The sequence below is a fragment of the Longispora urticae genome, assembly GCF_053902585.1.
This window is the reverse complement of record NZ_JAQZSH010000020.1, coordinates 57,431-229,674: the sequence shown is the minus strand read 5'-3', so window position 1 is coordinate 229,674 and position 172,244 is coordinate 57,431. Positions and strand designations below refer to the sequence as shown.

Annotated in this window: 146 protein-coding genes; 58 read left to right on the top strand and 88 right to left on the bottom strand. The window is 73.1% G+C overall.

The genetic code is table 11. The annotated features are described in order from the left end of the window. Positions 1–35: 35 nt before the first annotated feature. The 3 genes from PT931_RS11175 to PT931_RS11165 all read right to left on the bottom strand — a co-directional run bounded on the left by PT931_RS11175 (position 36) and on the right by PT931_RS11165 (position 3,787). Positions 36–1,244: a WD40/YVTN/BNR-like repeat-containing protein gene (locus PT931_RS11175; protein WP_456245659.1), complete on the bottom strand. Its 1,209-nt coding sequence runs from the start codon at positions 1,242–1,244 to the stop codon at positions 36–38. Beyond that, a complete protein-coding gene (locus PT931_RS11170; RefSeq protein WP_456245658.1) occupies positions 1,237–1,758 on the bottom strand; it encodes a sigma-70 family RNA polymerase sigma factor in 522 nt (173 codons plus the stop codon). Before PT931_RS11170 ends, PT931_RS11175 begins: the two co-directional genes overlap by 8 nt. A 97-nt stretch (positions 1,759–1,855) precedes the next feature. Then, entirely contained in the window at positions 1,856–3,787 is a 1,932-nt protein-coding gene (locus tag PT931_RS11165) for a S8 family serine peptidase (protein ID WP_456245657.1), read from the bottom strand. Between the two features lie 164 nt (positions 3,788–3,951). On the opposite strand from PT931_RS11165, the gene PT931_RS11160 reads away from it, so the two are divergent. Continuing rightward, entirely contained in the window at positions 3,952–5,292 is a 1,341-nt protein-coding gene (locus tag PT931_RS11160; protein ID WP_456245656.1) for an aminotransferase class III-fold pyridoxal phosphate-dependent enzyme, read from the top strand. Between the two features lie 139 nt (positions 5,293–5,431). On the opposite strand, the gene PT931_RS11155 is transcribed toward PT931_RS11160, so the two are convergent. From PT931_RS11155 to PT931_RS11140, 4 genes are read right to left on the bottom strand one after another with little or no spacing between them, the layout of a single operon-like run. Beyond that, complete coding sequence (locus PT931_RS11155) at positions 5,432–6,433, bottom strand: TIGR03842 family LLM class F420-dependent oxidoreductase (protein ID WP_456245655.1); 1,002 nt, start codon at positions 6,431–6,433, stop codon at positions 5,432–5,434. 2 nt (positions 6,434–6,435) lie between these two features. Continuing rightward, complete coding sequence (locus PT931_RS11150; protein WP_456245654.1) at positions 6,436–7,911, bottom strand: CoA-acylating methylmalonate-semialdehyde dehydrogenase; 1,476 nt, start codon at positions 7,909–7,911, stop codon at positions 6,436–6,438. Positions 7,912–7,922: 11 nt separating this feature from the next. Continuing rightward, positions 7,923–9,332, bottom strand: coding sequence for a dihydropyrimidinase (gene hydA, locus PT931_RS11145; RefSeq protein WP_456245653.1), 1,410 nt, complete (start codon positions 9,330–9,332; stop codon positions 7,923–7,925). Beyond that, the gene (locus PT931_RS11140; protein WP_456245652.1) at positions 9,329–10,171 is read right to left on the bottom strand and encodes a nitrilase-related carbon-nitrogen hydrolase; all 843 of its coding nucleotides are present in this window, start codon (positions 10,169–10,171) and stop codon (positions 9,329–9,331) included. Before PT931_RS11140 ends, hydA begins: the two co-directional genes overlap by 4 nt. A 199-nt stretch (positions 10,172–10,370) precedes the next feature. Between PT931_RS11140 and PT931_RS11135 the strand changes: the two genes are divergently transcribed. From PT931_RS11135 to PT931_RS11125, 3 genes are all read left to right on the top strand, one after another. Continuing rightward, positions 10,371–10,964, top strand: a complete 594-nt coding sequence (locus tag PT931_RS11135; RefSeq protein WP_456245651.1) for a 5-oxoprolinase subunit B family protein — start codon at positions 10,371–10,373, stop codon at positions 10,962–10,964. Further along, positions 10,961–11,869 (top strand): 5-oxoprolinase subunit C family protein, encoded by a 909-nt coding sequence (locus PT931_RS11130; protein WP_456245650.1) that lies wholly within the window; start codon positions 10,961–10,963, stop codon positions 11,867–11,869. Before PT931_RS11135 ends, PT931_RS11130 begins: the two co-directional genes overlap by 4 nt. 261 nt (positions 11,870–12,130) lie before the next feature. After that, positions 12,131–12,340 (top strand): hypothetical protein, encoded by a 210-nt coding sequence (locus PT931_RS11125; protein ID WP_456245649.1) that lies wholly within the window; start codon positions 12,131–12,133, stop codon positions 12,338–12,340. Between the two features lie 146 nt (positions 12,341–12,486). On the opposite strand, the gene wecB is transcribed toward PT931_RS11125, so the two are convergent. The 16 genes from wecB to PT931_RS11045 all read right to left on the bottom strand — a co-directional run bounded on the left by wecB (position 12,487) and on the right by PT931_RS11045 (position 35,728). Beyond that, the gene (wecB, locus tag PT931_RS11120; protein WP_456245648.1) at positions 12,487–13,698 is read right to left on the bottom strand and encodes a non-hydrolyzing UDP-N-acetylglucosamine 2-epimerase; all 1,212 of its coding nucleotides are present in this window, start codon (positions 13,696–13,698) and stop codon (positions 12,487–12,489) included. A gap of 110 nt (positions 13,699–13,808) precedes the next feature. Further along, entirely contained in the window at positions 13,809–15,056 is a 1,248-nt protein-coding gene (locus tag PT931_RS11115; RefSeq protein WP_456245647.1) for a glycosyltransferase, read from the bottom strand. Between the two features lies 1 nt (position 15,057). Then, positions 15,058–15,225, bottom strand: a complete 168-nt coding sequence (locus PT931_RS11110) for an LPXTG cell wall anchor domain-containing protein (protein WP_456245646.1) — start codon at positions 15,223–15,225, stop codon at positions 15,058–15,060. 422 nt (positions 15,226–15,647) lie between these two features. Beyond that, a complete protein-coding gene (locus PT931_RS11105) occupies positions 15,648–16,397 on the bottom strand; it encodes a leucyl/phenylalanyl-tRNA--protein transferase (RefSeq protein ID WP_456245665.1) in 750 nt (249 codons plus the stop codon). A 9-nt stretch (positions 16,398–16,406) separates the two neighbouring features. Continuing rightward, entirely contained in the window at positions 16,407–20,951 is a 4,545-nt protein-coding gene (locus tag PT931_RS11100) for an amino acid adenylation domain-containing protein (protein ID WP_456245645.1), read from the bottom strand. Then, positions 20,948–24,115, bottom strand: a complete 3,168-nt coding sequence (locus PT931_RS11095) for a non-ribosomal peptide synthetase (protein WP_456245644.1) — start codon at positions 24,113–24,115, stop codon at positions 20,948–20,950. The genes PT931_RS11100 and PT931_RS11095 overlap by 4 nt, the downstream gene beginning before the upstream one ends. After that, a complete protein-coding gene (locus PT931_RS11090) occupies positions 24,112–26,001 on the bottom strand; it encodes an amino acid adenylation domain-containing protein (RefSeq protein WP_456245643.1) in 1,890 nt (629 codons plus the stop codon). Before PT931_RS11090 ends, PT931_RS11095 begins: the two co-directional genes overlap by 4 nt. Before the next feature lie 5 nt (positions 26,002–26,006). Further along, the gene (locus PT931_RS11085) at positions 26,007–26,198 is read right to left on the bottom strand and encodes an MbtH family protein (protein WP_456245642.1); all 192 of its coding nucleotides are present in this window, start codon (positions 26,196–26,198) and stop codon (positions 26,007–26,009) included. A 9-nt stretch (positions 26,199–26,207) separates the two neighbouring features. Further along, complete coding sequence (locus PT931_RS11080; RefSeq protein WP_456245641.1) at positions 26,208–27,554, bottom strand: MFS transporter; 1,347 nt, start codon at positions 27,552–27,554, stop codon at positions 26,208–26,210. Continuing rightward, the gene (locus PT931_RS11075) at positions 27,551–28,804 is read right to left on the bottom strand and encodes a glutamate synthase-related protein (protein WP_456245640.1); all 1,254 of its coding nucleotides are present in this window, start codon (positions 28,802–28,804) and stop codon (positions 27,551–27,553) included. The genes PT931_RS11080 and PT931_RS11075 overlap by 4 nt, the downstream gene beginning before the upstream one ends. Next, positions 28,801–29,787 carry an asparagine synthetase A gene (locus PT931_RS11070; RefSeq protein ID WP_456245639.1) on the bottom strand — a complete coding sequence of 329 codons (987 nt, stop codon included), beginning with the start codon at positions 29,785–29,787 and terminating at the stop codon, positions 28,801–28,803. Before PT931_RS11070 ends, PT931_RS11075 begins: the two co-directional genes overlap by 4 nt. Then, on the bottom strand, positions 29,684–31,081 hold the full coding sequence (locus tag PT931_RS11065; protein ID WP_456245638.1) for a methylaspartate mutase: 1,398 nt from the start codon (positions 31,079–31,081) through the stop codon (positions 29,684–29,686). The genes PT931_RS11070 and PT931_RS11065 overlap by 104 nt, the downstream gene beginning before the upstream one ends. Then, positions 31,078–31,641, bottom strand: a complete 564-nt coding sequence (locus PT931_RS11060; RefSeq protein WP_456245637.1) for a cobalamin B12-binding domain-containing protein — start codon at positions 31,639–31,641, stop codon at positions 31,078–31,080. The genes PT931_RS11065 and PT931_RS11060 overlap by 4 nt, the downstream gene beginning before the upstream one ends. Before the next feature lie 173 nt (positions 31,642–31,814). After that, positions 31,815–34,715, bottom strand: coding sequence for an AAA family ATPase (locus PT931_RS11055; RefSeq protein ID WP_456245664.1), 2,901 nt, complete (start codon positions 34,713–34,715; stop codon positions 31,815–31,817). 198 nt (positions 34,716–34,913) lie between these two features. After that, positions 34,914–35,138, bottom strand: a complete 225-nt coding sequence (locus PT931_RS11050; protein WP_456245636.1) for a hypothetical protein — start codon at positions 35,136–35,138, stop codon at positions 34,914–34,916. Positions 35,139–35,320: 182 nt separating this feature from the next. Beyond that, the gene (locus tag PT931_RS11045) at positions 35,321–35,728 is read right to left on the bottom strand and encodes a hypothetical protein (RefSeq protein WP_456245635.1); all 408 of its coding nucleotides are present in this window, start codon (positions 35,726–35,728) and stop codon (positions 35,321–35,323) included. 250 nt (positions 35,729–35,978) lie between these two features. Between PT931_RS11045 and PT931_RS11040 the strand changes: the two genes are divergently transcribed. Beyond that, entirely contained in the window at positions 35,979–36,728 is a 750-nt protein-coding gene (locus PT931_RS11040; protein WP_456245634.1) for a methyltransferase domain-containing protein, read from the top strand. A gap of 100 nt (positions 36,729–36,828) precedes the next feature. Here PT931_RS11040 and PT931_RS11035 read toward each other — a convergent pair whose 3' ends face one another. The 4 genes from PT931_RS11035 to PT931_RS11020 form a co-directional block, all read right to left on the bottom strand. Continuing rightward, positions 36,829–37,332: a hypothetical protein gene (locus tag PT931_RS11035; protein ID WP_456245633.1), complete on the bottom strand. Its 504-nt coding sequence runs from the start codon at positions 37,330–37,332 to the stop codon at positions 36,829–36,831. 36 nt (positions 37,333–37,368) lie between these two features. Continuing rightward, positions 37,369–38,268, bottom strand: a complete 900-nt coding sequence (locus PT931_RS11030; RefSeq protein WP_456245632.1) for a DMT family transporter — start codon at positions 38,266–38,268, stop codon at positions 37,369–37,371. A gap of 157 nt (positions 38,269–38,425) precedes the next feature. Then, complete coding sequence (locus PT931_RS11025; RefSeq protein ID WP_456245631.1) at positions 38,426–38,878, bottom strand: hypothetical protein; 453 nt, start codon at positions 38,876–38,878, stop codon at positions 38,426–38,428. Positions 38,879–38,912: 34 nt separating this feature from the next. After that, positions 38,913–39,863, bottom strand: a complete 951-nt coding sequence (locus PT931_RS11020) for a LysR family transcriptional regulator (protein ID WP_456245630.1) — start codon at positions 39,861–39,863, stop codon at positions 38,913–38,915. Positions 39,864–39,981: 118 nt separating this feature from the next. Between PT931_RS11020 and PT931_RS11015 the strand changes: the two genes are divergently transcribed. Further along, complete coding sequence (locus PT931_RS11015) at positions 39,982–41,373, top strand: MFS transporter (protein WP_456245629.1); 1,392 nt, start codon at positions 39,982–39,984, stop codon at positions 41,371–41,373. Between the two features lie 76 nt (positions 41,374–41,449). After that, positions 41,450–42,283, top strand: a complete 834-nt coding sequence (locus tag PT931_RS11010; protein ID WP_456245628.1) for an alpha/beta fold hydrolase — start codon at positions 41,450–41,452, stop codon at positions 42,281–42,283. Between the two features lie 139 nt (positions 42,284–42,422). Here PT931_RS11010 and PT931_RS11005 read toward each other — a convergent pair whose 3' ends face one another. The 4 genes from PT931_RS11005 to PT931_RS10990 form a co-directional block, all read right to left on the bottom strand. Next, positions 42,423–42,857, bottom strand: a complete 435-nt coding sequence (locus PT931_RS11005) for an N-acetyltransferase family protein (RefSeq protein WP_456245627.1) — start codon at positions 42,855–42,857, stop codon at positions 42,423–42,425. Beyond that, positions 42,854–43,447, bottom strand: a complete 594-nt coding sequence (locus PT931_RS11000; protein ID WP_456245626.1) for a cysteine hydrolase family protein — start codon at positions 43,445–43,447, stop codon at positions 42,854–42,856. Before PT931_RS11000 ends, PT931_RS11005 begins: the two co-directional genes overlap by 4 nt. Positions 43,448–43,585: 138 nt before the next feature. Beyond that, complete coding sequence (locus PT931_RS10995) at positions 43,586–44,500, bottom strand: GlxA family transcriptional regulator (protein WP_456245625.1); 915 nt, start codon at positions 44,498–44,500, stop codon at positions 43,586–43,588. A gap of 90 nt (positions 44,501–44,590) precedes the next feature. Next, the gene (locus PT931_RS10990; RefSeq protein WP_456245624.1) at positions 44,591–45,133 is read right to left on the bottom strand and encodes a TetR/AcrR family transcriptional regulator; all 543 of its coding nucleotides are present in this window, start codon (positions 45,131–45,133) and stop codon (positions 44,591–44,593) included. 23 nt (positions 45,134–45,156) lie between these two features. Between PT931_RS10990 and PT931_RS10985 the strand changes: the two genes are divergently transcribed. Then, the gene (locus PT931_RS10985) at positions 45,157–45,603 is read left to right on the top strand and encodes an SRPBCC family protein (protein ID WP_456245623.1); all 447 of its coding nucleotides are present in this window, start codon (positions 45,157–45,159) and stop codon (positions 45,601–45,603) included. Between the two features lie 7 nt (positions 45,604–45,610). On the opposite strand, the gene PT931_RS10980 is transcribed toward PT931_RS10985, so the two are convergent. The 8 genes from PT931_RS10980 to PT931_RS10945 all read right to left on the bottom strand — a co-directional run bounded on the left by PT931_RS10980 (position 45,611) and on the right by PT931_RS10945 (position 52,944). Continuing rightward, positions 45,611–45,982: an SH3 domain-containing protein gene (locus PT931_RS10980; RefSeq protein WP_456245622.1), complete on the bottom strand. Its 372-nt coding sequence runs from the start codon at positions 45,980–45,982 to the stop codon at positions 45,611–45,613. A 123-nt stretch (positions 45,983–46,105) separates the two neighbouring features. Next, positions 46,106–47,494, bottom strand: a complete 1,389-nt coding sequence (locus PT931_RS10975) for an alkaline phosphatase family protein (RefSeq protein ID WP_456245621.1) — start codon at positions 47,492–47,494, stop codon at positions 46,106–46,108. Further along, positions 47,491–48,720, bottom strand: a complete 1,230-nt coding sequence (gene eboE / locus PT931_RS10970) for a metabolite traffic protein EboE (protein WP_456245620.1) — start codon at positions 48,718–48,720, stop codon at positions 47,491–47,493. The genes PT931_RS10975 and eboE overlap by 4 nt, the downstream gene beginning before the upstream one ends. Then, positions 48,720–49,568, bottom strand: coding sequence for a TatD family hydrolase (locus PT931_RS10965; RefSeq protein ID WP_456245619.1), 849 nt, complete (start codon positions 49,566–49,568; stop codon positions 48,720–48,722). Before PT931_RS10965 ends, eboE begins: the two co-directional genes overlap by 1 nt. A gap of 2 nt (positions 49,569–49,570) precedes the next feature. Next, the gene (locus tag PT931_RS10960; protein ID WP_456245618.1) at positions 49,571–50,137 is read right to left on the bottom strand and encodes an EboA domain-containing protein; all 567 of its coding nucleotides are present in this window, start codon (positions 50,135–50,137) and stop codon (positions 49,571–49,573) included. Beyond that, entirely contained in the window at positions 50,134–50,973 is an 840-nt protein-coding gene (locus PT931_RS10955; protein ID WP_456245617.1) for a sugar phosphate isomerase/epimerase family protein, read from the bottom strand. The genes PT931_RS10960 and PT931_RS10955 overlap by 4 nt, the downstream gene beginning before the upstream one ends. Then, positions 50,970–51,812, bottom strand: coding sequence for an SCO3242 family prenyltransferase (locus tag PT931_RS10950; protein ID WP_456245616.1), 843 nt, complete (start codon positions 51,810–51,812; stop codon positions 50,970–50,972). The genes PT931_RS10955 and PT931_RS10950 overlap by 4 nt, the downstream gene beginning before the upstream one ends. Next, entirely contained in the window at positions 51,799–52,944 is a 1,146-nt protein-coding gene (locus tag PT931_RS10945) for an inositol-3-phosphate synthase (protein ID WP_456245615.1), read from the bottom strand. Before PT931_RS10945 ends, PT931_RS10950 begins: the two co-directional genes overlap by 14 nt. A gap of 266 nt (positions 52,945–53,210) precedes the next feature. On the opposite strand from PT931_RS10945, the gene PT931_RS10940 reads away from it, so the two are divergent. The 3 genes from PT931_RS10940 to PT931_RS10930 are packed head-to-tail and all read left to right on the top strand — an operon-like array spanning position 53,211 to position 56,952. Further along, positions 53,211–54,278, top strand: coding sequence for a ScyD/ScyE family protein (locus PT931_RS10940; RefSeq protein WP_456245663.1), 1,068 nt, complete (start codon positions 53,211–53,213; stop codon positions 54,276–54,278). Positions 54,279–54,337: 59 nt separating this feature from the next. Beyond that, entirely contained in the window at positions 54,338–55,594 is a 1,257-nt protein-coding gene (locus tag PT931_RS10935) for an MFS transporter (protein ID WP_456245614.1), read from the top strand. Further along, positions 55,591–56,952 (top strand): hypothetical protein, encoded by a 1,362-nt coding sequence (locus PT931_RS10930; RefSeq protein ID WP_456245613.1) that lies wholly within the window; start codon positions 55,591–55,593, stop codon positions 56,950–56,952. The genes PT931_RS10935 and PT931_RS10930 overlap by 4 nt, the downstream gene beginning before the upstream one ends. A gap of 336 nt (positions 56,953–57,288) precedes the next feature. Here the strand turns inward: PT931_RS10930 and PT931_RS10925 are convergent, their stop codons facing one another. Continuing rightward, a complete protein-coding gene (locus tag PT931_RS10925; RefSeq protein WP_456245612.1) occupies positions 57,289–57,909 on the bottom strand; it encodes a LysE family translocator in 621 nt (206 codons plus the stop codon). Between the two features lie 35 nt (positions 57,910–57,944). Further along, positions 57,945–58,760, bottom strand: coding sequence for an NmrA family NAD(P)-binding protein (locus tag PT931_RS10920; protein WP_456245611.1), 816 nt, complete (start codon positions 58,758–58,760; stop codon positions 57,945–57,947). 121 nt (positions 58,761–58,881) lie between these two features. Here PT931_RS10920 and PT931_RS10915 point away from each other — a divergent pair, with 121 nt between their 5' ends. Continuing rightward, a complete protein-coding gene (locus PT931_RS10915; protein ID WP_456245610.1) occupies positions 58,882–59,430 on the top strand; it encodes a mycothiol transferase in 549 nt (182 codons plus the stop codon). Positions 59,431–59,650: 220 nt separating this feature from the next. Here the strand turns inward: PT931_RS10915 and PT931_RS10910 are convergent, their stop codons facing one another. The 8 genes from PT931_RS10910 to PT931_RS10875 all read right to left on the bottom strand — a co-directional run bounded on the left by PT931_RS10910 (position 59,651) and on the right by PT931_RS10875 (position 70,207). Beyond that, positions 59,651–61,141: a GGDEF domain-containing protein gene (locus PT931_RS10910; protein WP_456245609.1), complete on the bottom strand. Its 1,491-nt coding sequence runs from the start codon at positions 61,139–61,141 to the stop codon at positions 59,651–59,653. 274 nt (positions 61,142–61,415) lie between these two features. Further along, positions 61,416–63,887: a discoidin domain-containing protein gene (locus PT931_RS10905; protein ID WP_456245608.1), complete on the bottom strand. Its 2,472-nt coding sequence runs from the start codon at positions 63,885–63,887 to the stop codon at positions 61,416–61,418. A 323-nt stretch (positions 63,888–64,210) separates the two neighbouring features. Continuing rightward, entirely contained in the window at positions 64,211–65,260 is a 1,050-nt protein-coding gene (locus PT931_RS10900; RefSeq protein WP_456245607.1) for an alpha/beta hydrolase-fold protein, read from the bottom strand. Positions 65,261–65,436: 176 nt separating this feature from the next. Beyond that, complete coding sequence (locus PT931_RS10895) at positions 65,437–66,567, bottom strand: serine hydrolase domain-containing protein (RefSeq protein ID WP_456245606.1); 1,131 nt, start codon at positions 66,565–66,567, stop codon at positions 65,437–65,439. 135 nt (positions 66,568–66,702) lie between these two features. Next, positions 66,703–67,422 (bottom strand): DUF6069 family protein, encoded by a 720-nt coding sequence (locus tag PT931_RS10890; protein ID WP_456245605.1) that lies wholly within the window; start codon positions 67,420–67,422, stop codon positions 66,703–66,705. 5 nt (positions 67,423–67,427) lie between these two features. Further along, positions 67,428–68,441 carry an RNA polymerase subunit sigma-70 gene (locus PT931_RS10885; RefSeq protein ID WP_456245604.1) on the bottom strand — a complete coding sequence of 338 codons (1,014 nt, stop codon included), beginning with the start codon at positions 68,439–68,441 and terminating at the stop codon, positions 67,428–67,430. A gap of 63 nt (positions 68,442–68,504) precedes the next feature. Next, the gene (locus tag PT931_RS10880; RefSeq protein ID WP_456245603.1) at positions 68,505–69,254 is read right to left on the bottom strand and encodes an HAD family hydrolase; all 750 of its coding nucleotides are present in this window, start codon (positions 69,252–69,254) and stop codon (positions 68,505–68,507) included. 86 nt (positions 69,255–69,340) lie between these two features. Beyond that, on the bottom strand, positions 69,341–70,207 hold the full coding sequence (locus PT931_RS10875) for a Vgb family protein (RefSeq protein WP_456245602.1): 867 nt from the start codon (positions 70,205–70,207) through the stop codon (positions 69,341–69,343). Between the two features lie 139 nt (positions 70,208–70,346). Here PT931_RS10875 and PT931_RS10870 point away from each other — a divergent pair, with 139 nt between their 5' ends. Continuing rightward, positions 70,347–70,772, top strand: coding sequence for a hypothetical protein (locus tag PT931_RS10870; RefSeq protein ID WP_456245601.1), 426 nt, complete (start codon positions 70,347–70,349; stop codon positions 70,770–70,772). 5 nt (positions 70,773–70,777) lie between these two features. On the opposite strand, the gene PT931_RS10865 is transcribed toward PT931_RS10870, so the two are convergent. The 7 genes from PT931_RS10865 to PT931_RS10835 are packed head-to-tail and all read right to left on the bottom strand — an operon-like array spanning position 70,778 to position 77,667. Beyond that, entirely contained in the window at positions 70,778–72,031 is a 1,254-nt protein-coding gene (locus PT931_RS10865; protein ID WP_456245600.1) for an ATP-grasp domain-containing protein, read from the bottom strand. 3 nt (positions 72,032–72,034) lie between these two features. Then, complete coding sequence (locus tag PT931_RS10860) at positions 72,035–73,252, bottom strand: ATP-grasp domain-containing protein (protein WP_456245599.1); 1,218 nt, start codon at positions 73,250–73,252, stop codon at positions 72,035–72,037. After that, the gene (locus PT931_RS10855; RefSeq protein WP_456245598.1) at positions 73,249–73,590 is read right to left on the bottom strand and encodes a hypothetical protein; all 342 of its coding nucleotides are present in this window, start codon (positions 73,588–73,590) and stop codon (positions 73,249–73,251) included. The genes PT931_RS10860 and PT931_RS10855 overlap by 4 nt, the downstream gene beginning before the upstream one ends. Then, on the bottom strand, positions 73,587–74,843 hold the full coding sequence (locus tag PT931_RS10850; RefSeq protein ID WP_456245597.1) for a SidA/IucD/PvdA family monooxygenase: 1,257 nt from the start codon (positions 74,841–74,843) through the stop codon (positions 73,587–73,589). Before PT931_RS10850 ends, PT931_RS10855 begins: the two co-directional genes overlap by 4 nt. Before the next feature lie 38 nt (positions 74,844–74,881). Then, a complete protein-coding gene (locus PT931_RS10845; protein WP_456245596.1) occupies positions 74,882–75,916 on the bottom strand; it encodes an FAD-dependent oxidoreductase in 1,035 nt (344 codons plus the stop codon). A 6-nt stretch (positions 75,917–75,922) separates the two neighbouring features. Next, the gene (locus PT931_RS10840; protein ID WP_456245595.1) at positions 75,923–77,299 is read right to left on the bottom strand and encodes a class I tRNA ligase family protein; all 1,377 of its coding nucleotides are present in this window, start codon (positions 77,297–77,299) and stop codon (positions 75,923–75,925) included. Next, on the bottom strand, positions 77,296–77,667 hold the full coding sequence (locus tag PT931_RS10835) for a cupin domain-containing protein (protein ID WP_456245594.1): 372 nt from the start codon (positions 77,665–77,667) through the stop codon (positions 77,296–77,298). The genes PT931_RS10840 and PT931_RS10835 overlap by 4 nt, the downstream gene beginning before the upstream one ends. A gap of 394 nt (positions 77,668–78,061) precedes the next feature. On the opposite strand from PT931_RS10835, the gene PT931_RS10830 reads away from it, so the two are divergent. The 9 genes from PT931_RS10830 (at position 78,062) to nicT (ending at position 89,254) form a co-directional block, all read left to right on the top strand. Then, positions 78,062–78,781: a class I SAM-dependent methyltransferase gene (locus tag PT931_RS10830; protein ID WP_456245593.1), complete on the top strand. Its 720-nt coding sequence runs from the start codon at positions 78,062–78,064 to the stop codon at positions 78,779–78,781. A 74-nt stretch (positions 78,782–78,855) separates the two neighbouring features. Continuing rightward, positions 78,856–79,788 (top strand): GHMP family kinase ATP-binding protein, encoded by a 933-nt coding sequence (locus tag PT931_RS10825; RefSeq protein WP_456245592.1) that lies wholly within the window; start codon positions 78,856–78,858, stop codon positions 79,786–79,788. Continuing rightward, complete coding sequence (locus tag PT931_RS10820; protein WP_456245591.1) at positions 79,788–80,828, top strand: cysteine synthase family protein; 1,041 nt, start codon at positions 79,788–79,790, stop codon at positions 80,826–80,828. Before PT931_RS10825 ends, PT931_RS10820 begins: the two co-directional genes overlap by 1 nt. Positions 80,829–80,859: 31 nt before the next feature. After that, on the top strand, positions 80,860–82,311 hold the full coding sequence (gene argH / locus PT931_RS10815) for an argininosuccinate lyase (protein WP_456245590.1): 1,452 nt from the start codon (positions 80,860–80,862) through the stop codon (positions 82,309–82,311). Continuing rightward, positions 82,308–83,645, top strand: coding sequence for an ATP-grasp domain-containing protein (locus PT931_RS10810; RefSeq protein WP_456245589.1), 1,338 nt, complete (start codon positions 82,308–82,310; stop codon positions 83,643–83,645). Before argH ends, PT931_RS10810 begins: the two co-directional genes overlap by 4 nt. Beyond that, positions 83,642–85,645 (top strand): FAD/NAD(P)-binding protein, encoded by a 2,004-nt coding sequence (locus tag PT931_RS10805; RefSeq protein ID WP_456245588.1) that lies wholly within the window; start codon positions 83,642–83,644, stop codon positions 85,643–85,645. Before PT931_RS10810 ends, PT931_RS10805 begins: the two co-directional genes overlap by 4 nt. Before the next feature lie 454 nt (positions 85,646–86,099). Beyond that, complete coding sequence (locus PT931_RS10800) at positions 86,100–86,948, top strand: TrmB family transcriptional regulator (protein WP_456245587.1); 849 nt, start codon at positions 86,100–86,102, stop codon at positions 86,946–86,948. After that, on the top strand, positions 86,945–87,943 hold the full coding sequence (locus tag PT931_RS10795; RefSeq protein WP_456245586.1) for an adenylosuccinate synthetase: 999 nt from the start codon (positions 86,945–86,947) through the stop codon (positions 87,941–87,943). The genes PT931_RS10800 and PT931_RS10795 overlap by 4 nt, the downstream gene beginning before the upstream one ends. Before the next feature lie 204 nt (positions 87,944–88,147). Further along, positions 88,148–89,254, top strand: coding sequence for a Nickel transporter NicT (gene nicT, locus PT931_RS10790; protein ID WP_456245585.1), 1,107 nt, complete (start codon positions 88,148–88,150; stop codon positions 89,252–89,254). Positions 89,255–89,350: 96 nt separating this feature from the next. Here the strand turns inward: nicT and PT931_RS10785 are convergent, their stop codons facing one another. After that, entirely contained in the window at positions 89,351–90,766 is a 1,416-nt protein-coding gene (locus tag PT931_RS10785) for a DUF4331 domain-containing protein (protein ID WP_456245584.1), read from the bottom strand. A gap of 185 nt (positions 90,767–90,951) precedes the next feature. Here PT931_RS10785 and PT931_RS10780 point away from each other — a divergent pair, with 185 nt between their 5' ends. From PT931_RS10780 to PT931_RS10765, 4 genes are all read left to right on the top strand, one after another. Then, positions 90,952–92,238, top strand: a complete 1,287-nt coding sequence (locus PT931_RS10780) for a tetratricopeptide repeat protein (protein WP_456245583.1) — start codon at positions 90,952–90,954, stop codon at positions 92,236–92,238. Beyond that, positions 92,235–94,043: a nickel/cobalt transporter gene (locus PT931_RS10775; protein ID WP_456245582.1), complete on the top strand. Its 1,809-nt coding sequence runs from the start codon at positions 92,235–92,237 to the stop codon at positions 94,041–94,043. The genes PT931_RS10780 and PT931_RS10775 overlap by 4 nt, the downstream gene beginning before the upstream one ends. A gap of 118 nt (positions 94,044–94,161) precedes the next feature. Next, positions 94,162–94,593: an SRPBCC family protein gene (locus PT931_RS10770; RefSeq protein WP_456245581.1), complete on the top strand. Its 432-nt coding sequence runs from the start codon at positions 94,162–94,164 to the stop codon at positions 94,591–94,593. Between the two features lie 301 nt (positions 94,594–94,894). Then, positions 94,895–95,506 (top strand): hypothetical protein, encoded by a 612-nt coding sequence (locus tag PT931_RS10765; protein WP_456245580.1) that lies wholly within the window; start codon positions 94,895–94,897, stop codon positions 95,504–95,506. A gap of 142 nt (positions 95,507–95,648) precedes the next feature. Here the strand turns inward: PT931_RS10765 and PT931_RS10760 are convergent, their stop codons facing one another. From PT931_RS10760 to PT931_RS10750, 3 genes are all read right to left on the bottom strand, one after another. Further along, positions 95,649–96,230 (bottom strand): dihydrofolate reductase family protein, encoded by a 582-nt coding sequence (locus tag PT931_RS10760; protein ID WP_456245579.1) that lies wholly within the window; start codon positions 96,228–96,230, stop codon positions 95,649–95,651. Positions 96,231–96,292: 62 nt separating this feature from the next. After that, positions 96,293–97,132: a helix-turn-helix domain-containing protein gene (locus PT931_RS10755; protein ID WP_456245578.1), complete on the bottom strand. Its 840-nt coding sequence runs from the start codon at positions 97,130–97,132 to the stop codon at positions 96,293–96,295. Between the two features lie 186 nt (positions 97,133–97,318). Further along, positions 97,319–98,467: an RCC1 domain-containing protein gene (locus PT931_RS10750; protein ID WP_456245577.1), complete on the bottom strand. Its 1,149-nt coding sequence runs from the start codon at positions 98,465–98,467 to the stop codon at positions 97,319–97,321. A 255-nt stretch (positions 98,468–98,722) separates the two neighbouring features. Between PT931_RS10750 and PT931_RS10745 the strand changes: the two genes are divergently transcribed. After that, positions 98,723–99,199 carry a DUF6194 family protein gene (locus PT931_RS10745; RefSeq protein WP_456245576.1) on the top strand — a complete coding sequence of 159 codons (477 nt, stop codon included), beginning with the start codon at positions 98,723–98,725 and terminating at the stop codon, positions 99,197–99,199. A gap of 76 nt (positions 99,200–99,275) precedes the next feature. Here the strand turns inward: PT931_RS10745 and PT931_RS10740 are convergent, their stop codons facing one another. Further along, the gene (locus PT931_RS10740) at positions 99,276–99,722 is read right to left on the bottom strand and encodes a hypothetical protein (RefSeq protein ID WP_456245575.1); all 447 of its coding nucleotides are present in this window, start codon (positions 99,720–99,722) and stop codon (positions 99,276–99,278) included. 60 nt (positions 99,723–99,782) lie between these two features. Further along, positions 99,783–100,790, bottom strand: coding sequence for a DUF5937 family protein (locus PT931_RS10735; protein WP_456245574.1), 1,008 nt, complete (start codon positions 100,788–100,790; stop codon positions 99,783–99,785). A 148-nt stretch (positions 100,791–100,938) separates the two neighbouring features. Here PT931_RS10735 and PT931_RS10730 point away from each other — a divergent pair, with 148 nt between their 5' ends. Together PT931_RS10730 and PT931_RS10725 are read left to right on the top strand one after the other, a co-directional pair. Beyond that, positions 100,939–102,189, top strand: a complete 1,251-nt coding sequence (locus tag PT931_RS10730; protein ID WP_456245573.1) for a hypothetical protein — start codon at positions 100,939–100,941, stop codon at positions 102,187–102,189. Between the two features lie 81 nt (positions 102,190–102,270). Next, positions 102,271–102,879 carry a dihydrofolate reductase family protein gene (locus PT931_RS10725; RefSeq protein ID WP_456245572.1) on the top strand — a complete coding sequence of 203 codons (609 nt, stop codon included), beginning with the start codon at positions 102,271–102,273 and terminating at the stop codon, positions 102,877–102,879. Positions 102,880–103,424: 545 nt separating this feature from the next. On the opposite strand, the gene PT931_RS10720 is transcribed toward PT931_RS10725, so the two are convergent. Together PT931_RS10720 and PT931_RS10715 are read right to left on the bottom strand one after the other, a co-directional pair. Then, positions 103,425–105,458 carry a fibronectin type III domain-containing protein gene (locus PT931_RS10720; protein ID WP_456245571.1) on the bottom strand — a complete coding sequence of 678 codons (2,034 nt, stop codon included), beginning with the start codon at positions 105,456–105,458 and terminating at the stop codon, positions 103,425–103,427. Between the two features lie 74 nt (positions 105,459–105,532). Next, positions 105,533–107,776 carry a S8 family serine peptidase gene (locus PT931_RS10715; RefSeq protein ID WP_456245570.1) on the bottom strand — a complete coding sequence of 748 codons (2,244 nt, stop codon included), beginning with the start codon at positions 107,774–107,776 and terminating at the stop codon, positions 105,533–105,535. A gap of 185 nt (positions 107,777–107,961) precedes the next feature. Here PT931_RS10715 and PT931_RS10710 point away from each other — a divergent pair, with 185 nt between their 5' ends. Continuing rightward, the gene (locus tag PT931_RS10710) at positions 107,962–110,790 is read left to right on the top strand and encodes an ATP-binding protein (protein ID WP_456245569.1); all 2,829 of its coding nucleotides are present in this window, start codon (positions 107,962–107,964) and stop codon (positions 110,788–110,790) included. A gap of 58 nt (positions 110,791–110,848) precedes the next feature. On the opposite strand, the gene PT931_RS10705 is transcribed toward PT931_RS10710, so the two are convergent. The 3 genes from PT931_RS10705 to PT931_RS10695 form a co-directional block, all read right to left on the bottom strand. After that, positions 110,849–112,555 (bottom strand): hypothetical protein, encoded by a 1,707-nt coding sequence (locus PT931_RS10705; RefSeq protein WP_456245568.1) that lies wholly within the window; start codon positions 112,553–112,555, stop codon positions 110,849–110,851. A 446-nt stretch (positions 112,556–113,001) separates the two neighbouring features. Then, positions 113,002–113,973, bottom strand: a complete 972-nt coding sequence (locus PT931_RS10700; RefSeq protein ID WP_456245567.1) for a quinone oxidoreductase family protein — start codon at positions 113,971–113,973, stop codon at positions 113,002–113,004. A gap of 327 nt (positions 113,974–114,300) precedes the next feature. After that, positions 114,301–114,540 (bottom strand): DUF6289 family protein, encoded by a 240-nt coding sequence (locus PT931_RS10695; RefSeq protein WP_456245566.1) that lies wholly within the window; start codon positions 114,538–114,540, stop codon positions 114,301–114,303. Positions 114,541–114,703: 163 nt separating this feature from the next. Here PT931_RS10695 and PT931_RS10690 point away from each other — a divergent pair, with 163 nt between their 5' ends. Next, the gene (locus PT931_RS10690) at positions 114,704–117,508 is read left to right on the top strand and encodes a BTAD domain-containing putative transcriptional regulator (protein WP_456245565.1); all 2,805 of its coding nucleotides are present in this window, start codon (positions 114,704–114,706) and stop codon (positions 117,506–117,508) included. 25 nt (positions 117,509–117,533) lie between these two features. Here PT931_RS10690 and PT931_RS10685 read toward each other — a convergent pair whose 3' ends face one another. The 3 genes from PT931_RS10685 to PT931_RS10675 all read right to left on the bottom strand — a co-directional run bounded on the left by PT931_RS10685 (position 117,534) and on the right by PT931_RS10675 (position 120,872). After that, the gene (locus PT931_RS10685; RefSeq protein ID WP_456245564.1) at positions 117,534–117,965 is read right to left on the bottom strand and encodes a hypothetical protein; all 432 of its coding nucleotides are present in this window, start codon (positions 117,963–117,965) and stop codon (positions 117,534–117,536) included. Positions 117,966–118,113: 148 nt separating this feature from the next. Further along, complete coding sequence (locus PT931_RS10680) at positions 118,114–118,704, bottom strand: sensor histidine kinase (protein WP_456245563.1); 591 nt, start codon at positions 118,702–118,704, stop codon at positions 118,114–118,116. Between the two features lie 458 nt (positions 118,705–119,162). Further along, positions 119,163–120,872, bottom strand: coding sequence for a leucine-rich repeat domain-containing protein (locus PT931_RS10675; RefSeq protein WP_456245562.1), 1,710 nt, complete (start codon positions 120,870–120,872; stop codon positions 119,163–119,165). A 181-nt stretch (positions 120,873–121,053) separates the two neighbouring features. Between PT931_RS10675 and PT931_RS10670 the strand changes: the two genes are divergently transcribed. Together PT931_RS10670 and PT931_RS10665 are read left to right on the top strand one after the other, a co-directional pair. Then, on the top strand, positions 121,054–121,842 hold the full coding sequence (locus PT931_RS10670) for a class I SAM-dependent methyltransferase (protein ID WP_456245561.1): 789 nt from the start codon (positions 121,054–121,056) through the stop codon (positions 121,840–121,842). 146 nt (positions 121,843–121,988) lie between these two features. Then, positions 121,989–122,159, top strand: coding sequence for a hypothetical protein (locus PT931_RS10665; RefSeq protein ID WP_456245560.1), 171 nt, complete (start codon positions 121,989–121,991; stop codon positions 122,157–122,159). A 136-nt stretch (positions 122,160–122,295) separates the two neighbouring features. Here PT931_RS10665 and PT931_RS10660 read toward each other — a convergent pair whose 3' ends face one another. Further along, positions 122,296–123,243, bottom strand: coding sequence for a hypothetical protein (locus PT931_RS10660; protein ID WP_456245559.1), 948 nt, complete (start codon positions 123,241–123,243; stop codon positions 122,296–122,298). A gap of 405 nt (positions 123,244–123,648) precedes the next feature. On the opposite strand from PT931_RS10660, the gene PT931_RS10655 reads away from it, so the two are divergent. Together PT931_RS10655 and PT931_RS10650 are read left to right on the top strand one after the other, a co-directional pair. Then, positions 123,649–124,386 carry a serine hydrolase domain-containing protein gene (locus PT931_RS10655; protein ID WP_456245662.1) on the top strand — a complete coding sequence of 246 codons (738 nt, stop codon included), beginning with the start codon at positions 123,649–123,651 and terminating at the stop codon, positions 124,384–124,386. 84 nt (positions 124,387–124,470) lie between these two features. After that, positions 124,471–125,256 (top strand): MerR family transcriptional regulator, encoded by a 786-nt coding sequence (locus PT931_RS10650; protein WP_456245558.1) that lies wholly within the window; start codon positions 124,471–124,473, stop codon positions 125,254–125,256. 285 nt (positions 125,257–125,541) lie between these two features. Here PT931_RS10650 and PT931_RS10645 read toward each other — a convergent pair whose 3' ends face one another. Both PT931_RS10645 and PT931_RS10640 read right to left on the bottom strand, forming a co-directional pair. Further along, positions 125,542–126,282, bottom strand: a complete 741-nt coding sequence (locus PT931_RS10645) for a class I SAM-dependent methyltransferase (RefSeq protein WP_456245557.1) — start codon at positions 126,280–126,282, stop codon at positions 125,542–125,544. Positions 126,283–126,869: 587 nt separating this feature from the next. Next, entirely contained in the window at positions 126,870–127,487 is a 618-nt protein-coding gene (locus PT931_RS10640) for an HAD family hydrolase (protein ID WP_456245556.1), read from the bottom strand. A gap of 278 nt (positions 127,488–127,765) precedes the next feature. Here PT931_RS10640 and PT931_RS10635 point away from each other — a divergent pair, with 278 nt between their 5' ends. The 3 genes from PT931_RS10635 to PT931_RS10625 all read left to right on the top strand — a co-directional run bounded on the left by PT931_RS10635 (position 127,766) and on the right by PT931_RS10625 (position 132,789). Next, positions 127,766–129,439: an RICIN domain-containing protein gene (locus tag PT931_RS10635; protein ID WP_456245555.1), complete on the top strand. Its 1,674-nt coding sequence runs from the start codon at positions 127,766–127,768 to the stop codon at positions 129,437–129,439. Between the two features lie 324 nt (positions 129,440–129,763). After that, positions 129,764–131,425, top strand: coding sequence for an AMP-binding protein (locus PT931_RS10630; RefSeq protein ID WP_456245554.1), 1,662 nt, complete (start codon positions 129,764–129,766; stop codon positions 131,423–131,425). After that, complete coding sequence (locus PT931_RS10625) at positions 131,422–132,789, top strand: MFS transporter (RefSeq protein WP_456245553.1); 1,368 nt, start codon at positions 131,422–131,424, stop codon at positions 132,787–132,789. Before PT931_RS10630 ends, PT931_RS10625 begins: the two co-directional genes overlap by 4 nt. A 320-nt stretch (positions 132,790–133,109) precedes the next feature. Here PT931_RS10625 and PT931_RS10620 read toward each other — a convergent pair whose 3' ends face one another. Further along, positions 133,110–133,805: a hypothetical protein gene (locus PT931_RS10620; protein ID WP_456245552.1), complete on the bottom strand. Its 696-nt coding sequence runs from the start codon at positions 133,803–133,805 to the stop codon at positions 133,110–133,112. An 889-nt stretch (positions 133,806–134,694) separates the two neighbouring features. Between PT931_RS10620 and PT931_RS10615 the strand changes: the two genes are divergently transcribed. From PT931_RS10615 to PT931_RS10605, 3 genes are read left to right on the top strand one after another with little or no spacing between them, the layout of a single operon-like run. After that, positions 134,695–135,846, top strand: a complete 1,152-nt coding sequence (locus PT931_RS10615; protein ID WP_456245551.1) for an acyl-CoA dehydrogenase family protein — start codon at positions 134,695–134,697, stop codon at positions 135,844–135,846. Positions 135,847–135,893: 47 nt separating this feature from the next. After that, positions 135,894–136,160, top strand: a complete 267-nt coding sequence (locus PT931_RS10610) for a MoaD/ThiS family protein (protein ID WP_456245550.1) — start codon at positions 135,894–135,896, stop codon at positions 136,158–136,160. A gap of 30 nt (positions 136,161–136,190) precedes the next feature. Next, positions 136,191–136,988 carry a methyltransferase domain-containing protein gene (locus PT931_RS10605; RefSeq protein WP_456245549.1) on the top strand — a complete coding sequence of 266 codons (798 nt, stop codon included), beginning with the start codon at positions 136,191–136,193 and terminating at the stop codon, positions 136,986–136,988. A 20-nt stretch (positions 136,989–137,008) separates the two neighbouring features. Here the strand turns inward: PT931_RS10605 and PT931_RS10600 are convergent, their stop codons facing one another. Next, positions 137,009–137,398 carry a cupin domain-containing protein gene (locus tag PT931_RS10600; RefSeq protein ID WP_456245548.1) on the bottom strand — a complete coding sequence of 130 codons (390 nt, stop codon included), beginning with the start codon at positions 137,396–137,398 and terminating at the stop codon, positions 137,009–137,011. Positions 137,399–137,450: 52 nt separating this feature from the next. On the opposite strand from PT931_RS10600, the gene PT931_RS10595 reads away from it, so the two are divergent. Then, entirely contained in the window at positions 137,451–138,428 is a 978-nt protein-coding gene (locus tag PT931_RS10595; protein ID WP_456245547.1) for a GlxA family transcriptional regulator, read from the top strand. Between the two features lie 206 nt (positions 138,429–138,634). On the opposite strand, the gene PT931_RS10590 is transcribed toward PT931_RS10595, so the two are convergent. Together PT931_RS10590 and PT931_RS10585 are read right to left on the bottom strand one after the other, a co-directional pair. After that, positions 138,635–138,976 (bottom strand): STAS domain-containing protein, encoded by a 342-nt coding sequence (locus tag PT931_RS10590; RefSeq protein WP_456245661.1) that lies wholly within the window; start codon positions 138,974–138,976, stop codon positions 138,635–138,637. A gap of 230 nt (positions 138,977–139,206) precedes the next feature. Further along, positions 139,207–139,644: a TetR-like C-terminal domain-containing protein gene (locus tag PT931_RS10585; protein WP_456245546.1), complete on the bottom strand. Its 438-nt coding sequence runs from the start codon at positions 139,642–139,644 to the stop codon at positions 139,207–139,209. A gap of 53 nt (positions 139,645–139,697) precedes the next feature. Here PT931_RS10585 and PT931_RS10580 point away from each other — a divergent pair, with 53 nt between their 5' ends. Both PT931_RS10580 and PT931_RS10575 read left to right on the top strand, forming a co-directional pair. Further along, the gene (locus PT931_RS10580) at positions 139,698–139,868 is read left to right on the top strand and encodes a hypothetical protein (protein ID WP_456245545.1); all 171 of its coding nucleotides are present in this window, start codon (positions 139,698–139,700) and stop codon (positions 139,866–139,868) included. 90 nt (positions 139,869–139,958) lie between these two features. Continuing rightward, positions 139,959–140,528, top strand: a complete 570-nt coding sequence (locus PT931_RS10575) for a hypothetical protein (protein WP_456245544.1) — start codon at positions 139,959–139,961, stop codon at positions 140,526–140,528. A gap of 136 nt (positions 140,529–140,664) precedes the next feature. On the opposite strand, the gene PT931_RS10570 is transcribed toward PT931_RS10575, so the two are convergent. Together PT931_RS10570 and PT931_RS10565 are read right to left on the bottom strand one after the other, a co-directional pair. Further along, complete coding sequence (locus PT931_RS10570) at positions 140,665–141,303, bottom strand: hypothetical protein (RefSeq protein ID WP_456245543.1); 639 nt, start codon at positions 141,301–141,303, stop codon at positions 140,665–140,667. Positions 141,304–141,389: 86 nt separating this feature from the next. Next, positions 141,390–141,893, bottom strand: a complete 504-nt coding sequence (locus PT931_RS10565) for a MarR family winged helix-turn-helix transcriptional regulator (protein ID WP_456245542.1) — start codon at positions 141,891–141,893, stop codon at positions 141,390–141,392. Positions 141,894–141,953: 60 nt separating this feature from the next. Here PT931_RS10565 and PT931_RS10560 point away from each other — a divergent pair, with 60 nt between their 5' ends. Both PT931_RS10560 and PT931_RS10555 read left to right on the top strand, forming a co-directional pair. Further along, positions 141,954–142,634, top strand: a complete 681-nt coding sequence (locus tag PT931_RS10560; RefSeq protein WP_456245541.1) for a hypothetical protein — start codon at positions 141,954–141,956, stop codon at positions 142,632–142,634. Then, on the top strand, positions 142,631–143,419 hold the full coding sequence (locus PT931_RS10555; protein WP_456245540.1) for an SGNH/GDSL hydrolase family protein: 789 nt from the start codon (positions 142,631–142,633) through the stop codon (positions 143,417–143,419). Before PT931_RS10560 ends, PT931_RS10555 begins: the two co-directional genes overlap by 4 nt. Positions 143,420–143,442: 23 nt before the next feature. Here PT931_RS10555 and PT931_RS10550 read toward each other — a convergent pair whose 3' ends face one another. The 3 genes from PT931_RS10550 to PT931_RS10540 are packed head-to-tail and all read right to left on the bottom strand — an operon-like array spanning position 143,443 to position 148,860. Then, a complete protein-coding gene (locus PT931_RS10550) occupies positions 143,443–144,345 on the bottom strand; it encodes a JmjC domain-containing protein (protein ID WP_456245539.1) in 903 nt (300 codons plus the stop codon). 25 nt (positions 144,346–144,370) lie between these two features. Further along, a complete protein-coding gene (locus PT931_RS10545; RefSeq protein WP_456245538.1) occupies positions 144,371–145,774 on the bottom strand; it encodes a lanthionine synthetase C family protein in 1,404 nt (467 codons plus the stop codon). Next, positions 145,771–148,860: a lantibiotic dehydratase gene (locus tag PT931_RS10540; RefSeq protein ID WP_456245537.1), complete on the bottom strand. Its 3,090-nt coding sequence runs from the start codon at positions 148,858–148,860 to the stop codon at positions 145,771–145,773. The genes PT931_RS10545 and PT931_RS10540 overlap by 4 nt, the downstream gene beginning before the upstream one ends. Before the next feature lie 194 nt (positions 148,861–149,054). Here PT931_RS10540 and PT931_RS10535 point away from each other — a divergent pair, with 194 nt between their 5' ends. From PT931_RS10535 to PT931_RS10515, 5 genes are read left to right on the top strand one after another with little or no spacing between them, the layout of a single operon-like run. Next, complete coding sequence (locus PT931_RS10535) at positions 149,055–149,270, top strand: hypothetical protein (RefSeq protein WP_456245536.1); 216 nt, start codon at positions 149,055–149,057, stop codon at positions 149,268–149,270. 8 nt (positions 149,271–149,278) lie between these two features. Continuing rightward, positions 149,279–150,400 (top strand): lanthionine synthetase LanC family protein, encoded by a 1,122-nt coding sequence (locus PT931_RS10530; protein ID WP_456245535.1) that lies wholly within the window; start codon positions 149,279–149,281, stop codon positions 150,398–150,400. Positions 150,401–150,412: 12 nt separating this feature from the next. Beyond that, positions 150,413–152,344, top strand: coding sequence for an ABC transporter ATP-binding protein (locus PT931_RS10525; protein WP_456245534.1), 1,932 nt, complete (start codon positions 150,413–150,415; stop codon positions 152,342–152,344). Between the two features lie 32 nt (positions 152,345–152,376). Beyond that, complete coding sequence (locus PT931_RS10520) at positions 152,377–152,754, top strand: PadR family transcriptional regulator (RefSeq protein ID WP_456245533.1); 378 nt, start codon at positions 152,377–152,379, stop codon at positions 152,752–152,754. After that, positions 152,751–153,812, top strand: a complete 1,062-nt coding sequence (locus PT931_RS10515; RefSeq protein WP_456245532.1) for a hypothetical protein — start codon at positions 152,751–152,753, stop codon at positions 153,810–153,812. The genes PT931_RS10520 and PT931_RS10515 overlap by 4 nt, the downstream gene beginning before the upstream one ends. A 74-nt stretch (positions 153,813–153,886) precedes the next feature. On the opposite strand, the gene PT931_RS10510 is transcribed toward PT931_RS10515, so the two are convergent. Then, entirely contained in the window at positions 153,887–154,447 is a 561-nt protein-coding gene (locus PT931_RS10510) for a dihydrofolate reductase family protein (RefSeq protein ID WP_456245531.1), read from the bottom strand. A 139-nt stretch (positions 154,448–154,586) separates the two neighbouring features. Between PT931_RS10510 and PT931_RS10505 the strand changes: the two genes are divergently transcribed. Together PT931_RS10505 and PT931_RS10500 are read left to right on the top strand one after the other, a co-directional pair. Continuing rightward, complete coding sequence (locus PT931_RS10505; RefSeq protein ID WP_456245530.1) at positions 154,587–155,630, top strand: hypothetical protein; 1,044 nt, start codon at positions 154,587–154,589, stop codon at positions 155,628–155,630. A gap of 70 nt (positions 155,631–155,700) precedes the next feature. Further along, complete coding sequence (locus PT931_RS10500) at positions 155,701–156,951, top strand: sulfatase-like hydrolase/transferase (protein WP_456245529.1); 1,251 nt, start codon at positions 155,701–155,703, stop codon at positions 156,949–156,951. Here PT931_RS10500 and PT931_RS10495 read toward each other — a convergent pair. Further along, positions 156,941–157,375, bottom strand: a complete 435-nt coding sequence (locus PT931_RS10495) for a MarR family winged helix-turn-helix transcriptional regulator (protein ID WP_456245528.1) — start codon at positions 157,373–157,375, stop codon at positions 156,941–156,943. The genes PT931_RS10500 and PT931_RS10495 overlap by 11 nt on opposite strands. 84 nt (positions 157,376–157,459) lie before the next feature. Here PT931_RS10495 and PT931_RS10490 point away from each other — a divergent pair, with 84 nt between their 5' ends. Both PT931_RS10490 and PT931_RS10485 read left to right on the top strand, forming a co-directional pair. Next, complete coding sequence (locus PT931_RS10490; RefSeq protein ID WP_456245527.1) at positions 157,460–158,521, top strand: alkene reductase; 1,062 nt, start codon at positions 157,460–157,462, stop codon at positions 158,519–158,521. Between the two features lie 229 nt (positions 158,522–158,750). Beyond that, complete coding sequence (locus PT931_RS10485) at positions 158,751–159,878, top strand: carboxypeptidase-like regulatory domain-containing protein (RefSeq protein WP_456245526.1); 1,128 nt, start codon at positions 158,751–158,753, stop codon at positions 159,876–159,878. 73 nt (positions 159,879–159,951) lie between these two features. Here the strand turns inward: PT931_RS10485 and PT931_RS10480 are convergent, their stop codons facing one another. Together PT931_RS10480 and PT931_RS10475 are read right to left on the bottom strand one after the other, a co-directional pair. Further along, positions 159,952–161,943: a discoidin domain-containing protein gene (locus PT931_RS10480; protein WP_456245525.1), complete on the bottom strand. Its 1,992-nt coding sequence runs from the start codon at positions 161,941–161,943 to the stop codon at positions 159,952–159,954. 256 nt (positions 161,944–162,199) lie between these two features. Further along, the gene (locus PT931_RS10475; protein WP_456245524.1) at positions 162,200–163,288 is read right to left on the bottom strand and encodes a hypothetical protein; all 1,089 of its coding nucleotides are present in this window, start codon (positions 163,286–163,288) and stop codon (positions 162,200–162,202) included. A 326-nt stretch (positions 163,289–163,614) separates the two neighbouring features. On the opposite strand from PT931_RS10475, the gene PT931_RS10470 reads away from it, so the two are divergent. Together PT931_RS10470 and PT931_RS10465 are read left to right on the top strand one after the other, a co-directional pair. After that, positions 163,615–164,325, top strand: a complete 711-nt coding sequence (locus tag PT931_RS10470) for a CHAP domain-containing protein (RefSeq protein WP_456245523.1) — start codon at positions 163,615–163,617, stop codon at positions 164,323–164,325. A gap of 156 nt (positions 164,326–164,481) precedes the next feature. Then, entirely contained in the window at positions 164,482–167,355 is a 2,874-nt protein-coding gene (locus PT931_RS10465; RefSeq protein WP_456245522.1) for a BTAD domain-containing putative transcriptional regulator, read from the top strand. A 96-nt stretch (positions 167,356–167,451) separates the two neighbouring features. Here the strand turns inward: PT931_RS10465 and PT931_RS10460 are convergent, their stop codons facing one another. After that, positions 167,452–168,453: a helix-turn-helix transcriptional regulator gene (locus PT931_RS10460; RefSeq protein ID WP_456245521.1), complete on the bottom strand. Its 1,002-nt coding sequence runs from the start codon at positions 168,451–168,453 to the stop codon at positions 167,452–167,454. A gap of 87 nt (positions 168,454–168,540) precedes the next feature. Between PT931_RS10460 and PT931_RS10455 the strand changes: the two genes are divergently transcribed. Further along, complete coding sequence (locus PT931_RS10455) at positions 168,541–169,935, top strand: MFS transporter (RefSeq protein ID WP_456245520.1); 1,395 nt, start codon at positions 168,541–168,543, stop codon at positions 169,933–169,935. A 209-nt stretch (positions 169,936–170,144) separates the two neighbouring features. Here PT931_RS10455 and PT931_RS10450 read toward each other — a convergent pair whose 3' ends face one another. Beyond that, the gene (locus PT931_RS10450) at positions 170,145–172,187 is read right to left on the bottom strand and encodes a M4 family metallopeptidase (RefSeq protein WP_456245519.1); all 2,043 of its coding nucleotides are present in this window, start codon (positions 172,185–172,187) and stop codon (positions 170,145–170,147) included. Positions 172,188–172,244 lie beyond the last annotated feature (57 nt).

The following is a 172,244-nucleotide window of genomic DNA, read 5'->3' as shown; positions in this document are numbered from 1 at the left end:
CGGGGGGGGCGGCGCGCGCCGCCCCCACCGGACCCCTAGGGCAGGGTCGCCGCCCGCCAGGTCCGGCCGTCTTCGGACACGTACAGGTGCTGGCGGTCGCTGATCTGGAGCCGGCCGGGGCCGAGGAACCGGGGAGGTGCCCCGAGTCCGGTGGCGCCGGGCAGGTCCACGACCGTGTACGTGCGGCCGTCCGGGCTGGTCAGGTAGCGGGTAGACCCGGAGGTCTGCACGGCCATCAGGTGCCCGCCGTCGGCCGTGGCGACCGAGGTCGGCCCCAGGAGGAACGCGCCGCCGGGCATGTTCGCCGCCGTCCGGACCCAGGTCCGGGCGCCGTCGACGGTGCGGTAGACCCGGGTGTCGCCGGCGCCGACGAACAGGGCGTAGCCGGTCCGGCCGTCGAACGTCGCCACGTAGGGCCGGTACATCGTCGCCGGGTCCGGCCGGGGTGCCTCGCCGTCCAGCACGGTGACCTGCCAGGTCGCGCCCCGGTCGGCGCTGGACGCCACCGCCGGCTTCTGGGTGGCCGGGTCGAACCCCGTCATCCACAGGCCGTCCCCGGTGGAGCCGGGGTCGAACCCCGGGGAGTCCAGGGCGGGCTGGGACCGCAGTTCCGCCAGGATCCCGGTCGCCGGGTCCACCACGGCCAGCTTGCACCGGTCCCCGTCGCAGCTCAGCGGCCGGGTTCCGGTCGGCACCACGTCCGCCGGCCGCTCCGACTGCCGCAGAGGCTTCCAGGTCCGCCCCCCGTCGGTGCTGACCTGGTAGCCGGTGCCGGTCGGAGTCGGCGTCGGTTTCGGGCTCGCGTTCGGCGGCCTCGGGATCATGAACCCGCCCGCACCCCCGACCAGCAGGTCCGGGCCGAGGACCCGGAACCGGGTGACCCCCGGGGCGTCGCGGGGCTGCCAGGTGCGGCCCTGGTCCTCGGAGGCCATCAGTTGGCCGTTCCTGAGCACGTAGAGGTGGTCGCCGTAGCCCTCGACGGTCCCACCCAGGCCCATACCCAGGTCGACGCCCGTCGGTTCCCGGAGGACGGGCGGTCCCGCGGGTCCGGGCTGGCGGTCGTCCGTTCCGGCCGTGAGGGCCACCGCGCCGGTCACCGCGACCACGGCCAGGAACACGCCCCCGAGGACGACCGCCCGACGGCGGCGCACCGTCCGCACCCGGTGGGTGACGGCGTCGAACTCCGGCTGGCGGGCCGCCGCCTCCGCGTCGGACCGCAGCCCGGCGAAGTCCAGCTCAGACATGACTGCTCCTCGTCTTCAGGGAGTGCGGGGCGGCGTCGTCGGCCAGGTGCCGGGCGAGTTGGGCCCGGCCCCGGGACAACCGGGCCTTGACCGTGCCGACGGGGACGCCCAGGTTCTCGGCGACGTCCTCGACGCTCAGGTCCGCGAGGTGGTGCAGGATCACCGCCTCCCGGGTGCCCCGGTTCAGCCGGGCCAGGGCCGCGACCAGCGCCACCCGGTCCGGGGACACGCCCGGCACCTGCTCGGCGACGCCGATCCGGCGGCTGCGGGCCAACTGGTCGAAGAGCCACCTTCTGCGGTACCGGGTGCGGGCGACGTTGAACGCTGTCCTCCGCAGCCAGCCCTCGGGGTTCGCCACCGCGAGGAAGCGCGCCGGACGGGTGAGCGCCCGGGCGTACGCCTCCTGGACCACGTCCTCGGCCTCCGGAAAGCTCCCCGTGAGCCCGTACAGCTGCGCCACCAGCCGGCGGTAGTGCGCGTGGTACGCCTGACGGACCGCTTCGGTCGCGTCCATCTGGTCTCCTCTCGACGACGTCGTCAGTAGACCAGCGGGCGGGGCGTCCGGTTGCACCCGACCTCGGGGGTTCGGCGCGGGGCCGGGCCGACCGGGCTCAGGCGGTCGTCAGGGTCACGTCGTCGAGGACGAAGCTGGTCTGGAGCCGGCTGTCCTCGGTGGCGGTGAACGTCAGGAGCCCCGTCGTGCCGGCGAGCGCGGACAGGTCGACCGTGTGCCGGACGTACCCGGACCGGGCGTCGCGGTCGCTGTGGCCGGCCACGGCCGTGCCCCCGAAAGTGACCGTCAGCGTGTCGTCGGCGGTGTGCCGCCACTCGTACGTGTCGACGTGCAGGTGGTAGGTGAGGGTGGCGGTGCAGCCCGCCGCGATCCTGACCTGCTGGGACAGGTGTTCGGAGTCGGCGCGGCCGTGCCCGCCCAGCCAGGCCACCCGGTGTCCGGCGTGCGGACGTTGGAGGAGGAAGTGTCCGATCGTGACGGTGTCGCCGGTCCAGGGCGCGGCGCCGTCCTCGAAACCGGGGTTGCCGACCAGCTGCCGGGCGAGGCAGCCCCGGGTGGTCCAGGCGAACGTGGCCGTGCCGTACTCCCCGCCGGGGTCGGTGGCCGTGACGGTGACGGTGGCGGTGCCGGCCTCGGTCGGCGTACCCGAGATGAGGCCCGTGGTGGGGTTGATCGTGAGCCCGTCGGGCAGGCCGGTGGCGGTGTGGGTCAGCGCGTCGCCCTGCGGGTCGGTCGCCCGGATCTGCAACGAGGCCGCCGCGCCGACCGGCGAGTCCTGGTCCGCGGGCCGGGTGACGGTGGGCCCGGGGGCCGTGACGAACAGCAGCCGGTTGGGCGAACCGGTGCCGAGGTCGGTGAGCACGTCCTTCGTGGCCACCGCCAGGAGCTGGGCCTTCGCCTGGGCCATGGTCAGCGCCGGGTTGCCGTGCAGGGCGAGCGCGACCGCGCCGGCGGCCAGGGGCGCGGCGAACGAGGTGCCGTAGAAGCCGCCGACCGTCGCCGTGTCGCTGGAGATCGCCGCGCCGGTGACGTCGGCCCCGGGCGCGAACGCGGTCACGCACGGCCCGTAGCTCGACGCGTTGGCGGCGGTGTTGCGGGCGTCGGCGCGGTCCGTGGCGCCCATGGTGATCGCGCGCGGGTCCTTGGGCGAGTTCTGGCAGTCGCCCCGGTTGAAGTTGCCCGCGATCAGGACGACGAGCAGCCCGCCGTCGACCAGGCCCCGGGCCGCGTCGTCCATCGCCGGGTCGCTGTCGCCGCCGCCGCTCTGGATGCTCAGGTTCACCACGGCCGGCCGGACGGCGTGCGCGGCCGTCCAGTCCATGCCGTCCACGATCTCGTCGGTGGAGGCGCTGTTGTCGCAGCGCAGGACGCGGACCGCGTGCAGGGTCGCCTTCTTGGCCACCCCGTACGTCTTCCCGCCGACGTGGCTGGCGACGAACGTGCCGTGCCCGGCGCAGTCGTTCGTCCCGTTGCCGTCGTTGATGGCCGTGTACTCCCCCGTCGCCCGGCCCTCGAACTCGGCGTGGCCGGCCCGCACGCCGGAGTCGACCACGTACACGTGGGTGCCGGCCGCGTCGCCGGGATGGGTGTAGCTGGTGTCCAGGGGCAGGTTCCGCTGGTCGATCCGGTCGAGGTGCCACGGGGCGGACGGCTGGGTGCCGCGCGCCGTCTCCATCCGGTGCAGCCGGACCGACTGGACATAGGAGACCGTCGGGTCGGCGCGCAGCCGGGTGAGCGCGGCGGGCGGCAGGTCGGCGGAGAAACCGCGCAGGGCGGAGGAGAACCGGCGCAGGACCGTTCCGCCGGACTCGCGGGCGGTCGACAGCGGGCCGGCGAGCGCCTGTTCGGGGCCGGAGCGGGGGCCGCCCTGGTCGGGGCGTTTGAGGACGACGACGTACCGGCCGGCGATCTCGCCCGTGTCGGACCGGAGCAGAGGAGCGGGCGCCGCCGCGGCGGGCGTGGCCACCCCGGCGGTGAGTCCCCCGGACAGCACCAGGGCCGCGATGCCGGCCCGCACCAGGACAGTCATGTCTCCCCCATCGGTCTCCGAGCACCTGAATCGGGACGTTATCATTGCGAATCCCCACAATGGGTACTGATCGCGAGACCAGGACGGACGCGGCGGGTCACCCACCGATGACCCTGGGTCTCCTAGACTGCGAGGATCGCGCAGCCGCCACCGAGGGGGTCCTGATGACCGATTCCGCCTACCGCGATGACCGAGCCCACGTCTTCCACTCCTGGTCCGCGCAGCGCGCCCTGACCCCGACCGTGCTGGCCGGCGGCGAGGGCAGTTGGTTCTGGGACGGCGACGGCAGGCGGTACCTGGACTTCTCCTCCCAGCTGGTCAACCTGAACCTCGGCCACCAGCACCCCCGGATCGTCGCCGCGATCCGGGAGCAGGCGGCGAAGCTGTGCACGGTCGCGCCGACGTTCGCCAACGACGCGCGCAGCGAGGCCGCCCGGCTGATCGCGGAGGTCGCGCCCGGGGACCTGTCGCACGTCTTCTTCACCAACGGCGGCACCGAGGCCGTCGAGCACGCGCTGCGGATGGCCCGGTTGACCACCGGCCGGCACAAGATCCTCTCGGCGTACCGGTCGTACCACGGGGCGACCGCCGGGGCGATCACGCTCACCGGGGACCCGCGCCGGTGGGGCAGCGAGCCGAGCATCCCGGGCGTGGTCCGGTTCTTCGGGCCGTACCCGTACCGGTCGGCGTTCCACGCGGTCACCGCCGCCGAGGAGGGCGAGCGGGCGCTGGCGCACCTGGAGCAGGTGTTCACGCTGGAGGGCCCGCACACGGTCGCGGCCGTGATCCTGGAGAGCGTGGTCGGCACGAACGGCATCCTGGTGCCGCCGGACGGGTACCTGGCCGGGGTGCGCGAGCTGTGCGACCGGTACGGGGCGCTGCTGATCTGCGACGAGGTGATGAGCGGGTTCGGTCGGTGCGGGGAGTGGTTCGCGGCCGACCGGTGGGGCGTCGTCCCGGACCTGATCACGTTCGCGAAGGGCGTCAACTCCGGGTACGTGCCCCTCGGCGGCGTGATCCTGGGTGAGCGGGTCTACGAGGCGTTCGCCGACCGGCCGTACCCGGGCGGCCTGACCTACTCGGGGCACCCCCTGGCGTGCGCGGCGGCCGTGGCGACCATTCAGACGATGCGCGACGAGGGCATCCTGGAACGGGTGCGCGACCTGGGCTCCCGGGTGATCGGGCCCCGGCTCGCCGGGATCGCCGAGCGGCACCCGAGTGTGGGCGAGGTGCGCGGGCTCGGGTTCTTCTGGGCCGTCGAGCTGGTCCGCGACCGCGACACCCGGGAGATGCTGGTGCCGTACAACGCGGCGGGGGCGGACGCGGCGCCGATGGCGGAGCTGGTCGCGGCGTGCAAGGAGCGCGGGCTGTGGCCGTTCACGCACTTCAACCGGGTGCACGTGGTGCCGCCGTGCGTGACGTCGGAGGCGGACCTCGACGCCGGTCTGGACATCCTGGACGAGGTGCTCACCTTGGCGGACCGGCACTACACGGGCAAGGCGTAGCCCACAGGCCATCGGCCGTCACGGCGTCGGGCCCGGGCCGGGCGGTGGCGTCGGTGGCGTGTGCCGGGCAGTGGCAGGTGCCGGGCCGGACGGTGGCCGTGCCCCGTGCCCCGTGCCGCCAGGGCCCGGCCACCCGGGCTCAGCTGTCGCGCAGCGCCGGGATCACCGTCTCCTCATAGGCGGCGAGCGTCTCGGCCTTCGCGTCGTGCTGCAGGTACACGGCGAACTGGTCGACCCCCAGATCCCGCAGCTCCCGCAACCGCTTCACATGCTCCTCCGCCGGCCCGAGCACACAGAACCGGTCCACGATCCCGTCGGGTACGAAGCCCGTGTGCGTGTTCCCGGCCCGCCCGTGTTCGGCGTAGTCGTAGTCCTGCCGGCCCCGGATGTAGTCGGTGAGCGCCTTGGGCACCGCCCCGGTGTCCCCGTACCGGGTGACGATGTCGGCCACGTGGTTGCCGACCATGCCGCCGAACCAGCGGGTCTGGTCGCGCTGGTGCGCCAGGTCCTCTCCGACGTAGGCGGGCGCGGCGACGCAGATCTTCACCGCCGCCGGGTCGCGTCCGGCCCGCTCGGCGGCGGTCCGTACCGCGCCGATCATCCACGCGGCGATCTCCGGGTCGGCGAGTTGCAGGATGTACCCGTCGCCGACCTCCCCGGCGAGCGCGAGCGCCTTCGGCCCGTACGCGGCGACCCACACCTCCAGGCTGCCGTCGGTGATCCAGGGGAAGTGCAGCTCCTGGCCCCGGTAGCTGACGGTGCCCCCGTTGGCCAGGCCCCGGACGACCTCGACGCAGGCGCGCAGCTCGGTCAGGGTGGTGGGCTTGAGGCCGAGGGTGCGCATGGCCGAGTCGCCCCGGCCGATCCCGCAGACGGTGCGGTTGCCGAACATCTCGTTCAGGGTGGCGAACAGGGACGCCGTGACCGTCCAGTCGCGGGTTCCCGGGCTGGTGACCATGGGGCCGACCATGACCCGTTCGGTGGTGGCGAGGATCTGGCTGTAGATGACGAACGGTTCCTGCCACAGCAGGTGCGAGTCGAAGGTCCACACGTGGCTGAAACCGGCCCGCTCGGCCCGTTGGGCGAGGGCCACCACGTCGAGGGCCGGCGGGTCGCACTGGAGGACGACGCCGATGTCCATCGTCACCTCACCTTCGGGAAGCCGAGGTCGACCGCGCTGGTCGCGGGGTCGGGCCAGCGGGACGTGACGACCTTGGCCCGGGTGTAGAAGGCGATGCCCTCGGGGCCGTACATGTGCAGGTCGCCGAACAGGGAGGACTTCCACCCGCCGAACGAGTAGTACGCGACGGGTACCGGGATGGGCACGTTGATCCCCACCATCCCGCACACCGCGTCGTACTGGAACTGCCGCGCGGCCCCGCCGTCCCGGGTGAACAGCGCCGTCCCGTTGCCGTACGGGTTGTCGTTGACCAGCTCGAGGGCCTCCTCGTACGTGTCCACGCGCACCACGGACAGCACGGGGCCGAAGATCTCGTCGGTGTAGAACACGGAGTCGGTGGCCACGTGGTCGACGAGGCAGGGGCCGAGGAAGAAGCCGGGGCCGTCGTGGGCGTCGCGGCCGTCGATGACCACCCGGCCGCCGGCCGCGTCGAGGTACCCGGCGACCTTGTCCCGGTGTTCGCGGCTGATCAGGGGACCCATCTCGGCGTCGGGGTCGCTGGCCGGCCCGACCTTGATCTGGCGGATCCGGGCGGCGATCGCGTCCACCAGGGTGTCGCCGACGGAGCCGACCGCCACGACCACGGAGACGGCCATGCACCGCTCCCCCGCCGAACCGAACCCGGCGGACACGGCGGCGTCGGCGGCGGCGGGCACGTCCGCGTCGGGGAGGACCACCATGTGGTTCTTCGCCCCGCCGAGCGCCTGGACCCGCTTGCCGGCCCGGGTACCGGCCTCGTAGACCGCCCGGGCGACCGGGGTGGAGCCGACGAAGCTGAGGGCCGCGACGTCCGGATCGGCGATCAGCGCGTCGACGGCCACCTTGTCGCCCTGGACGACGTTGAACGCGCCCGGCGGCAGCCCGGCCTGCCGGAGCAGGTCCGCGAGCAGCAGGGACACGGACGGGTCCTTCTCGCTGGGCTTGAGCACGAACGTGTTGCCGCAGACCAGGGCGTTGCAGAACATCCACATCGGCACCATGGCCGGGAAGTTGAACGGGGTGATCCCGGCGACGACGCCGAGGGGCTGGCGGATCGAGTACACGTCGACGCCGGTGGCGGCCTGTTCGCTGAACCCGCCCTTGAGCAGGTGCGGCGCCCCGGTGGCGAACTCGACGTTCTCCAGGCCCCGGGCGACCTCGCCGAGCGCGTCGGCCACCGTCTTGCCGTGTTCGGCGGACAGCAGGGACGCGATCTCCTTGCGGTGCGCGTCGACGAGTTCGCGGAACCGGAACATCACCTCCGCGCGCCGGGACAGCGACGCCGCGCGCCAGCCGGGCTGGGCGGCCAGGGCGCTGTCGACGGCGGCGCGGACCTCGGCGGGCGTGGCGGCGAGGACCTCGGCCTGCTGCTCGCCGGTCGCCGGGTCCCAGACGGGCAGCCGCCGGTCCCCGGTGCCGGGGACGGCCGCGCCGTCGATCCAGTGCGTGACCTGCTTCATCGCGGCTCCTCCTAGCTCAGGTACTGCGACAGGCCCCGCCGCAGGTAGCGACCGTGCCCCTTGCGTCCGCGGTACTCCCCGCCGGCCACGAGTACGCTGCCCCGGGAGATCACCGTGTCGACCCGGCCGTCGACCTGGAAGCCCTCGTAGGCGGAGTGGTCCATGTTCATGTGGTGGGTCTCGACGCCCAGGGTGGTGTGCCCGGCGGGGTCGTAGACGACGATGTCGGCGTCGGAGCCGGGGGCCAGGACGCCCTTGCGGGGGTAGAGGCCGAACATCCGGGCCGGGGTGGTCGAGACGGTCTCCACCCAGCGCGCCAGGGAGAGCTGCCCGTCGACCACGCCCTGGTAGAGCAGGTCCAGGCGGTGTTCGACGCCGCCGATCCCGTTGGGGATCTTGGAGAAGTCCCCGCGGCCCAGTTCCTTCTGGTCCTTGAAGCAGAACGGGCAGTGGTCGGTGGACACCACGGCCAGGTCGTTGGTGCGCAGCCCGCGCCACAGGTCCCGCCGGTGCGGCTCGTGCCTACTGCGCAACGGTGTCGAGCAGACCCACTTGGCCCCCTCGAACCCGGGCGCGCCGAGCTGGTCTTCGAGGGTCAGGTACAGGTACTGCGGGCAGGTCTCCGCGAACACGTTGCGCCCCGCGTCCCGGGCGGCGGCGACCTGTTCGAGGGCCTCGCTGGCGGACAGGTGCACGATGTACAGCGGGCAGTCCCGGGCCACCTCCGCGAGCCGGATCGCGCGGTGCACGGCCTCGGCCTCCAGCGCCGGGGGCCGGGTCAGCCCGTGGTAGACCGGATCCGTCTCGCCCCGGGCCAGGGCCTGCTGGATGAGGACGTCGATCGCGATGCCGTTCTCCGCGTGCATCATGATCGTGGCCCCGTTGTCGCGGGCCTTCTGCATGGCGCGCAGGATCTGGCCGTCGTCGCTGTAGAACACCCCCGGGTACGCCATGAACAGCTTGAAGCTCGTGATGCCCTCGTGCCCGACGAGCTGGTCCATGGCCGCGAGCGCCGCGTCGTCGACCCCGCCGAGGATCATGTGGAAGCCGTAGTCGATGTGGCACTCGCCGTCGGCCTTCGCGTGCCAGGCGGCGAGCCCGTCGGCGACCACCTCACCGGTCTTCTGCACCGCGAAGTCGATGATGGTGGTGGTGCCGCCGAAGGCCGCCGCCCGGGTACCGGTGTCGAAGGTGTCGCTGGCGCTCGTACCCCCGAACGGCAGTTGCATGTGGGTGTGCACGTCGACCCCTCCGGGGATGACGTACTTGCCGGTGGCGTCGATCTCGCGGCGGTGGGTGTCCTCGGGGGCGCGGCCGGGGGCGAAGAGGGCGGCGATGGTCTCGCCCTCGACCAGCACGTCGGCCTCGGTGCCGCCCGACGGGCCGATCACCGTCCCGCCCCGGATCAGGAGCCCGCTCACGGGGTCACCAGAGGGCCGTAGGCGTCCGGGCGGCGGTCGCGGTAGAACTGCCACCGGTCGCGCACCTCCGCGAGCAGCCCCATGTCCAGGTCGCGGACGATCAGCTCCGGATCGTGGTCGTGCCCGACGTCGCCGACGAACCTGCCCTCCGGGTCCACGAAGTACGACGTGCCGTAGAAGTCGTTGTCGCCCAGCTCGCTCTCGATCCCGACCCGGTTGATCGCGCCGACGAAGAACTCGTTGGCCACCGCCGCGGCCGGCTGTTCGAGCTTCCACAGGTACGCCGACAGGCCCCGGCTCGTCGCCGACGGGTTGAACACGAGCTGCGCGCCGGCCAGGCCCAGGGCGCGCCAGCCCTCGGGGAAGTGCCGGTCGTAGCAGATGTACACGCCGACCTTGCCGACGGCGGTGTCGAACACCGGGTACCCCAGGTTGCCGGGCTTGAAGTAGAACTTCTCCCAGAACCCCTTGACCTGCGGGATGTGGGTCTTGCGGAACTTGCCGAGGTAGCTGCCGTCGGCGTCGAGCACGGCCGCGGTGTTGTAGAGGACGCCGGGCTGCTCCTGCTCGTACATCGGCAGCACCATGACCAGGCCCAGTTCGCGGGCGAGGGCCTGGAACCGTTCGACCGTCGGGCCGGGGACCGACTCGGCGTAGGAGTAGTAGGCGGCGTCCTGCACCTGGCAGAAGTACGGGCCGTAGAAGAGTTCCTGGAAGCAGATGACCTTCGCGCCCCGCGCGGCGGCCTGGCGCGCGTACTCCTCGTGCGCCTTGATCATGGATTCCTTGTCGCCGGTCCACGTCGTCTGCACGAGTGCCGCGCGAATGATGTCCGCCATGCTCAGTCCCTCCGTCGTGCCGCGTGGGCGGTGTGGAGAACTCACCATCAGTATCAGGTTCGCGGCGTGGAGTCACGCATAGCGGAGATCGGAGATTCTTTTCCGGGTACCGGTGGGGCGGGGTCGCGCGGGCTAGAGTGGCGCACGTGCCCGCCCCGCCCGTGCCGCCCCGCCCGTGGGCGCCGTGAGAGTCCTGCCCATGGGCGAACACGCCCTCCTGGTCGAGGTCGGGTCCACCGGCGAGGTCGCCGCCCTGCACGCCGAACTCCTCCGCCGCCGCGCCGCCGGTGACCTGCCGGCCCTGACCGAGATCGTGCCGGCCGCCCGCACCGTGCTCCTCGACGGCCTCGACACCCCCGGTGACCTGGCCCGGGAGCTGCCCGGCTGGCGGGTTCCGCCGGTCCGCGCCGCCGACGGGCCCGCCATCGAGGTGCCGGTGACGTACGACGGGGCCGACGTCGACGAGCTCGGCGCGCTGTGGGGCGCCGAGGTCGCGGCGGTGCACACCTCGTTCGAGTACCGGGTGGCGTTCTGTGGTTTCTCCCCCGGCTTCGGCTACCTGACCGGGCTGCCGGAGCGGTACCACGCACCGCGCCGGGCCACCCCGAGGACCGTCGTGCCGGCCGGGTCGGTGGCGGTGGGCGGTGAGTTCACCGGGGTGTACCCGCGGACCTCGCCCGGCGGGTGGCAGCTGATCGGGCGGACCGGGGTGGTGGCCTGGGACGCGGGGCGGGATCCGGCCGCGTTGTTCGTGCCGGGGACGCGGGTGCGGTTCGTGGCGGAGCGGGCATGATCGTCGTCGTGCGGGCCGGGGCGTTGACCACCGTCCAGGATCTCGGGCGGCCCGGGCTCGCCCATCTCGGCGTCCCCCGGTCCGGGGCGCTGGACCGCCCCGCGCACGACCTCGCGAACAGGCTCGTCGGGAACCCCGCCTCCGCCGCGACGCTGGAGACGACGCTGACCGGGGTCGCCGTGCGGTGCGCCCGGGACACCGTGGTCGCCGTGACCGGGGCGTCCGCGACCGTGCGGTGCGACGGACGGGCCGTGCCGTGGGGGGCCGCGGTGCGGGTGCCGGCCGGTGCGGTGCTCGACGTGGGGCCGGCCCGGCACGGGGTACGCGGTTACGTCGCCTTCGACGGCGGACTCACTCCCCCGCCGGTCCTGGGCAGCCGCGCCACCGACCTGCTCTCCGGCCTGGGCCCGCCCCGCCTCGGCACGGGCGACGCCCTTCCTCTGGGTACGCCTCCGGTGCGGGCGGACGCGACGTCGCCCGTGGCCCCGGTGGGCGCGGCCCCGGATGTGGTGCCGATGCCCGCCGCTTCGGTGGGACTCGTGCTCCGGGTGCGGCTGGGGCCCCGCGACGACTGGTTCGTGGACCCGGCTGGGGACCTGGGCCGGGGGCGGTATTCCGTGGCCACCGCCAGCAACCGGATCGCGCTGCGGACGGACGGGCCCGCGGTGCGCCGGGTGGGGCCGGGCGAGCTGGCCAGTGAGGGGATGGTGCTCGGCGCGGTGCAGGTACCCGCCGACGGGTTGCCGATCGTGTTCCTGGCCGACCACCCGACGACCGGCGGATACCCGGTGATCGGCGTGGTCGTCGCGGAGGACCTGGCGGCCGCCGCGCAGGCCAGGCCGGGGACGCCGGTGCGGTTCGTCCCTCTCGGCCCGCGGCGACGGCCGGCCCGGACACCACGTTGAGCCCGATCACCGGCCCCGGTCCGGTCGGCTCCGTCGCGCGGTGGGCACGGTGGGTGCGGGGCTGCGTGCGGGTGCGGTGACTTCGGACATGCGGCGCGTGACGTGCGGGTGTGGCACGGAACACCCTGTCGGCGTGTCGCGGAACCGCCCCTCCGCCGTCCGGCCGACCCGGCCGCACCCGAAGTCTGGATCTTGCCTCCGAACGGCCCCACGGGCCCCCGATCCTTCGCCGGTCGGCGGATCCGGTGGCACTGTCGAGGTATGAACGACGCCCCCGACCACTGGTGGAACCTGTTGTCCGGACCCGACCAGGCGCTGATGCTGAAGTACCGGCACCGGCCCCTCATCGAACCCGTGATCGACCGGCTCACCGCCGTCGGACAGCTCGAGGTCGGCGACCACCCGTACTGGATGCCCGAGGACCTGGCCGCGTTCCTCGACGAGCGGGCCGACAGCCAGCTGGCCGCCTAGCAGGCCGTACAGGGCCTCCGCTCGCGGAGCCATCGTCGGTCACAGGGTCAGGCAATCCACCACATTTGTATGGAAAACAACTGATCGCCCAGAAGTAGGCTATCCGGCCTATCTCTGGGCGATCGGTCGTCGGGTGACGGTACCCGTCAGTGGTCCGTGGTCGCCTGGGCCAGGTCCGGGTCGACCCCGGCCACCAGCGCACCCGTGAGCAGACTGGCCAGCTCCGGGGCCGCCGCGATCGCCCGCTCCGCGCGCAACATCCGCACGATGGCCTCCTCGGCCTGTGCGCCGGCGGTGCCGTCGCCGAACGGGTTGACGACGGTGCTCATCCGGCGGTGCTGTTCGGGGTCGGTGAGGAGTTGGTCGGCGGCGGCGAGGATGGCGGCCGGGTCGGTGCCGACGAGGCGCGCGCACCCGGCTTCGACGGCCTCCATGCGTTCGGTGACCTCGCGCAGGACCAGGACGGGTACGCCGAAGGTGGGTGCCTCCTCCTGGATGCCGCCGGAGTCGGACAGCACGAGGTGGCTGGCGGCGAGGAGTCTGGTGAGGTCCTGGTACGGGAGCGGGTCGGTGACGAGCACGCGGGGTAGGTGCGTGAGTGCGTTGTCGACCTGGCGCCGGACGTCGGGGTTGGGGTGGCTGGGGAGGACGATCCGCAGGTCCGGGTACCGGTCGTGCAGGGTGGCGACGGCGCCGAGGATGTGGTCGAGGGGTTCGCCCCAGGACTCGCGGCGGTGCGCGGTGACGAGAATGATGCGGTGTCCGCCGGCGAGGATGTCCTCGATGCGGGGGTCTCCCACGGGGTGGTTGCGGGCGGCGACGGCAAGCGCCGCGTCGACGACGGTGTTGCCGGTGAGGGCGATGTCGCCGGGGACGCCTTCGCGGCGCAGGTTCTCCTCGGCGCGGGTGGTGGGTGCGAGGTTGAGTTGGCTGATCTGTCCGACGAGGCGTCGGTTGGCCTCCTCCGGGAACGGTGAGGCGAGGTCTCCGGACCGTAGGCCGGCTTCCAGGTGTACGACGGGGATGCGTCGCCAGAACGCGGCGAGTGCCCCGGCGAGAGTGCTGGTGGTGTCCCCGTGCACGACCACGGCGGCGGGGTTCGTCGCGGCGAGGTGTGCGTCGAGGCCGGTGAGGATCTGGGTGACCAGTTCCGGCTGGGTTCCGGTGCGCCGGTCCAGGGTGAGGGCGACGTCGACGTCGAGGCCGAAGGCGGCGAGGGCTTCGGCGACCATGGTCGGGTGCTGGCCGGTGGCGACGATGACGGGGGTGACGCGGCCGGCGGCCCGGGCGGCGAGGACCAGGGGTGCGATCTTGATCGCCTCGGGGCGGGTGCCGACGATGAGGTGGATCTCGGTCACGTGCTCTCCTCGACTGGGTGGCCCTGGGTGATGCGGCTCCGGGAGTGTGCCCGGGTCCAGCGGTCTCGACGGTGCTCTTCGGGCGCGCGGTTCCCCGGCGGGCGCCCTGGTCATGCGGGTTCGTCGATGACGCGGTCTGTTTTGGCCCAGGTGCCGCGTCCGGTGAGGTGTCGGCCGAGGCCGCGCAGGGTGGCCATCAAGCCGATGAGTAGGAAGAACGGGTAGGCCAGGCCGGCGGTCACGCATCGCCACAGGGACGCGTCGCCGAGGCTGGCGCGGTGTACCAAGGCCCAGAACAGGCCGGCGACGGCCATCGTGCCGAACAGGGTCCCGACCGTGGCTGCGACGAGGGCGGCGTCCAGGTCACGCCAGGCCAGGGCGAGCCCGACCGGGGCGGCGATCAGTCCGACGATCGTCAGCCAGGGCGCCAGGAGGTAGTACATCATGTCCAGCAGGGCGGCGTTACCGACCCGACGCGAGGCGACCAGTTTCGGGGCGTAGCGCAGACACTGCAGGTTCCCCTGCGCCCAGCGGGTGCGCTGCCGCAACAGGCGCCGCGCGTCGATCAGGCCCTGCTGGGTGATCGCGACCTGCGGGATGTAGCGGATGCGGACGCCGTTGAGGTGCAGGCGCAGGCCGAGTTCGAGGTCCTCGACCAGGCATTCCGACCAGGGGTCCTCACCCAGGGTCCCGAGTGCGCTGAGGCGGGTGAACTGGCCGTTGCCGCCGAGCGCGACGGCGTTGACCCGGTCGCGGAGGGTCTGCCCGGCGTTGGCGATGGCGGCGAACTCCAGATCCTGGAGAGCTGCGAGGGTGTGCTTGCGGTTGTGGATCCGCACCCGGCACTGCACGGCCCCGACCCGGGGGTCGCGGAAGTACTCCGCCACGGTGTCGAGCGCGCCGGGTTCCATCCGGCCGTCGCCGTCGATGACCCCGATGACCACGTCCTCGGGGTGCAGGCCGTCGGCCTCGGTGACCTGGCGGATGTAGCGGAAGGCGGCGTTGAGCGCCTGACCCTTACCCTGCCGGGCGAGGGGCGCGGTCCGCCGGAACACCTGGATCCGCGGGTCCACGATCATCGACAGCACCACACCGGTGTCGTCGTCCGAGCCGTCGTCGACGACCAGAACCTTCACGGGGGTACCGGGCGTGGACAGCTCCGCGGCGGCGTACACCGTGCGGTCCACCACACGTTCCTCGTTGAGGCAGGGCACGATGATCCAGTACTGCGCGGGGCGGGGCGCGGTGGCCCGTCGGCGCCTCGCGGGACGGGTGCCGCCCCACGAGGCGAACGCCATCAGCAGGATGTGCGCCGGCCAGGCGAGCAGGAGCACCAGGCCGATGACGGAACGGGTCACGTCAGGCGTCGGTGCGGCGACGGCCGCTGCGGATCAACAGGGCGCCACCGACCAGCAGGGCCGCACCGGCGGCGATCACGCCGACGAGGCTCACGCCGGTGACGGGCAGGGTCGCGGCTCCGCCCGAGAGGACGACGACCGGGACGACGGGAACCTTGGTCTGACTCATGGGCTGATCCTTCGAGGTACAAGTGACCGGAGAGTGATCGTTCCATAAATCTTTTAAGACAACTAAATCAATGTGAGGCACGCCATGGACGTCACTGGACAAGGCCGGCGTTTTTCCTGGTCAGGCCCCTGATACCCGCGAAGGCATACCACCGGCTCCCCTCGTCGAACCCACGCGAGGAGCCGGCCCGGAACGGCGCGTCAGTGACAATGCCGACAGGGTTCGGTGACACTCCGTGATTTTCCCTGTCGGTGCCGGCCCGAACGGCGTCGACCGGCGGACAGATCTCCGGTCGGCGCCGCGTTCCGACGGGCCCCCACGTTCCGAGTGGTCGGGTGACCCGCGCGACCTCGCGTAGAGCGTCCTAGGTTGCTAGGTATCGAACGCCCCACCGGTTCCGGTGGCCGGTGGGGCGGTCCGGCTCAGCCCAGCGGCGCGACGCTCAGGACCCCGCCCACCGGCACCAGGGGCAGGTCGATGTCGAGCAGCGCGGCCAGGTACTCCTTCCGGGGCACCGGCTCCGCGCCCAACGCCGTCGTGTACCCGCTCGGCACCTGCACGTCGATCAGCCGCCCCGCCGTACCGTGCAGCCGCCGACCCAGGTCCGCGAAGGCCACCTTCCCCGCGTCGGGCCGGCGGCTGAACACGGAGTCCACCCCGAACACCCGCCCCATGCCCGTACCGAACAGCCCGCCGATCAGCTCCTCGCCGTCCCACACCTCGACGCTGTGCGCCCAACCCGCCCCGTGCAGGGTCTCCAGCGCCGCGCACAGCTCGTCGGTGAGCCACGCGGTCGCCCGGAACCGGCGGCACTCCCGCACCACCCGGGCGAACGCGTGGTCGACGGTGGTCACCCAGCGGTGCCGGTTGCGCAGGTCCCGGCGCAGGTTCCGCGACAGGTGCACCCGGTCGGCCGGGATCACCGGGCGGTCGGGCGGACTCCACCAGGTGAGGGTGTACGGGGCGGGGCCGGGGAACAGGGCCACCCGGCCGTCGGCGACGTGGTCGGCGTAGAGGGCGGCGTTGACCTCGGCCGCGTAGCCGTCCGGGCAGGGGAAGGGGAACGCGCCGTGCCGGTACGCCTCCAGCAGGCGGTGCGGGGCGACGCAGCCGCCGACGGCGACCGGCAGGTCCGGCTCCGCGAGGGACAGGTCGACCCGCTCCCAGGCCATCTCCACCGCTCAGCCCTCCTGACCGGAAGAAGCCGACCCGTCGGAGGGCACCGCCCCCGCCACGGGCGCGCGGGCGGTCACGGTCCCCGCCGGGGTGCCGGTCGCGCCGTGGGCTCCCGGAGGTGGCGGGAGGAAGCCGGTGGACGCGTGGTGGGCGACCTGGCGGGCGATCACGCCGGCGTCGACCACCGCCGCGGGCACGTCCAGGCCGGACAGTGCCCGCGCCGAGGCCGCCCGGCCCCAGACGAGCCCCGCGCCCTCCGCCCGGAACCCGGCGCTGAGCAGGGCCGCCGAGGCCCAGGTCCGGTCGCCGGCCGCCAGTGCCTGGCCGGCCGAGGACGCGAGCCGCCGGTCCCACTCCTTCGCGGACACCACCTCCAGGGGGTACCCGTGGCCGCGCAGTCCCGCCACCACCGCCCCGACGGGCACCGGCCCCTCCCCCACCAGGTGGTACGTGCGCCCGGTCGCCGGTCGGGCCGCCAGCGCGACGATCCCGGCCGCGACGTGGTCGACGGGGACCAGGTCGACGGTGACGTCCATGGCCCCGTCGTCGGCGGTGACCGCCCCGAGCCGGGTCATGGCGCGGACGTAGTTCCAGAACGCGTCGTCGGTGCCGGCCGCCCCGGTGCGGCTGTGCCCGCTGACCCTGCCGGGCCGGTACACCGTGACGGGCAGGCCCCGCTCCCCCGCCGCGCGGACGAGTTCCTCCGCGACCCACTTGGTGGCCACGTAGCCGGAGGGCACGACCCGGTCGGCGGGGATCCGGCAGTCCTCGTCGATGACCTCCGGGTTCTCGCCGAGCGCAACGGCCACGGACACACTGGACACCAGGTGCACGGGCTTGACCCGCCCGGTGGTCGCGAACCGGAGCACCGCGCGGGTGCCGCCGACGTTCGCGGCCCGCAGCCGGGCGTACCCGTCGAGGTGGTTGACCCTGGCGCCGTTGTGGTAGACCGCGTCCAGGCGGTCGGCGAGCGCGGCGAACGCGCCCGGTGCGAGGCCGAGCAGGGGGCGTTCCAGGTCGCCGGGGACCGGGACGATCCGGTCGGCGAGGGCCTGGTCCCACAGGCCGTAGCCGGTGAGCGCCGCGCGGAGCCGGTCGTGGCCGGTGGCCGCGTCGGGGGCGCGGACCAGGCAGTACACCTCGGCTTCGGTGCGGTCGAGGAGTTCGCGGAGCAGGAACGCGCCGAGGAAGCCGGTCGCGCCGGTCAGGAGGACCCGGCGCTGGGCGGTGGCCACGGGCAGGGCCGGGTCCACGAGGAGGTCGCGGTCCAGGACGGCTTCGGCGGCGAGGTCGGGACCGGGTGCTCCCCCGTCCTCGGGGCCCCGTGGGGTGCCGGGAACGGCCGACGACACCGCCGCCAGCCCGGCCACCGTCGGCCGGTCGAAGACGGTCCGGACCGACAGGTCGACGCCGAGCTCCTCGGCGATCCGGCCGATCAGGCGGATCACGAGCAGCGAGTGCCCGCCGAGGTCGAAGAAGTCGTCGTCCACGGTCACGCCGTCCACGCCGAGGACCTCGCCGAACAGCGCGCACAGGGCGCTCTCGTACGGCGAGCCCGGGGCGCGGCCCGCCGCCCGGGTGCCGGGTTCCGGGGCGGGCAGGGCGCGCCGGTCGAGTTTGCCGTTCGGGGTGAGCGGCAGGGCGTCGAGGACGACGAACGCGGACGGGACCATGTACCCGGGCAGCGCGGCGGCCACCCGCGACCGGAGGGCGGCCAGGTCCGGGCCGGTCCCGGCGGCCGTGGGGACGACGTAGGCGACGAGGCGGCGGTCACCCGGCCGGTCCTCGCGGGCCACGACGGCGACCCGCCCGACGCCGGGATCCCCCGCCAGCACGGCCTCGATCTCGGGTAGTTCGATCCGGAAGCCCCGGATCTTGACCTGGTCGTCGACGCGGCCCACGTAGTCGAGGACCCCGTCGCGGCGCCAGCGGGCGGCGTCCCCGGTCCGGTACAGCCGGCCGCCGGTGCCGAACGGGTCGGCGACGAACCGCTCGGCGGTCAGCCCGGGGCGGCGCAGGTAGCCGTGGGCGAGCTGCGCGCCGCCGAGGTACAGCTCCCCGGTGACGCCGGGCGGCACGGGGCGCAGCGCGGCGTCCAGGACGTACGCGGTGGTGTTCCACACCGGCCGGCCGATCGGCACCGGGCCGGGCGCGCCGTCGGTGGGCCAGGCGGTGACGTCCACGGCCGCCTCGGTGGGCCCGTACAGGTTGTGCAGCGGCGCGTCGAGCAGCCGGCGGTACCGGGCGACAGACTCGGCCGACAGCGCCTCGCCGCTGGCGAAGACCCGGCGGAGCGTCGTGCAGCTGGCCGCGCCCGGGGAGGCGAGGAACACGTCGAGCATCGACGGGACGAAGTGGACGGTGGTGACGCGTTCCCGGCGGATCAGGTCCGCGAGGTACGCCGGGTCGCGGTGCCCCTCCGGCGCGGCCATGACGAGGGTCGCGCCCGCGATCAGCGGCCAGAGGAACTCCCACACGGACACGTCGAAGCTCGACGGGGTCTTCTGCACGACCCGGTCGTCGGGGCCGAGGCCGTACTCGGCCTGCATCCAGAGCAGCCGGTTCACGATCGCGGAGTGCGGGACGACCACGCCCTTCGGCCGGCCGGACGAGCCGGACGTGTAGATGACGTAGGCGGGGTGTCCGGGCCGCAGCGGGGCGAGCCGCTCGTCGTCGGTCAGATCATGCGACGGGTACGGGCCACCCGCCGGCACCGCCTCGGAGTCGCCCCGGCCCGGGTCGGTGCGAGCGGAGCCCGGGGCCGGGTCGCCGGGGTCCCCCGCATCGGGAGCCGCGTCGACCACCAGGGCCCCCGGATACCCCGTGGCCGCGTCGGTGAGGACCAGCACCGGCTCCGCCTCCGCGACCATGAACGCCAGCCGGTCCGCCGGGTAGCCGGTGTCCAGCGGCAGGTACGCGGCGCCGGACTTCAGGACCGCGAGCAGCGCGACGACCAGGTGCTCGGACCGCGGCAGCGCCAGCCCGACCACCCGCCCCGGCCCGGCCCCGGCCGCGACCAGCCGCCGGGCGAGGCGGTTGGCGCGGGCGTGCAGTTCCCCGTGGCCGAGGGTGACGGCGCCGGACACGACGGCCGGGTGGTCCGGGGTGCGCGCCGCGCGGGCCTCGGTGAGGGCGGTGAGCGTGGTCGCCGGTACCCCCCGACGGGTGGTGTTCCAGTCGACCAGGAGGGCCGTGCGCTCGGCGGCGGACAGCAGGTCGACGTCCCCGAGGCGCGCGTGCGGGTCGTCGGCCACCGCGCGCAGCAGCCGGGTCAGCCGGTCGGCCAGGGCCTCGACGGTGGCGTGGTCGAACAGCTCGGCGGCGTACTCCAGGTTCGCGTCGATCCCGGCCGGTCCGCGGTCCGCGTCGAGCTTCTCCGCGAACGCCGCGGTCAGGTCGAACTTGGCCGTGTCGCTGGTCAGCGCCTGCCCGGCGACGGCCAGGCCGAGGAAGTCCGTCGCGGCCTCGGCGTTGCTCTGCAGCACGAGACTGACCTGGTGGACGGGGTGCCGCGACATCGAGCGGGTCGGGTTGAGCACCTCCACGACCCGCTCGAACGGCACGTCCTGGTGCGCGTACCCGGCCAGGTCCACGGCCCGGACCCGGGCCAGCAGCTCGGCGAACGTCGGGTCCCCGGACGTGTCGGTGCGCAGCACGAGGGTGTTGACGAAGAACCCGACCAGGTCGTCGAGGGCCTCGTCGGTGCGGCCGGCGACCGGGGTGCCGACCGGGATGTCGGTGCCGGAACCGGTCCGGGTGAGCAGCCCGGCGAACGCGGCCTGCAACACCATGAACAGGGTGACGCCGTGCCGCTGGGCGAGCGCGTGCAACGCCCGGTGCAGGTCGGCGTCGAGGCGGAAGGGCACCAGCCCGGCGGTGTACGTCCGCACCGCCGGCCGGGGCCGGTCCACCGGCAACGCCAGCTCCTCGGGGGCCCCGGCGAGGGCGTCCACCCAGTAGGCGAGCTGCCGGGACGCGAGGCTGTCGGGGTCGTCCTCGCTCCCGAGCAGGTCCCGCTGCCACAGGGTGTAGTCGGTGTACTGGACGGGGAGTTCCGGCCGGTCGGGCGCGCGCCCGGCACACCGGTCCGCGTACGCCGCCGCCAGGTCGCCCAGCAGGGGGCCGAGGGACCAGCCGTCGCTGACGATGTGGTGCAGGACGAGGAGGAGCGCGTACGAGTCGCCGCCCAGCCGGTACACCCGGACCCTGATCTGGGGTTGGGTGGCCAGGTCGAACGGCTGGTAGGCGACGCGGTTGAGCTCGTCGACGAGGTCGCCGTCGGGGTCGGCCCCGGGTCCCGGCCAGTCCACCACCGTGAACTCCGGCCGGGTCCCGACCGGCAGCACCACCTGGTGCGGCTCCCCGTCGACCACCGGGAACACGGTCCGCAGCGTCTCGTGCCGGTCCGCGACGTCGGCGAACGCGGCCTCCAACGCGGCGAGGTCCAGCTCCCCGGTCAGCCGGAGGGCGAGCGGCGCGTTGTGCGCGCCGCCGCCCTCGAACCGGTCGAGGAACCACAGCCGCCGCTGGGCGAAGGACAGCGGGATCATGACGCCCCCTGCGGGACCCGGCGACGCAGCGTCGGGCGGGCCTTCTCCGCGCCGACCAGCCGCAACGCGAGGCCGGCGACGGACGGGGCCTCGAAGATGGCCTGGATGGACAGTTCGACGCCCAGCTGGGAGCGGGCCCGGCTGATCAGCCGGGTGGCGAGCAGCGAGTGACCGCCCAGTTCGAAGAAGCTGTCGTCCACCCCGACCGTGGTCAGGCCCAGGACCTCGGCGAACAGGCCGCACAGGGCCTCCTCGCGCGGGTTGCTCGGCCCCCGTCCGGTCACGGCCGCCTGGATGTCCGGCTCGGGCAGGGCGCGGCGGTCGAGTTTGCCGTTCGGGGTGAGCGGCAGGGCGTCGAGGACGACGAACGCGGCCGGCACCATGTACTCCGGCAGCACGGCCGCCACGTGCCGGCGGGCGCCGTCCGGGTCGGGGGCCGTGCCGACGAGGTAGCCGACGAGCTGCTTGCCGCCGAGCGGGTTGTCCCGGGCCACGACGGCGACCTCGGCGATCCCGGGCGCCTGGCGCAGCACCGCCTCGACCTCGCCCAGTTCGACCCGGAAGCCCCGGATCTTGACCTGGTCGTCGGCGCGGGCCGTGAACTCCAGGGCGCCGGCGCGGTTCCACCGGACCAGGTCACCGGTGCGGTACATCCGCTCGCCGGGCTTGCCGAACGGGTTGGCCACGAACCGTTCCGCGGACAGGGCCGGGCGGTTGACGTACCCGTTGGCCAGGCCGATGCCGGAGACGTACAGCTCTCCGACGACGCCCGGGGGCACCGGTCGCAGCCGGGCGTCGAGAACGTAGCCGGCCTTGTTGGTCAGCGGCCGGCCGATCGGCACGGACGCGCCGCCGAGGTCGGACCGGGTGACGGTGTGGCTGGTGGTCAGGCCCATGCTCTCGGCCGGCCCGTAGCCGTTGCACACCCGCAGGTGCGGGAACGTGGTCAGGGCCCGATCGACGTGCGCGGCGGACGCGGCCTCGCCGGCGGTCATGGCCCAGCGCAGCCCGGTGTAGACGGCCGGGTACTCGTCGAGCATGAAGTTGAACAGGCTCGCCGACATCTGGAGCATGGTCACGCCGTGCCGGGCCACCAGGGCCGCGATGGCCTCGGGCTCCGGGTTCTGGCCGGGTTGCAGGACGCACGTCGCGCCGAACAGCAGCGCGCCGTAGACCTCCAGGACGAACGCGTCCCAGGAGACGGGGGCGCACTGCAGGTACACCTCGTCGGGGCCGAAGTCGACGTAGTCCTGACCGCACACGGTGCCGACGACGGCCCGGTGCGGGGCGGCGACGCCCTTGGGCCGGCCGGTGGAACCGGACGTGAACATCACGCAGGCCACGTCGCCGGGGGTCGCGCCGGACGGCACGTCGTGCGCCGGCAGCGCCGACAGGTCGAGGGTGTCGACGGGCACCTCGACCCGGTCGCCGCCGAGCGTGCCGAGCAGGCCGGCGCGGGTGACGACCACGGGGGCGGCCGTCTCCGCGAGTGCCACCCGGAGCCGTTCGGCCGGGAACCGGGGGTCGAGCAGGGTGTAGCCGCCGCCGGCCTTGAGCCCGGCGAGCGCCGCGGTCAGCAGGTCCGGGCCGCGTTCGAGGTGCACGCCGACGAGGACCCCGGGCCGCACGCCCTGTTCGCGCAGGTGGGCGGCGAGCTGGTTGGCGCGGGTGTTCAGCTCGGCGTAGCTGACGACCGTGTCCTCGAAGACCAGAGCGGTCCTGTCGGGGGTACCGGCCGCCTGCCGCTCGAACAGCTCGTGCGCGCAGTATTCGGCCGGCACGTCGGCGACGGGCCCGTTCCAGTCGGCCAGGACCTGCCGGCGCTCCTCGGCGGACATGATCTCGATGTCGCCGAGCCGGGCGGCCGGGTCCCCGGCGACGGCGTCGAGCAGCCGGACGAGGCGCGCGCCGACGTCCTCGGCGGTGGCCCGGTCGAACAGGTCGGTGGCGTACTCGACCCAGCCGTTCATGCCGGCCGGCGCCCCGTCGGCACCGTGGCGCTCCTCGAACGTGACGGTCAGGTCGAACTTCGCCACGGTCAGGTCGAAGGACTCGTCGGTGACGTCGAGCCCGCCGAGTTCCAGGGTCGCCTCGGCGTTGTTCTGGAGCACGAGCATCACCTGGAACAGCGGCTGCCGGGACAGCGACCGGGCCGGGTTGACCACCTCGACGACCCGCTCGAAGGGCACCTCCTGGTGCGCGTACGCCTCCAGGACGGTTCTGCGGACCCGGGCCAGGAGCTGGGTGAACGTCGGGTCCCCGGACGTGTCGGTGCGGAACACGAGGGTGTTGACGAAGAAGCCGACCAGCTCGTCGAGGGCCTCGTCGGTCCGGCCGGCGATCGGGGAGCCGATCGGGATGTCGGTACCGGAACCGGTGCGGCTGAGCAGCCCGGCGAGCGCGGCCTGCATGACCATGAACATGGTGACCCCGTGCGCGCGGGCCAGCTCGGCGAGGCGGGTGTGCGTGGCCGGGGACAGCTCGACCTCGACCGAGTCGCCCCGGTAGCTCGACGTCGGCGGGCGCGGCCGGTCCAGGGGCAGCGGCAGCTCCTCGGGGGCCCCGGCGAGGGTGTCCACCCAGTAGGCGAGCTGCTTCGACACGACACTGTCGGGGTCGTCCTCGCCGCCGAGCAGGTCCTGCTGCCACAGCGTGTAGTCGGAGTACTGGACGGGCAGCTCCTCCCAGCCGGGCTCGGCCCCCGCGCACCGCGCCGTGTACGCCGTGTTCAGGTCGCGCAGCAGCGGACCGAGCGACCAGCCGTCGCTGACGATGTGGTGCAGGGCCAGCAGCAGGACCGCGTCGGTCGGGTCGAGGGTGAACAGGGTCGCACGGACCGGCAGCTCCCGGGCCAGGTCGAAGCGGTACTTCGACGCGGCGTCCAGCGCGGCGGGCAGCCCGGCCGGGTCGGCCGGGACGACGTCGAAGTCCACGAGCGCCTCGGCGGCGGGCACGATCCGCTGGCAGGGTGTGCCGTCGACATCCACGAACAGGGTGCGCAGCGCCTCGTGCCGGCCGACGACGTCGCCGAGCGCGGTGCGCAGGGCGGCCCGGTCCAGGTCGCCGCGCAGCCGCAGCGCCAGCGGGGCGTTGTAGGTGAACGACGGGCCCTCGAGCTGGTCGAGGAACCACAGCCGCTGCTGGGCGAAGGACAGGGGGATCACAGTGCCTCCTCAGGCATCGCCCGCCGACGGAGCGTCGGTCGGGCCTTCTCCGCGTTGCCGAGCCGCGTCGCGAGCCCGGCGACAGACGGCGCCTCGAACACCGTCTGGATGGTCAACTCCACGCCCAGGACCGAGCGGACCCGGCTGATCAGGCGCGCGGCGAGCAGCGAGTGCCCGCCCAGGTCGAAGAAGCTGTCCTCGACCCCGATGGACGCCACGCCCAGCACCTCGGAGAACAGGCGGCACAGCGCCTCCTCCCCGGGGTCGCGGGGCGCGCGGCCGGTGGTGGTGCCGCGCAGGTCGGGCGCCGGGAGCACGGCGCGGTCGACCTTGCCGTTGGGCAGCCGGGGCAGGGCGGGCAGCGCCAGGACGGCGCCGGGCACCATGTGCTCGGGCAGCAGGCCGGCCACGTGCCGGCGGACGGTGGCCGGGGCGGGGCCGCCGACCAGGTACGCGACGAGCCGGCGGTCGCCGCCCGGGTCCGCGTGCGCCGCCACCGCCGCGTCCACGACGCCGGGGAGGCGGCGCAGCACGGCCTCGACCTCGCCGAGCTCGACCCGGAAGCCCCGGACCTTCACCTGGTCGTCGGCGCGCCCGACGAGGTCGAGCACCCCGCCGGGCAGCCAGGCGGCCAGGTCGCCGGTGCGGTACATCCGCTCCCCCGGCGGGCCGTACGGGTCCGCCACGAACCGCTCGGCGGTCAGGGCCGGCCGGCCCAGGTAGCCGTCGGCGAGCTGCGTCCCGGCGACGTACAGCTCGCCGGTCACCCCGGTCGGGACGGGCCCCAGGTCGGCGTCGAGCACGTACGCCCGGGTGTTGGGCACCGGCCGGCCGATCGGCACCCGCACCGCGTCCGGGTCGTCGGCGCACAGCCACTGGGTGACGTCGACGGCCGCCTCGGTGGGCCCGTACAGGTTGTACAGCGGCACCCCCAGCGTCTCGGCGACCCGGCAGGGCAGGTCGGCCGGCATGGCCTCCCCGCCGCACTGCACCCGGCGCAGGTCGGCGCACTCGGCGGCGGCCGGTTCGCGGAGGAACGCGGCCAGCATCGAGGGCACGAAGTCCACGGTGGTGATCCGCCGGTCCCGGACGGTCGCCGCCAGGTAGGCGGGGTCCCGCCGGCCACCGGGCCGGGCCAGCACCACGGTCGCGCCCTCGGCCAGCGGGCGGAAGATCTCCTCCACGGACACGTCGAAGCCGATGTGCGCCTTCTGGAGGACCCGGTCGTCGGGGGCCAGGACGTAGAGGGAGTTCAGGGAGCAGATCCGGTTCACGATCGCCCGGTGCGGCACGACCACGCCCTTGGGCCGGCCGGTCGAGCCGGACGTGTAGATCACGTAGGCCGGGTCGTCGGGGGTCGCCGCCGGGCCGGTGCCGACCGGGCCGGCGAGCAGGTCCGCGACCGTCCACCGGGGGGTGTCCCCGGGCAGGACGGTGTCGGCGGTGGTCAGGACGGCGGTCGGGCGCGCGTCGGCGAGGACGTACGCCAGGCGGTCGGCGGGGTCGTCGGCGTCCAGGGGGACGTAGGCGGCGCCGGAGCGCAGTACCCCGAGGAGGGCCGCGACCAGGTCCAGGGCCGGGGGCAGCGCGACGGCCACCCGGTGGCCCGGCCGCACGCCCCGGCCCCGGAGCCCGAGGGCGATCCGGTCGGCGCGCGCGTCGAGGGCGGCGTAGCTGAGGAACTCGCCGTCGGCCGCCTCCGCCGCCGTGGCGTCCGGGGTCCGGGCGGCCCGGGCGGCGACCAGGTCGTGCAGGCACCCGGCGGGGTACTCGGCCCCGGGGCCGGCCCACTCGGGGCGGGCCGGGACCGGCGCGGGCTCGGCCAGGCCGGCCAGTACCGCGTCGAAGCGCTGCCGCGCCCGGGTCCGCTCAGTCGGCTGGCGCACGGTACTCAGATCCCTTCCGGGGTCAGGTCGGTCCAGTGCGCGTCGACGTGCTCGAGGCACTCCTGCCGGCCGGCGGGGCCGTGCGTCGCCGCCCAGCCTGCGGGGACCGTGAGGTCCGCCGGCCACAGGGAGTGCTGGCGCAGGTCGTTGACGAGGACGAGGTAGGACGCGTCGGCGTTCTCGAACGGGTTGGTCATGGTGTGCTCCTAGGGGCGCGGGGAGGTCGGGGCGGGGCTGGCGGGCAGGTCGCGGGACCTGCGGATCGGTCCGAACAGGAGGACGAGTTTGCCGAGCACACCGGCCGCGAGCAGGATCCACAGGGTTTCGCGGATCCCGATCGTCGCGCCGAGCGCGCCGCCGGTCAGCGCGCCGAGCGGGATCAGGCCGAAGGCGACGAAGCTGCCGCTGGTGCCGATCCGGCCGAGCATGTCGGGCGGGCAGTAGCCCTGGCGGAACGCGCCGCCGATCACGTTGCCGGCGACGATCCCGGCGGCGGGCACCAGCAGGCCGACCGCGAAGAACGCGAGCGCCCAGCCGGGCCCGGTGAGCGGGATGAGCAGCCCGAACGGGGTGGTGCCGAGCGAGAAGAGCAGCAGGGCCCGGGCGGTGCCGACCCGGCGGGCGACCCGGTTGGCGACCACGGCGCCGAGCACCCCGCCGAGGCAGTCGGCGGCGAGCAGCAGGCCGACCATGCCGGGCCCGGCGCCCACGGTCTGGACCAGGAACACCACGAGCAGGGCGTGCCCGGCGCTGAGCAGCAGGTTGTCGATGGACGCGCCGACGGTCAGGATCCGCAGGTACGGGTCGCGGACCATGAACCGGAACCCGGCCCGGATCTCCTCCCGCAGGGTCGTGGTGCGCGGCTCGGCGGACCGGGCCGGCTCCTTCGTCCGGATGGCCAGCAGGCACACCGTGGAGATCACGAAGGTGCACGCGTCGGCGAGCAGGCCGAGGACGGCGGTGAGCGCCTGGGTGAGCATGCCGCCGATCCCGCTGCCGGACACGACGGCGGCCTGGGCGCTGCCCTGCAGTTTCGCGTTGCCCTCCGCCAGGTCCTCCTTCGCGATGATCGACGGCAGGTAGGCGGAGTAGGCGGGGCTGAAGAACACGCCGGTCGCGCCGCCCAGCAGGCTGACCGCGACGAGCTGGCCGAGGGTGAGCGCCTCCAGCCAGGCCGCGACCGGCACGCTGAGCACCAGGACCAGGGACACCAGGTTGGCGACGACCATGGTGGGCCGGCGGGGCAGCCGGTCGATCCACGCGCCGGCCGGCAGGCCCAGGACCAGCCACGGCAGCCAGGACGCGGCGCTGAGCAGTCCCATCACGAACGGGCCGGCGTGCAGCAGTTCCAGGGCGACGAGCGGGAGGGTGACGCCGGAGATGGCGTTGCCCATCACGCTGGCGGTCTCGCCGAACCAGAGGAGGCGGAAGTCGCGGTGCCGCAACAGGCCGCCACGCGGGGCCTTCCGCGCCGGACCTGTGGCCGGGCTGGCCGGGGCGGGGGCCGGGGTGGCCCCGGTGGCCGGGGCCGGGGGGCTCTCGACGGTGGTCATACCAGGTGCTCCTGTCGTTCGGGCGCCGTCGGCGTCCACACGTCCTCCGGGCCGACGTCCGGCACGGAGTACTTGCCCAGCGCGCTGACCAGCAGCCGCAGTTCCAGAGCCAGCGCCTCGACCAGCCGGACCAGCCCGTCCGAGGGGTCGGCGTCGGCGGCCAGCAGTGCCGCCCGGCCGAGTCCGACGGCGCTCGCGCCCAGCGCCAGGCACTTCAGCGCCCGGGTGCCCTCCCAGATCCGGCCGGTGGCGAGCAGGTCCCCGTCGGGGCGGCCGATCCGGCGCAGGCACTCGGCGAGCGGCAGGCCGACGTGGTCGAGGAACGGGACCGGGGCCCAGCCCGTGCCGCCCTCGGCGCCGTCGACGGTGACCGCGTCCGCGCCGGCCGCCCACGCGACCCGGGCGGCGTCGGCGACGTCCCGGCCGGGGTGCAGCTTCACCCAGACCCGGGCGCGCGGGAAGTTGTTGCGCATGAACCGGATCTGCTGGCGGAGAATCTCCTCGGTGAACGTGCCGGGGCTCGCGCACCGCAGGACGGGGCCGTCGCCGAACACCGGGTCCAGGGCGAACTGGCCGCCGAGCAGCGCCGCGGCCTCGGCCGACAGCACCGTCATCCCGCCGAGTCCGGGCTTGGCACCCTGGCCGACCTTGAGTTCGAACGCGAGCCGGCCGGACTCCAGCAGGGGCCCCGCCGACGGGTCGCTGTAGACGAGGTTCCACACCTCGGCGTCGGCGTCCTCGGTGCTCTGCTGCACCACGACGCCGCCGAGGCCGTCGAGGGCGTGCTCGGCGTAGGCCCGGATCCGGCCGACCAGGGAGGAGCCGGCGTCCGGGTCGAGCCGGCCGTAGCCGTTGACGGGGACGACGTTCTCGCCGATCACCAGCGGCAGGCCCAGGCGGGCGGCCTGCCGGCTCACCGCGAGGCCCAGGTCGGCGCTGGCCACCTGGGTGGAACCGAACGCCGACAGGTACAGGGGCAGCGCGGCCCGGAAACCGCCGACCGTGGCGGTCAGGTCCACATCGGTGTGCAGGGGTTCGCGGCCCAGTTCGATCAGCTTCTCCAGCCGGCGGGGCATGAACACGGGGGGTACGAGGCGGGCCGCGTCGAGCGCGTCCCCGGACACGGGCAGTCCCGCGCCGTACAGGGTGCGGCCGTAGTCGGCGGTGTCCGGGAACACCGCCGCCGTCCCGCGCAGGGCCCGGTCGCGCACGGCGCGCGCGTCGAACCCGGGGGCGCGCAGGGCGGTCATGCCGACACCACGCCGGGGATCTTCGGGTACGCGCTGGCCTGCCACACCGAGGTGAGCCCGGCGACGTACCGGGTGAGGCGCTCCAGTCCGATGCCGAAGCCCGCGCTGCCCGGGATGCCGTCGCGGACCATGTCGAGGTACCAGCCGTACTTGGCCGGGTTCTCGCCGGACTCGCGCATCCGGGTGACGATCCGCGGGTACTCGTACTCGCGCTCGCTGCCGCTGGTCAGTTCGCCGTACCCCTCGGGGGCGATCAGGTCGAAGTTGCGCAGCCTGCCGGCCTCGGTGCGCGATTCGCGGTCATAGAAGCCGCGGGAGCCCTTCGGGTAGTCGGTGACGAAGAACGGGCGGCTGGCCTTCGAGGACAGGATCTCCTCGTTCTGCCAGTCGATCTCCGCGTCGGCGCTCTGCTCCAGGCCCAGGCCGCGCAGGTTCGCCACCGCGTCGGCGTGCGTCATCCGGTCGAACGGCCACTCCAGCAGCTCGGTGAACGCCTCCGGGCTCCGGCCCAGGGCGGCCAGCTCGGCGGAGCGCTCCGCGAGGACCTTCCGGACGGCGTTGACGACGATGCCCTCGGCGACGGCCATCGCGTCCTCGCGGGTCGCGCCGGAGATCTCGACGTCGATCTGGTGGAACTCGGCGAGGTGCCGGTTCGTGTTGCACGTCTCCAGGGGTTCGAGGCGCACGTTCGGCGCGATGCAGAAGATCTTGTCGAACGCGAGCAACGACGCCTGCTTGTACAGGATCGCGCTGGTCATCAGCTTGTACCGGTGCCCGTAGAAGTCGATGTCGACCTGCTTGGAGCCCCGGCCGCCCGGGTCGGTCACCGGGCCGATGATCGGCGGGAGCAGTTCGGTGTACCCGAGCCCGGTGAGGTGCTCACGCGTCGCCGACAGGATCGCGTTCTGGATCCGCAGCGTGTGCCGGGTGGATTCCCGCGAGAGGTGTTCGCGGGGCGAGGCGGGCGGAACGGCGGTGGTCACGGTGGTTCTCCTTCGGGAGGTGGGCGCCCAGGGCGGGGTGGTCGTAGGAGCGTTCGACGTGGGACAGGGAGGTCAGGAGGTCGGCGGAACCGAGCCGCCGCCGGGTGCCGGGGCCGACCAGGTGGCCGATCGGCATCGCACCGACCTCCGACCAGCGCAGCCGGCCCGCCGGGTCGATGTGGCTGCGGGCCCGGCCGGCGTTGTCGGGGTGCAGGCAGAACGGCACGTCGAGGTACCCGAGCGCGAACGCCCTGGTCAGTGCGCGTCCCAGGTCGTCGTCGAGGTGCGCGACGGCTTCGATCAGGGCGCGGGCCTCGGCGTACACCCCGGTGTCGGTGGGGGTCCCGGCCGGACCGGCCGCGCGGGCCCGGCGGGCGGCGGCAGCGGCGGTCTCCAGGGCGCGGACGTTCTCCGCGACGGTGGGGATCCGGTGCGCCTCGGCGACGGTCTTGACGATCAGGCGCGCCGCGCCGGTGCGGACCGCCAGCTCGGCGGACCGTTCCAGCAGGCCCGTCGCCCCGGCCGGGGTCTTCGGGAACACGCCCATGTAGGTGTAGATCACGACGTGCCAGTCCAGGCCCGGGAGCAGTTCCCCGGCGAGCCGGCGGAGCGCGGCCACGGCCTCGGCGTCCTGGCCCGGGTGGGTCTGCTGGGCGTAGCTGAGCGAGACGCTGCGCAGCCCGTGCCGGGCGAAGAACATGGCCTCCAGCACCGAGATGGCCACCAGCAGCCCCGGCGGGCACAGCTGGCCCATCATGCAGCCGCCGAACGTCTCCAGGTGCGGTTCGACCCCGGGTCCGCGCAGCGCGGCGAGCAGTTCGCACGAGCGGGCCCAGTTGCGCACCGAGTCGGCGAGCGGGGTCCGACCGTACGGCAGGCAGTAGGACACCGGGCCGCCCTCGGTGGCGTCGAGCCCGGCGCGGGCCAGCGCCAGGATGATGTCCTCCGGGCAGGCCGAACCGTGCCGGACCTGCACCGGGAACCGGTCGTCGCGCACCCCGTCGAGGACGGCGGCGGTGACCGCCGGGCCGTGCGCGACGATCGGGAAGCCGTTGAGGCCCGCGCCGCTGGCCAGGGCGAGGCCGGCGGCGCGGTGGTCGCCGATCCGGGTGTAGCTGTCCAGGGTCATCGTGCCGACCGTGGTGGCGTCGGCGTGCCGGGTGGCCAGCAGGCCGGCGCGCATCGCGGCCGGGTCGCTGATCCCCATCCGGGGCTGGACGACCAGTTCGCCGGCGGCCTGGGCGCGGCGGACGAAGCCGCCGAAGGAGGTGGCGGGGAGGAGGTCGGCGGTCACCGGGAGGCTCCCGCGTGGTGGGTGGGGCCGCAGAGGGCGGCTTCGGGGAGGTCGGTGCCGGGCCGGCCTTCGTCGGACCCGGCGGTCCCGGCCACGGCCAGGTTCGTCGCGGCTCCCGGCAGGGCGGCCACGAAGGACCGGAACAGGCCCAGGCCCGCGCCGTCCTCGAACACCGCGTCGAAGCCCGCGTCGAGCAGGGTGTGGGAGTGCCGGGCGTTGTCGGCCCCGGCGATGCCGAGCTTGCCGCCGATCACGATGGGGGTACCGGCCAGCTCCGGGCACGCCCGCAGCCGCTCCACCACCCGCGCGCCGTCGGTGAGTCCGTGGCCGTTGACGCTGCTCAGCACGATCAGCGCGGGGCGGCGGCGCCGGCACTCGGCGACCATCAGGTCATCGGGGACGCACGGGCCCAGGTTCGCGACCCGGTGGCCCAGTTCCTCGAGGAGCAGGTGCAGGTAGACCAGGTTCCAGGTGTGGGAGTCCGAGGCCGTGCCCGTGACGATCACGTCGAGGCCCGCGACCGGGTGGCCGCCTCCCGTTCTCTCGATGTCCGTTCTCATGGGGACGACACTGCCGGGACCGGGGCGGGCGAACATGGGTGAGCGGGACCCATCTTCGTGCCCCGGGGCGCCCGACATGGGTGGCGCGCGCTGTCGGGCGGGCGACCGGCGGGTGCCCTGGGCTGGGCGGGAGCGCCGCGACGCGTCGCGGGACTTTATGCGTACGCGGCGGGTCAGCCGTGCCGGGTGACGAGCGCCGACAACGCCGTGCGGTCGGCGCTGTCCAACTTGTCCATCAGACTGGCGACGTGCTTCTCGACGGTACGCGGGGAGATGAACAGCAGCCGGGCGATCTCCGGGTTCGCGCGGCGCTCGCCGAGCAGGGTCAGCACCTCGTACTCGCGGACGGTCACGCCCCGGTCGGCCCACTCGGCGGGGATCGCGTCCCGACCGGTGCGCCGCTGCATGACCCGCACCCCGGCCTTGCGCAGCAGCGCCCGGCACGCGCCGGCCACGGCGGCCACGTCGGCGGTGTGGAAGTGCTCCTCGGCGGCGCGCAGCCAGGCCACGGGGTCGCCCCAGCCGTCGGCGAGCGCGGCCTCGGCGACCAGGCGCAGCACGAGGTGCCGGGCCATCGGGAACGGGGCGGCGGCGCGCACGGCCTCCGCGAGCGCCTCGGCGGCCTCCTGCGGGCGGCGTTCCCGGCCGAGGAGCACCGCGTGCGCGGCGAGCACGAACTGGTGGTTCCAGCGCAGCTTCGCGGCCGGGGCGGCGGCCACGTCGGCGTACCCCTCGCGGCCCGCCCTGCCGGCGAGGATCTCCAGGAGCAGGCCCAGCCCGTACCGGCCGGACTGGTAGTAGATCGTCGGGTTGCAGCGTTCCCACTCGCGGATCCGGGCCATCTCGGCCTCCGCGCCGGGCCGGTCCTCGCCGAGCAGGGCGCAGATCGCCCGGTGCCCGAACACGATGGGCAGGTGGAAGGACTGCTCCCCGCCGTGTCTGCGGAACTCGGCGAGCGCCTTGCGGAGCCCGTCGCGCTGGCCCTGGTGGGCGGCGGCGGCGATCCGGATCACCAGCGCGAACTGGGACTCGCCCTCCTGGCGCATCCGGCTGGTGGCCCCGAACAGTTCGGTCGCGAGGCGTTCGGCGTCCTCGAACTCGCCGTAGAGGACGTGCTGCATCGCCAGGGTCGCGTCGGCCTGGTAGCCGGCGGTGACCGCGCCCAGGTCCAGCGCCGCCCGCCGGGCCTGGCGGACCTGGTCGGCCTGGCCGGTGCGCATCAGTTCGTTGGTGGCGAGCCGGATCTGGGCCCGCAGCCGCCAGATGGACAGCCCGTGCTCGTCGGCGGTGCCGAACATGCTGCGCAGGTGCACGTCGGCGTCGTCGAACGTGCGCCGCCGGGCGAGCAGGGCCAGCACCTGGCGGGCCTGGCAGGCCACGGCCGGCAGCGGGGCGGCCTCGGCGGTCCGGACCACGCGCAGCGCCAGGTCCTCGGCGCGGGCCGCCCGGTCCTCCCCCGGCATGTCGCCGAACGTGAGCAGGTGCGCCTCGACCACGTCCACGGGGGCCAGTTCCTCGGGGCCGGCGTCCGGGCCGAGCAGCGCGCGGGCGGCGGCGACCTGGTCGGCGGCCTCACCCCACTGTCCACCGACGACGCACACCCAGGCCAGTCGGGTGTGCAGGGCGGCGCGCCGGGCGGGGCCGAGCAGCGCGCCGCCGGCCAGTTCGGCGCCGAGCCGCAGGGCGCGGTCGACGTCGCCGGCCTCGGCGAGCGCGTACAGCAACGAGGACAGCACGTCGGCGCGTTCGTTGGCGTGGCCCGCCTCGGGGACGAGGTCCATGGCCCGGTCGAGGAGCCGCACCGCCGAGCCGGCCGCCCCGTCCGCGAGCGCGCGCCGGCCGGCCTGCGCGTACCGCAGCCCGGCGCCCGGTCCGTCGCCCGCGACGAGGCGCAGGGTGGCGACGAGCTGGCAGAGTTCGCCGGTCAGGTCCGGGGACACCGATTCGAGGGCGTCGGCGGCGGACGCGGCGATCGTGGCGCGCTCGGCGGGCAGCAGGGTGCTCGCGAGGGCCTCGGCGGTGAGGGCGTGCCGGAACGCGTACCAGTCGGGACCGGTTCTCGACGGCACCAGCAGCCGGGCCTGCACCCCGGCCCGGACCAGGGCGTGCAGCTCCGCCTGCGGCAGCCCGGACGCCAGTCCCAGGGCGCCCAGGGGGAAGCGGCGGCCGATGACGGCGGCGACCTCCAGCGCCCGGTGCCAGTCGGGGCCGAGCCGGCGGGCCCGGTCGGTGACGCTGGCGACCACGGTGGACGGCACGTCGACCCGCAGGTCCCCCACGACCGTCCAGGCCCCGTCGGAGCGCAGCAGCGCCCCTGCGCCGATCATGCCGCTGAGCAGCTCCTCGACGACGAACGGGTTGCCGTCGGCGGCCCGGGTGAGCCGGTCGACCACCGGCGGCGGCACCTCCCCGACGGGGACGCCGAGGCAGCCGGCGGCCATCTCGTGCACCTGCCCGCCGGTCAGCGGTTCCAGCTCGACGAGCCGGGCGACGCGGCGCTGGGCCCCGGACCGGGCCAGGGTCAGCGCGGCGGACGGCGTGGACCGCAGGCTGGCCAGGACGAGGACGGGCTGGTGGGAGAGGTTGTCCATCAGGTACTCGACGATGTCGAGGGTCTCGGTGTCCCCGTCGTGCAGGTCACCGAGGCACAGCACCGCGCCCCGGTCCCGGCCGACGACGGCGAGCAGGCGCAGCACGGCCTCGGCGAGGACCACGAGGGAGTCCCCGGTGTCGGTGACGGGCCCGTCGCGCCATTCGGGGATCAGCCGCCCGAGCGTGGGCCGGTAGGCGGCCAGCTCCGGGGCGTCGGGCACCCCGTCCGCGCGGGCCAGGGAGAACAGGGCCTCGGTCAGCGGCCGGAACGGCACGGTCGCGCCCGCCGGGGTGGCCCGCCCGCGCAGCACGGTCATGCCCGCCGCCGTCGCGCGGGCCTCGCACTCGCGGGCGAGCCGGGACTTGCCGATCCCCGCGTCGGCGACCAGGAACACCGCGCCGCCCCGGCCCCCGCGCGCGGCGGACAGCGCGCCGTCGAGCAGCTCCAGCTCCTCGGCGCGCCCCACGACCACAGGGGACATCACGTGCACGGCCGCACGCTACCGCCGTGATCACCACGACTGCGGCAAGTGACCGAATGCTGATACAAGTTGACACTGTTTCGATGTAACGGCGTCCGCCGGTCGCGGGCGGCGGCCGGCGCGGGGAAGGGGCCGGTGCCCGGACACGCGAAGGCCCGGACGCCGGGTGGGCGTCCGGGCCTGGGGCCGGTGGGTGGGTCACATGTTGGCGTTCGGGCTGGGCGTCGGGTCGTCGCGGCTGCCGTTGCCGGTGCCGCCGTCGGCGGTCACCCCGCAACCGGGCGCGGCGACCGCGCAGTGCCCCGGGTTCGGGCCGCCGGTGCCGGCGCCGGCCGTCGCGGCCGCGACGCCCGCCGCGCCCAGCAGCAGGGCGGTCAGGGTGGCCAGGACGATCTTCACTCCGGTGGTCTTCGGCGCGTTCATGGTGTGTCTCCCAAGCGAGTGTGCGTTCTCCGTGTTCCCCGTGACTCTGGCACCCAGCCTGCCGGGTCCACATGGGTGTGCGACACCCAGTTTTTCCTAGTGTCGGGCAGACGTCACCGCAGGTCAGGGCCAGTGACGGCCCTCACGGCGGCCGGGTCGGGGATCGGTCGGTCCGGTGTCGTTCAGCCGACGGACACGGGGTCGTCGGTGTGCGTGTCGCCGTCCGCGCGGATCAGGATCCCCGTCTCGACGCCCACCGCGACGGCCGGGACCGCGATGGCGGCGACGATCAGCACCAGGAGGGCGAGTCCGACCACCGGGGCCGCGCCCCGGACGAGCCAGCCGCCGGTGCCGCAGAACACGACGAGGAGCGCCGCGACCTCGCCGAGGGTGAAGGTGACGGCGATCGCGACGTACGCGAGGACCATGTAGCCGGCCGAGCGCGCCCAGCTGCGGTGCACGGCGGTGTCCCGGTCGCGGCGCGCGCCCGCGGCGATCGTGCCCAGCGCGCCCCGGATCTCGAGGATCACCGCGATCAGCAGGGCGGGCAGGACCTGGGCGGCGAGGGCGTAGAAGTTCTCGTTGCGCATCGGACCCACGCTGCCAGCAGTGCCCGATTCGTCCGCCTCGACAGGCCGGAAGACCTCTGACGGGTACCGGACGGGCCGGCGCCCCGGGCGGGTCCACGAGACCGGCGAGCGGCACGGCGCGCCACGAGGCCGGGGCCGGGGGCGGGGCCGGGCGGGGCCGAGCCGGGCGGCACGCGGGCCGGGCCCGGCAGGCGCGGAATCTTCACGGTTCCACCACCGGGTGCCCCGACGGGGCTGGTGGGATCAGCGCATGACCTCCTCATCGATCGCCTACCTCGACCATGTCGCCGCGAGCGGACCCGGCCGGGACTACAAGCGGCGCGCGTTGGCGGCGCTGGACCTCGTACCCGGAAACACGGTTCTCGATCTGGGGTGCGGGCCGGGGACGGACCTCGCCGACCTGGTCGCGGGGGTCGGGCCGACCGGCGGCGTGTTCGGCGTCGACGCGGATCCGGGGATGCTGGCCACCGCCCGGCTGCGCGTCCCCGCGGCGACGTTGCACCTAGGGGACGCGCACGCCCTGCCGCTCGCGGACGCCAGCGTCGACCGGGCCCGGGCCGACCGGGTGCTCCAGCACGTGGCCGACCCGGCCCGGGCGGTGGCCGAACTGCGCCGGGTACTGCGGCCCGGCGGCCGGGCCGTGCTCGCCGACAACGACTGGGACACCCTGGTCGTGGACGATCCCGACGTGGAGACCAGCCGGGCGTACACCCGCTACGTGAGCCACGAACGGGTCCGCAACGCGACCGTCGGGCGGCAGCTGGCCCGGTTGTGCGCGGCGGCCGGGTTCGTGGTGGTCGACGTCGAGGCGGTGACCGTCGTGTTCCGGGACGTGGCCGTCGCCGAGCGGATCCTGCGGATCAGTGACGTGACCGGGTGGGCGGTCCGGGACGGGGCGATGGACGCGGACCGGGCCCGGGCATGGCTCGACCGGGTCACCGCCGGGCCGTTCCTGGCGAGTTCCACGGTGTTCGTCACGACGGCGACGGTGCCGGCCTAGCGTCGGCGTCCCCGACGGGTGACCGGGGCGGGCGGCGTCCCCGGCCGCCGCCCGCACACCGTGCTCCCGCCGCACGCCCGGCACTCTCGCCTGCGGCGGGTCAGCCGATCCGGGTGTGGCTGAACGTGAAGTTCACGTCGTCCCAGGTCGCGCCGTCGTCCCAGGAGAACCGCTGCGCCCAGTCGGCCCGGCCGTCGCCGTGGTCGTCCCACTCGTAGCGGACCAGCACCGGTACGCCGTCGAACTCGTCGGGGCCCTCGAAGATCCCGCGCGGCCCGTCGAACCGGCCCGCGACGGGCGTGTCGAGCACCCCCGGCAGCCGGCTCGACATCCACCAGATCCGCCAGATCCCGGTCGCCGGGTCGAACAGCCGCAGGGTCGCGCCGAACGTGGTCTCCCCGTCGGGCCCCTGCGCCGGCACCGTCAGGGTGTCCACGTTGCCCAGACCGCCGAGGATCGGGCGGCAGTCCCCCGTGCCCTCGAACTCCACCCACTCCGTGCACGCCCGGTCCTTCACGTCGACCAGCTTGCGGCCGACCGTGCGCCATTCGCCGTGGTAGAAGTCGAAGTCGTGCCGGCCGTCGTTGTCGTTGTTCCCAGTCATGCGGGGACCGTAACCGGGACCCACTGACATCTTCTGTCAGTGGGAATCCGGTGCCGGGAGCAGCGCGGCCTCCGGCCCGGCGGCCGGTTTCCGGGTCCGGGCCGTGCCCAGGATCGACCCCAGGATGACCAGGGGGAACCCGATCGCCATGCCCGCCGTCAACGGCTCGCTCAGGACGATCACGCCCAGCAGCAGGGCCACGGCCGGGTTGATGTAGGTGATGACGGTGGCCCGGGCGGGGCCGACCTCGGCGATCAGGGCGAAGAACACCAGGAACGCGGCGACGGTACAGATCAGGGCCAGGCCGAGTACGGACCAGCCGGCGTCGGCGGGGATCCGCTCCGGCCACAGGAACGGGGCGAACGGCGCGTAGAGCACCGTCGCGATGACCAGCGAGCCGGTGACCACGCCGATCGGGGACGCGTCGCCGAGTTTGCGGCTGACGATGATCGGCCCGATGGCGTACCCGAGCGCGGTCAGCATGATCGCCCCGACGGCCGTGAGGTCCGAGAAGTGGATGTCCAGCCCCACCAGGGCGGCGACCCCGGCGAACCCGATCCCCAGCCCGACCAGCCGGCGGGTGTCGAACCTGTCGTGCCCGAGCCGGGTGACGATCACGGCCGCGATCAGCGGGACGACGGCGATCAGCAGCCCGGCCGTGGAGCTGGTCAGCCGCTTCTCCGCGTGCCCGAGCAGCAGCCACGGGCCGGAGATCTCGACCAGGGTGTAGACCAGCAGCCACTTCCAGTGCTTGAGTGCCGAGGACATGCCCTTGGCGTACAGCGCGATCGGGAGCAGGACCGCCGCGCCGATCAGGGTGCGGCCGAACGCGACCACCAGGGGGTCGATGTCCACGACGGCGATCCGGATCAGCAGGTACGGCACGCCCCAGATCACGCTCAGCGCCAGGAACAGCGCCCAACCACGTCTCGTCACGGCCGTACCCCCCAGTGGCTCCTGTCGCGCGTTCCCGCGACGAACGTCCGCCAGGCTACGTCCTCGCAGCTGGGGGCTGCGGGGCGTCCCACCCGGACCGGGGTCCCGGCACGGCCGGAATCTGGCGGCGGGTGACAAATCCGGCGCGGAGGGGCCGTCAGGCGGGGCGGTAGACCGTCTCGACGACCTGGTACGCGTCGTGCCCCGGCACGAGGTTGTGCATCGTGACCCGCGCGCTGTCGGGTTCGATGTGGATCTCCCAGCCCCAGTCGGGCCCGGGCGGCGCGGGATAGGTGCCCGCGAGCCGGATCACGCCGTCCTCGCCGACGGTCCCCGACAGCGGCAGCCAGGACGGCCCCGTGTGGTAGGAGTCGACCCAGACGGCCGTCGCGCCGGCCGGGTCGTCGGGGACGCCCGCGAGCAGCAGGAGCCCGTCCTGGGGTGTGTCGCCGTCCGCCCAGGTGTAGGCGAGCGTGACGAACTCCCGGGCCGTGACGGTGACCGTCGCGGTGGCGGCGGACTCCTGGTAGTCGTCCGTGGGCATCAGGCGCAACTTGTTGGAGCCCTGCCAGCCGCCCAGGAACGGGGTCATGCGATCGACGGTGCCCATCGTCGCAGCGTACCCAACGCCGGCTGGTCGGGGGCTAGGTCGGGGCGGGTCGGCTCGCCTCGGGCTCCGGTAGCCACGCGGCCCCGGGATCCGGCAGCCACCCCTCGGCGGTGGCGAGCTCGTCCACGGCGGCGTGCAGCGCCCGCAGCCCCGGGTGCTCGGCCCCGGCCCGCCAGATCATCGCCCACGGGTACAGCGCCACCGGCTCCACGAGCGGCAGCAGCACCGTGCCGGGGACGGCGGGCTGGGTGGTCATCGTGAGGATCGGGGCGTCGCGGTCGCGGAGGTGCCGCACCAGCTCGTCGGTGCCCTGCACGTGCGGGTGCGCGTCCGCCGCGCCGACGCCGAACGGGGCGAGCAGCTGGAGGACCGCGTGCTCCCAGCCCGGCGTCGCGTGGTTGCCGGCCCGGATGCACACCCCGGAACCCCGCAACCTCTCGAGGGGTACGGCGTCGAGCCCGGCGAGCGGGTGGTGGCCGGGCAGCAGTACGGCCAGGGGTTCCCGCCGGACGACGCGCTGGGCCAGTCCGGCGTCGGCGCCCGGGTACCGACCGAACGTGACGTCGAGCCGTTCGGCCCGCAGCAGGGGTACGGCCGCCTCCGTTCCGGTGTGGAACCGGGCGAAGAACTCCACGTCCGGCGCGTACCGGCGGGCCGCCGCCAGGACGAGCGCGGGGGTCAGCCCGGGGCCGACGACGTCGATGGTCAGCGACCGGGGTTCGCCGCGCAGCTCCCGCACCGTCGTGTCGTACAGCGCCAGGATCTCCCGGGCCCGGGCCAGCAGGGTGTGCCCGGCGGGGGTGAGCGTCACGCGGCGGGTGGTGCGCGCCAGCAGCTGGACGCCGAGCCGGTCCTCCAGCCGCCGGACGTCGCGGCTGAGGGCCTGCTGCGCGACGAAGAGCCGTTGGGCGGCGCGACTGAAGTGCAGCTCCTCGGCCACGGTCACGAAGTGGCGCAGCAGGCGGAACTCCAGGTCGTCGGGCACGGTTCCTTTCTACCCGATTGACACGCCAGGCGCGTCAATCACCCTCGAACAGGTGTTGGACCCGGGGCCGTGACCTCGGGGAAGGTCGAGGGACAGGTTCTTCGGGGAGGTGGACGACATGGGCGCACGGGCCACGATCGCGGCGGGCTACGGGCTGACCGGCGTGCTGAACGCGCTGTGGGGCGCGACCCTGCCGGCCACCGACGCCCGGCTGGACCTGGGCGCGGGCCGGCTCGGCGGCCTGCTGATGGCCCTGGCGCTCGGCGCCCTGGCCGCCATGCCGGTCGCCGGGTGGCTGGCCGGCCGGTGGTCCGAGGGCCGGCTGCTGCGGCTGGTCCTCCCGACCGCCTCGGTGGCGCTGGTCGGCCCGGCCCTGGCGCCGTCCTTCGGGCCGCTGGTGGTCGCCGCCGTCGTGCTCGGGGTGCTGTCCGGCGCGCTGAACGTGGCGCTGAGCCTGCGGGCGGTGGCCGTGGAACGGGAGCTCGGCCGGCCGGTGATGGCCGCGATGCACGGCACGTGGACGCTCGGCGCGGTGGCCGGCGGGGCGCTCGTCGCCGGCGGGCTGCGCACGGGGACGGACGTCCGGGTGCTGATGGCCGTCGGCGCGGCGGCTCTGGCTCTCGCCGGGGTGGCCGTGACGGGGAGCGCGGTCACCACCCCGACCGGCCCCGGGCCGGCGGCCCGACCGGACGGCGGGACGCCGGACGACCGGCGGCCCGGCCCGGCGCACCCGCCTCCCCCGGCGCCGATCACGCCGGCCGGGTCCCGACGGCCCGGCCTCGTGTTCGCGCTCGGGGTGGTCGGCGCGGCCGCGTTCGTCACCGAGGGCGCGGCCACGGACTGGGCCGGCGTGCACGCGACCCGGGTACTCGGCGCGGCCCCCGCCACCGCCTCCCTCATGTACACCGTCTTCTTCGTCGCCATGACGGGTGTCCGGTTCGTCGGCGACGCGCTCCGGGCCCGGCTCGGAGCGGCCACGACGGTCCGCTGGGCGGGAGGGACGGCCGGCGCCGGGTACGCCCTGGTCCTGCTCGCCGGCACGCTCCCCGTCGCCGGCGCGGTCGGCTGCGCCCTGGCCGGTTGGGCGCTCGCCGGCGCCGGGATGGCGATGGTGTGGCCGGTGGTGACGAGCACCCTGGGCGCGTCCGGTGGCACGGCGGGTCGGCTGTCGGCCGTCACCACGATCAGCTACGGCGGCGGACTGGTCGGCCCGGCCCTGATCGGCTACGCGGCCTCCCGGGCAAACCTGCCGACGGCGCTGCTGATCCCGGCGGCCCTGGCACTGCTGGTCGCCGTCGTGGCCCCGTCGGCCCTGGCCAGGGCCACGAACCCGCCCCGGCCCCCCGAGCCGGCCGCCCGCACCGGGGTGCGTGTCCCCGGGACCGAACGCGCCGACCGGCACCCGCGGACGTCCCGCCGCGAAATCTCCGTCGGCGGTGTCGATCCGACCGGCCCCCGTTCGTCGTCACTGCGAACGAAGCCTCCGCCCAGCCCCGTCCGCACCACCTGAGCCCGACCCGGGACCTGCGACCAGAACCCCGCACGACCGACATCCCGACCGAACACCACATCCACAGGAGTACCCGATGATCCCCCACGCGACCGCCACCGCCCGCACCCTCGACGTCCCCGGCGTGCGCCTGCACTACGAGGTGCGCGGCACCGGCCCGCTGATCGTCCTCCTCGGCGCCCCGATGGACGCCGACTCCTTCGCCCCGCTGGCCGACCTGATGGCCACCGACCACACGGTCGTCACCACCGACCCGCGGGGCGTGCACCGCAGCGTGCAGGACGACCCGGAGCGGGACTCGACCCCGCCCCTGCGGGCCGACGACGTCTCCCGGCTGCTCGCGCACCTCGACGCCGGTCCGGCCGCCGTGCTGGGTTCCAGCGGCGGGGCGGTCACCGCGCTGGCCCTCGCCCAGGCGCACCCGGGCCTGCTCGGAACCGTCGTCGCCCACGAACCGCCGGTGGTCGACCTGCTCGACGACGCCGCCCGGGCCCGGCACCACGCGGCCACCGAACACCAGATCGCGACGTACCTGGCCGGTGATGTCCTCGGGGCGTGGGCGCACTTCATGGCCGACGCGAACATCGAGCTGCCGGAGGGCGCGCTGGAGATGATGTTCGGCGGCGAGCGCGACCCCCGGCAGGTCGCCGACGAGCGCTTCTGGTTCGCGCACGAGCTGCGCGGCACGACGAACTGGCTGCCCGACACCTCCGCGTTGCGCGCGGGCGGGGTCCGGATCGTGGCCGGGATCGGCGAGGACTCGGCCGGCGAGACGTGCGACCATACGACCCGGGCGCTCGCGGCGGCGCTGGGCGTCGAGCCGACGATGTTCCCGGGCGGGCACATCGCGTTCGCGGAGGACCCGGACGCGTTCGCCGACCGGCTGCGCGAGGTGCTGCGCGGAAACTAGACCGACGTGCGGGCGGGACTGTCGCGTCCCGCCCGCCGCGGTGTGCGCGCAAGGCGGTCGCCGCTCGTGACCTGGAAACGAAGCTCCGACCAGGAGAGCGGAAGAGCGGATCCGCTGACGGGTACCGGAGCCGCGCCGCCTAGAGCTGGATGCGGTACAGCAGGAAGCCGCGGTTCTCGGCGACCTGGTCGTACAGGCGGCGGGCGGTGGTGTTCGACTCGTGGGTGGACCAGTACACCCGGTCGCAGCCGCGGGCGCGCGCCCGGTCGGCCACCGCCGCGATCAGGGCGCGGGCCACCCCCTTGCCGCGCGCCTCCGCCGCCGTGAACAGGTCCTGGAGGTAGCACACGTCCTCGCCGGTGGTGTTGGCGTGCACGAGGAAGTGCGTGATCCCGACGAGCCGGCCGTCGACCTTGGCGCCGAGGGCGTGCATCCGGGTGTCGGCCGCGAACTCCGCCCAGGCCCGGTCGAACCGCTCGGCCGGCAGGGTCCGTCCGTAGAAGGTGTTGTAGCCAGCGAACAGGATCTCCCAGTCCGGGCGGTCCTCCGGGGCGAGCCGGTCAATGGTGATCATGGGGCGACTCTAGTGCTGGCGACGATGTTCGAGCGGACCGGTTCACCCCCGGCGATCCAGTCGGCGGTGGTCCGGACGGCCGCGAACCCGGCGTGCAGGGCCACGAGCATCACCCGGTGCAGTTCCTCGGCGGTGACGCGGCCGGCCTCGTTGGCCAGGTCCAGGGTGCCGGTGGCGTCGGACAGCACCTCCACGGCCAGGCCCCGGTGGAACGCCTCCCGGGCGGTGGACTCGTCGCAGTGCTGGGTCATGTACCCGGCGATGGTGACCGTGTCCACGTCGTGCGCGGCGAGCCACTCCGCGAGGCCGGTACCCGTGAACGCCGAAGGCCAGGTCTTGTCGATCAGGTGGTCGTGGTGCCGGTCGGCCACGGCGTCGACCAGCTTCCAGCCGGGGGTGCCCTCGGCGAAGATCGGGGCGGCGGCGCTCTCCGTGTGCCGGACGACCACGACCAGGTGGCCGGCGGCGGTCGCGGCGTCCATGGCGGCGGCGATGTTGGGCAGGGACTCGGACAGCGGCGGGTACGTGATGGGCAGCGCGCCGGTCACGTACTCGTTCTGGACGTCGATGATCAGGAGTGCCTTCGTCATGGGTACAGCCTGCCCCGCCCGGCGCGGGGTCGGTGAGGGTCGCGCCGGCCTCCGACCGCAAGAATCCAGCCGCACCGCCGGACCCGTGGCGGCTCCGTGCGTGGGTGCCACGGTCACCGGGAGCGGAGCCGCCGTGGGTCAGGGCCGGCGGTAGTCGCGGGGCGCGACGCCGAACTCGGCCCGGAAGTGCGGCCGCAGCGCGGTGGCCGAGGCGAACCCGCACTTCCGGGCCACCTCCTCCACCGCCAGGTCGGTGGTCTCCAGCAGCCGTTGGGCGCGCAGCACCCGCTGGTGCAGCAGCCACCGGGCCGGGGTGCCGCCGGTCGTCTCCCGGAACCGGCGGTCGAACGCGCGCCGGGACATCGTGGCGCGGCGGGCCAGCTCGTCCACCGGGATGTCCTGGTCGAGGCGGTGCAGCGCCCAGTCGAGGGCCGCGCCGACCGGGTCGGCGCGCAGCGGGGCGGGCACCGGCTCCTCGATGTACTGGGCCCGCTCCCCCGACCGGTGCGGCGGCACGACCATCCGGCGCGCGATCCGCCCGGCCACCTCCGCGCCGGACCGGTGCCGGATCAGGTGCAGGCACAGGTCGATGCCGGCGGCGCTCCCGGCGGAGGTGGCGATGTCGCCCTCGTCCACGTAGAGCTGGTCGGTGTCGACGAGGATCTCCGGGTACCGGGCCGCGAGTTCGGCCGCGTACGCCCAGTGCGTGACGGCGCGCCGGCCGTCGAGCAGCCCCGCCGCGGCCAGCACGAACGCGCCCACGCACAGTCCGGCGACCCGGGCGCCCCGGGCGTGCGCGGCCCGCAGCGCGTCGAGGACGGGCTCCGGCGGCGGTTCGAACGACGTCCGGAACGAGGGCACCACGACGAGGTCCGCGTCGGCGAGCGCGTCGAGTCCGTACGGCGCCTCGAGCCGCAGGCCGCCCGTACTGGTCAGCGGGCCGGGGTCGCCGGCCACCATCCGCAGGTCGAAGCCGGGTTCGCTGAACACGGAGGCGGGCACCGCGGTCTCGAACAACCCGGCCCCGTCGAACACCAGCACAGCGACGATCATGCGGTCAGCCTAGGGGCGCGCGGTCCGGGCGGCGGGGCCGGGCGGGTGCGGGGGCCCCGCGCTGGCGGGTGCGGAGGTTCCGCGGTCAGCTCACGGGTAGCCCGCCAGGAAGCGGTCCATCGCGGCGTCCACGCCGGCCCGGTCGCCGGTGGCGAGCAGGTCCAGGAGCAGGCCGCGCACCACGGCCAGCCCGAGCCGGGCGTGGGCGCGGGCGTCGGCCTCGGACAACCCGTGCCGGACGCCCAGTTCCGTGCCGGGCGCGATCCAGGACTCCACGATCCCGTCGAGCACCGGGGCCACGGCGGCGTCGCCGGCCAGCGCGCGGCCGTACAGCTCGAAGAAGAGGCGTTCGTGCGGCCACAGGTCGGGTTGGGAGACCCGGTTCCAGACCTGGCGGGCGAGTTCGGCGGGCGGCAGGTCGGCGGGCAGGCTGGCGAGCAGGTCGCGCTGGGCGGCCTCGACGGCGCGGACCACCTCGACGAGCAGGCCCTCCCGGGAGCCGAAGTGGTAGAGCAGCATCCGGTGGCTGGTGCCGAGCGCCCCGGCGAGCTGGCGCAGGCTCAGGTCGCCGAGGCCGTGCGCGGCGAGGTGGGCGATGGCGGCGGTCAGCAGCCGGGTCCTTGCGCTCTCCATGTACCACATGGTACATGTACCAGATGGTACAGAGAATTGACGTCCGGGTCGCCACGACCGCCGACCCGGCGACCGTGCACGCGCTGCTCCGCGACGGCCGGACCTGGCCCGAGTGGTCCCCGATCGGCTCGTTCACCCTGGAGCGGCCGGCCGCCGACGAGCCGGAGGGGGTCGGGGCGGTCCGGGTGTTCCGCACCGGCCGCGCCACCAGCCGCGAACGCGTCGCCGAGCTGGTCCCCGACCGCCGGCTCGGCTACGAGCTGCTGTCCGGCCTGCCCCTGCGGGGGTACCGGGCGAACGTGGACCTCACCCCCACGCCGACCGGTACCGAGATCCGCTGGCACTCGACGTTCCGCCCGAAGGTGCCCGGCACCGGCTGGCTGTACCGGCTGGCGCTGCGCGTGTTCATCCGTCGGTGCGCCGAGGGCCTGGCCGCGCACGCCGCCCGGCGGCACCCGGCCGCCCCGTGAGCCGGACTCAGGGCTTCAGGCCCGGTCCGCACGACTCCCGGGAGTGGAAGGTCAGGAAGTCGCTGCGGACCCAGCCGATCTGCCCGGTCCTCCGGTTGGTCAGGTAGGTCCAGTCGGCACCGTCGTCGGCGACGGCCGTGCACCGGTAGCGCGCCCCGTCCTCCGGGGTCAGCACACCGATCTTCGCGCACTGCACCCCGTTGCCGGTGCGGATGTTGACGGTCCGGGTGGCCGAGTTGCCGTACTCGCCCTCGTGGGTCCACGGTTGCCAGCCGCAGTGGGTCTGTCTCGACTCCGCCTGGGCGGGCGCGGCCAGGGCGGTGACGCTGGCGAGCGCGACTCCGGCGACCGCCAGCGCGTACCGGAAAAGAGTGTTCATGGTGTCCCCCGTGCTCTCGGAATGGGTGCCACCATCGTGTGACACCCATCCCGACCCTGTCCCCAATTTGGGGCATCCACGAACAACTCCATGCATAACTTGCTATGCCGACGGCACCGGCTATCACTCCAGTCCGGCGAGCCGCAGCAGCAGCGCCTTCACGTCGGTGGCCGCGAGCCGTTCCCGGGCCTCCGACGGGTCCGAGCACAGCAGCACCGGGGCCTCGGCCGCGCTCGCCGGCAGCCGGCCGTGCGAACCCCGGACCGCCTCGGCCCCGGCGTCGAGACCCACGACACTCATCAGGTACCGCATGCCGAGCTTCTTCCTGGCCAGCGCCATCCCGGCCCGCAGCTTCGCGGCCCCCGGGCCGGCCGGGTCGAACAGCAGCTCGGCCGGGTCGTAGCCGGGCTTGCGGTGGATCTCCACGAGCCGCGCGAAGTCGGGGGCGGCGGCCGGATCGGTCCAGTAGTAGTACGTGAACCAGGCGTCGGGCTCGGCGACCAGGACGAGTTCGCCGGCCCGCTCGTGGTCCAGGCCATACCGCGCCTTGCCGTCGGCGTCGAGCACCTCGGCGACGCCCGGGATCTCCGCGCACAGGTCGGCGATCTCCTTCACGTCGGCAGGGTCGGCGACGTAGACGTGCGCGATCTGGTGGTCGGCCACCGCGAAGGCGGGCGACGTCCACGGGTCGAGGTACTCCATCCCCGCCTGGGTGTGCACGTTGAGCAGCCCGGCGTCGCGGAGCACCCGGTTGACGTGCACGGGCCGGCGCGCGGGCGTGATCCCGTACTCCGACAGGGCCACCACGGTCGCGCCCCGTTCGGCGGCCGCGTCGAGCAGCGGGCCGAGGACCGTGTCCAGTTCGGCGGCGGCGCGGGCCGCCTCGGGGCCGGCCGGGCCGAAGCGTTGCAGGTCGTAGTCGAGGTGCGGCACGTAGACCAGGGTCAGGTCGGGTTCGCGGGTCTCGAACACGTGCTGGGCCGCCTGGCAGATCCACTTCGAGGACGGCAGGCCCGCGCCCGGCCCCCAGAAGGAGAACAGCGGGAAGACACCGAAGTGCTCCTCCAGCTCGTCGTGCAGGTCGGGCGGGAACGTGTAGCAGTCGGGTTCCTTGCGGCCGTCCGCCCGGTAGACGGGCCGGGGCGTGACGGTCCAGTCCACGTCGGCGCCCATCGCGTACCACCAGCAGATGTTGGCGACCGTGTAGTCGGGGTCGAGCCGGCGCGCGGTCTCCCAGATCTTCTCGCCGCCGACGAGCCGGTTGTGCTGCCGCCAGAGCAGGACCTCGCCGAGGTCGCGGAAGTACCAGCCGTTGCCGACGATGCCGTGTTCGGCGGGGGTGGCCCCGGTGAGGAGGGTGGCCTGCACGGAGCAGGTCACGGCCGGCAGCACCGGGTCGAGGCGGGCGGTGAAGCCCTTCTCGGTGGCGGCGCGCAGCAGGGGCATGTGGTCGAGCAGCGGCGGGGTGAGGCCGACGACGTCGATGACGACGAGGGGGGTGGGGCGGCTCATCGGGCCACCGCCCCGGCGGCGGCACGTAGGGACGCGGACCCGGCGGCGGCGCGGTCGGGCGCGGTCCGGGCGGCGGCGGTGTCGGGCGCGGACCCGACCGGGGTCAGGCCCAGGGCCAGCAGCTCCCCGTGCGCGAACGCCAGCTCGGCGGCGATCCCGACCACGAGTTCCCCGTCGTCGCGCGGCCTGCGGTCCTCGGGCAGCACGTTCCAGGTGTACGTCTCCACCTCCAGGTGGTCGCACAGCGCCCGCTCCCCGCCGACCAGCGCGGCCAGCCCGGCCCGGAGCACGGGCGTCGTGCCGGACAGCGGCGGCGCCGGTTCCGCGTGCAGCGGCACGTGGAAGTGCACCCGCCACGGGCCGTCGGGGTCGGCGGCGAGCGCCTCCGGCAGGTCGTCGTAGGCCTCGCCGGCCCGGGTGCGGGTCTGGTGCAGGAACCGGGGCTCGGCGTACCCGGCGAGCACCGCGGCGGCGGCGCGCGGGTCGGTGACCTCCAGGGCGGCGGACACCTGGGTCTTCACGACCGGGAGCCCGGCCGCGTCGAGCCGGGCGACGGCCTCCGCCGGGTCCTCCCAGGCGCACGCGAGGTGCGCGAGGTCCAGGCACAGCCCGATCCGGTCGGTGTCCACCCCGGCCAGGGCGGACACGGCCTGGGCGGTGGTCTCCACGACGCAGCCGGGCTCGGGCTCGACGGCGACCCGGACCGGCGGCCCGTCGAGCGCGGCCAGCCCGACAGCCAGCGCGTCGAACAGCCGGGCAGCGTCGTCGGACTCGGCCGGCCCCCACGGGTCGCGCCAGCCGAACGGCAGGGTGGAGATCGAGCCCCGGGCCGCACCCTCGGGGAGCAGGTCGGCGAGTACCCGGGCCAGGTCCAGGGTGTAGTCGAGGCGGCGGCGGTCGGTCCAGTCCGGCCGGTACACGGCGTGCTTGACGACGGGCGCGTGGAACGTCTCGTACGGGAACCCGTTGAACGTGACGACCTCCAGGCCCCGGGCGTCGAGTTCGCGGCGGAGCCGGGCGCGCAGGGCCGGGTCCCCGGCGAGGGCGGCGGCGACCGGCGCGGCGAGCCACAGGCCCAGGCCGAGCACGTCGGCGCCGAGGGCCTCGCGGACGGGCAGGGCGAACGTGTCGAGCTGGGCGAGGATGCCGGCGAGGTCCTCGGCGGGGTGCACGTTGGTGCAGTACGCGAGGTGGACGAGGGTGCCGTCGGGGTGTCGGAGCCGCATCACGCACCGCCGCGCAGGATCGAGTTGCCCTCGAAGGTGGGCTCGGTGTCGACGGCGTCGAGCTGGAGCCGGCCGGACTGGCCGTAGAACTCCACCGGGTTGCGCCACAGCACCCGGTCCACGTCGTCGGCCGTGAACCCGGCGGCCAGCATCGCCTCCCCGGTGCGCAGGGTGAGCAGCGGATCGGAGCGGCCCCAGTCGGCGGCGGAGTTGACCAGTACCCGGTGCAGGCCGTGCTCTCGCAGGATCGTCACCATCCGGTCGGGGGACATCTTCGTGTCCGGGTAGATGGAGAACCCGGTCCAGCAGCCGGCGTCGGCGACCGGGCGGACGGTCAGCTCGTTGAGGTGGTCGACCACGACCAGCCCCGGGTCGATCCCCGACTCCTTCACCACGTCCAGGGTGCGCTGGGTGCCGCGCGCCTTGTCCCGGTGCGGGGTGTGCACGAGAGCGGGGAGCTCGTGTTCGACCGCGAGGGCCAGTTGCGCGGCGAACACCTCGTCCTCGGCCGGGGTCATCGAGTCGTACCCGATCTCGCCGACGGCCACGACCCGGTCCTTGGCCAGGTAGCGCGGCAGGACGTCGAGGACCTCCCGGCAGCGCGGGTCGTTGGCCTCCTTCGGGTTCAGCGCGATCGTGCAGTGGTGCGCGATCCCGAACTGGGCCGCCCGGAACGGCTCCCAGCCGATCAGCCCGTCGAAGTAGTCGGTGAACGAACCCACGGTCGTGCGCGGTTGGCCGAGCCAGAACGCCGGCTCCACCAGGGCCCGCACCCCGGCGGCGGCCATCCGTTCGTAGTCGTCGGTGGTGCGCGACGTCATGTGGATGTGCGGGTCGAAGATGCGCAAGGCTACCGGCTCCTCAGGGTGTGCAGCAGGGCGAGGGCGTCGTCGGGGACCGTCCGGCCGGCGGCGGCGCGCTCGTCGGCCAGGCCGGCGAGCATCACGGCCAGTTCGGCATCCGCCCGGTCGGTCAGGCCGTGCACGGCGGCCAGCGGCACGCCGGTGAACACGCACTTGAGGACGCCCTGCCGCCAGGCCGCGTCGTCGAGGTGCGCCGCGTACGGGCCCAGGGCGGCGGCGACGAGCCGGGTGTCGTTGGTGCGCAGCGCGTCGCCGAGCAGGTCCACGCACTGGTCGTCCAGGGCGAGGAAGGGCAACGCGAGGAGTACGGCGCGCTTCTCGTCGGCGTCGCCGTACCGGTAGAGGGCCCTGACCTCGCCGAGTACCGCGCGGGCCGGCAGGGCGGTGAGCAGCAGGGCCCGGGCCGCGTCGTCGGTCCGCCAGCCCTCGGCGAGCGGGGCGCGCCCGCAGTGCCGCCCGACGGCCGGGAACAGGGTGCCGATCGAGGCCGGTTCCAGGGCGACCCGGTCGAGGGCGGCGTCGAGCCAGGCGTTGGCGGGGGGTGCGGGGATCACACCAGCACCCCCTCGGCGGCGCGGAGGAAGGCCAGGGAACGGGCGGCGGTGTCGGGGGCGGCGTGCGAGTGCCGGGGCAGCTCGACGGCGACCAGGCCCCGGTAGCCGGTGTCGGCCAGCGCGGCGAGCACCGGCGGGAAGTCGATCTCCCCGGTGCCGAACTCCAGGTGCTCGTGGGTCCCCCGGCGCATGTCGTCGATCTGCACGTTGACCAGGTACGGTCCGGCGCGGCGGACGCAGTCGGGCACCGGTTCCGGTTCGTTGCACCGGCAGTGCCCGATGTCGAGGGTCAGGCCGAACGCGTCGGGCGCGCCCAGGTCCGCGTGCAGGGCCTCCCACTGGTCGAGGGTCTCCACCAGCATCCCCGGCTCGGGTTCGAAGCCGAGGACCATGTCGGCGGCGTCGGCGTGCGCGACGACCTCGGCGCAGCCGGCGACCAGCCGGTCCCGGGCGGCGGCCGGGGTCAGGTCGGCGGGGCGGATCCCGGCCCAGAAGGACACGGCCTCCGCGCCCAGGTCCGCGCCGATGTCGACGGCGCGGCGGAGGAAGTCGACCCGGCGGTCCCGGTCGTCGTCCAGCAGGGTCGGGGCGTGCTTGCGGCGCGGGTCGAGCAGGTAGCGGGCCCCGGTCTCGATCACGACGCCGAGTCCGTGCCGGCCGAGCGCGGTGGCGACGGCGGCGGTGCGCTGGAAGAGCCCGGGGCCGTACGGGTCCAGGTGCGCGTGGTCGAGGGTCAGCGCCACCCCGGTGTAGCCGAGGTCGGCGAGGACGGCGAGCGCGTCGTCGAGGGAGTGGTTGGCGAAGCCGTTGGTGCCGTACCCGAAGCGCAGGCTCACGTCGGGGACACCTTCCGCGCGAGCGCCCGGGCCAGCGGCGCGACGGCGGCCAGCACGGCGCCGGTGACGGGCGCGCCGGCCGAGGCGGTCAACGCGCCCTGCAACGCGGGGAGCGCGGTGATCCCGGCCCCGACGGACGCCCGGACGTTGGCGGCCGACGGGTCCTCGAGGACCTTGGCCTGCGCGCGACCGTAGCGGTGCGCGTACCAGGCGCCCAGCGCCGCCGACACCCGGCGTTGCCGGCCGAGGGCGGGGGCCGCGGCGATGGCGGCGGTCGCGGCGAGGGTGCGGGCGGGCAGGGTCCGTTCCGCGCCGTGCACCTCCCTGCGGGACAGGGCCGTCACGGTGTACGTGTGCGAGGCGACCACCAGCGCCGGCCACAGTGCCCTGGTCACCTTCCCGGGGCTGGCCCCGAGCAGCACGTCCAGGCCCCGGCAGAGCGCCATCCCGGCCGGCCCGGCGGGGGTGTTCTTGAGCTTCACGTCGTACGCCCAGATGGCGCCGACCAGCGGAACGGCCACGCCGAGCGCCCGCCTGCCACCGGCCACGGCGGCGATGGCCAGGCCGGCGGCCGTGAGCCCGCCGGCGATCCCGAGCGCCGCGTTCGGGGTGATCCGGCCGGAGGGGATGGGGCGTTCGGGGCGCTCGACGGCGTCGAGGTCGCGGTCGGCCCAGTCGTTGGCGGCCATGCCGGCCCAGTACAGGCAGACGGAGGCGGCGGCCAGGCCGGCGGTCCGCGCGCCGAGGACGTCGGCGGCGGCGGCACCGGCCACCGCGTCGCCGGGCACGGACAGCGCGGCGGGCGCCCGGACGAGGTGCACGAGGTCACGCAGCAGCATCGCGCAGCCCCTTCACGAACTCCACGAGGAGCGTCCACTGTTCGGCGAGCCCGTGCGGGACGTCGCCGACCGGGTCCTTGAAGAAGAAGGCGAGGGCGGGCACCGGTCCGACCACCCCGGCGGCGTGCGCGGCGGCGGTCAGGCGGGCCAGGTCGAGGACCAGCGGGGCGGCGAGCGCGGAGTCGCAACCGTGCCAGGTGAACTCCATCCGCATCACAGTACCGAGAAAACCACTGAACGTGACCAGATCCCAGGCGGTCTTGAAGTCGCCGAGGTCGGGCACGTGGTCGATCCGGGTGTGGCCCTCGGGCTCGTAGCCGAGGATCTCGCCGAGCACCCGCTGCTTGCTGGCGGTCTTGGCCGCGTTCGCCGCCGGGTCGGCCAGGGTCGCCCCGTCTCCCCCGCCGAGCAGGTTGACCCCCGACCAGGACCGGACCTTCAGGTGACGGAGCGCGAACATCGGGGCGAGCACCGACTTGAGCAGGGTCTCCCCGGTCTTGCCGTCGCTGCCGCCGTAGGGCAGGCCGGACTCCACGGCCAGCCGGGCCAGGGCGGGCAGCCGCGCGCCGGTCGACGGCGTGAAGTCCACGAAGGGGCAGCCGGCGGTCAGCGCCGCGTACGCGTACAGCGCGCTGGCGGGCAGCACCGGGTCGGGCAGGTCGAGCGCGGCCCGGAGCGCGGCCAGGTCGTAGTGCGCGGGGTGCGGGACGGCCGCCGGTTCGGTGGAGGACACGTTGAGCACGACGACCCGGTCGAGGGCGTGCCGGTCCCGGAAGGCGCGCAGGTCGGCGGCGGTCCGCGCGGCGGTCTCCGCCTGGGTGCGGCCGGACGGCGGCGCCAGGACGTCGGCCTCCACGCCCTCCAGCTCGGCGGCGACCGCCTCGACGAGCGCGGAGGGCACCACCCCGGACGCGGCCAGGTCCCGGGCCTTCTTGACCAGGCCGACCGTCGAGGGGTCGTGCCCGCCGAAGACCAGGTCGGCGAGGGCCGGCAGGGCCGGGGAGCGCAGTTCCGGCAGCTCCGTGACGCAGCCGACCGGCTCGGCGAGCGACGCCCGCACCGCCAGCGCGCCGATCATGCTGGTGACCGCGACCGAGCCCCGCGCGCCGATCAGCCAAACACCCGTACGCAAGGCGCCTCCCCGGGGATAGTGCGTAGGCCCGCAGGCACGGGCCGTGATCACGCAGAGCTTATGTCTCCCCCGGACAAACTTTCTACGGTTCCGCAGTCGCGAATTCTCCACCTGGCACGATCCGGATATGTAAATAGCCGAATGGCTAAAAGCGCTCATCCCCTTGGATGTGATCCCGCACACCGGTCTGCGTTTAGTGTTTGTCCTTTGAGGACGCCTAGCAATGGAGGTAACGGGTGCAACGAACACAGCGACGTGTCCATGTGATGGCGCTGGCGGTGGCGCTGACCACCGTCGTGCTGCCGGTCGCTCCGGCCGCCGCCACGAGCACCGCGACCGAGATCGAGGTGGTCGCCAGCGGGCTCAACGCGCCGCGTGGTCTGCTCTACGACCGCAGCAAGGACCGGGTGCTGGTCGCCGAGGCCGGGGTCGCCACCCAGAACAACGGGCCGTGCACGAACCTGGGCCGGACCCAGTGGTGCTACGGGCCGTCGGGTTCGATCTTCGAGTACACCTCGACGGGGCAGAAGCGGATCGTCACCGGTCTGCCGTCGATCGCGAACTCGGCCAAGGACACGGTCCAGGGGCTGCACGACATCACGCTGTACAAGGGCCGCAAGCAGCTCCTGTTCGGCATGAACGGCCCGCAGCCGTTCCACGACGGCTTCGGCCCGGACGCGGCCCTGCTCGGCCACTCGGCGACCTACACGGACGCCGGCCAGCTCGTCGGCGTCGGTGACCTGGTCGGGTACGAGCAGGCCAACAACCCCGAGCCGGACTCGGTGCGGTCCAACCCGTTCGGGATGTACTCGGACGGGGACGGCAACATCGTCGCCGACGCCGGTGGCAACACGCTCCTGTGTGTCGGCCACGACGGCACGGTCACCACGCTCGCGGTGTTCGGCCCCAGGATCGTCGCCGGGGAGTACATCGACTCGGTGCCGATGGCGGTCACGAAGGCCAACGGCGCGTACTACGTCGCCGAGCTCAGCGGCTTCCCGTACCACCAGAACGAGGCCCGGATCTACCGGGTCAAGCCGGGCCAGGCCCCGACGATCTGGGCGGACGGCTTCACCAACATCGTCGACATCGCGTTCGACGCCCAGGGCCGGATGCTCGTCCTGGAGCTGGCGAAGAACGGCCTGCTCGACCCCGACCAGACGGGCCGCCTGGTCCGGGTCGAGGGCGACGGCACCCGCACGGTGCTGGCCACGACCGGGCTCACCAACCCGGGCGGGCTCGCCGTCGGGCCGGGCAACGTCGTGTACGTGACGAACAAGACCGCCACCGCCGGCGGCGCCGGGCAGCTCCTGAAGCTGACCCTGCACCAGTAGCACCCCGCGTGGCGGGCGGCCTCCGTCGCCCGCCACGCCCCGACCGAGAGGCACCGGCGATGACCAGCTCCACCGACGCGGGCATCCTCGTCACCTGGCGAGAATCCCCGCTGGCGGCCAAGGCCCTGCTGGTGGGGATCCTCGTCAACCGGCTCGGCGCGTTCATCCAGATCTTCCTCGTGCTGTTCCTGACCATGCGGGGCTTCACCACCGTGCAGGCCGGCGTCGCCCTCGGGGTGTACTCGGTCGGCGCCGTCGCCGGCTCCCTGGTCGGCGGCGAACTGTCCGACCGGCTCGGCCCGCGCCGCACGATCCTGGCCAGCATGGCCGGCACCGCCGCCATGGTGCTCGCGGTCCTCTACCTGCACAGCTACCCGGTGATGCTCGCGGCCGTGGCCCTGGTCGGCGCGATGACGGCCCTCTACCGGCCGGCCGCCAAGAGCCTGCTGTCCGAGCTGACCCCCATGCACCGCCAGGTCATGATCTTCGCGATGTACCGGCTCGCGTACAACATCAGCACCACCGCCGCCCCGCTGGTCGGCGCCGCCCTCGTCGCGGTCAGCTACGACCTGCTGTTCTGGGCCGAGGCCGTGGCCTGCGGGGCGTTCGCGGTGATCGCCGGGATCGCGCTCCCCCGGCGCGGCGCCCCCCTGCCCGACGGGGTCGGGGCGCCGGAGAAGGAGTCCTCCGGCAGCTACCTCGTGGTGCTCCGCGACGGCCGGTACGTGCTGTTCCTACTCGCGCTCCTGGTCAACGCGGCCGTGTACACCCAGTACCTCAGCGCGCTGCCCGTGGCCATGAAGTCACACGGGCTGAACACCGCCTGGTTCAGCGCCATGCTCGCCCTCAACGGGTTCATCGTGATCACCTGCGAGCTGCTCGTCACCAAGGTCGTGCAGACGTGGCCGATGCGGGTCACCGTCGCCGTCGGGTTCGTGCTGCTCGGCGGGGGTCTGGCGTGCTACACGCTGCCGATCGGGGTCGCCGCGTTCGTGCTCGGCACCCTGGTCTGGTCGCTCGCCGAGGTGGTGGCCGGGCCGACCATGTTCGCGTACTCGGCGGTGGCCAGCCCCGAGCGGCACCGGGGCCGGTACATCGGCGCGCAGTCGGCCGTGTTCGGGATCGGCTCCGCGATCGGCCCCGTGGTCGGCCTGTCCCTGTGGAACCGGGTGCACAACGACGTCTGGTGGTGGTACGCCGCCGCCACCGCGGTCGGGATCGCCGCCGGCTGGTTCGGGATGCGCGCCCCGGCCCCCGAAGTTGTCCCGCCCGTCAACTCCGACGCCCCGCTCGACGAGAGGACCGAAGCCGCATGACCCGCAACGCGCTGACCGAGCACTACCTCACCGAGGTCGCCCGCCGGGGCGTCGGCGCCGACGAACTGCCGGCCGCCACCCTCCGGCACCTCGACCTGGACGCGACCAGCTACCGGGGCAAGACGCTGCCCCGGCCCGCGTTCCTGGACCGGGCCGAGGTCGCCCGGCTCGACGCGGACCTGCGCAACCTCCAGGACGCGCTCTACGCCCTGCCCGACCGGCTGTTCGGCGGCGACATCGGCGCGTTCGCCCGCGCGGCCGGCATGACCGAGCCGCAGGTCACGGCCGTCCTCCGGGGCCGGGGGCCGGCGCCGACCCGGATGGGCCGCGCCGACATCTACCACGACGGCGAGCACTTCCGCCTGATGGAGCTCAACCTGGGCAGCGCGCTCGGCGGCCTGGACAACGCCATGGTCAACCCGACGTTCCTCACCCACCCGTTCTTCGCCGAGTTCGTCGCGGAGCACGGCCTGGCGTACATGGACACGCTCGCCGAGCTGGTCTCGACCCTGCTGGTGGAGAGTGACATCCCCGACGGGCAGCGCCCACTGGTCGCCGCCGTGGACTGGCCGGCGAGCTTCGCGAACCTGGAGGAACGGCTCAAGCAGAGCGCCGCCGCGATGGCCCCGTTCGGCGTCGACGTGGTGCCGTGCCACCTGGGCATGCTGAAGATCCACAGTGGCCGGGTCTGGCTGGACGGCCGCCCGGTGGACGTCATCTACCGGCTGTTCCTGATCGAGGACCTGCTGGACCCGGAGGGCCCCGGCCTGGTCGACCCGGTCCTGCGGGCCGTCGAGCGCGGCGAGGTGCGGATCTTCGCACCGATGGACGCCGAGCTGTACGGCAACAAGGCCGCGCTGGCCATGGTCTCCGACGGGGCCAACCGGCACCACTTCACCGCCGAGCAGGTGGCCAGCCTCGACCGGCTGCTGCCGTGGACCCAGATCGTCCGCGAGGGCGACGTGGTGGTGGACGGCGAGCTGGTGGACCTGCGGGGGTACGCGGAGGCGGAGCGGGAGAACCTGATCCTCAAGCCGACCCTGCTGCACGGCGGGATCGGCGTCGTACCCGGCTGGGAGACCCCCGCCGACGAGTGGCGCGCCCACCTCGACGGCGCGAACACCGGCCACCACGTGCTCCAGCGCCGGATCCGGGGCGTGCCGGAGCTGTTCCCCACGGCCGACGGCCACGAGCAGCGGCTGCTGAACTGGGGCGTGTTCACGTCCGCCCGGGGCTACGCGGGGGCGTTCGTGCGGGGCACCACGGATCTGGAGGACGGGATCGTCAACGTCGCGGCCGGCGCGACGCTGGGGTGCACGTTCCACGAGACGGACGGCGCGGGCACCGGCGGGGCCTGAGATTCTCGTGGCGGCGGTCGGATCGTCAGGCGCGGCGGCGTCCGGCGATCCCGCGCCCCGTCGCCGGCACCGGTGGGCGCGGCCCCGCACACCGCCTCGACACGAGACGGGCCGACCGCGCCGCCCGGCCCGTCACGTGTCGAGCTGTCCGGCCCGACCCGCACGGGCTCACCGCCCTGGTACCTGTACCGGTTCGACGGCCGCACCGTCGTCGGCGCGGCCACGGCGGAACCGGACGGTGCCAAGCGCTGGCGCCTCGACGCCGCCCGCGGACGCGCGTGTCGGCAGTACCCATCGGAGGGTGTTGGTGTCGGATGTTCGGTGCGGGACGTGGGCTCAGCGGAGGGCCGCGCGGGCCCCGAGCCCGATCAGCAGCACGCCGGCCGTCGCCTGGAACCAGCGCCGCACCCGGGTACGCACCAGCGCGCGCCGCCCCTTCCCCACCAGCCAGCCGAACAGGGTGAGCCAGCACAGCACGATCCCCACGTGCACGGCGACGAGCAGCGCCGTCGAGGTGACCGGGTGGCCCGCGTCCAGGAACTGCGGCAGCGCGGTGAGGTAGAAGCCGGCGGCCTTGGGGTTGAGGACGTTGCCGACGAACGCCTGGCGGAACACCCGCCGCGCCGGGGCCGGCCGCTCCCCCGGCGGCACCGTCTCCGCCGGACGCCCGGCGCGCACCGCCGACCACAACGCCCGCCCACCGAGCCACACGAGATACGCCGCGCCGAGCCACTTGAGCACCATGAACGCGGTGGCCGAGCGCATCACCAGCGCGGACAGGCCGGCCACCGACGCCGCACCGTGCAGGCACAGGCCCGCGACGGTCCCGGCGACCACCGGCGCGACCGCCCGCCGGCCGTCCCGCAGCACGCAGTGCGTCATCAGCGCCATCGACGTGCCCGGCGTGATCGACAACACAGTCACGGCCACGGCGAACGCCACCAGGTTGTTGATCATCGGGTGAGACTATCGCGACCGCACGGCGGCCGCCGTCAGTCCCAGACGCCGCGGGCCGCCGCCTCCCGGGCGTAGTCGGCGAAGTCGCGGGCCGGGCGGCCGAGGATCTCCTCCACCACCCCGGTGGGCCGGGTGTCGCCCTGGGCGGCGGCGGCCGCGAAGTTCCCGATCCGGGTGTCGATCGCGGCGTCCGGGGTGCCGGCGGCCCGCATGGCCTCGCGGTAGGCGTCGGGGGTGCCGTCGAAGGCGACCGGGCGTCCGATGGCGTGCCCGATGTGGTCGAGCGCCTCGGGGAACGACAGCGCCCGCGGCCCGGTCAGCGGCAACACCCGGCCCGCGAGGTCCGGACGGAGCAGCGCGCTGGTCGCCACGGCGGCGATGTCGTCGGCGTCCACGAAGCCCTGCCGGGTCGCGCCGATCGGCACGCACAGCCGGCCGTCGAGCACCGGCTGGCGGAAGAAGGTCTCGAAGTCCTGGTCGAACCAGTCCGGGCGGACGATGGTCCAGTCGCAGCCGGCGCCGCGGACCTGGCGCTCCGCCGACTGGAGGCGGGTGACGTTCATGAAGTCGACGGCGCGGTCGGAGTGCAGGACCACGCGGCGCACTCCGGCGCGAACGGCTGCCGCCATGAACGTCTCGGGCATGTCGACCTCGTCGGGCAGCAGCACGTACATCGTGCGGACGCCGTCGAGGGCCGCCTGCCAGCTGTCCGGCTCGGACCAGTCGAACCGGTGTTCGGCGTGCCGGGCGGCGACCCGGATCTCGCGGCCGGCGGCGCGGAGCTGGTGGGCGACCCGGCTGCCGACGGTGCCGGTGCCGCCCAGGACGAGGATCGGTGAATTCTCGGTCATGACGGTCACGGTATCGCCGGGGGCCGACAGTTCCCGGGGGTGGACGGGACCCGGCACCCGCGGGGCGTGCCGGCCGGTCGTTCCCCGGGAATGTGTCGTACCCGGCGTTTAGGCTGCGGCCATGACTGACGATCGCCCCTGGGAGCCCCCGCTGGCGGGCACGGAGACCGAGCACCTGATCGGCGCCCTGGACCGGCTGCGGGCCACGTTCCGCTGGAAGACCGACGGCCTGGACGAGACCGGCCTGGGCCAGCGGATCGGCGCCTCCACCCTGACGCTGGGCCGGCTGCTCAAACACCTGGCCGCCGTCGAGGACAACATGTTCACCGTGAAGCTCGCCGGGGTGCCGATCAACGAGCCGTGGCTCTCGGCCGACTGGTCGGCGCAGCCGGACTGGGACTTCGACTCGGCCGACCGGGACAGCGCGGCCGAGCTCTACGCGCTGTGGGACGCCGCGGTGGCCCGGTCCCGCCAGCGGCTCGCCGAGGCCCTGGCCGACGGCGGGCTCGACCGCCGGGTGCACGTCGGCGGCGGCCGGGCGAGCCTGCGCAGGCTGCTGTTCGACCTGATCGAGGAGTACGGCCGGCACACCGGGCAGGCGGATCTGCTGCGCGAGGCGGTGGACGGGCGGGTCGGGGAGGATCCGCCGGACGGGTGGCAGCCCACGTAGCGGACCGGCGAGGGTTCGGCCGGACGGTTCGCAGCCCGGGTAGCGGGCCGCAGGTTCAGCCGGACGGGTGGCAGTGACGTAGGTGGCCCGGCGAGGTTCGGCCGGACGGATCGCAGCCCGGGTAACGGGCCGAGGGTTCAGCTGGACTGGTGGCAGCCCGGGTAGTGGGCCGACGGTTCAGCCGGACGGTGAGCAGTGACGTAGCTGGCCCGGCGGCGGCTCAGCGGGTGCTGGTCTTCGAGGCCAGCATCCGCTGGTCCGCCTCGGCGAACGCGTCGATCAGGCTGTCGCCGGGGCTCAGCTCGGCCCAGCCGATGCTGACCGACACGGTGGTCGTGCCGACCAGGGCCGACCAGTCCTCGGCGGCGATGTCGGCGCGCACCCGCCGGTCCAGCCGTTCGGCCTCGACGGACAGCACTGCCGGCATCACCAGGACGAACTCGTCCCCGCCGACCCGGGCGAGCAGGTCGTTGCGGCGGACCGAGCGGCTCATCACGGCGGCCACCCGTTGGAGCACCTCGTCGCCCACCAGGTGGCCGTGCGCGGCGTTGAGGGCGTGCAGCCGGTCGAGGTCGATCACCGCGAGCATGGTGCGCACGCCGACCGGCCCGGCCTCGGCGTACTCCTGGAAGTGCCGGCGGTTCGGCAGCCCGGTCAGGGTGTCGGTGTGCGCCTCGTCGGCGTACCGCGCGGCGGTGCGGTGCAGGTCCTCGTAGTCGAGGCGCACCGCCACCGAGTCCAGGAACAGTTTGCGGGCCCGGTCGAAGGTGACCGAGGTGGCCGCGAACGAGGCCTGCACCGCGAGGTACGCCTCCTGGTAGCGCCCGGCCGTCGCGAGCGCCAGGGACCTCAGTCGACCAGGTTCGCCCGCGCCGACGAACTCCACCTGCGCGTCGAGCCGGTCGAGCAGAGCCAGCGCCCGGTCCGGCTCGCCGAGCGCGATCGCCCGGCACACCTCGCCGAGGGCGATCATGGCGTCGCGTTCCGGGTCCACCTCCTCGATGGTGCGCGGCGGCGGGGGCGGCGGGTCACGGCCGGCGGGCGGGTCGGTGGCGGCGAGGCGGACCCTGGCGTACCAGACCGAGGTGCGCAGGATGGGCCGCACGGCTTCGGGTCCGTGGGTGGCGATCAGCTCGTCGGCCTCCTCGACGATCGAGGTCAGGATCCGGCTGGCCTGCTCGCACTGGCCGCAGTGGTCGAGGTACAGCGCCTGGCGGAGATGGATGTCCGGCCGGCGGTACATCGGCGTGAACCGGCCGATCCGCTCGGCGATCACCAGCGACTCCTGGAGCAGGGCGACGGCGTTCTCGTAGAGGCCCATCACCGAGTTGAAGAAGCCCAGGTCCCCGTACGCGTCGACCGCTTCCATGCTGTCGGCGGCGCCGTCGCGGAGCGCCCGGTCACCGAGCACCATGTGGGTGGCGCACCGGTCCAGGGAGCCCTCCAGGAACGCCCGGCCCGCGGCCAGCGCGTGGAACTCGGCCAGGAAGGCGGGGTCGTGGTCGCGCACCACGGCGTACGCGTCGTCCAGCGCGGCCGGGATCTCCGCCAGCCGCCCGAGGTTGAACAGGGCGACGACCTTCTGCAAGGTGGCGTACGCGGCCACGTACGGCGTCGCGGTGGCGGCCAACTCGTCGGCCGCGGCCACGGCGTCACTGAGCCGGCCATCGGCGATCATGGTCCGGAGGAACTCGGTGGTGACCTCCGCCATGCCTCCAGTTAACGTCAACCGGGCCGGGGGCGGTGTGACATTCGGCCATCTGACCCGCCCTCGCCCAACGGGGTCGCCGGCATCCGACGGGGCCGGCCGCGCCACTACGGGCTCACCGAGGACCCTGCCGTGGCGCGACCCTGCCGACCTGGCCCGACGCGGAGGCCCCGAACCCAGGGTGCACGCCGCGGAGGCCGGACACCCGGGTGGCGGGATGGATTGTCGCCGGGGGCCGGAAGGGAGTACACCTCCCCTCCGGCCCCCGGTGCTGTCGCTAGACGCCGGCGATGTTGATCTCGGCGACGGAGGTCCACGGGTTGCCGTTGACCTCGGTCAGGGCGCGGAGCTTGACGTAGCGTCCGGTCCTGGCCGCGAAGTTCACCGCCTGTTCGGTGGTGTTGTTGGTGAACGTGCCGGTGGCCACGGCGGTGCCCCAGGTGGTGCCGTCAGTCGAGACGTACACCTCGTAGTTGGCGATCCGGCCGTTGGCCTGGTTCTGGCGGGGCAGGTAGTACAGGTTGGTGACCGAGCGGCTGGAGCCGAGGTCGATCTGGATCTCGTGCGGCATGGGCGCGGCGGTGCCCGACCACTTGGTGTGCCAGAACGTGCCGGTGTTGCCGTCGAGCACGTTGGTGCACGGCGCCTGTTCGTTGGTCGTCTCCGCGCTGTCGCACGACTTCACCGACATCGACGACTGCGGGAACCGGCCGCCGCCGGCCGGGTTGACCGTCCAGCCGAACGTCGCCTGTCCGTTGGCGGTGCCGGAGTTGGCGGTGACGGTGACGTTCGAGGTGCCGGCCGTCGTCGGGGTGCCGGTGACCAGCCCGGACGCGCTGATCGACAGCCCGGCGGGCAGGCCGGTCGCGGAGAACGTCAGGGGCTTGCCCAGCGAGTCGGTGGCCGCGATCTGCTTCGAGACGGCGGTGCCGACGGTGCTGGTCTGGGGGCCGGGGTTGGTGACGCTGACGGTTTCGGCGCCGGTGCCGACCTGGGTCAGAGTCATCGTCTGCTCGGCCGCGGTGCGGGTCCCGCCGACGGGGTTGCCCGTGCTGTTCGTCCACGCGCGGGTCGGCGTGGTCTCGGCGAGCCGGGTGGACTCCGAGGACATGCCGAGCACGAGTCCGCTGTGGCGGTTGACGAGCCGGTACGTACCCCCCGAGGCGTTCTTGACGATGAACCACTGCTGGCCGACGTTGGAGGCGTTGACCGCGGTGACCGTCGGCTTGGTGCCCCATGCCCGGGCGCTGGTCGCGGCGCCGTCGACGCCGAGGGCCTGGCCGGTGGAGGCGTTGGTGATCCGGTAGGAGCCGTCACCGAGGCTCGTGAAGCTCCATGCTTCCAGGTTCGATCCGGTGGCCGTGCCCACCGAGGTGGTCGTCGTGTTGCCGGAGACCTGGGCGAGGATCCGGTTGGATCCGCTGCCGATCTTGTACGTCTTCGACAGGTCCACGGGCGCCGGAGCGGGCATGTTCGAGTCGATGCTCATGTTGACGTACTGGTTCTGGGAACTGCCGGAGCAGCCGAACGAGCAGTAGTACCGGAACGACTTTCCGAGGATCGTGGAGTTGGTCTTGTTCGCGCTGTCGATGAACCAGCGGTACCAGGACGCGTTGTGGTACGAGCCGGAGTCGCCGATCCGGGTCCACTTCTGGGTTGCCAGGTCGTCGGTGGCGTAGTACTCCTGTGGCGCGTTACCGGACTGGTCGACGGCCTGCGGGGTGCCGATGTACACGCCGAGGTAGGCGTTGTAGGCGATGTTCATGACGAACAGGGGCGAGGTCGCGGGCATCTTGCCCGCGGCGATCTGCTGGCTGGCCGTACCGGTGTTCGCCGGGTTGTACTCGGAGCCCGTCGGGGTGTACCCGTTCGGGTTGGAGGCGGTGACCGGCACCATGTTGCTCTCCTTGCCGCCGATGCCGGGCTGCGTCCACGCGCCGTTGTACCACTTCTGCCACGTGCCGGACGCCATCTTGCCCGACAGGGGTGCCCGCGCGACGTGCGAGTAGAAGGCCTTCCAGCTGCCGCTCTTGTCGACGATCCGCGAGCCGTAGAGCGCGTAGAAGTAGCCCGAGGCCGTGTCGACGAACAGCCGCTGGTCGCCGTCACCGTAGTGGTAGGTCTGGTTCGGGAAGGCCGTCGTGTCGTTCCGCGTGGTGCTGTAGGGCGAGGTGATCGCATGGGCGTCGATGACCCAGGTCCTGCCCTGGTTGGTCGACACCGCGTGGTCGATGGAGTCGTAGTGCAGACCGTCGCCGAACGGCTGCGGGGTGAACTCGTTGTGCACCAGGCCGTGCCAGTCGCCGGTGTCCGGGTCGACCCACACCCCGGACAGGTCGCAGAAGTTGCGCTGCGAGTACGAGGACCCCGCCGGCGCGTAGGTGGACTCCAGGCCGGTGGGGCTGTTGTTGCACCGCCAGGTCGTGTCGTTGTTCTTGTCGTTGGCGTTGTTCGGGTTCACCGCGTTGCTGATCGCGGTCGACAACGTCGCGTTGTCGATGTTCGTCCCGGTGAAGAAGTCCCAGTGCCTGCGTTGCGACGCGCCGTACAGCCCGGCGGCCTGCTGGAAGTAGAACGTGCCGTCCTTGTCGACGTAGGTGTTCGCGGGCGTGTCGTTCGGAGTCGACCAGGTGCCGATCGACCCGGCGGTGACCGTGTACGTGGCACCGGGCGGCAGCGCCGACGCCGTGGACGAGGCCACCGCGCTGACGGTCACCAGCGCGACGGCGGCGACCGCGGCGGTAAACACTCTTCGAGTACGTGACACAGCTGAACCTTCCCTTTCGGAACGGGAGACGCTGCAGCCCCCGAGCGCCTCAGCGCCCCGAGCACTCCGTGTTCACTTCTGTTGTTTCATGCAAGAACACGGTCAGTTTCTCGCTCGTTTCGCCAGATGTCAACAGGATCGCCATAGGAGTGGGTCGATGTTCCGGGCATATCCACCGACCTGGATACAGAGACGCCCGGCAATGTTGGGAAGTGTTGGATTACCACCCGCATGTTGACCGGTACGGCCGGCGGTGGCGCCGGGCTGTTCCCTCGGCCCGCGGACAGTGGGCCGGCGCCCCAGGTTCACAGCGCACCGGCCAGGGCGACGAGGCCGTCGGCGATCCCGCCGCGCCAGCAGGCCATGTCGTGTCCGCCCTCGTACTCGCGGTACCGGACGGTCGCGCCGGAGTCGGCCAGGACGCCGTGGAACTCGCGGGTGGCGGCCAGCAGTTCTCCTTCGTGGGTGCCGACCTCGACGAACCAGGGGACGGCGGGCGGAGCCGTCCAGTACCGGCTGAGGATGTCCACGCCCCGCAGTCCGCCGTCGGAGCCCGGCCACCACAGCGCCGGGGACTGGGCGATCACCCCGGCGAAGCGGGTCGGGTACTCGCTGGCCAGATAGGTGACGGCGATCGCGCCCAGGCTCTGACCGGCGAGGAGGACCGGCCCGCCCGCACCCGACCGCGCCGCCAGCGCCACCACGCCGTCGACGATGGGGTCGAGCACCTCGGGCCTGGTGAGGCGGGCCCACCGTGCCGGGCCGCGTCCGCACTCCACCAGGAACACCGCCAGGGGTGGTATCCGGCCCTCGGCGACCAGGTTGTCCACCGTGGCCGCCAGGTCGACGCCCAGCCAGGACGCGCCGTCGAACACGACCACCGCCGGACAGGCCCGGTCGGGCCGGTGGCCTGCCGGCAGGTAGCGGTGCACGACCTCACCGGCCAGCTCGTGACGGCTCACCACACCGGCCGGCACACCGGGGCGGCGCTCCCACCACGGCTGGGGCGGTGCCTCCGGGAGTTCCAGGATCGAGGCCGGGCCCGGGTTTCCGAAGATGTTGCCCGCGGCGAGGACGGCCGGGGCGGTCGGATCGGGTACTCCCGCCGCGCAGAGCCGGGCCCAGCGTTCGGCGTCCGGGGCCGGCTCCGGGTGGCCGTCGGGGACCGGACAGATCTGGTACGAGGTCCGCAACCGCGCCGGCAGTGCCAGCCGCAGGGCCCAGCCGTCCGGGCCGCGGCGCATCCAGTACGGGCCGAGGTCACCGGCGTCCCGGGCGGCGTCGGTCACGGCGGTCAGCCGCAGCAGCACCGCCCCGGCGTTCCCGGTCCACGAGAAGTCCACGTCGACGAGCATCAGGCACGTCCTCTCTGGTAAGACGGCCCTGTTCGTAGCATGAAACAGGCTGTCTCATCCAGGAGCGTGCCGCTCGACCTCCCGCGCGGCTAGGGCCGGTCCGGCCGTCGACGACGTGGCCGACCGGCCGGTCCGTGGCGCCCTTCGTCCTCCGGACCGCCCGGCGGCGCGCGACGTCAGGCGGCCGTGAGCTTCAGCGCGGCCGACCCGCCCGGCACCCCGCCCGGGCAGAAGGCCGCCAGGAGCAGGCCGAGCATGGCGCCGTCCGGGACCACCGCGTAGGTCGTCGCCGACATGCTGAAGTGCCGGCCGGTCTCCGGCTGGTGGTAGGAGAACGTGAGGTAGCCGGGGATCCCGCCGGTGTGCCCCCACACCTCGCCGCCGCACGGCAGCGCGACCTTGCCGATCCCCAGCCCGTAGCCCGAGTCGAACGCCGTGGTCCTCAGCTCGGCGAGCTGGGCGGGCCGGAGCAGTCGGCCGTCGAGCAGCGCCGCGTAGAACGTGTTCAGGTCGCGGGTGGTGGAGATGACCTCCCCGGCGGCGTAGGCCGACGAGACGTTCAGCGAGGTGATGTCCACCGGCCCGTCGTCGACCTGGAGGTAGCCGTGCGCGTGCGGCCCGCTGATCGACGGGTCGTCGCCGGGCAGCTCGGTGTCGCGCAGCCCGAGCGGCCGGACGATCCGCCGCCGCACCTCGGCCTCGAAGGACCGGCCGGCCGCCTTCTCGATCACGAGCCCGACGAGGACGTAGTTCGTGTTCGAGTACGACCACGCGGTGCCGGGCGCGAACAGCGGGTCGTGCGCGGTGGCCAGCGCGACCAGCTGCCGGGGCGTGTACCGCTTGTACCGGTCGCGGACCACCTGCTCCGGGGAGACCAGCACCTCGTCGGTGTAGTTGTACAGCCCGCTCGTGTGGTTGAGCAGCTGCCGCACGGTGATGTTCCGGCCGTCGGGCACGGTGCCGGGCAGCCAGCGTTCGACGCTGTCGTCGAGGGAGATCCGCCGCTCGCCGACGAGCTGGAGTGCGACGGCGGAGGCGAAGGTCTTCGTCACGCTGCCGATCCGGAACCTGCCGTCGACGGGTGCGGGCCGATGGCGGTCGAGTTCGGCGACGCCGCTGGCCAGCCGCTCGACGCGCCGGCCGTCCCGGAGCTCCAGGACGGCCGAGGGCGCGCCGCCGGCGACGACGGCGTCGAGCTCGTCGCGCAGGGTGTCACCGGCGGGCGGCGCGGCGGCCCCGGCGGGTGCGGCCACGGAGGTGGCGAGGGCGAGGGCCAGGACGACTGTCCCTATCCGTTGCAGTCTCATGTCCACGAAGTCTTCCCCTCCCATTCGGACTGTGTAAGGGGGCGATCCCCTAGGGTCGGTCCCTGAGCCCCGCCGGGACCGTCCCTAGGGGTGGGCCGGGCAGTCGCCGCACCGGGTTCCCCCGTTGGCGGACCGTCACCTGGTCCGGGCGCGCAGGCTCCGTGCCAGGGTGGGGATCACCACCGCCGCGGGGACGAGGTGCAGCCCGACGAGGGCGATGACGGTGGCGGAGTCGGCCCCGGAGACGAGGGGCGGGGCCAGGGAGATCGCGGTCAGCGTCACCGCCGTCCACACGAACCGCTCGGCGGGGCGGGCGCTCCACCGGAGAAGCGCGGCGGCGAGGACGATGCCCACGACCGAGAAGAAGCCGGTGACCACGGCGAACCCGGCCAGCGGGATCGCCTCGCCTCCATCGGGGACCTCGAAGTCGACGCCGGACCCCCGGGCGAGCGCGGCGGCGAGGGTGGTGGCCGCCACCGCCGCGGGAGTGCCGAGGAGGCCGGTACCGGCGAGCCTGCGGAGGGGGCTGGTCCGGCCCGGTGCCGGGCCGACGGTACCCCTCGTGTCGGTCTTGCTTCTCATGTTGTTCTCCCTGATCCGGTCACTGGTGTGCGGGGCAGGTGACGGCCCCGGGCTGACGACGCGCACCCTCGCCGTGCGACGGTCGGGGTTGCGCAGGGCGCGGACGCCGGTGCCGCGGAGCCAGAACCCGGCGTCGGTTCCGAGGACCGGCCCGGGCCCGCCGTCGCGCAGCTCCAGTTGCACCCGCCCACGGGTGACGACCCCGAACGCGTCGCGCCACTCCGCCGCGTCCACCGCGACCCGCGCCCCGCCGCGTAGCGTGAGCGTCCGCACCGGGACTACTCCGTGCCGTCCGCCGGCAGGCGCTCCGGCAGCCCGAGCAGCGGGAACTGGTCGTCGTGGAACGTGATGATCTCGGTGATCGCCCCGCCGGAGACGCGCAGGACGTCGATCGTCAGCGGCAGGTACGCGCCCTGCTCCTTCCGCCAGAGGTAGAAGGCGACCGCGGGCTGCCGGTTCACGGCGGTGGGGACGGCGCGCATGCGCCCCATGCCCGCGAAACCGCTGGCGATCCAGTCGTTCACCACCGTGTCCCGGCCGATGTTCAGGCCCGGGGTGGGCGGCATCGAGCAGCGGACGTCGTCCCGCAGCAGTGCGGCGACCCGGTCGACGTCCGTGGCCAGGCTGGCGTCGGTGTAGCGGCGCACCAGCTCGCGCGTCGCGGCGTCCTCCTCACCCCCGGTCCAGTCCTGCCGCTCGGTGGGCAGGTGTTCCCGCATGCCGGCGCGGGCCCGCTGCAGCGCGCTGTTCACGGAGTTGACCGAGTCCCCGAGGAGCTCCGCGACGTCCTTCGCCGGCCAGCCGAGCACGTCCCGCAGGATCAGCACGGCCCGCGGGCGCGGCGCGAGATGCTGGACCGCGACCAGGTAGGCCAGCTCGATCGTCTCCCGCGCGACGGCGACGGTCTCCGGCTCGTCGGCGTCGGCCGCGGGCAGCTCGTCGAGCAGCCGGTCCGGGTAGGGCTGCAGCCACAGCACCTCGCCGCCGGTCGCGGGCCGCGGGCGGCGCTGGGCCAGCAGGTCCAGGCACGCGTTCGTGGCGATCCGGTACAGCCAGGCCCGGAACGTCGACCGCCCCTCGAAGGTCTCCCGCCGCCGCCAGGCCCGCAGGAACGTCTCCTGCACGGTGTCCTCGGCGTCCTCGAACGACCCGAGCATCCGGTAGCAGTGCACGTGCAGCTCCCGCCGGTGCCGTTGCGCCAGCCCCGTGAACGCCGACTCGCCGACGTCGCCGAGCCCGCTCCCGCCCGGGCCGCCCGTGTCCCGTTCCTCCGGCCGCGTGTCCGCGTTCATCACGTCATCCTTCCGCCTCGTCGTGTCCGTCGCAGGTATGACGGGCGTCGGTGCGGAAACTCATCACCGGGGTCGGGCGGGTCCGCCCCCGTGAGTTCGAGGTCCGCGCACCCGGGGCCGGGCGGTCCCCTGAGGGCGTGCGGCGAGAATCCGCTCCGCTGTCCGCGGGCCGGCCAGGTCGGGCAGGACCAGGTCGGCCCCTGCCAGGTCCGGGGCGGTGTGGGCTCCGGTGGCGACCGCGACGGCGGTGACGCCGGCGGTGCGGGCGGCGTCGATGTCCCGCGGGGTGTCGCCGACCACGATCACCCGGCCGGGCGGAATCGGGGCGCGGGTGTGCCGGGACGCGGCCTGCCAGGCGGTGCGGACCAGGTCCGCGCGCACGGGCGAGTCCGCTCCGTAGCCCCCACAGTCCCACGCCACCAGCCCGTGCAGGCCGAGGGCCGTCATCTTGGCTTCGGCCACCGACCGGATGTTGCCGGTGACCAGCACCGGCAGCACGTCCGCCCGCCCGTGCAGCACCTCCAGGACCTCGCGCGCCCCGGGCAGGACCCTGGCCCGGTCCCGGTAGTCGCCCATCAGGTCGACCGCCGCGTCGTGCAGCGCCGCGAGGTATGCGCCGAGCAGGCCCGGGGCCTCGGCGTGCGGCACCCCGGCGGCGAGAAGCATGTCCAGTCCGATGGCGCTGTCGGTGCGCCCGGCCCGGGACGGGAGGTCGTCGGGTTCGCGGCCGGTGACCGCCCGGGTCGCGGCCAGCGCGGCCCGCCGGCCGATCACCCCGGCGGTGACCAGCGTTCCATCCAGATCGAACGCCACAACGAACACCTCGTGTCCCCTTCCGTCCCCGCCCACGGCGCGCCGTCAGCCTCGTGTGAACCGCGTCGGCCGTTCTCCCCCGCGCCTCAGCGCCCGACCCGGGCCAGGACGCCGTTCTCCATCGCCACCCAGATCCGGCCGTCGGGCCCGACCGTCAGCCCGTGCGGCTCGGTACCCGGCAGGTCGTGCTCGGTGATGTCGCCGCTGATCGTGATCCGGCCGAGCCGGTGGGTGCCCCACTCGGTGAACCACAGCGCGCCGTCCGGCCCGGCGACGATGGCGTGCGGCCGGCTGGCGGGGTCGGGCAGCGGGAACTCGGTGATCTCACCGCCCGTGCTGATCCGGCCGATCCGACCGGCGCCGATCTCGACGAACCACACCGCTCCGTCCGGCCCCGCGGTGATCCCGACCGGGGCCGCGTCCGCCGTGGGCAGCGGGAACGTGCGCAGCGTGCCGTCGGCGGTGATCCGGCCGATCGCGTTGGCCTGGTTCAGCGTGAACCAGACCGCGCCGTCGCCCCCGGCCGTGATGGCGGACGGGAAGGACCCCTCAGCCATCGGGTACTCCGTGACCGCGCCGCCGACGGTGATCCGTCCGACCTGGTGCGCCGAGGTCGCCGTGTACCAGAGCGCGCCGTCCGGCCCGGCCGCGAGCCCGTAGGGTCCGGCCCCGGGGGTCGGCAGCTCGAAGGTGGAGACCTCGCCACCGGTCGTGATCCGGCCGATCCGGTGGCCCTTGTACTGGGTGAACCAGAGCGCCCCGTCCGGCCCCGGGGTGATGACGGTCGGCCCGGAGTCGGCGCCCACGTCGTACGCGACGGGCTCGCCGCCGGGGAACAGCCGGACGATCCGGCCGGCGTGCACGAGGGTGCACCACAGCGCGCCGTCGAGTCCGGTCGCGACGGCGTAGGGGCCCGCGGTCGGGTCCGAGAGGGTGATCTGCTCGATGTCCATGATCGTGACCGTATCTCCCCGTGGGGCCCGCCGGACAGCGGTCCGGGATCGGGCGGGCGCGGTCACCGGAGGCCACCGGGAGAGCCAGCACACACCCGGCGGGGCGTCGCCAGCTCCCCCGGATGCCTAGGCTGGGGCCATGTTGAACGCGTTCAAGGGTCGGGTCGGACGCTGGCTCCTCACGGGACTCCTCCTGGCCGGCTGCGACGGTATCTGCTGCTGCGCCGGAGGCGTCGACCCCGACGAACACGTCGAGGAGGACGAGGTGGTCGGTACCTGGAACGGGCCGCACGGCGGCACGTTGACCCTCGACGCCGACGGCACCTTCTCCCGGGTCGGGGTGATCGAATGCGGCGGGACCAGCGAGGAGCCGGGCGAGACACCCGTCAACGACGCGGGCACCTGGCGGTTCTACGAGCCCTACGCCATGAAGGCCGGCCGGGGCCTGGAGCTGACCGAGGGGACGCGGCGGATCGACACCCTCAACGCCAGGCCCAACGGGCACATGGCCAAGACCATCCAGCGCGGCGACGCCTACGTGACCTGCTGGTACAGCCGCAGGTGACGCGGTCACCGCCGCACGCGCGGGTCCCCCTCCACCACCATCCGCCGTTCCAACTCCTTGATCCGGCGGTAGTCGGCCTCCAGGGCGGCCCGGTCGGTGGTGGCGAGCACGACCCAGCCGACCATGCTGGACAGCCCCGCCGGGGCGGGCAGCGCGTCCCCGTCGCCGAAGTAGAAGTGGTGCAGCGAGTACGTGGGCAACGCGGACACGTCGGAGAACAGGTCCGCGTTGCGCCACACCCCGGCGTGCGGAGCGGAGATCACCACGCTGCACACGTGCTGGACCAGGTCGTAGGTCGGGGTGAACTCGCCGCGTACCCGGTGGTCGACGGTGCGCAGGATGTGGTTCGTACCCGTCGCCATCCTGGAGATCATCTGGTGGCCGCCGCCGGCCGGTCGGGCGCCGACCTCCAGGAGCCGGGGTCCGTCGGCGGTCAGGATCACCTCGGTGTGGCAGCACCCGTTGCGCACCCCCACGGCATCGAGAACCCTCTGGGTGTACGGCCACACGGCGGCCACGTCCGGATCCCCCGGCGCGAGGAAGTCGACCAGGTCGTAGATGCCGATCCGGTCCCCGCGCCGCACCTTGGTGTACCGGCACACGTCCACCAGCCCGTGCTCGCCGGCCACGGAGTAGCTGTCGATGAGGAACTCGGGCCCGTCGGCGTACTCCTGGACGAGGACCGCGTCGTTGCGCAGCCCGAACTCGTTGGTGTGCCCGAGGATCTGGTCGAAGTAGGGCCGCCAGTCCCCGCCGGGCTCCACGAAGTGCACGTTGTCGGTGGCCGCGCTCTTCGGTGGTTTGACCACGAGCCGGACCTGGTCGAGGCCGGTGTCGCGCAGCCAGCGGCCGATCTCGCCGGGGTCGGCGGAGCACAGCTGGCGCAGGTGCGGCAGGCCGGCGGCGTCGGCGGCGGTGGCCATCGCCCACTTGTCGCGGCGGGCGGCGGCCAGGGCGGGCACGTGGCCGGTGCCGGGCAGCACGAGTTCGACGAGCGCGTCGGCGAGCTCGACGCCGGTCTCGGAGCCGGCGATCAGGCACAGCGGGTCGTACCCCCGGAGGAGTTCCGCCAGGGTTTCCAGGTCGCCGTCGAAGACGTGCACGTGCGCGAAGTTCTCCGGGTGCCAGGAGGCCGCGTACAGCGCGATGGGTTCGGGGGTGCTGAGCACCGCGACCGTTTCCACCCCCGCGTCGGCGAAGGCGGCCGGGTACTCCTGGCCGGTCCCCAGCGGGTCCACGACGATGGCGCACCGGTCCACGGGCTACCTCTCTCTCACGGTGACCGCGGCGTCGGCCGCGTCGAGGGCGTGGGCGCATGCCGCGGCGGTCTCCGCGACGGCGGTGGCGAACGCGATCCGCCCCCACAGGGTGCCGACGGGCGGCGGGGACACCACGTCGCCGGGGCCGGCCAGCGCCGTGACCCGGTCGACGGCGACGGGCAGGGCCCCGGTGTCGATGTCGACCGCGTCGATGGTGGTGTCGTCCTTCTCCGGGTACAGGAACCGGACCGCCCCGACCAGCCGCCGGTCGGCCGCCACCTCCGGGGGCAGCCCGCAGGCCACGGCCGCCGCCGCCAGTCCCGGGTCGATGCCGGTGGCCCGCAGCCCCAGGTAGGGGATGAGGTCCCCGCCGAGCCGGCCGTTGACCTCGATCACCTTCGGGCCGGTCGGGGTGAGCTTGAGTTCGGTGTGCGTCATGCCGTCGGTGATCCCGAGGGCCGCGTGGGTGTCCCGGACGATCCGCAGGACGACGGGGTCGGTGAGCAGCGGGTCGGCGGCGTCGACCACGTGCCCGACCTCCTCGAAGTACGGCGGGTACCCGATGTCCTTGCGCGCCACGTACAGCGGGGACACGTGGCCGCCGTGCACCGCCGAGTCGACGCTGACCTCGTCCCCGGTCGCGTACTCCTCGACCAGCACCGTGTCGTACGTCCACGCGCCGGGCACCGTGGTGTCCCGGGCGAACGCGAACCGCTCGACCAGCTCGGCGGGGGTGTGCACGAGCACGACGCCGAGGCTGGCGGCGAGCGCCCGGGGCTTGAGCACGACCGGGTACCCGATGGCCCCGGCCGCCTCCAGTGCCGCGTCCACGTCGCCGACCTGCACGGACGCCGGCTGGGGCACCCCGGCCGCGTGCAGCGCCCGCCGGGTCAGCAGCTTGTCCCGGCACCGCATCGCGACGTCCGGGTCCCCGCCGGGCAGGCCGAGCGCCGCCGCGACCTTCGCGGCCTGCAGCACCCGGGCCTCGTCCCAGCTGAGCACGCCGCGCACCGGCTCGGGCACCGCCCGGGCCGCCGCGCACAGCTCGGTCGCGTCGACGGTCTCGCCGGGGTTCTCCAGCACCGTCCAGCCGGCGATGTGCTCGCGTTCCCAGGTCGGCTCCCCGCCGAGCAGGAGGTGCACCCGGTACCGGGCCCCGATCGAGGCCAGGAGGTACTCCCGGTACTCCCGGCCCCCGGTGCCGATCACCAACAGGGTCATGCCGACAACTCCTCGATCTCCGAGACGCCGGACGAGCCGTCCGCCCGGCGCCAGTGTTCGGTGAGCCGGACCCGGCCGTCGGCGAGGACGGTGGGCGTGCCGGTGAACGTGCCGGACACGGTCTCGCCGGCCGCCGTGACGTAGCAGTACGCGGCGTCGAGCACGCCGTCCGGGCCGCAGGTGCCGACGAGGCGCCCGGTCCGGACGGCGGTGCCGGAGAACTCGGCCCACACCAGGTCGCCGGACTGGTGGTAGTGCCCGACGGAGGGCTCGGCGCCGGACGGGTCCGGCACCGCGCCCACCGGCCGGAACCGCCGGCCGTCATACACGAGGCTCACCCCCAGTTGACCGGGCAGAGTTCGTCCACGACCGGGAAGATCTCCCGCTTGAACATGGAGTTCAGGACGATCGCGGCCCGGACCGGCAGCAGGGTCAGGTTCGCGTCGGTGAGACCCATGCTCATCCGGGCCCGGTTCATGGCGTAGATCTGGTGGCCGTTCATGCCCTTCCACCGCACGGAGAAGTCGTTCTCCACGATCACCTCGCCGTCCTCGCCCCACTCGACCCGCTCGCGCAGGTCGTCGTCGAACGGGATCGGGGTGTTCTCCCGCCCGGTGGCGATCACCACGGCCCGGACCCGGTGCTCCTCGATGTGCTCGGCGGTGCGGCAGGTCACCACCACGTCGGCCCCCTCCAGGACGGCCGACGTGACGTCCCTGCCGGGCATCAGGGTGACGGGGAACCGGCCGAGGTCCAGCAGGCCGTCGTAGTTGGCCTGGTAGAGCGCGCGCATCGCGCCCGGGGTGAGCGCGTCCCCGGTCGGGTCGAGGCCCTTGATCACCTTGCGCCGGGTCTCCGGGGACAGCTTCTGCAGGGACTCGATGTGCGCGGGCCGGTACACGTCGTTCGCGCACGGCGAGTCGTCGATGGTCTCCATCCACAGCCGCCGGCCGAACCACAGGATGTTGGTGTGGCCCCGGGCCAGCAGCCGCATCGTGGCCTCGATGCCGGTCTGGCCGCCGCCGACCACGGCCACCGGCGCGTGCCGGTCGGTGCCCAGCGCGTCGAGCCGGTCGGCCAGGTGGTCGGCGATGAAGCCGCGGTCGGCGGGCAGTCCGGCGAGCCCGTCGGGGATCACCGGCCGGCTGCCGAGGCCGACCACGAGGTGCTCGGCGTGCGCGAGCTCCCGGCCGGCGGCGTGCAGGGTGAAGCCCTGCTCCCCCAGCGAGATGCTGTCCACGGTCACGCCGTAGTGGATCTCGCGGATCCGCTGCGAGCACCAGGTCAGGTACTTGACGTACTCCATCCGGGGCATCACGTCGAACTGCGCGTTGAGCAGCGCGAACATCCGCCCGGTGGTGACCAGGTAGTTCAGGAAGCTCAACTCGTGGCGCGGGTCGACCATGGACACCAGGTCCTTGAGCCACGAGGTCTGCATCCGCACCCCGGAGTGCAGCAGCGAGTTGTGCCAACCGGGTCCCGGCTGCCGGTCGAAGAGGGCGATCGACTCGGTGGTGGCCGAGCCGAACAGTGCCGCCAGGCTGAGGTTCGCCGGACCCGCGCCGACGCCCACCGTGTGGTAGCGCGGCACTTGAGTGCTGGAAGTTTCGTCGTGGACCATCTGTGACCTCACCTGCGTTCGACGGGAGTGGGTAGGGCGGTGCGACCTGACTCGACGAGCCGGGTCGCGGCGCGCAGGCTGGCGGCCAGCGCGGTCTTGGCGGAGCCGCCGGCTCCGCCGGTGAACGTGAACACGCCGTGCCCCGGCGGACCCACCGGGCGCAGAGCCAGGCCGGGCTCGTCGTGGTAGCAGTCGACGGAGCCGATCCGCAGCCGGGCCGGGCCGATCCGCAGTCCGGGGAACCGTTCCCCCGCGAGGCGGCGGGCCCGGTCCGCGAGGGCGGGGGTGGTCGGCGGCGCGTCCGGGTCGATGTCCCAGGCGTCGGTGGGCACGCCGAGGAGCAGCCCGTACGCGCCGTCGGGGCGGCCGTACACGCCGGTCACGCCGTCGACGAACTGGCCGGGGCGGGTCCCCTCGACGGGGTGCACCGAGTACTGGAGGGATTTGGTCCGGTAGCCGTCCGCCGGCAGGCCGCTGGCGCGGAGCAGCGCCGGGGTCCAGGCCCCGGCGGCGACCACCGTCAGGTCCGCGTTCCCGGTGGCGATCACGTCCAATGTGGACTCCAAACACCGTGCGCGACTGTCGGCCAGCACCGCCTCCCGGAGCCGGCCCGGCGCGATCTGCCCCGCCTGGCGCTCCACGACCGCGACGTCCCCGGGGGCGAGCCCCGCCCAGCCGAGGCCGGCCAGTTCGGCGGCGTCGGCGATCCGGGCGGACCCGGGCAGCCGGTGCTCGATCTCGGCGACCGCGTCATCGAGCCCGACCCGGTCGCGCCGCAGGTACGTGGCCGCCGAGGGCCGGAAGTCCGCCCACCGGCGCAGGGTCGGGCTGCCGAGGAGTTCGGCCAGGCTGTCGAGGGCGAGCCGGCGCTGACCCGGGTCGTCCTCGTACGCCCGGACCGCGCCGCCCGAGGCCGCCGTCGCGTCGACCCGCCCGGTCCGGCCGGCCAGTACCACCTCGACCCGCCAGTCGGGGGCCAGGTCCGCGAGCCGCCAGGCCAGCAGCGCGCCGGCCAGGCCGCCTCCGATGATCCGTACCCGCACGGCCGGCTACCTCTCGCCCCGGGGCAGCGCTCCGCGTCCGGTGAGCGCGGCCATCGCGACCGAGTCGGCCCCCACGCCCGCGCCGAGCGCGCCCAGCAGCGACCGGACGGCCAGTGCCGCGTCGAAGCCGTTGAGGTGCAGGGCCCGCTCGGCGCGTTCCAGCTCGGCGGCGGCGAGGGCGGCGGGCAGGCCCGGACCGGCGGGGTCGCCCGCCAGGAGGGGCCCCACCCACGCGCAGAACGCCTGGTACGACTCGTGCGTGAAGTCGGTCTCGTAGCGGTCGGGCCGGTCCCAGGACAGGTAGAGCCGGACGAGTTCGGGGTCCTCCGCCGCCAGGAACTCCTCCGCCCACACCGCGTGGTTGCGGCTGGTGGAGAACTTCTTGCCCTCCAGCAGGTACAGCTCGTTGACCACGGCCCCGCACGCCTTGGCGGTGGGCACCCCGGCCGCGGCCAGGATCGCCGGGTACAGGATGGCGAAGTAGAACGTGTTGTCCATGCCGTTGAAGTGCCAGACGCCCTCGACCTCCTCCCACGCCGCGACCCACTCGGCGAGCCCGGCGGCCTCGGGGCGCAGCGCGTGCGCCGGGCCGTAGAGGTAGGAGAACCCCAGCTCGGAGGGGAAGTCGACCCGGAGACCGGCGAGCGGTCCGTCACACTCGATCCCCCAGTTCGTGGGGTACGCGAGCGGGATGTCGGGCAACGGCGCGTGCCGGTACTGCTCCAGCACCGTCCGCATCCGCATCGGCCACTCGGCGCGCAGCCACTCGGTGGTGAGCCGCTCGCGGTAGTCCTCCAGCGGCAGCACCGGGATGGTGGCGACGAGGGGCCGGGGCGAGCCGCCGCACCGCGCGCAGCTGGGGTCGAGCAGGGTCTGCGCGGAGGTGAACCCGCCGCAGCCCTCGCACGAGGTGCCGTTCGCGCCGGTACCGCACGCCGGGCAGGTGCCGACCACGTAGGAGTGGTGCAGGGTGCGCTCGCAGTCGGCGCACTGCAACAGGGTGAACTCGCGCATCGGGACGGTGCCGTTCTCCACGAGTTCGCGGAGGATCCGGGCGATGGCGCGCTGGTAGTCCGGGGTCTGCGGGTCGAGGAACGCGTCGTAGCCGATCCGCGCGCCGTCGAACGCGGCCTGGATCTGGCCCCGGTACCGGGCGACCATCTCGCCGACCTCGACGCCCTGGAGCTCGGCCTTGGTGAGGACGTAGTTGGGGTGCACGTCGACGCCGGCGAGGGTCAGCACCCGTTCGCCCCGGGCGCGCGCGGCCCGCGAGGCGATGTCGGCGGCCAGGTACGGGCCGCAGAGGTGGCCGATGTGCAGCGCGCCGTTGACGGTCGGCTGCGGGATGACGATGACCGTCACGCCGGTGGACTCGCTGGTCACAGCGCCTTCTCCTCAACTGTCGCGCCGGGCTGGCCGGTGGTCAGGGGCATCCAGTAGGCGCTGAACACGACGAGCGGCTCGGGCCCCAGGTTGCGGATCACATGCGGCTCCTCGCTGTCGAGCAGGAAGGCCGACCCGACGGGTACCTCCGTGATCCGGTCGCCGGTCTCGACGGTGGCGACGCCGGTGACCACGATGGACAGTTCGAGTTCGGGATGCCCGTCCTGCGGACCGGACCCGCCGGGCGGGATGGTGTACCACATGGCCTGGAAGGGCATGGTGCCGTCGAGCCCGTACTGCTCCCACCGGGCGACGTCGACGACCCCGACGGCGGAGGACTCTGCCGAGTCACTGATGAACTGACGCATAACTACCCTTCCCATCTCGCGGGACGCGGATACGGAGAGTGAAGTGACGTGATGGGGTACGGCGCGGATTCCAAGGTGGCGCGGCAGGAGGATATAACGCTCGACTGCACCCTGTCACCCTTTGATCTTCATCAATGATCAAATGTTCAAACCCGCTTGGCGGGATGGTGGGGGAACGCTGCGGTATCGGCCGATTGACATTGACCTTGATCATCATCATTGAGCTTTCCTCACAATTGATCAAGGCCACATTGGACAGTGTTCCTCGTTTCAGGCGATTTGTTCGGGACGGCACCTCCGGCCCGCAACAAAAGCCGGAATGCAGGGTTGCTTGTGGACAGTCGCCGACTTATTGTTCACTCAGCCCGGCGGGCCGTGATCAATGGAGGCCATCGTGAACTCTTCAGTTCCGTCGCGGGACGCTGCCGCGATACCGCTCTGGGACGGCGCCTATGACGCCTCCCACCTCAACGGCCAGGCGAACCTGTGGGGCGACCCACCCGTCCCGCACGCGGAGAAGGCGGCCACACTCTTCGCCGCGCACAACGCCGCGGTGGTCCTCGATCTGCCCTGCGGGGACGGGCGCAACCTGCCCCCGCTCGCCGCCGGCGCGCCCGTACTGCTGGCCGGCGACACCTCCCCGAACGCCATGGCCATCGCCGAGAAGGTGGTCGACCGCGCGGGTGTACGGGACCGGGTGGTGTTCGTCCGGACCGACGCGTTCGACACGGGGCTGCTGCCCGACTCCGTGGACGGCATCTTCTCCTGGGACCTGCTCGGACACCTCACGGACCCGGCCGCGGCACTGGTGGAGTTCCACCGGATCCTGCGCCCCGGCGGCGCGCTGGTCGCGAACATGTGGACCATGAACGACTGTCAGGTCAGCGACCCGAATATCCGCGAGGTCGCGCCGCGGGAGTACATCGACCATTTCGATTTCTACTGTCGCTTCTACGACCGCGCGGACCTCGACACCCTGCTGGAGTCGGTCGGCCTGGTCGCCGAATCCGTCGAGGTCGCGAGTTGGTGGGAGCCGCCGCACGCCGGATATCGCGAATACGAACACGAGCACGAGAGTCTGATCTTCACGATCAGGAAAGCCGGCTCCCGATAACTCTTTCGGACGCGTTTCCTGAAAGAAAGGTCCCCATGACGTCGCGCTCTCTCCAGGAGTTCATTCCTGCGAAAATGTCGGCGGAATTCGGGGTCGGCACCGGGTACGCTCCCGCGCACCACGGAGAACTGCTCCAGGGAGTTTTCCACGACGACGCGGGACTGCTGCGCCGCGCGCTCGTCACCCTCCCGCAGACCACCCGGGGCACCCGCGCCGTGTTCCACCCGAGCCAGAGCCACTGGGGGGTCGTCGGCTCCCCCGGCCTGACCAAGGTGCGCCGCGCGGCCGTCCTGGCGCTGCGCGAGTTCGCCGGTCGGCCGGGCGCCGCCAAGGGCGGGCACATCGAGATCCTCAGCGACGTCCCGGTGGGGATCGGGATGGGCTCGTCCACCAGCGATGTGACCGCCACCATCCGGGCGGTCGCCGACTACCACGGCGTCACGCTGTCCCGGGAGGAGCTGGGCCGGCTCGCCGTGCTCGCCGAGTGCGCCTCGGACCCGATCATGATCGACGACCGGGTGGTGCTGTTCGCGCACCGCGACGGCGTCGTGCTGGAGACCCTGGGCCACCGGCTGCCGCCCCTGCTGGTGGTCGGGTGCGACACCCGGCCGGGTACCAGGGTGGACACCGACCGGTTCCCGCCCGCGGAGTACACGGATCGGGAGGTGGGGTTCTTCGGGGTGCTGCGCGCGGCCCTGCGCCGGGCGATGGCCACCGAGGACGTGCCGCTGCTCGGCCGGGTCGCCACCGCCAGCGCGCGGATCAACCAGCGGTTCCTGCCGAAGGACAACCTGGAGGCCCTGCTGGAGCTGTGCCTGGTGCACGGCGGCTGTGGGGTGCAGGTAGCCCACAGCGGGACCGTCGCCGGGTTGCTGTTCGACGCCCGGTCCCCCGGGGCGCGCGAGTCCGCGGCCCGGTGCGCCGCCCGGATCGAGGCCATGGGCCTGGTCCTCACGACCGAGATCGGCGCCGTACCGGACGGCGCCGCCGAAGAGAGGGCTGCCTGATGACCATCCGCACCGGGTACGAGGAGGCCACGGAGGCCTACCAGCTCCCCCGGCTCGTCCGGCTCGGCCCGAACCTGTACGGCGCGTGCTTCACGCTGATGAAGATGATCCCGGCCCGCTACATCCTGCGCCGGGCGCTCGCCGAGGGCCGGCTGCCGGCGGAGTCGACCATCGTGGAGACCACGTCGGGCACGTTCGGGCTGGCGTTGGCCATGCAGGCCGTGCACCTGGACCGGAGACTGATCCTGGTCAGCGACCCGGTGGTGGACGAGCGGCTCTACCGGCGGCTCACCGACCTCGGCGCGGTCGTCGAACGGGTGCCGGCGTCGGCGGGCGCGGCCCCGGGCGGGTACCAGGCGGCGCGGCTCGACCGGCTGCACGAGATCCGGGCCGAGCACCCGGGCAGCTTCTGGCCGGAGCAGTACTCCAACCCGGACAACCCCCGCTCCTACGCGGCGGTCGCCGAACTCGTCCTGGAGTCCCTGGGCCAGGTCGACTGCCTCGTCGGGCCGGTCGGCTCGGGCGGTTCCATGACGGGCACGAGCACCTATCTGCGCGCCGTGCTGCCGGAGTGCCGGGCCATCGCGGTCGACACCCACCACAGCATCCTGTTCGGCCACCCGGACGGGCACCGCGAACTGCGCGGACTCGGGATGGGCCTGATGCCGGAGAACCTGGACCACACCGTGTTCGACGAGGTGCACTGGACGGCGGCCGGCGCGGCGTACCAGGCGACCCGGAACCTGCACCGCCGGCACGGACTGTTCATGGGGCCGACGAGCGGCGCGGCGTACCTGGTGGCGGACTGGTGGGCGCGCCACAATCCGCGCGCGCTGACCGTGGTGATGCTGCCGGACGAGGGCTACCGCTACCAGGACACGGTGTACGACGACGCCTGGCTCGCCGCCGCCGGCCACACCGATCCGCCCCCACCGGAACCGGACGCCCTGGACGACCCGACCCGCGCGGACGGGATCTGGACCCGCTACGACTGGAACCGCCGCAGCCACGCGGAGGTCATGGCGGGGGTGCCGGCGTGAGCGCCCGTCGGACCCCGCGCGAGGTGGTCGCGTGAGCACCGGCCGGCTCCTCGGTGAGCTGCGGGCCCGCACCCGGCACGTCGTGTACGGCGACCTGGCCCCCGCCGACATCGCCGCCCAGCTGCCGCCGATGATCCGGGTCGACCGGGCGCACGTCGCGATGCTGGCCGCCCGGGGCCTGGTGCCCGACACGGTGGCGGGCGCGCTGCTGCGCCGGATGGCCGACCTCACCGCGCAGGGGTTCGCGCCGCTGTTCACCCGGCCAGCGCCGCGCGGCCTGTTCCTGATGTACGAGGGCTACCTGATCGAGCACCTCGGCGCGGACGTGGGCGGGGTGCTGCACACCGGCCGGTCCCGCAACGACCTGAAGGCCACCATCACGAACCTGGCCTTCCGGGACTGGGTCCTGGAGTTCGGCGAGCAGGCGGTGCGCCTCGAAGGGGTGCTGTTGTCGCGGGCCCGCGCGCACCGGTCCGTGGTGATGCCGGTGTACACCCACTTCCAGGCGGCCATGCCCGTGACCTACGGGCACTACCTGCTCGGCGTGGCGCTCGCCGTCGGCCGGGAACTCGACGCGTTGCGCACCGCCGCCGAGGGGCTGCGGGTCTGCCCGCTCGGCGCGGGCGCGGTGGCGGGCACCGACCTGCCGATCGACCCCGCGTACACCGCGCGGCTGCTCGGCTTCTCCGGGTCGAGTCCGCACGCGTTGGACGCCGTGGCGAGCCGGGACGTGCCGCTGCGCCTGCTGGGGGCCGCCGCCGGGCTGGCCGTCGTGCTCAGCAGGCTCGCGACCGACCTGCAGCTGTGGAGTACCGCCGAGTTCGGGTTCGTGGGTTTCCCCGACCGGCTCGTCGGGGGCAGCTCGGCCATGCCGCAGAAGCGCAACGCGTTCCTGCTGGAACACGTGAAGGCCAAACCCGGTCAGGCCCTGGGCGCGTGGGCCGGCGCGGCGTCGACCATGGCGACCACCCCGTTCACGAACTCGATCGAGGTGGGTACCGAGGCCGTCGCCAGCGTGTGGCACGGCCTCCGGGCGGTCGAGGAGTCCGTGCTGCTCAGCCAGGTGCTGGTCAGCGGCGCCCGCCCCGACGAGTCCCGGATGCGCGAACGCGCCGAGGCCGGGTACACGACCGCGACCTCGGTGGCCAACCGGCTCGTGCGGGCCGGCACCCCGTTCCGTTCCGCGCACCACCTGGTCGGCGACGCCGTGCGCCGGGCCGTGGCCGCCGGCTCGACCGACCTGGAGGAGTTCGGCCCGCCCGGCTGGCTCGACGGCACGGGCCTGACCGGCCTGGACCTCGCCGACCTGGTCGCCGAGCACGTGTACGGCGGCGGCCCCGGCGACTTCGCCGCCCCGCACGGGACGGCCGTCGCGGGCTGGTCGGCGCGCCGGCAGTGGCTGTGCGACTGGCGGGACACTGTGCGGGCCGGAGATTCCGAACTGGCCGCCGAGGTGCGCCGACTGACCGGGGAGGACGCATGACGGACTGGTTCGTGCTGGTGGAGAGCAACACCACCGGATCCGGGCGGCTGTTCGCGCGGGCCGCCCGGGAGCTGGGGCTGCGGCCGGTGCTCCTGGCCCGCGATCCCGGCCGGTACCCGTATGTGGCTCTGGACGCTCTGGACTCCCAGGTCGTCGACACGGCCGATGTCGGCGCCGTGCGGGCGGCCTGCGCGGGGCTCGGCGGGCGGATCGCCGGGGTGACCAGCAGCTCCGAGTACTTCGTCGCGACCGCCGCCGAGGTGGCCCGCGCCCTCGGGCTGCCGCACCCCGACCCCGACGCCGTGCGCGCCTGCCGGGACAAGCCCACCCAGCGCCGGACCCTGCGCGACCAGGGGGTGCCCGGGCCGCTGTTCGCCGAGGCACGCACCCCGGACGCGGCCGTGGCGGGCGCCGCGCGGATCGGGTACCCGGTGGTGGTCAAGCCCGTCGCCGGCTCCGGCTCGATCGGCGTCCGGCTGTGCTCGACCCCCGACGAGGTGCGCGCGGCCGCCGCCGACGTGCTCGGCGCGCTGCCCGGGTTGCCGCCCCAGGCGGCCGTGCTGGTCGAGGAGTACCTCGACGGGCCCGAGTACTCCGTGGAGACCCTCGACGAGCAGGTCATCGGCGTGACCCGCAAACACCTGGGCCCCCGCCCGTACTTCGTGGAGACCGGCCACGACTTCCCGGCCCCGGTCGGCGGACCGCTGACCACCTCCCTGGGCGAGGCCGCGGTCACCGCGCTCCGGGCCCTCGGCCTCGGCTGGGGACCCGCGCACGTGGAACTGCGGCACACCCGGCGCGGCCCGTACGTCGTGGAGGTCAACCCCCGGCTCGCCGGCGGCATGATCCCGCGCGTGGTGGCGGAGTCCTGCGGGGTCGACATGATCGCGCACGTGGTGCGGCGGGTCGCCGGGATCGCCGGGGACCCGGTGGCCGGCCCGGTGCGGCCCGCGTCGATCCGGTTCCTGGTCGCTCCGCGTGGTGGGGAGCTGCTCGGGGTCGACGGGGTGGACGCCGCCCGGGCGGTGCCCGGGGTGGTGGAGGTGGCGGTGCTCCGGGAGCCCGGGGAACTGGTGCTGCGGAACTCGTTCCAGGACCGGCTCGGGTATGTGATCGCGACCGGGGAGGTCGGCGGCGCGGCGGCGCGGGCGGCGGAGGCCGGGCTGCGGGAGCTCGGGGCCTGGATCGCGGCGGGTCCCGGCGGGGCCGACGCCGGTGCGCCCGGCGGCCCGGGCCCGGCGGACGCGCCCGGCCCTCCCGCCGGTGCCGATCTCCCTGACGCTCCCGCCGCTTCCGGCCCACCCGTCATCCCCCGCGCGAGGGTGGCGCCGTGACGGCGGAGGTGTCCGTCGCGGTCGTCGGCCTCGGCTCGCGCGGCCTCGGCGTCCTGGAACGGATCATCACCCTGGCGAAGCGGGCCGGGCCGGCGGCGGGCCCGGTGCGGGTCGAGGTCATCGATCCGACGGGTACCGGCGCGGGCGTGCACGACGTCACCCAGCCCGACTACCTGCTCCTCAACACGACCTGCGCCCAGGTGTCGCTGTTCCCGGACGCGTGCACCGTCGGGGACGCCACCGACGCGCCCGGACCGACCCTGTGGGACTGGGTGACGGAACGCGGCCTGCGCCTCGCCGAGGACGGGTTCACGGTCGGCGCGCACGGCCGGCCCATCCGCGCCGAGGACTTCCTGCCCCGCCGGATCCTGGGCGCCTACCTGTCGTGGTTCCGCGAGGAACTCCTCCGCCGGGTACCCCCGCACGTGACGGTCACCCGGCACCTGGCCTCCGCCGTCGACCTGCGCTCCGGGGCCGACGGGACGGTGACCGTCGTGCTGTCCGACGGGACGGCCGTCGAGGTGCGGCACGCGTTCCTGACCACCGGGTACACCGGCGACGAGGGGCCGGCGGACGACCGGGTCGTCCCGGAGCCCTATCCGCTGCCGGCCCGGCTCGCCGACGTCGCGCCCGGGGACTCCGTCGGGATCGGCGGCTTCGGGCTGTCGGCGTTCGACCTGGTGTCCTGCCTGACCGTGGGCCGGGGCGGACGCTACGAGGGCGACCACGAACTGCGGTACGTCCCCAGTGGACAGGAACCGACCATCTTCCTGTACTCGCGCAGCGGGGTACCCTGCCGCGCCCGGCCCCGGGTGGTGGAGTTCGGGCCGACCCACGTACCCGCCGCGTTCACCGAGGCCGCGGTCGACGCGGTGCGGGCCCGGCGCACCGGGCCGCTCGACTTCGACCGCGACATCCTGCCACTGATCCACACGGAGATGCGGGTCGGGTACCGGCGGTGCGAGGCGCGGCTGGCAGGGGTGGAGTTGCCGGCGGTGCTGCGGAACGGGCCCGCCGGCACCGGATCCCGGCATCCGGCAGCCCGCGCCGGGGGGATCCCGGCCGCCCGCCCCAGCGACCCCCGAGGGCCGGCCGAGCTCCTCGCGGCCCTCGACGACCTCGACGCGCGGCTCGGCCCCTTCGACCCCCGCGAGCTCCTCGACGGCACCGAGGGCATGCTGCTCGACGACGCGGTGGCCTATCAGAAGTGGCTCGCCGAGACGGTCCGCCGCGACCTCGCCGAGGGGGTGCTCGGCTTCGCGCGCAGCCCGGTCAAGGCCGCCCTCGACGTGCTCCGGATCAGCCGGGACACGTTCCGGTACGTGGTCGACTTCGGCGGCCTCACCGTCGGCTCGCTCGACACGTTCACCCGGCACACGGTGCCCGCCGTGAACCGGGCGGTGGTGGGCCCGCAGTACGAGCGGCACACCGAGCTGCTCGCGCTGATGGCGGCCGGGATCGCGCACGTACCCTTCGGGCCGGCCCCGACCGTGACCCGCTCCGGCTCCGGCTCCGGCTCCAGCTCCGGCTCCAGCTCCAGCTCCGGCTCCAGCTCCGGCTCCAGCTCCAGCTCCAGCTCCGGCTCCGGCTCCGGCTCCGGCTCCGGCGATGGCAGCGGCAGCGGCTGGACGATCGGGTCGACCCGGCTCGCCGTCCCGTACGTCCGCGAGGTGGACTGGCTGCTGTCCGCGCACGTCCGGCCACCCGGGGTGGAGTCCTCGACGAGTCCGCTGCTCCGGGCGCTGCGGGCGAAGGGCTGGATCCGCCGGTACCGGCCCGCCAGCCGCGAGGTGCGCGGCATCGACCTGGACCCGGACATGCACCCGGTGGACGCGTCGGGCCGGGTCGACCGGCGGCTGTGGTTCCTCGGGCCGCTGTGCGAGGGCGTCACGTTCTACAACAACCTGGTGCCGTCGCCGAACATGTGGTCCCGGCCGGTGGCGGACGCGCACCGGTGTGTCGTGGAGATGTACACGGCCGCCGGCCGCCCCGTGGTCTGAGCCCGCCCGGCGGCCTCCCGGGCGGGATCCCGGCACGCGCCGGGTCGACCATCCGGCCCACGCGGGCCGGACCCCGCACCGGCTCCGCCGCGACGATCCGGTACCCGTCGACTTCGGCGGCGCGGGCCAGGTGGACCCACCAGTCGTCGAACGCGGCGTACAGCTCGTCCTCCACAGCCCCAACACCACGACCGCCGACGACAGAGGGACGGCCGCCCGGTGAAACCCGGACACATCGCGTACCTACATGTGAGGTGTGATATCACACCTCACATGTAGGTACACCACCATTTCGCGCCGCGCATTCGGCGCGGGTCGGGCCCGGGGACACGGGACCCCGCCCCTTGCGGCGCGCCCGATATCGCACCGGCGACCTCGACGCGATCGTGACAGCAAGAGCCTCCGATGAGTAGTAGTTGCGTCGACTACTACGGCTCGGGTAGCGTGCCGACATGTGATCGAACGCCTCGCCACGCTCGGCTTCTCCTCCCAGGAGGCCCGGGTCTATGTGGCCCTTCTCCAGCAGCCCTCGTCCACCGGCTACGAGCTGGCCAAGGCCACGGGGATCCAACGCGCGAACGTCTACCAGGTGCTCGCCACGCTGGTGGACCGCGACTGCGTCGCCCGCGTCTCCGCCGATCCGCCGGCCCGGTTCGTGGCCCATCGGCCCGCCGACGTTCTCGGGCGGATCAAGCGGCAGACCGCCGAGGAGGCCGACAGTCTGATCGTCGAGCTCGAAGCCGTCAGCGCCCCGCAGGAGCAGGCCGCCTTCACGGTGCGGGACCGCGCGGCGGTCATCGACCAGACCGTCGCGCTCGTCGCCGGGGCCCGCCAGCGGGTCGCGGTCTGCCTGTGGGCCGACGACCTGGACTGGCTCGCCGGGCCACTGCGGGCCGCCTCCGCGTCGGGGTGCCAGGTGGTGGTCAACATCTTCGGCGACGCCGAACTCGACTTCGGCGAGGTCTACCGGCACGAGTCGCTGGCCCGGACCGTCGGCGGACACCTGCTGACCCTGGCCGTGGACTTCTCCACCGCGCTGGTCGCCTCGTTCGACGCCCCGGCCGGGGCGGTGTTCACCAGACACCCGGCACTGGTCCGGGTCGTGGAGAAGCTGATCCGCGACGAGACCTACATGGCCGCGATCTACGACCGGTTCGGCCCCGAACTGGAGTCCGCGTTCGGGCCGCACCTGGTCGAACTACGGACCCGGCTACTGCCACCCGAGCAGGCCGAGCACCTGATCTCCATCGTCGGTTTCGGCGCCCCAGCCGCCCCGCAACTCCTCCGAGAGGCCCAACAATGAGTGCCATCATCGTCGTCGACGCCCTGTGGGGCGACTCCGGCAAGGGTAAGACCTGCGCCCACCTGACCATCAAACACCAGGCGGGGCTCAACGTCCGGGCCGGAGTCGGCACCAACGCCGGGGCCAGCGTCACGCTGCCCGACGGCGTCCTGGTCAAGGCCCGTCAGCTCCCGATCGGCTGGATCAACCCGGGCACCCGGGTGGCGGTCGGCCCCGGCGTGCTCGTCGATCCGCGGGTCCTCGCCGACGAGGTCGAACGGTTCGGGCTCGCCGGTCGGGCATTCATCGACGGGCGGTGCGCCGTGATCACCCCCGAGCACATCAAGGCCGAACTCGACGACCTGCACCTCAACGGCACGGTGGGCTCGACCTGCACCGGCAACGGCCACGCCCGTGCCGACTTCGTGCTGCGCCGCGCCCAGCAGGCCCGGGACCTCCCGGAACTCGCCCCGTACCTCCTGGATGTGGCCCGCGAGGTCAACACGGTGGCCGCCTCCGGGACGGTCATCGTCGCCGGCTCACAGGGCACGATGCTGTCGCTGGCACTGAGCCGGGACTACCCGTACACCACCTCGGGGAACTGCACCGCCGCCGCCGCGATGGACGAGGTCGGCCTCAACTGGCGGCTCGTCACCGACGTGGTCATGGTCGTCAAGGCCATGCCGACCCGGGTCGGGAGGGGCCCGCTGCCGTTCGAGATGACCGCGGCGGAGGCGGAGGCCCGGGGGATCGCCGAGTACGGGGTCCACACCGGACGGACCAGGCGCAAGGCCGAGCGGATCGACTTCGAACTGCTCGAGTACGCGGCGATGCTCAACGGGCCGACCCAGATCGCACTGACGTTCACCGACCACTACGACCCCGACATGCGCGGCAGCCGCGGCCACGTGACACCCGAGGTCCGCGACCTGATCAGCCGGGTCGAGGCCGCCACAGGAGCCCCGGTGACGATGCTGGACACCGGCCCCGGACTGCACGACATCATCGACCTCTAGTCCAGGCCGCGGTGAACGCCGGGCCACAGGAGCCCGACCTCGACGCGACTGTTGACCGGTGTTGGTCGTCGTTGTTCCCGCAGCACTCCAGCCCCGCAGTGTGTTGCCTCCTCGTCACTTTCGGTAAATGATGACAGGGTGGGTTGCCCGTTACCGGGCTTTCGCGCACGACCACGCGCCGGTTCTCCTGACGAGAGGTCGACGATGTCTTCCACGCAGCGCCCCCGGACTCACCTGGCCCGCCCCGACCGCCTCCGGCTCGCGGGCATGTTCGGATTCATCGCCCTGTTGCACGTGGTCGGCTGGGGTGTCCTCGTGCTGGCGGTCGTGCCCGGGCACTACCAGCTCGGAGCGGGGCTGTTCGGCGTCGGCACCGGCCTGACCGCGTACTCCCTCGGGCTGCGGCACGCCTTCGACGTCGACCACATCGCCGCGATCGACAACACCACCCGCAAACTCGTCGGCGACGGCCAACGCCCCCTGTCGGTCGGCTTCTGGTTCTCCCTCGGCCACTCCACCGTCGTGGTGGCGCTGACCCTCCTGATCGCGTTCGGGGTGCGCACCATCGGATCCAGCCTGTCCGAGGACACCTCGGCGCTGCGGGTGTACGGCGGCCTGATCGGCACCACCGTCTCCGGTCTGTTCCTCTACCTCATCGCGGCCATGAACCTGGTCGTCCTGATCGGCGTGGTACGGATCTTCCGCCGGATGCGCCGCGGGCACTACGACGAGGCCGCGCTGAACACCCACCTGGACAACCGGGGTTTCCTCAACCGGCTGCTCGGTCGGCTGATGCGCTCGGTGCGCCGCCCGTGGCACATCTACCCGATCGGCGTGCTGTTCGGCCTGGGCTTCGACACGGTCACCGAGGTGTCGCTCCTGATCATCGCCGGGTCGAGCGTCGCCGCCGGCCTGCCCTGGTACGCCATCATGTGCCTGCCGATCCTGTTCGCGGCCGGCATGTCCCTCCTGGACACCCTCGACGGCTCCTTCATGCACGCCGCCTACTCCTGGGCCCTGGCGCAGCCGGTCCGGCGGGTGTACTTCAACATGACCGTCACCGGCCTGTCCGTCGCCGTCGCCCTCCTGGTCGGCACGGTGCAGATCCTCGCGCTGCTCCGCGACGCGCTGGGCCTGACCGGCGGCACGTGGGACCGGGTCGACGGGCTGTCCTTCGACACGATCGGTTTCGTGGTGGTCGGGCTGTTCGTCGCGATCTGGCTGGTGGCGGCGGCTGTGTGGCGGTTCGGCCGGATCGAACAGCGCTGGACAGCGCACGCCCGCCCCGCCGAGGGGACGGGCGGCGACTGACCGCGCACGCGGCGCTGCGCGGGAATCGGGCCGGCCACGAGGGTCCGGCCCTCACCGGCACGGGTGGGGGCCGCGGGCCGCGGCCCCCACGTCGGATCAGCTCTCGTTCACCGACACCGCGTTCGGCAGCGCCAGGTACGGGAACGCCGCTCCGAAGGCGTTCTCGTTCGCGTCGACGCCGTCACCGAGCCCGGAGACCCCCGGTGCCGGGTTGGGCAGCAGGATGCCCTCGGCGGCCTGCAGCGTGATGTCGATCGCGTCGTCGGCGAGCCGGCGGCCGTTGGGGAAACCGGCGAGGTCGCCGCCCAGGACGCCCATCCGGCTCGGGTTGGCCGACGGCGGCACGTTCATGTTCAGGCGCAGCTGCTCGCTGGGCCGGAACCGCGACGCCACGACGTCCTTGTTGAGGAGCTGGGAGTTCAGGTCGGCCTGCACCGGCCCGCACGCCTTGCACACCCCGGTCAGGAACACCTCGACGAGGTCCTTGCGCGGGGTCGCCGGCGCCGGGAGGTTGTAGATGGCATTGACCAGCTTCGGCACCTCCGGGTCCTGGACGAACTTCAGGAACTTCGCGTCGTCGACCGGTCGGGTGGCGTTGAACTCGTTCTTGCGGCCCACGGGGATAACGACCTCGTTGACCAGCGGCATCCCCAGGCGTGAGACCTGGGCCATGCCGTGCTCGGCGTCGGACTCCTCCGGCACCGCCTCGGTGACCTCCATCCGCTTGCGCGAGGTCGTGCTCCAGATGCCGACCACCGGGTTGCGGGCGACATTGCCCTGGAGGGCCAGGTCCTTCTTGGGTACCTGCAGCGCGACCGCGTTGACGTTGTACCCGCGCAGCGTGTCCTGCCCGACCTCGGACAGGTTGCCGCCGTAGAGCAGGTCGAACACGCGCAGGTCGGCGAAGAACGGGTCGTCGGCCTGCCCGGTGAACGACTTGCCGCCCCCGGGGACCTGCGTGACGGCCTGCTGGCGCAGCGCCCCGTAGTTGGGCATCGACGCCGGACCGGTGTTGGACGGGGCGACCTTCCCGTTCGGGATCAGGGTCGTGCGCTCGTGTCCGGCGAACCGCTCCAGCGTGTACGTCTGGTAGAAGTTCAGGTCCGGGTCGGTCAGCGAGGTGACCACGCCCGTGTTGTACAGGAACGTGTTCGGGTTGCGGTAGTGATTGGTGAACGTCCACCGGTAGACGACATCGGGACGGGCGTCGCCGTCGTTGTCGATGTTGACGTCGTAGGCGGCGTCGGTGGCGAACGCGTAGAAGTTCGGCCCGCCGTTGGGCTCCTCGAACGGGATCCAGTTCGCGATGATGTTGACCTTGTCAGGCATCTCGGGACTGACGAACGCGTACAGGTCGGTGTTGTCCAGCCGCGGCTCGCCCGCGATCAGCGGGGCCTCCCGGTGACTGGACGCGTTCGCGCCCTGCGGTAGCGCCGCGAGCCCCGCGACGAGTGCCGACGCGACGGCGACGGCCGCCGCCGCCCGGCGACGGACATGACGAGTTTTCGACATTGCTCTCCTTCTTCTCCCCGTGTTGAGGCGACAGAGGATGTTCGCCTCGCAGAGCGATTCGGAGCGGGATATGCCCCAGCTGGGTAGCCTATGGAGGAAATTTTGTGAATTGACCCATACGGCCGGTTTGCTGGTGCGAAGCAACCAGGGGACGCGACCGCGCCCCGTGATGACCTGGAGGTCGCATGGTCCGGCGTTTCACCCGCGTGGCCGCACTGTCCCTCATCGGCCTGGTCGTGGTGGGCTCCACCGCCGGGGCGCTGATGAGCGTCGACCCGCCCGCCCCCGCCGGGCAGACCGTCCCCGCCGACCCGCTGGCTCGCGCCGAGCGCCGCGTCCGCGAGGTCCCCGGCGACTGGCGCACCCTCGCCGACCTGGGACTGGCCTATGTCGAACGGGCCCGCGCCACCGGCGATCCCGGCTACTACCCCCGAGCCCAGACCGCCCTTGAACGGTCCGTGGCCGTCCGCGCCACGGACAACGCCCCCGCCGAACTGGGCCTCGCAGCGCTCGCCGCCGCCCGGCACGATTTCGACACCGCGCTGCGGCACGCCGACGCCGCCTTGGCGGTCGACGGGTACCTGGCCGCCGCGCACGGGGCCCGCGCCGACGCGCTGATCGAACTCGGCCGCTACGACGAGGGCTTCGCCGCCGTGCAGCGCATGGTCGACCTGCGCCCCGACGCGTCCTCGTTCGCCCGCGCGTCCTACACCTGGGAACTGCGCGGCGACCCCGGCCGGGCGCGCGCCGCCCTCGAACGGGCCCTGGCCGCCGCACCCGACGCGGCCACGACCACGTTCGCGCTGTACCAGCTCGGGGAACTCGCGTTCGGCACCGGCGACCTCGACCACGCCGGCCGGCGGTTCGACGAGGGTCTGGCCCGCGCCCCACAGGACGCGACCCTGCGGATCGGCCGCGCCCGGGTCCTCGCCGCACGCGGCCAGACCACCCGCGCCCTCGCCGACTACGCGGCCGTCGTGAACCGGCTCCCGAACCCCACCTACCTCGCCGAGTACGGCGACCTGCTCACCGCGCACGGCGATCCGGCCAGGGCCCGCGCCCAGTACGACCTGGTGCGGGCCAGCCAGCGACTGGTCGCCGCCCAGGGCGTCAACACCGACCTCGAACTCGCGCTGTTCGACGCCGACCACGACGCGGCCCCGGCGGCGCTGGAGGCGGCCCGGGCGGCCTACGGGGCGCGGAAGAGTGTGTTCGCCGCCGACGCGCTCGCCTGGGCGCTGCACGTCAACGGACGGTCCGCCGAGGCACTGCCGTACGCCCGGGAGGCCCAGCGGCTCGGTACCCGCAGCGCCCTGCTCGCCTACCACCTCGGCGTGATCGAGGCCGCCACCGGCGACCGCGAGCACGCCCGTAGCCACCTGGAGACGGCCCTGACGATCAACCCGCACTTCTCCGTCGCGCACGCGCCCCGGGCCCGGGCGGCCCTGGCGGGCCTCGGCGGGTCCCGATGAGGCGCCTCGGGACCGGGCGACGGTCCGGGGAGCGGTCACAGGTCAGGGACCGGTGGCGTTCCGGGGAGCGGGCGCAGGCCCGGAACCGGTGGCGGTCCGGGGGCCGGTGGTTCGGGGTTCTCGGGGCGGTACTCGTCGGGTCCGTGCTGCTCGGGGCGGCCCCGGCCGGGGCGCACCCGCTGGGGAACTTCACCACCAACCAGTACGCCGGGCTGACCGTCGACGCCGCCGGTACCACCATCGACTATGTCCTTGATCTGGCCGAACTCCCCGCCTACCAGCTCCGCCAGCAACTCTGGCACGACGCGGCCCCCACGGCCGGAGAGGCAGACGCCTACGCCGCCGGGGAGTGCGCCCGGATCGCCGACGCGGTGCGGCTGACAGTCGGGGACCGGCGGGTGCCGGTGGCCGTGACCGCGCGGACGGTCACGTTCCCGGCGGGCACGGCGGGCCTAACCACCCTGCGCCTGGAGTGCCGGCTGCGCGCCGACACACCCGTGACCACGACCACGGAACTCGGGTACTCCGGCGACGCCTACCCCGACCGGATCGGTTGGCGGGAGGTGACCGCCGTCGGCGACGCCGTCACGCTCACCGCGAGCGACGTGCCGGGGGCGAGCCCGAGCAACCGGCTGACCGCATACCCGGAACAGCAGTTGTCCTCGCCCTCCGACATCCGGGCCGCGCACCTCACCGCCACCCCCGGCGGCACCGCCGCCCCGCCAGCGGCCCACACCGCTACCAGCGCCCAGAGTCGGGGCATCGACCGGCTGACGCTGGCGTTCACCGACTTCATCGGACGGCCGAAACTCACCCTCACCATCGGGGTACTCGCCGTGCTCATCGCCCTGGTCCTCGGCGCAGCCCACGCACTGGCCCCCGGGCACGGCAAGACCGTGATGGCCGCCTACCTCGTCGCCCAACGCGGATCCCTGCGCCACGCGGGCGTCATCGCCGCCACGGTCACCCTCACCCACACCGGCGGGGTCATGATCCTCGGCCTCCTGCTGTCCACGACCCTCGCCTTCGCACCACAACGGGTGTACGGCTGGCTCGGCCTGGCCAGCGGCGTACTCCTCGCCGCCGTCGGCACGGTACTGCTGTACCGGGCCTGGCGCGGGCACGGGTTCGCCCACGGCCACCACCACGGACCCGGCGGCCACACCCACGGCCCGGACGGGCACCACCACGGGCACGACGGGCACACCCACGGGCCAGGCGGGCACGACCACCCGGCCGGGCACACCCACGGGTCGGACGGGCACCACCACGGGCCGCCGGACACGCACGGCCACCGGTCGGAACTGGTCGGGGCGCACGCGGCCGGCGCGTCCACACAGGTCGAGGCCTCCCACCATCACGCTCACGGCCACTCCCCCGCACGTATCGGGGGCCACGATGCGGAGCACGGCCACGACGACGTTCGTGCCCACGCAGCGCACGACCATCACCACGACCACGAGTCAGGCCCCCGTGCGCGGTCGGCGCTGAGCCTGTTCACCGTCACCGCGATGGGCTTCGCCGGCGGCCTCGTGCCCAGCCCGTCGGCCGTCGTCGTGCTCCTCGGCGCGATCGCCCTGGGCCGCACCTGGTTCGGCGTCATCCTCGTCCTCGGCTACGGCCTGGGCATGGCCGCCACCCTCGTCGGCATCGGCTTCCTCCTCGCCCGCTGGCGTCACCGCCTCGAACCCCGCCTCACCGGCCGCACCGGAACCCTCGTGCGCCGGTTCGCCCCGCTGGCGACCTCCGGCCTCGTGGTCGTCGTCGGCCTGTGCGTCGCGGCCCGGGCAGTTGTGAGTCTGTGAACCCGACGCGACGCGCGGGGATTCCTGCACCATTCTCCGGGCACCAGTCCGGTAGCGCGTCGGCAACGAATCAGAGGGGGAACGCAACCGACCGTCCGCAGGCAACCCAGGAGTTCTGATGGTTCACGTGGTGCGCACCTTCCTCGTCGACAGGCCCGTCGATGTCGTCGTGGCCTATCTCGCCGACTTCTCCCACGCCCCCGAGTGGGATCCCGGCACGGTCCGCTGCACCCCGACGAGCGCCGGGCCCGTCCAGGTCGGGTCCACCTGGACGAACGTGTCCAAGGTCCTCGGCAGGGAAACCGAACTGAGTTACCGTCTGCAGCGCCTGGACCCCGGCCGGGTGACGTTGGTGGGTACGAACAAGACCGCCACGTCCACCGACGACATCACCGTCAAACCGGCACCCGGCGGCGCCGAGGTCACCTACAGCGCGACGATAGAACTGCACGGACTCGCCAAACTCGCCGCGCCCATCATGAAACTGGAGTTCGAACGACTCGGCAACCTCACAGAGAAGAAGATCCAGGCCACGATCGCCCGACTGTAGACCGGGGCGGCGCCATGGGTACGACCGTTCCGGTGACGGGCACATCCGGGTTCATCGGCTCGCACCCGGCCGCCGAGCTGGGGGCGAGCGGGCACACTGTGCGCGATGACCCGGCATCTCGCGGGTCGGGCGGTCCCCACGCCCCGGACGGATCCAGGTTCTGTCCGGTGTTTACCCGACAGGTGCCCACGTTCCGGAAACCGCTGTCCTGTGATCGGATCGAGGCACAGCCCGGGCCGCGTAGCCAGCGCGGGTTCCGCGCCCAGGACCGTCCGGGGCGGTGACGGAAGGCGGGCCCCTGGTGATCCCCTGGATATTGCTCGGCATCGTCCTCGCGGCGCCGTTCGTCTACGGCATCACCCGGGAGACAAGGACGTTCCGACGCGCGTTGCGGGCACAACGGGCGGTGGTCGCGCTGTCCGCCGCCCCTGGCTGGCAAGCCGCCGAGAACCCACTCGCGGGAGAGTACGGCCTGTTCACGTTCTTGAGCGACGTACACGCCGTGAGCACTCCGACGGCGTCGGGGGTGGTCGACGGCCACACGGTCATCGTGACGATGTTCCGGCGGATCGAACAACTACGGGGCACCTACTGGCTGGCCGTGTACGTGCATCTCCCCCACGTCTGCAGGACGTTCCGGACGGCGCGCGCCCGGCGGCGTTCCGACCCCCGTGACGAGTACGTCCCGCTGGCCGACGACCTGTCGGAGGTGGTCTTTCGCTGGCTGGAGTCGGATCTGCCCGCGAGCCTGTCCAGGCTCGGCTATCCGGCGGTGTGGGTCAAAGGCGACAAGGTCTGCTTCCTGTACGACCTGCCCGAACTCGATTCACTCCCCGACCTGGTCGCAGGCCTGGTCGCGACGGTACCGGCCGTCACCGAACTGGCCGGGCGCCCCGAGCCCGACGAGGACTGACCTGGCCGGTACGCCTGCGTCTCCACGGCGGGAGGGCCCCACCGGGGCGGGGCCCTCCCGCGCGGCGATGTGCACACGCGGCCGGGCGCCCGATCCCCTGTCACCGCCGCAGCGGTCTTCCTCGCGTACCCGCTCAGATCGGTCAGCGGCGCACCCGGTAGCGCAGGTGGAGCACCCGGTGGCCCTGAACGACGACGTCCGGGCCTTCCAGCAGGTGCTGCGCGTCGACGGAGCCGAAGTAGCGCTTGCCGGACCCGAGCACGACGGGGGCGACGTCCATGCGTACCTCGTCGACCCAGCCCGCCGCGAGCGCCTGGCCGCCGACGTCGCCAGCGGCGAACTCGATGGTGCGGTCACCCGCGAGCTCCCGCGCCCTGGCCACGGCCGCCTCGATGCCGTCGACGAAGTGGAACGGCGCCCGGAGGTCCCAGCCCTCGGGCGCACCACGGTGACTCACCACGACCACATGGTCGATCCCACTCGGAGGCGTCCCATCCCAGCCGTCGGTGATGTCGAAGGCGTGCCGGCCGGCGATGGTCACCCCGATCTCGTCCCAGTACGGCCGGACGTAGTCGAACGAGGCCTGCGACACCTTCAGAACGCCACTGTCGTCCAACGGCACGTCACCGCTGACCAGCCACTCGAAGATCGGACCGGGATCGTCGTTCTCAGCGGCGATGAAACCATCCACCGAGACCGACGCGTTCATGACCACTTTCCCCATGATTCCTCCTCTGTCTGGAGTCCCCAGTCTCGTGCGGCGTGAGGAGTCGCTCTTGTACGGAATCAATCGGCTGGGAGCGGCCAGCCGTCCAGGACGTGGTCAGGGTGATCGCGCAGGAATCGCCGCCGGACCTCGGCGTACCGGGTCGGCGTGAGCCCGGTGAACTCCCGGAACTCGCGCACGAAGTGGGCCTGGTCGAAGTAGCCCGCGCCCGCGGCGACGTCTCCCCAGTCGATCGGTGCGGCGACGTCGAGCGCCAACACGGTGGAGCTGAAGCGGTAGCCGCGAGCCAGCCGTTTCGGCGTGACACCGACGACGGCCTTGAACCGCTTCGCCAGATAGGTGCTGCTGGCGCGGGCCGCCATGCCGATGTCGCTGATCGGCACTGTCCCGCCTGTCGCCGCGACGGCGCCGCTCATGTGGCGGACCAGGTCGAGACCGTCGATCACCCGCAGCCTTCGCACGAGCTCCTCCTCGAGCAGCATCAGCATGTCGTGCGGTGCGTCCGCCGAGGTCAGTCGGTGTCGCAACGCGGCGACAGCGGGCTGGCCCCAGATCCGCCCCACCGTCGCAGGTCGGTCGGACAACTCGAACGCGGGCATCGGAAGGAACGGTGCCAGGCCCCACGGCCTGAAGTGCACTCCGACGGACCGGGTCGGGATCGGATAGCCGAACTCCCACGCACGCGTGGGCGTGGCTACCGCGCAGCCGTCGGCGTACTCCACCGCGTCCACGTCGGTGCCCGCGCGGAGGAGGAACGGCGCCCCGAGGTTGACGATGAGCAGTGGCGCGGGCGCCGCCGGCAGCAGCAACCTGGAGTACGGCGGGACGCCCTCCAGGTAGTAGAGGTCGTCGATCAGCCCGTCCAGCGGCGGGCCGGGCACCCTGGACACATACTCCACGCCGCCATTATCGCCGGCCGCCGGTCCGCCCGTCCGGCATACGCGCCGCCGCCAGCGACGAGCCGGCGCCGGACCGGGCCGAAGGCCCACGCGCGGAGCAGGGTTCTCAGGGTGACATCCGCACTCCTGCGAATGTCACCCTGAGGCCAGGCGGGCCGGTCAGTCCCACCGTCGGGTTTCGTGGGCTCAGCCTGCGATGCTGAACTCTCCCCCCGCGGCGATGAGCGAGACGCTGCTGAGCACGGTCAGGGGCCCGGTGACCACGGTCCGGTTGCTCGTGGAGCCGTCGCCGAGCTGACCCGAGGCGTTGTATCCGACGCTGCGGACCCGGCCGTCGCGGGTCAGGACCAGGCTGTGGTGGCTGCCCGCGGCGATCGAGCGGACGTTGGTGACGGTGTCGAGGACGATGGCGGTGGGACGGTTGGTGGTGGTGCCGTCGCCCAGTTGGCCGAAGTTGTTGTAGCCCCAGGTCTTGACCGTGCCGTCGCCCAGAAGTGCCAAGCTGTGGTTGGACCCGGCGACGATGTCGCGGACGTTGGTGACCCCGTCCACGGTGACCGGTGTGGTGCGCTGGGTGGCGGTGTTGTCGCCGAGCTCGCCGTTGGCGTTGTAGCCCCAGGACCGCACGGTGCCGTCCCCGAGTCTGGCCAGGCTGTGGCTGGCGCCGCCGGCGATGCCCCGGATGTTGGTCAGGCCGGTGACGGTCACGGGCGTCGAGCGGTTGGTGACGCTGCCGTCGCCGAGTTGGCCGTTGGCGTTGTAGCCCCAGGTCTTGACGGTGCCGTCGGCCAGCAGCGCGAGGCTGTGGTGGTTGCCGGCGGCGACGGCCACGACGTTGGTGAGCCCGGCGACGGTCACCGGGTTGTACCGGTTGGTCAGCGTGTTGTCGCCGAGTTGGCCGTACCCGTTGTAGCCCCACGCCCGCAGTGTGCCGTCGGACAGCAGTGCCAGGCTGTGCTGCACGCCGGCGGCGACGGCGACCACGTCGGTGAGGTTCTGGACGGTGCCGGGGACGGAGTAGGCGGCCGAGGCGCCGTTGCCGAGTTGGCCCTCGGCGTTGCGTCCCCAGCTCTCGACGGTGCCGTTGGTGAGCAGCGCCAGCGAGTGGTAGAAGCCGGCGGCGACGGCGGACACGTCCCCACCGGTGAGCCCGGCCACCGTGGCCGGGGTCAGGCGGGTGGCGGTGCCGCTGGTGTCGCCCAGTTGCAGGTTGGCGTTGTTGCCCCAGGCCTTGACGCGGCCCTCCTGCGCGGCGGCGCCGGTGGCGGAGAACGCCAGGGTGCCCACCGTGGCCAGGAGCGCCACCAGACCTGTGATCAGGGGCCGTCGGTGCACGTTCGAATCCATAGAGTTCGCCTCTCGGATCGGGGCGTGCGAGTCTCCCGTGACACAGACCAGCATCACCCAAAGTAACTGTGTGTATGCGTATCGTAAACTTCGGCCCGTCCCATAATGGGTGAACACCAAATTCACCCTCAGGCGCTCGCCGGTTCAGGCAGGCGCGCCCATCCAGTGCCCTCCGCCGAGAGGAAGTCCGGCACGCCCGGGTCGCCGGCCGCAGCACGGGCCGTCAGGTGTGATGCTGGGGGCATGAAGATCCAAGACATCATCGACAGCGTCGGAGCGATGGACGGGGTCCTGGTCCTCACGCCGCGACCGGGCGACGGCTCCCCCGAGATCTCCTGGGGCGACACGTTCTTCTACTACGCGCCCGACGGTGTCGTCCCGAGGACGCAGCCGTTCGCCACCATCGTGACGAAGGACTACCCCGGCGACGACACGTCGCGGCTCGACCGGCCGGACGTCTTCCGCCTGAACGTCGCCGCCGGAACGGAGGAGTTCGACCGGTGGACCAGGTCGGGACCCACGGATCCGGGCACCGCCGACGTGATCATCCCGCACCCGGTGTACGGCGGCCTGCACTGGCTCGCCGTCGTCAACCCGGGCCCGGATACGGCCGCGGCGGTCGGCGAACTCCTCCGCGAGGCCCATCGGCGCGCCCGCGAACGGTTCCAGCGGCACACGAACCGCGGCCACGCCGACGCGCAGGACGGCCAGGCCGGCTGACTGGGGCCCTTTTCGCCCTGAACCGGCCTGCTCCGGCTTCCCTGAAGTGGGAGCGTGCCTGGTCAGGGCATGGGAATCAGAGGGGCTTCAAGTGGTAGGCCGCATGCCGGTAGGGCTCGTTGTAGCCCGTCATCACGTACTGGGCGAGCTCCAGGTGCTGCTCGTCGAGTACGTCGAGTAGCGCGGCTGATGCCCGGTCGAAGCGATGCAGCAGCATCCCGGTGGACAGTTCGCGTCCGGCGAGTACTCCGCCGAGGTTGAGCGCACGGCCGGCCTCCGGGGTCTCCCAGCGCGGGTCGAGGCTCCAGTGTCTGCGGCCGGCGCGGGCTTCGGTGAGTACGGCCAGGTTGATCTCGTGCCACATCAGGACGTGCGCGAGCAGGTCGTGCAGGGATTCGCAGGGGTCGGTGCCCGCCATCGCGTACGGGGCGTGCGGGTCCGGGTGCGCGTCGAGGGTGTCCAGGAGCAGCGCACGGTCCGCGGTGAGCCGGCTCACCGCTTCGGCGAGGGGAAGGGTCGTCATGCGGGCGACGCTACGTCCGCCCGGGGGCGCCGGGCCAAAGCCTGCCGAACTCCGGCAGGCTTACCGGCGGAGCACCTCCAGGAGGTCGGCGCCGAGCCCGGCGATGTCCGTGTCGTTGAGTGCGTAGCGGAGGAAATGCCCGGCCCGTTCGGTCCGGACCAGCCCGGCGGAGCGCAGCGCCGACAGATGTTTGGTCACGGCCGGTTCGGCCATGCCCCACAGCAGTGCGATCTCCCGCGCGGACCTCGGTTCGACGGCGATGGCCCGGCAGATCTCCAGCCGGGCCGGGTGGGCCAGCGCGGTGAGCCTGCGCAGGGTGGCCCGGCTGTCGGCCGCGGCCGGAGGTGCCGGGACCGGATAGTGCAGCACGACGGGCCGTCCCGGCTCGTCCGCGACGTAGACATGCGGCCCGCCGAGCACGGTGGGCAGCAGGACCAGGCCCCTGCCCGCGGCCACGAGGCGCTTGTTCTGGATCTTGTCGATCACCAGGCGGGTCCCGTCCACTGTGATCGTCGGCGACAACTCGGCGACCCCGCGCCAGCCGCGCTCCGCCGCGCGGTCGGCCTCGGCGGCGAGCAGCTGGCCGACCCGGTCCCACTGGTCGGCGAAGAAGCCGTTCCAGCAGGCCGCCAGCAGCCCGACCAACCGACCCCGCGCGGTCTCGGGCTCGTCGAGGACCAACCGGACCAGCGCCTGGGTCGCCGAACCACGGGCCCGGGCCAGTCCGAGTACCCCGACCGGGCCGACCACGGGACGGCCGTTGGCCCGGGCCAGTGGGCGCAGTACGGCAGCGGTGAACTCCGCGGCGGGCAGGCGCACGAGGCCGTCGAGCTGCTCGTCCCACGTACTGCCCGGAAGCAGCGTCGGGTCGGCCAGGAAGGTGGCCCGCACGGCCCTGACCAGGAACGACCAGTCGACGAGCTCTCCGCGCAGCCCGTGGGGCGCTTCCGTCCCGGGCCGGTGGTGGTCGGAGACCATGGCGTGCCAGGCCCAACCCAGCTCGACCAGTGGCGAGACCACGTACCGGGGCGGCCCGGCCAGTCCGGCCAGGTCCAGCGACATCACCATCTCCGCACGCTACCGCGGGGGCCGACAGACCAACGGCACCCCCACTGGCGGTCCGCGACGACACGGTGCGGGCCGAGCGCACGGGGGCGGCGGGGTGCGGAGTCGGGGTCGGCGACGTGCGGCAGGCCCGGTGCTCGACACTGTGACGATGAGTAGTCAAACCTCCCAGGTTCGGCGGGTGCTGTCGCGGACGGAGAGCTGGTTCATCCGACAGGGCATACCCCAGCTGATCACGGGGTACGGCTTCCGCCAGGTCGTCTCCCGCATGGTGCCCTACCTGGTGTTCACCGCCCTGCTGTGGCTGGACATGTTCACCGGGTTCGGCCCGGCGCAGGTGCTTCCCGTGGCCGCCGTCGGGGCGGCGGCCACCTGGGCGTGGCTGACCCGGCTGGGCACTCGGCCGCCGCCGCGACTACCGACAGGCACCGCCGTCGGGGTACTCCTCGCGCACGTGTTCGGGCCTCCCGTCGTCGCCGTGGGCATGGCCGCCCTCGGATGGCTCGACTTCCACCTCAGCGTGCACGGCCTCGTCGAGGTCGTACTGGACGACCCGGACGACCTCGACCCCGGTCGCCTGCTCGGCATCATCGCGGAGGTGGTGGGCCTGTGGATCGCCGTGGACATCGTTCTCGTCGCCCTGGGGTACCTGGTCACGGCCAACGGACTGGTCGCGCTGTCCGTCCGGGCACTGGGACACGCCGCCACGGACCTGCGGCACAGCGCCCGGCTCCAGGGCCGCGCCCTGCCGGTGCTGCTGTTCGTGACGCTGTTCCTGTTCTTCACCGGCGAGCTGTGGCAGTTGTGCAACCGGCTGCCCTGGATCCGGATCCTCGTCCTGGTCACGGTGCTGGCCGCCATCTCGGTGCTGGCGGTGGCGACCCGGCTGCGCGTCGAACTGGGTCGGATCGAGCGCGACATGAGCCCGGCGGACATCCTGGCCGCCTGCGCGGGCACGCCGCTGGCCCGGCTCGCCCCGCGGGTGGCGTCCCGTGCCGTGGGAGCGGCGCTGCGACCACGCCAGCAGGCCAATCTGCTGTTCGCGCTCGCGATCCGCCAGCTCATCCAGGGCGCCGTCGTCGGGCTCGGGCTGTACTGCCTGTTCACGCTGCTCGGTTGGCTCGTGTTGTACCCGTCGCTGGCGCGGCAGTGGATCGGAGCCCCGATCGAGTACTCGACGGTGTTCCCGGACCAGCCCGCCGCCATGTTCCGCCTCGCCGTGCTCCTGGCCGGCTTCGGCGGCATGTACTACGTCGTGCACTCGATGAACAACGCGGACACCCGGGAGGAGTTCTTCGCTCCCACCATCGCCGAGTTGGAGAGCGTGCTGGCCGTGCACGCGGCCTACGACGCCCTCGATCCGCAGACCCCCGACCGGCCCGCACCGAACGGCCACCCGTAGCCGGCCCGCGCGGCCGGCGGACGCGGGGAGGGTCGTCACCGGGGCGCGACCCTCGGGGTCCGGGTCTTCGGGCGGGCCACGATGGGTACGACGTCCCTGCACGCGGTCGTCTCGCTGGACGGCTACATCGCCGACGAGAACGACGGGGTGGGCCCGCTGCACGACTGGTACTTCAACGGCGACCAGCCCCTGGTCACCGGGGAGCACCCCGAGGTGCACGGCGCCGGGTTCCGGGTCTCGGAGCCCTCGGCCGGCTACGTGCGCGACCTGTGGTCACGGCTGCGGGTGATCGTGATCGGCCGGCGCCAGTTCGACCTGACCAATGGCTGGGAGGGCCACCCGCCGGCCGGCGAGCACGTCGTGGTGGTCTCGCACCGGCCCCGTCCGGCCGACTGGCACCCGGAGGCCTCCTACCACTTCGTCACCTCGGTGACCGAGGGCATCGCCCGGGCGCGGGAACTGGCCGGCGACGGCGAGATCGCGGTGGCCGCGGGCGACGTCGGCGGGCAGGCGCTGGCGGCGGGCCGGATCGACCACGTGTCGATGGACGTCGTGCCGGTCGTCTTCGGCCGGGGCCGGCGGTACTTCGGCACCCTCGCCGACGCCGGGCTGCTGCTCGCCGACCCCGACGTGGTGCTCCAGGGCCACGGCGTGCTGCACCTGCGCTACCCGGTGCGCCGGGACCGGTAGCCGCCTGCCCGGTCAGACCTCCCGGAGCAGGCACAACGGGTGGCCGTCCGGGTCGGCGTACACCCGCCATCGAAGATCTTTTGATCGAGCGGGAACAGGCACCCCACCCGCCGGTGCTGATCTTGTGTGGATGGCACGGTCCCCCGGCGGACAGAGCGTCGGGCACACACAGCTTCGGCGCGCCTCGGCGACCTGCGACGTTTGCGGCTCCGCCCCGCGGGTAAGGATCGGTGCGCGGCGCAGCGGTCACCTGCAGCGCTCGCTCCGGGGCCGGACCGCCAGGCCAGGCACAGGTCCGGCCCCGGCCACCCCGGCCCCATCAGCTGGCCGTCTCCTCGGAGACGTTGGACTGATTGCGGGAACACGTCGACCAGCGCCGCCCATCCCCTTGGGGCGGGCGGCGCTGGTGCGTCTCAGGCCCGGTTCCTGTCACGCCGTGACCTCAGCGGCGTAGGCGTCGACGAAGGTGATCGAGGCCAGTCAGGGAAGCAGGATGACATCTGACGCCTTTCACGTCACCCCGTCCACGCCGCGTGGTGGGCCGGTCAGGGGGTGCGTCGGGTGACGCGGACGTCGTCGATCCCGGCTTCCACCAGGCTGCCGCCGGCCGCGTCGGCGGCTTCGACGGAGATCCTGATCGTCCTGCCCGCCAGAGACGTAAGGTCGACGGTCGCCGTGGTCCACTGCGCCCCGGTGTCGTTGGAGCCGGTCTTCTTCTCGAACAGCACCGTCGCGCCATCGGAGGTGATCGCGCTGACGCGCAGGTAGTCCGCGCCGGCCGAGTTCGCCAAATGCCCCAGGTACCACGACAGTGTGAGGGTGAGCTTGCCGTCGGCGGGCAACGCGATCTGCCCGGACAGGGCGCTGGTAACGCCGCCGTCGAGGTCGTTGTCGCCGACCGAGGCGCCCGCCGCCGCGCCGGTGACCAGCGCGCGGGTTCCGCTGGTGGTGTTGCCCCGCTGCATGGTCAACGAGTTGTAGCTCGTGGCCTGGGGTGTGGCGACCTCGAACCGGCCGGACGTCGCGGTGTCGGTCCGGTTGGGGTTGACGGTCCAGCCACCGGACTCGAAGTCGGAGGAGTAGACGGTGGTCTCGGAGCCACCCGCCTTGGTGGTGACGGTCAGCGGGCCGCTGGACGCCGAGACGTTCCCGGCGGCGTCTGTGGCCTTGACGCTGAACGTGTAGCTCGTTGACGGGTTGAGTCCGCTGATCGTCGCGGTGGTGTTCGTGACCGTCGCCGCGAGTGTGGTGCCGTTGAAGACCTGGTAGCCGGTCACGCCCACGTTGTCGGTGGAGGCGTTCCACTCCAGCGACACACTGGTGGCGGTGACGTTGGACGAACGAACCGAGGTCGGCACGGTGGGGGCCTGCGTGTCCCCGGGCATGCCCCCGGTGTGGAGGGTGAGGCCCCACTTGCTGAGCGCCTCGCCGACCGGTTGGAACAGGGACTGGTCGTCCGCGCCTCCCGGCGAGCAGGAGGCGTAGCCGCCGGAGTGCAGGCCGACCGCGCGGGTCCCCGCGAGCCAGGCACCACCGGAGTCGCCTGCGAGGGAACAGGCGGTGGTGTGGGCGATCCCCTCCAGAGTCGCGGTGGTGTAGACGACGGTCTGGTTGACCGCGGTCACCTTGCCGCACTGCCAGCCGCTGGCGAGGCCCGCGTGGCACACGGCCTGGTTGACCATCGGCTCGGTCGCACCGGTGACGGTCACGGCGGGGCCGCCGTACGTGTTGACTGAGGCCGAGAGCCGCCACGCCGCCTCGGTGACGGCGACGACTCCCATGTCTCCTTCACGACCGAACACGCTGCGTGTGCCGCCCACGTTGGAGGTGCCGATCCGGTCCTGCTGGTTGTCGGCGCCCCAGGCGGGTTGGTTCGCGTCGTTCGTACAGTGGCCCGCGGTCAGGAAGTGGCGGCCCCCGCCGCTGTCCGTGGCAGGGAAGCCCACCGAGCAGTTGGCCTCGGCGCCCGGGAGCCACCGACCGCCGGGGCGGACGTCACCGCTCTGGGGACCGGGCCGCTCCTTCACCGGGAGGATCCGGACGCCGTCGCCGAGTCGGCGGAGCTCTCCCGTGGCGGCGTCGCTCGCCGTGTCTCCGGCGGACGCGAGCACGCGGACCACCACGGTGTCGGTGACCGGGTCGACTCCCCACCCGGTCACTGTCAGAGCACCCCGCGAGGCGAGGCGGGCGACTTCGGCGCTCAGCCGCCCCAGTTCGGCACGGTCGCGGAGAACCCTGACCGGGGTCGCGCCGGTCGCGCCCACCTGCGCGGCGGCCTGCTCGTCGACGACGGCGACCATGAGCCTGCCTGTGCGTTCGTCGAGCCAGTGGCCGGGGCTCTGCTCCCGGACCCTCGCCGACAGGGTTCGGGCGACCGTCTCGGCCGCGCCTTGCGCGAGAAGTCGGTTGACGGCGGCGTCCCGGCTGATGCCGAGGTCCCTGGACAGGGCGTCGATCATCCCCGTGGGCGGGGAGTCCGGTGGCGGGGCGGGGGTCGCGGCGGCGACGTGGCTCGCTGTCACCGCGCCCAGGGTGAGGGCGACCGCGCCGATCATCGCGGTGAGGACACGTGTGCGCATGGCTGTCTCCTGTTGCTGTGAGGGGGAAGGGAACGGGGTCCCGGAGGGACGGGACCCCGTCGACGGTGGGCCGGTCAGGGGGCGCGTCGGGTGACGCGGACGTCGTCGACCCCGGCTTCCACCAGGCTGCCGCCGGCGACATCGGCGGCTTCGACGGAGATCCTGATCGTCCTGCCCGCCAGCGAGCTCAGGTCGACGGTCGCCGTCGTCCACTGCGCCGCCGTGTCGCTGGAACCGGTCTTCCTCTCGAACAGCACCGTCGCCCCGTCGGAGGTGATCGCCCGGACCCGGAGATAGTCCGCGCCCGCCGAGTTCGCCAAATGCCCCAGGTACCACGACAACGAAAGGGTGAGCTTGCCGTCGGCGGGCAACGCGATCTGCCCGGACAGGGCGCTGGTCACACCGCCGTCGAGGTCGTTGTCGCCGACCGAGGCGCCCGCCGCCGCGCCGGTGACCAGCGCGCGGGTGCCACTGGTGGTGTTGCCCCGCTGCATGGTCAACGAGTTGTAGTTCGTGGCCTGGGGCGCGGCGACCTCGAACCGGCCGGACGTCGCCGTGTCGGTGCCATTGGGGTTGACGGTCCAACCCCCGGACTCGAAGTCGGAGAAGTACACGGTCGTCTCGGAACCACCCGCCTTGGTGGTGACGGTCAGCGGACTGCTGGACGCCGAGACGTTCCCGGCCGCGTCGACGGCCTTGACGCTGAACGTGTAACTCGTCAACGGGGCCAGTCCGCTGATCGTCGCCGCCGTGGTCGTGACCGTCGCCGCGAGCGTGGTGCCGTTGAAGACCTGGTAGCCCGTCACGCCCACGTTGTCGGTGGAGGCGTTCCACTCCAGCGACACACTCGTGGCCGTGACACCGGACGCCCGGACCGACGCCGGCACGGTGGGGGCCTGCGTGTCCCCCGACGTACCCCCGGAGACCGCCGCGAGGGCGTTGGCGATGCCTTCACCGAAGTGCGAGTTCCTGGCGGCCGTCCCGGTGCACCTGCTGTCGCCGGACGGGCACGGGGTGTCGACGGCCTGCTTCAGCAGGAGTGCGCGCAGCTGGTCGACGGTGGCCTGCGGGTTCGCCGACGCCAGCAGCGCCATGACGCCGGCCGCGTGCGGCGACGAGGCCGACGTGCCGTTGAAGGTGGTGTACCCACCGCCCATGGCCGTTGTGTTGATCATGGCGGAGCCCTCGCCGCCGGGAGCGGTCACCTCGACGGTGTTGAGCCCGTAGTTGGAGTACGAGGCCAGCTTCTTGTCGACGGTGTCCGCGGTGACCGAGATGGCGTTCGGGAGATCGCCCGGCAGGAAGAGACCCGGCTCGGTGTCGAGGTTGGTCGCGTAGTTTCCCGCGGCGGCGACCGTGACGCTGCCCTTGCCCTTGGCGTAGTCGACGGCCCGCTCGACCCCTTCGATCACCGCGGCCTGGTCGAGGTTGTTCGGGTCGTTGAACGTCACCGGGTCGACGTAGTAGCTGTGGTTGGTGACCCGGAAGCCATGGTCGGCCGACCACATCAGACCGCAGACCACGTTCTCCGGGTACATGTATCCTTCGGGCTCCATGACCTTGACCGACGCGATTCTCACGTTGGGCGCGACGCCGACGACCCCCTTGCCGTTCCTGGCGGCGGCGATGATGCCCGCGACCGACGTGCCGTGCCCCGCGGCGGGTGCGCCGTTGTCCGGCTCCCAGGCGCCCGGCGTGGTGTTGGGCTTGCCGTAGAGACAGGACACCGAGTTCGCGGAGTCGAAGTTGTCCCGCAGGTCCTCGTGTGTTCCCTGAACGCCGGTGTCGAGGATCCCGACGGTCACCGACCTGCTGCCGGGGTTGATCGCCCAGGCCTGGTCCGCGCCCATCTGCTGCATGTTCCAGTCGACCGGCTCGGCGGGCGCGGCGATGGCGGCGCCGAGCTCCCGTTCGAGGACCCGGCGGGCCGCCGAGTCGCGGCCGGTGGTCGTGGCCAGCGTGCCCGGGGTCGGCACGTCGTAGCCGCCGCGCGTGTCGCCGACCTTCTGCACCCCGGCGACCTTGCGCATCCTGGTCGCGAAGTCGTAGGCGCCGGAATGGGCGAGGATCACGCCGATCTGGTTGTAACTGGTACGAACCTGGCCGCCGTTGGCGGTGATCGCCGGGGTCACGGCGTCGACGGATCCAGGGCTGGTGAGCACGAGGTAGGCGCGTACGCTCGCCGCGGCGCGGGCGGCCGTGGCAGGGCCGGTCGGGGGTGCCGCGAACGACACCTGAGAAGTCAGGGCGATGACGGAGACGGCGACCGCGAGTACTGCTGCCGCTCTCGGTCGGGAGCGGGACGGACGTCGGATCATGACGGTCCTCCTGGTGAGATATCGATGCGTGCGGCTTCCGACGGTCCTCGATCCACGAAGGGCCTTCAAGCCGTGGCGCCACCCAGAAAAAGCACGTCCGCACGCAGAAAATCCAGCTCCTGACCTGGTCAGCAGCCTTCGGCGCATGATTGTTGTCGATCCCGTTTCGCGCCTACAATGTGCCGATGAACGGCGCCCCAGAGGGGACCGCGCCGGCACCTGGTCACGGTGACGGTGACCGGTCCGAGCGCGGCCGGACCGAGAAGATGGTCACCGACCTGATCGGCGCCGCGCCGTCGGTGGTGCTGATCGAAGGGGAGCTGGGGGTCGGCAAGTCCCACCTGCTGCGAAGACTCCGGACATCCACCACCGCGCGGGGGCGGCTCACCCTGTCGGCGGCGTGCGCACCCTTCGCCAGCGGACTCGGCCCGGTACTGGAGGCGGCGCTGAGCCACCCGCGCCTGCCGCCCCGCCCCAACCCCGTGCTGGGCGCCCTGGCTCCGCGACTACCCGAACTGGCCGATCGGCTACCCCCCGCGCTCCCACCTCTGCCGGATCCGCGCGCCGACCTCGCCCGCTGTTTCCGCGCCCTGCGGGAGCTGTTCTCGTTTCCGGCGCCCATGGTGCTGATGCTGGACGACCTCCAGTGGTGCGACGCCGCCACCCGGGCGTTCCTGCGCTACCTGTGCACGCACCGGCTACCCGCGTTGGCGATCGTGTTGGCGTACCGTCCCCACGCCGATCTGCCCCCGTTGACCCAACTGGCCGAGCCGGGCTTCCCCGTGGAGCACGTCCGGCTCGGCCCGCTCCGCGACACGGAAGCCGTCGCCCTGGCCGAGAAGCTCCACGGTCGGGGGCCGCTACCTCCGGGGTTGCGCCGCGCGCTGTCGCTGGCGGAGGGGCTGCCCCACGCGATCACCGCGCTGGTTCGAGACTTCGGTCGCGCCGCAGGTGGCGACCCAGGTGCGGGCACGCGGTCGGCCGCGGTCGCGATACCCAAGGCCCTGCGCGACGTCCACACCGAGTGGTTCCGGCTCTGCGGCAAGGAGGCGCGCACCCTGCTGCACGCCGCGGCGGTCTGCGAAAAGGCGGTCACCGAGGACGAGTTGCGCGTGCTGTCCGGACTGACGCCGACCGCGGTCAGCGACGCCATGGCCGAAGCCGTCGCGACCGGGGTTCTGCGCGAGGCGTCGCCGAATCACTTCCGCTGGAGCCGGGAGGCGGCGCGCCGCGTCGTGCACGAGTCGACCTCGCCCGCCACGAGGCGTCGGCTGCACCACACAGCCGCGGCGCTGCGGCCCCGCGACGCCGTGTTCACGGCGCACCACCTGTACCAGGCGGGCGACCTCGACCGCTGGCGTGACCACAGCGAACACCACGCCGACGCCGCGATCGGGTCCGGTGACTGGAGCACGGCGGTGCACCTGCTGCGCGCCCTGCTGTTCAACGCCGACCTCACCGACTCCGACCGGGTGCGGTTCGCGACGGTCCTCAGCCGGGCGGCGTTCGACGGGCTGGACTGCGAACAGATCGTCGTCACCGTGCGCGAGATCCTCTCGGAGGTGCCGCTGCCCGACGCGACGCGGGGCGAGCTGCGCAACAATCTGGGAATCCTGCTCCTGAGCCAGTTCGGCGACCACGAGGGCGGGTACCGGGAACTCGAGACCGCGGTCGGTGAACTCCGTGACAGCGACCCACCACTGGCGCTGAAGGTGATGTCCTCGCTCGCACTCCCCTATTCCGGCCAGCGGCACGTCGACACCCACCTCGGCTGGCTCGGCCGGGTCGAGGCCGGGCTCACCGCAGGTCCGCTCCCCGACCCGCTGACCGAGGCCACCATCCAGGTCAACCGGCTCACCGCCCTGATGACGGTCGGCGCCCCCGAGGCGTGGGCCGCGGCGGAGGTCGTCAGCCGCGACACGGACGACCCCGAGTTGGCCCGACAGCGGATGCGGGGCTGCCTGAATCTCGCAGACGGGGCGAGCTGGCTCGGACACTACGCGGCGGCGCAGGGCTTCCTCGTCCGAGGCCGGGACTGGTCCGCCCAGCTCGGAGCCGACTACCTCGCCGAACAGCTCCGGGTCACGGCGGTGCGGCTGAACTGGCTGCGCGGCGACTGGTCGACCCTGCGGGCGTCGGCGGAACAGCTCGTCGGGCGCTACCACGCGCTGCCGCGGGTCGCCTCCGAGTGCCGCCTCATCGCCGGCGCCCTCGCCTTCGAGCACGGGGACAGCCAGGCCGCCGTCAGCCTGCTCAGCGGTGTGGGCGCGGCCCGGGCTCGGGAAACGGCCGCACCGCCGGTCCGAGCCACGACCGGGGCGTTGCTGGCCCGCCACCACTACCACCGCGGCGCCAGGACGACGGCGACGCGGGAACTCGACAGCGCGTTGCGGATCATCCACCAGACCGGCCTGTGGGTATGGGCCAGCGAGCTCATGCCGATCGCCGTCGAGGTACTGCACGGCCTGGACCGCGGCACGGAGGTCGCAGCCCTCCTGCGGACGATGGAGCACGGCCTCGACGGCCGGGACGCCCCCGCCGCGACCGCGGGCCTGACGCTCGGCAAAGCCATGGACCTCGACCTGGGCGGCGGCAGAGCTCCCGACGTGGTCGCGGCCTACGACAACGCCCTGGCCTCGTTCACGGACCTGGGCCGCCCCTACTGGACGGCGACTACCCATGTGTGGCGCGACCGATTCGTGCACACCGAACTCCACCAGGAGACCGACGACCTCGAACGAGCCATCGAGATCTTCGAGGTACTCGGGGCGACCGCCGCCGGGAACGGCGCCAGGCGTTCCCTGCACAGCCGACAACCCAAGCGCCGCGGCAGGCCGAGCTACGGCCCCGCGCTGTCCCCCCGCGAGGCGCAGGTCGCCCACCTCGCCTCGGCGGGCCGCACCAATGCCCAGATCGCCGCGCGCCTGGGTCTGTCGGTCCGAACCGTCGAACAGCACATCGCGAAGGCGATGCGCAAGACCGGCGCCACCTCCCGGCACGAACTGACGTCGTGACGCCTCCCGTCGGAGCTCGTCGGCCGCGGGCCGCCACGGCACGAAGTCCCGGCCCTGTTCAGACCCAGCGCCGGATCTGGAAGTACAGGTTGAGGGGCGTCTGCTCCAGCGGCACCGTGTGGACCTGTCCCGCGGCGTCCTGGTAGGTGACCTGCTGCTTCAACACCTCGTTGGCGGCCTGGTTGTGCGACCGCTCCAGAGGCCACAGGTTCGGGTACGCGTCCGAACCCGCCCACTGGAGGTCCCGCACGTGGTCAGCCTCGTGCGTACCCCAGTCATAGCCGTACGCGCGCAGGAGCGCCCGGAACTGGTCCTGGACGACTCCGCCGCGGACCGCCCCGACCCGGACCCGGGGCCAGACGCTGTTGATGCTCGGGAAGAACTTGCTGCCGGTGCTCACACCGATCTTGATCACGTGCTCGCCGTTGTCGCGGCGCATCGCGCTCCTGCGGACATCGGACAGCCCCGGGGTGTTGGGCACGACCAGCCAGTCGGGTTCGGTGAGGAAGTAGCGGTTCTCGCCGAGCGTGATCGACATCGGGTACAGGCCCGGCGGCTTGTGCCAGTCCATCGGGATCGGATCGTTCTTCGTCCGGCCGGTCGGTGCCGCGCCGGCGGTTCCCCCGGGGGCGCCGGGTGCGCCCGGACCGCCCGCGCCGCCCCCGCCGGGTAGCAGGTTGAGCTGGTCCTCCGGGCTGGTCGCGGCGCTGAACAGCTTGCCGAGCAGGTCCTGGAGCGTCGCCAGGCCCTGGGTGATGTTGATCGTGGTGGCGGCCGGACCGTCGCCGGCCCCGGCGCTGTTGTAGCCCACGTCGACCGTGGCGCTCAGCGGGATCCTGTAGTCGAGGTTCTTGCGGACCAGTTCCCAGTCGCGGCGCCACTTGTAGCCGAGCAGCGTGGCCTCCAGGAAGGCTCTGAGGTCGAAGAACAGGTTGAAGTTCAGGCTCCGGTCCGCGTGACTGCGCAGGTGCAACCGGCCGCCGTGGTAGTACATCCCCACCCTGTCGTTGACCCGCAGTTCGGTCGACGCCCCGGTCGAGGCCGTCAGCCCGGCACCGATGGCCGCGATCTCCAGCCCGGCCGCCTTCGCGGCCGCCTTCAACGAGCCCTCCAACTGGAACGTGAGGGCCAGGCTGCCGGACAGGTCGAGATTGCCGATCATGCGGAACTCGTTGTCGGTGGCGAACATCTGCGGCACGGCCAGGATGGCGGCCACGCCCTCGGCCGCCTTGCTCCGCACGCGGTTGGCGGCGGCGGCCGGACCGAGGAGCCAGTCGAACATGCCGGCGGCCTCGGCTACCTTCTTCGATCGCATGCCCAACTGGATGTTGCGGATGCCCGCCCGGTACGCCCCGGTGACCCCCGCCTTCGCGGTGGCCTTGCCGTCCAGCCCGACCCGCACCCCGAGTTTCGGGATGCCCAGGGTGGCGAGCGGGATGTCACCGGTACTGAGCTCCCAGAGCTTGCTCGCGGCCCCCGCCGGCACGAGGTTCCAGTCGGGCACGTCGAGGACGACCTCACCGATCGGCCCCTCGCTGATCGTGGCCTGCGGGGTGTCCGGGACGCCCATCGTCGGACCGGCGTTCCGGGGCGCGGGGGCCGGCGTGGGCGCGGGTGCGGCGGGGGCACCGGCGGGAGCGCCGGCGTCGAGGGGCTCACGCTGGGCCACGTAGGCGGCCACGGCGGCGTTGCCGGCCGAGCGTTGCAGGGCCATCAGTCCGGCCGCGTTCCCGGCGGTCCGGGGGCGGGCGACGACAGCGCGCACCGGGGTACCCCGGTGTGTGTCCTCCGCTTCCGCTCTGGTGTGCGGCACCCGACCTCCCGAGGAGAAGACCCGCCTGTGGCCATGATGCGCCGCGTCCCACCCCGGGGCCTAGGTCCATTCGGGCAGGGCTGAACTCCCCCGGCTGGAGCACCGACCGTCCTGCGGGTCGCCCACAGCGGAAACAGGCCAGCCCCGACCCCGCCCGGCACGTACCAGGTCAGCGCCCTGCCCTGGCTCGCGTTCTCCAACCGTTGGAGCCCGGCCGAGCGGGACCAGTCCAACGGCGAACAGGGCAGCCGCGACGGCCGCACCCACGGCTCCCCACCACCTCGACGCCTCGGTTGTCGACGGCAGAGCCAGCGGCATCATCACGAGCCTGTAGCCTGCCACCCCTTCGCCTGCGGATCAGCCCGTCGGTCTGCTGGACCGTCCTCCGCGCCTCGTACCTACGGGATGACGAGCAGCTTGCCGGTGGTGCGCCGGGCCTCCAGATCGCTGTGGGCCCGGGCGACCTCGGCGAGCGGGTAGCGGTCCGTCACCATGATCTCCAGAGCCTTGGTGCGCACCCACTCGAGCACGTCGGCGGCGCGCCGGAGCAGCTCGGACCGGTCGGCGACGAAGTGCCCGAGGCTGGGCCGGATCAGGGTCAGCGAACCGCCCTGGGCGAGCCGGAGGGGGTCGAAGGGCGCCACGGCGCCACTCGCGGCTCCGAAGAGCACCAGGTGGCCGCGGGTTCGCAGGCTGGCGAGGCTCGCGTCGAAGGTGTCCCTGCCGACGCCGTCGAAGACGACGGGCACACCCTCGCCGCCGTTGAGCCGCTTCACCTCGGCCGCGAGATCGTCCACCGCGGAGTAGAGGATCACCTCGGCGGCCCCGGCGCGCCGAACCGACTCGGCCTTCTGCGGAGTCGACGTCGTGCCGATCACCCTGCCCCCGAGGTGGGTGATCAGTTGGGTCAGCAGCAGCCCCATGCCGCCCGCGGCGGCGTGCACGAGCACCGTGTCGCCCGGCTGGACCGGGTAGGCGTCCTTGACGAGGTAGTGCGCCGTCATGCCCTGCAGCAGCACGGCGGCGGCGGTCTCGAATGCGACACCGTCAGGCAGTGGCACGAGCCGGGAGGCGTCCACGACGGCCCGCTCGGCATAGGTGCCGGGAATCTCCACCCAACCGACCCGGTCCCCCACGGCGACGTCGACGACGCCGGGGCCGATCTCGACGACCGTACCCGCGCCCTCGGTGCCCGGGGTGAACGGCAGCGGGAGGGCGTAGCGGCCCTGGCGGTGGTAGACGTCGAGGAAGTTGACGCCGGACGCGGCGACCTCCACCACCGCCTGGCCCGGACCCGGCACCGGCCGATCGACGTCGACCAGTCGCAGCACCTCGGGACCGCCCACCTCGGAAACCTGAATCGCTCGCATGACCCCTCCTGAAACGGCTCTCTTCCCGCATCAACTCCCTTGATCGCGATCCGATTTCCGTCCCGCCAAGGTGTCACGGCCGTCACATCCACGTCAGCGGCAGAGCGACTCGCCGGCGGCTGAACATCGGAACCCCGGCACCCCGTCGGGCGGCTGTGTTCGTCCCTCCCGACTCCTGTCATGTGTGCTCGTGCGCCGCGCCAACGACGGTGGACCCGCGACGCGAACGGTCTCCGTGTCGCGCTCCGCCACACCCAGACCGAACAACCCGGCCTCGGGGCGCGACGGTTCCCGGCGTGATCGCGCCGGGAACCGCTCCTGGAAGGTTCAGCACTCCAGGGTGTAGCGGTACACGTACCGGCTGGAGGTCCCCCAGCTGCCGGCCGGGTTGGTCGGGCATCCCGTCCAGGTCTCGCCGATGAAGTGCGTGTGCGCGGCGTCGTCGAAGTACAGGGTCACCAACTGGGAGGTGCCCCCACCGCCGACCGGGATCGCCTGGGCAGGCGCGGCGCTGACGCCCACAGCCGTCAGAATGAGCGCCGCCGTGAGCAGAAGACGTCGAAACATGGGAATTCTCCTCGGTGTTCGATGAGGTTGACGGGCCCACTGTGATCCGTCGGGCCGCAACGGGGCTGGAGCCGGGCTGGAACGATCCCGACCGCGTCCGGTGTGCGACCGATCAGGTCGTCTGCGGGGATTCGTGGCTAGCGTGGGCAACGGAGGTGATCCGGTGTTCATCAGGCTGCTAGGTCCGGTCGACGTCCTCGACGGGGACGTGTCAGTGCCCGTGCCCGGGGCGCGCCGCAGGGCCGTTCTGGCCACGCTGGCGCTGGGCCGGGGAACCGTGGTCAGCACGGATCGACTGGTTGAGGCCGTCTGGGGCGCCGGCGCCCCGCCGGGTGCGTCGACCACGCTCCAGAGCCACGTCTCCTACCTGCGCAAGGTGTTGGGAGGTAGGGAGGCCATCATCTCCAGGCCACCCGGCTACCTGCTGGTCACCGGCACGGACGGCACCGACGTGGACGTCGCTGAGCGCCTGGTCGGCCGGGAGGCCCAGTCACCGGATCCGGCCACCCGTGCCCGGCACCTGCGGGCCGCGCTGCGCCTGTGGCGGGGCCGCTCGCTGCTGGACGTCGCCCGGACCTCGTGGCTCGACGAGCAGGCCGGGCGGCTGGACGACCTGTGGCTGCGGGCCAGGCGCGGGTTGGTCGACGCGTCGTTGGAACTGGGCGAGCACGCCCAGGTGCTGCCCGAGCTGGAGCTGCTGGTGCGCGAGTACCCCTTCGACGAGTGGATCCACGGCCAGCTGATGGTCGCCCTGTACCGGATGGGCCGTCAGTCCGACGCCCTCGGGGTGTGCCAGCGGCTCCGGTCCGCGCTGGTCGAGGAGCTGGGCGTCGAGGCGGGGCCGGCCCTGCGCGACCTGGAGGTGGCGATCCTCCGGCACGACCCGGCACTGGACCCGGCACCACCGGCGGGTCTCCAGCCGCGGCAGCCTGTGGTATCGCCCGCCGATCCGCCGGCCGACCTGCCCGCCCAGCTGCCCCTGGCCGTGCCGACCCTCGCCGGCCGTGCCCGGCACCTGTCGGGCCTGGACGCCCTGCTGAACCACCGGGACGCGGGGACCGTCGTCGCCACCGTCTCGGGCCCGGCCGGCGCCGGCAAGACCGCGCTCGCCGTGCACTGGGCCCACCGGGCCGCCGACGACTTCCCGGACGGCCAGCTGTACGTCAACCTGCGCGGCTTCGACCCCACCGGCCAGGCGGTCGACCCGGCCCAGGCGCTGCGCGGACTCCTCGAAGCTCTGGGGGTACCGGTCTCCCGGATCCCCGGTGACGTCGACGTCCTCGCCGCCACGTACCGCAGTACCCTCGCGGGCCGGCGGGTGCTGGTCCTGTTGGACAACGCCCGCGACGCCGAGCAGGTCCGCCCGCTGTTGCCCGGCTCGCCCGGCTGCATGGCACTCGTCACCAGTCGCGACCAGCTCACCGGCCTGACCACGGCCGAGGCGGCCGTTCCGGTCACCCTCGAACTGCTGTCCGCCGCGGAGGCCCGGGAACTTCTGGAGCTCCGGCTCGGCACCGACCGGGTGGCCGCCGAGCCCGACGGCGTCGAGGAGATCCTCCGGCACTGCGCCGGCCTGCCGCTCGCGTTGGCCATCGTCGCCGCCCGGGCCGCCACCCGGCCGGACTTCACCTTGGCGGTGCTCGCCGCGGAGCTACGTGGCGGGGTGCTCGACGTGCTCCAGGGCGGCGACGCGGCCACGGATCTGCGTGCGGTCTTCTGCTGGTCCTACCGCGCGGTCAGTCCGACGGCGGCCACCATGTTCCGGCTGCTGAGCCTGCATCCGGGCCCTGACATCGGGCGGGCGGTCGCGGCCAGCCTCGCGGGCGTCCCTCTCGCGGACGCGCGCGCCGCCCTCGGGGAACTACTGCGCGCGCACCTGCTCACCGAGCACACCCCGAGCCGGTACGTGCTCCATGACCTGTTGCGCGCCTATGCCCTGGAACTGGCGCACGAACACGACAGCGCCCCTGATCGGCGGACCGCGCTGGCCCGGATGTTCGACCACTTCCTGCATACCGCCCGGCCCGCCGCACATCTGCTCGCCCCGCACCTGCCGGCGGTCGCGGTGCCGGCGATCCGTTCCGGGGTCACGACCACCGTCCCGGGCTCGGCCGCTGACGCCGTGGCCTGGTTCACCCTCGAACGCCGGGTGGTCCTCGCCGTCGTGGAGCTGTGCGCGGCGAACGGGTTCGACGTCCACGCCTGGCAGCTCGCCTGGTCGATGACGCCGTTCCTGCACCCGCACGGCCACTGGTACGACCAGGGCCAGGTCGCGCGGACCGCCCTCGCGGCGGGCGTCCGGCTCGGCGACCCGCTGGCGCAGGCGTTCGCCCGGCGGGCCATCGCCGGAACACATGCCGAACTCGGTCAGCTGGAGGAGGCGGAACTGCACTACGGGCTGGCTCTGGAGCTGTTCGAGAAGCTGGACCTCCAGGAGATGGCCGCCAGGGTCCACCAGGGCCTGGCCTGGGTGTCCGAACGGCAGAACCGGCCGGCCGCCGCTCTGCACCACGCCGACCGGGCCTTGCGGGCGCTGACGGTCACCGGGCCGGCGAACGCCCGCGCCAACGCCCTCAACGGGTTGGGTTGGGCCCACGCGCTGTGCGGGGACTACCCGCGCGCGCTGGAATGCTGCGAACAGGCGTTGGCCGCGTGCCGGGATCTGGGTGACCGGGCCGGGCTCGCGTACACCTGGGACAGCCTCGGCTTCATCCGGCACCAGCTCGGCGAGTACCAGGAAGCGGTGCGTTGTTACCACCTCGCGCTCGACCTGCTGGCGCAGGTCGTCGATCCCAGCACCGAGGCCGAGGTGTTCACCCACCTGAGTGAGGCCCACGACGCGCTGGCCGATCCCGCCGCCGCACGGGCCGCCCGGAAACGTGCCCTGGGCATCCTCGACCAGTTGGACGCCCCGCCGGTCGACCGCCTCCGCGCCCGGTTGCTCAGCGCGGAGGCGGGTCGGGACTAGCATCGGCGCGGCCGACGGGCCGGCGCTAGCAGAGGAACTGCCCGCAGACCGCCGGGATCACGGCGTTGACCTGCCGGCTGCCGAAACCGGGAATGATCACGGACGTGGTGATGTCCTGGTCGACGTTGCTCGAACGCACCGTGAGATCGCAGAACGACGTGTCGGTCCGGCACCCGCCGCCGATCGGGACCCCGGCCGGAACGATCCAGGTGTACCCGCTGGCCGGGCCGTTCTGCACCGCGTTCTTGACGAAGTACGTCCCCGAAGCCCGGACGGTGCCGCAGGTGTTCTGCCGAGGCGGCAGGCCGGACGGGCGGATCTCACAGGTCAGTGTGGGCGCGACCAGCGGGGCGGGGACGCCGGCGGTGGGCGGGGCCGGCGCGGCGGCGGCCGGGGCGGTGAGTACTGCCGACGAGGCCACGAGCCCCAGTAGCGGCAGGGCGAGATTCCTCAACATGGGTCGCTCCTTCGGTGGGCGCACCGGATCGGTGCGGGCCACATCACCGTGCCGAACCGGCCTGGAACGCCCCTGGAGTCCGGCCGCACTCCGAGGTGCCCTGATCGCCCCGGAAGGTGGTCACGACACCGATCCGCGCCAGGACGTGTCACCCGGGTCGACGTCGCCGGGCGGGGAGTTGGACACAGGTGATCAGTCCGCCGCCGGTGCGGCTGGTGGCCGTGATCTTCCCGTGGTGCGTGGTGATGATCGCCTCGACGATCGCGAGCCCGAGTCCGAGTCCGTTCCCGCGCTCCCGGCCGCGGTGGAATGGTTCGAACAGGGCCGGGATCTCGTGCGGGTCCAGTGCCGGGCCGGTGTTGGTGACTTCCAGATATGACGTGTTCTCGGCCTGGCCGGTGGTCATCTCGACGGTGCCGTCGGCGTGGTTGTGCCGGATCGCGTTGGCCAGCAGGTTGAGCGCGACCTGACGGAGCAGGGCCGGGTCTCCTTCGACGGGCGCGGGGGCCGTGGTGAGCGTGATCCGGACTCCCGCCGCCTGGGCCTCCTCGGCCAGTTCCCGTGCCGCCGAGCGCGCTGCGTCGGCGAGGTCGGCCGGTCGGCGGTCGAGGACGGTGCTCTCCCCTCGGGCGAGGGTGAGCAGCGCCGTGATGAGCCGTTCGCTGCGGGCGTTGGCGGCCAGTGCGCGGACGGCGGGGAGCAGGTCGTCGGGAACCCGGCCCGAGGACGAGATCGGCATCCTCGACATCATCTGCTCCACACGCGTAGGTACCGGACGCAGACGAGCAATTGTCGAGGAACTCGAGCAGTCAATGGGGCAAGATGAGCGGCGAGGGATACCCAGCTCATCCTGACCAGCGGACGCCTCGGCCCAACATGTCCACCTCGCGCATCCCGAACACCAGCCCCGCGCCAGTGGTACGGGGCAGGCTGGAGCGGACCGATGGCGCAATCAGCCTCGTCGCCGAGATCTCCTATCCGCTGTGCTTGCCGTTCACGTCGAAGTCCCGCGACTTCCGCTCGAGCGTGACCTGATCCGGAACCGCAGCCTCGAATCCGACGGCACGACCGCGCCGGCCGGGTCGATGCGGCGGGTGTGGCCGAACGAGACGAACGGCAGATCGCCTGCGGCAACCACGGTCGGGGCACTGAGCACCTCGAACAGAACGGGCCGTCGCTCCACCTGCGCGGAGCCGCTCACGTTCCGAAGTCGATCCGGGCGGTCGGGTACGCGGCGGTGATCCGGTCACGGACGGCCTTGTGGAGCTTGTTGTTCCTGAGGCCGACCGTGGCCAGTTCGGGGAGGGTGTAGAACTCGGCCGGCAGGTATCGGAGCCGGTTGGCGGCGAGGTTGAGGGTCCGCAGCCGGCGGAACGCCCCGATCCCGGCGAGGTACTCGGGCTCGAGCTCACCGCGGTCGTCCTGCTTGCCCCATCCTCCGACGCGCAGCTCCTCCAGCGCGGTCAGTGCCATGCCGAGCAGTTCGCGCAGCACCGTGTGCGGCGGTACGGGCACGGTGCTGTGGCTGGAGTATCCGCTGATGTCGAGGACGCGCAGGGCGGGCAGGCGGCCGAGGTCCGGCAGCGGGACGTCGACCCGGGCGAGGCTGCCGCCGAGGTCGAGTTCCTCGAGCCGGGTCAGGCGGAGCAGGCTCTCGGGGACGGTATCGAAGTAGCGGTTGCTCAGGTCGAGCCGGCGCAGGTTCGGGAAGGTGGTGACCGCCTCGGGGAAGGAGGTCAGGTACAGGTAGCGGCTGCCGGCCAGGGACACCTCCTCGATGCCGGCCAGGCCGTGTGCGGACTCCGGGAACACGACGTTGGTCTCGTCCGCGACCAGCCGACGGAGCGCGACCAGGCCGCCGAAGGTCTCCGGCAGGAGGAACGGCGCCACCTCGGTCAGGTCCTCGTCCTGCTCGACCGACAACCAGGAGATGTCCAGCTCCTCCAGTGCGGCGAGCCGACCGATGGTCGCCGGCACGGTGAGCGTCACCTCGTTGCGCTCGCCGGTCCGGTTGCCGGCGAGCCGCAGTACCCGCAGGGCGGCCAGGTCGCCGATCGACTCGGGGAGGGAGGTCAGCCCGCAGTAGCGTAGGGACAGGTGCTCCAGGCTGGTGAGCGTGCCGAGCTCCGCGGGCAGTTCGCCGATCAGGTTGCCGTCCAGGATCAGGGTGCGCAGCCACGGTATCTGCAGTACCTCGGCGGGGAACTCCCGCAGCTTGCGTCCGGTCAGGTCGAGGTGCTCGACCCGGTCGGCCACGGCGCCGGCTATCCGTTCGCGCTTCCGCTCGGCCGATGTCCGGGCTCCCGGCAGCAGCACGGGCAGAGCGGACCGCAGCCGGTCCAGGAAATTCTCGATCAGCAGCCCACCGTCCTTGTCTACGACCTCGGGCACGAAGGCGTCGGCGATGTCCTTCCGGACGTAGTCGGCGCGGGCGACGTCACCGAGGTTGTCGACCCAGCGTGCGTCGGGCGCGTGTACCTCCATGATGTGCTCATACTCGATCACCCACGGGGTGTCGACCGTGCCGGTCCGCAGGGTGCCGTGGTTGTAGTAGCCGTAGACCAGGTGGGTGAAGGCGCCGTCGTGGATGTCGATCTCCGCGTCGCCGCCCTCCAGGGTCTCGGCCTCGGTGCGACCACCCACGTGCAGCCCCGGGTAGTCCTCGTAGAGCGCGATCCGACCCTTCACCGTCAGGTCGCCGGTCACCACGACCAACCTGTCGACGTCCCCGCCGTCCCCGCCCAGCAATGCGTCAACGGCTTCCAGGAAGTCCCCGTCGAGCGCGAGGTCGCCGTCGAAGAACAGCACCTCGTCGTAGTCGCCGTCCAGCCCGGCGGACAACGCGCCGTCCAGGCGGGCATCGGCGTCGGCGAAGGACAGCGACTCGGGGGTTGCGGACTTCGACATGCCCAAGATCATAGGCACGCATCCGTGCCAGTCGTGCTCACGGTCCACAGTGCAGCGTGGCGCCTCCGATGAGCCCGCCGAGCCGCCCGGCATGGGGCGTCTCCTGCGCCATGAGCGCGCCGCTCCTGGTGTTCCCTCGAGTGAGCAGGCGAAAGTGTCGGCGATCCGGCATCATTCACTCATGGTTGAGGAGAACTCCGTAGCTCACACTGCTGGCGTGGTCGGCGGTGACGCGAGCCGTCCGTGGCAGACACTGTCGTCGGGATTCGAGCAGGCGCGTGCCCGCGAGGACTCGCTGGATCGGCTCGTCGAGTGGCCCGCGGAGCGCGCTCTCCTCGGCGACGTCACCGGGCTGGCTGTCCTTGACGCGGGCTGCGGCAACGGAGCCAAAGTCGCACAGTTGGCCGACGATGGGGCCGCGGGGTCGGTCGGCGTGGACATCAGCGGGAACTTCATCGTCCCGCCGCCGCCGGGTGTTGAGCTCGTCGAGGGTGATCTCTCCGATCTAGCGGCGGTGCCGGGGCTCGCGGGCCGACGGTTCGACCGGATCCTGTTCCTGCAATCGTTCGGGTACGCGGCGGACGGGGTCAAGGCATTGCAGATCGCGCGTGACATGTTGACCGAGAACGGCTTCATCCTGCTCACTCGGACCCAACCGATCCGATACGCGATCGAGCGAGCGGAGCAGAACGGGACCTCACTGGGCGAGGAGTACTTCCGGACGGAGTCGTTCGCCTACCGGCACCGCAACTGGAACGACCAGGTGACCCTGACCAAGCGGCCGTACACGATCTCAGACCTGCTCAACACCTTCAGCGCGGCCGGGCTGTGGATCGAGGAGGCGGTCGAGCCGCAGATGGCTACCGAAGCCGCCGAGCGCTATCCCCATAAGCAGGCAGCTATGAACAAGTATCTCGGCATCCTGATGTTCAAGCTGCGTCCCTTGTCGGGGCCGCAGCCGAGTCGTTGAGCGCGGGCTACGGACTGGTCATGCGTCGGCCCGCGTAGCGTGTCCACGGTTCGGCGGGGCCTTTTCGGCGTCGATGAAGGCTCGCCGACGCAAAGAAGCTGTCGAGCCTCCTGCGTATCGTCGTGATCTGCGGCTCCACCCGCCTCGTGACCGATATGACCGAGGCCGATCTGCGGGAAACCAAAGCCGGGGAGATCGTCGTCAAACCGGGCTGCGACATGAAGCCGCCGCACGAGCTCTGGTCTGATCCCGTCGAGGCCGAGGTGCTGAAGGCTCGGCTCGACAGATCTGCACCGGGCGAAGATCCAGCTCGCTGACGAGGTGCTCGTCGTTGGCGACTACATCGGAGACAGCACCCGAGCCGAGATCGCCTACGCCCGGTCGCTGGGCAGAGCCGTGCGATTCACACTCCGTATGGCTGTCAGCGTCGTCGGGTGAGGTGCGACCGGGCCGTCACGGACTGGGGTTACGTTGGATAGGCACCTCGGCGACCGATTTGGCGGCTTCGACGACTTCGAAGCGGTCCCAGCCGCGCCAACGGCGGGCACGAACTGTGGTGCTGTTGTGCACAGGGAAGAATCGGCCGTGCTGCAAGTCCCGGTTCAGGTCATAGACGTAGCCGTCGGAGACCTCGACGTTGAGTCCCCGAGCCTTGCCGGTCACGAGCACCAGCAGGATGGTCCGCACACCGGTGATACCTATCCCCTGCACCTGGGTCAGGCGACCGTCGACCAGTGGGGCTCCGGCCGGAATGTTCACGGTCATCGGTGTGGGGTCGTCGCAGGTCGGGAACACCCTCTCCCCGCACAGGTCACCGGCGGCATCCAAGATGTCCAGCTCGTGCGTGAACCGGAACAGCGACCCGTCGTCGGCCGGCGATTCAGACCTCAGAAACGCCCGTACCCTCAGATCGAAGATTTCCAGCCGCGGCAGGTGCTTGTAGAACCGGACCTGCAGGACCGCGTCGTCACTGTCCCCGAACCGCTCCAGATACACCGGAAACTGGGTCTGGGGCGCGGTGACTACGTTGACCGCCTTCCGCCAGGTGAATGCCCGGATCGCGAACAGCCTGATGAACACGACCCCCACGAACAGAGCCGGAACCAGGACACCGATCATGGCGGCGGTGCTGGCCAGCATCTCGTGTAGATGGTTGCCTGGCTCGATCGGCAAGCTGTCCTGGCCGACGAGTGCTCTGAATGCCGCCAATGTGACACTGAGAAAGTTCTCATTCTTTCGGGCGGACAGTCCGTGCATTGCGGCGAACCCGGCCGCCAGGCTCAGGAGGCCTCCAAACGCCCCACAGATCAATACCCCCGCCGGCAGTCTCCCCACGTGCCAACGTAGCCCGCCAGCGAAGCGCGGATGCCGGGTGAGTAAAGGCAGACCACGCTTCGCCATGTGAGGATCCCCCGTCCTGAGGTCGACGCATCTCAACGATGCCACGCGGTCCATCGACTATGGACACGCTCCTGACCGTGCCAGCTCGGTGTTGTCGTTGGCCACGGTGTACCGCAGTCGACGCCCGGTGTGCCTCGTCAGCGAGGTGGCTTCACAGCCCGCGCAGCTCGCGCGCCACGATCTGGGCCAACGAGCGTAGCGGCGGCCAAGTCCACCGCGAGCGTTCACTGTGGTGCCATCACGCCTGGTGAGGTGGCTATGGACCTGCTCGACAAGTGCGAAACGCTCGGCTGGAATCCGATAGTCTTAGGTCATCAGCCCGCTTCTCTAGGCCCATCGGCTGATTCCCCGCGGCCTTGGCCCCCAATGCCGCAGGGTGACGGATCTTGACATTGGCGGCAGGACCTGGAGCTGGGGATCCCCATTCCCTACGGCCCCGCCGGCACCGAATGGCTGGACAACCGACTGAAGACCTACAGCCCACAGGAGCTGGTGGAACTGGCGCTGTCCAAGCCGGCGCGATTCGAGCCGGGGACAAGCTGGAGCTACTCCAACACCAACTACGTGCTGGCCCGGCTGCTGGTCGAGAAGGTCACCGGACACCCACTCGCCGAGGCGATGCGGCGGCTGATCCTGGGACCGCTCGGGCTGACGGGTACCGTGCTGCCGGAGGCCTCACCGGAGATCACCGAGCCGCATGCCCACGCCTACTACCGCTACGACGATGCCGGCGAGCAGAAGACCGTCGACATCACCCGCCAGAACCCGTCCTGGGTCTCCACCGGCGGTGACATGATCTCCACCACCCGGGACCTGCACACGTTCATCTCCGCACTGATGGGCGGCAAACTCCTGCCCGCCCCGCTCCTGGCCGAGATGTGCGCCCCGTACCCCACCGGAATCCCGAACATGGACTACGGCCTGGGAGTGTTCGTGCTGACCACCGAAGACGGCGACACTCTCATCTCCCACAACGGCGCCGCCGTCGGCCACGCCGCGCTCATGTACAGCACACCCGACGGCAGCAGGACCCTCACCGCCGCGCTGAACTGCGTGGACGACGCCGGCCTGTCCATCGCGACAGCCTTCCAGCAGGCCCAGCACAAGCTCGTCAACCAGGTGTTCACCGCCGCGACGACCTGAACACCCGCGTCGGCTGCCGACATGGCAAGATCCCGGCGACCGTGACGCGCACGGTCGCCGGGCTGGACAATGGGGGCGGATCGGATGCGCAACGGGATCACAATCGGGCAGGCGGCGGCGTTCATCGGCGTCACCGTGAAGACCGTGCGGCACTACCACAAGCTCGGCCTGGCCGCCGAGCCCGAACGCGACGGCTCCGGCTACCGGCGGTACGGATCAGCGGAGCTGGTGCGCCTTGTGCGGGTCCGAACCCTGGCCGCCGCCGGGGTGCCGCTCGCCGAGATCGGGCCCCTGCTCGACGCCGACGCCACGCAGTTCGCCATCTCGCTCTTCGACGTCGAACGCCAGCTCACCGCTCGGATCGAGGAGCTGACCGCCCGGCGTGACATGCTGCACCGCCTCGCCGACGGCGACCGGGCACTCCTGGGCGACCGCGCCGTGGCGCTCCTGGAACGGATGGCCGGCCTCGGGCTCCCCGCCGAGGAGGTGGCGAAGGCCCGCGAGGGCTGGGTGCTGGCCAAGGCCCTGGTCCCGGACGGCTTCGACGACTACCTCACCCACGTCGCCCACGCCCTCGACGACCCCCGGTACGTCGCCCTGATCCAACGCGCCGCCCAGGCCGCGGCGTGGGAACCTGACGACCCACGGATAGAAGAACTCGCCACCGACATGGCCGAGCACTACCTCGCCCACCCTGACCACCTGAAAATCGTGACGGCTCTGCAGGCCCGCACCGACACCGCGACCCGGTACACGCTGATCGCCCACCACGGCGAGGAGCCGACACCGGCCACCACGCGGGCGGCGGCGGTGTTGGAGACCAGGCTCCGCGCCGCGGGCATCCAGATCCCCAGACCGAACGCCCACTGACCACGCCGCCACAGGGCCACAGGGCCACAGGGCCACAGGGCCACAGGGCCACAGGGCCACAGGGCCACAGGGTCGACGCTGCCCTGTCCGCCCCTGCGCCGGCAAGCCACCCCAGCATCTGGACAGCTAGCGGCCGCCTGGGGATGACAGGGGGAAGCGACCGCGCGGACGTCGCGCGGCATCTGGAGGAAGCCGATGGGTCGTCCACAGCCGGCGTCGGCCAGCGATCCACGGGGCGAGGCGCCCGAACGAAACAACCCTCTGGCGCTCCATCACGGTACTGAATCAGGACAGGGCGACCAGCCGGTAGAGCGGGTCCGGCCGGGGCGCATCCTGGTCCGGCAGCGACTCCAGGTCCCGGCACAACGCGGCGATCTCCCCGACGCCAGCCTCACGACTCCACAGGAAGCGGCCCGACATGATGCGCTCACGCCATTGCCGCGGACTCCGCCCCTGCCCGATTCCGACGAAACTCGCCTCACCTACCAGCCTGAGTCCGTGCCCGGCCGCCAGGTCGGCCACCCTTCCGAAACTGTCGGACGCACGCGAGGCGTACTTGTACTTGCGCCGCAAGGGTGCCGTCACCGCGGCGATGTCGCTGTCGACGCTGAACGCGGCCTCATTCTTGTCCACGGTAGTGACCAGCACGCCCCCGCCCCGCAGGACCCGCGCGCCCTCGGCGAGCACCGGCGCCGCGTCAGACAGCAGATGCAGCAACCAGACGAGCACCACCGCGTCCACGCGGGCCGATCCGACCGGCAGGCGCGTGGCATCGCCGAGCACCACACCGTCCGGCAGCCGCCCGGCGGCCAGCTCCATCATCCCCCACGAACGGTCCACACCCAGCACCGCGCGCATCGGGCGGCGCAGCCGCGTCGTGACGATGCCAGTACCGCACGCGACATCAACCAGCGTGCGCGTTCCTTCTGGGAGCAACCGCTCGACGGCCTCCGCCGCGGCAGCCGCCCGTACCTCCCCACCTCGCGAGACGTCGTAGGTGGCAGCCCCACCGTCGTAGTCGATCACCGCCACAACCTAACCGAACACGCACCTCGTCTCCACAACCGCCTCCGCCCGCAGCGACACCAGGGGGCGGCCGGGGCCGGCCATCCTCGTGCCAGCCGGTCGGGCGTGACGGGGGACGGTGCGGTCGATCCGGTGCGGCGGCGCGACGCGGTTGGGATCGCCGCTCCGGTCATACCTCGGCAAGTCGCTGGACGACCAGCGTGGTGATGGCCTGGCGGGTCGCGCGCGGGTCGACGGCCTCAGCGGTGGCGCCCATGCACAGCATGCCCGGCGCGTGCTACGCGTCTTGGTCAAGCCGTCCCGGAGTTGTCACAGACCGGCTCGACAACCACACCCAGCCCGGGTCGGAAGTCGCCATCGGCCAGATCGACGGCCAGCCGGTTCGCTACGCCTATGGAGCCCCCCCTTCTCGCCGCTTTTCCTGGCCGCAGCCCGCACCGCCGCCGCACACGCCTCATAGGTCCAACCAGCGTCAGCCAGCAGCGCGGCCAGCTTGGCGTTGCGGGTACGACCCGTGAACGCAGCCTCCTCGGCCCGGGTACCTTATTCAACCTCTTCAACACCCTGCTCACCGGGAAGTCAGCAACTCACCGGGAGGTCAGCAACGCCAGAGCCTCGGCCGGGTGCGACAGGACAGCGTGCGCCGGTTCGGCCGGGTCGTGCAGATGCCCCCAGCGGGCAGCGAGAGCCTGGGCACCGGCGGCGTGCGCGGCGCGCAGGTCGACGTTGGCGTCACCGACGTAGCCGATGGCGGACGGCTCGATACCCAACTCGGCGGCCACCCGCAGCAGGCCGTCGGGCGCGGGCTTGGCCGCAACCTGATCGCCACCCACCACCAGCTGCGGGTGGATGCCCACCGGGCCGAGCAGTGCGTGTGCGGCGCGGCACGTCGTGCCGGTGAACACCACCACCGGCAGGCCCATGCCGACTAGCGCCGCCAGCGTGGGCAGGATTCCCGGGTACGGGGTCACCGCCACGCCGCCCAGCAGTCGGTAGTACACGTCCGGCTCGCCGTCGGACAGGGAACGGCCCAGGAAGTGCTCCAGGATGACCTCGGGCGTGCCCAGCGAGTAGGCCGCCACGACCTCCGCCGCATCGGGCCGGGATCCGCCCAGTTCTGCGATCGCGTCCGCCAAGGCATCGGGCACCACCCCGGTCGAGTCGATCAGAGTGCCGTCCATGTCCCACACCAGATGGCTCACCATCCGCCCATCTTGCCCACACAGGCACACGCGCCATCGCCGGGGTGCGCATGGTCGGTCGCCGTCGACCCATCGCGTGGCCCAGCCCCGCGACATCCGCGGCGGTACCGCGCCTGACATTTGTCATGGGCAGGCGGTGACAAATGGCCGAGATGCGCACCCGCCCCCCTTGTGAAGATCAACAAATGAACTTCTCTGCACGCATTTTCACAGGCACTAGGCAAACACTGCTCAGGCTGCGGGGAACTCTCGGGCTGCGAGGCACGGTGGTGGTGCTCGCGGTGTCGTCTCTGGTGGCACCGCTGACCGGGGCCGGGCAGGCGGATGCCGACAGCGTGATCGTGGTGGACCCGGCCAGGTACAACATGTATCCGCGGGAGGTCGATTCGCGCATAGCTGGTAGCGCCCGAGCAGTCATCGAAGGGGCCGAGGCGAAAGGCGTCGTGCAGCGGGTGTCGGCGCTGAGCGTCGCCCAGTCCGCCGAGCACCGGGGTCGGAGCCTGACTGGATGTCACGACACCCCTCTCAACCCGTTGTACAAGTTCAACGGCTTCTGCTGGGACAGCGCCGACGACACCACCAGCGCGTGGAGCAACGGCTGGCACAACCAGGGGTTCACCGGTTCCCACGACGCGGACGCCGGCGGCACGATCGACGGCCACCACCTGTACATGGCGGACTGGTACAAGGGTGACGGCCCGGTCCGTGGCGTGCGGGGCCGGGTCTCCATCCTGGAGTCGACCGGCACGTCCTGGACCTACGGGCACGTTCTCCTCGTCAAGCCCACTGGCGACCGGTTCAACCCCGGCTACACGCCGGTCGACGACTTCCACGGTGACGGCATGACGTGGTACGGGGATCGTCTGTACGTAGCCAACGGCGGCGAACTCCAGATCTACGACCTGAACCATCTGTGGAAGGTGAACAACACCGAGGACGTCGCCTCGGTGACTCCCGGTATCCAGGGCGGTGTATCACGAGGCTACGGGCACACGTGGGTGCTGCCGATGATCGCCCGGTACTCCAACCGCACCAAGGCCCAGCAGGACTCCGCCGGGAACCACAGCAACCAGTACTGCGACGGTGACATCGCCTGCCTGAGCGCCCTGAGCCTCGACCGCAGCGGCTTCTCCGCGCCTCGCCTGATCTCCGCCCGGCACGCCGCCTACGCCAACGCCCCCGTGGTCACCTGGAGCATCGACGAGTTCACCGAGGGCGGCACCGCCACCGTGACGGCGAAGTCCGCCTTCCTGGCACCGGTCATCAAAATGCAGGGGGTGGCGACCGATGGCGTGAACTTCTACATCGCCGCGAACTGCCCCACCGGTTACCTGGCCGAGTATGACGACACGGTTCACCCGTACTCCTGCATCTGGCAGGCCATGCCCGGCGGAGGTGCCGAGGTGCTCACCCGGTCGCAGCACGTCACCCAGAACCTGTCCTACGCTCGCGGCTCCGGTCGGCTGTGGGGCATGAGCGAGTACCTCGGGGACCGCGTCGTCTTCTCCCTGCGGCCACAGGAGGACGACGGATACCAGTACCTGTACAACAACTTCAGCAAGCTGTGCGCTGGCGTCGGCAGCAAGCTCGACTGGAGCAAGCCGGTCAAGCAGTGGGGTTGCAACAACGCCCAGGACGAACGCTGGCTCGTCCAGGACACCACCGACAACAACGGCAACCCCGCGATCTTCCTCCGCAACGTCCTGTCCAACCAGTGCATGGGCGCGGACAACAGCCTCGCCAATGACACCGACATCATCCAGTACCCCTGTAACGGCGCGGTGGACGAGAAGTGGTGGTACAACCACATCACCGGCACGCTGCGGAACGTCTACTCGGGCAAATGCCTCGGCCTGGGCGCCGACGCAGACAAGGGCAGCCACCTCATCCAGTGGACCTGCAACAACGCCAAGGATGAAGTCTGGATCCTGTCTCCCACCGCTCCCAACATCTGACCCCGTGAGCGCGGGTCCGTCAGCACGCAGCTGGCGGGCCCGCGGCGACCGGACCGGCTGGTCGGAGGCTGCTCCGCCTGCGATGGTGTGTCACTTCGAGCCTGCCTCCCGGCATCGAGTCCCCGTCGCGGCCGGATACGGCAAGTTGCCGTCACTTCGAGGCCACCTGCCGGCCGCGCCCGTCGCCATGCGCAGCCCTGGACGGGCTGTGGTCCATCATGGCCAGTTGTCCACCGGGAACTGTCCGGGGCGGGGCTCTAACACGCAGTCACGATCATCGATCAAGGGTTCCACAGTGGAGCGTGATCATGTAGCTTCCCGCATATGTGGGAGACCTTGATCCAGCCGGCCGTCGAGCAGGCCGCCCTGTACCGTGCGCGCGGATGGTGGCGCGACCAGACCTTCCTCGACGACCTGGCCCGGGCCGTCGACCGCTCACCCGACCGGGCCGCGATCATCGCCTACCAGGGCCGCGAGCACGCCCGGACCCTCAGCTACGCGCGACTGGCCGGCACGGTGGCCCGGTTCGCCGGCGCGCTGACCGAGCTCGGCGTCGGCCGCGGCGACGTGGTCGCCATCCACCTGCCCAACCAGTGGATGCTCACCCCGCTGTACCTGGCCTGCGTGCGGATCGGCGCCGTCGTCGCCCCGATCATCCCGGCGCTGGGTGCCCGGGAGCTCGGCCAGGTCCTGCGCCGCACCGCCGCGAAGGTGTGCTTCGCCCCGGACGTCCTCGACGGCGTCGACTACGTCACCCGGGTCGCCGAGGCCGCGCCGCCGACCCTGGATCACCACGTGGTGGTCGGCGCCCCGCCGCCGGGCGCGCTGGACTTCACGACGTTCTTCGTCGACACCCCGTGGGAGGAGCGCCACCCGCTGACCGGGGTCGAGCCGCTCGGCGCGGACGACGTGAGCCTGCTGCTGGTCACCTCCGGCACCACCGGCGAGCCCAAGGCCGTCGCGCACACCCAGAACACCCTCTACGCCGCCGTGCGCACCGTGAGCGAGCCCTACCGGCTCGGGGCCGACGAGGTGATCGCCATTCCGCACTACCTGACCCACATGGCCGGCTTCAGCTACGCCGTGCACATGCCGCTGCTGCTCGGCGGTACCTGCGTCATGCAGGACACCGCCGACATGGCCCTGTTCCGCGACGTGGTCGCCGAGCACGGGGTCACCTTCGGTTACGCCGCGCCGCTGTACGTCGCCGGTCTGCTCGCCGCCCAGGGCGACGACCCGAAAGACCTCAGGACTCTGCGGTACCTGCTGTCCGGGTCCGCTCCGATCCCGCCCGACCTGGTCACCGAGGTGCGCGAGGCGCTCGGCGTGGAGCTCGGCGCGCTGTGGGGCATGACCGAGAACGGCGCGGTCACCCTCACCCGCCCCGAGGATCCCGCAGGCTGGGCCGCGGACAGCGACGGTCGGCCCGAGCCCTGGATGGAGGTGCGGATCGACGCCGAGCCGGGCGCGGACCTGGGCCGGCTACTGGTCCGGGGCGCCTCGCAGACCGTCGGGTACCTCGACCAGGCCGACGTGTACGCCGCCCAGACCGACGCCGACGGCTGGTTCGACACCGGCGACATGGCGCGACCCGACGGGCGCGGCGGGATCCGCATCACCGGCCGCCGGGCGGATCTGATCACCACCCGGCAGGCGGCCAAGGTGCCCACCCTGGAGGTCGAGGGCGTCCTGACCCGGCACCCGGCCGTCCGCGAGGTGGTGCTGATCGGCTACCCCGATCCCGACTTCCCCAGCGCCGACTGCGTCTGCGCGGTCGTGGTCGCCGACGGCGGGCCGCCGACCCTGGACCAGCTCACGAAGTTCCTCGACGCGGAGCGGATGACCTGGGAGAACTGGCCGGTCCGGCTGGAGCTCGTGCCCGAGCTGCCGAAGAACTCACTCGGCAAGGTGCTCCGGCCGATCCTGCGGGCCCGGCTCGAGGACGGGACCCTCGGCCCTGTCGGTGCGGCCGGCGGGTCCGCGTGAACGGGCGGTGGGCCGTGTTCGGGGCGGCGGCCGCCGGCACGTTCCTCGGCGCGCTCGACCTCAACGTGGTACCGGTCGCCTTCGACGACATCACGGGATCGTTCCCGCAGGCCACGCTCGGCGCGTTGTCGTGGGTGACGACCGGGTACGCGGTCGCGTTCGGCGCGGCGCTGCTGCCCGCCGGGGCGCTCGCCGACCGGCTCGGCCGGCGGGCGGTGTTCCTGATCGGCCTGTCGCTGTTCACCGTGGCCTCGGCGTGCTGCGCGCTGGCCGGCGGCGTCGGCATGCTGATCGCCGCCCGGTTCGTGCAGGGCGTCGGCGCCGGCACCATGACCCCGCTGGCGCTCGCGCTGATCCTGCCGGCGTTCGGCCCGGCCGCCCGGGGACGGGCGATCGGGCTGTGGAGCGCCGTCGGCGCCCTGGCGGCCGCGGCAGGGCCGGCGGTGGGCGGACTGCTGGTCGGCGCGGACAGCTGGCGGCTGGTCTTCTGGTTCACGGTGCCGTTGGGCGCGGTGGCCGTGGCTGTGGGCTGGCGGGTGCTGCCCCGGGTCGACGAGGGCCGCGACGGCCCCGGCCGGCTTCCTGACCTGCTGGGCGCAGCACTGCTCGCCGCAGCCGTCGGCGCGGCGGCACTCGGCCTGGCCTCCGGCGGCGACTGGGGCTGGACCAGCCCGGCCACCCTGGGCACGCTCGGCGCCGCGGTGGCGCTGTCGGTCGGCTTCGGCCTGCGCACCGCCCGGATCGCCGACCCACTGATCCGACCGGGCCTGCTGCGGCTGCGCCCGGTCCGGGTCGCCAATGTCGCGCTGCTGCTGTTCGGGCTGCTCTACTTCGCCCTCCAACTCGCCAACGCGCTGTTCCTGACCAGCGTCTGGGACTACACGGCCCTGGAGGCCGGGCTCGCGCTGACCCCGGGCGCGGTGGTCGCCACCGCCGCGAGTTACGTCGGCGGGCCGGCCGGGGCCAGATACGGCAACCGGGTGATCGCGCAGGTCAGCGTCCTGCTCTTCGGTGCCGGCTGCCTGATGCTGGCGCTGGGCACCGGCCCGGGCAGCAGCTATGTGACCGGTTTCCTGCCCGGGCTGCTGGTGTCCAGCGTGGGGTCCAGCGCGGCGTTCTCGGTGCTGGCCGCCGCGGCCGTGGAGTCGGTGCCGGCCGCGGAGCTCGGGGTCGGCAGCGCGTTGTCCGTGACATCCCGGGCGATCGGCGCCTCGCTGGGCTTCGCCGGGCTCGCGGCGCTGCTGGCGTCGCCGGCGGGCGGGGTACTCGCCGGGTACCACCGGGCGTGGTGGATCGTCGCGGTGGGCACCGTGGTGACGGCGGTGGCCGCGACCGCGATCCGCCGCCCGGCCACGACCGCCTGATCACAGGAGAACCGACCCGTCGAGGCCCAGGGGTCGGCCGCGCCCGTCGCGGACCTCGGGAGGTGCTCGCCGTGATGACGTGGGGCGGCGCGTCACCGGTCTGTACCGAGACCGTGCGCGAGCCGACGGTGTTCGACCCGTCGACCCGGCACTCTGGCGCCCTCGCTCACCTCCGCGCCCGAAGTGCCCCTGCGAGGAGGAACCTCCGTCGACGCATGGGCGAGTACCAATGTTGATCGCTGGGCACGTTGAACACCACGACCCCTGACCGTCCCTGGCACAGTCCCACGACTACGCAACACTCCACCGTGGTGGGCCGATCAGTGCCGCCGGGTCCGGCCGGTCCCCGCCGACGCGGTTGACGACGCACCGCCGGCGATGCCCGCCGCCGTCGCCAGGACGCGACGTGTCATCTCCGTGAGCGCGTGTCGGGCCCGTCCGCTCTGCAGCAGGCGACAGTCACGGCGTAGCTGTTCCAGGAGGATGTGCGCGGAGTGCAGGTGACGTCGTTCCGCGTGCGCCTGGACGGCCCACGCCGTGGTGAGCGCCCGGGGAAGCCGCTGGTCGGCCGGTCGCTGGTCCAGGGAGAGGGCGATGGCGCGCAGAGCCGGGGTGTGGTCGTGCAGGTGGTACAGCGCGAGTCCGGTGTCGTGGTGGAGATCCGCCGGGCCGTAGGCGCCCAGTGGTCCCGCGTCCGGTGCGGCGCCGGCACACAGCCGTTCGGTGCGCGCCAGACAGGTCAGGGCGACGCGGCGGTCGCCGAGCGCCGCGTGCGCGACGGCGGTCTGTCCCGCCAGGAGCGCCAGGACGTGGGTGGGTGCCGTGTGCCGGGCGGTGTCCTCGGCCACCTGGCTGGCGTGCAGTGCGGCGCGGTGGTGGCCGAGGAGGTGCGCCTGGAGTCCGAAGGCGCGGAGGGCCAGGGCCTGGGTCGCGGGGTCGTGGGCCTGTCCGGCCAGGCCGAGGGCGACGGTGAAGTAGCGCTGGGCGAGTCGGTGGCTCCGGGCGTCCAGCGCCATGAACCCCGCGAGGTAGACCAGGCCCGCGGCGGCGGAGGTGAAGCTCCGGCCGGCCCTGTCCGGGGCGAGGGTGGCGAGCAGGCCGGTGACGTCCCGGGCGACGTAGGCGACGAGGGCCGTCCGGGCCCGCCCGCCGCGCCGTGCGCCTGGTAGACGTGGGCGAGGGCGGCGATCATGGCCCGGGCGGCTTCGGTCTCCCCGGTGCCTATCCTGCGTGTCGGGGATGGGAAGTGCTGGTGTGGCACGTGCGAGCCGCCCGGCAGGGCGAGGGTGTCCTGGAGTTGGTAGATGCCGTGCCGCAGATGTGCGCGTTGGGTCGGGTCGCAGTCGGCGACGGCCAGTTCGGCCAGGGCGCTGACGGGGTCGGTGCTCGTCGGTTCGCCGTACGGGTCGGTGAGGCCGAGGTCCGTCGGGGTGACCGGGCGGCGCAGTCGGCGCGAGAGGGCCTCGGCGACCACGTCGGCCACCCCGGTTCCGGGTTGGCGGCCCGCCATCCAGTGCGAGACGGATGTCCGGTCGTAGTGCAGGCGGACCCCGGCCTCGGTCCCGACGGTGTTCACCGCGTGCGCCATGGCCTGCAGGGTCCAGTCCGCCTCGGTGTGCAGGGCGCGAAGGCGCGGGTTCTGCCCACGGATCGGTGTCATCGGACTCCTCCACTGGCCGGCGAGCAACACGAGCAACAGGACGGTGTCCGTCATCGGGGTGCTTTCTCGGCGGCCTGGCGCCTACTTGAAGGATCCACCCCGCCACCGAGCAGGTAGAGCCCCACAGCGCGGCCGAAGATCCCGAGCGCGGGGACACAGGCCGGGTCTGCCCTTTCGGGCAGCGGCGGCACCGTGCCAACCGTTCGCCCGCGAGGACGACCCGCGCCCCTCAGGAAGGAAGCGACATGGACGATTTCGCCGCCCGACGGGCCGAAGTGGCCGAACTCGTCAGCGAACGGTGGGGCGCGTTGCTGGCGGAGATCGGCAGCACCGTCGTCGAGCGCGACGACGCCCGACAACCCCCGCCACCGCGCCTACTGGCGAAGACCGGCTCCACCGGACTGCGGTCGTTGTCCCTGCCACGGGTGGCCGGTGGGGAGGACGTTGAACCCCTCATCTGGGGCATGGTCCTGGAACAGGTCGGGTACCGCTGTCAGGACTCCGCGCTCGCACTCATCCTCAACCACCAGATCGACATCGCCCGGCTCATCTGCGAGTCGGGCCGCTCCGACCTGATCGACACCTACGCCGTCCCCATCGCACGGGGCCGCTACGGAGCGGGCATCGCCTACTCCGAGGACGCCGACGCCTACTCCTTCCGCACGGTGCTGCACCGCAAGGGCGACGGCTACGTGCTGAACGGGCACAAGAGCTACATCACCGGTGGACTGATCAGCGACGTGTTCCTCACCTACGCGCTCGACGAGTCCGGCGACATGATCGCCTGCCTGGTCGAACGCGACGACCCCGGCGTCACCGTGACGGCCTCCGAGCCGATGGGCATGCGGACCGCGGGCGCGGCCTCCGTCACCTTCGACGACGTGCCACTGCCGGCCGGGCGGATCCTCGAAGCGCGGGACGGACTGACGCACGCCCAACGGTTCCTCGGCCTCCAGCGCCTGTGGATCGCCTGCGCGCCGCTCGGCCGCGCCCAGGCCCTGCTGGAGGACTGCGCGGCACACCTGGCAGCCAGCGTCCGGTACGGCGAGCCGGTCGCCGAACTGAAGAACGTGCAAGCGTCCCTCGGACGCATGTACGTGGCGGTCGAGTCGGCCCGGGTCATGCTGTACCACGCGCTGGGACGTGTCGGCGACGGGCACGCCGAGCCCATCTTCGACCCGGTCGTCTCGGCCGCCAAGTACTTCGCGGTCGAGCAGATCCGTTTCGTACTCGAACGGGCCCTCGCGGTGCTCGGCGGCCACGGCTACTACGGCACCACCCATCTCGGGCGGTACATGCGCGACTACGCCGGACTCACACTCGCCGCCGGCACCCAGGACATCCTCGAGGTCAACCTCGGCGCCGGCGTGGTGGCGCGCGCGGGGCGCCGTACCTGACGACGGCGGGTCTCCGTCATCCAGTACCAGAAGAAGGGTTCGGTTCCATGACGTTCGAATTCAACGGCATGCTGCTGCGTCTGGCCGACAGCCAGCGCTCCGTGTCCATCCCCGCCACCACCTTCACCGACGTGCTCCAGGAACTGACCTCGAGGTTTCCGGCCATGAAGCGGATCCTGCTGGACAACAGCGGGCAGCTGCGCCGCGCGCACCGCGTGGTCCTCAACGGCGAGTTCATCGAACACCCGGACGGGGACATGCCCCTGGGCGAGGACGACCACGTCGAGTTCTTCAGCGCGATCGCCGGCGGCTGACCCCGCCGTGGACGACCAGCCGGAGGGCCGGTGAACACCGCCGACAGCCAGGCCCGGTCCTGGGGAACCCGTCCCACGGACTGGGCCGACGTCCAGGAGCCGAAGATCCGGCCGGTCACGCGCGCCGTGCTCGAGGAACTGGGTCCGTGGCGGGGACGGTCGCTGCTCGACGTCGGCTGCGGCGCCGGAGAGTTCGCCGGCACGGCGGCCGGCCACGGCGCCGCGGTGAGCGGCCTGGACGTGGCGGCACCGCTGATCGACCTCGCACGGGCCCGCCACCCCACGGGCGAGTTCCGGGTCGGGACCATGGAACTCCTCCCCTACCCCGACGACGCCTTCGACATCGTGACCGCGTTCAACTGCCTGCACTTCTCCGCACACCCCGAGCGCACCGTCACCGAGGCGATCCGGGTCCTGCGGACCGGAGGCGACTTCGTGATCGCGACCTGGGGCCCTCCCACGGAGTGTGACGCCGTCACCTACCTCCTCGAGCTGGGCGCGCTCCTGCCACCCCCCGAACGGCCGGCGACGCACCTGGACCCGTCCGACGTGGAGGCGTTCAGACGTCTGCTGAGCGGAACCGGACTGCGCCCGTCAGCGTGGCGGGTGGTTCCGTGCCCGTGGGAGTACCCCGACCTCGCCACCGCTCTGCGCGGGCTGCTGTCGACGGGGCCGGCGGCCGAGGCCATCGGTCACTCGGGACACCGTTCGGTCGCCGCGGCCGTCGCCGGGTCGATCGCGCCCTACCGGCGCGACGACGGTTCGTACCTGCTGCGCAACACCTGCTACTACCTGGTAGCCAACGTCGGGAAGGGCCCCACCGCATGATGTGTACCTGCCGTGCCCACCTATCCGTTCGTCGCGAGCGGGTGACCGGTGGTCGCGTCCACGTGGCCCGGGACCGGGCCGCGGTGGTCGCCGACCGTCGACGTGCCGGTGCGTTCGAACATCAGGATCGACGCACCGGACTCCGAGAACGGCCGGTGCTCCACACCCCGGGGAACGGTGAACACCGAGCCGGCGGGGAGCACGACCGTGCGGTCGCGGAGCGCGATGCGCAGTTCGCCGTCGAGTACCAGGAAGAACTCGTCGGTCCCGGCGTGCGAGTGCCAGACGTGCTCTCCGCGCACCTTGGCGATCCGGACGTCGTAGTCGTCGACCCGGGTGACGACGCGGGGGCTCCACAGGGTGTCGAAGGAGGCCAGGGCCGCGCTGAGGGCTACAGGTTCGTCGGTCATGTGCCCAGCCTGGGCTCTGTCGGCCAGGCGGCGTGAGTGCTAGGAATAGCACATGCCGCAAGAATACTCGCACCGCGTGGTCGTGATCGTGGACGAGAACTCCAACCCGTTCGAGCTGGGTTGCGCGACGGAGGTCTTCGGGTTGCGCCGCCCCGAGCTCGGCCGTGACCTGTACGACTTCCGGCTCTGCTCCCCCGGGCCGGACGTCGTGATGCGCGACGGGTTCTTCACCCTCACCGGTGTCGCCGGCCTGGACGCAGCCGAGGAGGCCGACACGCTCATCGTGCCCAACCGGCCCGACGTCGAGGTGCCGCGCCGCCCGGCCGTCCTCGACGCGGTCCGGCGGGCGCACGCGCGGGGCGCGCGGCTGATCGGCCTCTGTAGCGGCGCCTTCACCCTGGCCGAGGCCGGCGTGCTCGACGGGCGCCGCGCCACCGCGCACTGGCAGTGGGCACCCGCCTTCCGGCGACGATTCCCGGCCGTCCGCCTGGAAACCGACGTGCTGTTCGTCGACGACGGCGACATCCTCACCTCGGCGGGAAGTGCCGCGGCACTCGACCTCGGCCTGCACGTCGTCCGCCGCGACCACGGGGCGGAGGTCGCCAACACGGTCAGCCGTCGGCTGGTCTTCGCCGCGCACCGGGCCGGCGGGCAGCGCCAGTTCGTCGAGCGACCCGTTCCGGACCTGCCGGACGAGTCCCTCGCCCCGGTGCTCGCCTGGGCGCAGGGGCGGCTCGACAGCCCGCTCACCGTCCCGGACCTGGCGACCCGCGCCGCGGTGAGCGCGGCGACGCTGCATCGCCGGTTCCGCGCCCAGTTGGGTACGACGCCCCTGGCGTGGCTCACCGGCGAGCGCCTCACCCTGGCGTGCCGGCTCATCGAACGCGGCGAGGCCCGGTTCGACGTCGTCGCCCGGCGCACGGGACTGGGGACCGCCACCAACCTCCGGGCACTGATGCGGCGCGAGACCGGGCTGACGCCGTCGGCCTACCGGCGCAGGTTCGGGCCGACCGCCGCCGACGGTCACTAGTCCAGGACATGCGGGCGGTCGGGTGGCCGGTCAGGTCGCGCTGGCCTCACCCGACCCGGACGCACGCAGAACCCGACCCGGACTCCTCCTGCGAGCTGTGCCGGCCCGTTCACCTCGTCCCTGGTCGCCGGCCTGGGGCCTCAGGGTTCGAGTCCGTGCCCGGGTGCCGATCCTCCGCCGCTGGCCGTGCCCGGGGACAGCGCACTTCAGTGGGCGCCAACGGCAGGGCCCGGCCGGCCATCGTTCGACGCGCCTACGCGAGGACCGTCGTGTCGGGCGAGGTCCGCGCGGATCCGCGACGGTGCGCCCGTGAATGTCAGGTCCCGACAGACGACGCGGGCGGCGTCGCGGGCGGCGACGAGTACCTCGGTGATCACGTGGTCGGTGAGGTTGGCGTCGGCCAGGTCCACCACGACGCGCCGGTCCTCGGAGCCTGCCACGGCTTTCAGGATGGCGTGCATCAGCGACGCGCTGTCCTCGGCGGTGACGTCGCCGTACACGCTCAGTCGGATGATGTCACCCGGGACCGGTAGTTCCACGCACGTCATCGTCACCGTCGCCCACCTTCCTCGTCACCCGTGGCCGTTGTTTGTTCGGGTACGGCCGACGAAACGTTACGATCACGGCCGTGCACCCGGGGTTCGCACCCAGTTCCGAAGGCAAACGGGGCATTGGGGCTGGTATTCTCCTCATCGCCGTGGGCAGCCGGTGAGGAGAATACTGTGGGCCTGCCGCCTGAGCACCGGTCACGGCGTGCGCGCGAACGCCGAGACCGCCCCTACGCGTCGTCCCCTGGTGTCGCCGGCCAGGCCGCAGACGGGCCCCTGCCGCCCGGCATGTTCGTGGAGCGCAGCAGAAGGTTGCCGACCAGGCGGTCGATGAAGAGCTCGTCGACGGGGTCTCCGGTCACCAGCACACGGTGGCAGATCGGACCGAGGAGGTGGTCGAGCTCGGTGTTCGCGTCCAGGTCGGCGGGCAGTTGGCCGCGTCGTATCGCGCGTTGCAGCGGCAGCAGGTCGCGTCGGCGCTGCTCGGTCAGGTACCGCTCGCGGAGCAGGGCGGCGAAGGCCGGGTCGTGTTGGGCGTGGCCGAGCAGTGCCCGTAGGACGGCGCCGGCGTCGGAGCGGGTGAGGAAGTGGGCGATCCGGCGCAGGTAGTCCTGGACGATCTGGTCACCGTCCTGGTCGGCGACGCCCGCGAGACCCTCGCCGCGCACGCCGGCCCGGTCGACTTCGTCCTCCTGGACGGCTGGAAGGCCTGTGCCTGCCGGTGCTCCGCCTGCTGGAACCGCACCTGGCGCCCGGCACCCTCGTCGTCGCCGACGACATCGACCTCGATGACCTGCAGCCCTACCTGCGCTACGTCCGCGACATCCGCAACGGCTACCAGAGCGTGGCGTTCCCCGTCGAGGACGGCATGGAGATCAGCTGCCGACTGTGAGCCGCAGTGGGCCGACCACGGGTCTGGGTGACATGTACCCCCGGCCGCTTCGGGCAGCGCCGACTCCCGCGCTGCCGATAGGGTCCAGGCATGATGCGGCAGTGGAGGACGTGGACGGTGCCGGGAATCGCACTACTGGTCGTGGCCGCGAGTTTCTGCCCCTGGTTCTACGCGGAGTTCAGCACGATGGCGGCGCTGGACACCGCGGCCGGGCGGCACGGTGCGACAGCGTGGGAAGCCTCGACCCGCTGGTCGGGCGCGGTGCTGATCGCCGGGGGCGTGGGGCTCGCATGGCTCGCGGCACGACGGTTCTTCGCGGAGTCCACGCGCTGGGTGGCGGCCGGACTGGCTCTGGTCGCGGGGGTGGCCGTGGCGATGACGGTCTCGGTGTGGTCCGAGTGGCAGCCGGAGGGACCCCCGATCGATCCGAACACGACGGCCATGGCCACGGGAGTGGTCGTGAGCGGCTCCGGGTCCGGGGCCGGGGCCGGGGTTTCCACTACGGGCGGCATCGTACGTGACGACCTGTGGGTCCTGCGGTACGGCGGCGTGCACCGCGACTTCGACTGGGGCTTCTTCCTCGGAACCGGGCTGCTGTCCCTGCTGGTCGTCGTCCTCGTGCTGTTCGCGCTGCTACCGACCCGTGCAGCCAGGAACTGAGGCCAGGACCCCGAGGCGTTCCGCACACCCGGTCACGGACGACGACCGGTCCTGGCCCGCCCCTACCCACCGGGCGGACGCGCCCGCGAACCGTCCACGTTCGACGAAGCCCTGGGCCCGGTGTCTCCCGCCGCGCTCAGAGGTCGGAACCGTGGGTGAAGCTCAGGCTGGCCGAATCGTGGTGTCGACCTCCCTTGCTGCTGGCGAGTAACCCACTCGTCTCGGCAACCTCGGGCAGTCGCTCCCGGAGTGCCCGCCCGCCGTCCCAGGCGACCGCCATCGCGACGTGTTCGTCGGCGGACCGCTCCCGGCGCATGCGGGCCAACAGCACCTCGGCCCTCATCGTCCGGCGCGGAAGGCACACGAGTGCGAGCACCGCGCCCAGTACCACCAACGCCAGTGCCGGCCGGACGTGCCCCGCGCCCATCCGGACCAGCAGCCAGCTCGGCACCAGAAGGTAGAGCGACGGCAGCAGCACCCGCCGCCAACCGGGCCGCAGGAGCCCCGCCCTGCGCAACTCGACCTTCAGGCCGCCCAGCGCGCGGTCGACCGCCCACTGCGCGGCGGCCTCCTTCGGGAAGCGGGTGGCGCTCAGCGCCCCGTAGAGCGCGCGTCGCACCGGGTGGCCGTCGCGCGGCGCGACACCCGTCCGGCGCAGTCCGCCCCTGCTCGGCTCGGCTATGCCCGCCACGACCAGGTCGGCGTACCCGGTCTGGATCGTGCGCCAGCGGCCGGCCGTCAACCAGGCCACGGCAATCGCGTCGAGGTCCCCCATGTGGTCAGTGTGGGGAAACACCGTGCCGGCCGCAAGACCCGTCCGACCAGGCACGGCTGCGGCTACCTGAAGGGACCGCGCCGGCGTCAGGCGGACGGACCGGGCGGGCCCGCGTCACGACCCCCCATCCGTCGGTATCCCGGGTGCACGCCCGGGGTCAGCCCCTGCTGGCCCGCGACGCGTTCGAGCAGCTCGGCGAGTTGCGCGCGCTCCCCCGCGTCGAGCGCGGCGAGCAGTTCGTCCTCGTGGGCGGAGCCGATCGCCGCCATCCGACCCATCACGCGGCGGGCCTCGTCCGTGAGGTGCAGCTCGTAGTTGCGCCGGTCCCCGGTGCTGCGGCGGCGCTCGACCAGGCCCTTGCGGTCGAGGTTGTCGATGAGGGCGACCACCCTGCTGGGCACCACCCCCAGGTCCAGGGCCAGGGACTGCTGGCTGCGCCCCGGCCGGCCGGCGATCATGCGCAGCAGCCCGACATCCGGCGGGGTGAGGCCGAGCTCGCCGACCCGCTCCGCGAACCGGGCGGCCGCGTGCGAGCCGAGTTGGGCGAGCAGGAAGGCCGCCCCGCTGGGGGTTTGCCGAGGAGAGTTCACCGCGCTATCGTACTGCACACCTAATGATTCTTGCCTGTGAACTATTCACCTAGGAGAACGATGACCTCGCCCATCCGCCAGGGCGGACCCCCGCTCGGCATCCTCGGCCTCGTGTTCACCGTCCTGTTCCTCGGCGGCCTGTTCGGGGGCATCGCCCTCGGCGGCGGAGACATCTACCCGTCGCCCTACGCCGCGCCGGAGGAGATCCTCGGCTACTTCCGCGGGCACGCCGACGCGGTCCGGATCGGCGCGGTGCTCCAGTTCGCCGCCGCCATCCCGCTCGGGATCTACGCGGCCACCGCCTCCGCCCGCCTGCACCGGCTGGGCGTGCGCGCGCCCGGCGCCACGATCGCGCTGGCCGGCGGGGTGCTCGCCTCCGCGTTCCTGGCCCTGTCCGGCATGTTGACCTGGACGTTGTCCCGGACGGAGTTCCACGACCACGAGGCGGCGATCCGGATCCTGCACGACCTGGCGTTCGCCACCGGCGGCCCCGGACACGTCGTGCCGCTCGGCCTGCTGGTGGCCGGGATCGCCGTGCCCGGCCTGCTCGCCCGGCTGCTGCCCCGCTGGCTGGCCGTCGTCGGCCTGGTCATCGCGGCCGTGGCCGAGCTCAGCACGCTCAGCCTGCTGGTGGAGGGCGCCGGGGTGCTGCTGCCGATCGCCCGGTTCACCGGCCTGATCTGGCTGGTGACGGCCGGTTTCCTGCTCCCGAAGACCCGGAAGAACGGAACAGAATCATGATCGCGAGACTGGTACGTGCCCAGCGGCCGGAGAAGAACCTGCCGTACCTGCCCCAGCTCGGCGAGGACCGGATCGCGGCCCTGTTCGGCCTGGACCCGGCCGGGTACCGCGCGCTGTGCCAGGGCCTCGACGACCAGGCCCGGGACGCGGCGGCCGAGCTGCTCGCCGACGGGGCGTTCGCCGCCCGGGTCGACCGGTTGCCGTTCCGGCCGGGCCAGCGGATCGCGGCGGTCGGCGAGAGCACCACGGCCGACCGGTTGTCCTGGTTCGAGATCCTCCGGCACGTGCTCGCCCAGCGCCGCCCGGCCGACGACCTGGGGTGGGACAACCTCGCCGTCTCCGGGTGTACCAGCACCCAGGCGCTCACCCAACTGCCCGGGTTGGCCTTCCGCCGCCCCGACTGGGTGTTCTGCATGCTCGGCGGCAACGACGTCCAGCGGCTGGCCGGCGGGAGTACCCGGCTGGTCAGCCCGACCGAGACGGCCCGCAACCTCGGCGCACTGCGCGACCTGGCCGCCGGGGCGGCCGGCTGGGTGTGGCTCACGCCCAGCGCGGTCGACGAGGGGCGGGTCCGCGGCTATCCGCACTTCCAGCGGGCCGGCCTGAGCTGGGCCAACGAGGACCTGGACGAGGTGGCGGCGTTCCTGGCAGACCAGCCGGAGACCACCGTGGACACCCGCCCGGCCACCCGGCCCGTCGAGGCCCACCAGGAGGACGGGCTGCACCTCACCCTGGCCGGCCAGAGCGCCGTGGCGGTGGCCGTGGTCGAGGCCCTGACCGGCTGAGGCGCGCGGCCGGGGACGGCCCGTCAGGCCGACGTCGGCCAGGTCAGCGGGCGGGGCGTCTCCGGCCACACCCCCGCCGGCACGGCCGCCGCCGCCAGCACCGCCGGATCGGTGCCCGCCGCCACCTCGGCCAACCGGCGCAGGATGTCCCGCACCGCCTCCTCCCGCCCCTCGGACCCGGGCGCGAGGTGCTCGTGCCGGGAGAACTCGCGCACCGCGAACGCCGTCCACGCGGACACCACGTCCCGGGCCCGGGGCAGCCCGACCGACACGGTCAGGTGCAGCGAGCCCTCCGGCCCGGACTGCGCGCGGTGCCCCATCCCGGAGGGCACGTACAGGCCGTCGCCCGGGCGGAGCACGAGCTCCTCGGTCACCGGGGTGTCCTCGGGCAGGTGGCCCCGGTCCCAGTCGTCGCCGTCGGGCAGCCCGTACAGGGTCCAGGTCTTGGTGCCCTCCAGCTGGACCGCGAACACGTCGCCCTCGTCGCGGTGCGGCCGGCTGCCGTACCTCTCGGGCGCGGTCAGGTACACGTAGGACTGCACGCTGGCCGACAGGGCGCCGCCGAGCTGGGCGCAGAACGCGGCGAGGTGCTCGTCCCACTGTTCCGGGTTGCTCAGCACCAGGGTGGCGCCCTGGTCGAGTTGGGCGATGATGTCGTCGGCGTGCGCGCAGCCGGGCAGCTGGTGCTGGCCGATCCGCCGGTTCCGGGTGTACGAGGTCGGCGGGGCCGCGTCGCCCCCATAGCTCAGGTTGAGCTGCGGGTAGCGCAGGTTGCCGTAGACGAGCCAGTGTTCGACGAGCTCCCGGTCGACCAGGCCGCGGGCCCGGTCGGCGGCGTGGAACCGCAGGTGCGAGCGTCCCCAGTCGAGGGACTCGGCCTCCTCGGCCTTGGCGAACAGGCCGGCCCACACGGAATGGTCGAGCATGGTCGTACTCCTTCGTCGTCGGTGGTCAGCGGGCCAGCAGGGCGGCGTCCCAGCCGCTCGCGGTCGGGCCGCCGGTGGCGTAGGCGTGCAGGGCGAGCGCGACCCCGGCAGCGCCCTCGAGGAAGCCGGGCGCGTCGGGCCGGTGGTCGGCGCCGGGGACGCTGGCCCGGTACCCGAAGAGGCTGTCGGGTTCGAAGCGGTCGAGGGTCCTGCGGGCCAGGACGTGGGTGACCGGGTCGTCGCCCAGGACCAGGCGGGTGAGGTGCAGCAGGCCGCCCGACCCGTGGCAGAGACCGGCGTCGCCGATGCCCTGGTCGTGCTCCGACAGCGCCAGCGCGGCCCGCACCGCGGCGGCCCCGGCGGCCCGGCACTCGGGCCGGTCCAGGGCGTCGCCGGCCAGGCCGAGCGCGACGGCCACGCCGGGGGCGCCGTAGCACCAGGCGGCGCGGGTGCCCGGCAGGTGGTCGGGGCGGTCGGTGAGCTGTTCGCGGGTCAGGGCGCCGGGCCAGGAGTCGCCGTCGCGCCATGCGAGGAGCCAGTCGACGATCCGGTGCAGGGCGTCGGCGTGCCCGGGGACCCGGTGGCCGTCCCGCCAGGCGGCCGCGAGCAGCGCCAGGGGGCCGGGGATGCCGTGCGCCAGGCCGAGGTTGGCGTGGCCGGGGCCCGGGTCGGCCGGGTTCGCCGGGTGGTCGACCCACCAGCCGGGCAGGCCGTCGAGCGGGGCGCTGAGGTCGACCAGGTAGCGCAGGATGCCGTCGAGGGCCTCGGAGCGCCGGGCCAGCAGGTACCGGCCGACACCCGTCGCCCCGGCCACCACGTCGTAGGCGCGGTAGGAGGTGCCGGGGCGGCCCGCGGCGAGCCGGTCGCGTTCGGGGCGCAGCGCCACCGGGGCCCAGGCGGCGATCCGTTCGTCGAGCGGGCCGAGGATTCCGGCGTAGTCGGTGGGGCGGTGCGCGGCGCAGGCGGCGGCGAAGGCGAGCGCGACCGGGCCCTGGTAGAGGCCGGTGGGGGGCGCGTCGGTCATCGCGGCGACGGCCAGGGCGAGGTGGCGGTGGGCGGTGCGCCGGTGCGCGGGGTCGCCGTGGCCGAGCTCCGCGAAGAGCAGAGCGGTCGCGGGGTACGAGTCCCCCAGCGTCAGCCCGCCGTCCCACCGGCCGCGCGCGGCGCGCTCCGGGTCGGCGAGCCGGGCGGCGACCTCGGCGACGACGTGCGCGGCGTCGGCCCGGGTCCGGGCGGGGTCCTCCGGGCCGCCCCGGCCCCGACCGGAGGCCGGCCAGTCGATACCGGTGCCGTGCGCGTCAGCACCCCGCACGCCGTGGTCGTGCCCCTCGTGGCCCGGGGCGCCGTGGCCGGTCGGATGCGCGGCGGGTCCGCCGTCCTGGTGCCGGGCGTGGGCGGCCGTGGCGGTGGCCGGTTCGGTGGTGGTCATGCGCCGTGCCTCCGGCGGTCGCGGTGGGCGGCGGCCGCGCCCCGGGCGATGGCCAGCGCGCCGGCCTCCCCCTGCGGGTCGACGCCGACGAGTCGGTTGTGGTGCATGTGCAGGACGGCGTCGAGTACCGAGTCCCGGGTGCCGTGCAGCCGGCCGGCGGCGGCGAGCTCCCGGACCGTGGCCCCGTACGCGGCGACGGCCGGGGCGCGCCGGCGCCAGATGTCCAGCAGCGCGGGCCCACCCTCGACGGCGGCGAGCGCGGTCGCGTCCCCGTACGGGTCGAGCAGGGCGACCGCCTCGCGCCGGACCGCCGCGAACGCCGGGTGCCGGGGGCCCCGGTGCTGCGCGCCGACCAGCCAGTCGACCCAGTCCGGGTCGCCGAAGGAGCGGAGCAGGTCCACGGTGTTCGCGGCGAGGAGCAGCCCGGTCGGCAGGTCCAGGCCCGTCGCGCGCAACCGGAGGGTGGCCAGGGCGGCCGCGCTGTCGGCGGCGAACAACCGCTCGGCGGACTCCAGCGCGTCGGGGCCGCCGTACCGGCCGGTCTCCGGCTCGTACCCGTCGAGGGTGAGTCTGTGCGCGAGTCCGGCACCGCACAGGTCCTCGGCCCAGGCGTGCACCTGGGGCAGGAGTCGTCCCCACAGGAGGGCCGGCGCGCCGTGGAAGCGGAGGCGCAGGTGCGGGTCGGGGTCGGCGTACCGGATGAAGAACCAGCGGTCGACGCCCTCGGGCAGGGCCGCGACCAGCGAGGACACCGGGCCGGCGAGGAGTTCGTCGTGCCGGCCGCGCGCGCAGTAGAGCTTCGCGTAGAGCCACTCGCCGCCGGGGAGGTGCCGGGGGGCGGGGCTGTGCCGGGGCAGGGGGGCGGCCTGTCCGTCGACGGATCCCCGGTCCCGCGCCACCGGTTCCCGGACCGACGTCAGGGGCACCACCACCTCGTTGGCGTGCCCGTGCAGCCACCCCGTCTCCGCCTCCGTCCCGGGCGGCTCGCACACCACGGCCCCGGCCCGCCGGACCAGCTCGTCGCGCAGCAGCCGCTGGTGCAGCGGAACGGTCAGGTCCAGTTCGATCCGGTGGTCGTCGACCAGCACCTGGACCCGGTCCGGCACCTGCCACCGGCCGCGCCAGCCGTCGAGCTCGGCCGACCAGTTCTGCCAGGTCATGTCGCGGTCCCGCAACGCGGCGGGGACCTGCCAGCTCGCCGGGGACAGCACCGTGCGGCCGTACGTCACCCGGGGCAGGCGGGGTAGGAGGGTGGCCCGGCCCCAGGACCAGCCGGTCAGGCCCCGGGTGCCGCTGGCCGTGATCTCGCGGATCAGGCGGACGGCGTTGGCCGTGGAGTACCCCACGTTCAGCATGTGCGGGGACAGCGCGTCGATCCGGCGGCCGTGCCGGGCGGACACCAGGTACAGCCGGTCGTGGTCGGCGCCGACCAGCAGGTCCCCGACGCCGAGCACCTCGGCGGCGGAGTGGTCGGCGAAGGTGCCCACGGCGAGGATCCGGTCGCGGATCAGGGGCACCCGCAGCACGTTGCCGGCCCGGGCGTGCACCGGCTGGAACACGAGCTGCGCGCTCAACGGCCCGTCCGGGCGTTCCTCGGCGGCGGTGGGGTAGGCGCCCTCGGGGAACAGGTACCCGAACCGGCCGAACATGGCCCCGGCCGTGTTGGCGCCGGTGCCGGGGGCGACGGCGAGCCGGAAGTCCCCCGCGTCGAGGGCGGTCGTGGACTCGGCGAGCACGTGCACGGCCAGTTCGAGGGTGTCCGGCGGGGTGCCGCCGTCGGAGGCCAGCCGGTCGACCGTCGCGGCGTCCAGGACCAGGTCGCCGCCGTGCAGGAGGGCCCGCTGGGCGAGGGCCATCAGCGCGGCGTCGCGGGCGGACTCCCGGTCGGGAGCGGGTTCGAGCCGCCGGTCGCTGGGCGGCACGAGGTAGCCGGCGGGCGCGCCGAGTCCCCGTTCGGGATCGACGAGCTCTGTGAGGGGTACGAGGGTGTGCGCCCCGTACCGCTCCAGGAACGCCCCGTGGTACTGCCGCAGGTGCTCGGGCGCCCCGTCCACCGGGGACAGCCGCCACAGCACCTCGGCGGCCCGCGCGGCCTCCTCGGCGACGGCCACCGGCAGGGTCACGTCCGCGTCGAAGCGCAGGTCCACCTGCACGGGCGGCTTCTCGGCCGGGTGCAGGGCGCGCATCGCGGCGACGGCGGCGCCGAACGCGGGCCGGCCCGCGCCGAGGGGCTGGTCGGCGTACCGGGCGAGCAGGTCGGCGACGGCCTCCAGGTCGGTGTGCCCGGGCGCGCCGACGATCCGGTCCAGGACGTGGCCGAGCGGGTCGGTGCCGTGCGCCGGCGGGCCCAGGTCGGTGAGGAGGAGCTGCTGGTCGACGAGTTGGACCAGCATGGCCTCCACCATGGCCGCCGAGGCGCGGGGGAACCAGCCGGTGAGCTGCTCGAACAGCTCGGCGTACGGCACCGGGTGCCGGCTCGCCCCGACCGCCGCCCGCACCGGTGGGGTGTACCGGACGCTCAACTCCTGGACCGGTCGCGCGCGGTCGTCGGCGGCGTCCTGGCGCACGTACGGCAGCACGAGCCGGTCGCCGCGCACCGTGCACAGGTCGTTGGCGACGATCCGCAGCCGGCCCAGGATGTCGGGGCGGCGCTGCCACGCGTCGGTACCGGCGGCGAGCCACACCGCGTCGGGCCGTACCCCCTTGACGTGCCGGTCGCCGATCCGCACCTTGGCCGTGGCGTCGAACCCGGCGAGCGCCACCCCGGCGAACAGCCCGAACGGGGTGGGCCGCCCGGTGGTCCGCAGCAGGTACCGGGCCACGGCGTGCGCCGCCCGGGTGAGTTTGGCCGGGTCCAGGGGCCTGTCGGCGTCGAGCCGGGCGAGGGTGTCGGCCAGCCCGCCGCCGGCCACGTCGACGGCCTCGCGGAACACGGGGTCGGCGAGGACCTCGCGCAGGAAGCCGGCGAGCCGTTCCGGGGAGCCGTCGATGTCGACCCGGGTCGCGGCGGCCCGGCTGGCGGGCAGGGTGGGCACGCGGAGCAGTGCCGTGTCCGCGGCGCGGAACCGGGGCTGGGGCGTACCCATGGGAGTCCTCCTTCGGGCGGGATCCGGCGACGATAGCCGCCGGATTCGTCCGGCGTCTACGGACAAAACGCCCGTGTAAGCGTAATGGAAGGGACGTGTAAGAACCGTCGTGGATCATCAGATTCGGGTCGTCCTGCCCAGTGCTGGACGACCCGGTCCATGAACGCCGATGACGGGAGAAACACGTGTCGCCGATGACGATGACCGAAGAGGATCTCATGTTCGACCTGGACCTGCGGGTCGTGCCGGTCGACGCCAGGGACGACTACAACCGCAACCCGGGGATGTCGGAAGGCTGCGTGCACACGTCGTACGTGACCGAGGGCTGTCCGTGGTCGCGGGGCGGGTGCAGCTACACCTGCACGCGCAACGTCGCGGCCGGCGGCAACGCGCAGCACATGTGCCTGTAGGTCCGAGGATGAGGCGACCGGCGCTGCTCGGACCGGTGCTCGCCGGCCGGGTGGCGTCGGTCGCCGCGGACGTGGCGGCGCGGGTGGTCGACCCGGCGCGCGTCGGGGTCGCCGTGCCGGTCGGCGGGACGTCGTACCCGGAGGTGCACCGCTGGCGCGGGTCCTCCCTGGCCCTGGGCGGCGCGGGCGCGGCGCTGGTGTGCTCCGCGCTGGACGACTACGCCCCCGGCGACGGCTGGGACCGGATCGGACACGCGCACCTGTCGGCGGGGGTCGCCGACGTCGAACCGGAGCCGTCGCTCCTCGTGGGCACGGGCGCGGTCTCGGCCGCCGCCACGATGCTCAGCCGGGGCGGCACCCGGTACGCGACCCTGCGGTCCGACCTGGACGGCTACCTGCTCCCGAGGATCTCGGCGACCGCCCGGCGGGTCGCGGCGTCAGCCCCGGACCTCACCTCCGACGACTACGACCTGGTCGACGGCCTGTCCGGGTCCGCGGCCCTGCTGCTGACCGGACCGGGCACCCCGGCGCGCACCGCGTGCCTGACCGAGGTCACCCGGGCACTGGCGGCCGTGGTCACCACCTGGGGCGACCGCCCCTCGCACGGACTCGCCCACGGCCTCGCCGGGCCGGTGGCGGCGCTCGCCCTGAGCGGAGCACCGGACGCCGGCGCCACGATCCGGGCCGCCACCGACCGGTTGGCCACCACGCCCTCCGGCTCGGGATCCTGGTGCACGGGTGCCGCCGGCGTCAGCCGCGCCCTCTGGCTCGCCGGCGCCGCCACCGGAGACGCCGCCCACCGCGCCGCCGCGCTCAGTACCCTCCGCACGGCACCCCCGCTCGACTCCCCCACGTTCTGCCATGGCGTCGCCGGCCAGCTGCTGGTCACCGCGCTGTTCTGGTGGGACACCGGCGACCGCGGGTTCGGGGACGCGGCGCGCGCGCTCTGCGGGTACCTCCTCGACGTCTTCGATCCTTCGAGTCCTTTCGGCTTCCGCGACGTGGAGGCCGCCGGCACCGTGGTCGACAACCCGGGCGTGCTGTGCGGCGCCGGCGGGATCGCGCTCGTCCTGCTCGCCCTCCTCGCCGACCGCCCGCCGACCTGGGCCCGCCTGTTCCTGCTGTCCTGAAGGGCCACCACCGTGCACGACTCCCCCGGACCACCCACCACAGATCCGCTGTTCGGCTCCGGCATCCGGATGTCCGCCGGCTGGGCCCAGCACGACGGCGCCGGCGCGGACCTCGGGTTCGCCACCATGCTCCGCCGACTGCCGCGCCTGGTGGCGACCGCGTTCGCGCTGGCCTGGGAGGCCGGCCGGTGGACCCTGCCGCTCGCCATGGTCGCCAAGGTCCTCGCCGGGGTCGCCACGGCCGTCGCCCTGCTGGCCACGAACCAGGTCCTCGCCCAGCTCCTGGCCGGCCCGCCCAGCCGCGAACGGCTCACCGCCGCGCTGCCCGCCCTCGCCACCGTCGCCGTCGCCGGGGTCGCCCGCAGCGTGCTGTCCTCGGTCGGCGACGCCGCCAGCGGCCGGCTCGCGCCCCGGATCGACCGGGTCGCCTACGTCCGGCTCCTCGAACGGGCCGTCGACGTGGAACTGGCCGTCATCCAGAACGCCGAGTTCCGCAACCTGATGCAGGCCGCCGGGCGCGGTACGCTCGCCGCCCGCCAGGTCACCGCCGGCACGATCGCGCTGCTGGAGGCGCTGGCCGGCCTGCTCGGCGCGGCCGGGGTGCTGGCGGTCCTGCACCCGGTGCTACTGCCCCTGCTGCTGCTCGTGATCGTGCCGTCCGCGTGGGGCGCGGTCCGGACGGCGCGGGCCCGGTTCCTGTCCATGAAGCGGTGGACCGAACTGACCCGCCAGCTGGACAACCTGGCGAACCTGCTGACCGGCTCCGCGTCCGCCGAGGAGGTCCGCGCCCACCGGACGGGCGACTTCCTGCTCGGGCACTACCGCCGGCTCGCGACCCTCTCGGAGGACGAACAGGCCCGGCTCGCCCGCGGCGAGGCCCGGACCCGGCTGGTCACCGACGGGCTGTCCGGGCTGGCCCGGCTCGCCACGTTCGCGGCGCTCGGCGGGCTGCTGCTCGCCGGGACGGTGCCCCTGGGGGTCGCGGCCACCGTGGTTCTCGCGATCCGGACCTGCACCCAGAACCTGGTCGCCCTGGTCACGGCCGTCAACTCCCTGTACGAGCAGGGCCTGTTCGTCCAGGACTGGCAGCGGGCGTGCGCCCGCGCCGAGGCCGAGGCGATGCCGGCGCACGCCGCGAAGGTGACCGGGCCGCCCGCCGCGATCGAGGTGTCCGACCTGCACTTCAGCTACCCGAACGCCGCCAGGCCGGCGCTGCGCGGCGTCAACCTCACCGTCCGGCGCGGCCAGATCCTCGCGCTCGTCGGCGAGAACGGTTCCGGGAAGACGACCCTGGCCAAACTCCTCGTCGGGCTGTACCTGCCCACGGCCGGCACGGTGCGCTGGGACGGCCGGTCGACCGCGGACCTGGACCGGGCCAGCGTGTTCGACCAGGTGGCCCTGGTGCCCCAGGACTTCGTCCGCTGGCCGTTCACCGCCCGGGTCAACGTGACGATCGGCCGCCCGGACCGACCCGAAACCCATGGGACGGGTACCGACCGGCGTCTGGCCGGGTCGGCCCGGTTCGGGCGCGCCGACGAGGTGGTGGACCGGCTCGACCAGGGCTGGGACACGCTGCTCGCCCCGGAGTTCTGGGGCGGCACGACCCTGTCCGGCGGCCAGTGGCAGCGGATCGGCCTGGCCCGGGCCCACTACCGCGACGCGCCCGTGGTCGTGTTCGACGAGCCCACGGCGGCCCTGGACCCGCGCGCCGAGCTCGAGGTGTTCGACAAGGTCTGCGACCTGGCCGGCGCGGGCCGCAGCGTCATCCTGGTCACCCACCGGCTGGCCTCGGTACGGCGGGCCGACCAGATCCACGTCCTGGACGAGGGGGTCGTGGTCGAGCACGGCGACCACGACGCGTTGATCCGCGCCGATGGCCGCTACGCCGAGCTGTACCGGCTCCAGGCCGAGCAGCACGCCGTCCCCAGTGGATCCGGCGGTTGACAGCATACTCAGATCATCTTTATGTTGTGGGCATGGCTGTGCTGCGCGAACCCACGTTTCTGATCCTCGCCGCCCTCGCCGTGCGCCCCCTGCACGGCTACGGGGTGATCCAGGAGGTCGCCGCCCTGTCCGACGACCGGGTGGTGCTCCAGGCGGGCACCCTCTACGCCGCCCTGGAACGCCTCGTCGCCGAGGGCCTGGTCGAGCTCGACCGCGAGGAGCTGGTCGAGGGCCGCCAACGCCGCTACTACCGGCTCACCGAGGACGGGGTCGCCGCGCTCAACGAGGACCTGGTCCGCCAGCGCCGCAACGCCAACGCCGCCGCCGCGCAGCTCCGCCGCCGGGCAGCGTCCGACCTGCTCCCCGGCGCGGACCCCGCCCCGGGCATGGCGTTCGGCGCGACGGCGTGACCGCGCCGGAAGGCCCCGGCCAGCCCCCGGAGAGCCTCGTCCGGGGGTACCGGCTGCTGCTGCTCGCCTACCCCCGCGACTTCCGCCGCCAACACGGCGACGAGCTGCTCGACACCCTGCTGGAGGCCGCCCCCGCCGGTCGCCGCCGGCCCACGGGTCGCGAGACGGCGAACCTGCTCCGGCACGGCCTGCGCCGGCACCTGGGCCGCCCGCGCAGCCCGCGCATCGTGCTCGTCGCGGTGCTGTTCGCGCTGGTCACCGGGGCGCTCGGCGGGGTCTGCGGGGTCTGGGCCAGCTGGTCGGCGGCCCGCGACCTGCCCGGCCCCGCCGCCACCGCCGCGATCACGGGGGCGGTGATGCCCGGCCAGACCCCCTTGCACCAGTCGCGTGTCGAGGAGCCCTTCTTCTACGATGATCCGACCGACGCGTCGACCATCCTGTACGGGGCTGACGACTACTCGCCCGGCCGGCTCCATTTCCTCTACCCCGCCACCCCCGAGTCCGAGAATCGGGCCGGGTTCGCGCGGACCGTCGGGGATCGGCTGCGCGCGTCCGGCTGGCAGGTGACCGGTGTCCGGCACGACGGCTGGGGCGTGGTCGTGTGGGCGGAGAAGGACGGCCTGCTCGTCAACGTGTCCGACACCACCAACGGCTGCGGTTGCGTCGACCTGACGATCGTGCGCGGCACCCGGTGGTGGATGTGGCCGGCGGGGGTCGCGGGCGCGCTGGCCGGCGCGCTGGCCGGGTGGCTGCTGCTCGGCTGGCTGAGCCGGCGGATCCACGGCCGTCCCCTGCGCCAGGCGGCGGTCAACCTGTGCGGCCTGGTCTTCGGGTTCGCCATCCTGCCGGCGCTGATGCTGTGCGGGCTGGCCGTGGTGACGGCCGCGGTCCGCTCCGGTCCGGGGCGGCCGGAGCCGCTGTGGCTGGGGCTGGTCTACGTCGGCCGGTTCCCGGCGATCGTCGCGGCCGGGGCCCTGCTGTGCGCGGTCGCCCTGGCCGCCCTCCCGCACCGGCGGATCACCGACCGCGCCACGTCCCGCCCGGGCAACGCCACCTGACCCGTGATCGTGGGGCGCCATCGGCGGTCCCCCGTTGTCGGCGCGGCTTCGGACCGGACCGGCGGGGCCCCGGCTCAGGCGCGCCGGTAGCGCAGCAGGACCGTGTCGCCGTCGAAGGTCCGGGTGTCGATCAGCGCCAGGCGGAGCCGGTCCTGGGGCTCCGGGAACAGCTTCTTGCCGCCGCCGAGGACGACCGGCTGCACGACGACCTGGTACTCGTCGATGAGCCCTTCCCGCGTGAGCGCCGACGCGAGCTGCGACCCGCCGGTGAGCAGCAGGTCCTTGCCCGGCCCGGCCTTCAGCGCCGCGACCTCGGCCGCCAGGTCGCCGGACAGGACCGTGGTGTTCCAGTCGGCCTTGTCCAGGGTCCGGGAGAAGACGAACTTGGGCGTGCGCCGCCAGACCGGGGCGAACTTCAGGTCGTGCGGGTGGTCGGAGATCGACTCGGCGTTCGGCCAGTAGCTCGACATCATCTCCCAGACGAGCCGGCCGTAGAGGAACGCGTCGGCCCGGGCGGTGAGCTCGTTGGAGTAGGCGGACAGTTCCGGCCCCATGACCGGCCAGTCGAACACGCCGTCGGGGGCCTCGATGTGGCCGTCGAGCGACGAGTGGACCAGGTAGACGAGCTTGCGCATGACGTGCTCCTTCGACAGACGGTGACCGCACAGGTCGAACCGGCCCGGCCGAGATCGACAACCGCCGGAACAATTTTTCGGGTACCGGGGTTCCGCGCACCTGGACCCGCGACCCAGAGGGCCGTGTTTGACTCAGGGTATGCGTACGAACGTGGCGCGTGACGGTGCCGGGCTGGTCCTCGGGGTGCTCCTGGCGGGTACGGTCCTGTCGGCGGCCGGTTGCACCGACGCGGAGAAGAAGCCCGCCGACCCCGCCCCGAACACGGCCCAGCCGTCCGGTTCGTGGACCGTCGTGCGGTGGCTGAAGAGCCGGTCGGACACGGAGGCCGGGCACGGCGAGGCCCTGGAGCGCCGACTGCTCCTGACGCCCTCGTGCGCCGCCGGCCGGTGCGACATCGCGGTCGGGCCGGACGGGGCCAACGGCACCTACCTGCCCGAGGGGTACGCGTCGCCGGACCCGCCCAAGGCCGGCGAGCCGTACACGCTGAGCTGGAAGGACGGCGGCTACGAGCACGTCGACCCGGCGTCGCTCGTGTCCTGCACGGCGGTCGGCGGCACGGTCGTCCCCGGCGGGTACGAGGTCACGTCCACCACCACGCTGACGTTCACGCCGCCGAAGGACGGGAAGCCGGCGGCGCTGCGGGGCACGTACAAGGACCGGGCCAAGGGCGTCGGAGCGGGGATCGCGGCGAAGTGCACGGACTTCGACTCCGAGTGGGAGGTCGCCGGCGCGCCGACCCGGGCCGCGCTGGACGAGGCCGTGGACCTGGCGGGCAAGTACGTGGTCACCGAGGTCGTGGAGGCCGTCGAACCGCCGGGGGCCCGCCCGCCCGGGTACGCCGGGAACCTGTTCGACCCCGCCGTCGTGGCGAAGGCCGCCCCGGGCTGGACGGTGACCGGCACCGGGCCGCCGGCCACGCTGACCGCCGGGGCCGACGGGTGGGGCGGGGAGACGTCCACGCCGATGGCCTGCAACCTCGGGGCGGGCGACATCGCGGGCGGGTTCACCCGGGTGGAGACGTGGTCCAGGTTGCGGCCGGCCGTGGTCACGGCGCAGGGCGCGCCGGTGCTGACCGGGCGGTGGTCGCTGCGGTTCGCCCCGACCCCGGCGGGGACGGCGGCCGGGTGCGCGGCGTCGTCCAACACGGGGTACGTGTTGTTCGTGCCGGCGGGGGCGGTCTGACCGGGCGGGGCTCGGCCCGGGCGGGCGCTCCGCGCCGGGCGGTGGTTGGTGGCCGGCATAGGATCGGGCGATGACGACTCCGAATGTCCTGTTCGTCCTCGCCGACGACATGGGCTGGGCCGATCTGGGCAGCTACGGCTCGCCCGACCTGCGCACCCCGCACCTGGACCGGCTGGCGGCGGAGGGGGTGCGCTTCACCGACGGGTACGCGACAGCGCCGTGGTGTTCGCAGACCCGGATCGGGCTGTACACGGGGCGGTACCCGGCCCGGATCGCCGGTGGCCTGCGGGAGCCGATCGACACGCCGAACCCGGTCGACGGGCTGCCCCCGGAGCACCCGACACTGGCGTCCCTGCTGGCCGGCGCCGGGTACCGCACGGCGCTGTTCGGCAAGTGGCACTGCGGCTACCTGCCGTGGTTCGGCCCGACCCGCTCGGGCTGGCAGGAGTTCTTCGGCAACCTCGCGGGCGGGATGGACTACTACTCGCACCTCGACTACCACGGCCACCACGACCTGTACGAGGGTGAGACCCCGGTGTCCGACCACGGCTACTACACGGACTCGGTGACCGACCGGACGTGTGAGTTCCTGGGCCGGGCGCACGACCGGCCGTGGCTGCTGAACCTGAACTTCACCACCCCGCACTGGCCGTGGGAGGCCCCGGGCGACCGGGCGAAGAGCGAGCGGTTGACGGCGCGGCTGCGGGCCGGCGGCACCCGGGTGTTCCAGGACCGCGCCGAGGGCTCCCGCGCGGTGTACGCCGCGATGGTCGAGCACCTGGACGCGTCGATGGGCCGGGTACTCGCCGCGCTGCGCGACACCGGCCAGGACCGCGACACCCTCGTCGTGTTCGCCAGCGACAACGGCGGGGACTTCTTCTCCGACCAGGGCGGGCTGGACGGGACGAAGGGCCGGCTGAGCGAGGGCGGCATCCGGGTGCCGACGATCGCCTGGTGGCCGGGCCGGATCGCGCCCCGGGTGGAGGCCACGCCCGTGGTGACGCACGACTTCACGGCCACCGTTCTGGCGCTGGCAGGCGTCGCCCCGACCCTGCCGCTGGACGGGGTCGACCTGTCCGGCCTGCTGCTGGACGGCGCGCCGCTCGCCGGGCGGGACCTGTTCTGGCGGATCCGGGACTCCGCCGCCGTGCGCCGGGGCCGGTGGAAGTGGCTGCGCACGCCGGACGGCGAGGCGCTCTACGACGTGGTGGCTGACCGGGGCGAGACCACGGACCGGAGTACGGAGGAGCCGGCGCTCGCGGCCGACCTGCGGGGCAGCTGGGAGCGGACGGACGGCACCCTGGTACCGCTCAGCAGCTGACCGGGGCGCCGGCGCGGACCAGGTTCTCCTGTACCCGTCCGAGCAGGTGCTTCAGGGTTTCCTTCTCCTCGTCGGTGAGCCCTTCCAACGCGAGGCGGTCGGCCTCGGCGATCGCGGCCTGCACGACGTCGCGGAGCGCCTCCCCCGCGTCGGTGGTGGCCACGACCACGGCCCGGCGGTCGTCGGCGGCCGGCGCCCGGTGGACGAGGCCGGCGCGTTCGAGCCGTTGCACCGACTTGGTGACCGTGGACGGGTCCAGGGCGCACGCCTCCGCGAGGTCGGACTGCCGCAGGTCGCCGTGCTCCCACAGCGCCTGGAGGAGCTGCTCCTGGCCGGGGTGCACGCCCGCGTCGCAGAGCAGCATCCCGACGAGCTGGGCGGCGGACCGGGCGGCCGGCCGCAACAGGCAGGTGATCGGCGTCACGTCCACCCTCCTTGTGATCGTTGGCTAGCCAAGCATATCTTATTGCTGAAGCAACTATTGGCTAGCCAAGTATGAGGAGACGTCATGTCCCGCGTGTTCGAGTCCGTCAAGATCGGCTCCGTGGAACTCCCGAACCGCCTGGTCATGGCCCCGATGACCCGGTCCCGGGCCGACGGGGGCGGCGTGCCCACCGCGCTCACCGCGCAGTACTACGCGCAGCGCGCCTCCGCCGGCCTGATCATCACCGAGGGCACCCAGCCCAGCGCCGTCGGCCAGGGCTACGTCGCGACCCCCGGCCTGCACTCGGCCGAGCAGGTCGCCGGCTGGAAGCTCGTCACCGACGCCGTGCACGCCGAGGGCGGCCGGATCTTCGCCCAGCTCATGCACGCCGGCCGGATCGGGCACCCCGACCTGACCGGGCGCAGCCCGCAAGCGCCGTCCGCCGTCCCGGCCCAGGGCAAGACCTACACGCCGGAGGGCCCCAAGGACCACGGCACGCCCGAGGAGCTGACCGTCGACGGGATCCGCGAGACCGTCGCCGACTTCGTCACCGCCGCGCGCAACGCCGTCGAGGCCGGCTTCGACGGGGTCGAACTGCACGGCGCCAACGGGTACCTGATCCAGCAGTTCCTCTCCGACAACGCCAACCGGCGCACCGACGCCTACGGCGGCTCCGTCGAGGGCCGGATCCGGTTCGCCGTCGAGGTGGCCACCGCCGTGGCCGGGGAGATCGGCGCGGCGCGCACCGGGCTGCGGCTGTCGCCGGGCGGCACGTTCAACGACGTCGCCGAGTCCGACCCGGCGGCGCTGTACGTGGCCCTGGTCCGCGCGCTGGAGCCCCTCGGCCTGGCGTACCTGCACCTGAGCGCCACGGAGACCGACCCGGCCCTGGTGGACGACATCCGGCGGAACTGGTCCGGCCCACTCCTGGTCAACACCTACGCCACCGGGCCGCTCGCGGACCTCGGGGCGGCGGAGGCGTGGCTGGAGCGCGGCGCCGACGCGGTGGTCTACGGCCGGGCGTTCCTCGCGAACCCGGACCTGGTGCACCGCCTGCGGACCGGCGCGGAGCTCACCGCCCCCGACGACGCGACGTTCTACGGCGGCACCCACGTCGGCTACACGGACTACCCCGTAGCCGCCTGAGTTCCGCCCGCGCCGGCCGCCAGCACTCCCGGGTCCGGGGGTTGGCGGCCTCCGGCGTCCGCTCCGGGACAACCGCCCCACCCACCCCACCTGGGCCGACACTCCCCCACCGCCCGGCCGCGCGCCGGACGTACCCCCCGATGGTGCTCCGCGCTGGAGACCGGTGGACAGTTCCGGCTATTGTGCGTCGAGTCGTTCGCGGGGTGACGTGATCGGGAGAGGTGGGGACATGCGCCGACGGGCGGGCAGGATGTTGCCGGGGGTCGTGGTGCTCGGCGCGGTGTTCCTGGCGGCAGACCCGGCGGCGGCGGCCGACGAGATCCAGACCACCGTCAACCCGGCGGCGGTCACGCTGCGGGTCGGCGGCTCCCCGGTCACCGTGGGGATCACGCTCACCAACACCAGCGCCGTGCCGGGCAACGCCGGCTTCACGGTCACGATGCCCGCCGAGCTGGTGGCGCAGGGTGCGCAGTTCAACGGTGCCACCCCCACCTGCCAGACCGCTCCGACGACGATCACCTGCCCGTCGGTGCCGGTGCCCGCGGCGGCCAACACGGCGATCACCGTGTCGATCGCCCCGCCGGCGCAGTCCGCGCTGACCGCCGGGCAGAGCGTCGCCGGCACCGCCACGGTGTCCGGGGCGTTCACGACCACGGCCGCCGGGGCGATCGCGGCCACGTTCACCGCCACCCTGACCGGCCCCGTGCCCACCGGGGTGCCGTCGATCACGGGCCGGGTGCTGGACACCGAGGCCAAGCCGGTCGCCGGCGCGGTCGTGACCATCACCGACCCGACGGGCAAGTCCCGGGGCGTGACCTCCGGGGAGACCGGCGCGTTCACCTACACGGCGGCGACCCCGGCCGACCAGTTCGCGCCCGGGGTGTTGACGCTGGTCGCGACGAAGTCCGGCTACACCCCGACGACGGTCACCCGGACCGGCACGGTGGGCATCCCCCTCACCGACGTGGACGTCCCGGTGACGGCGGAGGCCGCGAAGAGCGCGGTGCAGCGGATGGAGACCGCGACCGGGCCCGAGGACGGCATGAGCCCGATGACCACGTTCCTGCTGATCGTGGGCGTGCTGCTGCTCCTGGGCGGCGGGGCGGCGGCCTTCTTCCTGCTCCGCCGGGACCGCGACACCGACGAGGGCCCGGCCCGACCCACGCCCCGGGTGTACCGGAGCGGGGCCGAGCCGGTGCCGACGTCCGGTCCCCCGGCGCCGGCCGAGGACCACACGGCGACCCAGCTGCTCCAGGCCGTCCAGCCGCGGCAGGAGCCGGCGGGCCAGCCCCGGCAGACGGCCGCCCGGGACCGGCCCGGCCGCGAGCCGAAGCCGTGGGACTGGCTCGACGACTAGGGCGCTCCTCCAGGACACACGCATGTGTGGCCGCCCACAGTGGACGACCACACATGCGTTGGCACCTGAACCGCTACGAGGCGTAGACGCCGAACTCCCAGAACGAGAAGCAGTAGCGGGTCGCCCGCTTGACGCCGTAGAACCGCACCCAGCGCGTCGTGACCGGATCGAACCGCGCGGTCTCGACGCCGCCCCGTCCGGCGGTGGTCGACCAGACCGTTCGCCAGGTCTGGCTGGCTTCACTCCACTGCTCGATGCGGTACTCGGACGCGTACGCGGGCTCCCAGTCGATGGTCACCCGGCCGACCGTCCGCTCGGAGCCCAGGTCGACGTACCACCACTGCGCGTCGTTCCAGGAACTGGACCACCGGGTGCCGCGGTTGCCGTCGACGGCTTGCGATGGCTGGAAGTTCACGAACGGGTTCCACTCCACCGAGCTGGCCGTGGCGGGCTTCCCGGAGGCGAGGTTGGTGCTGAGGCCGTGCGCGGCGGTGGCCTCCCAGGTCCTCAGGTACGACTCCGCCCCCCTGGCCATGTCGTCGATGACGGCCTGCCCACCGACCAGGCGGACGTCCTCGATCCAGTCCGGGATCAGGCCGTAGTGCGCGGCGCCGTCGACGTTGACGTCCCAGACCCGGTCGCCGGTCCTCTGCCGGTCCATGGTCGTGGCGCCGTCGAAGCTGCGGTACGGGTAGACCACCGGGTTGGGCGCGCCGGTACGCGGACCGGGCCAGCCGCCGACACCGTTCATGTCGGAGCCGAAGCCGTAGCCGACGTCGTACTTGTCGCGTAGGGCCCTGTTCCGCTGCCACTCGGCGACGAAGCTCTCCGAGGCGTTGTCGTAGCCGGTGATGAAGCCGCCCAGCTTGTACACCCGCTCCGACCAGCCCGCGTCCATCCAGCTGTGCGTGGACAGTACGCCGGGGTAGTTCTCCGCCTCCAGGATGTCCAGGGTGCGCGCGGCCGCCTTGACGCTCATGTGGTCGAGCTCGACCATCATGTGCCGCTCCATCATGCGGCGCAGCGCGTGCTCGCCGAGTCGGGTGAGCCCCCGGGTGTTGCAGCGCTTGGCCGGGTCCTGGGGGATAATCGGGTTGTCCTGCTGCGGACCCGCGCACACCTCGGTCGTCCACGTGGTGGCGCAGCAGGAGAACTGACCGGCCTGGAGGACCTGGCCGATGGTGCCCGAGTCGAAGCGCACGCCGCACAGGCCGTTGTCGAACTTGTGGCACAGGAACATGCTGCGCACGCCGAGCGAGTACAGCTCGTTGATCCCGGCGTCGATCTGCCCCTCGGAGCACTGCGCGACGTCCATGATCATCTTGCAGCCGAAGGGTTCGGAGGTCTCCACCCCGAGGATGACCGCCAGCTTGCCGTCCTTCACCACCTGGCGGGCCTGCTGCGGGCTGGTGACGATCCGGAAGAAGCCCTTACCCGGGCCGCCGTAGATGCCGTCGATGTAGGCCTGCATCTCCCAGGACTTGGCCGCCTCGAGCCGGATCGCGTCCATCTCGTCGCAGCCGCGGTCCTTCGGCATGATCGGCAGGGCGCACAGGACGCCGTTGGTCACCAGGTCGTTGACCATGACGCGCACGCCGCCACGCCACGCCCGCTCGATCCAGGCGTAGTAGTTCTGCTGATGCGTCAACGACTTGTGGGTCGGCCAGTCCTTGAACGTCGGCCAGCCGACCGGGTCGTGGTGCCCGTCCGGATCGGCGGTGAGGTTCTCGAAGAGGGCGCCCGCGCCGTCGGGGTAGTGCTCGGGGCAGTCCTTCAGCGCGTCGGCGACGCCCGCGGGCGAGAACGCCTTGCCGCAGATCAGCCTGCCGCCGAAGCCCTCGTTGGCGAGTACGTGGTTGTGGCCGTCGACGAAGCCGCGGACCTCCCCGTTCTCGGTGCCGGTGAACGGTGCGCCGGTCGCACCGATCTCACTGTCCGGACTCGGCCGGTTCGGCGGATCCCACCAGTTCGACGCGGCCGACGACGCCGGCGTGACGCCGACGGTGAGCGCGATCGTGACCAGCGCCGCCACCGCGAGTGACAGGACCCTGCGGTGTCGTCTCATGTGAACCTCCTGTGCGCGCCCCGAGGTAGACATCCATCTGGGTGATGGTGACCGCTGACACATTCATGAGTCAAGATCATGTTTTTCACACCCCGATTCCCCGCCACGGAACAGCCGCCGGGCGGTCCGGCCGAACGGCCCGATCACCGGCCACCGACCACCCCGACGCCGAGCCCGGACCGGCGACAACCGCCCGATCCGGGCCCACGAACGTCCGATGGCGACACACGCGAACCAACGAACACCCGCCCCCAGGTCAGACCTCCGAGGTGTACGTGGAGAACAGCAGGTTGTCCGTCGGCACGCCGACGTTGTTGAAGCAGATGACGGGCGCGGAGATCGTCGAACCGATGTTCGCCCAGACCTTCTCCAGCTGGCAGTAGTACCCGGGCGGGCCGCCCAGGGCCGTGACCTGCAGGTGGGTCCGACTCACGCCCACCGCGTCGAACTTCATCGTGTACCGGCCGGGCGGCGCCGGCACGAAGGAGTTCGGCGCGCCCAGGGAGTTGTAGCTGCTCCCGGCGGGGGCTCCCACCAGGTTCGACTGGTAGCCGAGCCGGGTCGGCGGGCTCACGGCCCCGAACACCGACCGCTTGAAGTGGTACGACAGGGTCCACCACGTGTCGACGGGCGCGCCGTTGGGATCGGTGCACGACACGGGTACCCGGTAGTCCGGCCCCACGAAGAACCAGTTGTCGATCTTGCACCGCCGGGGCAGGTCGTTCGGGTGCACGGCGGTGGCCTGCAGATCCCCGTCGTACGCGCCGGTGCTCAGCGCGGCGAACGTGACCTCCCACTTGCCGGTACCGGTGTGCGTGACCGTGTTGGCCGCACCGGCCGAGTTGTAGCTGGCGAGCAGGCCACCGGCCGGGTTGGAGTACACGTAGGCGTGCGCCCCGACGCCACCGGGCGCGCCCGAGCTGCGGGTGTAGGTCACGGTGAACGCGGACGGGTCCGGATTGGGGCCCTTGAAGCACAGCACGGTGACGAGCTTGGTGCTGCCGCTGTCGTACCAGTTCTCGACCTCGCAGTAGCGCGCGTTGTCGTTGACGGCGGTCACGTGCACGATGCCGTTGGTCGAGGCGCTGCACGGCAACTTGACCTGGTACTTGCCGGGCGTGATCTGGGTGACCGTGGCCCAGGAGCCCGGGCAGGCCGTGCGGTACGTACCCCACTGGTAGTTGGTGTTGAGGACGGAGCCGGGGGCCGGCGCCGGGTTGTCCGAGTAGGCGAAGGCCCACACGTCCGGGACCGCGGCCTGGGCCGGGGCGGCGGACAGCGGGACGGTGGCGGCGAGGACGAGGCAGCCGGCGAGGGCCAGCAGTCTGCGACGGAGAGCGAACATGTCTGCTCCACGGTGGAGGGGATCGCGACCCGGCGAGGGGTCGCCCCGTGGGTGCACGGGGTCGGCCCACCCTAGGGCAGAGATCGACGTCCGTCAGTCAATATGAGGACTCCTCGGCTATCTGGTATCCCCCGCACCAGGGCCGTGACCTCCCCGGTCGGAACTCCTCGCACCGGCCGGCCACCGGAGTGGGCGGGCTCGGCGGGGCGGCGCCCCCGTACCCGTCGGATCGTGGGTCGTCGTGGGGGTCAAGGTTTCTCCAATCTTCGTCCAACCCGCCTTTCCTAGCCTGGTGCCGTTCCATCAGCGCACTGAAGGAGGAAGATGTGAAGGTCAACGCTCAACGTTCGGGACGTCGGGTCGCCAGAGCGGTCCAGATGGGCATCGTGGTCCTGACCGCCATGACCGTCAGCGTGTTCGCCGGGGCCGGGAGCGCGCAGGCCGCCGACACCCAGCTGGGCATCGACGTCGGGAACATCGCGTACGGGCAGTTCACCTCCGACAACGCCGACGTGAAGGCGCGGCTCTCGGAGAACCCCGCCGGGTCGGACTGCAACTTCTACACCGGGTTCTGGGTCGACCCGGCCAACGACCGCCGGGACGGCTACCCCTCCACCCCGTGCGGCAAGGTCACCCCGGGCTACATGTACCGGAACGGGACCAAGACCTGGGGGAACGTGAAATGGGCCTCCCGTGCCTGGTGCGCCGACTTCGCGAAGTTCTCGTTCTACTGGGGCGGCGCGAAGATCACGGGCCTGAGCCCGGCCGCGTCGAGCTTCAAGACCTACGGGGTCAACAACGGCACCTGGCACGGGCGGGGCAGCGGTTACGTCCCGCGCAAGGGTGACGCCGTGGTCTACGACTGGACCAACAACGGCTCCATCGACCACGTCGCCATCGTCACCTCGTACCAGGACACCAGCACCGACGGCAATCACTACGTGGTCGGCGGCAACCAGTCCGGGGGCGTGACGCATCCGGAGTACGCCAACTGGAACGCGGCCATCGTCGGCTACACGTCGCCGGTACCGAAGTAGTCCGACCGCGCGCGAGTCCGGGCCCTGATCGTCATCTCCAGGGCCCGGACTCGCGCGCATTGGTGCGTCATGGTGTCAAGCGGGTGTCTATCATGGACTTCGTCCCACTATGCTCGTGCGAGTGCGCGGACCACGCGGCACGGACACGGGGGTGCGATGAAGGTCGAGTACACCCTGCTCGGTGAGGTCGGGATCCTGGTCGACGGCCGCCCCGTCGACAGCGGCCACGCGCGTCAACGCGGGGTCCTGGCCGTCCTCGCCGCCTCCGCCAACGTGCCCGTGTCGATCCCGCAGCTCCAGGACAGGCTCTGGGACGACGACCCTGCGGCCCCCACCACGCTGCGCGGCTACTTCACGCGCCTCCGCCAGGCCGTGCCACCCGGGACCGCGCACGACATCGTCCGGCGGTCCGGCGGCTACGTGCTGGTCACCGCCCCCGGCGCCGTGGACCTGTGGCACTTCCGCGAACTGTGCGACAAGGCCCGCGCCCAGCCGGACGGGCCGCGGGCGTTGGGCCTGTTCGAGGAGGCGCTGGCGCTGTTCCGGGGCGTCCCGCTGACCGGGGTCGACTCCGGGTGGCTCGATGCTCTGCGGCACCAGATCCTCGAGGAACGCGCGGCGGCCGAGCTGGACCGCGATGACCTCGCCCTGCGCCACGCGCCGAGGCAGGGCATGTCGGCCGACCTGCGGACCCGGCTGGCGGCCCGCCCCCTCGACGAGCGCCTCACCGGGCAGCTGATGCTCGCGCTGTGCCGGGAAGGGCGACAAGCAGAGGCACTCGAGGTGTACGGACGCCAGCGCCGCCTGCTCGCCGACGAACTGGGCGTCGACCCCGGCCCCGGGCTCGCCGGCCTCTACCAGCGGATTCTCCACGGAGACGTCGCACCGCCAGCCGCTGTCGGCGCCCCGCCGCCGCGGCCGGGCCCGGCACAGTTGCCGGCCGCCGTTCCCCAGTTCGTCGGTCGGACCGGGGAGTTGTCCACCGTGACGGCGGCTGTCCGGCAGCCCGCCGGTTCCGCGCCCGTCGTCGCCGCCGTCGGCACCGCGGGGGTCGGCAAGACGGCCTTCGTCATGCACTGGGCGCACCGGCACCTCGACGCGTTCCCCGACGGGCAACTGCACCTCGACCTCCGCGGCTACGGCGAGGCCGCCCCGGTCTCCACCTCGGCCGCGCTGGCCACGCTGCTCCGGTCGCTCGGGGCGGCGGAGGTCGACATCCCCGCCGACGTGGACGCCCGCGCGGCCCTGTACCGGTCGACGCTCGCCGGCCGACGGGCCCTCGTGGTGCTGGACAACGCCCGCTCGGCCCAGCAGATCCGCCCGCTCCTCCCCGGCGCGGGCGGCGTGACCGTGCTCGTCACCAGCCGCGACATGCTCGCCGGACTGGTGGTCAGGGACGGCGCCGTGCGCGTCCTCCTCGAACGGCTGCCCGACCACGACGCGGCCGAACTCCTGCGCCGGGTCATCGGCGAGCACCGCACCGCACGCGAACCGGCCGCCGTGGCCCAGATCGCCTCCGCCTGCGACGCGCTGCCCCTGGCGCTGAGGGTCGCCGCCGAGCGGGCCGTCCGCCACCCGCGCCAGCCCCTGGCGGCGCTCGCCGACGAACTCGCCGACTCCGCGCGCCGCCTGGAGCTGCTCGACACCGGGGACGCTCTCACCCGGGTCCACAACGTGTTCTCGTGGTCACTGCGGGACCTGCCCCCCGACGCGGCCCGGCTGTTCCGGCTGCTCGGGCCGCACCCGGTCGTCGGCATCACCCCCGGACTCGCCGCCCGGCTGACCGGACTCCGGGTCGACGAGGCCACCCGGCAGCTGGCCCTGCTGGCGAACGCGTGCCTGCTGGAGACGTCGGCGCCCGGCGCGTACCAGATGCATGATCTTCTGCGGTCCTTCGCCACCACGACCTGTGAGGACACCGACAGCGGGTCCGATCGCGAAGCCGCCCTCGCCGGATTTCTGGACTGGTACGCCGAGGCCGCCGAGGCGGCGATCGCGACGCTCGCCCCGCAGCCCGCCCCCGGGGACGCCGGGACGTCGATCCGCTGGCTCTCCGCGGAACTCCGCGACGCCATCGGTGCCGTCGAGCTCGGCCGCGCCGCGGGAATGGACGACCGGGTACTGCGCCTGCACCGCCCGCTCGTCGCGTTCTGCCACCAGCGCCGACGCGTCGACGAGGCCCTCGCCCTGCTCCACACCGCCCTCGAATGCGCCCGGCGGTCCGGCGACCGGCGGGTCGAGGCCGAAGCGCTGCTGGCCCTCGGCGACGCCCTGGCGGTGGCGCACCGTTTCCCCGAGGCGCGCCGCGCACACGACCGGGCCGCCGACCTCTACGGGGCACTCGGCGACCGGACAGGGGAGGCCACGGTCCTGCTCGGCGTCGGCGTGGCCCACGGACGGGCCGCCCGCTACCCCGAGGCCCTCGAATACCTCAACAGGTCGGCCGACCGCGCCCGCGCCGCCGGCGATGACGGCCACTGGGCCCGCTGCCAGGTCAACATCGCCACCGCGCATACCCAGATCGGCCAGTTCGCCGAGGCCGCCACCCACTACCACCGGGCACTGACCGTGTTCGACGCCGCCGCCGACCGGCGCTCCCAGGCCGCCGCGCTCGCCGGAATCAGCACCTGCTCGCGCGAACTGGGCTCCCTCGACGAGGCGGTCACCTCGGCGCTGCGTTCCATCGACCTCGCGCGTGCCGTCGGCGACCTCGGCATGGAGGAGTACGGCCTGTTCAACCTCTCCATGGCGCACTCGGCGCTGGGCAGGCACGCCGAGGCGTTGGAGGCGATGACCGGGGCCGTCCGGATCGTCGACGGCACCGGAGACCCGCAGCGCCGCTGCAACAACCACGGCGGGCTCGGCGATGTGCAGCGAGCCGCCGGGTTGTCCGCGGAGGCCCGGGCCAGCTACCGGACCGCGTTGGCGTTGGCGGTCGAACTCGACGACCAGCGGCACATCGCCATGAACAGCCGGAACCTGACCGCGCTCGACTCCGGTGCGGCGGCGGGACCGTCTACCTGGGAGTGAGGCCGCCGAGGAGGCGAGGATCGGCGAACCGGTGGGCGGGATCGCAGCGGGCTGACCGTCCCACCGACGGTCACGGCTCGGGGAACGAGGACCGGGTCATCGCCCACCGTCGCCACCGGGACGGACGGGTCCCGGCTCGCCGTCGGGGGTGGAGCGGCCGTATCGTTCGGCCAGTTTCCGCAGGTGGGCGACGAGTTCGGGGGGCTCGGTCACGGTGAAGTCCAGGCCGAGCATCCCGATGTACACCGCGATCGTCTCCACGGTCTGCGCGCCGGTCACCAGCACGCACGTCTCCTCGTCGAGGACCTCGACGCCGCCGATCGTGGGGGTGATCCGTTCGGTGACCACGGCCGCGGGCGCGTGCACCGTGATCCGGGCCCGGTGCCGCCAGGTCGCGGCGGCCACGCCCTGGCCGACGTAGCCGGCGAGGTCGTCGGACGGCAGGTCGCGCGGGGTGAACCGGGGACCGTTCGGAACCCGGGGGGTGAGGCGGTCGACGCGGAACGTGCGCCAGTCGGTGCGGTCGAGGTCGAAGGCGACCAGGTACCAGCGGCTGCCCCGGTGGACGAGCCGGTAGGGCTCGACGGAGCGGACGCTGGTCGCGCCGGTGTGGTCGGCGTAGTCGAAGCGGAGACGTTCGTGGTCGCGGCACGCGGCGGTCAGGGCCGTGAGCACGGCGGCGTCGGCTTTGGGGCCGGAGTCGTACCGGGTGGTGACGGTGTAGCTCTGCAGGGTGTTGACCCGGCGGCGCAGCCGTGACGGCAGGACCTGTTCCAGTTTGGCCAGCGCCCGCAGGGAGGACTCCTCGATGCCGGTGATGCTTCCGCTGGCGGCCGTGCGCAGGCCGAGCGCGATGGCGACGGCCTCCTCGTCGTCGAGGAGGAGCGGGGGCATGGCCGCGCCCGCGCCGAGCCGGTAACCGCCGACGTTGCCGCGGGTGGCGTTGACCGGGTAGCCGAGGCCGCGGAGTCGTTCGACGTCGTTGCGGACGGTGCGGGTGCTGACGTCGAGCCGGTCGGCGAGTTCGGGGCCGGTCCAGTCGCGGGGCGTCTGCAGCAGAGACAGGAGTCTGAGGAGTCGGGCGGAGGTTTCCAACATTCCTCCAGTCTGCCCGACTATCAGGAACAGAGTCTTCCTAATAGCGCCGTAGGTTGATGGCATCCCCCGAACGAGGAGTGAGAAGTCATGACCGCAGTGCTCCAAGCGCCCGTCGTCACCACCCGCCGCTGGCTGGGCCTGTCCGCGATCCTGGCCGCCACCCTGATGAACCTGCTCGACGCGTCGATCGTGAGCGTCGCGGCACCGGCGATCCAGGGCGACCTCGGCGGCGGCTACACGGCGATCCAGTGGATCGCGGCGAGCTACACGCTGGCGATCGCCGTCGGCCTGCTCGCGGGCGGCCGGCTCGGCGACCTGTACGGTCGCAAGCGGATGATGCGATGCGGCATCGTGGGCTTCCTGGTCGCGTCGGTGGCCTGCGCGCTGGCACCGAGCGCCGAGGCCCTGATCGGGGCCCGCGCACTGCAGGGCCTGGCGGCGGCGGTGATGATCCCGCAGGGCTTCGGACTGCTGCGGGACCTGTTCGGCGCCGCGCTGGGCAAGGCGTTCATGATCTTCGGTCCGGCGATCGGGCTGTCCACCATCCTCGGTCCCGTCGTGGCCGGGACGCTGGTCGACGCCGACGTGTTCGGTACCGGATGGCGCATGATCTTCCTGATCAACCTGCCCCTCGGGGCGTTCGCGCTGATCGCGGGCGGTAGGGCCCTGCCCGACCCGGCGCCGGTCGCCCGGGGCCGCAGGCTCGACTGGCGGGGCGCCGCCGTGGCCGGGACCGGCATGTTCCTGCTGACCTTCCCCCTGGTGCAGGGCCGGGAGCTCGGCTGGCCGCTGTGGACGATCGCGATGCTGGTCGCGGCGGTGCCGGTGCTGGGCCTGTTCGCCCGGCAGCAGTTGCGCGCCACGGACACGAAGCTGATCGAGCTGAGCGTGTTCGCGAAGCGGTCCTACACCTCCGGCGTGGTGTTCGTCCTGGTGTTCTTCGGCGCGATCTGCGGCTTCTCCCTGGCCGTCGGGATGCTGCTGCAGCTGGGCCTCGGCCAGTCGGCGACCCGGGCCAGCCTCACGATGGCCGGCTGGGCGGTGGGCGCGTTCGTCGGCTCGGGCCTCAGCGGCGGCCTGGTCGCCAGGCTCGGCCGCACGGTCCTGCACCTCGGCCTGGCCGTGATGGCCGTCGGGATCGGCTGGCTGTACCTGGCCTTCCACGCCGGGTCGACGGCGGTCGTGGCGCCGCTGGCGGTGTTCGGCCTCGGGATGGGCATGATCTTCGTGCCGCTGTTCGACATCATCATGGGCGACGTGGCCGACCACGAGACCGGCTCGGCCGCCGCGGCGCTGGAGACGGTGCAGCAGCTCGCGGCCTCGGTCGGGGTGGCCGTGTTCGGCACGGTGTTCTTCGGCCGGTTCACCGCGCCCGGCACGCACTTCGCGGCCATCGAGCCGGCCACGCTCCTGGCGCTGGCGCTGACCGGCCTCGCATTCGCGCTCGGCTTCCTGCTCCCGAAGCGGGCCCGGCGGCACTGAACCGACCCCGCCAGCCGGCGGCCGGGCCCCGCGCCCGGCCGCCGGCTCGTGCGTTCCCGCGACAGCCACCCGACCGCTCGGGACGGCGGGGGCCGGGTGGCCGTCGCCCGCCGGGACGGCACAGTCCCCCGGCCGTCCGGGGTGGCGGGGCCCGGTGCCGGGTCAGGTGATCGTCAGCGCGGTGTCGGTGTGCCCCGCGCCGCAGCCGTTCAGCCAGGCACCGGGCACGCCCAGTGGGCGGGCCGTGGCCCTGGCGGGGGCCGATCACCCGCGGGCTCGCCGTCCACGGCTTCCGGGCTGCCCCGAAGGCGTGGGTGGCCGAGCTTCGGGCTCGGGCAGGTGCCCGGCGACCCGTGGACCGTCAGGGTGTACAGCACGCTGTGCGCCCTTCCCGTCGCGGTGCCGGTCCCGCTGAGCGTGAGCGCGTAGGTGCCCGGCGGGGCCGCGGTGGTGGCCACCAGCGTCAGGGTCGACGCGCCGTCGGAGGGGATGGACGGCGGTTGGAACGACGCGTGCAGACCGGACGGCAGGCCCGCCGCCGACAGGGTCACGGTCTGCGGAGCACCGGACGTCGTGCTGGTGGTCAGTGTGACGGTGGTGCTTCCACCAGGGTTGACGCTGCCGGTCGGCGAGCCGGCGGCGAGGGAGAAGTCGCTCGGGGGCGGGCACTCCGCGTCCGCGCCGGCGACGTTCACGGATGTCCACGCGGCCTGGACGGTGCGGTACTCCACGGAGCAGGTCCCGTACAGGTCGGTCGCCGCGCGGAGGGTGAACGCCCGCGCGGTGCTGTTCGGCGCGGCGGTGTTGACGTAGTTCGTGGCGGAGACGAAGTAGACCGTCAGCGCCCGGTACCAGATCCTCGCGGCACTGGTCCGGCCGATGCCGGTGACGGTGCCCGGTTGGCAGACCGGGGAGGTGCCGTACGGGGTGGCCCCGGTGCCCTCGGCGAGGTCGAAGTAGAAGTGGTTGGCGACGCCTGAGGAGAAGTGCGGATCCCTGGAGGCCGTCGTCGAGGACCAGCAGCCGTCCGACGAGCCGTCGAGCCGGGGGTTGTACATGTACCGCAGCGGGGTGCCGTTGTGGTGGAAGTCGAGCATCTCCCCGATCACGTAGTCGCCCGGATCGGTGGCGTTCGCCGCCTGGAACTCCACCATCGAGCCGAAGATGTCCGACGTCGCCTCGTCCAGCGCGCCGGACTCGCCGGTGGGGTTCAGGCCGCCGGGGACGCTGTACTCGGTGACGCCGTGCGACAACTCGTGCCCGGCGATGTCGAGGGAGATGATCGGTCCGGTGCTGCCGTCGCCGTCGCCGTAGAGCACCTGGGTGCCGTCCCAGAGGGCGTTGACGTATTTCTTTCCGTAGTGCACGAGGCTCCGGACACCGGCGCCGGAGTTGAAGATGCCGAGTCGGCCGTGGACGGTCTTGTAGTAGTCCCAGGTCACGGCCGCGCCGTAGTGCGCGTCGGCGGCGACGGTCGCGGGGTCGGAGAGCCTGTTGTTGCCCCAGGTGTTGTCGGGGTCGACCATCGCGGTGCAGGTGGGCACGGGACCCACGTCGCAGGTGAGGTTGCCGCCGCGCACCGGGTCGATCAGCCGGTACCCGCCACCCGACGCCGTGGTGTCGAGCGGAACGTTGCCGGCGCGCAGGATCCGGCCGGTACCGGCGGCGGTGTGGACCTCGTCGAAGGCGCGGAGGTAGCCGCCGCCAGTCGCGGCGCTCAGCACGTGCAGCCTGCTCGGGGTCTGCCCGTCGGGACCGTTGCCCTCGACGAGGGTGTCCCAGGCGAGGACGCCCGTGCCGTCGGCGGCGTCGACCACCAGCTCGGGGACGCCGACGGCGCGGACCGTGCCGGCGAAGCGCGCCCGGGCACCGGCGGCGGCCGAGGCCCTCCCGACGGTCGGGGCGGTGTCGAGGGCCAGTGGCCGGGTCAAAGCGTTGCCGACGCTGGTCAGGGTGCCGTCGGGGGCGGCGTGCACGGCGAGGTCGCCGCCGAGGACCCGCAGTCCCCGGTAGGTGCGGGTGTAGCGCGCGTGCACGGAGCCGTCCGGGTCGAGGGTGGTGGCGTACACCTGGTAGGCGTCGCCGTCGGAGCCGCTGATCTCGGCGCGGTGGGTGGACAGTAGCGCGCCGGTCACGGCGACGGCCCGGTCCCGCCCGGTCGGAGGGGGCGCCGCCGGGGAACTCGTGGCGGCCGTGGTCGTCAGTCCCGCGACGAGCAGGGCGATCCCGGTCGCGGCGACGGTTCTTCTCATACCGGTTCCCCCTGCCGACTATGGCGCACAAACCTCCAATACATCCATATCCGTCGA

What these genes read in the sequence shown, in the direction of transcription:
- PT931_RS11175 (WP_456245659.1), bottom strand. Translation starts at nt 1,244, where the DNA reads ATGTCTGAGCTGGACTTCGCCGGGCTGCGGTCCGACGCGGAGGCGGCG.
- PT931_RS11170 (WP_456245658.1), bottom strand. Translation starts at nt 1,758, where the DNA reads ATGGACGCGACCGAAGCGGTCCGTCAGGCGTACCACGCGCACTACCGC.
- PT931_RS11165 (WP_456245657.1), bottom strand. Translation starts at nt 3,787, where the DNA reads ATGACTGTCCTGGTGCGGGCCGGCATCGCGGCCCTGGTGCTGTCCGGG.
- PT931_RS11160 (WP_456245656.1), top strand. Translation starts at nt 3,952, where the DNA reads ATGACCGATTCCGCCTACCGCGATGACCGAGCCCACGTCTTCCACTCC.
- PT931_RS11155 (WP_456245655.1), bottom strand. Translation starts at nt 6,433, where the DNA reads ATGGACATCGGCGTCGTCCTCCAGTGCGACCCGCCGGCCCTCGACGTG.
- PT931_RS11150 (WP_456245654.1), bottom strand. Translation starts at nt 7,911, where the DNA reads ATGAAGCAGGTCACGCACTGGATCGACGGCGCGGCCGTCCCCGGCACC.
- PT931_RS11140 (WP_456245652.1), bottom strand. Translation starts at nt 10,171, where the DNA reads ATGGCGGACATCATTCGCGCGGCACTCGTGCAGACGACGTGGACCGGC.
- PT931_RS11135 (WP_456245651.1), top strand. Translation starts at nt 10,371, where the DNA reads ATGGGCGAACACGCCCTCCTGGTCGAGGTCGGGTCCACCGGCGAGGTC.
- PT931_RS11130 (WP_456245650.1), top strand. Translation starts at nt 10,961, where the DNA reads ATGATCGTCGTCGTGCGGGCCGGGGCGTTGACCACCGTCCAGGATCTC.
- PT931_RS11125 (WP_456245649.1), top strand. Translation starts at nt 12,131, where the DNA reads ATGAACGACGCCCCCGACCACTGGTGGAACCTGTTGTCCGGACCCGAC.
- PT931_RS11110 (WP_456245646.1), bottom strand. Translation starts at nt 15,225, where the DNA reads ATGAGTCAGACCAAGGTTCCCGTCGTCCCGGTCGTCGTCCTCTCGGGC.
- PT931_RS11105 (WP_456245665.1), bottom strand. Translation starts at nt 16,397, where the DNA reads ATGGCCTGGGAGCGGGTCGACCTGTCCCTCGCGGAGCCGGACCTGCCG.
- PT931_RS11100 (WP_456245645.1), bottom strand. Translation starts at nt 20,951, where the DNA reads ATGATCCCGCTGTCCTTCGCCCAGCGGCGGCTGTGGTTCCTCGACCGG.
- PT931_RS11085 (WP_456245642.1), bottom strand. Translation starts at nt 26,198, where the DNA reads ATGACCAACCCGTTCGAGAACGCCGACGCGTCCTACCTCGTCCTCGTC.
- PT931_RS11080 (WP_456245641.1), bottom strand. Translation starts at nt 27,554, where the DNA reads ATGACCACCGTCGAGAGCCCCCCGGCCCCGGCCACCGGGGCCACCCCG.
- PT931_RS11075 (WP_456245640.1), bottom strand. Translation starts at nt 28,804, where the DNA reads ATGACCGCCCTGCGCGCCCCCGGGTTCGACGCGCGCGCCGTGCGCGAC.
- PT931_RS11060 (WP_456245637.1), bottom strand. Translation starts at nt 31,641, where the DNA reads ATGAGAACGGACATCGAGAGAACGGGAGGCGGCCACCCGGTCGCGGGC.
- PT931_RS11055 (WP_456245664.1), bottom strand. Translation starts at nt 34,715, where the DNA reads ATGTCCCCTGTGGTCGTGGGGCGCGCCGAGGAGCTGGAGCTGCTCGAC.
- PT931_RS11050 (WP_456245636.1), bottom strand. Translation starts at nt 35,138, where the DNA reads ATGAACGCGCCGAAGACCACCGGAGTGAAGATCGTCCTGGCCACCCTG.
- PT931_RS11045 (WP_456245635.1), bottom strand. Translation starts at nt 35,728, where the DNA reads ATGCGCAACGAGAACTTCTACGCCCTCGCCGCCCAGGTCCTGCCCGCC.
- PT931_RS11040 (WP_456245634.1), top strand. Translation starts at nt 35,979, where the DNA reads ATGACCTCCTCATCGATCGCCTACCTCGACCATGTCGCCGCGAGCGGA.
- PT931_RS11035 (WP_456245633.1), bottom strand. Translation starts at nt 37,332, where the DNA reads ATGACTGGGAACAACGACAACGACGGCCGGCACGACTTCGACTTCTAC.
- PT931_RS11025 (WP_456245631.1), bottom strand. Translation starts at nt 38,878, where the DNA reads ATGGGCACCGTCGATCGCATGACCCCGTTCCTGGGCGGCTGGCAGGGC.
- PT931_RS11015 (WP_456245629.1), top strand. Translation starts at nt 39,982, where the DNA reads ATGGGCGCACGGGCCACGATCGCGGCGGGCTACGGGCTGACCGGCGTG.
- PT931_RS11010 (WP_456245628.1), top strand. Translation starts at nt 41,450, where the DNA reads ATGATCCCCCACGCGACCGCCACCGCCCGCACCCTCGACGTCCCCGGC.
- PT931_RS11005 (WP_456245627.1), bottom strand. Translation starts at nt 42,857, where the DNA reads ATGATCACCATTGACCGGCTCGCCCCGGAGGACCGCCCGGACTGGGAG.
- PT931_RS11000 (WP_456245626.1), bottom strand. Translation starts at nt 43,447, where the DNA reads ATGACGAAGGCACTCCTGATCATCGACGTCCAGAACGAGTACGTGACC.
- PT931_RS10995 (WP_456245625.1), bottom strand. Translation starts at nt 44,500, where the DNA reads ATGATCGTCGCTGTGCTGGTGTTCGACGGGGCCGGGTTGTTCGAGACC.
- PT931_RS10990 (WP_456245624.1), bottom strand. Translation starts at nt 45,133, where the DNA reads ATGGAGAGCGCAAGGACCCGGCTGCTGACCGCCGCCATCGCCCACCTC.
- PT931_RS10985 (WP_456245623.1), top strand. Translation starts at nt 45,157, where the DNA reads ATGGTACAGAGAATTGACGTCCGGGTCGCCACGACCGCCGACCCGGCG.
- PT931_RS10980 (WP_456245622.1), bottom strand. Translation starts at nt 45,982, where the DNA reads ATGAACACTCTTTTCCGGTACGCGCTGGCGGTCGCCGGAGTCGCGCTC.
- PT931_RS10975 (WP_456245621.1), bottom strand. Translation starts at nt 47,494, where the DNA reads ATGAGCCGCCCCACCCCCCTCGTCGTCATCGACGTCGTCGGCCTCACC.
- eboE (WP_456245620.1), bottom strand. Translation starts at nt 48,720, where the DNA reads ATGCGGCTCCGACACCCCGACGGCACCCTCGTCCACCTCGCGTACTGC.
- PT931_RS10950 (WP_456245616.1), bottom strand. Translation starts at nt 51,812, where the DNA reads ATGCTGCTGCGTGACCTCGTGCACCTCGTCCGGGCGCCCGCCGCGCTG.
- PT931_RS10940 (WP_456245663.1), top strand. Translation starts at nt 53,211, where the DNA reads ATGGCGCTGGCGGTGGCGCTGACCACCGTCGTGCTGCCGGTCGCTCCG.
- PT931_RS10935 (WP_456245614.1), top strand. Translation starts at nt 54,338, where the DNA reads ATGACCAGCTCCACCGACGCGGGCATCCTCGTCACCTGGCGAGAATCC.
- PT931_RS10930 (WP_456245613.1), top strand. Translation starts at nt 55,591, where the DNA reads ATGACCCGCAACGCGCTGACCGAGCACTACCTCACCGAGGTCGCCCGC.
- PT931_RS10925 (WP_456245612.1), bottom strand. Translation starts at nt 57,909, where the DNA reads ATGATCAACAACCTGGTGGCGTTCGCCGTGGCCGTGACTGTGTTGTCG.
- PT931_RS10920 (WP_456245611.1), bottom strand. Translation starts at nt 58,760, where the DNA reads ATGACCGAGAATTCACCGATCCTCGTCCTGGGCGGCACCGGCACCGTC.
- PT931_RS10915 (WP_456245610.1), top strand. Translation starts at nt 58,882, where the DNA reads ATGACTGACGATCGCCCCTGGGAGCCCCCGCTGGCGGGCACGGAGACC.
- PT931_RS10910 (WP_456245609.1), bottom strand. Translation starts at nt 61,141, where the DNA reads ATGGCGGAGGTCACCACCGAGTTCCTCCGGACCATGATCGCCGATGGC.
- PT931_RS10900 (WP_456245607.1), bottom strand. Translation starts at nt 65,260, where the DNA reads ATGCTCGTCGACGTGGACTTCTCGTGGACCGGGAACGCCGGGGCGGTG.
- PT931_RS10895 (WP_456245606.1), bottom strand. Translation starts at nt 66,567, where the DNA reads ATGAGACTGCAACGGATAGGGACAGTCGTCCTGGCCCTCGCCCTCGCC.
- PT931_RS10885 (WP_456245604.1), bottom strand. Translation starts at nt 68,441, where the DNA reads ATGAACGCGGACACGCGGCCGGAGGAACGGGACACGGGCGGCCCGGGC.
- PT931_RS10875 (WP_456245602.1), bottom strand. Translation starts at nt 70,207, where the DNA reads ATGGACATCGAGCAGATCACCCTCTCGGACCCGACCGCGGGCCCCTAC.
- PT931_RS10870 (WP_456245601.1), top strand. Translation starts at nt 70,347, where the DNA reads ATGTTGAACGCGTTCAAGGGTCGGGTCGGACGCTGGCTCCTCACGGGA.
- PT931_RS10860 (WP_456245599.1), bottom strand. Translation starts at nt 73,252, where the DNA reads ATGACCCTGTTGGTGATCGGCACCGGGGGCCGGGAGTACCGGGAGTAC.
- PT931_RS10835 (WP_456245594.1), bottom strand. Translation starts at nt 77,667, where the DNA reads ATGCGTCAGTTCATCAGTGACTCGGCAGAGTCCTCCGCCGTCGGGGTC.
- PT931_RS10825 (WP_456245592.1), top strand. Translation starts at nt 78,856, where the DNA reads ATGTCGGCGGAATTCGGGGTCGGCACCGGGTACGCTCCCGCGCACCAC.
- PT931_RS10820 (WP_456245591.1), top strand. Translation starts at nt 79,788, where the DNA reads ATGACCATCCGCACCGGGTACGAGGAGGCCACGGAGGCCTACCAGCTC.
- PT931_RS10810 (WP_456245589.1), top strand. Translation starts at nt 82,308, where the DNA reads ATGACGGACTGGTTCGTGCTGGTGGAGAGCAACACCACCGGATCCGGG.
- PT931_RS10795 (WP_456245586.1), top strand. Translation starts at nt 86,945, where the DNA reads ATGAGTGCCATCATCGTCGTCGACGCCCTGTGGGGCGACTCCGGCAAG.
- nicT (WP_456245585.1), top strand. Translation starts at nt 88,148, where the DNA reads ATGTCTTCCACGCAGCGCCCCCGGACTCACCTGGCCCGCCCCGACCGC.
- PT931_RS10785 (WP_456245584.1), bottom strand. Translation starts at nt 90,766, where the DNA reads ATGTCGAAAACTCGTCATGTCCGTCGCCGGGCGGCGGCGGCCGTCGCC.
- PT931_RS10780 (WP_456245583.1), top strand. Translation starts at nt 90,952, where the DNA reads ATGGTCCGGCGTTTCACCCGCGTGGCCGCACTGTCCCTCATCGGCCTG.
- PT931_RS10775 (WP_456245582.1), top strand. Translation starts at nt 92,235, where the DNA reads ATGAGGCGCCTCGGGACCGGGCGACGGTCCGGGGAGCGGTCACAGGTC.
- PT931_RS10770 (WP_456245581.1), top strand. Translation starts at nt 94,162, where the DNA reads ATGGTTCACGTGGTGCGCACCTTCCTCGTCGACAGGCCCGTCGATGTC.
- PT931_RS10760 (WP_456245579.1), bottom strand. Translation starts at nt 96,230, where the DNA reads ATGGGGAAAGTGGTCATGAACGCGTCGGTCTCGGTGGATGGTTTCATC.
- PT931_RS10745 (WP_456245576.1), top strand. Translation starts at nt 98,723, where the DNA reads ATGAAGATCCAAGACATCATCGACAGCGTCGGAGCGATGGACGGGGTC.
- PT931_RS10740 (WP_456245575.1), bottom strand. Translation starts at nt 99,722, where the DNA reads ATGACGACCCTTCCCCTCGCCGAAGCGGTGAGCCGGCTCACCGCGGAC.
- PT931_RS10735 (WP_456245574.1), bottom strand. Translation starts at nt 100,790, where the DNA reads ATGGTGATGTCGCTGGACCTGGCCGGACTGGCCGGGCCGCCCCGGTAC.
- PT931_RS10730 (WP_456245573.1), top strand. Translation starts at nt 100,939, where the DNA reads ATGAGTAGTCAAACCTCCCAGGTTCGGCGGGTGCTGTCGCGGACGGAG.
- PT931_RS10725 (WP_456245572.1), top strand. Translation starts at nt 102,271, where the DNA reads ATGGGTACGACGTCCCTGCACGCGGTCGTCTCGCTGGACGGCTACATC.
- PT931_RS10720 (WP_456245571.1), bottom strand. Translation starts at nt 105,458, where the DNA reads ATGCGCACACGTGTCCTCACCGCGATGATCGGCGCGGTCGCCCTCACC.
- PT931_RS10715 (WP_456245570.1), bottom strand. Translation starts at nt 107,776, where the DNA reads ATGATCCGACGTCCGTCCCGCTCCCGACCGAGAGCGGCAGCAGTACTC.
- PT931_RS10710 (WP_456245569.1), top strand. Translation starts at nt 107,962, where the DNA reads ATGAACGGCGCCCCAGAGGGGACCGCGCCGGCACCTGGTCACGGTGAC.
- PT931_RS10700 (WP_456245567.1), bottom strand. Translation starts at nt 113,973, where the DNA reads ATGCGAGCGATTCAGGTTTCCGAGGTGGGCGGTCCCGAGGTGCTGCGA.
- PT931_RS10695 (WP_456245566.1), bottom strand. Translation starts at nt 114,540, where the DNA reads ATGTTTCGACGTCTTCTGCTCACGGCGGCGCTCATTCTGACGGCTGTG.
- PT931_RS10685 (WP_456245564.1), bottom strand. Translation starts at nt 117,965, where the DNA reads ATGTTGAGGAATCTCGCCCTGCCGCTACTGGGGCTCGTGGCCTCGTCG.
- PT931_RS10680 (WP_456245563.1), bottom strand. Translation starts at nt 118,704, where the DNA reads ATGCCGATCTCGTCCTCGGGCCGGGTTCCCGACGACCTGCTCCCCGCC.
- PT931_RS10675 (WP_456245562.1), bottom strand. Translation starts at nt 120,872, where the DNA reads ATGTCGAAGTCCGCAACCCCCGAGTCGCTGTCCTTCGCCGACGCCGAT.
- PT931_RS10670 (WP_456245561.1), top strand. Translation starts at nt 121,054, where the DNA reads ATGGTTGAGGAGAACTCCGTAGCTCACACTGCTGGCGTGGTCGGCGGT.
- PT931_RS10660 (WP_456245559.1), bottom strand. Translation starts at nt 123,243, where the DNA reads ATGGCGAAGCGTGGTCTGCCTTTACTCACCCGGCATCCGCGCTTCGCT.
- PT931_RS10650 (WP_456245558.1), top strand. Translation starts at nt 124,471, where the DNA reads ATGCGCAACGGGATCACAATCGGGCAGGCGGCGGCGTTCATCGGCGTC.
- PT931_RS10640 (WP_456245556.1), bottom strand. Translation starts at nt 127,487, where the DNA reads ATGGTGAGCCATCTGGTGTGGGACATGGACGGCACTCTGATCGACTCG.
- PT931_RS10630 (WP_456245554.1), top strand. Translation starts at nt 129,764, where the DNA reads ATGTGGGAGACCTTGATCCAGCCGGCCGTCGAGCAGGCCGCCCTGTAC.
- PT931_RS10620 (WP_456245552.1), bottom strand. Translation starts at nt 133,805, where the DNA reads ATGGCGCTGGACGCCCGGAGCCACCGACTCGCCCAGCGCTACTTCACC.
- PT931_RS10615 (WP_456245551.1), top strand. Translation starts at nt 134,695, where the DNA reads ATGGACGATTTCGCCGCCCGACGGGCCGAAGTGGCCGAACTCGTCAGC.
- PT931_RS10610 (WP_456245550.1), top strand. Translation starts at nt 135,894, where the DNA reads ATGACGTTCGAATTCAACGGCATGCTGCTGCGTCTGGCCGACAGCCAG.
- PT931_RS10600 (WP_456245548.1), bottom strand. Translation starts at nt 137,398, where the DNA reads ATGACCGACGAACCTGTAGCCCTCAGCGCGGCCCTGGCCTCCTTCGAC.
- PT931_RS10595 (WP_456245547.1), top strand. Translation starts at nt 137,451, where the DNA reads ATGCCGCAAGAATACTCGCACCGCGTGGTCGTGATCGTGGACGAGAAC.
- PT931_RS10590 (WP_456245661.1), bottom strand. Translation starts at nt 138,976, where the DNA reads ATGACGTGCGTGGAACTACCGGTCCCGGGTGACATCATCCGACTGAGC.
- PT931_RS10575 (WP_456245544.1), top strand. Translation starts at nt 139,959, where the DNA reads ATGATGCGGCAGTGGAGGACGTGGACGGTGCCGGGAATCGCACTACTG.
- PT931_RS10570 (WP_456245543.1), bottom strand. Translation starts at nt 141,303, where the DNA reads ATGGGGGACCTCGACGCGATTGCCGTGGCCTGGTTGACGGCCGGCCGC.
- PT931_RS10560 (WP_456245541.1), top strand. Translation starts at nt 141,954, where the DNA reads ATGACCTCGCCCATCCGCCAGGGCGGACCCCCGCTCGGCATCCTCGGC.
- PT931_RS10555 (WP_456245540.1), top strand. Translation starts at nt 142,631, where the DNA reads ATGATCGCGAGACTGGTACGTGCCCAGCGGCCGGAGAAGAACCTGCCG.
- PT931_RS10550 (WP_456245539.1), bottom strand. Translation starts at nt 144,345, where the DNA reads ATGCTCGACCATTCCGTGTGGGCCGGCCTGTTCGCCAAGGCCGAGGAG.
- PT931_RS10545 (WP_456245538.1), bottom strand. Translation starts at nt 145,774, where the DNA reads ATGACCACCACCGAACCGGCCACCGCCACGGCCGCCCACGCCCGGCAC.
- PT931_RS10540 (WP_456245537.1), bottom strand. Translation starts at nt 148,860, where the DNA reads ATGGGTACGCCCCAGCCCCGGTTCCGCGCCGCGGACACGGCACTGCTC.
- PT931_RS10535 (WP_456245536.1), top strand. Translation starts at nt 149,055, where the DNA reads ATGACGATGACCGAAGAGGATCTCATGTTCGACCTGGACCTGCGGGTC.
- PT931_RS10530 (WP_456245535.1), top strand. Translation starts at nt 149,279, where the DNA reads ATGAGGCGACCGGCGCTGCTCGGACCGGTGCTCGCCGGCCGGGTGGCG.
- PT931_RS10520 (WP_456245533.1), top strand. Translation starts at nt 152,377, where the DNA reads ATGGCTGTGCTGCGCGAACCCACGTTTCTGATCCTCGCCGCCCTCGCC.
- PT931_RS10510 (WP_456245531.1), bottom strand. Translation starts at nt 154,447, where the DNA reads ATGCGCAAGCTCGTCTACCTGGTCCACTCGTCGCTCGACGGCCACATC.
- PT931_RS10505 (WP_456245530.1), top strand. Translation starts at nt 154,587, where the DNA reads ATGCGTACGAACGTGGCGCGTGACGGTGCCGGGCTGGTCCTCGGGGTG.
- PT931_RS10500 (WP_456245529.1), top strand. Translation starts at nt 155,701, where the DNA reads ATGACGACTCCGAATGTCCTGTTCGTCCTCGCCGACGACATGGGCTGG.
- PT931_RS10490 (WP_456245527.1), top strand. Translation starts at nt 157,460, where the DNA reads ATGTCCCGCGTGTTCGAGTCCGTCAAGATCGGCTCCGTGGAACTCCCG.
- PT931_RS10485 (WP_456245526.1), top strand. Translation starts at nt 158,751, where the DNA reads ATGCGCCGACGGGCGGGCAGGATGTTGCCGGGGGTCGTGGTGCTCGGC.
- PT931_RS10480 (WP_456245525.1), bottom strand. Translation starts at nt 161,943, where the DNA reads ATGAGACGACACCGCAGGGTCCTGTCACTCGCGGTGGCGGCGCTGGTC.
- PT931_RS10475 (WP_456245524.1), bottom strand. Translation starts at nt 163,288, where the DNA reads ATGTTCGCTCTCCGTCGCAGACTGCTGGCCCTCGCCGGCTGCCTCGTC.
- PT931_RS10465 (WP_456245522.1), top strand. Translation starts at nt 164,482, where the DNA reads ATGAAGGTCGAGTACACCCTGCTCGGTGAGGTCGGGATCCTGGTCGAC.
- PT931_RS10460 (WP_456245521.1), bottom strand. Translation starts at nt 168,453, where the DNA reads ATGTTGGAAACCTCCGCCCGACTCCTCAGACTCCTGTCTCTGCTGCAG.
- PT931_RS10455 (WP_456245520.1), top strand. Translation starts at nt 168,541, where the DNA reads ATGACCGCAGTGCTCCAAGCGCCCGTCGTCACCACCCGCCGCTGGCTG.
- PT931_RS10450 (WP_456245519.1), bottom strand. Translation starts at nt 172,187, where the DNA reads ATGAGAAGAACCGTCGCCGCGACCGGGATCGCCCTGCTCGTCGCGGGA.